The sequence below is a fragment of the Bacillus crepusculi genome, assembly GCF_014764715.1.
In the GTDB taxonomy this organism is placed as follows: Bacteria; Bacillota; Bacilli; order Bacillales; family Bacillaceae; genus Bacillus.
In genome coordinates, this window is record NZ_JACXXE010000001.1 from 1 (window position 1) to 230,686 (window position 230,686).

Here is a 230,686-nt window from a genome sequence, read left to right on the forward strand (position 1 = left end):
GACACGACTCCTTGGAGCGTGTCTTTTTTGTATCGAACAATCGTTTGAAAGCTTGTCCAAGATAACGCTCTCTTGTCCCGCACTCTCATTCCTCGACAAAAACAATAACAATCCACCAAAAGTTCTCTAGCATCCCCAACAAGAATTGACAGACTTCCATCTTATGACTGTTTTATACTGGTACAAACAAGTGCAAGTACTGCTTTTGATTCTTTGTTTCAGATGAAAGGAGCAGAAGGTGGTCATTTATTTAGATGTGATTTGGCTGTTAAACTTTTGTTTTGATCTATTGCTTCTCTTACTCACGGCATTTATTCTCAAACGTCAAGTAAAAAAAAGGCGATATATGTTAGGAGCACTCATTGGATCGAGCATTGTTCTCTTGCTCTTTACACCATTTGCAATGGTTGTGTCACACCCTTTAGGCAAACTGCTTTTTTCTGTCTTGATTGTGCTTGCCACCTTTGGGTTTCAAAGATTCCGTTCCTTTTTCCAACACCTGTTTGCGTTTTACTTTGTCACATTTTTGATGGGGGGAGGCATGATCGGGGTTCATTCGTTTTTGCAAACAAATACAGTCATTCAAGAGGGTCTGTTTATGTCACAAAATGATGGCTTTGGCGATCCCATTAGCTGGCTTTTCGTTTTAACTGGCTTTCCTGCTATTTGGCTGTTTTCAAAGAAAAGATTAGGAGAGGTTGGTGCAAAAAAAAGACAGCATGATGAACAAGTGCTTGTGGAGATACACATTCACGGGGAGACCATCCGCTTAAATGGCCTCGTTGATTCTGGGAACCAGCTTTATGACCCTATGACGAAAACACCTGTTATGATCGTCCAGGTCGATCAGTTAACGTCCATTATCGGAGAGCCATTTATAGAGCTCATGAAACAGTTTCACCCTGTTGAAGTGATGCAAAAGCTGGATGATCGGTTTCCGCTTCTTGATCGTTTAAGACTTGTTCCATATCGTGCGGTCGGTCATGATCATGGGTTTCTACTTTGCTTAAAACCAGATATGGTCGTCATTTATTCAAAAACGCATATGATCCAGCCAGCTAAGTGTTTTGTAGGCATGAGCCTGAGCGGTTTATCAGCAGATCAGGAATTTCAATCCATCATTCATCCGGAGATGTTAGACGGGAAAATCATACAAGGAGTGTCGTAGTTTTTTGGTCATGTCTTTTATCTTACGAGGTCAACTTGACATTTAGAAGGGAGAAGAAGATGAAAAAATTAAAATTTAAACTCACTTACTACTGGTATAAACTCCTCATGAAGCTAGGTCTAAAGAGTGATGAAATTTATTATATTGGTGGAAGTGAGGCGCTGCCTCCTCCTTTATCAAAGGATGAAGAACAGGAACTGCTTGTCAAATTACCAAAGGGTGATCAAACAGCAAGGGCCATCCTGATCGAAAGAAACTTGCGATTAGTGGTCTATATTGCAAGGAAATTTGAAAACACAGGCATTAATATCGAGGATTTAATTAGTATCGGAACCATTGGATTGATCAAGGCAGTCAATACATTTAATCCAGAAAAAAAGATCAAGCTTGCGACATATGCTTCGAGATGTATTGAAAATGAGATTTTGATGTATCTGCGCCGAAATAACAAAATCCGTTCAGAAGTATCGTTTGACGAGCCGCTCAACATTGATTGGGACGGAAATGAACTGCTTTTATCAGACGTACTTGGAACAGATGATGATATAATCACGCGTGATATTGAAGCAAATGTAGATAAAAAATTGCTGAAAAAAGCGCTTGAGCAATTAAATGATCGAGAAAAACAGATCATGGAACTTAGATTTGGCTTAGTCGGTGGAGAGGAAAAAACGCAGAAAGATGTCGCTGATATGCTTGGGATTTCCCAGTCATATATTTCAAGGCTGGAAAAAAGAATTATTAAACGATTACAAAAAGAATTTAACAAAATGGTCTAAAAAAATTTTTTGTAAGCTCTATCCCTACGCTGTCAAAGGAATCACCATTTTTTCACAGTTTTATCGTCATCGCTTGTGCATATTTTTCCATCCCAAGGAGATACTGAACTTTGTACAACAGCTCCTGTAGGGAGGGAAAAAAGTGTCCAGAAATAAAGTGGAAATCTGCGGAGTCGACACCTCCAAACTGCCTGTTCTGAAAAACGAAGAGATGAGAAAATTGTTCAGACAGCTGCAAGATGAGGGTGACGATACAGCAAGAGAAAAGCTAGTCAATGGCAATTTGCGGTTGGTTTTAAGTGTGATTCAGCGTTTTAACAACAGAGGCGAGTATGTGGATGATCTCTTCCAAGTAGGCTGTATCGGATTAATGAAATCAATTGATAATTTTGATTTAAGCCACAATGTCAGATTTTCAACTTATGCGGTCCCTATGATTATAGGGGAAATCCGTCGATACTTGCGTGATAACAACCCCATTCGGGTGTCTCGTTCACTAAGAGATATTGCCTACAAGGCACTTCAGGTTCGTGAGAGGCTGATTAGTGAGACAAGCAAGGAACCAACGGCAGAAGACATTGCCAAAGTGCTGGAAGTTCCTCATGAGGAAATTGTCTTTGCCCTAGATGCGATTCAAGATCCTGTTTCTTTATTTGAACCGATCTATAATGACGGAGGAGATCCGATTTATGTGATGGATCAAATTAGTGATGAACGGAACAAAGACACACAATGGGTGGAAGAATTGGCCTTAAAAGAGGGAATGCGCAGATTGAATGATCGAGAAAAAATGATTCTTCGCAAACGCTTCTTCCAAGGCAAAACGCAAATGGAAGTCGCTGAAGAAATCGGAATTTCTCAAGCACAAGTCTCAAGGCTTGAAAAAGCAGCCATCAAACAAATGAATAAGAACATTTTTTAAAGCCGCCGCTTGTTGGGCGGCTTTATTCATTCTTCTTAGAGAACACGCCTCTAGTATTGACTCAGGTATTCTTTTCATTTAATCTGTTTTTAACAAATGTTATTTCACATATCATTTGTTAGGGAACACATAAGCGGAAAGAAGGGTTATTATGACATTCCATGATGAAAGAAGGCTGCTCATTAAGGTTGCGCATATGTATTATGAAGAAGGCGCCACCCAATCCAAAATTGCAGAAGCTGTTGGGGTGAGCCGCTCGCTCATATCGAAGTATTTGGCAAAAGCACGTGAAGCAGGAATCGTGGAAATCATTATTCATGATGAAGTCAATCAACAATACGGGTCGTTAGAAAGAAAAATAGAGCGAAAATACGGGCTGCGAGAAGTTGTATGTGTTGAATCTCTCAGTCAAGAAACAACAAAAAGCCGAATCGGCGCTGCGGCTGCGAGCTTTTTATTAAAAGTCATGAAGGATGGACAAGTCATCGGCTTTTCCTCAGGGACAACCTTGCATGAAATGGCGAAAGCGCTTACGTCTGTTCAGCACTATCCATCTGTGACATTTGTTCCGCTTGTCGGAGGTGTGGGAAATGAAGATGTCGATATCCACGCCAACTACATTATTGCGAGATGTACAGAGGCACTCAAATCTAAATGTGAGTTTTTACATGTCCCTGTCATGCTTGATACGAAAGAAGCGAAGGAAGTGCTGATTAGACAGCCTTCGATCAAAAAAGTGATTGAACTCGGAGAATCATCAAATATTGCGGTCGTAGGGATTGGCGGGGTTCCGCAGCATTCAACGATGGTGAAATCTTATATGACAAGCGGCGAGGAGGATATCCTTCAAGCGAAGGATGTTGCAGGTGACATTTGCTATAACTTTATTGATCATAAAGGAGAAGTGTATCCTCATCCATGGAACGACCGGGTAATGGGCATAAGCCCGCAAAAGCTGAAAGAAATCCCTCTTGTCATTGGTGTCGCTGGAGGAGAAGAAAAGATTGAAGCAATCCGGGCGGCATTAGAAGGTGGATTAATTCATGTATTAATTACGGATGAACGAACAGGAGATGCCTTATTAAAGTAACTACCTAATATGATTAGGTAGTTTTTTTGAGTCTTTAGACTCAAAAAGATTGAAAATTTTATTGATTTTAGCTTGACACAAAGTTGACACATCATATAAACTAAGTTCATAACAAATGATAAATAAAATAACAAATGTTACAAGAAACAGATTTTTGTTAATTTTTATAACATTTGTTAAAAGTTTCAGATTATTTTTCTAGCAATCTATTGAGAAGCAAGAAAACCTGAAAGGATGATTTAGATGTCAATCTATCAACAGTTGTTAGCTCGAGAACGAAGTGGAGATCCGATCAAAGTTGGGATTATTGGAGCAGGCCAAATGGGCTTTGGACTCATTTCACAAATTTCTAAAATTCCAGGCATGATTGTAGCGGGTGTTTGTGATATTCACCTTAGTGCAGCAGAGAAGGCAGCGAATTTTTACAAGCAGCATGCGAAGCCTCATCAAATGGTTGTCACAAATGATTATAGAGAAGTGATTCAATCAGATTTCGTGGAAGTTGTGGTAGATGCAACAGGCGTTCCAGAGGTCGGAGCAAACATTTCTTTGGAAGCGCTTAATTCAAAAAAACATCTTGTCCTTCTAAATGTAGAAGTTGATATTACCATCGGTCTGGTGATGCATAAGTTATTCACAAACGCAGGACTTGTTTACTCTGGATCAGCTGGAGACGAACCTGCGGCGACGCTGGAATTATATGAATTTGCGAAAACAATGGGGCTAGAAGTGCTAGTTGCTGGAAAAGGTAAAAACAATCCATTTTTCCCAGAAGCAAATCCAGATACGTGTAAAGCAGAAGCAGATAGTAAACATATGAGTGCTCATATGCTGGCTGCGTTCCAGGATGGAACAAAAACAATGGCAGAAATGAACTTATTGAGTAATGCAACAGGGCTTTTGCCAGATAAAGTGGGCATGCACGGAGTGGAAGCGAATTTAGAGAATGTAGCAGATAAATTGAATCAAAAACAACAAGGTGGCGTGCTCGATAACTTTGGAGTCGTTGAATATGTAAATGGACTTGCACCAGGCGTATTTGTCATCGTCAAGAGTGAGCTAGAGCCAGTAGATGAAGAGCTTCGCTACTTAAAAGTTGGAAAAGGTCCACACTACACGCTTTATCGTCCTTTCCACTTAGCCAGTCTTGAAACACCAGTCACCATTGCAAAAGCAGTCTTACAGCATGATTCATCTATCCACCCAATTGGTGTACCAGTGTCAGAAACAGTAGCTGTTGCCAAGAGAGAGATTAAAGCAGGAGAAACACTTGACGGAATTGGTGGATACTCCGTAAGAGGTGTACTTGAAACGCATCAAGACATGAAAGCGAACGGTCACATTCCAATTGGCTTAATCAGCGGAAAAGTGGTAGCGAAAAAAGACATCAAATTAGGACAATTCCTGACGCATGATGATGTAGAACTTGATTCAAACACAACGGTTTGGAAGCTGCGTTCATTACAAGATCATCTATTTCAATCATAAGGACGTGAGGCTATGGAGAAATTAGCAATCGTACTTTGCATCATTCTCATTGTGCAGTATGGTTTATCCTTTATTCAAATCAAGTACTACCGCAAGAGCATGGACTCACTTATTGATGACTATAGAGGGAAACAGGGCTATCACTTGTTTTCAGGAATGGAGCGACGCAAAGTTGGTCCAGGGGCCATTGCGCTCATCATTGTCGATGAATCCTATATCATTCAAAAATGTCATGTGCTTGGCGGGGTTTCGATCTTATCTAAATTTAAGGAAGTTCCTTCATATGAAGGCAAGCATGTAGGTGCTGTGCTAGACGAGCACCACATGATGAAACAAACATTGAAAAAACGCAAAAAAGGACCAGCTGTCATGCAAGCACTCTCCATGGCAGCTGAACAGGCACTTGTCTCAATTTCGAAAAAAAATATAACAAATGTGAACTAAAGAAAGGGGAGATGAAACATGGAATGGATTCAATGGTTTGGGGAGCACTTTATCGGAATGTTTGAAGCCGGCGGAAAGCAATTCATGGGTCTTGTTACAGGTATCGTTCCAACGCTTGTTGTGTTACTTACTTTCACTTATGCTGTCATGAAGTTTATCGGAGAAGAGCGAGTGAATAGAGCGATCCAATTTGCAGCGAAATATACCATTTTGCGCTATACGTTAATGCCGATCTTATCCGTTCTTATTTTGACAAACCCAATGGCTTATACGTTTGGCCGCTTCTTACCTGAAAAACAAAAACCAGCATTCTATGATTCAGCTGTTTCATTTGTTCATCCGGTGACTTCACTGTTCCCATACGCCAACGCAGGAGAACTGTTTGTCTATTTAGGAATTGCGAACGGGATTAAAGAAGCTGGATATTCAATGTCAGAGCTTGCTGTTCGTTACTTCTTAGTCGGGATTGTCGTCATTTTACTTCGCGGAATCATTACTGAATGGATCACAAAATATTTAGCAGGAAAAATGAAAGCGAATTCACAATAGGGGAGGGTTAGACATGACAAACCACAAAGTATTTGTAGCAAAAGGTGCTGGCGGATGGGGAAAAGGTTTGGAGCTTGAACCGACCGGTAAAAGAAGAAAGGTTGTTTCCATAACAGGGGGAGGCATTCACCCCGTTGCACGTAAAATTGCAGAAATGACAGGGACAGAAGCATGTGATGGCTTTAAAAACTCCATACCAGAAGATGAAATGATGTGTGTTGTTATTGACTGCGGAGGAACCGCGCGAATCGGACTTTATCCAATGAAGCGCATTCCAACTGTAGACGTTTTGGCATCCTCTCCTTCTGGACCGCTTGCAAAACATATTACAGAGGATATCTTCGTATCAGGCGTAACAGAAAAAGATATTTCCTTTGCGGAAGCATCAGATGGTGAGGCGAAAGCGGAAGGTCAAGCAAATAGTGAATCGATCGATAAAGAGAATTTCAAAGAAACGTATTCAAAGCTAAAAGAAGAAAATATCGAGCGTCAGGAAAAAGGCAATTTCCTCATGAGATTCTCAAGAGGAATCGGGAAAGTAACCGGCACGTTCTACCAGGCTGGCCGTGATTCGGTTGATATGCTTTTGAAAAACATTATTCCATTCATGGCATTTGTCAGTATGCTAATTGGAATTATCAATTATACAAAAATTGGTGACCTGATTGCCCATTTTCTATCACCACTCGCAGGATCTCTATGGGGGCTCTTACTGCTCGTTGTGGTCTGTACACTGCCATTCTTATCGCCTGTCTTAGGACCTGGTGCAGTCATTGCGCAAGTCATCGGTGTTTTGATTGGTAGTCAAATTGCACTGGGTAACATTCCGCCTCAATTTGCACTTCCTGCACTATTTGCCATTAACGGTCAAGTAGGGTGTGACTTCATCCCAGTTGGGCTATCACTTGGTGAAGCGAAGCCGGAAACGGTACAATATGGGGTACCAGCTGTTTTGTATAGCCGTCTCATTACAGGGGTTCTATCTGTTGTGATCGCATACGTGGCCAGCTTCGGTATGTATTAAACGTATTAAAGGAGGAATCGAGATACATGGTCACACAATCTGTCGTAAAAGAAATCGGGATTTTAGTCCCGCAATTTAAAGAAGATAAGCTGATTGTTTTATTTGGACCCGCAGCGCCGCAGGAATTAAGAGATATGTCTGTCATTCACGAGTTCGAACATGTAGAAGAAGAGCCGCTGAAGCTGGGCGGAACCATTCAAGTGGGAGACCAAACGTACACCATCACTGCACTTGGCAACAAAGCAAATGACAACTTTAAAGAGCTCGGTCATATTTCGATCTACTTCCAAGAGCCGTTTGATGATGTATTACCAGGAGCTGTCTTTGCATCCCCGCACACGTTTCCTGATATAAAAGAAGGCGTACGAATTGAAATTTCGTAACGTGAAAGAAAAGCTGTTCCTAAATGGAGCGGCTTTTTTATGTGAGGTTTACCGAAAGGAGCATTTGCGATATGCTGTAAACATTCATTATTTGTATATTCAGAATTTTTACTCAGGGGGAAATGATGGTGTCACTTGAATTGAAGAATGTTTCATTAAAACGAAATGGGAAATGGCTGCTTCACTCTGTTGACTGGCAGGTGAACAAAGGGGAGCACTGGGTGCTTTACGGATTAAATGGTGCGGGGAAAACCGCTTTATTAAATATGCTCTGCTCATATTATTTTCCAACGTCAGGTGAGATGACGGTGCTAGGACATGTGTTTGGCAAGGAGGCTCTTGGTGAAAAGCTACGGAAGAAAATTGGTCTCATCTCGGCTGGACTTGAAAAAAAACTGCACAGAGAAGACAATGCATTTGAAATTGTTCTAAGCGGAGCATTTGCTTCTATCGGACTTTATGAAACACCGACAGATGAGATGAGAGAGAAGGCGATTGATCTGTTAAAAGCATTCGGATCATTTCAATATGCCAATCGTACATATGAAACGCTCTCACAAGGAGAGAAGCAGAAAGTACTGATCGCAAGGGCTTTAATGAATGATCCGAAGCTCTTGATTTTAGATGAACCTGTGACAGGTCTTGATTTTTTAGCAAGAGAACAAGTGCTTGAGACGATCTCACTCATTGCATCAAAGCCTGATGCGCCCACTTTGCTTTATACGACCCATCATGCAGAAGAGATTCTGCCAGTTTTTCAGCACACCCTATTATTAAAAGATGGGGCAGTATTTCATCAAGGAGAGACAAATCAGATGATGACAAGCGGCATGCTATCTTCATTCTTTGAATGTCCGGTTGATGTGATGTGGAGAAATGGCCGTCCGCATTTAAGTAAAGTGTAGATAAAAGAAACTATTGGTCTGCGTCCCTGCTTTTCCATCATACATATTATAGTAGAAAACGAAAGGCGGGGAAGGAAAGATGATCAGTATTTCTGAATTCCAAATCAAAGATGTCGTCGATGTGTCCAGCGGAAAAAAACTAGGCACCATTGGGGACATCGATATCAATGTCACGAGCGGTAAAATACAGGCGATTATCATTGGCGGCACAGGTAAAATGATGGGATTTTTCGGAAAAGAAGAGGAAATGATCGTGCCGTGGCGAAATATAGTAAAAATTGGCGAAGATGTGATCCTTGTCCGGTTGTCTTCTTAATTCGACTCACTCCTCATATAAATATCTCAATTTCCTTAAAATAAGCTCTCCATTCTCAGCAAACAATGTCTTTTTCGGGTAAAAAGATTACGTTTTCATATCAATTTGAAAAAAAACCTGTAGAAAGGGCACATTTGAGTGTAATATTTAATGAATCCCACTAACTGTCTATGCATGTCTTGTGGTAAAATAGGAGCGATATAAAGAGAGATGAATGAAAGGTGGGAGGCAGCTTTGACTTACAAATATGACCCCTTTCAGCAGGAATCACCTTATGCATTGACTATTCATGATTGGACGAACATGACATGTTCTGGTAAAGAGGTCTTGGCCGGGTTTACAACAAAAAATGGCGGCTTCAGTCTTTCTCCATATCAATCAATGAACACTGGACTCCATGTAGGAGATGATGCTTCTAGTGTCCAATTGAATCGTCAAGTTATAGCAGATGCTACTGCTGTGCCGCTCTCTAATTGGGTGTTTGCTGACCAAACACACGAGGACCGCATCATGAAAGTCACCAAGAAGCAAAGAGGAAGAGGAAGTCTTCATTATCATGAGGCACTGCCTGGAACAGATGGCTTATATACGTCTGAACCGAACATGATGCTCGCTCTTTGTTTCGCTGATTGTGTTCCGCTTTATTTTCTAGCTCCGCAACATGGACTCATTGGAACGGCTCATGCCGGCTGGAAAGGAACCGTCAAGCAAATTGGCGCAAAAATGGTGGATGTATGGGTTAGCCAAGAAGGTGCCGAGGCCAATCAAATACAAGTCATTATTGGACCATCTATTGGCAGCTGCTGCTACATAGTAGATGATGTTGTCATAGATCAAGTGAAACAGCTTCCTTTTTCAACAAAGGATGTGTATTCCGAGATTTCACAAGGACAATATAAAATTGATTTGAAAACATTAAACAAAAACGTATTGCTTCATGCAGGAATAAAAGAAGAAAACATACATGTCAGTTCGATGTGCACAAGCTGCAGCGATCAGCTTTTCTTCTCACACCGGCGTGATCAAGGGAAAACAGGACGTATGATGTCTTTTGTCGGGTTTAAGGAGGCATAAGTGCAATTGAATGTACGAGAGAATCTCAGACAAATAAATGAACAAATAAACGAAGCATGTAAAAGAGCAGGTAGACATCCAGCTGATGTATCAGTCGTCGCTGTGACAAAATATGTCTCGATTGAACGAGCACTAGAAGCCAAGGAAGCAGGGATTGTACACTTTGGTGAAAATCGTGACCAAGGGTTACTTGAAAAACAGGCGGCCATAACCGATGAAAACATTAGCTGGCACTTCATCGGCAGTTTACAGACGCGAAAAGTGAAATCTGTCATTCAGACAATCGACTATTTACATTCGCTTGACAGAATGTCCCTTGCGAATGAAATTGAAAAAAGAGCGGATCACACGGTTCGCTGTTTTGTACAGGTGAACACATCTCTTGAGGAGTCAAAACACGGCTTACAAAGCGAAGACGTGATTCCATTTGTGAAACAGCTGGCAGATTTCAAACACATTGAAGTGGCTGGGCTGATGACGATGGCTCCATTTACAGATGATCACACTGTGATTCGCAACTGTTTTAAAACATTAAAAAACCTTCAAGAAGAGGTAAAACTTCTTAACCAAGTAAATGCACCTTGTCAGCATTTATCGATGGGCATGTCAAATGATTTTGAAATCGCAATTGAAGAAGGTGCGACATTCGTTCGGATTGGCTCTTCACTTGTTGGAAATGAAACAGGAGGTGCGTGACATGAGCATAAAAAATAAGTTTAAAAGCTTCTTCACACTCGATGATGAAGAGTATGAGTACGAATATATTGATGAAGAAAGAGAACCAGTTCAAGAAGAAAAGGGAACGAAGGACAAAGCGGCATTTCAAGAGCGCCCGCAGACAGGAAAACAAAATGTTGTCAGCTTGCAAAGCGTGCAGAAATCCTCTAAAGTGGTGTTAAGTGAGCCGCGTGTTTATGCAGAGGCGCAAGAGATTGCAGACCATATTAAAAACAGACGTGCAGTCGTCGTGAATTTGCAGCGCATTCAGCACGACCAAGCAAAGCGAATCATCGACTTCTTAAGCGGAACGGTTTATGCAATCGGTGGAGACATTCAGCGTATTGGCTCGAATATATTCCTCTGCACTCCTGATAATGTAGATGTATCTGGCACAATATCAGAGCTTTTGACAGAGGAAGAACCTCAGAGGTGGTAAATCATAGTGATTCTATATTACATTTTTAAGCTTTTACAGACTGTATTAACGATTTACTCATTCGCGATTATTATTTACATCTTTATGTCATGGGTGCCTTCTGCGAGAGAAACAGCGATTGGCCGTTTTTTGACAAACATTTGCGAACCATATTTAGAACCATTTCGTAAAATGATTCCGCCAATTGGCATGATTGACATCTCGCCGATTGTGGCATTGCTTGTGATTCGTTTTGCATCATCGTATGGACTAACTGGTCTTTATAATATGATTGCAGGAATCATGTAAACAGGCTGCCGGGCTTGGCGCTGCCAGGCTCTTTTACATAAAAGGGGAACAAAATGAGCGATATTTATCAACATTTTAGAAAAGATGAACAGCCATTTGTCGACCAAGTGTTAGGCTGGAAAAAAATCGCACTCGACCAGTATCGAATGAAATTAACAGACTTTCTTGACCCGCGTGAGCAATTTATTACCGAGTCCGTCATCCAGCATTCTGATGAACTTGGGATGAAGCTTTTTGGCGGGTATGAGGGAGCAGAGCGCAAAAGAGCCCTGATCTATCCTGATTATTTAGAACCGTCTATTCAGGATGTTGAACTGTCTTATTTTCAGGTGAACTATGCGAAAAAGTTTATTTCCATTGAACACCCGAAGCTTCTTGGCTCACTGATTGGGACAGGCTTGAAGCGTCAAAAATTCGGAGATCTGTTATTTTCAGAGGAAGATGTGCAGTTTATTTGTACAAGTGATGTCGCCGATTTTGTGCGCGCGCAGCTGACACATGTCGGCAGAGCAGCCGTTTCATTAGAGGAGATCACACAGGCAGATATAAAGCCAGTCATTCGTAAGACGGACATCAAAGAAGATACCATTTCCTCTTTGCGGCTTGATGCTGTATGTGCTGCTGTTAGCCGTCAGTCTCGGCAAAAAGCACAGCTTTTAGTTAAAAATGGACTTGTCAAAGTAAACTGGAAAGTCATTGAAGATCCTTCCTTCACAATCGGAGAAGGCGATCAGCTCTCTGTGAGGGGATTTGGCCGCTTTAGCTTAAAAACGATTGATGGGAAGACGAAAAAAGATAAATTCAAAGTAACATTTGAGCTTCTGACATAACGAATTTGAATCTGGAGGTGGCAAGGTTGCCATTAACACCTAATGATATTCACAATAAAACGTTCACAAAAAGCTTTCGCGGCTATGATGAAGATGAAGTAAACGAGTTTTTAAGTCAAGTACGTAAAGACTACGAGATCGTGCTTCGTAAAAAGAACGAGCTTGAAGACAAAGTAAACGAGCTTGACGAAAGACTAGGTCACTTTGCGACAATTGAAGAGACATTAAACAAGTCGATTCTTGTGGCGCAGGAGGCAGCAGAAGACGTAAAGCGTCATTCTGATAAAGAAGCGAAATTGATTATTCGTGAAGCAGAGAAAAATGCAGACCGTATTATTAACGAGGCGCTATCAAAATCAAGAAAGATTGCGATGGAAATCGAAGAGCTGAAGAAACAGTCGAAGGTCTTTAGAACTCGTTTCCAAATGCTCATCGAAGCTCAGCTTGATCTTCTAAAAAATGACGATTGGGATCATTTACTGGAATATGAAGTGGACGCTGTCTTTGACGAAAAAGAATAAGCGCATCATCTTGACATGACGTGCACAAGTTGCATATAATACCATCATAAATTAACAAGAGATAAACGTTTGAAAGGGACACTCGCAGCTGTCAATTGCGTAATAAAGCGAATCAGGGATGGTGGAAGCCTGACATTACGAGACGCTGCCATGAGATCACCCCTTTAGTTCCTTTTCTGAAATGACCAGTAAGAAAAGGCGTCTGATCACGTTACGATTTTAGAGTGGATAAGCGGCTGTTTCATATCGCTTGTCTAAAAGGGTGGTACCGCGAGACAAGCCTTCTCGTCCCTTATGGGATGAGAGGGCTTTTTTTATTGTTTTTTAATCAGAATTTGCATGTGGAGGAATGGGTATGAACTACAAAGACACCTTATTAATGCCGAAAACAGAATTCCCGATGAGAGGGAACTTGCCGAACAAAGAGCCTGAAATCCAAGAGGAGTGGGCAGAAAAAGACATTTATCAAATGGTTTTAGAGCGGACAAAAGGACGCCCGACCTTTATTTTGCATGATGGACCTCCTTATGCGAATGGTGACATTCATATGGGGCACGCACTTAATAAAATTCTAAAAGATTTTATTGTCCGTTTTAAATCAATGAATGGGTACCATGCACCGTACGTACCGGGCTGGGATACACACGGCTTACCAATTGAAACAGCTCTTACGAAAAATAAAAAAGTCAAACGCAAAGAAATGTCTACAGCTGAATTCCGCAAACTATGCGAAGAGTATGCTTGGAAACAAATTGAAGGTCAGCGCAATCAGTTTAAACGTTTGGGCGTAAGAGCGGACTGGGACAATCCATATGTGACATTAAAGCCTGAATACGAAGCGCAGCAAATTCTTGTCTTTGGTGAAATGGCGAAAAGAGGCTACATCTACAAAGGACTGAAGCCGGTTAACTGGTCTCCTTCAAGTGAATCAGCCCTTGCTGAAGCTGAAATTGAATATAAAGACAAACGCTCACCGTCCATTTATGTATCATTTAAAGTGAAAGATGGCAAAGGCGTACTTGAAAACGGCGAACAATTCATCATCTGGACAACAACACCGTGGACACTTCCTGCAAACCTTGGCATTTGTGTTCATCCAAACCTAGAGTACAGTGTGCTTCAAGTGGGTGCTGACCGATATGTCATCGCATCTGAGCTCGTTGAACAAGTGGCAAAAACACTTGGCTTTGAAGAGTACGAAGTTGTGAAAACATTAAAAGGCAAAGAATTAGATAAGGTCGTTGCAGCGCATCCAATTTACGATAGAGATTCTCTTGTGATGCTTGGCGATCACGTCACAACAGATGCAGGAACAGGCTGTGTTCACACAGCGCCAGGTCACGGGGAAGATGACTTTATCGTGAGTATGAAATACGGTCTTGATGTGCTATGTCCAGTAGATGAAAAAGGTGTGATGACAGAAGAAGCACCTGGTTTTGAAGGATTATTCTACGAGGATGCCAATAAAGCCATTACAGAACAGCTTGAAGCAAAAGGCGCATTGAAAAAACTCGACTTTATCACGCACTCCTATCCGCATGACTGGAGAACGAAAAAGCCAACGATTTATCGTGCGACAGCTCAGTGGTTTGCATCGATTAAGGATTTCAGAGAAGCGCTATTAGATAATATTAAAGAAACGAAATGGGTTCCAGCATGGGGCGAAACACGCCTATTCAATATGGTGCGTGACAGAGGTGACTGGTGCATTTCAAGACAGCGTGTATGGGGCGTTCCAATTCCGGTCTTTTATGCGGAAAATGGTGAGCCGATCATCACGGATGAAACGATTCAGCACGTCTCTCAATTATTTAGAGAGCATGGCTCGAATATTTGGTTTGAAAAAGAAGCGAAAGAGCTATTGCCAGAAGGCTTTACACATCCAGGCAGCCCGAATGGCGAATTTACAAAAGAGCAGGATATCATGGATGTATGGTTTGATTCTGGTTCTTCTCACCAAGCGGTATTAGAAGAACGAGATGACCTTGTTCGTCCAGCAGACCTTTACCTTGAAGGTTCTGATCAATATCGCGGCTGGTTTAACTCATCTTTATCTACAGCAGTTGCTGTTACTGGAAAAGCGCCATATAAAGGTGTTCTCAGCCACGGCTTCACGCTTGATAAAGAAGGACGCAAGATGAGTAAATCATTAGGCAATACAATTGACCCAACAAAAGTAGCGAAGCAGCTTGGTGCGGAGATTCTTAGACTTTGGGTATCTTCTGTGAACTATCAAGCTGATCACCCAGTGTCTGATGATATTTTAAAGCAAGTAGCAGAAGTGTATCGTAAAATCCGTAATACCTTCCGTTTCCTGCATGGTAACTTGTTTGACTTTGATCCAGCAGTCAATGCAGTACCGGTAGAAGAACTTCGCGAAGTGGATCAATATATCTTGATCAAATTAAACAAATTAATTGATAAAGTGAAAAAAGCATATGATGATTACGAATTTGCGGTTGTGTATCATGCGATTCACAATTTCTGTACGATTGAGCTAAGCTCTTTCTATCTCGATTTTGCAAAAGATGTTGTGTACATTGAGCATGCAGACCATCCGGACCGCCGCAGCATGCAAACTGTTTTCTACGAAACATTAATGGCGTTAGTGAAGCTGACTGCACCAATTCTTCCGCATACAGCAGATGAACTATGGAGCCACTTAAGCTTTGTTGAAGAGCCAAGTGTTCAGTTAACAGATATGCCAGAAGGTGTGGCAGTTCCTCAAGCAGAAGCGACAGAAGCGAAGTTTGACCGCTTTATGGAAGTGCGTGACGATGTTCTTAAAGCACTAGAAATTGCACGTAATGAAAAAGTCATCGGACGTTCACTTGAAGCAAGTGTGACACTTTATGCGACAGATGAAGTGAAGGACCTTCTTGCATCCATTAAAGAAGATGTGAAGCAGCTCTTTATCATCTCTGAATTAACGGTAGAAGATAAGCAGAATGCAGATGCATCAGCGTCTGAATACACATCAGGATGTATTGTGGTTCAAAAAGCAGAAGGAGAACTGTGCGAACGTTCTCGTATTATTTCAAAAGATGTTGGTGCAAATCCGAAATACCCAACATTGTCGCTTAAAAATGCTGAAATCGTGGAGAAATATTACCAAAATTAACAGTGCGACATCACCAGATAGCGCTCCGCCATATGCGGGGCGTTTTCTATTGTGCGAAAATGACAGCGTTTAGAACGAAAGGAAAAATCTTATGGCTTTAAAGTGAGCAGGCGGGGCAACAATATGATTATCACGACAGGGCAGGAGTTGAAATAGCGACATGAATGGCGATCTAGAGACGATTTACATGGAACTCCTTCAAATGAAAGAAGAACTGCAATCTAAACTGTTTGAATATACATCATTTCGTTCACCAGATGAACATGTCACATTGAATGAGATCAAAACGACAACCCTTCTTTATCACATCAAAGAAGAGCTGCAAGATGTGTCGCTCGCTATTGCAAAAATTGAGCAAGGAACGTATGGCATCTGTGAGGCGACAGGCCTTGTGATGCCGCTTGAACAAATGAGTATTCTTCCTACAGCCCGCACGGCTGACGACTTTTTATATCATAAGCAATACGAGAAAAAAGCATTCACTCCTTATCCTCAAGATTCAAACGATTCTCATTTTGAAGCCTTCCACATGTAGGGAGGTTTTTGTCTGTCAACTAAAGTTTCTTTACTCCTACCTGTTTTCTTGATAAAATGCATAAAGATCAAAGTATGAAGATGGAGGAACGTGTGTGTTCTATTACATAATCGCATTCGTTATGATTTGTTTAGATCAATTAACAAAATGGCTCATTGTTAAAAATATGATGCTCGGAGATTCGATTCCAGTGATTGATGGATTCTTTTATATCACGTCTCACCGAAATTCAGGAGCTGCATGGGGGATTCTCCAAGGACAAATGTGGTTTTTCTATGTGATCACACTCGTTGTTATTGCGGGAATTGTGTATTACTTGCAAAAGCATGGAAAAAAGGACAAGCTGCTTGGAGTAGCGCTGGCCTTAATGCTTGGCGGAGCGATTGGAAACTTTATCGACCGCATTTTCCGTCAGGAAGTGGTTGATTTTGCTCATTTCGTATTTGGGGATTATCATTATCCAATTTTTAATATTGCAGATTCTTCTTTATGTGTAGGGGTTATTCTGCTCTTCATTCAAATGCTTTTAGATGGAAAGAAAAATAAGGAGTCAACTACATGAATCAAGTAAACATTGCCGTTACAGAAGAACAAACAGGTGAACGGCTTGATAAATTTTTAAGCACATCAGAACCAGAATGGTCAAGAACTCAAGTCCAGCAGTGGGTAAAGGATGGGCTCATCGTCGTAAATGAGAAACAAGTGAAAGCGAATTACAAAGTCCAAGCTGGAGACCAAATTAAAGTGGAGATTCCAGATCCAGAAGAACTAGATGTAGAAGCAGAACCAATGGATCTTGATATTTATTATGAGGATGGAGATGTGCTCGTGGTCAATAAACCACGAGGAATGGTCGTCCATCCAGCACCAGGTCATGTGTCAGGAACGCTTGTAAATGGACTGATGGCACATTGCAATGACTTATCAGGTATTAATGGTGTGATGAGACCTGGAATTGTCCACCGAATTGATAAAGATACGTCTGGACTGTTAATGGTCGCGAAAAACGATATGGCGCACGAATCACTCGTCAATCAGCTAGTGGCCAAGACCGTCACAAGAAAATATACTGCCGTTGTCCATGGCATTATTCAGCATGATACAGGCACAATTGATGCACCGATTGGCAGAGACAAAAAAGACCGCCAAAGCATGACGGTCACAAAAGAAAACGCAAAGCAGGCGGTCACTCATTTTGACGTGCTTGAACGCTTTCAGGACTTCACTGTTGTTGAATGCCGTCTTGAAACAGGAAGAACACATCAAATTCGTGTTCATATGAAATATATTGGCTATCCTCTTGCAGGAGACCCGAAATATGGCCCGAGAAAAACAGTCGATTTCAATGGACAGCTCCTGCATGCAGGTGTTTTAGGGTTTGATCATCCTAGAACAGGAGAATACATTGAGTTTACAGCACCAATTCCAGCTGATATGCAAGCTTTTATCGATTCATTAAGAAATAACGATTGACAGGCCGTTCTTTTTTTGAAATAATAAACAAAGAAATTGAGATTCTTTAAAACAGTCCAGAGAGGCTGAGAAGGATAACGGATCAATTTGTGCACGTGTATGCACAAATGAACGCCCCTCTCTGCCCTTTGCAGAAGGGGCTTTTTATTTGTCAAAAAGAGGTGTAGAAGATGGAACAAAAAGCAGTCATTCTTGATGAACAAGCGATCAGACGAGCGCTTACCCGAATTGCACATGAAATGATTGAGCGCAACAAAGGGATGAAGGATGTCATCCTTGCCGGGATCAAGACGAGAGGCATTCATCTTGCAAAGCGCCTTGCAGAGCGCATCGAGCAAATTGAAGGAAATCCAGTCACTGTGGGTGAACTTGATATTACGCTATACCGTGATGACCTCACAAAAAAGACAGCTAACCAAGACCCGCTTGTAAAGGGTGCAGACATTCCAGCTGACATTAATGATAAAACACTGATCGTTGTTGACGATGTCCTGTTTACCGGCAGAACCGTCAGAGCGGCTATGGATGCGCTTGTGGATGTAGGAAGACCATCTTCCATTCAGCTGGCTGTTCTAGTTGACCGGGGACACCGGGAGCTGCCGATTCGAGCGGATTATATCGGGAAAAACATCCCGACATCAAAAGCAGAAACAGTCATGGTTCAGCTCAATGAAGTCGACCAAAACGACCTTGTCGCTATATATGAAAAATAACCTTTTTAAATGCATTCCAGAGAGTTTGCAAAGAGGGCAATAACTGAAACACCGAGCACACGGCTAACGTGACGTGTACGGTTTTTCTAGGCCTCTTTGCGCATACTCGCAAAGAGGCTTTTTTAATGAAAAAGGACACATCTAGGAGGAAAATCATGAGTCAGCAAAAAGCCAATTTAGGCATTCGAGATATCCCAAAACCGTTCACATGGCTATCACTTAGCCTTCAGCATTTGTTTGCCATGTTTGGTGCGACCATTCTTGTACCAAAAATCATTGATATGAGTCCGGCCGTCGCGCTCATCTCAAGCGGTGTAGGAACCATTGTTTACTTAATCATCACAAGAGGACAAATTCCGGCGTATCTTGGATCGTCCTTTGCCTTTATCGCCCCCATACTGAATGTGAAAGCAACTGGCGGACCTGGAGCCGCAATGGTTGGTGCCTTTATGGCGGGTGTCGCTTATGCACTCATTGCGCTATTTATTAAATGGCTCGGCACAGGCTGGCTGATGAAGCTTCTGCCGCCGGTCGTCGTAGGACCCGTCATTATGGTTATCGGACTCGGACTCGCTGGTACAGCTGTTAACATGGCGATGTACGTGGATCCGAATGCAAAGGAGCTTGTCTACAGCCTTAAGCACTTAATGGTTGCAGGCTTCACGCTCGCTGTCACCATTATCAGTATGATCTTCCTAAGAGGATTTCTTAGCCTCATCCCAGTATTAATCGGTATTATCAGCGGCTATCTCTTTGCCCTTACACAAGGCATTGTGAACTTCCAGCCGGTCATTGATGCGAAATGGTTTGCCGCACCAGACTTCGTTGTCCCATTTGTCGACTACACACCTGTTGTGACTTTAAGCATTCTCACAGTGATGGTACCGGTTGCCTTTGTGACCATGTCTGAGCACATCGGCCACCAAGTAGTGTTAAGTAAGGTCGTAGGGCAAGATTTTATAAAAAAACCAGGTCTTCACCGCTCCATTTTAGGAGACAGTGCGGCGACCATCTTCGCTTCACTTATTGGCGGACCTCCAACTACGACTTACGGGGAGAATATTGGCGTACTTGCCATCACAAGAGTGTTCAGTATCTTCGTCATTGGCGGAGCAGCCGTGTTTGCGATCTGCTTCGGCTTTGTCGGGAAAATTTCAGCATTAATCAGTACAGTACCGTCCGCGGTCATGGGAGGCGTTTCGTTCCTGCTATTTGGGATCATTGCTTCAAGCGGTCTGAGAATCCTGATTGATCATAAAGTGAATTTTGAAGAAAAGCGTAATCTTATTATCGCATCTGTCATCCTAGTCATCGGAATTGGCGGTGCATTCATTGAAGTAAAACAAATCAACCTGACACTATCTGGAATGGCACTCGCTGCAATTACAGGCGTCCTTCTAAACCTGATCCTGCCGCATCAGAAAGAGGAAGATGACGAGTCAAATGAATCGAATACAGAAAACCTTTTAAAAGAAGTCCAGTGAGGCTGACAAGGGTTCTAAATGGAGCAGAAAGTGCGAAAGTGCGGCTGCTTCTTTTGGAGAACCCTAAGCTGCCGAGGCTTAGGGTTTTTTTGAACCTGAAAGTGATGAAAAACTAGAGGGGGAAGAAAAAATGAATGATCTATCGACAATGAGTAGCTTATCAAAGGAAGAGATTTTACAGCTGATTGAAGAAGCAATGGCTCTCAAAAAGGGGAAGCAGGAACATGGCTTAGCTGGAGAATTTGTAGCGAACCTTTTCTTTGAACCAAGTACAAGAACACGCTTTAGCTTCGAAGTAGCCGAAAAGAAACTTGGGATGAATGTCCTTAGCTTAGATGCGGCAAGCACCTCCGTTCAAAAGGGAGAAACACTTTACGATACGGTAAAAACGCTAGAATCTATCGGAGTGAAGGCATGTGTGATCCGGGACAGCACTGATGAATATTACAACGAGCTGATCGGAAAGGTTGGGATTCCCATCATCAATGCTGGAGATGGCTGCGGTCAGCACCCGACGCAATCACTTCTAGATTTGATGACCATCTTTGAAGAGTTTGGCGGATTTGAAGGCTTAACGATTTCGATTCATGGAGATATCAAACATAGCAGGGTGGCAAGGTCGAATGCTGAGGTCCTCTCAAGACTGGGAGCGACAGTCCTCTTTTCAGGACCAGCTTCCTTCCAGGATGAACAAAACTCTCACGGAACGTATGTTCAAGTAGATGAAGCCATCACACAATCAGATGTGGTGATGCTGCTTAGAATCCAGCATGAACGGCACGCTGAAAAGATGGGCAGTGAGGATTACTTATCGTCTTATGGATTAACAGTAGACCGGGCAAGCAAAATGAAAGAGCAAGCCATTATTATGCATCCAGCACCAGTGAACAGAGGTGTGGAAATAGATGATTCTTTAGTAGAATCCAAGCAGTCAAGGATTTTCAAGCAAATGGAAAATGGCGTGTATATCCGAATGGCTGTCTTAAAAAGAGCTTTTCAAAACAGCAGACTACATCAAAAAGGGAGAGATTCTGTCTATGTCATATCTCATTAAAAACGGTTTTATCTTAACAAGCACAGGGGAAAGAGAGCAGCAGGATATTAGGGTAGAAGGAAACGTGATTCAAGCGATCGGTCATCTAGAAAGAGAAGACGGAGAAGAGGTCATTGATGCAAAAGGACTATTTGTATCACCAGGCTTGATTGATCTGCATGTGCATTTAAGAGAGCCAGGCGGAGAGAAGAAGGAAACGATTGAAACAGGCTCTAAGGCAGCCGCAAGAGGCGGATATACGACGATTGCAGCTATGCCGAATACACGTCCAGTTCCAGATACAAAAGAGCAAATGGAATGGCTCATGAACCGAATCGAAGAGACCTCATCTGTGAGAGTACTTCCATACGCCTCCATCACGACTAGACAAATTGGGGAAGAGATGACGGACTTTGCAGCACTAAAAGAAGCAGGTGCCTTTGCTTTTACAGATGACGGTGTTGGTATCCAAACAGCAGGCATGATGTACGAAGCTATGAAAAAGGCAGCAAGTCTTGATCAAGCGATTGTAGCGCACTGTGAAGATAACTCGCTCATTTACGGAGGTTGCGTTCATGAAGGAGAATTTTCAAAAGCAAATGGGTTAAATGGAATACCGTCAATTTGTGAATCGGTGCATATTGCAAGAGATGTTCTTTTAGCAGAAGCAGCGAACTGTCATTATCATGTATGTCATATCAGTACGAAAGAATCTGTGCGAGTCGTTCGTGATGCCAAAAAAGCAGGCATTCGTGTGACGGCTGAGGTTTCGCCGCATCACCTGCTTTTATGTGATACGGACATCCCAGGTCTTGATACAAACTATAAAATGAACCCGCCCCTCAGAGGAAAAGAGGATCGCGAGGCACTAATCGAGGGACTTTTAGATGGAACGATTGATTTCATTGCAACAGACCATGCGCCGCATACAGAAGAAGAAAAGAACGAAACGATGCAGAGGGCACCTTTTGGGATTGTCGGACTTGAAACAGCGTTCCCGCTTCTGTACACACGTTTTGTGAAAACAGGGGAATGGACATTAAAAGAACTTGTTGATTATATGACCATCAAACCAGCAGAAGCCTTCTTTCTTCCATACGGAAAGCTGGAAGAAGGTCAAATCGCTGATATCACACTGATTGATTTAAACAAAGAAATGGCAATTGACAAAAAAAGCTTCTTATCTAAAGGGCAAAATACACCGTTTGACAAATTGACTGTATCAGGATGGCCGGTCATGACAATCGCATCTGGAAAGGTCGTTTATGAAGAGGGGAGACTAGTAAAATGAAGAGACGCTTAGTGCTAGAAAACGGAACAGTATTCGAAGGAACAGGCTTTGGCAGCTTAGAATCATCAGTCGGAGAGGTCGTCTTTAATACAGGGATGACGGGCTATCAAGAAATTTTGTCTGATCCATCATACTGCGGACAAATTGTCACACTTACTTACCCGCTTATCGGCAACTATGGCATCAACCGTGATGATTTTGAATCGATCACACCGTTTGTAAAAGGGCTCATTGTAAAAGAGCTTTGTGAGAAGCCCTCAAACTGGCGCTCTTCATACTCACTTGATGAGTATTTAAAAATGAAAAATATCCCGGGTCTTAGCGGAATTGATACACGAAAGCTGACAAGAATGATTCGGAGTGCAGGGACATTAAGAGGAGCATTTGCAGGACCGGATGAACAAGTGGAAGACGTTGTACGCCGCCTTCAAACCTTGCAGCTACCAACGGATCAAGTAAGCCAAGTATCTGTGAAAAATGCGTACCCAAGCCCAGGAAGAGGAAAAAGAATTGTGCTTGTCGATTTCGGCATGAAGCACGGCATTTTGCGCGAGCTCAATAAGCGGGACTGTGACGTCATTGTCGTGCCATACAATATCACGGCAGATGAAGTATTGCAGCTCAAGCCAGACGGCATCATGCTTTCAAACGGACCTGGAGACCCAGTCGATGTACCAGAAGCAGTTGAAATGATTCAGCAGCTGATTGGAAAGGTCCCACTCTTTGGTATCTGCCTAGGACATCAACTATTCGCTCTTGCGTGCGGCGCAAGTACAGAGAAAATGAAATTTGGTCATAGAGGATCTAATCACCCAGTAAAAGAACTAGCAACTGGCAAGGTGACTCTGACGTCTCAAAACCATGGCTACACGGTCAGTTCGATTAACGAAGACGTGCTCGAAGTCACACATATCGCGTTAAATGACAATACGATTGAAGGATTAAAACATAAAGAAGCACCGGCATTCACTGTCCAGTACCACCCTGAAGCATCACCGGGTCCAGAAGATGCGAACTACTTATTTGACGAGTTCATGGAAATGATTCATACGATTGAGAAAGAAGGGGAAGAAGTATGCCAAAACGTTTAGACATCAAAAAGATTTTAGTCATCGGATCAGGTCCAATCATCATCGGTCAGGCAGCGGAGTTTGACTATGCAGGCACACAGGCTTGCTTAGCACTAAAAGAAGAGGGCTATGAAGTTGTTCTTGTGAACTCCAACCCTGCGACAATCATGACAGATACAGAAATGGCCGATAAGGTATACATCGAACCACTGACACCGGAATTTTTAACACGAATCATTCGAAAGGAACGTCCTGATGCGATCCTGCCAACTCTTGGCGGACAAACTGGACTAAACCTTGCTGTTGAATTATCAGATCTTGGTGTACTGGCTGAATGCGGCGTTGAGGTGCTTGGAACGAAGCTCTCAGCTATTCAAAAAGCAGAGGATAGAGATTTATTCCGTAATCTGATGAATGAATTAAATGAGCCTGTACCAGAAAGTGAAATCATTCATAACCTTGAGGAAGCGATGGCGTTTACGAATCAAATCGGCTTCCCTGTCATTGTCAGACCAGCCTATACATTAGGTGGAACGGGCGGCGGAATTTGTACAAACGAGCAAGAACTGAAGGAAATCGTCGAAAACGGACTGAAGCTAAGCCCTGTCACACAATGCTTACTTGAAAAAAGTATTGCTGGCTTTAAAGAAATTGAATATGAAGTCATGCGTGATAGCGGTGATCATGCGATCGTTGTTTGTAACATGGAAAACTTTGACCCTGTCGGCATCCACACAGGCGACAGTATCGTTGTTGCGCCAAGCCAAACGTTAAGCGACCGTGAATATCAGCTACTTCGTAATGTGTCGCTGAAGCTCATCCGTGCACTTGGCATTGAAGGCGGCTGTAACGTGCAGCTGGCGCTTGATCCAGATAGCTTTCAATACTATATCATCGAAGTAAATCCGCGCGTGAGCCGTTCTTCTGCGCTTGCATCGAAAGCGACAGGCTACCCAATTGCCAAATTGGCAGCGAAAATTGCTGTCGGCTTAACGCTTGATGAAATGATGAACCCTGTCACAGGTAAAACATATGCAGCCTTCGAGCCAGCACTTGACTATATCGTTTCAAAAATCCCGCGCTGGCCGTTCGATAAATTTGAATCTGCCAACAGACGTCTTGGTACGCAAATGAAAGCAACTGGTGAAGTGATGGCGATCGGCCGTACATTAGAGGAGTCTCTTTTAAAGGCTGTACGTTCACTTGAAGCAGATGTGCACCACATTGAATTAAAAGATGAAGCAGACATCACAAACGAAGTGCTCGAAAAGCGGATTATCAAAGCGGGAGACGAACGATTATTTTATATCGCTGAGGCGCTTAGAAGAGGCTATACAGTCGAACAAATCCATGAATTTTCGAAAATTGATTATTTCTTCCTTCATAAGCTGGAAGGCATCATCGCCTTTGAAAAAACATTAAAAGAAAACAAAGGCAATGTAGACGTTCTAAAAGAAGCGAAAGAAAAAGGCTTCTCAGATATCTACATTAGCCGTGAGTGGGATATGAACGAAGCGGATGTCTATAAGCTAAGACAAGAAGTAGGCATCGTACCTGTCTACAAAATGGTGGATACATGTGCGGCAGAATTTGAATCAGAGACGCCATATTTCTACAGCACGTATGAAGATGAAAATGAATCAGAGCGAACTGACAAGAAAAGCGTCATCGTGTTAGGCTCAGGTCCAATCCGAATTGGACAAGGGGTTGAATTTGATTATGCGACCGTTCATTCTGTGTGGGCAATCAAACAAGCAGGCTATGAAGCGATCATTATTAACAACAACCCTGAAACGGTCTCAACTGACTTTAGTATTTCGGATAAGCTCTACTTTGAACCACTCACTGTCGAAGATGTGATGCATATCATCGACCTTGAACAGCCAGAAGGAGTCGTCGTTCAGTTCGGCGGACAAACGGCGATCAACTTAGCAGATGAATTATCAAATAGAGGGGTTAAGATTCTTGGAACTTCCCTTGAAGACCTAGACCGCGCAGAAAACCGAGACAAGTTTGAACAAACTTTAGAAGCACTCGGCGTGCCGCAGCCTAAAGGGAAAACAGCTACGTCTGTGCCTGAAGCTGTAGCGATTGCAAATCAGATTGGCTACCCAGTCCTTGTCCGTCCTTCCTATGTGCTAGGCGGCCGCGCGATGGAAATTGTTTATCAAGAAGCCGAGCTCCTTCACTACATGGAGAATGCGGTGAAAGTCAATCCGCAGCATCCAGTGTTAATTGACAAGTATTTGACAGGAAAAGAAATTGAAGTAGATGCCGTGTCTGACGGAGAAACGGTTGTCATCCCAGGGATTATGGAACATATTGAAAGAGCCGGGGTTCACTCTGGTGACTCCATTGCGGTCTATCCGCCGCAAACATTGTCTGAGGACATCAAAGCGAAAATTGCAGAATACACGATTAAGCTCGCAAAAGGCCTTAACATCATTGGACTTTTGAACATTCAATTTGTTCTCTCAAAAGGAGAAGTGTTTGTCCTTGAAGTGAATCCGCGTTCAAGCCGGACAGTTCCTTTCTTAAGTAAAATCACGGGCATTCCAATGGCAAACCTAGCGACAAAAGTCATTTTAGGTGACAAGCTCAAAAACTATGGCTACCAAGAAGGGCTTCATACGGAGCAAGAAGGCGTATATGTTAAAGTCCCAGTCTTCTCTTTTGCAAAACTAAGAAGAGTAGATATTACACTAGGGCCTGAAATGAAATCAACAGGTGAAGTCATGGGGAAAGATGTCACAATCGAAAAAGCCCTATATAAAGGATTAATTGCATCAGGCATTCAAATACCAAAAGACGGAACGGTTCTTCTGACAGTGGCTGATAAAGATAAAGAAGAAGGGCTTGAAATTGCAAAAAGATTCCATTCCATCGGCTATCATATTTTAGCAACAGAAGGAACGGCGAATTACTTAAAACAAGCCTCCATTCCATCAAGTGTAGTTGGCAAAATAGGAGAAGAAGGCAAAAACCTTCTCGATGTCATTCGAAACGGAGAAGCCCAATTTGTCATCAACACTCTGACAAAAGGAAAACAGCCGGCAAGAGACGGCTTTAGAATTAGACGTGAATCTGTTGAAAATGGAGTGGCTTGCTTAACGTCACTAGATACAGCAGAAGCCATTTTAAGAGTGCTGGAGAGCATGACATTTAGAGCGGATGAAATGCCAGAAGTGAAAACGAATGCTGAGGTGACAGTAACGATATGAAAAAAGCATACTTGACGGTCGTCTCAAACCGAGAGATCGCTGATCATATTTACGAAATGACATTAAAGGGTGATCTTGTTGAATCCTTTCAAACAGCTGGACAGTTTCTTCATATAAAGGTCAGTGAATCCATGACACCGCTGCTGAGAAGACCGATCAGTATTGCCAACATTCATGCCGAAAAGCAAGAAGCAACCATCATTTACCGCGCAGAGGGAGAGGGCACAAAGCTCCTTTCCCAAAAGCAGGCGGGAGAGTCAGTCGATGTGTTAGGACCGCTTGGGAATGGGTACGATCCTTCAGTCGTCCAGCCCGGGCAGACGGCATTACTAGTCGGTGGTGGAATTGGTGTACCGCCGCTATATGAATTGTCCAAGCGTTTAACGAAAAAAGGCGTCATCGTGAAGCATGTCCTCGGTTTCCAATCGAAAAAAGATGTATTTTACGAGGAGAAATTTCAAGCACTCGGCGAGACGTTTATCGCAACGGTTGATGGGACATATGGCTCGAAAGGTTTCGTGACAAATGTCATTGAAGAGAATGAGCTGGACTTTGATGTCTTGCTTTCCTGCGGACCGACACCTATGCTAAAAGCACTAAAAGACACGTATCCTGATAAGCCTGTCTACATTTCAATGGAGGAACGGATGGGCTGCGGAATCGGTGCATGCTTTGCTTGTGTCTGTCATACCGATCAGCACGAAAAACCGTACGTTAAAGTTTGTCTGGATGGACCTGTATTTAAAGCTGAGGAGGTGGCGCTATCATGTTAAACATCGAATTACCCGGCTTATCTTTAAAGAATCCAATCATCCCTGCATCAGGCTGTTTTGGATTCGGAAAAGAATTCGCTTCATTATATGACCTTTCCTTGCTGGGCGGCATCATGATTAAAGCCACAACCCTTGAACCGAGATTTGGCAACCCGACACCGAGGGTAGCTGAGACAGGAGCCGGTATGCTGAATGCGATTGGTCTCCAAAATCCAGGTCTAAAAGGCGTGCTTGAACATGAATTACCTTGGCTTGAGCAGTTCGATACCCCTATTATTGCCAATGTTGCTGGATCACAAATTGATGATTATGTTGAAGTGGCACAGCAAATTAGTCAAGCAAGCAATGTCCATGCTCTTGAACTGAATATATCGTGTCCGAATGTGAAAACAGGCGGAATTGCCTTTGGTACCGATCCAGAAATGGCGGCCACATTGACAAAAGCCGTCAAGGAAGTTTCCTCCGTTCCTGTTTATGTGAAGCTGTCACCTAATGTAGCCAATATCGTTGAGATTGCTAAAGCGATTGAATCGGCTGGAGCGGATGGACTCACCATGATCAATACCTTGATTGGGATGCGTTTAGATTTAAAAACAGGCAAACCCATTCTTGCCAATAAAACAGGCGGATTATCAGGTCCTGCTGTAAAACCTGTCGCTATCCGAATGGTGCATGAAGTCAGTCAGGCCGTTTCTATTCCGATTATTGGGATGGGCGGGGTGCAAAGTGCTGAAGATGTACTGGAATTTTTACTAGCTGGCGCAAGTGCGGTAGCTGTTGGAACAGCCAATTTTGTGAACCCATTTATTTGCCCAGAAATCATTGATGAACTGCCGAATGTGTTAGCGGCATATGGGTATTCATCTGTAGAGGAATGCATCGGAAGGAGCTGGAAACATGAAGCACTTGCCCATCATCGCGCTTGATTTTCCATCAGGACAGGAGGCGCACGCCTTTTTAGATCGTTTTGAAGGCACCCCATTATTCGTAAAGGTCGGTATGGAGCTGTTTTACCAAGAAGGTCCTGCCATCATTGACGCACTGAAAGAAAAAAATTGCCGTATTTTCCTTGATCTGAAGCTTCATGACATTCCAACAACCGTGCAAAAAGCAATGAACCGACTTGCGGCCCTTGGTGTTGATTTGGTGAACGTGCATGCAGCCGGCGGGAAAAGAATGATGCAGGCTGCCATAGAGGGGCTTGAAAGCGGAACGCCCGCCAGGCAAAGCCGTCCGGGCATTATTGCAGTGACCCAGCTGACAAGCACGTCAGAAGACATGATGAAAAAAGAATTACTAATTAACCGTCCATTGCAAGAGGCTGTGCTTCATTATGGACAATTGGCATATGAAAGTGGACTTGATGGTGTTGTGTGCTCTGTTCATGAATCAAAACAGCTTCATGAACAAATCTCACCTTCCTTTCTCACTGTCACACCAGGAATTCGCTTACCGAATGATCAAACGGATGACCAAAAGCGTGTGGCGACACCTGCCTTTGCAAAAGAGCAAGGTGTTTCACAGATTGTTGTGGGAAGATCCATCACAAAAGCCACAAACCCAGTGGAAGCTTATCAACAAATTTTGAAAGAGTGGGAGTGACTGCAGGATGAAAACGAAAATCGCTAAGCATTTATTACAAATCAAAGCTGTCTCTTTAAAACCAGACGAACCATTTACATGGGCGAGCGGCATCAAATCACCCATTTACTGTGACAATCGCCTCACCTTGTCTTACCCTGAGGTCAGAGGGGATATTGCGGAAGGTTTAAAAGCTTTGATTCTCACTCATTTTGAAGGAGCGGAAGTTGTCGCTGGTACTGCAACAGCTGGCATTCCTCATGCGGCATTAGCGGCAGACCGTTTGAACGTGCCGATGTGTTATGTGAGAAGTAAACCAAAAGCACACGGAAAAGGGAATCAAATTGAAGGGGCTGTATCGCCTGGCCAAAAGGTTGTCGTCGTAGAAGACCTTATTTCAACCGGGGGGAGCGTGCTTGAAGTGGTTGCTGCTCTTCAAGAAGCTGGCTGTGAGGTACTTGGCGTTGTGGCGATCTTCACATACGGCCTGCCAAAAGCAGCTGCTGCTTTTCAAGAGAAAAACATGCTATATGTCACCCTAACAGACTATGACACACTGACAGATGTGGCACTTGAGCTAAAAGCGATCGAGCCATCTGCTATGAATAAACTAAAACGCTGGAGACAAGACCCTTCCTCTGAATCTTGGATGGAAGAAACGGTCTAAAAAGCTGTGCCTACCCGCACAGCTTCCAGCGTGTAGATAAGCCTCGCATCGATGTCAGTCCTGCGCTCCTTCCTAGATTGCATAGGTTTTGATGTCACGCTGAAAAGAAGAAAAAGCGCTAAAATACACATCATTTTAGCTCTTTTTTATTTGGTTAAAAATAGTAAAATAGACTCAAATTTAAATAAAAACTAATCCTATCAATAAAGTCGGGTTGACTTTTGTTTGAATTGTGTTAATATTTAATACAAATTAAAACTCTTATCCAGAGAGGTGGAGGGACTGGCCCGATGAAACCCGGCAACCTGCGATTCGCAAGGTGCTACTTCCTGCAAAATGATTCTATTTTGAAAGATAAGGAAATCGTGAGCTTCCTCATCTTTCTTTCGGACTGAAAGAAAGTTTTTTTATTTTAACGGTGAGGAGGAAGAGGAGATGGAAGTGAAACAAAACCAGGATGAGGACTTAGTCAAACATATGCAAGAACTGATTGGGGATATGAAATTCGGTTCGATTACGTTGGTTGTTCAGGACGGTCAAGTGATTCAAGTAGAAAAAAATGAAAAAATTAGATTGAAGTAGTGCGGAGAGTAGCAAAATGAGCAGTACTCCGGAAGGGGAGAAACAATGTTAACTTACGAAAATTGGCAAGAGCCGTCCATTACATTTCAAGAGGACGATTTGTACAAAGGGGCCCTATCCGTGCTGAAATGGGCGTACGGTCATTATGGTGATCAGCTCGTGTATGCATGCAGTTTTGGCATTGAGGGCATTGTCCTGATTGATCTTATTGCGAAAGTAAAAAAAGATGCGAGAATTGTCTTTTTAGATACAGGTCTGCATTTTAAGGAAACGTACGATACAATTGATGCGGTAAAGGAAAGATACCCCGGTTTAGACATCGAACTAAAAACACCAGAACTGACAGTTGAGCAGCAAAACGAGCAGCATGGGGAGAAATTATGGGAAACAAATCCTCAAAGCTGCTGCCATATGCGCAAGGTCATTCCTTTGCAAGAGGCACTATCTGGCTATCCGGCATGGCTCTCTGGCTTAAGAAGGGAGCAGTCACCAAAGCGAGCTGGTACTAACTTTTTAAATAAGGATGAGAAATTCAAATCAGTGAAAGTATGTCCGCTCATTCACTGGACGTGGAAGGACATATGGAGATATGCATCTAGAGAGGATCTTACTTATAATCCGCTGCATGACCAGGGATACCCAAGTATCGGCTGTGCACCTTGTACACAGCCAGCATTTACTGCGGATGATTTGCGTTCTGGCAGATGGTCAGGTACAGCAAAGACAGAGTGCGGATTACATGAGTAAGGGAGCATAATGTATGGAAATCGCCGCAATTTTATTTAGTTTATTCTTTGCTTTAAACATAGGCGCAAGTGGAGCAGCCGCTTCGATGGGCATTGCGTATGGGTCAGGTGCAATTAAAAAACCCATCTATGCACTCAGCGTTTGTGCAGTTGGGATTTTAGCAGGTTCTGTAATTGGCGGTGGTGAGGTCGTCAAAACGATCAGCTCTGGTATTATGCCGGAATCTGTCATTACACTTGAAATCGTTTGTATCATCATTGGCTCTGCTGCATTATCACTCTTCATAGCGAATCTATTGGCCATCCCATTATCAACAAGTGAGGTCACAGTCGGGGCTGTGGTCGGTGTTGCGGTCGCATATAAGGTGTTATATGTGAAATCTATTTTAGTCATTGTGTCTTTTTGGATCATCATTCCACTTGTCGCCTTTGTTTTTACGTTCGCTGTAGTCAAAATCATCAGAATGTTCCCTAAACGCAGGCTATCTAAAAAAAGCACCGCAATTTTGTCAGTCTTGCTCATTATCAGCGGATTTCTAGAGGCGTTTTCAGCCGGTATGAACAATGTTGCCAATGCGGTTGGACCGCTTGTCGCCTCAGGCGTGTTGTCTGTTGGGCAAGGAACACTTTACGGCGGAATCTTCGTCGCACTTGGTGCCCTGTTGCTTGGTAGAAGAGTACTAGAAACAAACGGGAAGAAAATCACCCGATATCAAACAGGTGAAGGGATTCTGCTTTCGAGTACCGGCGCTGGACTTGTCATCGTCAGCTCTGTTTTTGGACTGCCAGTCCCGCTTACTCAAATCACATCCTCGTCCATTATCGGACTTGGGATGGCAAAGGGTGGACCCAACATTTTTCATAAACATATCGTGAAAAAAATGCTGAAGGTCTGGGTTGTATCACCCTTTTTATCACTCAGCCTATCGTATTTGCTGGTGAGCCTTTTCCTAAAAGAAGACTATTACTCTATCTTTATCATGATGAGTGTACTGCTTGCTTCACTTGGTGCGCTAAGTCTGATGAAGGCAGTCAAAAATGAAAGCAGCTCTATTCATGAGCAGGGCGGCGGGATTTAATGATAAATCCGACTATTAACATCTAATAAATATGAACATTGAGAGGAAGATGAACAAATGAGTTTAGCACCACATGGCGGGGTATTAATTAATCGAGTAAATGAAGAATATGATCTCAGCACGGCTGCGAAGGAAATTGAACTAGATGCGATCTCCTTTGCAGACCTTGAACTCATTGCAATTGGCGGGTATAGTCCAATTGAAGGCTTTTTAACAAAAACAGATTATGAAGCAGTTGTGAGCAGTATGCGACTAGCAAGTGGTGTCGTTTGGTCTCTTCCAATTACGCTGCCAGTCACAAAGGAAAAAGCAGCCGAGATCAATCAAGGGGATATCGTGCGTCTATCTTACAATGGAACAGTATACGGGATCATTGAAGTAGAGGATCAATACACACCAGATAAAGAAAAAGAAGCAGTGAATGTATATAAAACAGATGACCGCAATCATCCAGGCGTGAAAAAATTATTTGAACGCGGTGACACGTATATTGGTGGTAAAATTACATTGACGAAACGCAGCGAAAAACCATTCCCTCAATTTACGTATGAGCCAGAAGAAACAAGAAAACATTTCAAAGAAAACGGATGGAAAACAATTGTTGGTTTCCAAACGAGAAACCCCGTCCACCGTGCGCATGAATATATTCAAAAGACAGCACTAGAAACAGTCGACGGTTTATTTTTAAATCCACTCGTTGGGGAAACAAAATCTGATGATATCCCAGCAGATGTGAGAATGAAAAGCTATCAAGTATTACTGAACGGTTATTATCCAAAAGATCGCGTCTTTTTAGGTGTTTTTCCTGCTGCAATGCGTTATGCTGGACCAAAGGAAGCGATATTTCATGCGCTTGTTCGGAAAAATTATGGCTGTACACACTTTATTGTCGGAAGAGATCATGCAGGTGTGGGTGATTATTACGGCACATATGAGGCGCAGGAGCTATTTGATCAATTTACAAGTGAAGAAATTGGTATTACACCATTAAAATTTGAACACAGCTTCTACTGCAATACATGTGAAGCGATGGCAACCCCAAAAACATGTCCGCACGATAAAAGTGAGCATGTCATTCTTTCAGGTACAAAGGTTCGAACCATGCTGAGAAACGGTGAATTACCGCCAAGCACGTTCAGCCGCAAAGAAGTCATTGAAACATTAATCGAAGGATTAAAAACGACGGTATCTTAAAGGGAGGGTATGACATGAGCAACGAACATATCGTGTGGCATGATTCATCAATTACAAAAGAAGAATATCAACAGAAAAACAATCATAAAAGTGGCATTATCTGGCTCACAGGTCTTAGTGGGTCAGGTAAATCAACGATCGCAAATGCAGCGGCTAGAGAGCTGTTTGAACAAGGCTACCAAGTCACAGTCCTTGATGGCGATAACGTACGACATGGACTCAATAAAGATTTAGGGTTTTCAGATGACGATAGAAAAGAGAATATCCGGCGCATCGGAGAAGTGGCGAAATTATTTGTTGAGCAAGGGACCATTGTCATCACAGCTTTTATTTCTCCGTTTCAAGAAGACCGCCACATTGTCAGACAGTTAGTCGAAGACGGAGAATTTCACGAAGTGTTTGTGAAATGTGATCTGAACGTGTGTGAAGAACGTGATCCAAAGGGATTATATAAAAAAGCTAGAAACGGTGAAATTCCATTTTTCACTGGAATTGATTCGCCGTATGAAGAGCCAGCAGCGCCTGAGCTTGTATTAGATACAGGAGAATTGTCTCGCGAGGAGTCCAAACAGCGCCTCGTGGATTATGTAAAGGGAAAAGCGAAATAATCGGCTGATGGCAGGGGGAGAAAGCACGATGGGGAAAGTATACATTGTTGGTGCCGGGCCGGGAGATCCAGACTTAATTACATTGAAGGCTCATAAGGCAATACAGCAGGCAGATGTCATTTTATATGATCGTCTCGTCAATCAAGAGATTCTCGCCCACGCCAAACCGGAGGCGGAATTGATCTATTGCGGCAAACTGCCAAATCATCATACGATGAGACAGGAAGCCATCAATGAAGCGCTTGTGACTCATGCAAAAAAAGGGAACGTTGTCGTTCGTCTGAAAGGCGGCGATCCCTTTGTATTTGGCCGAGGCGGTGAAGAAATCGAATGCTTAGCTGAGCACGGGATTCCGTATGAGGTCGTCCCTGGGATTACCTCTGGTATCGCAGCGGCTGCTTATGCGGGCATTCCGGTAACGCACCGTGAATACAGCTCAAATGTCGCCTTTGTCACGGGACATTATCAAAAGGATGAACATTTTGAAGAAAAGTGGGAGGCACTGGCAACGGGAATTGATACCCTTGTGATATACATGGGTGTTAAAAACGTGGAAAGAGTGCAGCGGCTTCTTTTGAAAAATGGGCGCGACCCTGAAACGCCAGCTGCGTTTATTCACTGGGGAACCACGATGAGGCAAAAGACGACTTGCTGCACTGTGGCGACGCTGTCTGAAACAGTTGAAAAAGAAGGCATCGAGCATCCAAGTTTAATTGTTGTCGGAGATGTCGTTCATTTTCATCAAAAGCTGAGCTGGTTTGAACCCGCATTAATCGAGAAATAAAGAATGAAGGGGAAAAGACACGTACATACATCGTGTCTTTTCGTCTGATCAAAACAAGTGAGAGGGAGGAGCCGTATGAAACAAGCTGTACTTTATGTTGGTCATGGAAGCAGAGTGAAAGAAGCACAAGATAAAGCCATTTCTTTTATGAAAAGCTGTATGCCGTTAGTCGAAGCAGATATACAGGAAATTTGTTTTTTAGAGCTGACCGCTCCTTCTATAGAAGAAGGATTTGAGACTTGCGTGCAAAAAGGAGCAACACACATTGCGATCGTCCCGCTCCTCCTTTTAACTGCCATGCATGCCAAATCAGATATTCCAGATGAGATTGAGAAAGTACAAAAACGTTTCCCGCAAGTGAAGGTGACATATGGAAGACCAATAGGAGTGAATCAAGAAGTCACGAAAGCGGTTGTCGCAAGGATTGAAGAAGCGGGGTACGAGGGAGAGCGTGCAAGAATTCTCTTAATTGGCCGCGGAAGCTCTGATCCAGATGTAAAGCGAGATGTGTTTGGCATTGCAGAAGATGTCCGGCGCATACTGCCCCGTGCAGAAGTTCTCCCATGTTTTATTACAGCATGTGAACCCAATTATCGTGACGTCTTAGCTCAGTTAACAAAAGATGCCACTACGCCTGTCTATCTTGTGCCTTATCTTTTATTTACCGGCATTTTAATGAAAGAGATTGAAAGTGAAGCGGAGCAGGCGAGAGAGCGGCTTCAAGATGTCCGGGTATGCCGGTATATTGGCTTTCACCCTCATGTAAAAGCAGCTTATATTGAACGCGTGCAAGAAACCATTTTAAACAAAGAGGATGCGTTTCGTTTTCAAGGAGAAAGCCATGCTTCCAGTTCATCTTGATCTAACCAATAAACAAGTGCTTATCGCCGGCGGCGGAACGGTAGCGGCAAGAAGAGTGAGTGCACTATGCATGGAGCCTTGCCGTATAACCGTTGTGAGCCCAGATATTTGTGATGAAATGGCACGTCTCATTGATACATATGAGCTGAATTGGAAGGGAAAAAAGGTGGGCGCTGAGGATTTGGAGGATGCATTTCTCATTGTTGCTGCAACAAGTGACCCTTCTGTCAATGAATGGATTGCGCAAACAGCACTGCCTCATCAGCTTGTCAACTGTGTAAGCCAATCAGAGCTCGGCAATGTGATTGTGCCAAAGGTTGTCAAAGCAGGAAAAGTGACAATTTCAGTTTCTACGAGCGGGGCAAGCCCAGCAAGGACAAAACAGCTGGCTGCGGCCATCGAGGCCATGCTTGAAAAAGAAGATGTAGACGCGCTTGAAGCTCTCTATATAGAAAGAAAAAAACGGCAAAGAAAAGGCCGATAAAATCCTTATAGAGATTTTATCGGCTTGTTTTATTTTCTCAGCTTTAGGACAACATCTTCATCGGGTGTGACAAATAATGTTTGCTGCTGATCATACGTAACAAAGCCTGGCTTTGCTCCGTTTGGTTTTTTTACATGACGGATTTTCGTATAATCGACAGGCACGGAGCTAGATTCCTTTGCTTTAGAGAAGTAGGCAGCAATTTGAGCCGCTTCATGAAGCGTTTGTTCATCAGGTGTTTGATGACGGATGACGACATGTGATCCAGGAATATCCTTTGTGTGCAACCAAATGTCATCACGAGCAGCAGCCTTAGTGGTCAAATACTCATTTTGTTTGTTGTTTTTCCCGACTAAAATCGGAATGCCTTGAGACGATTCATACGTTTCAAGCTGGACGGCCGCCGGTTTTTTCTTTTTGGCGTGACGCTTTTGTTTGGCGCGTAAATATTTCCCTTCAACGAGCTCTTCTCTCATTTCCTCTAAATCTTTTGGAGACGCAGAGGATAGCTGCTGGATCAGCTCTTCAAAATAAACAATTTCTTCATGTGTCCGTTTGATTTGTTCATTTACAGCCTCTACGGCATTTTTGGCCTTTTGATATTTTGTAAAATATATCTGCGCATTTTCAGAAGGGGTTTTATTTGTTTTGAGCGGGATCGTGATCTCTCCGCCTTCTTCATCATAATAATTGATGACCGTCGCTTCTTTATCCCCTTTTTTGATGGCATATAAATTGGCTGTTAACAATTCACCATAGAGCTGGTATTTATGTGCATCCTGAGATTCTTCAAGGGTTCTTTTTAGTTTTTTCAGCTTGTTTTCATTTTTTTTCTTTTCATTCACGACAAACCGTTCTAGGTCAGCCGCCTGCTGTTTGACTCTGTCTCTTTCAGCTTTTCCAAAATAAAAGCGATCAAGCAACTGGCTGAGAGAACCAAACGTCTTCATTTCGCCATTTACATGCTGGAGTTCTAATAAATAAAAATACTCTTTGCCGTCTTTTCTTGTGAGCTGCGGGGTAAAGGAATGAGACCGAATGAGCTGGAACATGTCAATCAGTGTATGTGGAATCGTTTCCTGGTTGGCAAGACCGGCCCTGTGAACAGCTTCCTTGGCAAACAGCGGGGAAACCCCGGAAAATGTATCGACAATTTGATTTACGATTTTCCCTTCTTGAAAGCGTAAATGCTTTAAAATATCTTCCTTCGTCACATCAAAAGGATTCAATTTTTGCTGTGCAGGCGGCAGAAGATATTCATGACCAGGGAGCACCGTTCGGTAGCTGTTCACAGACGGAGAAAGGTGTTTCAGGCCATCGATGATCTGCTGCGTTCCATCTTCAACAAGAATCAAATTACTATGCCGTCCCATGATTTCGATATAAAGCTTCCGGGTCTGTTCATCACCAATTTCATTTCGGCTTCGCACATGAAGCACGATGACTCGGTCAAATCCAACCTGTTCAAAACGCTCAATAAACCCGCCCTCGAGGTGCTTTCTAAGGAGCATACAAAACATAGGGGGTTCGCTTGGATTGTCATAATGATGCTCAGTGAGCTGCACTCTCGCATAGCTCGGATGAGCCGATAAAAGAAGCTTATGATTTTTCCCGTTTGACCGGATATGAAAAATCAGTTCATGCTTATATGGCTGATGGATTTTTGAAATTCTCCCGCCAGTTAATGTCTCTTGTAATTCATTTGTCATACCGTATGTAAAAATGCCGTCAAATGACATGCTGGATACACCCTCTTCTTTCACACGAATCTACTGAAAGAACCTTACATTTTCTCGTTCTTTAGGCAGTCTTATTATTATAGCATGATTTAGGACGAGTCTGAATAAACTGGCTTATAGAACACTGCATATGAGAGAGAACAAAAGAGGAGTGGACGAGGTCAAATGAATTGGCATGAACTGAACCAAACCGATTTATTAAAAACAATGAATACATCGATAGGTGACGGACTGTCAGAGCAAGATGTACAAAAGCGGCTTGAAAAACACGGACCAAATGAATTGCAGGAAGGAAAAAAGGCGTCAGCTCTGATCATTTTTTTAGCGCAATTTAAAGACTTTATGGTGTTAATCTTGCTTGCAGCCACAATCATTTCTGCCTTTTTAGGTGAATATGTTGATGCAGTAGCGATTGTAGCGATTGTTCTGTTGAATGGTGTACTCGGCTTTTATCAAGAACGCCGGGCGGAAAAATCCCTTCAAGCGTTAAAGGAATTATCGACTCCGCATGTGTATGCAAGGAGAAACAATGAGTGGGTCAAGATTCCGTCTAAGCACCTCGTACCAGGGGATATTGTCAAGTTTTCAAGCGGAGACCGGATTGGGGCAGATATTAGATTACTAGAAACAAAGAGCTTAGAAATCGAGGAGTCCGCTCTCACTGGTGAGTCGATCCCAGCGGTCAAACACGCAAGTCCGCTTTCAAGCAACCATGTCTCGCTTGGAGATTTGACGAACATGGCTTTTATGGGGACGCTAGTCACGAGAGGAAGCGGCGTAGGTGTTGTCATTGGGACAGGAATGAATACAGCCATGGGGCAAATTGCTGGCATGCTGGATGCTGCAGGGAATATGGAAACACCGCTGCAAAGACGTCTTGAACAGCTCGGGAAAATCCTGATTGTTGCTGCTTTATTTTTAACCGTGCTTGTTGTTGTTCTTGGTGTGGTGCAAGGCCATGATTTGTATCATATGTTCCTAGCGGGTGTATCTCTTGCCGTTGCTGCCATTCCAGAAGGACTGCCGGCGATTGTCACCGTCGCACTTTCCTTAGGTGTGCAGCGGATGATCAAACAAAAATCGATTGTCAGAAAGCTCCCAGCGGTGGAAACACTCGGCTGCGCATCGATCATTTGCTCAGATAAAACAGGGACAATGACTCAAAATAAAATGACCGTGACACATATATGGGCAGAGGGCAAAACGTGGAATGTTTCGGGTACGGGCTATGAGCCATCTGGTGATTTCACCTTAAACGGAGAACTTGTTCATGTTGACAAGCACCCAAGCCTGCAAAAGGTATTACTATATGGGGCGCTTTGTAATACATCGACCATCGTTGAAAAAGATGGAGAGATGAGGCTTGATGGAGATCCAACAGAGGGCGCACTTCTCACCGCAGCGAGAAAAGCGGGTTTTACAGAGCAGTACATTGAAGCTGGGTTTCATGTCGTAGAGGAGTTTCCTTTTGACTCAGAAAGAAAGATGATGTCAGTCGTCGTCGAAACGAATCAAAAAGAGCGGTATGTGATTGCAAAGGGTGCGCCGGATGTCCTGATGAACCGTTCAAGTCATATGATGCACGGCGGACGCGCAGCCTTATTTTCAAAAGCCCATCGACAAGAAACAGAAGCTGCGATTCAAGGCTTAGCAAGACAAGCGCTAAGAACTATTGCGATTGCGTATAAAAAAGTCGGTTTGACAGAAAAAATCACATCTGTTCAGCAGGCAGAAACCGATCTAACATTTATCGGGTTAGAGGGGATGATCGATCCACCTCGTCCTGAAGTCATACGAGCGATTAAAGAGTGCCGGGATGCTGGCATTAAAACGGTGATGATTACAGGGGATCATGTGGAAACAGCCAAAGCGATCGCAAAAGACTTGAGCCTTTTACCGAAACAAGGAAAGGTGCTTGACGGTAAAGCGCTTGACCAGATGAGTGACAAAGAGCTTGAGCAAACGGCTGAAAATGTATACGTCTTTGCCCGGGTATCCCCGGAGCATAAGCTGAGAATTGTGAAGGCCTATCAAAAAAATGGCCATATTGTGGCGATGACAGGTGACGGGGTCAATGATGCGCCTGCGATTAAACAAGCAGATATCGGAATTTCCATGGGTATCACAGGAACAGACGTGGCCAAAGAAGCATCCTCCCTTATTTTACTTGATGACAACTTTGCGACCATAAAATCCGCCATTAAAGAAGGCCGGAATATTTACGAAAACATTCGCAAATTTGTCCGCTATTTACTTGCATCAAATGTGGGAGAAATTTTGGTCATGCTGTTTGCGATGCTCCTGGCCCTTCCGCTGCCTCTCGTTCCTATTCAAATCCTATGGGTAAACCTTGTGACAGATGGTCTCCCGGCTATGGCACTTGGTATGGATAAGCCAGAAGGCGATGTCATGAAGAGAAAGCCGCGGAACATGAAAGAGGGCATTTTTGCTAGAGGGCTTGGCTGGAAGGTCATATCAAGAGGGTTCCTCATCGGGCTTGCTACCCTATTAGCATTTATGTTTGTGTATCACCGCGATCCAAACAACTTGCAATATGCACAGACTGTCGCATTTAGCACGCTTGTTTTGGCGCAGCTCATCCATGTATTTGACTGCCGCAGTGAACGGTCAATCTTTGAACGTAATCCATTTGGTAATCTTTATTTGATCGGTGCGGTTTTGTCATCACTTTTACTGATGCTTGTGGTCATTTATTATCCGCCGCTTCAGCCGATTTTCAAAACGGTGGCAATTGCACCTATTGATTGGCTGCTGATCATCGGTATGTCCGCACTGCCAACTTTTTTACTGGCAGGATCACTTTTGACAAGAAAAAAATAATTGGTTATGGTATAATTTTGAGGTAATAGTGTCTGCTATTACCTTTTTCATTTTATTAATATGAAAGAATTGGGTGTTTTGACATGATACGCAGTATGACGGGATTCGGTCAAGCGAGTAAAACGGATGGAGAACTGACAGTGTCAGTCGAGCTAAAATCGGTCAATCACCGTTTTAAAGAGGTTCATGCCCGTTTGCCGAGGCCGCTTTTATATTTCGAAGATACATTAAAAAAAATCATTCTTCGTCATGTGCAGCGTGGTAGAATTGAGCTGTTTGTCACGATTGAAGGCGGTAAATTAGCAAGCCGGTCCTTGCAGATCGACTGGCCGCTGCTTGATGAATACATGAAAGCCGCAAAAGATCTCGAGGAACGCTATCACATTTCAGGCATTCAGCATGCACATGACTTACTTGGGCTGGAACATGCCGTTCAGGTAGAAGAGTCGGCCAGCCGAAATGAACAGCTAGAGCACCTGCTGATAGACACTTGTGAAGCTGCTGTCAAGGAGCTTTGCTTTATGAGAGAGCAAGAGGGGACATCACTTCAAAAAGACTGTGAGCTGAGGCTCTCTGAATTAGAGGCCTACACAGAAGAAATAAAGGTCTTTGCCCCAGAGGTTGTGAGTCAGTACAAAGAACGGTTGAATCAACGATTGCAAGAATGGATCGGAGAGGCGCTTGACGAAAGCAGACTGACAACAGAGGCTGCCATCTTTGCTGACCGCTGTGACATTACAGAAGAAATCACGAGATTAAAAAGTCATTTTCAGCAGTTTCAGCAAATCTTGACGCAAGGCGGCGCTGCTGGACGAAAACTTGACTTTCTAGTGCAGGAGCTCAACCGTGAAGTGAATACCATTGGATCAAAAGCAAACCATCACCATTTAACAAAGCTGGTGGTCGAAATGAAAAGTGCTATTGAAAAAATAAAAGAACAAGTGCAAAATATAGAATAGTCATTGTGTATGCTGTTTACAGTGCGTCTCTTTCGGCGAGACTAGAGACGTTTATATTACAGGGGGACGAAAGAAGATGACCATAAAGTTGATCAATATCGGATTTGGAAACATCATTTCAGCGAATCGGATGATTTCGATCGTCAGTCCGGAATCAGCACCGATTAAACGAATGATACAAGACGCAAGAGATCGAGGCATGCTCATAGATGCTACATACGGAAGAAGAACCCGTGCTGTTGTCATTATGGATAGTGACCATGTCATCTTATCTGCCGTTCAGCCTGAGACTGTCGCGCAAAGACTTTCTGTAAAAGAAGAAATCATAGATGAAGGGCAGGGGTAATACGCCATTATGAAAGAAAGAGGACTTTTAATCGTTCTCTCTGGACCTTCGGGAGTAGGAAAAGGAACGGTCAGACAAGCCATTTTCTCCCAGGGAGATACGAAATTTGAATACTCTATTTCTGTGACGACACGCAAACCGCGTGAAGGTGAAAGAAATGGTGTCGATTATTTCTTTAAAACCAGGGAAGAATTTGAACATATGATTGAAAACAAAAAGCTATTAGAATGGGCAGAATATGTCGGCAATTACTACGGCACACCTGTTGACTATGTAGAAAAGACGCTGAGCGAAGGAAAAGATGTTTTCCTTGAAATTGAAGTGCAGGGCGCACTTCAAGTAAGAGAAGCTTTTCCGGAAGGTCTTTTTATTTTCCTTGCACCGCCTAGTCTTTCAGAACTTCAAAACCGCATCATGACGCGCGGTACAGAATCTGAAGACCTCATTCGAAATCGAATGGCTGCTGCAAAAGAAGAGATTGAAATGATGGATGCATACGACTATGTCGTTGAAAACGATGATGTCGAGCTTGCTTGTGAAAGAATCAAAGCGATCGTCCTTGCAGAGCACCTGCGAAGAGACAGAGTCGCACCAAGATATAAAAAAATGCTGGGGGTAGAATAAACGATGTTAGATCCTTCAATTGACTCATTGATGAACAAACTTGATTCAAAATATACACTTGTGACAGTGTCTGCACGCCGTGCGCGTGAAATGCAGATCCATCAAGATCAACAGATCGAAAACACAAAGTCTTACAAATTTGTAGGAAAAGCACTTGAAGAAATCGACGCTGGTCTTTTGACATTTGAAAAAGAGGATCAAGAATAACACATCGCTTCTGCAATGCAGTGACGATACGTTCAAAAAAGTCAAAACTATGATTGGTTTTGACTTTTTTGAATTGTGGACGAATTTGTGAAAAAGGCCGTTAAGGGGGACAAACAAATGTTACAGTCAAAAAATATTTTGCTCGGCGTCAGCGGAGGAATCGCCGTATATAAAGCAGCTGCACTTACTAGTAAACTCGTACAGGCGGGCGCAAATGTAAGAGTGATTATGACGGAATCTGCCCGTGAGTTTGTGTCTCCGCTTACCTTCCAAGCCCTATCTCGACAAGAGGTGTATGTGGATACATTTAAAGAGAACAATCCAAGAGTCATTGCGCATATTGATGTAGCTGACTGGGCCGATCTCATTCTCGTAGCTCCTGCAACAGCACATACGATTGGTAAAATGGCCGCAGGACTTGCAGATGATATGCTCACAACCACCTTGCTTGCTTCAACAGCGCCTGTATGGATCGCACCGGCGATGAATGTGCATATGTATGATCACCCGGCTGTGAAGCGGAACATTCGCACGTTATATGAAGACGGATACCGGTTTATTGAGCCAAGTGAAGGTTATTTAGCTTGTGGCTATATTGGAAAAGGGCGTTTAGAGGAGCCTGAAAAAATTGTAGAACACATTCGTGCGTTTTTCGAGGAGCCAAAAAACTTACCCCTTTCAGGTAAAAAAGTCGTGGTGACAGCAGGACCTACACGAGAAGTGATTGATCCTGTTCGTTTCTTTACAAATCGTTCTACTGGGAAAATGGGCTATGCCATTGCAGAAGCTGCCCAGCAAATGGGGGCTGATGTGACGCTGATTTCTGGCCCGGTTTCTTTGACTGCGCCTGAATATGTAAACGTGGTGCACGTTGAATCGGCAGAGGACATGTACCAGGCTACATTAGATGTATACAGGGAAGCGGATCTTGTGATTAAATCGGCAGCTGTTGCCGATTATACGCCTGTCACGGCATATCCTCATAAAATGAAAAAGCAGGACGGCGCACTAGAGATTGAATTCACACGGACAAAAGACATTTTAAAAGAGCTGGGGAAAAGAAAAGAGCATCAAGTGCTGGTCGGTTTTGCAGCTGAAACGCAGGATGTAGAGTATTATGCGAAAAAGAAAATCGAATCCAAGCATTTAGATATGATTGTTGCCAACAATGTCACAAAAGAGGGTGCCGGCTTTGGAACAGACACAAATGTGGCAGCGATTATCAAAGCAGATGGAACAAAAAAAGAGCTGCCAATGATGAGCAAAAAAGACCTCGCTGTTGAAATCCTAAGGGAGGCAAAACAGCTGTTGCCAAAAGAGCGTGATCGAGCATGATTGCTGAAGTCATAGTGGACGTCACAACGAAAGCCATTGATCGGCCATTTGACTATCGTGTGCCAGATCGTTTCAAGGACCTCGTCAAAGCGGGCATGAGGGTCGTCGTCCCCTTTGGTCCGAGGAAGATTCAAGGGTTTGTGACAAGGGTCAAAGATGTAACAGACGTAAAGACAGGAAACATCAAGGACATTGTGGATTTATTTGATTTATCACCTGTTCTGACAGATGAGCTAATGGAGCTTTCCCACTGGCTGACGGAAAAAACATTGTCCTATCATATTACCGCTCTTCAATCCATGCTGCCTGCAGCCATGAAGGCAAAATATGAAAAAGAAATTCAGGTGTTATCAGACGAAGACCTTCCGCAGTCATTGAAAGAGCTTTTCGGTCAGCAAGAAAGCATACTTTACGCTGACATCCCGCCTGAACAACTAAAGCACATTCAAAAGCATGTCCAAAAAGGTCATCTAGAGGTGAGATATCATGTCTCTCAAAAATCTGGAAAGAAAAAGATGCGCACGCTCCATTTGGCTGCACCAAAAGAAAAACTCGAAGAAAAGCAGCAGCAGCTAAAGAAAAATGCGGTGAAACAAAAGGCACTACTCTCCTTTTTGCTTCAAGCAAGTGAGGCGACCTTTTTAGCGAAAGACTTACAGCAGCAAACAGGTGCTAGTTCTCAAACGCTTAAAGCCTTTATTCAAGAAGGGCTGTTAACTGAAAGCTATGAAGAGGTCTACCGGGATCCTTACCGCGACCGGGAGTTTACACCATCTGCTTCACTTGATCTCACGCCAGAACAAGCAGAGGCGGCCAAACCTATTCATCAAGCAGTGAGTGATGATCAGCACGAAACCTTTCTGCTGCACGGGGTGACTGGAAGCGGCAAAACCGAGATTTATTTGCAGACGATTGATCATGTCCTCCAAAAAGGAAAAGAAGCGATCGTCCTCGTTCCTGAAATCTCATTAACCCCTCAAATGGTTCAGCGGTTTAAAGAACGATTTGGCTCAAATGTGGCTGTTCTTCATAGCGGCTTATCGACAGGAGAAAAATATGATGAATGGCGGAAAATTCACCGCAAGGAAGTCAAGCTTGTCGTGGGCGCAAGATCTGCTGTTTTCGCTCCATTTGAAAATTTAGGCATGATTATCATAGATGAAGAGCACGAATCATCTTATAAACAAGAAGAAATGCCTCGATACCATGCTAAGGATGTCGCGATTGAACGAGCAATGCGGCACCAATGTCCAGTCGTATTAGGCAGTGCGACACCTTCGCTTGAGTCATATGCGCGTGCGAAAAAAGGTGTATATACATTGCTCACGCTAAAGCAGCGCGTGAACCAGCAGCAGTTGCCGCACGTCTCGCTAATTGATATGAGAGAAGAATTAAGGAATGGCAACCGGTCCATGTTCTCAGAAGAATTAATGCTCAGATTAAAAGAGGTGCTTGAAAGGAAAGAACAAGCTGTCTTATTTCTAAATAAAAGAGGCTATTCATCCTTTGTGATGTGCCGTGATTGCGGATATGTAGAGCAATGCCCTCATTGCGAAATTTCTCTCACCTATCATCGTTATCAAAAACGGCTGAAGTGTCACTATTGCGGTCATGAAGCTCCGGTTCCTGCCGAATGTCCAGAATGCCACAGCGAGCATATCCGTTATTTCGGTACAGGTACGCAGCGAGTAGAAGAAGAGCTCACAAAGGTATTACCTGAGGCGAGGGTCATCCGAATGGATGTAGATACAACCTCTCGAAAAGGTGCTCATGAAAAGCTTCTCACCTCATTTGGCAACAAAGAAGCGGACATTCTGCTCGGGACGCAGATGATTGCAAAAGGGTTAGACTTTCCGGATGTCACACTTGTCGGTGTACTAAGTGCAGATACATCTCTTCATATCCCTGATTTTCGTTCGAGTGAAAAAACATTTCAGCTTCTCACGCAAGTCAGCGGCCGGGCAGGACGCCATGAAAAAACAGGCTCTGTCATTATTCAATCATATACGCCCTCTCACTATAGTATTGAATTAACCAAGCAGCATGACTATGAAGCCTTTTACGAGCAGGAGATGCTGCATCGTCGTCAGCAATCCTATCCGCCGTTTTACTTCTTGGCTATGGTGACTGTGTCACATGAAGAAGTGACGAAGGCAGCGCATGTGGCTGATCAAATTGTCCAGTTTCTGAAAATGAACTGTGCACCGAATACACGAATTCTTGGTCCAGCTGCATCTCCGATTGCTAAGATCAAAGATAGATATCGATATCAATGCGTGATAAAATACAAAAGGGAAAATGAACTGGCAAGTTTACTACGGAAAATACAAGATCATTATCAAAAAGAAATCGAACAAAAACAGTTGATGATTTCAATAGATATGAATCCATATATGATGATGTAAAACGGAGGGCTTTAAGTGGCAATAAAACCAATAGTCATTCATCCAGCAGACGTGCTAGAACAAAAGACAGAGCCTGTCGATACGTTCGATAAAAAGCTCAAAAAACTGCTTGATGACATGTATGATACAATGCTTGAGCTAGACGGAGTCGGACTAGCAGCACCGCAAATCGGTATTTCAAAAAGAGTCGCCGTTGTAGATATAGGAGAAGAATCTGGCAGAATCAATTTAGTGAATCCCGAGGTTCTTGAAGTGAAAGGAAGCCAGACAGACGTTGAAGGCTGTCTGAGCTTTCCATCTTTATACGGCACTGTAGAAAGACCAAACTATGTGAAGGTGAAAGCCTTTGATAAGAAAGGCAAACCATTTACAATAGAAGCAGAAGGATTTTTAGCAAGAGCCTTACTGCACGAAATTGATCATTTAGACGGCATATTATTCACGTCGAAAATCATTCAAACCTATACAGAAAAAGAACTTGAGGAAATGGAAGGGTGAAGAAAATGGCACGTATTGTATTTATGGGAACCCCTGATTTCTCAGTACCTGTGCTGCAAACACTGATAACAGAAGGATACGAGGTCGTAGGGGTCGTCACGCAGCCAGATCGCCCGAAAGGCAGAAAACGAGTGCTCACGCCGCCTCCTGTGAAAGTGGAAGCCTTAAAGCATGGCATCCCTGTTCTACAGCCTGAAAAAGTGCGCCTTGATGAAGAGATCGATAAAGTGCTTGCATTAAAGCCGGATTTAATTGTAACAGCAGCATTTGGACAAATTTTACCAAAAAGGCTGCTGGATGAGCCTAAATTTGGCTGTATCAATGTGCATGCTTCGCTACTGCCAGAGCTAAGAGGCGGCGCGCCGATCCATTATGCGATCTTGCAAGGGAAAAAGAAAACAGGCGTGACCATCATGTACATGGTCGAAAGACTCGATGCAGGTGACATGATTAGTAAAGTTGAAGTAGAAATTGATGAATTAGACAACGTTGGAACCTTGCATGATAAATTAAGTATAGCAGGCGCTGCGTTGCTAAAAGATACTGTCCCGAATGTTCTGAGCGGGTCCATCTCTCCGATTCCGCAAAATGAAGAGGCGGCAACGTACGCACCTAATATTAAGCGGGAGCAAGAAAGAATAGACTGGACAAAAACCGGAGAAGAGCTTTACAACCAAGTTCGCGGCTTAAATCCATGGCCAGTTGCCTATACTGAATGGAACGGCGCTCATTTAAAAGTGTGGGAAGCGAAAAAAGTTCCGCTTCAAGCGAAAGAAGAACCTGGGAAAGTGATTGAGCTGCAAAAAGAAGGACCGGTCATTGGAACTGGGAATAAGCAAGCCCTTTTATTAACAAGTGTGCAGCCGGCTGGAAAGAAAAAAATGAGCGGCGAAGACTTCTTAAGAGGCGCAAATATCGAAATCGGACAGAAATTAGGGTTAATGAATGAAGAAAAGTAATGTGAGAGAAGTAGCGCTGGACGCTTTAATCAAACTTGAACAAAACCAAGCTTACAGTAATTTGCTGTTGCAGTCAGTCATGAAAGATAAAGATCTGGCAGATCAGGACAAACCACTGTTAACAGAGCTTGTGTATGGTACACTGCAAAATAAGCTGGCATTAGATTATATGCTGGCGCCTTTTGTGAAAAAACCGCAAAAGGTGGCTCCATGGGTTATGCAGCTTTTGCGGATGTCTCTTTACCAAATGGTCTACCTTGAAAAAATTCCAGATCGTGCAGCCATCCATGAAGCAGTCGAGCTAACGAAAAAGCGCGGTCATAAAGGCATTTCTTCACTTGTCAACGGTGTTCTTCGTTCAGTACAAAGAGAAGGCGTTCCTTCATTTGATGCCATTCAAGATCCGGTCAAGCGGCTCTCGATTGAGACAAGCCATCCATTATGGCTTGTGCAGCAATGGGTTCAGGCGTACGGCTTTGAAGCGGCTGAAAGCATGTGCCGCATTCATTTAGTACCGCCAAAGCAAACCCTTCGTGTCAATCGAATGAAAACCGATCGCATGACCTTACAGAAGGAACTGATGGATACAGGAATTGAAACAGAGCTCGGCGACTTATCTGAGGATGCACTGAAGCTCATGAAAGGGTCCATCGTATCGACTCCATCTTTTCAAGAAGGCTTTGTGACCATTCAAGATGAAAGCTCAATGCTTGTTGCAAGAGCACTAGACCCTCAGCCAGGGGAAACGGTGCTTGATGCCTGCGCAGCTCCTGGCGGCAAATCAACACATATCGCAGAGCGAATGAATGATGAAGGGAAAATTGTTTCGCTTGATTTACATGAACATAAAGTGAAACTCATCAAACAAGCAGCAAAGCGTCTGCACCTGACTCATATTGAGGCAAAAGCGCTTGATGCAAGGAAAGCAGCGGATGATTACAGCGAAGCTTCATTTGACCGTATTCTGATTGATGCGCCGTGTTCTGGCTTTGGTGTCATCAGACGAAAACCAGATATGAAATATACAAAGTCTCAAGAAGACTCAGCAAGGCTTGCTACTATTCAGCAGGCCATCCTAAATGAAACAGCCTCGCTTCTAAAGCCAGGCGGAACCCTTGTATATAGTACATGTACAATGGATCCAACAGAAAATCAACAAGTGATCCATGCGTTTTTACAAGAACACCAAGACTTCGAACCCGATCTATCTCTTAATGAACGGCTGCCTGAGCAGGTTGCTCCGTTTGTTCAAAACGGAAGTGTGCAAATTCTTCCTCATTATTTCGGAACAGATGGTTTCTTTATTTGCAGCATGAGAAAGAAGGGATAAAAAATGACAGAACAAAAAGTAAGAAAAGAACTGAAAACAGATATGCCGTCGATTTACTCATATGAGCTTGACGAAATGAAAGAATGGTTAAAAGAACAAGGTGAAAAGCCTTTCCGTGCAACCCAAATTTTTGAATGGCTTTATGAAAAACGTGTGACATCCTTTGACGAAATGTCTAACCTTTCAAAGGAACTAAGAGAAAAATTAAAGGATCAATTTGCGATCACCACCTTAAAAACAGTGATCAAACAAACATCTCAAGATGGAACGATCAAGTTTTTATTTGAATTACATGATGGTTATACAATTGAAACAGTGCTCATGCGTCACGAATACGGCAACTCTGTATGTGTTACCACGCAGGTCGGCTGTAGAATTGGCTGTACATTCTGTGCATCTACACTTGGCGGATTGAAAAGAAACCTTGAAGCGGGTGAAATCGTAGCCCAAGTATTGAAAGTGCAGCAGGCGCTTGATGAAACGGATGAGAGAGTCAGCTCTGTTGTCATCATGGGGATCGGTGAACCGTTTGACAACTTTGAAGAAATGCTTGCATTCCTAAAAATCATTAACCATGACAAGGGCTTAAATATTGGCGCACGTCATATTACGGTCTCAACAAGCGGAATCATTCCAAAGATTTATCAATTCGCTGATGAACAAATGCAAATTAACTTTGCCGTGTCCTTGCACGCACCGAACACAGAGATCAGAAGCCGCCTGATGCCGATCAATAAGGCGTATAAGCTGCCAAAACTAATGGAAGCCATTGAATACTACATTCAAAAAACAGGCAGACGTGTCAGCTTTGAATACGGCCTGTTTGGCGGAGTCAATGATCAAGTTCATCATGCGGAAGAGCTTGCAGAATTATTAAAAGGAATTAAATGCCACGTGAACCTGATTCCGGTGAACTATGTACCGGAGAGAGATTATGTGAGAACACCAAGAGAACAAATCTTCCTATTTGAAAAAACGCTGAAAGAAAAAGGCGTAAACGTGACGATTAGACGAGAGCAAGGCCATGACATTGATGCTGCTTGCGGTCAGCTAAGAGCGAAGGAGCGTCAGGAAGAGACGAGGTGACGAATGTTGATAAGGGCAGCCTTTCTTACCGATACAGGAAAAGTCCGTCAGCATAATGAAGATGATGCAGGTATTTTTGAAGCAAAAGAAGACACACTTCTAGCTGTTGTAGCAGATGGGATGGGAGGTCATCTTGCTGGTGATGTAGCCAGCAAGATGGCAGTCTCTTCTTTAAAAGAATACTGGGAAGCAGCATCTTCCATTCCAAATAAACCAGCCGATCAAGAAAACTGGTTAATCTCAAAAATTAGTGACATCAATGATCAAGTATATGAACATGCGAGAAACCATGAGGAGTGCCAAGGAATGGGAACGACCATTGTTTGTGCGCTCGTTCATTTGCAAACGGTCACAATTGCGCATATTGGAGACAGCCGCTGCTACTTATTAAGAGAAGGAGCACTGACCCAATTAACGGATGACCACTCGCTTGTCAATGAGCTTGTGAAAACAGGTGAGATTTCAAAAGCAGATGCAGAATATCATCCGAGAAAAAATGTGCTGACCAAAGCTTTAGGAACGGATAAACACGTTCAAATTGATGCACGAACTTTTGAAGTCGATCCAGGAGATCAAATTTTGCTTTGCTCAGACGGGTTATCGAATAAAATAGAAGAAGAGAATTTGATTCACATTTTATCGCAAACAACCGCACCAGATGAAAAAGTAACAGAGTTAATTCAAACAGCGAATGACAACGGCGGTGAAGATAACATTACAGCAGTACTGTTAGAAATCTCCTCCCAGCCAGAGGAGGGTGACAGCAAGTGTTGATCGGAAAACGGATCAGCGGCCGTTATCAGATTCTTCGCGTCATAGGCGGAGGCGGAATGGCAAACGTTTATTTGGCGGAGGATATGATTTTAGATCGCGAAGTAGCGATTAAAATTTTGCGGTTTGACTTTGCAAGCGATGATGATTTTATTAGACGGTTCCGGCGAGAAGCGCAATCAGCCGCAAGCTTAGATCATCCGAACATTGTCAGCATCTACGATGTAGGAGAAGAAGATGATATTTACTATATTGTCATGGAATATGTCGAGGGAATGACGCTGAAGGAATACATACACGCCAATGGCCCGCTTCATCCGAAAGAAGCCATTCGCATTATGGAGCAAGTCGTTTCGGCGATGGAAGAAGCCCATGCGAAACAGCTCGTCCACCGGGACATCAAGCCTCACAATATATTAATAGACAACATGGGCAATATCAAAGTCACTGATTTTGGGATTGCCATGGCGCTCAGTTCAGCGACCATTACCCATACAAATTCGGTCCTAGGCTCAGTACACTATTTGTCTCCAGAACAAGCACGCGGAGGTCTTGCAACGAAAAAGTCAGACATCTATTCACTTGGTATTGTCCTCTATGAACTCATCTCAGGACGCATGCCATTTGAAGGGGAATCAGCGGTTAGTGTCGCGCTGAAGCATTTGCAATCAGAACCGCCATCTGTGAGAAGATGGAATCCTTCTGTTCCACAAAGTGTGGAAAACATCATTTTAAAGGCGATGGCCAAAGATCCATTTTATCGATTTGAAGATGCATCTGAAATGCAAAAAGACTTAAAAACAGCTTTTGACCCTGCAAGGCTAAAAGAAAAACGCTTTGTCATCGAAGAAGATCATGAAGCAACGAAAGCGATCCCAATCATCCAAGATCATGAGGTCGATCAAGACAATGAAAAAACAGCTATACATCCTGCTCAAAAACCGAAGAAAAAAGAGAAACAAAAGCCGAAAAAGAAACGGAAAAAATGGCCTTGGGTTGTGGCAGCCATCTTATTTATTTTGACAGCCGCGACGATTTTAGCCATCACTGTGTTTCCGGGGCTACTCTTTCCAAAAGATGTTGAGGTCGCTGATGTATCAGGCATGACGGTTGAAAAAGCAGAAGACACCTTGAAGAAAGCTGGATTTACCGTCGCTTCTGAACCAATTGATATCGCTGATGAGAAAATTGAAAAAGGGCTTGTCGTCAAAACAGACCCAAAAATCGGTACAAAGGTAAAAGAAGGAACAGAGATTCAACTTTACGAAAGTACAGGCAAAGAAAAGACCGAATTACCTGATGTAACAGGCGAAAAGGTCGAGAAAGCAAAGGAATTATTAGAGAAAAAAGGGTTTAAACAGGTCGTCGTGGAGGAAGTAAATGATAATGACACCGAATCTGGGATTGTCATGGAACAGAACCCTTCAGCGAATACAGAGCTTGTGGCAGCAGATGAAGAAGTAACACTGACTGTCAGCATAGGCCCTGCTGATATTACATTACGGGATTTAACGACGTATAGTAAACAGGCAGCATCGAATTATTTAGAGGATAATGGATTAAAGCTCGATGAAAAAGAAGCGTATTCTGATGATGTGCCAAAAGGTGAGGTCATGAAGCAGGAACCAGGAGCTGGGACTGCTGTCAAACCAGGTGATACGGTTAAAATCACATTCTCTCTTGGACCGAAGGAAAAACCAGCCAAAACGGTCACAGAAAAGATTGCAATCCCATATGAACCAGAAACGGAAGGGCAAGAAATGAATGTCCAAATTTCCATTGATGATGCAGAACACAGCATTTCTGATTTATATGAAACCTTTAAAATCACTGCACCAACCGAACGAACCATTAAATTTAAGATAGAACCAGGTCAAAAAGGATATTATCAGGTGACGGTTGATGATAAAGTGGTGAGCTCTAAAACGATCGAATACCCTGATGATGAATAAAGGAGGGACTTTATGCCTGAGGGCAAAATTATTAAAGCATTAAGCGGATTCTATTATGTGCTGGATGAGTCTTTAGAAAGTGGAAAAGTGATTCAGTGCAGAGCGAGAGGCATTTTTCGGAAAAACAAAATCACACCTCTTGTTGGAGATTATGTCGTCTATCAAGCGGACAACGATAAAGAAGGCTACTTATTGGAAGTGAAAGAGCGGACAAACGAACTTGTTCGGCCGCCTATCAGTAACGTCGATCAAGCGGTGCTTGTGTTCTCGGCGACAGAGCCAACCTTTAGCACATCGCTTTTAGACAGATTTCTAGTGCTTGTTGAAGCCAATCATATTAAGCCGATTATCTGTATCACAAAAATGGACTTGCTGAAAACAGAGCAAGAGCACGAAGCCATTCAAGCATATGCAGAGGACTATCAGCGAATTGGATATGATGTTCATTTAACATCCACCATAGAGGGAGATGGAATTGAAAAGCTGACCCCTCACTTTCACAATAAAATGACTGTATTTGCAGGTCAGTCTGGTGTAGGTAAATCCTCCCTTTTAAATGCGATGAGCCCTGATCTGGGGCTGAAAACAGATGATATTTCATCCCATCTTGGAAGAGGAAAGCATACGACAAGACATGTGGAACTCATTCGTACAGCTGAAGGTCTCATTGCAGATACACCAGGCTTTAGCTCACTTGAATTTACCGGCATCGAAGCGGAGGATTTAGGTCTGTACTTTTTAGAAATCAGAGATCTGAGTGCAGATTGTAAGTTTAGAGGCTGCCTGCACGTGAAAGAGCCTGGCTGTGCGGTAAAAGATGCGGTAGAGCAGGAGCAAATCAGAGAGTACCGCTATCAGCATTATGTAGAGTTTTTAACTGAAATCAAAGACAGAAAGCCGAGGTACTAACTCATGGTTTATATTGCCCCTTCCATTTTATCGGCAGATTTTGCCAATTTGGAGAAAGATATCCGTGATGTGGAACAAGGCGGAGCGGATTACATTCATATCGATGTCATGGACGGCCACTTCGTCCCGAATATCACATTTGGACCGAATGTCGTCGAAGCGATTAGACCGCATACGCGTCTTCCGCTCGATGTTCACTTAATGATTGAACAGCCAGATCGGTATATCCCTGCATTCGCAAAAGCAGGCGCTGACATTATTTCTGTTCATGTGGAAGCATGTCCGCACTTGCACCGAACGATACAGCACATAAAAGAACAAGGTGTAAAAGCAGGAGTCGTCTTGAATCCGCACACACCTGTTTCTCAAATTGAGCATGTATTAGAGGATGTGGACCTTGTGTTATTTATGACGGTGAATCCTGGTTTTGGCGGACAGGCGTTTATTCCATCTGTCCTCACGAAGGTAAAAGAAGTGAAAGCACTTAGTGAACAAAAGGGCTTAACTGGCTTACTCATTGAAATAGACGGCGGTGTCAATGCAGAGACTGCAAAGAGCTGCAAGGAAGCAGGCGCTAATTTACTTGTAGCCGGCTCAGCCGTATACGGTCAAGACAACCGCGCAGCAGCCATTCAGGCAATTCGAGAAGCGTAAAAAAAGGAACCAAAGGCATTGTGATCTTTGGTTCTTTTTAAATGGAGAGGAGCGTATATCATGCACATACATATCGTCGCCGGCGGTCCTTATGAATACATTCCGCCCCTTAAACGTGAAGCATTTAAGGATGACATTCTCTGGGTTGGTGTAGACCGGGGAACCCTCTTCTTACTAGAGCACGGCATTGTCCCTGCTAAGGCATTTGGTGATTTTGATAGTGTGACAGAAGAAGAGCTTCGCCAGCTCAAAAGGGCATTGCCTGCCCTGAATGTATTTCAGGCAGAAAAAGACGAAACCGATTTAGAGCTCGCGCTTAACTGGGCCTTGCGTCAGCACCCAGCTCATATTCAAATATACGGCATAACAGGCGGAAGAGCCGATCATTTTCTAGGAAATATCCATCTCCTTTACAAAGGCATTCAGCACAAGCAGACCATCACACTTGTAGACAAACAAAATATTATTCAAATGTTTGCTCCTGGTACATACGAAATCAAACAAGACGTGGGCAAAAAATACGTGTCGTTTCTGCCCTTTGGGACACCGGTGGAAAAGCTGACATTAAAAGGTTTCAAATATCCACTGAAAAATTGTCATATTGCGCCTGGTTCCACACTATGTATTAGTAACGAACTCATCCACTCAAATGGTACTTTTTCTTTTCATGAAGGCATATTAATAATGGTAAGAAGCAAAGATTGACCAACCTATCAATGTGGATGGCTGATTAAGCTCAATTGTGCTGCAAGCGGTACTTTTAGGAGGGGGACAAAATGAAATTTTATACAATCAAACTGCCTAGATTTCTTGGGGGCATTGTCCGTGCGATGCTTGGTTCATTTAAGAAAGATTAATGAGTAATCTCCTTTATTTCCACATAAAAACGCCTGCTACAATTAACTGTAGCAGGCGTTTACTCTTGCTTATACACGCTCAACTTTACCAGATTTCAAAGCTCGAGCTGATACATATACTCTTTTAGGCTTACCGTCCACTAGAATACGAACTTTTTGAAGGTTCGCGCCCCATGTACGTTTTGTAGAGTTCATTGCGTGAGAACGGTTGTTCCCAGCCTTTGTTTTTCTGCCTGTAATAACGCATTTACGTGCCATTTGTTTCCCTCCTAACTGCGAAAACATCATATACGTTCTTAGAGATGCCTCAAGATACTTTAATAATTTACCACAGCTTCAAGGGGTTTGCAAGGATTGTTTGCTCCTCTTTCAAGAAAAATACCTTGACATCTTGATAAAAAATCAAGGCTATAGTATAAGTAGGATTGGGTCGGATTGAATGATTTCTTTTAAAAAGAAGGGTCTTATAGTAAAATAGTGATAACTCAGGGCAATTTCTCAAAAAGGGGGAACCAATGTGTCCATTGAACTTAGAACGAAATACGGACAAATTGATATATCAAATGAAGTCATTGCAATGGTGGCAGGAGGCGCTGCAATTGATTGCTATGGTATTGTTGGCATGGCGTCCAAAAATCAAATGAAGGACGGCTTGACGGATATTCTCCGCAAAGAGAACTTCAGCCGGGGTGTTCTTGTGCGTCAAAAAGAAGACAGCATTCATATTGATATGTACATCATCGTTAGCTACGGTACAAAAATATCAGAAGTCGCACATAATGTTCAAACGAAAGTCAAATATACGATTTCTCACACAATTGGACTTTCTGTTGACTCGGTCAACATCTATGTACAAGGAGTAAAAGTTACGAACCCGTAGTAAGGAGGAAATATATTGTCTATTAGAAATCTTGATGGCCGTTCATTTGCAAAAATGATTCTTGCAGGTGCTCACCATCTTTCTCAAAACGCACAAATTGTTGATGCGTTAAATGTTTTTCCAGTGCCAGACGGAGACACGGGGACAAATATGAATTTGTCGATGACTTCAGGGGCAAAAGCAGTTGAAGAAACAAATACCGATCACATTGGTAAGGTCGGGGTGGCTCTGTCAAAAGGACTATTGATGGGCGCAAGAGGAAACTCAGGCGTCATCCTGTCACAGCTTTTCAGAGGTTTCAGTAAAAATATAGAACAAAAAGCGTCGATTGATGCCAAAGAATTTGCCCTTGCCTTACAGGCAGGTGTTGATACAGCATATAAAGCCGTGATGAAACCGATTGAAGGGACCATCTTAACGGTTGCGAAGGATGCAGCAAAGAAAGCGGTTGCTGTTTCAGCGACAGAAGATCAAATTGACCGCGTGTTAGAATTAACGATTGAGGAGGCAAAAGCGTCGCTTGACCGAACGCCAGATCTGCTTCCTGTCTTAAAAGAAGTGGGCGTTGTCGATAGTGGAGGGAAAGGACTTCTTTACGTCTATGAAGGTTTCCTTGCTTCATTAAGAGGAGAAGAACTCCCTGCTAAAACGGCCTCTTTGCCAACGCTGAAAGAACTTGTAAGTGCAGAGCATCATAAAAGTGCACAAAGTCATATGAACACAGAAGATATCGAATTTGGCTACTGTACAGAATTTATGGTGAAATTTGAAGAAGACAAACAGTCCTTTGAAGAGAATGCATTCAGAGAAGATTTAAGCGAGTTCGGAGATTCACTTCTTGTCGTATCTGATGATACACTAGCGAAAGTTCATATTCATGCAGAGCAGCCAGGAGATGTCTTATCATATGCACAGCGCTACGGCAGCCTGATTAATATGAAGATTGAAAACATGAGAGAGCAGCATAGCTCAATTGTGAATGAAGAAAGAGATCACGCGCCTGCTGCACCAAAAGCACCTGCTGCTGAAAAACAGCGCTTCGGAGTCGTGAGCGTCGCAATGGGAGAAGGAATTGCTGACTTGTTTAAAAGTATCGGGGCTTCCGTCGTCATCGAAGGTGGACAGACGATGAATCCGAGCACAGAAGACATTGTCAAAGCAATTGAAAGCATACATGCCGAAACCGTCTTTATCTTACCTAATAATTCTAATATTGTCATGGCAGCTAAACAGGCGGCAACTGTCTCAAGTCGTGAGGTCGTTGTGATTCCAACAAAGACCGTACCTCAAGGAATGTCGGCACTTCTTTCTCTCAATGAAACAGCTTCAAATGAAGACAATGAAGCAGCGATGCTAGAAGCGATTGCTCATGTGAAAAGCGGCCAAATTACCTTTGCAGTGAGAGATACTCAAATTGATGGAATCGACATTGAGAAAGGCGATTATATGGGTCTATTCAACGGAAAAATCATCTTAACGGCGAAAAATCAATTAGATGCAGCCAAAGAGCTTCTGACCAATATGGTGACAGAAGATGATGAGATTGTCACGATCATTAAAGGAGAAGACGCATCATCCGATGAGATGGAAGCGTTAGAAGCCTTTATTGAAGAAACATTTGAAGAGGTAGAAGTTGAAGTCCACGATGGAAAACAGCCGCTATATTCATATATTTTGGCTGTTGAATAACGAAAGAAGGGCAAATTACGCCCTTCTTCTTCTTTTGCAATTTTTTACTAGGGACACATTGGAGAAATGAGTTGCGGGAAACGAATGAATCCATTAGTCTAAAGGAAGAAACAAACCAATACGTGAGTGGTTATGAGAGGGGAAGACCTATGAAATTTAGAAGTGTGTTTGATATTATTGGACCTGTCATGATTGGTCCATCAAGTTCGCACACAGCGGGTGCGGCTCGTATAGGAAGAGTGGCTCGCAGCTTATTCGGAAGAGAACCGAAACGAATTGTCGTTTCATTTTATGGTTCTTTTAAAGATACGTATAAAGGGCACGGTACAGATGTCGCCATTATCGGCGGTGTTCTTGACTTTGATACATTTGATGAACGAATCAAAACAGCGATTGATATTGCAAAAAGCAAGGGGATCGACATTGAATTTAAAGAAGAAGATGCAGTACCAGCGCATCCGAATACAGCAAAAGTAGAGATTTCAGATGCGAACGGAAGCCTCGAATTAATCGGCATTTCCATCGGCGGAGGTAAAATTGAAATCACAGAATTAAATGGCTTTGAGCTCAGACTTTCAGGGAATCATCCTGCCATTCTTGTGGTTCATAACGATCGCTATGGGACAATTGCGGCGGTTGCCAATGTGTTAGCGAAATTTGCCATCAATATTGGTCATATGGAAGTGGCGCGTAAAGAGGTTGGGCAAGAGGCACTGATGACGATTGAAGTGGATCAGAATATCGACCCAGCAGTTTTAGCAGAGCTTGAGACGCTACCAAACATTATTCAAGTTACACAAATTGCAGAGTAACAACAAGGAGGTTATGTATGATGTTTAAAAACGTCAAAGAACTCGTGCAGCTAACAGAAGAACGGAATACCTCCATTTCAGAAATTATGATTACTCAAGAAATGGAAGTGACAGGGAAGTCACGCGAAGACATTTTCTCGCAGATGTACCGCAACCTAGAAGTGATGGAACAGGCCGTTGAAAACGGACTGAAAGGTGTGAAATCATTATCTGGTTTAACAGGCGGAGATGCGGTGAAACTTCAAGCCTATATCGCATCAGGCAAAACGCTTTCTGGTCATACGATTTTAGATGCTGTCAGTAAGGCAGTTGCAACAAATGAAGTGAATGCCGCAATGGGAACCATCTGTGCAACGCCTACAGCAGGCTCAGCAGGTGTTGTACCTGGAACGTTATTTGCAGTAAAAGAAACATTACAGCCAACAAAGGAACAAATGGTCAGATTCCTGTTCACATCTGGCGCATTTGGTTTTGTTGTGGCCAATAATGCCAGTATCTCTGGTGCAGCAGGCGGATGTCAGGCAGAGGTAGGCTCTGCATCAGGCATGGCAGCGGCAGCCATTGTCGAAATGGCAGGCGGTTCGCCCCAGCAATCTGCTGAGGCGATGGCCATTACACTGAAAAATATGCTTGGACTTGTTTGCGATCCAGTAGCAGGACTTGTCGAGGTACCGTGCGTGAAACGAAACGCAATGGGTGCATCAAATGCAATGATCGCAGCCGATATGGCACTTGCCGGCATTACAAGCCGCATTCCGTGTGATGAAGTCATTGATGCCATGTATAAAATTGGTCAAACAATGCCAACAGCTCTTCGTGAGACTGCACAAGGCGGACTCGCTGCAACACCGACAGCAAGAGAGCTTGAAAAGAAGATTTTCGGAGGTGTGACCTCATCTCGTGATACAGAAACTGCAAGATAATGTCTCTGCCTTAAAGGGGATTGGAGAAGAAACAGAAAAAACATTAAATGAACTTGGCATCTACACAGTAGCCGATTTACTCGGCTACTTTCCTTATCGATATGATGACTATGAGCTTCGCAACTTAGAAGAAGTGAAGCATGACGAACGTATCACAGTAGAAGGCAAAGTGCACAGTGAGCCCGTTCTCACCTATTATGGAAAGAAACGAAGCAGGCTGACATTCAGGCTGCTTGTCGGGCGTTTTCTTATTACAGCGATTTGCTTCAATCGCCCATATTTAAAGCGAAGTCTTGTTTTAGGTGATACAGTATCCGTCACAGGAAAATGGGATAAAAACCGTCAATCTATGATGGTCCAGGAATTTAAAAAAGGGACACACGAGCAAGATGGCAGTATAGAACCCGTTTATTCGGTCAAAGAAAATGTAACGGTGAAGATGATGAGGCGCTTTGTGAAACAAGCCCTTTCACTTTATGTAGACAAAGCCGAAGACCCGCTACCAAAGCAGCTTGTCACTGCCTATAAGCTCATGCCTTATCAAGAAGCGCTAAAGACCATTCATCTCCCAGAAACAAGAGACTCGCTCAAACAAGCAAGACGCCGTTTTGTCTACGAGGAATTTCTCATCTTTCAGCTGAAGATGCAGGCGATTAGAAAGAAAGAGCGAGAAAAAACATCAGGTATCCAGCATCCTTTCTCAAAAGAGGCTGTCTTTGAGTTTGTTCACAGCCTGCCATTTCCGCTGACGAAGGCACAAGCAAGAGTACTTGATGAAATCATGTCCGATATGGCGTCCCCGTACCGGATGAACCGGCTGCTCCAAGGAGATGTGGGATCAGGGAAGACAGCCGTTGCAGCTATTGCGCTTTATGCCGCTCATTTATCCGGCTTTCAAGGTGCATTGATGGTCCCAACAGAGATTTTGGCAGAACAGCATGCAGATTCACTGCATCAGCTGTTTGAAAAATGGGGCCTGAATATCGCCCTTTTGACGAGCTCAGTGAAAGGGAAGCGCCGCAGAGAATTGCTGGAACGTTTAAAAGAGGGCGAGATTGATATATTAGTCGGCACGCATGCGCTCATTCAAGATGAAGTCGAATTTCAGCAGCTTGGCCTTGTCATCACAGATGAGCAGCACCGATTTGGCGTAGAGCAGCGGAAAAAGCTGAGAAGTAAAGGGCAGGACCCAGATGTCTTGTTTATGACCGCCACACCTATTCCGCGAACACTTGCGATCACTGTCTTTGGAGAAATGGACGTATCCGTCATTGATGAACTGCCAGCTGGCCGAAAGCAAATCGAAACGTATTGGGTCAAGCATGACATGCTTGAGAGGATTCTTGCTTTTGTGGATAAAGAGCTGAGAAAAGGCAGGCAAGCGTATATTATTTGTCCGCTCATTGAAGAATCAGACAAACTGGATGTTCAAAATGCGATTGATGTTCATAGCATGCTGACGGAGGCGTATCGCGGCAAGTGGTCGATTGGCTTAATGCACGGAAAACTTGCAAGTGATGAAAAAGATCAGGTGATGAGAGACTTTACAGCAAATGAAGTCCAGATTCTCGTTTCAACCACAGTTGTTGAAGTAGGAGTGAACGTACCGAATGCCACCATCATGGTCATTTATGATGCAGACCGCTTCGGGCTGTCTCAGCTTCATCAGCTAAGAGGGCGGGTCGGCCGCGGAGAGCATCAATCATTTTGTATTTTAATGGCAGATCCGAAATCAGAGACGGGTAAAGAGCGAATGCGGATTATGTCCGAAACGACAGATGGCTTTGAGCTGTCTGAAAAGGATTTAGAACTAAGAGGGCCTGGCGATTTCTTTGGCAGGAAACAAAGCGGGATGCCTGAATTTAAGGTGGCGGATATGGTCCATGACTATAGAGCACTCGAAACCGCAAGAAAAGATGCGGCAGACCTTGTGCAATCGGACGCCTTTTGGACTGATCCTGAATACAAAGAACTTCGGCAAACGCTTGTAGACAGCGGTGTGCTGGGCGGAGATAAATTAAGCTGATCGAGAGCTGGAGGAATTTTCTTGTCTTTTTGAAACAAGGATTGATTTATGATCTATGAGATTATATACTACTATTAGTACCTAGTCATAAATGTACGGATGGTGTCTGCATATGAAACTAAATAAAAAAGAACGTCAAAGACTTCTCCAGCAAACGATCAGCTCGACTCCGTTCATTACTGATGAAGAATTGGCAAGTAAATTCAGTGTAAGTATTCAAACGGTACGACTTGATCGTTTGGAGCTGTCAATCCCTGAATTACGCGAAAGAATTAAGCATGTGGCCGAAAAGACATTAGAGGATGAAGTGAAGTCACTTCCGCTGGATGAAGTGATTGGAGAAATGATTGATGTAGAGCTTGATGATCAAGCCATTTCCATTTTTGAAGTGAGAAAAGAGCATGTATTTAGCCGTAACCAAATTGCCAGGGGACATCATCTTTTCGCCCAGGCAAATTCGCTAGCAGTTGCCGTCATCGACGACGAACTGGCTTTGACAGCAAAGGCGAATATCAGGTTTACAAGGCAGGTCAAACAAGGCGAAAGAGTTGTTTCAAAAGCCAAAGTAGCCTCGCATGATAAAGAAAAAGGCAGAACTGTAGTTGAAGTAAACAGCTATGTGGGGGAGGAAGTTGTCTTTTCAGGCGACTTCGTCATGTATCGTTCAAAACAAAAGTAAAAGGTGGCACATAACATGAGAATTGCAGTCGATGCAATGGGGGGAGATCATGCCCCTAAAGCCATTATAGACGGTGTGCAAAAAAGCTTAGCAGCATTTTCAGATATCGAAATAACACTTGTCGGCGATGAAAGCAAAATCAAACCATACATAACAAATAACGAGCGCATCACGATTTTAGATGCAAAAGAAGTCATTGAACCGACAGATGAACCAGTGCGTGCAGTCAGACGTAAAAAGGATTCATCCATGGTGAAAATGGCGCAAGAAGTATCCGAAGGCCGAGCAGATGCCTGCATCTCAGCGGGGAATACAGGAGCCCTCATGACAGCAGGACTGTTCATCGTAGGTAGAATCGACGGTATTGACAGACCAGCACTTGCTCCAACTTTGCCAACACTGGATGGTAGCGGATTTTTATTACTAGACGTTGGTGCAAACGTTGATGCCAAGCCAGAACATCTTGTGCAATATGCCATGATGGGATCAATCTACGCAGAGCATGTTTTTCCAAAGAGCAATCCGCGCGTTGGACTGTTAAATGTAGGAACAGAAGATAAAAAAGGCAACGATTTAACGAAAAAAACCTTTGAATTATTAAAAGCATCAGACTTAAATTTTGTAGGAAATGTAGAGTCTCGTGATTTATTAGAGGGAGTTGCTGATGTCGTTGTCACAGATGGTTTTACAGGAAATATTGCACTTAAAACGATTGAAGGAACAGCCCTTTCCGTTTTTAAAATGCTGAAAGAAACATTAACATCCAGCTTTACAGCAAAAATTGCAGCCGGCATGATGAAGCCGAAATTGATGCAAATGAAATCTAAAATGGATTACTCCGAATATGGCGGTGCCGCTTTATTTGGTTTAAAGGCTCCTGTTATTAAAGCACACGGCTCCTCTGATGAAAATGCCATTTTCCACGCAATTCGTCAGGCGCGTGATATCGTTAAAAAAGACGTTTCAGCCATCATTCATCAAGAAGTTCAAAAAGAAAACACGAATGAGTCTTAATGGAGGTAGAGCAGCATGAGTAAAATTGCATTTTTATTCCCTGGCCAAGGCTCTCAAAAAATTGGCATGGGAAAAGATTTATTTGAGCAAGAAGCAGTATGTAAAGCGGTGTTTGAAGAAGCAGACGAGACCCTCGGTTTTAACTTATCCTCTATGATTTTTGAAGGGGATGCAGGAGAACTGACACTGACTTATAATGCGCAGCCAGCTCTTTTAACAACAAGTATCGCCATCTTAAAGAGATTTGAAGAAAGTGGAATCAAGGCAGATTATGCAGCAGGACACAGTCTTGGTGAATATACGGCCCTTGTTGCAGCAGGCGCTCTTTCGTTTAAAGACGCTGTATACGCCGTCAGAAAACGCGGCGAACTAATGAATGAAGCTGTTCCAGCAGGAGAAGGCGCTATGGCAGCGATTCTCGGCTTAGACCAAGCGGCGCTTGTAGAAGTGACAAAAGAAGTGACAGAAAGCGGTCATCTTGTCGAACTTGCTAACTTAAACTGCCCTGGACAAATCGTCATCTCTGGTACAGCAAAAGGTGTAGAGCTTGCATCAGAGAAAGCGAAAGAAAAAGGCGCAAAACGTGCAATTGCACTTGAAGTGAGCGGTCCTTTCCATTCAGCTTTAATGAAACCAGCAGCTGAAAAATTCACAGATGTTTTGTCAAAACTAGACATTGCGGATGCCAAAACACCTGTCATTTCAAATGTAACAGCAGATATCGTGACATCTCGTGATGAGATTGAGACAAAGCTCATTGAACAATTGTATTCTCCTGTTCGTTTTGAAGAAAGTGTGGAACGTCTCATTGATTTAGGTGTGACAACGTTTATTGAAATTGGTCCTGGTAAAGTGCTTTCAGGTCTTGTGAAAAAGGTCAATCGCCGCCTGACGACGATTTCCGTTTCAGATCAAGAAACCATTGAAGCAGCAATTCAAACATTGAAGGGGGATTCTTGATGCTTACAAATAAAACAGCCGTTGTAACAGGGGCATCACGCGGGATTGGCCGTTCGATCGCGATCGATTTAGCGAAGAATGGGGCAAATGTAGTCGTGAATTATTCAGGAAACGAAGCAAAAGCAAATGAAGTTGTAGATGAAATCAAAGCGCTTGGCCAGCAGGCCTTTGCTGTCAAAGCGGATGTTTCAAATGCGGAAGACGTACAAGCCTTAATGAAACAAGCCATTGATACATTTGGTTCAATCGACATTCTTGTGAATAACGCTGGGATTACAAAGGACAACCTGCTCATGAGAATGAAAGAAAATGAATGGGATGATGTCATTAACATAAACTTAAAAGGGGTCTTTAACTGTACAAAAGCCGTGACACGCCAAATGATGAAGCAGCGAAGCGGAAGAATCATCAACGTGGCATCAGTGGTTGGCGTATGCGGAAACCCTGGACAAGCGAACTACGTGGCAGCTAAAGCTGGCGTCATCGGCTTGACGAAAACAACAGCAAAAGAGCTGGCAAGCCGCCATATTACAGTCAATGCAGTAGCACCAGGCTTTATTTCTACCGATATGACGGACAAGCTTGATGACAATGTGCAGACAGAAATGCTAAAGCAAATCCCGCTTGCTCGCTTTGGTGCGCCTGAAGATATTAGCAACGTTGTGGTCTTTTTAGCTTCTGAAGGAGCAGGGTATATTACTGGCCAAACCATCCAAGTGGATGGCGGAATGGTCATGGCCTAAGAAATATCAAAATTTCGTTAGGTTTTCTCTAGTTTTTTAAAAACGAATCAACTATAATACTTTGAGGGGAGGTGAAAGGCAATGGCAGACGTATTAGAGCGTGTAACAAAAATTATTGTAGACCGCCTTGGCGTTGATGAGGCTGACGTGAAAATGGAAGCTTCATTTAAAGAAGATTTAGGCGCTGATTCCCTTGATGTAGTTGAGCTAGTTATGGAACTTGAAGATGAGTTCGATATGGAAATTTCTGACGAAGATGCTGAAAAAATTGCAACAGTCGGTGACGCTGTGAACTACATAAATAACCAGCAATAAGCGTAACAAAGTCCCGTCTATTTTCATGACGGGACTTTGAAAATTTATGTTAGTTTCAACACATTCAGCTGATCAATTGTCAGCCTTTTTCAGATGCAAAGGAGCAATGTTTCCTTGCATGTAGAAAGAGAGACTCCATATAATCAGTATCCTTAAAGGCGATTAAGCCTACCTGGAGGTTGCTATGCCAAAACACTATAAAGACAAACAGAAACAGAGCAAAAAACTAGAGCAATTTAGAGAATTCCAGCAGCGTATTTCAGTACAGTTTAAAAATGAAAAACTGCTATATCAAGCCTTTACACATTCCTCTTATGTGAATGAGCACCGGAAAAAACCTTACGAGGATAATGAAAGACTTGAATTTTTAGGAGATGCTGTCTTAGAATTGACCATCTCTCAATTCTTATTTGCGAAATATCCAGCCATGAGCGAGGGAGATTTAACAAAACTCAGAGCGGCGATCGTGTGTGAACCGTCACTTGTGTCACTGGCACATGAGCTGTCCTTTGGAGAACTCGTTCTTTTAGGAAAAGGCGAAGAAATGACTGGCGGCAGAAAGCGCCCTGCTCTTTTAGCAGATGTATTTGAGGCCTTTATCGGAGCGCTTTATTTAGATCAAGGACTTGAACCTGTTGAACGATTTTTAGAAGGATATGTGTATCCGAAAATTAACGACGGAGCTTTCTCACATGTCATGGATTTTAAAAGCCAGCTTCAAGAATTTGTTCAGCGTGATGGAAAAGGTGTGCTTGAATACCGAATTCTTCATGAAAAAGGGCCTGCACATAACCGGGAATTTGAAGCGAATGTATCACTTCGAGGAGAAGTGCTCGGGATTGGAAATGGCCGCAGTAAAAAAGAAGCAGAACAGCACGCTGCACAGGAAGCACTTGCTAAATTGCAGAAGCATCATATGAACCAATAAAATCCCCCTCGTCATTTCAGGGGGATTTCACTCTGTTTTCCATCATCTTTTTTCACTTCATATGGTAAGATGATAGTACTTTAAATACATAAGGAGGATCACTCTCATGTTCCTCAAACGTTTAGACGTGATAGGATTCAAATCTTTTGCGCAGCGAGTGACCGTGGACTTTGTCAAAGGGGTCACAGCTGTTGTTGGACCTAACGGAAGCGGCAAAAGTAATATTACCGATGCCATCCGCTGGGTACTTGGAGAACAATCAGCGAAAAGCCTCCGCGGAGGAAAAATGGAAGACATCATTTTTGCAGGAAGTGACTCAAGAAAAAGAGTCAACCTGGCAGAGGTGACTTTAACGTTAGATAACGAAGATCATTTTTTACCGATCGATTTTCACGAAGTCAGTGTGACAAGAAGGGTGTATCGTTCAGGAGAAAGTGAATTTCTCATAAACAATCAATCTGTTCGCTTAAAGGATATTATTGATCTCTTCATGGATTCAGGTCTTGGGAAGGAAGCTTTTTCGATCATCAGTCAAGGAAAGGTAGAGGAGATTCTATCAAGTAAGGCGGAAGAGAGAAGAAGTATTTTTGAAGAAGCGGCTGGTGTTTTGAAATATAAAACAAGAAAGAAAAAAGCCGAGAATAAACTGTTTGAAACGCAGGACAACTTAAACCGAGTAGAAGATATACTGCATGAACTAGAAGATCAAGTAGAACCATTAAGAATGCAAGCCTCCATTGCAAAGGACTATTTGCAAAAAAAAGAAGAGCTTGAAAATGTAGAAATCGCTCTAACCGTTCATGATATCGAAGCACTTCACGAAAAATGGACAACACTTGGTGAAGCTGTCGAGCGCTTCAAACAAGATGAAATGAAGCAGTCCACAGACATTCAAGCAAAAGAAGCCAAAATTGAAGAGTCGAGAGACCAAATTCAGGCACTGGACGAATCCATTCATGATCTGCAAGAAGTTCTTCTTTTCACAAGTGAGGAATTAGAAAAGCTTGAAGGAAAAAAAGAGGTTCTAAAAGAACGGAAAAAAAATGCGGCCGCCAACCAAGGGCAGCTAGAAGAAACCCTCGTTCGCTTAACTGAAAAGCAGGCGCTGTTAACCGAAAAGATTCAGCAGCAGAAAATCACGCGGGACAGCCTGCAAAAAGAAGTGCAGCAGCTAAAAGATCAAGTGAAAACAACGCAGCATGAGCTGTCCCTTCACAGTGAAGACGTAGAAGGACAAATTGAACAGCTAAAAAGCGATTATTTTGATCTGCTGAATGAACAGGCCTCCATCCGTAACGAACGAAAATTACTAGAAGAGCAGCAGCGCCAAGCGGCCATGCAGCTAGAACGTCTCACACAAAATAACCAGAAACATATCGAAGAACGTGTGTCTGTCAAAGAGCAAAAAACAGAAGCAGAGCAGCAGCTTGCAGAACTAGAAGAAGACATTTTGGCTCAGGTGAAACGCTTTAGAGAGGCGGAGCAAAAGCTTGAGCAAATGAAACGTCAATACGAAAAAAAAGAAACGGCTCTTTATCAAGCTTATCAATATGTTCAGCAAGCGAAATCAAAAAAAGAGATGCTTGAATCCATGCAGGAAGACTTCTCAGGCTTTTTTCAAGGAGTAAAAGAAGTCTTAAAAGCAAAGGACCGGTTAGGCGGTATTCACGGTGCCATTGCAGAGCTGATCCAAACCGATCAGCAGCATGAGACAGCGATTGAAATTGCGCTAGGCGCAGCAACGCAGCACGTGGTCACGGAAAATGAAGCAGCGGCAAGACAGGCTATCGGATACTTAAAGCAGCATTCCTTTGGACGTGCGACCTTCCTGCCAATGAACGTGATCAAAGAAAGAACCATTCAGTTCAGAGACGTTCAAACAGCTGAGCAGCATGCAGCATTTATCGGTGTAGCGAGTACCCTTGTTTCTTTTGACGAAAAGTACCAAAAGGTCATTCAGAACTTACTTGGAACCGTCCTGATTGTCAGAGACTTAAAAGGCGCCAATGAACTGGCGAAAATGCTCGGACATCGCTATCGCATCGTGACCCTTGATGGAGATGTGGTCAACCCAGGCGGTTCAATGACCGGGGGCGGCGTGAAGAAAAAGAACAGCTCCCTTCTTTCAAGGAATCGAGAGATCGACACATTGACGAAGCAGCTCGTTGAAATGGAAGAAAAAACAACGATTCTTGAAAAAGAAACAAAAGAAACGAAGCAATCGATAGCAGTAAGTGAAACCCAATTAAATGAGCTGCGTCAGCGGGGCGAGATGCTTCGAGAAAAGCAGCAAGAGCTCAAAGGGAAACTATACGAACTGCAAGTAGCAGAAAAAAATATTAATGCTCATCTAGAGATCTATGATCAAGAAAAGGAAGAATTGCAGCAGCGTTCTACCGAACTTGCGCGTAAGGACAAAGAGCAGGTCACCCTTGAAGCCTCTATAGGTGAGAAACTCACGTCTCTTGATGAAGAGATCAACACATTAACAAAACGGAAGCAGACCCAAAGCTCAACGAAAGAAACCATTTCTGCGGCATTAACAGAGCTGAAAATCTCGCTTGCCAAAAAAGAACAGTCCTTAGCGAATGAACAAGAGAAGCTTTCGATCTTGATGACTGAATTGGAAGAGGCGGAACAGACGCTGTTTGAAACAAAAGAAGATTTATCACTCTTAACAAGTGAAATGTCATCAAGCTCAAGCGGAGCAGAACAGCTGGAAGAAGCTGCAAAAGAGAAGCTTGAAAATAAAAACAAAACGACAGCTCTCATTTCAGAGCGCCGTAAACAGCGCCTGTCACTTTCTGAAGCACTAGAATTTGCTGAACGTGAACTCAAAGAGCAAAAACGTCTTTACAAACAGCTCACCACAAGCTTAAAAGATGAAGAGATCAAGCTTGGCCGCATGGAGGTTGAGCTCGATAATCTGATCGCCTATTTGAACGAAGAATATGCCCTTTCATTTGAAGGAGCAAAAGAAATGTACCAACTGACGTTAACGCCGGATGAAGCAAGAAAACGAGTGAAACTGATCAAACTAGCCATTGAGGAGCTTGGAACAGTGAACTTAGGCAGTATTGATGAATATGAACGCGTGAATGAACGTTATCTCTTCTTAACAGAACAGCGAAATGATCTGACAGAAGCGAAAAATACATTATTCCAAGTCATCGAGGAAATGGATCAAGAAATGACGAAGCGCTTTTCTGAGACATTCTCACAAATTCGCGGGCATTTTGAATCTGTTTTCCAAGCATTATTTGGCGGCGGTAGAGCAGATCTTAAGCTGACAGATCCAAATGATTTACTTAACTCAGGCGTTGATATTGTTGCGCAGCCGCCAGGCAAAAAACTGCAAAACTTAAGCCTGCTTTCAGGCGGAGAGAGAGCATTAACAGCGATCGCTTTACTATTCTCCATCTTAAAAGTCAGACCAGTTCCATTTTGCGTATTAGATGAAGTAGAAGCAGCGCTTGATGAGGCCAATGTGTTCCGTTTTGCGCAATATTTAAAGAAATACAGCCAAGAAACGCAGTTCATTGTCATTACGCACCGCAAGGGAACAATGGAAGAGGCAGATGTGCTGTACGGCGTCACCATGCAGGAGTCAGGCGTTTCCAAGCTTGTATCCGTCAAACTAGAAGAAACGAAAGAGCTTGTCCAGTAATTAAAGGAGGTCTATGAACCAATGAGCTTTTTTAAGAAATTAAAAGAAAAATTTACGCAGCAAACCGATTCAGTATCAGAAAAGTTTAAAGATGGACTTGAAAAAACGAGAAACTCCTTCCAAGGAAAAGTAAATGAATTGATTTCTCGCTATCGTAAGGTCGACGAAGACTTTTTTGAAGAACTAGAAGAAGTGCTAATCGGCGCTGATGTCGGTTTCACAACGGTGATGGAACTGATTGACGAGCTGAAAAAAGAAGTGAAATTAAGAAACATTCAAGATCCGAGTGAAGTGCAGGTGGTCATCTCTGAAAAGCTTGTTGACATCTACAATAGCGGAGAGGAACAAATCTCTGCGCTGAACATTGAAGACGGGCGCTTAAATATCATTTTATTTGTGGGCGTCAACGGTGTTGGGAAAACAACAACTATTGGGAAACTTGCACATAAGCTGAAAAATGAAGGGAAATCCGTCATATTAGCAGCAGGAGATACGTTCCGTGCCGGTGCCATTGAGCAGCTTGAAGTATGGGGAGAACGTTCAGGTGTCCCTGTCGTCAAACAGACGGCGGGCTCTGATCCAGCGGCGGTGATTTATGATGCCGTTCAGTCAGCAAAAGCGAAAAATGCGGATGTCCTTATTTGCGATACAGCAGGAAGACTTCAAAACAAAGTCAACTTGATGAAAGAGCTGGAGAAGGTTAAAAGAGTCATTGAGCGCGAGGTTCCAGATGCACCGCACGAAGTACTGCTCGCCCTTGATGCAACAACGGGTCAAAACGCCATGGCGCAAGCGAAGGAATTTTCTAAAGCGACAAATGTGACAGGGATCGCTTTAACAAAGCTGGACGGTACTGCAAAAGGCGGCATTGTGCTTGCGATTCGAAATGAGCTGAATATCCCCGTGAAGCTTGTCGGTTTAGGTGAAAAGGTAGACGATCTACAAGAATTCGATGCAGAATCATATGTGTACGGTTTATTTTCAGACGTGATAGATCAAGAAGACTAACAAAAATGCCGGCTAAGTTGCTGGCATTTTTGTTTATCCGCTGCTCATGAAGTGACAAGATAAAAACTTGACACACACGAGAGAACCGTGTAAACTTAGTTGATGTAAAGGGAATGAACTTAACAAAGGGGAGAGAGCCCATGACGCTTGAAAAAACAACGAGAATGAACTACTTGTTTGACTTCTATCAATCGTTGTTGACCGCAAAGCAAAAGAGCTACATGTCGCTTTACTACCTAGATGATTTTTCCCTCGGTGAAATTGCGGATGAATATGAAGTATCAAGACAGGCTGTTTATGATAATATTAAACGGACTGAAGCGATGCTTGAACAATATGAAGAAAAGCTGCTCTTGTTTAAGAAATTTAAAGAGCGTAAAGAACTTCTCAATAAAATGAGAGAGCTTGTAGCAGATTCCCCGCAAAAGGAAGAAGCAGAAGCTTTAATTGAATCGCTTGAGAAATTAGATTAGGAGGCGGCACAGTATGGCATTTGAAGGATTAGCCGACCGACTGCAGCAGACGATTTCAAAAATCCGCGGCAAAGGAAAAGTGTCAGAGCAAGATGTAAAAGAAATGATGCGTGAGGTACGCCTTGCCCTTCTTGAAGCTGACGTCAATTTTAAAGTAGTCAAAGACTTTGTGAAAAAAGTAAGCGAGCGGGCAGTTGGACAAGAGGTCATGAAAAGCCTTACCCCTGGACAACAGGTCATTAAAGTTGTAAAAGAAGAACTCACTGAATTAATGGGTGGGGAAGAGAGTAAAATCGCTGTGGCGAAAAAATCTCCGACAGTCATTATGATGGTCGGTCTTCAAGGGGCAGGTAAAACGACCACAACTGGTAAACTTGCCAATTTACTTCGCAAAAAACATAATCGCAAGCCGATGATGGTAGCTGCGGATATTTACAGACCGGCAGCGATCCAGCAGCTTCAAACACTTGGGAAACAGCTTGATATGCCAGTGTTTTCATTAGGCGATCAAGTAAGTCCTGTTGAAATTGCCAAACAGGCAATTGAAAAAGCGAAAGAAGAACACCACGATTATGTCATTTTAGATACAGCAGGGCGTCTTCATATCGATGAAGAATTGATGGATGAACTTCAAAAAGTAAAAGAAGTGGCAAATCCAGAAGAAATTTTCCTTGTTGTTGACTCTATGACAGGTCAAGATGCTGTCAATGTCGCAAAAAGCTTTAATGAACAGCTTGGCTTAACAGGTGTCGTTTTAACAAAACTAGACGGTGATACTCGAGGCGGAGCAGCACTTTCGATTCGTGCTGTCACAAATACGCCGATTAAATTCGCTGCACTAGGAGAAAAGCTTGATGCGATTGAACCATTCCACCCGGAGCGAATGGCATCAAGAATTCTTGGCATGGGAGATGTGCTTACACTCATTGAAAAAGCACAGGCAAACGTCGACCAAGATAAGGCGAAAGAGCTTGAACAAAAAATGCGGACAATGAGCTTCACGCTCGATGATTTCCTCGAGCAGCTTGGCCAAGTTCGTAATATGGGTCCACTTGATGAACTGATTCAAATGATGCCGGGAGCCGGTAAAATGAAAGGGCTCAAAAACGTCCAAGTAGACGAAAAGCAGCTCAATCACATCGAAGCGATTATTAAATCAATGACGACCGAGGAAAAAGAACAGCCAGAGGTCATCAATGCAAGCCGAAGAAAACGGATTGCAAAAGGAAGCGGAACATCTGTACAGGAAGTCAATCGCCTTTTAAAGCAATTTGACGAAATGAAAAAGATGATGAAGCAAATGACCAACATGTCCAAAGGAAAGAAAAAAGGCTTTAAATTACCATTTATGTAATTGGTTATACATGATAAAACCGTTGTTAAGAAAAAACACTTTACAAACCCTTTTATCATTGTTAATATACTATCTTGTTGAAATATTTTCGGAGGTGCTAGTAAAATGGCAGTAAAAATTCGTTTAAAACGTATGGGATCAAAAAGATCTCCTTTCTATCGTATTGTTGTAGCAGATTCTCGTTCACCACGTGACGGTCGTTTCATTGAAACAGTTGGAACTTACAACCCAGTGGTATCACCAGCAGAGGTGAAAATCAACGAAGAATTAGCGCTTAAATGGCTTCAAAATGGTGCGAAACCATCTGATACAGTTCGCAACCTTTTCTCAAGCCAAGGAATTCTTGAAAAATTTCATCATGCGAAAAACAGCAAATAATGAATGAGCTGTCCTTGGAAGAATTGATTGTGTCCATCGTCGAGCCACTTGTTGATTTCCCTGAAGATATTCACATATCTTCATTAGAAAAAGATGAGCAGGTGATTTACACACTGTCTGTCAATGCCGAAGATACCGGAAAAGTGATCGGAAAGCAGGGACGTACAGCAAAAGCGATACGAACAGTCATTTTTGCAGCAGGTGCAGAGTCTTCTAAGAAAGTTCAACTTGAGATTGCTGACTAAAAAGGGAGAGGGCTTAGAACCTCCCCTTTTTTTACACGTTTAAATCTATTTTTCGTTATACTGTAGAGGACAAATGCCTTCGGATAGGGGGACAAAAAGGAAGATGCAGATCATTCAACATGTCACCGTGATGCAAGTATTAACTGAAAGCAGTAAGGACAAACTGTTAACGACTTTTTTGGAGAAAAAAGAAAGACTAGAACGTGAATGCAATCAGCTATATTTTCAACTAAAGAAGCATGAAAAAGAACCACATCAGCAAGAAGCCATCCCTCAATTTCAAAAAGCCATTGATAAAAGGCAAGAGAAAATCAGACAAATTGATTTTCAAGTAGAGCAGTTACATATCTTGCCGCTTGGAAGTGAGATGAAAGAAACAGAAGTGGATGCACTGGTTGAAGTGAAAATAGGTGATAAATGGGATGACAAAATGCAAGATAATGTCATCGTCGTCAAAGACGGCACCATTGTGGAAATACGTCAGGGGTGATTGAGAACATGGAGCTAGATTGGTTGAATGTTGGAAAGATCGTTAATACACATGGAGTGCGCGGAGAAGTGCGCGTTGTGTCAAAGACGGATTTTCCAGAAGAGCGCTACAAAAAAGGAAGTGCCCTCTATATTTTTAAGCAAGGTCAAAAGGAGCCGCTGAAAGTCACTGTCGCATCACACCGGCAGCACAAACAATTTGATTTGCTCACATTTGAAGAAATAGGCTCTTTAAATGAAGCAGAGCCATTAAAAGAAGCCATCTTAAAAGTAGAAAAAGAACATCTCGTTTCATTAGATGAAGGAGAGTTTTATTTCCATCAAATCATTGGCTGTGAAGTGTACGATGAAGAGGACAAACTCATCGGCCAAATCAAAGAGATTTTAACGCCAGGGGCAAATGACGTCTGGGTCGTTGAAAGAAAAGGAAAAAAGGATGTCCTTATTCCTTATATTCCATCTGTCGTCAAAAAGATCGATATCTCATCCAAAACCGTACACATTGAAGTGATGGAAGGACTCATTGACGAATGAAAATTGATTTTTTAACGCTGTTTCCTGAAATGTTCGAAGGAGTGCTTCACTCATCGATTTTAAAAAAAGCACAGGAGAAAGAAGCTGTCTCATTCAATGTCGTCAATTTTAGAGAGTATTCGGATCATAAGCATAAAACAGTAGATGACTATCCATATGGCGGCGGTGCTGGTATGGTACTGAAAGCACAGCCTGTATTCGATGCAGTAGAAGATTTGACGAATAAAGCAAGCAAGAAGCCCCGAATCATTCTTGTCTGCCCTCAAGGGGAAAGATACACACAAAAGAAGGCAGAAGAGCTTGCAAAAGAAGAGCATCTTATGTTCATTTGCGGCCACTATGAAGGCTACGATGAGCGCATCAGGGAGCATCTTGTCACAGATGAAATCTCAATCGGAGATTTCGTTCTCACAGGCGGAGAGCTGCCGGCGATGATGATTGCAGACAGTGTGGTCAGGCTTTTGCCTCATGTGCTTGGAAAAGAAGCGTCTCACATCGAAGATTCATTTAGTACAGGTCTACTTGAGCATCCGCACTATACAAGACCAGCTGATTATAAAGGATTAAAAGTGCCGGATGTGCTCCTCTCTGGAAATCATGCCAAAATTGAAGAGTGGCGGCGTAAAGAATCCTTGAAGCGGACCTATACAAGACGGCCAGATTTGATCGATTCATGCAAAACGTTAACAGATGAAGAAAAAAGATGGCTTTGGCAGCTTCATAATGACTAGATTGTATTGCACACGTCATAGAGGTATGGTATGATACTACTTGTGACTTGGACGGCTTGCCGATTCAAGTTTGAAAACGATGTTCCGCTGCAATGAAGAAAGAGGACATGAGCATCTGTTGGAAGGAGTTGAAAACGATGCAACAATTGATTGAAGAAATCACAAAAGAACAATTACGCACTGATCTTCCTACGTTCCGTCCTGGTGACACTTTACGTGTACACGTTAAAGTTGTCGAGGGTACTCGTGAGCGTATCCAGATCTTTGAAGGTGTTGTAATTAAGCGTCGTGGTGGTGGAATCAGCGAAACTTTCACAGTTCGTAAGATTTCTTACGGTGTAGGCGTTGAGCGTACATTCCCTGTACACACACCAAAAATCGCTAAGATCGAAGTTGTACGTTACGGTAAGGTCCGTCGTGCGAAACTTTACTATCTACGTGAACTTCGCGGTAAAGCGGCTCGTATCAAAGAAATCAGACGATAATGATATCAAAGGAAAGAGCTTGTTACCTGTAACAGGCTCTTTTTTTGTACAATGTATAGAGACAACCGATAGAAGAAAGAAGGTGTACATATGACGATTCAATGGTTTCCAGGCCATATGGCAAAAGCAAGACGTGAAGTCACAGAAAAATTAAAGCTCATTGACATTGTCTTTGAATTAACGGATGCAAGAATCCCGATGTCTTCTAGAAACCCGATGATCGAAGAAATCCTTCAAAACAAACCGAAAATCATGCTCTTAAATAAAGCAGATAAAGCAGATCCTCGTATGACAAAGGAGTGGCAGGCGCATTTTGAAGAGCAAGGCGTTCGCTCACTTGCCATTAACTCTGTTGATGGACAAGGATTAAATCAGATCATCACAACTTCAAAAGAAATCTTAAAAGAAAAATTCGATCGCATGAAAGCAAAAGGTGTCAAGCCGCGTGCAATCCGGGCGCTCATTATCGGGATACCCAATGTCGGGAAATCGACCTTGATCAATCGTTTAGCAAAAAAGAACATCGCCAAAACAGGAGATCGCCCTGGTATTACCACCTCACAGCAATGGGTGAAGGTAGGAAAAGAACTTGAACTGCTCGATACCCCTGGAATCCTCTGGCCGAAATTTGAAGATGAACAAGTAGGACTCAGGCTAGCTGTGACTGGAGCGATCAAAGATTCTATCATCAACTTACAGGATGTTGCCGTGTATGCACTTCGTTTTCTAGAAGAGAACTACCCAGAGCGGTTAAAAAAACGCTATGACCTGGCGGAGATACCTGAAGATATGGCTGAGCTGTTTGATGCAATTGGCACAAAGCGTGGCTGTCTCATGAGCGGAGGATTCATTAATTACGACAAAACCACCGAAATCATTATTCGAGATATTCGAACTGAAAAATTTGGTCCCCTCACTTTTGAGAAGCCTGAAAGCTAAAAGACACGCAGCTCATGCGGGTCTTTATTTTTTGTGAAAAACTGCCGATATAAAGAAGGAGGCTGCGATACGATGTACACGGTGAAACAAATAAAAGAACTGATAGAAGAGCATTCGCACGATGAGCCATACATTCGTGAGCTTGTAAAAGATGATACAAGAAAAAGTGTCCAAAAGCTTATAGAAAAGTGGCATAAAGAGAGAGAAAAGCAGCAAGAACTCCGTGCAGCATGGAATCAAATGCTGCAATTTGAAAACAAAGCGAAAGCGCAAGGGTACACATGTATTGCAGGGATAGATGAAGCAGGCAGAGGCCCTCTCGCAGGCCCGGTTGTCGCGGCAGCTGTCATATTAAAAGAAGAAACAGTCCTGCTCGGTTTAAATGATTCAAAGCAACTATCTGAAAAGAAAAGATTAGCCTATTATGAATTGATTCAAGAGGAAGCACTTGATATCGGAATCGGCATTGTTGATGCGGCGATGATTGATAAAATCAATATTTATGAAGCATCAAGACTGGCGATGGTGAGAGCTGTTGAGCAGCTAACTCATACACCTGATTATCTACTCATAGATGCAATGACACTTCCGCTCCCTACTCACCAGGAGAATATCATCAAAGGAGATGCAAAAAGTGCATCCATCGCAGCGGGTGCATGTATCGCGAAAGTGACAAGGGATCAGATGATGGAGGAGTATGGGCGTCAATACCCTGAGTACCTGTTTGAAAAACATAAAGGGTACGGAACGAAAGAACATCTAGCTGCCATTCAAAAACATGGGGCCACCCCCATCCATCGATTATCGTTTGCACCAGTGAAATCCGTTATTTCATAAATTTTTGCCACAAGGAGGCTGCCTGTGATGACAAGAGTTGAAGATATACATACAGCACTGAATAGCCGGTTAAGTGCGGCAGAAACTGTTCCGTTAAGCACCGATGGAAAGGAAAATGTGCACCGGCTGATTCTCGGAAAAGTACTGAAGATGCTTGGAAATGATGCGGCACTTGTTCAAATAGGCACAACCAAAATAAAAGCGCAGCTAGCAGCTCAATTAAAAGCGGATGCATTTTATTGGTTCCAATTTGAACAAGAGGCTGGAGGCAGCCTCAATAAGCTGAGGCCCGTTCAGCAATTTGATCAAGATCCCAAGACGTTAAAGGATGCAGCAGCTAAATTATTAGAAGGTCTGTCACTTAAAAATGGGATTGAAAATATATTAACGGCTACAGCCTTTTTAAAAGAAAAACCGGTCATCAACGAAGCTGAGCTAAAAACGGCAGTGAAATGGATCGAACAGTTACAAGGAGCGGATGTCAAAAAAGGGCTGCAAGCGCTTCTGTTTGCTTTGAAGAAAGATTTACCGATCCAGCAAGGAGTTCTCCAATCGATCTTAGCCGTGAAATCACCCTCTGCTCTTCATCAGGATATAACAGCGCTGCTAGATCGATTAACGCAGCTGCCGAAGCACTCAGATGCGACACAGGCCCTTACACAAGCCATTCGGTCAGTCGTGGATGCTGAGACGACCGTCCACGCAGAAAAGCTCTTATCGGTGCTTCTAGCAGCGAAACAAGGCGAGGCGAAGCAGGGAGAGAGTAAGTCAGTGCCAACTCACCTCAATCCGTCTCAGCAAACAGAGAATAGCCAAGCCTCAATCGTTCAAGGGCGTCAGACAGCTTCAATCAATCAGCCTAACGCGCAGCTGATAAATCCAAAGCAGGTACAGATTCCGCTTCAGCAAATAGAGCGCATACTAACAAGCTTGACAAAGCAAGGTGCAGACGGGCAGCAAGAGCCCAACTTAAAACAGCTCACATCATTGCTGCAAGGGCTCCAGCAAGCAGGATCACAGCCTGACGCAAAGGCAACCGTGCTTCAAAAAGAATTTCCGTTCCTTTCAAAAACAGAAGCAAAAGCATTGGCTCAGGTCATTCAGCAGACTGAACCAACATTAAGCAATAAAACCGATGTGCTTGATTTACTCATGACGATGAAAAAGGCGATAGGTGTACGTGATGAAATCGGTATGCTGAAACTACTGGAAAAAGGAAGTCAGGATGTAAAAAGTCAGGAGCTTCATCAATTAAAGCTCGTCTTAAATGATGTGAGGCAGGCGGATTTACCGGAGCACGTTAAAAAAGAAGTGGATCAATTGTTTCATAGATTGAATGGACAGTTATTTGTCCAGCAGGAAAACCAAACCGTTAGTCAGATGATGGTCTCCTATCCTCTTTTTTCAAAACATAGTGTTCAAGATATAACGTTTATTTTAAAAGGCCATAAGAAAAAAGATGGTTCTATTGATGTTTCTCAGTGCCGCCTCATGTTTTACTTAAACATGGAAAATCTTGAAGAAACCTTGATAGATTGTACAATACAGCAAAAGGTCATGGCCATTACAGTTGAGACAGCCCATGAACTGCAAGGAACCATTAATCCGATGATTCCAGCTGTTCGAGAGAACTTAAATGCCTTAGGCTACAGTTTAACGGGTATTACAGCAAAGAAGAGGCAAGAGCAAATCGATCCGTCTCATTTTCTAGATGAACACTTTCATAAAATCAGCGAGAAAGGGCTGGACTTACGAGTATGAAGGATTCAAAACCGCTTAGAAGAGCGGTCGCTTTACATTACGATGAAGAAAAACAAAAGGCGCCAAAAGTCATCGCAACAGGAAGCGGCTATGTGGCAGATCATATTATTGAAGAAGCAAAGAAATCGGGAGTCCCGATCCAAGAAGACCCTAATTTAGTCGAACTCATGCGACACTTAACGCTTGATGAGGAAATACCTGAAGCGTTATACGATACTGTAGCAGAAATATTTTCGTTTATCTATAGGTTAGATCAAAAAATGAAAAAATAAGGTAAAATAAGTGATTTGGCTGAAAAATTTATATTTTTAATAAAATAAAAGTTTGAATGTTTAGAAGGATTTTACGATTTTACATAGAACCCTAGACATTCTCTTTTTTATTCTTTAAAATGAAAGCGCAGTCTATTTTATAATTTTTGTTTCTACATATGTTGGGAGGATGGGAAATGAATATCCATGAGTACCAAGGAAAAGAAATCCTAAGAAAATATGGGGTTTCAGTTCCAAATGGTAAAGTAGCATTTACACCTGATGAAGCAGTGAAAGCATCAGAAGAGCTAGGAAGCTCTGTCTATGTCGTAAAAGCACAGATTCATGCAGGCGGCCGTGGTAAAGCAGGTGGGGTAAAAATAGCAAAAACAAAAGATGAAGTGAAAGGGTTTGCAGAGGAATTGCTCGGCAAGACACTTGTCACCCATCAAACAGGGCCTGAGGGGCGCGAAATTAAACGCTTACTTATCGAAGAAGGCTGCGATATTCAAAAGGAGTACTATGTTGGACTTGTTTTGGACAGAGCGACATCAAGAATTGTATTGATGGCTTCTGAAGAAGGCGGTACTGAAATTGAAGAAGTAGCAGAAAAAACGCCGGAAAAAATCGTCAAAGTGGTCATCGACCCAGCGATTGGTCTTCAAGCCTATCAGGCGAGAGAAGTAGCGTTTAAAATTAATATTCCAACAAAATTAGTTGGCCAAGCTGTTAAGTTTATGACTAGCCTTTACAGCGCATTTATTGAAAAAGATTGTTCAATTGCTGAGATTAATCCACTTGTTGTAACAGGCGATGGAAAAGTCATGGCACTTGATGCAAAATTAAACTTTGATAGCAATGCCTTATATAGACAAAAAGATATATTAGAATACCGTGACCTTGATGAAGAAGATCCAAAGGAAATTGAAGCATCTAAATATGATCTCAGCTACATTTCCCTAGATGGAAATATTGGCTGTATGGTCAATGGAGCAGGTCTTGCGATGTCTACAATGGATATCATCAAGCATTACGGGGGGGACCCTGCAAACTTCCTTGATGTTGGCGGCGGTGCAACTGCTGAAAAAGTAACGGAAGCATTTAAAATCATCTTATCTGATCAAAATGTCAAGGGGATTTTCGTGAACATTTTTGGCGGCATCATGAAATGTGATGTCATCGCAGAAGGTGTTGTTGAAGCAACGAAACAAGTTGGCTTAACATTACCACTCGTTGTACGTCTTGAAGGAACAAACGTTGAATTAGGGAAGAAAATCCTGAGTGATTCAGGCTTAAATATCACTTCTGCTGAGTCTATGGCTGACGGGGCAGAAAAGATTGTATCTTTAGTCAAGTAGAGCAGAAAGGCAGGGAACCTAAATGAGTGTATTTATTAATAAAAATACGAGAGTAATTGTTCAGGGGATTACCGGTTCAACCGCATTGTTTCATACAAAACAAATGATTGAATACGGAACAAATATTGTTGGTGGTGTCACACCTGGAAAAGGTGGAACAGAAGTAGAAGGAGTTCCTGTATTTAATACTGTATCTGAAGCTGTCCAGACAACTGGAGCAAACGCTTCTGTGATCTATGTACCAGCACCATTTGCAGCAGATGCCATTTTAGAGGCAGTTGATGCAGAAGTGGATCTAGTCATTTGTATTACTGAACATATTCCAGTGCTTGATATGGTCAAAGTGAAACGGTATATGGAAGGGAAGAAGACAAGACTTGTTGGGCCAAACTGCCCTGGTGTGATTACACCTGAAGAATGCAAGATTGGCATCATGCCTGGCTACATTCATAAAAAAGGTCATGTTGGCGTTGTTTCTCGTTCTGGAACGCTTACATATGAAGCGGTACATCAGCTTTCAGAGGCTGGTGTTGGTCAATCGACAGCTGTAGGAATTGGCGGAGATCCTGTCAATGGAACGAACTTTATTGATGTATTAAAAGCCTTCAATGAAGACCCTGAAACGCATGCTGTCATAATGATCGGCGAAATCGGCGGTACGGCTGAAGAAGAAGCAGCTGAATGGGTAAAAGCAAATATGACCAAACCAGTTGTAGGGTTTATTGGCGGTAAAACAGCGCCTCCAGGAAAACGTATGGGACATGCCGGAGCCATTATTTCCGGTGGTAAAGGGACAGCTGATGAAAAAGTAAAAACAATGCGTGAATGTGGAATTGAAGTGGCAGAGACTCCATCTGTCATGGGAGAAACCTTGATTAAAGTATTAAAAGAGAAGAATCTCTTCGAAGCTTGTAAAACGCATTAATGACACAAGAAGACTTGTTCTTTGACAAGTCTTCTTCTTTCTATCTTAAACTGGAGGAATGGTATGTACAACGTGTCCGAAAGAATGATTTTTCACCGCTTAAAAGGCCTCATCTCACCCTCTTTGTTAACAAAATGGTGGAAAGTCGATCCTGAGTTATATATAAATGAAGAAACACATCATTTCAAACAGGATCGATCATTACAAACGATCGACTTTACCCGCTTAAAACAAGCTGAAAAAAGTGAGTTCCCCATTTTTCAACGCATCGTTCACGCCTATTTAAAGCAAAACATTCACATGATTCCCATCACATCACCCTTATATCCCAGCACACTAAAACAAATTTATGATCCTCCCCCTGTGTTATTCCTAAAAGGAAACGTATCATATTTAAATGAAGGAAAAAGTTTAGGTGTAGTAGGTACGCGTGTTCCGTCGTCATATGGAGAAGCATGCGTGAAAAAAATTGTGGGTGAACTTGTCAAGGAAGATTGGATGATTGTCAGTGGCTTAGCCAAAGGAATCGATGGACTTGCACACAAGGAGTGCATCAGAAGGAAAGGGAAAACCATTGGTGTTGTAGCAGGCGGTTTTCAGCATTTATATCCAAAGGAACATGTGCAAATGGCTCAATATATGGGAGAGCATCACTTGCTTTTATCAGAGCATCCGCCATATATCAAACCAGAAAAGTGGCATTTCCCAATGAGAAATCGTTTAATTAGTGCACTGACAAAAGGAACCATCGTGATCCAGTGTAAAGAAAAGAGCGGGTCGCTCATTACAGCCTACCAGGCACTTGAGCAAGGAAAAGAAGTGTTTGCTGTGGCAGGATCAATCTTTGATCCGAATTCCACAGGTCCAGCTAGACTCATTCAGCAGGGAGCAAAGCTTGTTCATTCAACAAAGGATATTTTAGAGGAATTCTCCTTCGGCAGCGTTCAATATACTGAACTCTCATAAAAATATCGTTTGACAAACGACACAGGAATATTTAATAATAGTGAGGATTTAAGTTTACACTTTGTTTTTCGTGTTTATAATGATGTTCATCATAAAGAATTTTTAACGATTGCCTGTTAGATAGGTGCAATTAACATAAATATGAATTGTGAAATGTATAAAGAGAGAACACCTCTTAAGGGGGATTTTGAGTATGGCTGATTATTTAGTCATCGTTGAGTCGCCAGCAAAGGCGAAAACGATTGAGCGTTATTTAGGAAAAAAGTATAAAGTAAAGGCTTCAATGGGGCATATAAGGGATTTACCGAAAAGTCAGCTCGGTGTGGATACCGAGCATGACTTCGAACCGAGGTATATTACGATTCGCGGAAAAGGTCCAGTTTTAAAGGAATTAAAAACAGCGGCGAAAAAAGCAAAAAAAGTCTATCTCGCAGCTGACCCCGATAGAGAGGGAGAAGCAATTGCTTGGCATTTAGCACATAGTCTTGACCTTGACCTCTCTTCAGATTGCCGCGTTGTCTTTAACGAGATTACAAAAGATGCAATTAAAGATTCCTTTAAGCATCCACGTATGATCAATATGGATTTGGTTGATGCGCAGCAGGCCAGACGGATTTTAGATCGTTTAGTTGGGTATAAAATCAGTCCGATTTTATGGAAGAAAGTCAAAAAAGGATTAAGTGCTGGGCGTGTTCAATCTGTCGCGCTCCGCCTGATCATTGACCGCGAGAATGAAATTAATGAATTCATACCAGAAGAATACTGGACAATTGATGGTACATTCCTAAAAGGAAAAGAAACCTTCGAAGCTAGTTTCTTTGGCGTGAGTGGCAAAAAGCACCCATTGAAAACAAAAGAGGATGTAAAAGAAATCCTTTCGAAACTTAAAGGGAGCAAATTCTCTGTAGAAAAAGTGACGAAAAAAGAGCGGAAACGCAATCCAGCTGTCCCGTTTACGACATCTACCCTACAACAGGAGGCTGCAAGAAAACTAAACTTCCGTGCGAAAAAGACGATGATGATTGCACAGCAATTATATGAAGGAATTGATCTTGGTAAAGAAGGTACAGTAGGACTCATTACATATATGAGAACGGACTCAACACGTATTTCCAATACGGCGATTGAAGAAGTATCTGCTTTTATTGATCAAACGTACGGCAAGAATTTCTTAAACACAACAAAACGAACCGCCAAAAAGAACGAAAATGCACAAGATGCTCACGAAGCCATCAGGCCGACTTCTACGCTAAGAAAACCGGCAGATGTCAAACACGTGCTAAGTAGAGACCAGCTTCGTCTTTATAAATTGATTTGGGAACGATTTGTGGCAAGCCAAATGGCGCCGGCTGTTCTTGATACAATGAGTGTGGATCTTGAAAATAACGGTCTTACTTTCCGTGCTAATGGAAGCAAGGTGAAATTCCCTGGATTTATGAAGGTATATGTGGAAGGGAAGGACGACCAGCTAGAAGAAAAGGACAAAATGCTTCCCGATCTAAAAGAGGGAGATACGGTTCTTTCAAAAGATATCGAACCAGAGCAGCACTTCACGCAGCCGCCTCCGCGCTACACAGAGGCAAGGCTTGTCAAAACGCTTGAAGAGCTTGGTATAGGAAGGCCATCCACGTATGCACCAACATTAGACACGATTCAAAAGCGCGGCTATGTCGCACTTGATAACAAACGGTTTATTCCAACAGAGCTTGGGGAAATTGTACTCAACTTAATTATTGAATTCTTCCCTGAAATCATCAACGTAGAATTCACGGCGAAAATGGAAAAAGAACTTGATAGCGTTGAAGAAGGTACGGTTGAATGGGTTCGCATTATTGACAGCTTCTATCAAGACTTTGCCAAACGGGTAGAAAAAGCAGAAGCAGAGATGCAAGAAGTGGAAATCGAGCCTGAATACGCCGGAGTTGATTGCGAAGAGTGTGGTCATCCGATGGTGTACAAAATGGGGAGATACGGTAAGTTCATGGCGTGCTCTAACTTTCCTGACTGCCGTAACACAAAACCAATTGTGAAAGATATCGGTGTCAAATGCCCGACTTGTCACGAAGGAAATATCGTTGAACGGAAATCTAAGAAACGCCGCATTTTTTATGGCTGTGATCGTTTTCCAGAGTGTGAATTCGTTTCTTGGGATAAACCAATTGAAAGAAAGTGTCCGAAATGCGACAATATGCTTGTAGAGAAAAAGCTGAAAAAAGGCGTTCAAGTTCAATGTGTGAACTGTGATTATAAAGAGGAACAGCAAAAATAGCGGTGAGCAGCCTTGTTCACCTGCTTTTTTATGTCATCAAATAGAACTTACGAAATAGGAGAGTTGTCCAATGAGTCAATTTGTAAATGTGATCGGAGCAGGTTTAGCAGGAAGTGAAGCGGCATGGCAAATTGCCAAACGCGGAATTAAAGTTAATTTGTATGAGATGAGACCTGTCAAACAAACGCCAGCTCACCACACAGATAAATTTGCGGAGCTCGTATGCAGCAACTCATTACGTGCGAATGCACTAACGAATGCGGTAGGTGTATTAAAGGAAGAAATGCGTCATTTAGATTCGGCGATTATCGCAGCAGCAGATGAAAGCTCAGTTCCTGCTGGCGGAGCGCTTGCAGTAGATCGACATGAATTTGCAGCAAACGTCACAGATCGTGTGAAGAATCATCCGAATGTCACTGTCTTTCAAGAAGAAGTACAAAGCATTCCAGAAGGTCCGACAATTATCGCGACTGGCCCGCTTACATCTGAAGCACTTTCAAAAGAATTAAAATCGCTAACAGGTGAAGAGTATCTATATTTCTACGATGCAGCAGCGCCTATTCTAGAGAAAGATAGCATCGATATGGATAAGGTGTACTTGAAATCACGCTATGATAAAGGAGAAGCCGCTTATTTAAACTGTCCAATGACAGAAGAGGAATTCGATCGTTTTTATGAGGCGTTAATTTCTGCTGAAACGGTGCCTTTAAAAGAATTTGAAAAAGAAATCTTCTTTGAAGGTTGCATGCCAATTGAAGTCATGGCGAAAAGAGGAAAGAAAACGATGCTGTTTGGTCCGATGAAACCAGTAGGACTGGAAGACCCAAAAACAGGAAAGAGACCTTACGCTGTTGTTCAATTAAGACAGGATGATGCAGCAGGTACTTTATATAACATCGTTGGTTTCCAAACCCATTTGAAGTGGGGCGATCAAAAGGAAGTATTTCGTTTGATTCCAGGTCTTGAAGAAGCAGAGATTGTTCGTTATGGCGTGATGCACCGTAATACATTTATAAACTCTCCAAGCCTTCTAAGACCGACTTATCAGTTTAAAAATAGAGATGATCTATTTTTTGCCGGACAAATGACAGGCGTTGAAGGCTATGTGGAGTCTGCGGCTTCGGGGCTAGTCGCTGGAATTAATGCAGCTCGTTTTGTCAAAGGAGAAGAGCTTGTCACACTACCTGAAGAAACGGCGATTGGCAGTATGGCTTACTATATTACATCGACAAACAAGAAAAGTTTCCAGCCGATGAATGCAAACTTTGGCTTGCTGAAAGATCTTGGCGTTCGGATTAAAAACAAACAAGAGCGGTATGCAGAGTACGCTAAGCGCGCAATCGAAACTATTCAAACTATTTCGAAATCTCTGTAGTAAAACATTGCACGGTAAGCAAGATATGTGATACCATTTAAAAGCCTTAAAGAGGTGAAAAAATGACGAATAAACAGCGTCTTGTCCACTTATTCATTGAATATTTGCAAATTGAAAAAAACTATTCAGCTTTAACGATCTCTGGATATTCAGAAGCCATTGAAGAGTTTGTCAGATTTATGAACATTCAAGGAATAGACGGTTTTGAAGAGGTATCCTATCAAGATACGAGAATTTATTTAACAGAAGCTTATGAAAAAGGCCTGACAAGAAGAACGATTAGTAAGAAAGTCTCTGCGCTTCGCAGCTTTTATAAATTTTTATTAAGAGAACAGCTTGTGAAAGAAAATCCTTTTTTACTCGTTAGCTTACCAAAGCAGGATAAGCGAATTCCTTCATTTTTGTATGAAGAGGAACTAAAAGAGCTGTTTACAGTGTCTGACGTAAGCACACCGCTTGGACAAAGAAATCAAGCCATTTTAGAGCTTCTTTATGCAACAGGTATGAGGGTCAGTGAGTTATGTTCATTAAAAGAATCTGATCTTGATTTATCGATGGATACAGTGCTTGTTCATGGGAAAGGCAGCAAACAGCGGTATGTTCCTTTCGGTTCGTACGCACATGAAGCGCTGGTCACTTATTTAGAGGATGGAAGGCAGAAGCTGACAGCTAAGGCGAAAGACCGTGCTGGTGCGCATGTGTTTTTGAATCAGCGCGGAGCCCCGCTTACAGATCGAGGCGTTCGATTCATTCTCACTGAATTAATGAAAAAGGTGTCAGGTACATTACATATCCATCCTCACATGTTAAGGCACACCTTTGCCACGCATCTCTTAAACGAGGGGGCGGATTTGAGAAGTGTTCAAGAACTTCTTGGTCATTCAAACTTATCATCAACACAGGTGTACACGCATGTATCAAAAGATTCTTTAAGAAAAACGTACATGTCTCATCACCCAAGGGCTTTTAAACGATCCTAAAAGGAGGTTTTTTCATGTCATCATTTCATGCAACAACCATCTTTGCCGTTCAACATAAAGGAAAAAGTGCGATGGCTGGAGACGGTCAAGTCACTTTCGGGCAGGCTGTCGTGATGAAACACACAGCAAAAAAAGTGCGCCGTCTTTTCGGAGGCAAGGTGCTCGCAGGCTTTGCAGGTTCAGTAGCAGATGCATTTACACTCTTTGAAAAGTTTGAAACGAAGCTTGAAGAATATGGTGGTAACTTAAAGCGAGCAGCTGTAGAACTTGCGAAAGAATGGCGAAGTGACAAGATGCTCAGGCAGCTAGAGGCAATGCTTATCGTCATGAACAAAGAAAGCATCCTGCTTGTATCCGGAACAGGAGAGGTCATCGAGCCAGATGATGGTATTTTGGCAATTGGCTCAGGTGGAAACTATGCGCTTAGCGCCGGGAGAGCACTCAAAATACATGCAGGTGATCATCTCTCAGCTAGAGAAATTGCCAAGGCTGCTCTTGAAACAGCAGGAGAAATCTGTGTTTACACGAACGACCAAATCACTTTAGAAGAGCTTGAATAGAAAGGACATGAGACGTATGGAGAAAAAGCCGTTTACCCCAAGAGAGATAGTTGAAAAGCTTGATCAGTACATCATTGGTCAGCTTGATGCGAAGAAAGCAGTGGCGGTGGCTTTAAGAAACCGTTACAGAAGAAGTCTTTTACATGATAAGCTAAAGGATGAAGTCGTTCCTAAAAACATTTTAATGATTGGCCCAACAGGTGTAGGGAAAACAGAGATAGCCCGCAGAATTGCCCGAATTTCTGGTGCGCCCTTTATTAAAGTGGAAGCGACGAAGTTTACTGAAGTTGGATATGTCGGCCGTGACGTAGAGTCGATGGTCAGAGATTTAGTTGAGACAGCGATTAGACTTGTCAAAGAAGAAAAGATGAAAGATGTTCAAGAAGAAGCGGAAAAACAGGCGAACAAACGTCTTGTCCATTTGCTTGTTCCTGGCAAGAAAAAAAGTCAGTCTGTGAAAAACCCTTTTGAGATGCTGTTTGGCGGATCTGATGCAGACGACCGTGATCGAGATGATTCAAATGAAGAAGTAGAGCTTGAAACGACAAGAAAACGTATTGCACACCAGCTGGCGATGGGTGAACTTGAAGATCATTATGTCACGATCGAAGTGGATGAGCAGCAGCCTTCCATGTTTGATCTGCTTCAAGGCTCCGGTATGGAGCAAATGGGCATGAACATGCAGGATGCCCTTAGCAACCTCATGCCTAAAAAGAAAAAACGCAAAAAGCTGACCGTCAGAGAAGCTCGAAAAGCGTTAACTGCGGAGGAAGCTTCAAAACTAATTGATATGGATGAAGTCAGTCAGGAAGCCGTCCAAAAAGCAGAGCAGCAAGGGATTATTTTTATCGATGAAATCGATAAAATTGCCAAAAGCGGCGGTACATCCTCTGCAGATGTTTCTCGTGAAGGGGTTCAACGTGATATTTTACCGATTGTAGAAGGTTCCACTGTGATGACGAAATATGGGGCAGTGAAAACGGATCATGTGCTTTTTGTAGCAGCAGGTGCTTTTCATATGGCGAAACCCTCAGATTTGATTCCAGAGCTTCAGGGGCGCTTCCCAATCCGTGTAGAATTAGATAAATTAAGTATAGAAGACTTTGTGAAAATCTTAACGGAACCAGATAACGCATTATTAAAGCAATATAAAGCTTTACTTGAAACAGAAGGTATATCTCTTGAATTTTCTGACGATGCTATTCATAAGATTGCCGAAGTGGCTTATCACGTCAATCAGGAGACGGATAACATCGGTGCAAGAAGGCTTCACACCATACTTGAAAAGCTGCTTGAAGAGCTTTCATTTGAGGCGCCTGATATTACACTGGAAACAGTGACCATTACCCCTCAGTATGTAGAAGAGAAGCTAGGAAAGATTGCAAATAACAAAGACTTAAGTCAATTTATACTTTAACAAATGAATAAAGTAATCTAGGAGGATCATTATTATGGCGTTACTACAAAAAACAAGGATTATTAACTCAATGCTGCAAGATTCAGCTGGGAAACCAGTTAATTTTAAAGAAATGGCGGAAACACTGAGAGATGTCATTGATTCAAACATTTTTGTGTTGAGTAGAAGAGGTAAACTTCTTGGTTACTCCATCAATCAACAGATTGAAAATACACGCATGAAAAAAATGCTTGAAGATCGTCAGTTCCCAGAAGAATATACGAAGAGTCTATTCAATGTCCCTGAAACTTCTTCAAACCTTGATATTAACAGCGAATATACAGCTTTCCCAGTTGAGAACCGTGATTTATTCCAATCAGGTTTGACAACCATTGTTCCGATTATCGGCGGGGGGGATCGTTTAGGAACGTTAATCCTATCTCGCTTGCAAGATAGATTCACTGATGATGATTTAATACTTGCTGAGTACGGAGCAACAGTTGTTGGAATGGAGATCCTTCGTGAAAAAGGAGAAGAGATCGAAGAAGAAGCAAGAAGTAAAGCAGTTGTTCAAATGGCGATTAGTTCTCTTTCGTATAGTGAGCTTGAAGCGATTGAACATATCTTTGAAGAACTTGATGGAAACGAAGGTCTGCTTGTTGCGAGTAAAATTGCTGACCGTGTAGGGATTACTCGTTCAGTCATCGTAAACGCATTACGCAAACTTGAAAGTGCTGGTGTCATCGAATCACGTTCTCTTGGAATGAAGGGAACTTACATCAAAGTGTTAAATAATAAATTTTTAATTGAACTTGAAAATTTAAAATCCCATTAAACAAAAAACCCTTTTTGGCTCGAAATGTACGCTAAAAAGGGTTTTTTTGTATGGAAAAAGAGTATTTGTCCGAAAAATGACACTCTTTTTTCCAAGAAACCCCTTACAATTCTGTAGTGCTTTGAATCTAGGCCTTTGTACCTACTCGTAAAATAGATATATATTACGAGTTTTTTTTACATATACATCATAGACTTTAATCCTATTATTTCTTACAATGAACATATGGTTTTACAAATCTCGACATGAAGAAATGGAATGAAATACATATGATTGGAGGTATATGGTTTTGGATATATTTTCTGGAACGATAAGCAACCTTGAGAATGCCTTAGGCAGAGCGAATGTTAAGCAAAAAGTCATAAGCAATAATATCGCGAATATAGACACACCGAACTATAAGTCGAAAAACGTCGCATTCCATGATATGCTAAATGATGCGAAGAACAAATTGGATGCTAAAAAAACATACCAAGGTCACATTGATTTTTCTAAAACAGGGTCTAATTATTCAGTTGTTTCGAGTAACCGTACTTCTTATCAAGAAAACGGAAATAATGTCGATATTGATCAAGAGATGAGTGAACTTGCTAAAAACCAAATTCAGTATAATGCGTTGGTTGAAAGAATGAGTGGAAAGTTCAATTCTCTTAAAACAGTTTTGACAGGAGGTAAGTGATGTCGATTTTTTCAGGTGTTAACGCATCGGCCTCAGCATTAACAGCACAGAGGCTCAGAATGGACGTTGTATCCTCGAACCTTGCCAATATGGATACAACTAGAGCTAAACAGGTTGATGGCAACTGGGAGCCTTATAGACGTAAACTCGTCACATTACAGCCGTCAGGTGAATCATTTTCATCTATATTGAACTCAAGCATGAATTCGAGCGGCAAATTAGGAAACGGCGTCAAAGTAACGAAGATTACAGAAGACGAAACTCCATTCAACCTTCAATATGACCCTACAAATCCCGATGCCAATGAAAATGGATATGTTCAAACACCAAATGTTGATCCATTAAAGGAAATGGTTGACCTCATCAGCAGCTCAAGGTCATATGAAGCAAACGTGACTGCATTAAATGCAAATAAAAGCATGCTGATGAAAGCTTTAGAAATAGGAAAGTAAGGTGAAAAGAATTGGTTAATGCAATATCTCCTTTCCAGCTTCAAACTGCTCAGCAAGCAAGTGAATTGACGAATGCATCGTCACTGCAAGCGGCTGCACCTAAAAGCCAAACGAATTTCTCTGATGTGCTGAAGAATTCTATTGAGGCATTAAATCAATCACAGCTGAAATCAGACCAGTATACAAATGCTCTTGCACAAGGTAAAGATGTCAATCTCGATGAAGTTATGATTGCTTCACAAAAAGCGAGTGTGACACTCACAGCTGCGACAGAATTTCGAAATAAAGCAGTCGAAGCGTACCAAGAGATTATGAGAATGCAGATGTAGGAGGTGCTGACGGACAAAAAAAGACTGAATGGAATGACCGGGGGTTAAGATGAATCGTACTTTAATGCAATTAAGAACAAAAACAGTTGAGTTTTGGCGAAATCGATCAAAATTACAAAAAATTCTCATGATTGGCGGCGTTGCTGCCCTAGCAATCATTATCACGGTTGTTAGCATCTTTGCTTCTTCTGAAAAAATGGTTCCACTATTTAGAGATTTGTCTGAGGCTGAAGCAGGGCAAATCAAACAGGAACTGGATGGCAAAAACGTCAAATCGGAACTCGCAAATAATGGAACGACGATTTTAGTTCCAGAAAAGCAAGCAGATTCTTTAAAAGTAACTCTCGCATCAGAAGGGCTTCCTAAGACAGGAAACATTGATTATTCCTTCTTTGCGAACAACTCCGGCTTCGGTTTAACAGATAATGAATTTGATGTTCTGAAAGTAGATGCAACTCAGACAGAACTGTCCAATCTGATCAACACGATTGATGGGATTAAAGATTCAAAAGTTATGATTAACCTGCCAAAAGATTCCGTTTTTGTTGGAGAAGAGCAAAGTAATGCATCAGCATCCATTGTGTTGCAAGTTGAGCGTGGCTACACGCTTACTCAGCAGCAAGTAAAAGGCCTTTATCATCTTATTTCAAAAAGTGTACCGAATTTAAAAACGGAAAACATTGTCATTATGGACCAAGATTCCAACTACTACGACTTAAACAGCAGCTCCGATTCCTATGCAAGTGGAATGGATGCACAGCAGCAGAAAAAAGAAGAAATTGAAAAGAACCTTCAAAGAAAAATTCAACAGCTGCTCGGAACGATGATGGGTCAAGAGAAAGTTGCCGTATCAGTCACAACAGACATTGATTTCACTGAAGAAAAAAGAAAAGAAGACATAGTAGAACCAGTTGATAAAGAAAACATGCAAGGCATCGCTGTCAGCGCTGAAAAGATTGCTGAAACCTATTCAGGTAATGGCGCAGCTGCTGGAGGCACCGCTGGAACAGGTGACGATGATGTCACAAATTATCAAGGTGCTGATGGAGCGAATGGAAGCGGAGATTACGAAAAGAGCGAAGATCGTATTAATTATGAGGTAAACCGCATTCATAAAGATATCAAAGAAAGTCCTTATAAAATCAGAGACGTTGGTATTCAAGCGCTGGTAGAACCACCAACGGCTAACGATGCGAACTCTTTAACTGCTGAAAGACAAGATGATATCAAAAAGATTCTTTCAACAATCATTAGCACATCAATTGATAAAGAATATACAAATGGTCAAGCGCTCACTCAAGCTGACTTAGATAACAAAATCGTTTTATCTGTATCAAAATTAGACGGTAAACAGCAAACTGCAGCAGAAAACCCTTCAAACAATATTCCGATCTGGGTTTATATTGTAGGCGGTGTGCTACTACTTGCCATTATCGCTCTCATTATTCTTCTTGTGCGTAAGCGCAGAAAAGAAGAGGAAGAAGAGTTTGAGTTTGATGAACGGACACCAATCCATGTTCCGGATATCGATACTGAACCAGAAACAGAAGAAATGGTGAGAAAAAATCAGCTTGAAAAAATGGCAAAAGAAAAACCAGAAGACTTTGCTAAATTGCTACGCAGCTGGCTGTCCGAGGATTAGGAGGAATACACATGTCGAGAAAAGATCCAAATCGACTAACAGGCAGACAAAAAGCAGCAATCCTAATGATTTCCTTAGGGCTAGACGTGTCAGCATCTGTATACAAACATCTGTCTGAAGACGAAATAGAAAAATTAACATTAGAAATTTCCAATGTACGAAGTGTAGACACTGCTAAAAAAGATGAAATCATCGAAGAGTTTCACAGCATTGCCATCGCGCAGGACTACATATCACAGGGCGGTCTTATGTATGCAAGACAAGTGCTTGAAAAAGCGCTTGGTGAGGACAAAGCGGATAGCATCTTAAACCGATTGACATCCTCTCTTCAAGTGAAACCATTTGATTTTGCTAGAAAGGCTGACCCAGAGCAAATTTTAAACTTTATCCAACACGAGCATCCACAAACCATTGCACTTATACTTTCCTACTTAGATCCAGTACAGGCTGGGCAAATTTTATCTGAGTTAGGCGAGGAAGTACAAACAGAGGTTGCGAGACGAATTGCCTTAATGGACCGCACATCTCCAGAGATCATCAATGAAGTGGAACGTATTCTTGAACAAAAGCTTTCTTCAACCTTTACGCAAGACTATACCCAAACGGGCGGTGTCGAAGCGGTTGTGGAAGTGTTAAATGGTGTAGACCGTGCAACGGAGAAGACCATTTTAGACACACTTGAAATTCAAGATCCTGAGCTTGCTGATGAAATTAAGAAACGTATGTTTGTCTTCGAAGATATTGTCACTCTTGATAGCAGAGCCATTCAGCGCGTCATTAGAGACGTTGAAAATGATGACTTATTGCTCGCCCTCAAAGTGGCAAGCGAAGAGGTCAAAGAAATTGTCTTCCGCAACATGTCCCAGCGGATGGTCGAAACGTTCAAAGAGGAAATGGAGTTTATGGGACCTGTCCGGCTTAGAGATGTCGAGGAAGCACAAACCCGTATTGTCAGCATCGTAAGACGACTCGAGGAAGCTGGAGAAATCGTCATAGCTCGAGGCGGAGGAGACGATATCATTGTCTAGGATTATCAAACAAGAAACATCTGTTATTCCTGAGCAGGGCCGTCAAACGATTCCTTTGCAACAAGTGGAGTTCAAAAGAGAACATCGCGAAGAAGAGTTTGTCAATGAAACGGAGGCATCACAGCTTGTCCTAAGTGATGCAGAAGATCAAGCAAGCCGTATTCTAGATCAAGCAAACAGTGAGCTGGAAAAAACAATGGCTGAAATCAATCAGCGCCGAGCTGATTTTGAAACAGAAAAAATGCAGCTCATTGAAGAAGCGAAACAAATAGGTTATCAAGAAGGCTTCCAAAAGGGCGAGGCAGATGCGAACATGCAGTACCAATCTATTCTTGATCAAGCAAATGAGATTGTCCGTCTTGCGAAAGAGGACTATGAAGAAAAAATTGAAAGCTCTGCTGAAGAAATTGTGGAACTGGCTTTCGAACTCGCCAAACGAGTGTGGTATGCAGCTGAGGACACGAAAGATCAATTTTTAATTCTTGTGAAGCAGGTCATCTCAGAAGTGAAAGAATATGACGATATTTCCATCTATGTTGACCCTGAACATTATGAGCATGTCATGGAATATAAAGAAGAATTGATTAGAATCCTTCAAAAGGATACACATCTTGCTATCTACTCGGATGAAAAAGCCTCAAAAGGCACTTGTTACGTAGAAACAAGCTTTGGAAAAGTGGAAGCGAGTGTGGATACACAAATGAATCAGTTAAAAGAAAAACTATTAGAAGTCATTGATTCAGGTGATCACAAATGAACATCGATGTGTTAAAAGAAACGATTGAAACCGCCGATCCTTATAAACGATTTGGTAAAGTCAATCGAGTTGTTGGACTGATGATCGAGTCCAAGGGGCCAGAGAGCTCTATCGGAGATGTGTGTCTCATTCATAAAAAAGGGAGCAAACGCCATCCGATAAAAGCAGAGGTCGTTGGTTTTAGGGATGAAAACATTCTGCTTATGCCTTATGTTGAAGCATCCAATATCTCACCAGGAAGTCTTGTTGAAGCGACAGGTGAGTCGCTGAAGGTCAAAGTAGGCACTGGATTGATTGGGGAAGTCGTTGACGCCTTCGGTGCTCCGCTAGACGGCAGTATGCTTCCAAAGGGACTTGCACCTGTTTCGACAGAACAGTCTCCTCCAAACCCAATGGACAGGCCGCCGATTCGAGAAAAGATGGGCGTTGGTGTCAGAGTGATTGATAGTCTGCTCACAGTAGGCACTGGTCAAAGGATTGGGATTTTTGCTGGAAGTGGTGTGGGGAAAAGCACCTTAATGGGAATGATTGCAAAGCAGACAGAAGCGGATCTAAATGTCATTGCCCTTGTTGGAGAGCGTGGCCGTGAAGTTCGTGAGTTTATCGAAAAGGATTTAGGTGCTGAAGGACTGAAGCGTTCGATTGTTGTCGTTGCTACTTCTGACCAGCCCGCGCTGACGAGAATGAAAGCAGCCTATACAGCGACAGCCATTGCAGAATATTTCAGAGACAGAGGCAAAAATGTCATGTTTATGATGGATTCTGTCACGAGGGTCGCCATGGCACAAAGGGAAATAGGTCTTGCAACAGGCGAACCACCAACGACAAAAGGATATACGCCTTCAGTGTTCGCTATACTGCCAAAATTGCTTGAACGAACTGGAACGAATCAGCTAGGTTCCATCACAGCGTTTTACACAGTGCTTGTTGATGGTGACGACATGAATGAGCCGATCGCTGATACAGTGAGAGGGATTTTAGATGGCCACATTGTACTTGATCGTGCTTTAGCAAACAAAGGACAATTTCCCGCTGTCAATATTCTAAAAAGTATCAGCCGTGTCATGAGCAATATAGCAAGTCATGATCACAAGGAAGCGGCCAATCGTTTCCGTCAGCTTTTATCCACTTATCAAAACGCTGAAGACCTCATTAATATTGGAGCATATAAAAAAGGCTCCTCTAAGGATATTGATGAGGCCATGCAGGCTTATCCTCATCTCATTTCATTTTTGAAGCAGGATGTAGAAGAGGCTGTATCTATTGAAGACAGTGTGAATTTATTGCTCAGTTTGATGAATAGAGAGGATTGACAAAAACAGTGAGATATCAATACAAATTTCAAAAGCTCTTGGAACTGAAAGAAAGTGAAAAAGACAAATCACTCGCAGCGTATCAACAATCCGTTTCGGCATTTGAGCAAGTCGCTGAAAAACTCTATGAAAATATGAGTAAAAAAGAGCTAATGGAAAAAAGCAAAGAAGAAAAGCTGAGAAGTGGAATGAGTGTCCAAGAAATGCGTCACTATCAGCAATTTGTGACGAACCTAGATAACACCATCCAGCATTATCAGCAGCTTGTGATCATGAAACGGCATCAAATGAATGAAAAACAATCTGATTTAACAGAAAAAAACATTGAGTTTAAAAAGTTTGAAAAAATGAAAGAAAAGCAATTTGAAAAGTTTTCCCTTGAACATAAGGCAATCGAAATGAAAGAAATGGATGATATCTCTATCAGCCAATTCATGTTTCAAGGACATTAGGAGTCGAGATGAATGCCTAAGAAGGAAAAAGAGAAGGAATCAAGCGGCGGAAAATTTCAATGGATCTTGTTTATTGTCATCATCCCATTAATTGTGCTTGTGATTGTGGCTGGCACAATCCTTTCTATTGCGGGTTTTGATCTAAAGAAACCGCTACAAAACATCCCAGTGATCAGCAATTTGGTTGGTTCAGATGACAGCTCAAAAACGTCATCTTCAAATAATGATCAACATGATGCAGAGTTGAAAGAGCTGAAAAAGACGATTAAAGAACAAGAGAATGAACTCGAAATTGCACAAAAAGACTTGAAAACTAGTGATGAAGAGATTAAACGATTGAATCAAAAAATCAATTCACTTGAAAAAACATCTGATAAAGAGAATACATCAGCAAATGACAGTTCATCAAACAGTACGTCAAGTAATAACTCAGCAGGAACGTCCTCTGATACGGCGACATCCTCTAATCAACAATCAAAAGGGAAGGTTGCCAGCATTTATGAAAGCATGGATGCAGGGAAATCCGCCAAAATTTTATCAGAATTAAGTGATAAAGAGGCTTTGAAGATTCTTGAGGAGCTGAGTAAAAATAAGCTGACGGACATATTAGCAAAACTGACACCTCAGAAGGCAGCAACGTTTACGAAGGAGCTTGCCAAAAAAGAAGAAAGTGAAAACGGGGGTGGACAATAAGTGAAGCTATTGGATATTGGAGCATTGCAGCAATCCTCTCAAGGCCTCTCGGGGCTAAAGGGAAGCGGCGTATCATCTGCACGCGGTTTATTTAAACAACTGCTTAGTGGTGCTGGCGTTCAAAGTGGGCCCGTCAATTCTGAACCAGCGGGAGCCTCTCTTTCCATCAATGATGCAATGCAAATCATTGAAAAATGGATGCAATCGCCTGAAGATGGGATCGATGGAGATCTTCTTGAGGCGCTTCAAACGCTTCAAGGTCATAAGCTAGACCAAACGGATGTAAAGTCACTTGAAGAGTTATTTCAAAAAATGGAAGCATCCATTTATGGTGATCAAGCTGATAAGCCAGCTACTGAACATAGTGAACAGCTCATCCAAGTCCACTTTTTCTTATATCAATTGCTAAATGAGCAACCGATCAGCTTTGATGCAAAACTTGTACAGGATATTGAGGGAAAAGGCCAAGACTTCATCCATTTTCTTTCGAAAAATGGTGCCGATGAGAAGCTCATTCAGCAAGTAAAAGAGCAGTTCTTCTCGCAGGGATCAGCACCAAAGCTGAACTCTATGTCTCAAAGTGAGCTGAAACACTTTAATCAGTTAATCGACCATATGATGGCGAATGCGAAAGGGTCAGATAAAGAGTGGAAAATTTCTCTAGGGGAGTTAAAAGAATTGGTCTCTCCAAAACAAGAATCTTCCCTCGGATCTCCAGCAAAAGGCGCGGCATCACTTGAATGGCTCATCAAAAAGGAAGTCATCAAGGGACAAAGCGCCGCCACGCCTGCTTCTGAAAAAACGATGACCCATACGCTTTTGTCAGGTCATAAACAGTTCTTTCAACTGCAATCAGCGGCTCCTGTGCAGCAGACACAAACATCTGATGAAAAGCCAGGAACAGTTGATCAGCAAATTTTAAATACGTGGAAGCAAATGAAATTTACGCCATTTGGCAACTCAAGTGGGCGCTTTACCGTTCGGTTAAATCCAGAAAATCTTGGGTTTATCACCATTCAACTAACGAAACAAAACGGTGTGTATGCGAGTAAAATTACAGCATCGACGCAAGCGGCAAAAGAGCTGTTAGAGCAACATCTGCCGCAGCTCAAACAGGCACTTCCGAATATGTCGGTTCAAGTGGACCGTTTCCATATACCGCTTCAATCAAATGAACAGCCGTTATTTGGACAGTTTAGTGAAGAAAACAAGCAGCACCAGTCAAAAGGGCAAAATTCTCAGCAGTCTGATGAACAGGAAGCAGAATTCCAAGATGTACTGGACGCTCTCGTTGGCTCAGATGAAGAAGAGGAGGAGATCTAATGGCAACCGTTGATTCTACTAATAGAACAACTGCAACAACAGACACTTCTTCAAGCGCAGCAAAAAAAACAGACACGCTTGGGCGAGATCAGTTCTTAAAAATATTGCTTACGCAGCTTCAAAACCAAGATCCGACAAACCCAATTGATGACCGTGAGTTTGTCACGCAGCTTGCAACATTTTCTTCTTTAGAACAGCAAATGAATATGAACGAATCAATCACCCAAATGAATCAGGTCATGTCTACATTTGTTGCACACCAAGATCCATTTACGACATATGTAGGCTGGATTGGTAAAGAAGTATCGGGCAAACAAGATGACAAAGACATATCAGGCACTGTGAAGTCTGTTAAAAACATAAATAACGAGTACTTCCTATATCTAGAGGATGGAACGAAAATCAGCCCTTGGGACGTTACAACAGTTGGAGAAAAATCGTAAGCAAATCGAGGAGGAAAACAAATGTTACGCTCACTTTACTCAGGAATTAGCGGAATGAAAAACTTCCAAACAAAATTAGATGTTGTAGCCAATAACGTGGCCAACGTCAATACACACGGATACAAAAAAAGCCGAATCACTTTTAAAGATATGGTCAGCCAAACAATTTCAAGCTCTGGTGGACCGACGAACAACTCTGGTTCGATCAACTCAAAACAAGTTGGTTTAGGATCTTCTTTATCATCTATTGACAAGGTGATGTCAGCGGGTGCTTCTCAAAATACAGATAGAAATTATGACTTCTATATCAATGGTGATGGCTTCTTCCGTATCCAAAGTCAAGGAGAAATTCTTTATACAAGAAATGGGAATTTTGATAAAGATTCAGAGGGTAATTTAGTCAATTCTGATGGAAATTATCTGCTTGGAATGGATGGACAAAAAATAACAATTCCTGATGGCGTTTCAAGTGTGAACGTTGGTCCGGATGGAACAATCTCAGTTGTTGAAAACAACGTATCTAGAACTGTTGGACAGGTATCAGTCGTATCTTTCAGTAACGCAGGAGGATTAGACAAAGCTGGTGACAACCTTTACCGCCAGACGTTAAGCTCAGGTGCACCAAGTAACCCTATCGTTCCTGGTGAACAAGGAACGGGCGTCATCCAAACAGGTAGACTTGAAATGTCAAACGTTGATTTAACAGACGAGTTTACAGAAATGATCATCGCGCAGCGCGGATTCCAATCGAATGCAAAGACGATCACAACATCAGATGAAATTCTGCAAGAGCTTGTGAATCTGAAACGATAGGAGGTAGGGGGAGCGGTTTATCGCTTCTCTGCTTAATATGATTGAAGTGACGAGATTAAATGGCAAAGGATTTATGATTAATGCTCTCCATATCGAGCAAATCGAAAGCTTTCCAGACACGACCATTACACTCGCCAATGGAAAGAAATTCGTTGTGAAAGAAGATGAAAAGCAGCTCCAGGAGAAAATCATTTCTTTCTACAGAAAAATCCAAGTCATTTCATTGAATCAAGGAATAGAGGAGTTTGAATGAAGAAGAAATTAGTCGTAGTAATGCTAATCATGATTATTGCCATCGTCGGAATTGGAGCAGGTATCTTTTTTCTGCTGAATGGATCAGACGAAGCAAAAGCAGAAAAAGAGCCAACAGCAGATGAAGTCGTCAAAGCTTCTGTTGAAATTCCTGAGATTGTAACCAATTTAAAATCTGAAGGAAATGCAGTCAAACTTGTGCTGAATATTGAAACAGATTCTGAAAAAGCCAAAGAAGAGCTTGAAAAAAGAAGTTTTCAAGCAAAGGATGCCGTCATCGACATTTTATCAGAAACAAATGCAGATGAACTTGATGGCAAAAAAGGCAGAGAACATTTTAAAACACTAGTCAAAAACAAAGTGAATAACTATTTGCAAGATGGCAAGGTGAAAGAAGTTTATATAACCTCCTTTAATCTGCAATAGAGGCGATTAATTGACACGATGGAGGTGAAGAAATGTCAGGAGAAGTGCTTTCCCAGAATGAGATCGACGCATTATTATCCGCCATATCTACAGGCGAAATGGATGCAGAAGAGCTGAAAAAAGAAGAAACGACGAAAAAAGTGAAGGTGTATGACTTTAAACGTGCACTTCGCTTTTCAAAAGACCAGATTCGAAGTTTAACAAGGATTCACGATAACTTCGCTAGACTGCTCACCACACACTTTTCAGCGCAGCTCAGATCATATATTCAAATTTCTGTCAGCTCGGTTGACCAAGTACCATACGAAGAATTTATTCGTTCGATTCCTAATATGACCTTATTAAACTTATTTTATGTCAGTCCACTTGAAGGAAGAATTATGCTTGAAGTGAACCCAACAATCGGCTATGCCATGATGGACAGGCTGATGGGCGGGATTGGCATTAGTCATAATAAGACGGAATCACTTACAGAAATCGAAACAAAGATTATCTCAAACATGTTTGAGGGAGCTTTGGAAAATTACAGAGAAGCGTGGCAGTCCATAACCGACATCGAGCCAGAAATGGCAGATTTCGAGGTAAATCCCCAGTTTGTTCAAATGGTGTCACCAAACGAAACAGTTGTCGTCATTTCTCTTAATACACAAGTTGGTGAGGTGAGCGGGGTTATTAACCTATGTATTCCTCACGTTGTATTAGAGCCTATTATTCCGAAGCTGTCTGTTCACTACTGGATGCAGTCTGAACGAAATGAACCGAAACAAGAAGAAACAAAGGCCATTGAAAAACGGATTATGACGGCAAAAATACCGGTAGTCGCAGAACTTGGACAATCGGAAATGACGGTGGAAGAGTTTTTGAATTTGGAAATTGGTGATTGTATTGCCTTGGACAAACCAGTAAATGCGCCTCTTACTGTTATGGTCGGAAATAAACCGAAATTCTTGGGACAGGCCGGCCGCGTGAATCGGAAACAGGCGATTCAAATTCTAGATCACGACATAAGAGGTGAAGAAGATGGAGAATAACGGAAGTAAATTATCACAAGATGAAATCGATGCGCTCCTTAAAGGAGGCAGCAATGACGATATAGAGCCTGATACAGTCCTTTCTGCAATGGAACAAGACGCCATTGGAGAAATTGGAAATATTTCATTTGGTAGCTCTGCAACAGCACTTTCAACCCTATTAAATCAAAAAGTGGAGATTACAACTCCAACTGTTACAGTGATTCAAAAAAGCAAGCTGAACGAGGAGTTTCCTCATCCATACGTTGCGATTGAAGTGAATTATACAGAAGGCTTTAGTGCAAGTAACCTGCTTGTCATCCAGCAAACAGATGCGGCAGTCATTGCAGACTTAATGATGGGCGGAGATGGAACAAATGCTGACCCGTCTCTAAGTGAAATTCACCTAAGTGCAGTGCAAGAAGCAATGAACCAAATGATGGGTTCTGCAGCGACATCTATGTCGACAGTCTTTAATAAAAAGATTGATATTTCTCCGCCGCGCGTTGAGTTGCTCGATGTGAAAGAGGGAGAAGGCACAGACCGCATTCCAGCAGAAGAAATGCTTGTCAAAGTATCCTTTAGATTAACGATAGGTGAACTCATAGATTCAAATATTATGCAGCTTTACCCAATTACATTTGCGAAGGATTTAATCGCAGAATTAACAGACCCAGCTCAAGAAGAGGAGCCTGTTCAAGAAACACCCGTGAGCGCACCTGAACCTCAGCAGGCAGCTGAGCAAGCACAGTCTGCTCCTCAGCAGCAAACGGCACCGCCGAAAAGACAGGCGAAACCAAAGCCAGCCGAACCTGTAAATGTGGCGCCAGTTGAATTTGCTGCATTCAGTGAGCCTCAGCATACAACGAACCAGCTAGGAAACCTCGATATGCTGATGGATATTCCGCTTTCTATTACAGTGGAGCTTGGCAGAACGCAGCGCAGTGTGAAAGAAGTACTTGAGCTTTCAGCTGGAAGTGTCATTGAACTGGACAAACTTGCGGGTGAGCCAGTAGACATTTTGGTCAACAAACGAATCGTCGCCAAAGGGGAAGTCGTTGTCATCGATGAGAACTTTGGTGTTCGTGTGACTGATATATTAAGTCAGTCAGAAAGACTTTCTAATTTAAAATAAACAAACATATAGGGAGAGAATAAGTACATGGCTACTAAGGTATTAATCGTAGATGATGCAGCATTCATGAGAATGATGATTAAGGATATTCTTGTAAAAAACGGATTTGATGTAGTAGGAGAAGCAGAAAACGGCGCACAAGCTGTTGAAAAATATAAAGAAACATCTCCTGACCTTGTGACAATGGATATCACAATGCCAGAAATGGATGGGATCACTGCGTTAAAAGAAATTAAACAAATCGATGCTTCAGCAAAAATCATTATGTGTTCTGCTATGGGACAGCAATCAATGGTTATTGACGCCATTCAAGCAGGTGCAAAAGACTTTATCGTGAAGCCATTCCAGGCAGACCGTGTACTTGAAGCAATTAATAAAACGTTAGGCTAAAAAAGGGTGTAAGACTTGTTGAAAAAACGTTTGATATGTATAGCAATGATCAGTTTTATGCTTTTCTTGACGGTGCAGCCTGCCTCGCTGTTCGCTGAAACGAAAGATTCAGAAAACGGCACAGTGAATGACTGGCTCAAAGATGAGAAAGAAAGCAAAAAGGATACAGAAAAGAAAACCACTGACAATCAAACGAATCCGGCAGAAGAAGTTCCCTCTTCTTCTGTCTCCATTATGGATTTTGTCAAAATGATTGGTGCCTTACTTTTTGTCATCCTGCTCATTTATGGATTGGTGAGATTTGTTGGTAAGCAAAACCGCTTACTTAAACCCTTTCGCTATGTTGAAAATATTGGCGGAACGACGGTTGGCCAAAATCGTTCGGTCCAGCTTATCAAAGTGGGCAAGCGAGTACTAGTTGTCGGCGTCGCAGACTCAATCCAGCTGCTAAAAGAAATTGATGATGAACAAGAATGTGAAGCGATTGTGAAACAATATGAAGAAGCGATGGAAAGCAAGACAGATATACCAAAAATCGTTCAAAAATTCACGTCGCAAGTAAAGAAACACGACCAGACAACCACTTCTTCTTTTTCAGCCAATTTAAAGGCGCAGCTAGCCGAATTGAAAAAGACCCAATCAGAAGTCAGAAAGAAAGGCCCGAAACAAAATGAATGAGTTTATCGATTTATTTAATTCCAGCGGTGCAGGGAATATCAGTACGTCTGTCCGTCTTCTTTTACTTTTGACCGTATTTTCGGTTGCACCAGGCATTCTTATTTTAATGACGTGTTTTACACGAATTGTGATTGTCCTTTCATTCGTCAGAACATCACTTGCAACCAACTCAATGCCGCCAAACCAAGTGCTTGTTGGACTTGCTTTGTTTCTCACATTTTTTATTATGGCACCCACGTTCTCAGAGATAAATAAAGAGGCACTCACGCCGCTTTTAAATGATGACATTACGTTAAACCAGGCATATGAAAAAGCCGAAGTGCCAATCAAAGAGTTTATGAGTAAACATACGAGACAGAAAGATTTGGCTTTATTTCTTAGTTACGCAAAAATGGATACACCTGAATCGATTAAAGATATTCCATTAACGGCGATGGTACCAGCTTTTGCAATTTCAGAATTAAAGACGGCATTTCAAATTGGTTTCATGATCTTTATTCCATTTTTAATTATTGACATGGTGGTCGCAAGTGTCCTGATGTCAATGGGGATGATGATGCTTCCGCCGGTTATGATATCGCTCCCTTTCAAAATATTGTTATTTGTTTTAGTCGATGGATGGTATTTGATTGTAAAATCCTTGCTGCAAAGCTTTTAGAGTAGGTGCTTAAAACATGAGTTCAGAATTTGTCATTACGATGGCTGAAAGATCAGTGTATGTTGTATTGCTTGTCAGCGGGCCGCTTTTAGCGCTCGCACTTATTGTGGGGCTAATTGTCAGTGTGTTTCAGGCGACAACCCAAATTCAAGAACAGACGCTTGCGTTCATTCCTAAGATTGTTGCAGTGCTCATTGGACTTGTTGTGTTTGGTCCGTGGATGCTTTCCACAATTGTGTCCTTTACGACAGAGCTGTTCTCGAATTTAGATCGATTTGCAGGTTAAATCGCGATGTCCATTATAGAATTATTCCCTGCTTTTCTTTTAGTTTTTATTCGGATCACCGCTTTTTTTGTGACAGTACCGCTTTTAGCGCATAGAACGATACCAGCTGTACACAGAGTTGGATTCTCGCTGTTTTTAGCCGTTATTAGCTTCAGCACGATTAAAGAACCGCCAGCGCTCGACATAGACGGTCTTTATATGATGCTTGCGGTGAAAGAAGCAATGGTCGGACTTCTTCTTGGGCTGATTGCCTATATCATGGTGTCTGCTGTTCAAATTGCCGGCTCGTTCATTGATTTTCAAATGGGCTTTGCGATCGCCAATATTATTGATCCGCAAACAGGGGCGCAAACACCGCTGATGGGGCAGTTCTTTTATACGGTTACACTACTATTGATGCTAGCAACGAATGCACACCACCTGCTGCTTGATGGGATTTATTACAGCTTTCAATATATTGCAGTTGATCAGTACGCGCTGAATTTCGGCAGTGAATCCTTTGCTTACTTTATCGCAAAGAGTTTCAACCAAATGTTCATCATTGCCTTTCAAATCTCGGCACCTGTTGTGGCAAGTTTGTTTTTAGTCGATTTGGCATTAGGGATTGTAGCACGTACAGTTCCGCAAATGAACGTATTTGTTGTTGGACTTCCTATTAAAATGGGTGTGAGTTTTATTATGATCATCATCTGTATGGGCGTGATCTTCGGAGTTGTCCAAAATACATTTGAAACGATTGTGCTCACCATGAGGAATTTCTTAGCATTGGTCGGTGGTTCGTCATGATGACAAGGCTTAGACTAGACTTGCAGTTTTTCGCAGGTGAAAAAACAGAAAAAGCAACGCCGAAAAAAAGGCGGGATTCGCGTAAAAAAGGACAGGTTGCGAAAAGTACCGACGTCAATACAGCCATCTCATTTCTATTAATCTTTTTATCATTCTTTTTTATTGGGCCTTTTATGAAAGAGCGTATTATTGCGCTCATTGAACGTTTTTATTCAACAACCATGCTAATGAAGGTTAGCACATCTAACATTCATCAATTATTCTTGGAATTGCTTCAAGAAACAGGACTCCTCCTCATGCCGATTCTTGGTGTTGGTATGCTGGCGGGTATCCTCAGTAACTATTTACAAGTCGGGTTTCTCTTTTCTGCAGAAGTGATCAAACCGAAATTAGAAAAGCTTGATCCAATCAAAGGGTTTAAACGAATATACAGTATTCGAGCCCTCGTAGAGCTATTAAAATCCATTTTGAAAATTGGTTTTGTTGGTTTTGCGACATTTATAGCACTCTGGATGCACTTTGATGAAATCCTGAGGCTCCCTCTACTAACAGCGGAGGAAACCCTGCATTTCGTCGCAAAGATGACCTTGATTATGGGTTTATATGCAGCAGGTGCTCTTCTGATCTTAGCAGGGCTTGATTATATGTATCAGAAATTTGATTATGAAAAAAACTTACGGATGTCCAAACAAGACATCAAAGATGAGTATAAAAAATCAGAGGGTGACCCTCTCATAAAATCAAAGATTAAACAGCGCCAGCGGGAAATGGCGATGAGACGGATGATGCAGGAAGTCCCAAAAGCGGACGTCATCATTACAAACCCAACCCACTACGCAATTGCCTTGAAATATGACGAAGAAAAGATGGATGCGCCCTTTGTTGTGGCAAAGGGAACAGATATTTTGGCTTTGAAAATTAGAACGATTGCGAAAGAGCACGATATCATGACCGTAGAAAACCGGCCGCTCGCGCGTGCACTATATGATCAGGTCGATATCAATCAAGCGGTGCCAGAAGAATACTTTAAGGCCATCGCAGAAATTTTAGCTTACGTATATAAAACGAAACAAAAGATTTTATGAATTTTTGGTTTTAAAAGGAGAGAACAGGCATGGCAGCAAGAGATTTATCTGTTTTATTCAGTGTTATTTTAATTGTGGCGATGCTGGTCATACCGTTTCCGCCGATGCTATTAAGTATTTTAATCATTATTAATATTTCTCTTGCGCTTATCGTGCTTCTCACCACAATGAACATGCAAGAACCACTGCAATTTTCCATTTTTCCATCATTGCTTTTGCTCTTAACGCTGTTTCGTTTAGGGCTTAACATCTCTACAACACGTTCTATTTTATCAACTGGAGATGCTGGTAAGGTTGTAGAAACGTTTGGATCATTTGTTGTTGGGGGCAATATACTCGTTGGTCTGGTTGTCTTCCTTATTCTGATCATCATTCAGTTTGTTGTCATCACCAAAGGGGCTGAGCGTGTATCTGAGGTTGCGGCAAGGTTTACACTCGACGCGATGCCAGGTAAACAAATGAGTATTGACGCAGATTTGAATGCAGGAATGCTGACAGAAAGTGAAGCTAGAAACCGCCGTGAAAAAGTAGCAAGAGAAGCAGACTTTTATGGTGCAATGGATGGCGCAAGTAAGTTCGTTAAAGGGGATGCCATCGCAGGTATTATCATCGTTATTATCAATATTATTTTTGGAATCATTATTGGGATGCTTCAGCAAGGAATGTCGATTCAAGAATCAGCCTCCCACTTTACGCTATTAACGGTAGGAGACGGGATTGTTTCACAAATTCCTGCACTCCTCATTTCAACAGCGACAGGGATTGTCGTCACAAGGGCTGCCTCTACTGGGAACCTTGGTTCAGATATCACAGAGCAGCTGTTTGCATTCCCGGCAATGCTTTACGTCACAGCAGGCACGATCTTCCTACTTGGATTGTTTACGCCGATTGGCATACTTTTGACAGGGCCGATCGCAGGTTTACTTGCACTCGGTGCATACTTGATGTCGAAAAACAAACAGGATCAAGAAGAGATCGAAGAAGTACTGGAAGAGCAAGCAGAGGTAGAAGAGATGAAAAGTCCAGAAAGTGTCATTCATCTCCTGCAAATGGATGCCATTGAATTTGAATTTGGCTACGGGTTGATCCCGCTTGCAGATGCCAATCAAGGCGGAGACCTGTTAGACCGAATTGTGATGATCCGAAGGCAGCTTGCCCTCGAACTGGGCCTTGTCATTCCAGTTGTCCGGATCAGGGACAACATTGCCCTTAACCCAAATGAATACCGTTTGAAAATTAAAGGGAATGAAGTAGCAAAAGGTGAGCTACTGCTTGATCACTACTTAGCGATGTCCCCAACGCCTGATGATGATCCGATTGAAGGAATTGAAACGATCGAGCCATCCTTTGGCTTGCCGGCTAAATGGATATCAGAAGCAGAAAAAGATCAGGCTGAAATGCTTGGTTATACGGTGGTGGATCCGGCATCTGTTGTGTCTACTCACATCACAGAGAAGATTAGACAAAACACTCACGAACTGCTCGGACGCCAAGAAACGAAGCAATTAATCGATCATCTAAAAGAAAGTTATCCTGTCTTAGTGGATGAGGTCACACCAAATCCGCTAGCAGTCGGTGATATCCAAAAGGTACTGGCAAAGCTGCTGAAAGAAAAGGTCTCTATTCGAAACCTTGTCACCATTTTTGAGACGCTTGCAGACTATGGGAAATTAACGACTGATACCGATTTGTTAACGGAGTATGTCAGACAGGCGCTGGCAAGACAGATTACCGCACAGTATGCAAGAGAGAATGAATCACTAAAAGTGGTGACATGCTCAGGCCGAGTTGAAAAGGTGATTGCTGACAGCGTACAACAGACAGAGCATGGTAACTACTTATCGTTAGATCCAGAGTCCTCTGAAAGTGTGATTCAATCGGTAGCAAGAGAAATTGAACAGCTTTCGCTTCGTCAGGAAACGCCGGTTCTATTATGCTCACCTCCTATAAGAATGTACGTCAAGCAGCTGTTAGAAAGATATTTTCCAGAATTACCGGTACTATCATATAACGAACTAGAAGCAAATGTGGAAGTACAAAGCATCGGAGTGGTGGATATCTAATGAAAATGAAAAAAATCACAGCGAATTCTATGCAGGAGGCAACGATTCAAATTAGGCAGCAGCTTGGGAAAGATGCCGTCATTTTAAATTCGAAAACCGTTGTCAAACGAAAGCTGTTTGGTTTAAAAAAGCAGCAAATGGTCGAAGTGATTGCGGTGCTGGATCAAGATTTTGAAGAAAGAGCTGGTAAAGGCTTAAACCAAGCACCGTCTCTTCCGGTATTACCGAAAAAGGAGCCGGTTCTAAAGCAACCAATAGAGCCATCCTTTGCTCCTGAGGCAGTCAAAGCAGCGCCTCCTCATTCTAAGCCTTTAGAATATGCAAGGAACGAGCGGCATGCTGGGATTTTGCCTGATTCTCTTATGGAGGTCGATCGAAAGCTAAAGGATCAAGGTCTTGATGATGCGATACGAGATGAGTGCTTAAAGGACCTTTTAACAAAGGGTGCTGTCAAGGAAGATCAGATTAAAAAAGAACTTGAAAACCTACTCACAGAGATGCTGCCAGCTCACACCTCTGATGAGCCGATGATTCGTGCAAAATATATTGTGCTGTTTGGTTCAACGGGCGCTGGTAAAACGACAACGATTGCGAAGCTGGCTGCCAAAACGGCGATTCAGCAGAAAAAGAAAATCGCTTTTATTACCACGGATACATACCGAATTGCGGCGATCGAACAACTGAAAACGTATGCTGAACTGCTGAATGCGCCGCTTGAGGTTTGTTATTCAAGAGAAGATTTTGTGAAAGCGCAGCAGACCTTGAAAGATTATGATCATATTTTCATAGACACAGCAGGCCGTAACTTTAAAGAAGAAGCATATATGAAAGAGCTGACAGACATTATTCCATTTGATGAAAGCATTCAAAGTTTCCTTGTCATGAGCGCGACGTCGAAGTATCAGGACATGAAAGCCATGGTCAAACGTTTTGAACAAGTTCCAATCCATCAATTCATTTTTACAAAAGTAGATGAAACAGACACGATGGGCACGATCTTTCAAATCATTGCAGAATCTCAAATTGGGCTCGGCTTTTTAACAAATGGCCAAAATGTACCTGAGGATATTCTTGAGGGCTCTCCTCTTGAATTAACAAGGATGGTATTACAATGATGAAGCCTGACCAAGCGGAAGGTCTAAGGAAACTTGTTCAGCAGAGTCAAACGGTAATGCCAGCCTCTCTTAGCGGAAGCGGACAGGCAAAAACGATTGCCGTCATGAGCGGTAAAGGCGGAGTAGGTAAATCGAATTTGACGCTGAACATGGCACTGTCTATCGCTAGTGCAGGCAAGCGAGTGTTAGTCATCGACCTTGATTTTGGCATGGGGAATATTGATATTTTATTAGGTAAAACATCGACTAGCTCAATATTAGATGTTCTCGTCAGGAAGAAATCCTTCCAAGCGGCTATGACAAAAGGAACAGACCATCTTTATTACATTTCTGGCGGGAGCGGACTTGAACAGCTGTTTTCTTTAGACAAAGATCAATGGTCATTCTTTCTGGAGGAGATGGAGAGAATGATGCATGACTTTGATTGTATATTTTTTGATATGGGTGCAGGTTTGTCAAAAGATCAACTGCCTTTTGTCTTATCAGCAGGGGAAGTGGTGGTCGTGACAACGCCGGAACCAACATCCATCATGGATGCCTACAGCGCGATTAAACACTTAGCTATTCATCAATTTGAGCAGTCAGTGCAAATCATTGTGAACCGGTGTAAAACCCCGTCAGAGGGCTCTGAAACCTACCGGAAATTAGCAGGAGTGGTCACATCATTTCTACACAGAAAGCTTGTGTTTGCTGGGGCTGTACCTGATGATCCTGCGGTTCCTAAAGCAGTGGCGGAACAAATTCCATTTTATATCAAGCAGCCTCATTCAAGGTTAAGTAAAACCATTAAAATGCTGGCAGAAACACTTTATCATCAGCAGATAAGAGGGGCACGGAGAGAGCAGCATACGTTTATAGATAAGTTGTCCTCTTTTTTTAAAAGGAGGAAGATGGACTCATGATTAGAGTGCTTGTAGTAGATGACTCGGCTTTTATGCGAAAGCTCATTAGTGATTTCCTAAGTGCCGAGCAAGAAATTGAAGTCGTGGGAACGGCGCGAAATGGAGAAGATGCCTTAAAACGGATCAAGGAATTGAATCCAGATGTTGTCACACTAGATGTGGAAATGCCTGTTTTAAATGGAACAGAAGCATTAAAACAAATTCTGGCTGAACACGACCTTGCCGTGATTATGGTGTCAAGCCAGACAAAGCAAGGGAAGGATTTAACCATCCATTGCTTAGAACTCGGTGCTTTTGACTTTGTGACGAAGCCTTCAGGAAGTATTTCGCTCGATTTACACAAAGTAAGAGGTCAAATTGTAGAGCGGGTACTTGCGGCAGGTCTCTCTAGAAAACGCACTGAGAAACAAGTTTCTCCTAAGCCAGTCATGAAGCCGCCAAGTCCAGTGGCTGTTCCCCGTCTGCAAGAAGTAAAAAGCGGCTCACTCCGTAAAATTATTTCAATTGGAACATCTACGGGAGGGCCAAGGGCGCTTCAACGAGTCGTCACGAAGCTCCCAAAGGACATAGAGGCACCGATTTTAATTGTGCAGCATATGCCGGCAGGATTTACGGCATCACTTGCTACGAGGTTAGACCATTTATCACAAATTACGATTAAAGAAGCACAAGATGGAGACATCGCAAAAAATGGAGTGGCTTACATAGCTCCTGGTGGAATGAATATGTCACTTCATGAACAAGGGGCGTCTTTAGTGATCAGGCTGTCCCCAGAAGACACTGAAAGCCGGCACAAACCTTCTGTTAACTATTTATTTGAATCTATTAGCAACATCAAAGGTTACGAGAAAATTGCTGTCATTATGACAGGAATGGGGAGTGACGGCACAGAAGGGGTCAAAAAAATGGTCGCAGGCGGTCATACAAAAGTGATTGCAGAAAAAGAAGAATCATGTGTTGTTTTCGGGATGCCTAAATCAGTTATTAAAGCAGGCCTTGCACATGAAACAAGGCATGTGGATGACATCGCACATGCAATTATAAGCTCCATGAAAAAAGAGAGGGCGTGAACACGTTGGATGTAAACCAATACTTAGATATCTTTTTAGATGAAAGCAGAGAACACTTACAAACTTGTAATGAAAAACTTCTCGAATTAGAAAAGAACCCAACCGACTTGCAGCTAGTGAATGATATTTTCAGAGCGGCTCATACGTTGAAAGGGATGAGTGCAACGATGGGCTATGCTGATATGGCACAGCTGACGCACCACCTAGAAAACATGTTTGATGCCATTCGGAATGAACAAATGATTGTCACTCCTGAGTCTATGGACACGATGTTTGAAGCACTTGACCACCTTGAAGCAATGGTTCAATCGATTGCAGAAGGCGGGGACGGGAAACGTGATGTCACAGAGATTAGTAAAAAGCTAGACGTGACAGGAAGCCATGCGGAGGCAGCACCAGCCGTTGAAGAAGCGGATGCATCAGCACCAGCTGCTAACGACTTAAACTATAATGAATTTGAACGAACAGTTCTTGATGAAGCGAGAGAACAAGGCTTTAAATGCTATGAGCTGAACGTGACATTAAGCGACGCATGCTTATTAAAAGCAGTTCGAGTCTATATGATTTTTGAAAGACTCAATGAAGCCGGCGAGGTCGTCAAAACGGTTCCGAACGCAGAACTGTTAGAATCAGAAGATTTCGAATCTGAATTCAGTATTTCTTATTTATCTAAACAGCCGATGGACGAAGTGAAGAAAATCGTGACGGCGATCTCAGAGGTTGAACATGTAGAGATTTCTGAAGTCTCCACATTTGAAGAAACGGCCTCGACTGAAAAACGAGAAGCGAAACCTGAACAAAATAAAGAAGAGGTATCCATTCCTGCTACTAAAGCGCCAGCAAGCGATGCGCCAAAAGCAAATGGCAATAACGGTGCAGCTGCCGGCGGCACGAAAACGATTCGTGTCAACATTGATCGTCTAGATTCTCTTATGAATCTATTTGAAGAACTTGTGATTGATAGAGGACGTTTAGAGCAGATTGCAAAAGAGCTTGAAAATAACGAACTCACCGATACAGTCGAAAGAATGACACGGATTTCAGGCGACCTGCAATCGATTATCCTGAACATGAGAATGGTACCTGTAGAAACTGTGTTTAACAGGTTCCCGCGTATGATTCGCCAGTTGACGAAAGAGCTCAATAAGAAAATTGAACTCATCATTGAAGGCGCTGATACTGAGCTTGATCGAACAGTGATCGACGAGATTGGAGACCCGCTCTTACATTTACTCAGAAACAGTCTAGATCATGGGATTGAATCGCCAGAAGAACGTGTGAAAAAAGGCAAGCCAGAAAAAGGAACCGTTCTATTAAAGGCATATCATAGTGGAAATCACGTCTTCATTGAAGTAGAAGATGATGGCGGCGGAATTAACCGTAAAAAGGTGCTTGAAAAAGCACTAGAGCGCGGGGTTATCACAGAAAGAGAAGCGGAAAGCCTTGAAGATCATCAAATTGATTCATTGATCTTTGCAGCAGGATTCTCTACAGCTGATACGATTTCTGACATCTCAGGCCGCGGTGTAGGTCTTGACGTTGTGAAAAACAAGCTGGAATCATTAGGCGGTTCTGTGAGCATCAACTCAACAGAAGGACAAGGCTCACTGTTCTCTATCCAGCTCCCACTTACATTGTCGATTATTTCTGTCCTTCTTGTGAAACTAGAAGAGGAAACATTTGCGATTCCGATTTCTTCTATTATTGAAACGGCTGTCATTAAGAAAAGTGACATTCTTCAAACGCATGATCGTGAAGTCATTGATTTCCGCGGATTTATCGTACCGGTCGTGTACCTGAAGAAACAATTCCACGTACCAAATGCGAATGAGCTAGAGGAAGAACTGCATATCATCGTTGTTCGTAAAGGGGACAAGCTGACAGCATTTGTGGTCGATTCATTTATTGGTCAACAAGAGGTTGTATTAAAATCACTAGGAGATTATCTGCCAAACGTATTTGCGATATCAGGCGCTACAATCCTAGGTGACGGTCAGGTTGCACTCATCGTTGACTGTAATGCACTGATCAAGTAAAAAACAATAGAGGAGCGGTCTGAAATGAGTACAGATATCAAAACTGGCGAAAAGATGATTGTGTTTATCGTAAACAAAAAAGAATACGCCATTTCAGTATCAGAAGTAAAGTCCATTGAAAAATGGCAGCAGCCGACAAGAATTCCTGGCGTTGCCCCTTATATATGCGGTGTCATTAACCTGCGCGGTGTGGTGACTCCTGTCATCGACCTTAGAGTGAGACTTGGATCAACTGACAATGAGATTACAGATGAAACAAGAATGATTATTGTACAAGTTGGTGACATTGAAGTCGGTTGGGTTGTTGATGAAGCAAACGATGTCATTACAGTCCATCAGGAAGAAGTGGAGTCTTCACCTGATTCAGCTGAAAAAGAAGGACAATCTTGGGTCACAGGCATCATTAAGCATGATCAGCGTCTATTTAATATCATTCATGCTGGTGCTGTCCTCGACAAGAGCGTTCAAGATGCACCTGTTCATTAAGGGGGATGTGAAATGAACATTTTCAGTGAAATAAAAGATGAACAGCTGGATGTATTAAGAGAAGTTGGGAATATTGGAGCAGGCCACGCAGCGTCTGCTCTTGCCAACCTATTAGATCGTAAAATAGATATGGCTGTTCCTTTTGTCAAGGTTCTCTCGTTTGAAGATTTAATGGATTTCTTTGGCGGTGCAGATCTTCCAGTTGCAAGCATTTTCCTTCGAATGGAAGGAGATTTATCAGGCTCCATCTTTTTCATTATGCCGTTTGAGCAAGCAGAGCAATTTGTAAGAGAGCTTGTACAGGACCCGGCGTTTGATATTGATACCATTCATGAACACGTATTAGGGACATCAGCACTGCATGAGCTAGGAAATATTTTAGCAGGCTCTTATTTATCAGCCCTTGCCGATCTAACAAAATTAAAGCTTTACCCAAGTGTTCCAGATGTCACGCTCGATATGTTCGGTGCTGTCATTAGTGAAGGGTTAATGCAGTTCAGTCCTCTCGGCGATCAGGCAATTGTGATTGATACATCTATTTTTGATGATCAAAATAAGCAAGAGCTGAAAGGAAATATGTTTCTATTACCAGACTTTGAATCGTTTGACAAACTGTTCAAAGCATTAGGTAACCTATAATGAACGTGCAAATTCCGGCAGTTGTAAAGGTTGGTATAGCGGATGTTCAGCTTGTGAAAACACCGGACCGTATTCGGACATCCGGTCTTGGTTCTTGTGTAGGGCTTGTTCTGTTTGATCAAGAGAAAAAGCTGGCAGGTCTTGTCCATGTCATGCTTCCAGACTCATCCCTTGCAAAAGGGGCGGTGGAGAACTTGGCCAAATATGCAGATACAGGTGTCAAGCATACAATTGATTTGCTCCTAAAAGAAGGAGCGCGCAAACATGCGCTTAAGGCGAAGCTTGCTGGCGGGGCGGAAATGTTTAAGTTTAAGTCAACCAATGATCTGATGAGAATTGGACCTAGAAACGTATCAGCTGTGAAAGAACATCTGTCTCTTCATCATATCCCGATCATTAGTGAGGATACGGGCGGAAGCAATGGACGCACGATTGAATTCGATCCGCTAACGACAGAGCTTGAGATCCGCACTGTGAAGCAAGGCATTATGAAGATATAACTAAGGAAGTATAGGGGGAGAAAGATGCAATCCTTAAATTACGAAGATCAGGCGCTATGGGCTAGATGGAAAGAGTGGAAGGACCCAGCTGCTGGAGATGCTCTTATGCGCCGCTATATGCCGCTCGTCACATATCATGTTGGAAGAATTTCCATCGGTCTCCCGAAGTCAGTGCATAAAGAAGACTTGATCAGTCTAGGGATGCTCGGTTTATATGATGCCCTTGAAAAATTTGACCCTGGAAGAGATCTGAAGTTTGATACATATGCATCCTTCAGAATCCGCGGGGCCATCATCGACGGTCTTCGTAAAGAGGACTGGCTGCCTCGTACATCAAGAGAAAAAACAAAAAAAGTAGAAGCTGCTATTGAAAAACTTGAACAGCGTTATTTGCGGAATGTGACACCAACAGAGGTGGCTGAGGAACTCGGCATGAGTGAACAGGATGTTGTCACAACGATGAATGAAGGTTTCTTTGCGAATTTGCTTTCAATCGACGAGAAGCTGCATGATCAAGAGGACGGAGAAAACGTCCAAGTCATGATTCGCGACGAGAAGTCTGTGACACCTGAGGAGAAAATGCTGAAAGATGAATTAATTGAACAGCTTGCTGAAAAGATTACAGAGCTTTCAGAAAAAGAAAAGCTTGTGATCAGTCTTTTCTATAAAGAAGAACTGACTTTAACGGAAATCGGTCAAGTGCTCAATTTATCCACCTCGCGCATTTCACAAATTCATTCGAAGGCTTTATTCAAGCTTAAGCATCTGCTTGATAAAGCCATTCAATCTTAAAGAGTTAGTGAGTGAAAAAATATGTTATGGCTGATTAGCTTCATGCTTCATGCTGCACTTATTTATTTTGTGATTATTTTATACACGAGAATGAATTCGCTGAAGGCAACTGAACAAAAGCAGCGAGAACTTTTAGAAGAAACGGAAAATACCCTGGCTGCATTTTTGATGGAAGTCAAAGAAGAGAATGACAAACTATCGAAAGTGGCAGCCGCTTCCCCTGATTTTTCTGCTGAAGAGCTGAAATCGGATCTTCAGACACCAAAGCAGCCACAACCACCAACTGAATCCCAGCAATCGGTAGAAAGTGAAGATCCAGTACCAGAGCACCTGTCGGCTCTCCTTAGCGAGGTTGAGGTGCAGGAAGAGAAGGTAAACGAACCCGTTCCACATCTTGAAACAGAAGCTCCTGAGCCTTCTGAAAATGAAATAGAAGAAACATTCCAAGATCAAGTGAAGGCCTTATATGATCAAGGGCGGTCACTAGAAGAAATAGCGAAGGAATTGAAAACTGGCAAGACAGAAATCGAGCTTTTATTAAAATTTAACGGAAAGCTGTAAAGGATTCTTGATTGTCAGTCCATCATGTGTTATATTATTTCTTGGTGTTAAATACACACGCTTAATGATTCATATGAAGGTGCTGCCGTGGCGCAGTTTTATGTGAACATGACTTAAGCGGAGGGAAAAAAACCATTATACTAGGAGGCAACAAAATGTCAGTTATTTCTATGAAGCAATTGCTAGAAGCTGGTGTTCACTTCGGTCACCAAACTCGCCGTTGGAACCCAAAAATGAAGCGTTACATCTTTACAGAGCGTAACGGTATCTACATCATCGATCTTCAAAAAACGGTGAAAAAAGTAGAGGAAGCTTACAACTTTACAAAAAACCTTGCTGCTGACGGAGGAAAAATCCTTTTCGTTGGTACGAAAAAGCAAGCACAAGATTCAGTGAAAGAAGAAGCAATCCGTTCTGGTATGTTCTATGTAAACCAACGCTGGCTTGGTGGAACTTTAACAAACTTTGAAACAATCCAAAAACGTATCAAACGTTTGAAAGATATTGAAAAAATGCAAGAAAACGGTACTTTCGAAGTTCTTCCTAAGAAAGAAGTCGTTCAATTGAAAAAAGAATTAGAGCGTCTTGAAAAATTCTTAGGCGGAATCAAAGACATGAAGGGTCTTCCGGATGCACTTTTCATTATCGATCCTCGTAAAGAGCGTATTGCAGTTGCAGAAGCTCGCAAACTGAATATCCCAATCATCGGTATCGTTGACACAAACTGTGATCCAGACGAAATTGATGTTGTGATCCCTGCAAACGATGATGCAATCCGTGCTGTAAAACTTCTAACTGCTAAAATGGCAGATGCGATTCTTGAGTCTAAACAAGGCGAAGAAGAAGCTGTTGTAGAAGAAACGACAGAATCTGAAACAACAACTGCGTAACCTATTCAAAAGGTGATAAGAGGGAAATGCCTTTTATCACCTTTTTTTCACCTAGTAATCCGTGTTTTAACATAGAAGGAGGAAATGTAAAATGGCAATTACTGCTCAATTAGTAAAAGAACTGCGTCAAAAAACTGGTGCAGGTATGATGGACTGTAAAAAAGCGTTAACAGAAACTGATGGTGACATCGACAAAGCAATCGATCTTCTAAGAGAAAAAGGAATCGCAAAGGCTGCGAAAAAAGCAGACCGTATTGCGGCAGAAGGTTTAACTCTTATCAAAACTGATGGCAACACAGGCGTGATCCTTGAAGTGAACTCAGAGACTGATTTCGTTGCGAAAAACGAAGGATTCCAAACACTTCTTAACGAACTTGCTGATCATTTACTTGCTGCTAAACCTGCAACAATTGAAGAAGCTCATGCTTCTAAAATGGAAAACGGTTCAACAGTTGAAGAGCATATCACATCTGCAATTGCGAAAATTGGAGAGAAAATCACTCTACGTCGTTTCTCTGTCATCACGAAAGAAGATAACGCAGCATTCGGTTCTTACTTGCACATGGGCGGACGCATCGGTGTATTAGCAGTTCTTAACGGAACAACTGATGAAGAGCTTGCAAGAGACATCGCAATGCACGTTGCTGCTGTAAACCCTAAATACATTTCTCGTGACCAAGTGTCAGAAGAAGAAGCAAACCGTGAGCGTGAAGTATTAACGCAACAAGCGCTTCAAGAAGGAAAGCCTGAAAACATCGTAGCTAAAATGGTAGAAGGCCGTCTAAACAAATTCTTCGAAGAAATTTGCTTACTTGACCAAGCGTTCGTTAAAAACCCAGATGAAAAAGTGAAACAAGTTGTAGGAGCGAAAAACGCAACTGTTCAAACTTATGTTCGCTATGAAGTGGGAGAAGGTATCGAAAAGCGTCAAGACAACTTTGCTGAAGAAGTAATGAGCCAAGTGAAAAAATAATGTTTGAAAAGCTCTCTGGGGCTTTTTTAGGGAGCACAAGCACTGTGTTCCCTATTTTTTAGAGGATATTGATTTACAAAAGGCAGTTTCTTACGCATAATAAGAGACGGTATAGTTTACACTTGGAGGTTATCATGAGCAAACCGAAATATAATCGCATTGTACTGAAGCTAAGTGGCGAAGCACTAGCAGGTGATGCTGGAAATGGAATTAACCCAACTGTCATTCATTCAATTGCAAAGCAAGTAAAAGAAATTGCAGAACTTGATGTGGAAGTTGCAGTCGTTGTAGGCGGAGGAAACCTTTGGCGCGGTAAGACAGGCAGTGACTTAGGAATGGACCGGGCAACAGCAGATTACATGGGCATGCTTGCAACAGTGATGAACTCGCTGGCATTACAGGACAGCCTAGAAACGCTTGGCATTCAGTCTAGAGTACAAACCTCTATCGAAATGAGACAGGTTGCAGAGCCATACATAAGAAGAAAAGCGATCCGTCATCTTGAGAAGAAACGTGTCGTGATTTTTGCTGCAGGTACTGGTAACCCTTACTTCTCTACAGATACAACTGCAGCACTTCGTGCAGCTGAAATTGAAGCAGATGTCATTTTAATGGCGAAAAATAATGTAGATGGTGTCTACAGTGCTGATCCTCGTACAGATGCGGATGCAGTAAAATATGATAAGCTTTCATATCTTGATGTACTAAAAGAAGGGCTTGCTGTAATGGATTCTACTGCGTCCTCATTATGTATGGACAATGACATTCCATTAATCGTATTCTCCATTATGGAAGAAGGAAATATTAAACGTGCCGTAAATGGCGAATCAATCGGAACGATCGTGAGGGGGAAATAACGTGTCAAAAGAAGTGTTGAACCAAACAAAAGAAAAAATGGAAAAAGCCGTTCAAGCATATGGACGTGAACTAGCAACAGTTCGCGCTGGCCGTGCAAATGCTTCACTGCTTGATAAAGTGACAGTTGATTATTACGGTGCACAAACACCACTCAACCAAATTGCGTCAATTACAGTGCCAGAAGCACGTATGCTGATTATCACACCTTACGATAAAACAGCAATCGGTGATATCGAAAAAGCGATCCAAAAGTCTGATCTTGGCATCACGCCAACAAGTGACGGAAATGTGATCCGCATTGCGATCCCTGCGCTAACAGAAGAAAGACGTAAAGAGCTTGTGAAAGTTGTGAAAAAGTACTCAGAAGAAGCAAAAGTAGCTGTTCGTAACGTTCGTCGTGATGCAAACGATGATTTGAAAAAGCTTGAGAAAAATGGGGAGATCACTGAAGATGAATTAAGATCATCTACAGAGGATGTTCAAAAATTGACAGATGAATATGTCGCTAAAATTGATGACGTGACGAAAGATAAAGAAAAAGAAATCATGGAAGTTTAAGAAAAAACTATGTACAATAGATAATAGTGAAAAGACCCTCTTCATGTTTACAGGGGGTTTTTTTGTTAATACTGTTGATGACTATATTATTAGCGGGAACGCAACCTTTTTGGGTGATGGAGGAATCTCATGCTCAATATACTCAAAAATTGGAAGAATCAGCAAACAGCAGCTTCCAACTTAGAAAGTCTGACAAAAGAAGACATATTAAATGGAGAAATTCCTGAACATATCGCCATTATCATGGATGGGAACGGAAGATGGGCAAAAAAACGCGCTCTTCCACGGGTAGCAGGACATCATGAAGGAATGAAAGTCGTCAAGCGAATGACAAAGCTTGCAAATGAGCTGAATGTCAAAGTGTTGACCTTGTATGCTTTCTCTACGGAAAATTGGAAACGTCCAAAACTAGAAGTAGACTTTTTAATGAAGCTTCCTGAAGAATTTTTAAACATCTACCTGCCCGAACTCGTCGAGGAAAATGTCCGTGTGCGCTTAACAGGTGATCCAGACGGCCTCCCGCAGCATACAAAAAGAGCGGTAGAGAACGCAGTGAAGAGTACGGCGAATAACGACGGACTCGTTTTAAACTTTGCGCTCAATTATGGAGGACGAACAGAAATCGTCGCAGCGTGCAGACAAATTTCTGAAAAAGTCAAAGAAGGTAAGCTTCAAGCAGAAGACATCACAGAAGAGATGTTTTCAGCTTATTTAATGACAGAATCTCTTCAAGATCCGGATTTGCTTATTCGCACGAGTGGGGAAATTAGATTAAGCAACTTTATGCTTTGGCAAATTGCGTACAGCGAGTTTGTCTTTACGGATGTGCTTTGGCCTGACTTTTCTGATGAGCATCTTATAGGCGCTATCGGAGAATACCAGCGCCGCGGCCGGAGGTTCGGTGGAATTTAGAGGGTGGTGCAGATGAAACAAAGAATTTTGACGGGTGTTTTGGCAGCTGCAGTGTTTTTACTTGCTGTTATTTATGGACAGATGCCATTTACCCTGCTGATTTATTTAATGGGAAGTGTCGCTCTCTTTGAGCTTCTGAGAATGAAAAAGATTTCGATCTTTAGCTTTCCTGGTATTATCAGCTTAATATTACTTTGGCTTTTAATGGGCGGAGAGAATAGCTTCTTCCCAAACGTAGACGCATCCAAAATGCAGATTGCTTTATTTGCAATCTTAATTCTTTTAACTTATACCGTTTTGAGCAAAAACTCCTTCACATTCGATGAGGTTGCTTTTGTTGTATTAGCCACATTATATATTGGCGTCAGTTTCTATTATTTTATCCAAATTAGAGGCTTATATGGCATGAGTGCGATCTTCTTCGCAGCGGTGATTATTTGGTCCACTGACTCAGGTGCCTATTTTATTGGAAAATCTATGGGGAAACGAAAGCTTTGGCCGGAGATCAGTCCAAACAAAACAGTAGAAGGATTTATCGGCGGAATTGTCACAGCGGTCGTGTTGTCACTTGTCTTTCAGGCGGTTACAGGATTTTTGCCATCATATCTGCTTGTTATGTTTATTACCCTTTTGCTCAGTATTTTTGGACAGCTTGGCGACCTTGTGGAATCTGCTTTAAAGCGTCATTATCACGTGAAGGATTCAGGGACAATACTTCCGGGTCATGGCGGGATTTTGGACAGGTTTGACAGCTTTTTATTCGTTCTGCCGTTTTTATATTTATTGCTGGCCACGTTTGCTAGCTAACCTCATAGAAACTTATTGAACGAGAGAAGGAGTGGCAATTTGAAATATATTTCGCTATTAGGCGCAACAGGATCAATTGGAGAACAAACATTAGATGTGATCAGGCAGCACCCGGACAAATTTAAGCTGAAAGCCATGACGTTTGGCAGAAATGTAGACAAGGCCATTCCCATCATTGAGCGTTTTCAGCCTGAATTCGTCGGATGTTTGGATGAAGAGACCTATCGCACGCTAAAAAGTCATTCATTTGAATACGATGTCAAGATGGCCGCAGGTGATGAAGCCAACATCGAGGCAGCGACCTATGATGCAGTGGATGTTGTGGTCAATGCACTTGTAGGAAGTGTTGGGCTTGTTCCAACTTTAAAGGCCATTGAACAAAAAAAGACGATTGCACTTGCAAATAAGGAAACACTTGTGACAGCTGGTCATATAGTAAAAGAGTACGCGAAATCATATGATGTACCTTTACTTCCTGTCGATAGTGAGCACTCCGCTATTTTCCAATGCCTGCAAGGTGAACAAGCTAAAAACATTGAACGCTTAATCGTCACAGCTTCAGGTGGTAGTTTCCGAGATAAAAAACGAACGGAGCTAGAAGGTGTGACGGTTGAAGAAGCGCTGAATCATCCGAACTGGTCAATGGGAGCAAAAATCACCATTGATTCAGCGACCATGATGAATAAAGGGCTTGAGGTGATCGAGGCGCATTGGCTCTTTGATATCCCGTATGACCAAATTGATGTGCTGTTACATAAGGAGAGCATTATCCATTCGATGGTGGAATTTCACGACAAAAGCGTCATGGCTCAGTTAGGGACTCCCGACATGAGAGTGCCCATTCAATATGCACTCACCTACCCTGATAGGGCGCCATTAAAAGAAGCGAAATCATTGAACCTTTGGGAGATTGGACAATTGAATTTCCAAAAAGCGGATTTTGACAGGTATCGCTGCTTACATTTTGCTTACGAATCAGGTAAAATAGGAGGAACAATGCCTGCTGTGCTCAATGCAGCAAATGAAATGGCAGTCGATGCATTTCTAAAAGGCAAAGTGTCGTTCCTGCAAATTGAAGAATTGATTGAAAAGGCACTAATGAGACATCATGTGATTTCAACGCCTAGTTTGCAAGATATCCATGAAGTGGACAAAGATACACGAGACTTTGTTCAATCAATCCTCACATAAGGTGGTATGTTCGTGAATACAGTGATTGCGTTTATTATTATTTTTGGAACGCTCGTTTTTTTCCACGAGCTCGGCCATTTAATTATGGCGCAGCGCGCGGGTATATTATGCCGCGAGTTCGCAATTGGTTTTGGGCCAAAGATTTTCTCCTTTAAACGAAAAGAAACCGTTTATACCATTAGACTTCTCCCTATCGGCGGATTTGTTAAAATGGCAGGGGAGGACCCTGAAGTCATTGAAATCAAACCAGGTCATACAGTGGGTCTCTTATTCAATGAGCAAAATGAAGTAGAAAAAATCATTTTAAATGATAAAGAGAAATATCCTGATGCACTGGTCATCGAGGTCGAGCAGATTGATTTAGATCATGCCATGAGAATCTCAGGATATGAATCTGGAAATGAAGATATTTTGACTGGCTACAATGTGAGTCAAACAAGCTTCTATATTGCAGATGGTGAAGAAATTCAAATCGCACCATACAGTCGTCAATTTGGTTCAAAAACTGTTTGGCAGCGTATTAAAGCGATCGCAGCTGGACCGATTATGAACTTTATTCTGGCATATGTGATTTTAGTCGCTTTAGGCTTTATTCAAGGTGTAACCGTAGATGATCCTGTGCTTGGTAAGCTGACGAAAGATGGCCGAGCGGCGCAAGCTGGACTCATGCAGGGTGATCACATCGTTTCGATTAACGGGGATAAAATGAATTCTTGGACAGATGTGGTTCAAACGGTTCAAAAAAACCCTGAGAAAAAAATGAATGTTGTCATTGACCGAGACGGCAAAGAAAGCACCGTGCAGGTTGTACCAGAAGCTGTGAAAGCAGATGGGAAAAACATTGGCCGTTTTGGATCATACCCGCCAACGGAAAATGGATTTCTAAAAGTCATTTCATCTTCAGGAACGACGGTAATATCAACGGCAGGTCTGATCTTAACGAACTTGCAAAAAATTGTCACAGGGCAATTTTCATTAGATATGCTGGCAGGTCCTGTCGGGATCTATGACATGACAGGAGAAGTAGCCAAACAAGGTGTGTTAACATTAATGCAGTTTGCGGCGTTCCTCAGCATTAACTTAGGCATCGTGAATTTATTACCGATTCCTGCATTAGATGGAGGACGTTTACTTTTCTTATTTGTTGAAGCCATTCGCGGTAAACCCATTAATCGTGAGAAAGAAGCACTTGTTGTTTTCATTGGTGTTGCTTTCCTCATGCTGCTCATGCTAGTGGTTACGTGGAATGACATCCAGCGATTATTTTTATAAAAACCAATGTCTCTTGTTTCTCATTTCGGGAAACAAGAGTTTTTGTGAGAAGTCCTATTTCATAAATGAGGTGTAACGACATGAGACAATCCTTGACTTTCATTCCAACTCTTCGAGAGGTGCCAGCAGATGCAGAGGCAAAAAGTCATCAGCTATTAGTAAGAGCTGGATTCATTAGACAAAATACAAGTGGAATCTATCACTACCTGCCGCTGGCTCATAAAGTCATCCAGCATATTCAATCTATTGTTCGTAAGGAAATGGAAAAGGCAGGAGCAGCTGAGCTGTTAATGCCAGTGCTGCAGCAGGCAGAAATGTGGCAAGAGTCAGGAAGATGGTATACATACGGTCCAGAACTCATGCGTATGAAGGATCGTCATGGCCGCGAGTTTGCGCTTGGCCCAACGCACGAAGAAGTGATCACATCACTCGTACGCAGCGAAGTGAAATCGTATAAGAAGCTTCCTTTGACACTTTATCAAATTCAATCAAAATTCCGCGATGAACAAAGACCTCGTTTTGGACTGCTACGCGGACGTGAATTTATTATGAAGGATGCGTATTCGTTCCATTCTTCACCAGAAAGCCTTGATGAGACATACAACAAAATGTTTACAGCATACTCTAACGTGTTCTCAAAAGTGGGTCTTAACTTTAGACCAGTCATTGCAGATTCTGGTGCAATGGGAGGCAAAGACACGCATGAGTTTATGGCGCTGTCAGAGGTAGGGGAGGATACCATCGCTTACTCTGATACTTCTTCCTATGCAGCGAACATTGAAATGGCTGAGGCTGTGTATGACGGAGAAGAAGCAAATCCTGCGGACTTTAAAGAACTTGAAAAAGTCCACACACCACAAGTGAAAACGATTCAGGATGTTGCTGCATTTTTAGAGGTCGCTCCTTCTGCATGTATCAAGTCTGTTTTGTTCAAAGCAGATGATGCGTATGTCCTTGTCCTTACTAGAGGTGATCATGAAGTAAATGATGTGAAAGTAAAGAACTTAGTAGGAGCACAGCTTGTAGAGCTCGCTTCACGCGAAGAAGTACTAGAAATCATTGGAACAGAGCCTGGATTTGTTGGACCTGTGAACCTAGAGGCAGAAGTCGATATTTATGCAGACCTTGCTGTCAAAGGAATGACAAATGCAGTTGCAGGTGCAAACGAAGCGGATCATCACTATGTCAATGTCAACCCAGCACGTGATGTGTCAGTGAAGGAATTTACAGATCTTCGCTTGATTCAAGAAGGCGACGTCTCACCAGATGGAGAAGGCACAATCCAGTTTGCAAAAGGAATTGAAGTTGGACAAGTCTTTAAACTCGGCACTCGTTATTCTGAGGCAATGGACGTAACGTACCTCGATGAAAATGGACGCGCGCAGCCAATGATCATGGGCTGCTATGGCATCGGTATCTCTAGAACTCTTTCAGCTATTGTCGAACAGCATCACGATGATAAAGGCATTATCTGGCCAGAAACAGTTGCGCCATATGACCTTCATCTCCTTGCATTAAATATGAAAAACGATGCACAAAAGGAACTCGCTGAAACATTATACGAGCGCTTAGAAGATGAGGGCTTTGATGTCCTTTTCGATGACCGTCAGGAGCGTGCAGGAGTGAAGTTTGCAGACAGTGATTTAATTGGACTGCCAATTCGTATTAGCTGCGGAAAACGTTCAGAAGAAGGCATTGTTGAAGTGAAGTTTAGAAAATCAGGTGAATCACACGAAGTATCTGTAGATGAACTGATTTCATTTATACGCCGAGCATAAAACGAACAAATAAATGAAGGTACCTCCTGTAGAAAAGAGGTACCTTTCTGATTTACAAAAGGAGGGTCCTGTCTTGGATGAACAATTACCGATTACCCGGCGGCAATTTCATATTTTACTCAATCAGATTCAAATGACAGATGATGACCTCAGTCGTTACTTTGAAGAAGGTGAAATCGTCAAATTGACGGTGCATAAGGCGACGAAAACGTGGCATTTCCTTTTTAAATTCAAGGCACTTCTGCCTTACAAGGTATATGCAATGTTTCTGAGCAGGCTGACAAATGCATTTTCTCACATTGCACAAGTCACTTGTACGATTGAAGTCAATGATCCGCACATATCCGAGGAGCTCGTTCAGTCGTATTGGTCACATTGTGTGGAAGAGCTACAAGGAATTTCTCCCCCAATCATCAGCTTGCTTCAGCAGCAAAAACCGGCGCTGTCTGGGCATAAAATCATCATCAAAACGAAAAGCGAAACAGAGGCTTTAGCCATCAAGAAGAAGTACAGCCCAATGCTACAGGCTGCATTTAAACAAGTTGGTTTTCCAGAGCTGCAATTTGATACAGAAATTTTTGTATCAGATCAAGAGATTCAGAAGTTCAGAGAACAAAAGCTTGCTGAAGACCAAGAAAGAGCGATGCAAGCCCTCACTGAGATGGAGAAGAAAGAAAGTGAGGATCAGGAGGAAGCGCCATCTGGCCCTCTCATGATCGGGTATCAAATCAAAGACAATGAAGAAATTCGTACGCTTGATAGTATTATGGACGAGGAAAGAAGAATTACTGTCCAAGGCTACGTATTCGATGCAGAAACGCGTGAATTAAAAAGCGGCAGAACGCTTTGTATCTTTAAGATCACAGATTATACAAACAGTATTTTGATCAAAATGTTTGCGAGAGAAAAAGAAGATGCCCAGCTGATGAAATCGTTGAAAAAAGGCATGTGGGTCAAAGCGAGAGGCAGCATTCAAAATGATACGTTCGTCAGAGATCTTGTCATGATCGCCAATGACGTCAATGAAATGAAACCTCAGCTGAAAGAAGATACAGCACCAGAGGGTGAAAAGCGTGTCGAGCTTCATTTGCATTCTCCAATGAGTCAAATGGATGCTGTCACCGGCATCGGCAAGCTTGTTGAACAAGCAAAAAAATGGGGACATGAAGCGATTGCCCTGACAGATCATGCTGTTGTGCAATCCTTTCCAGATGCGTATGCGGCAAGTAAAAAGCATGGCATCAAAATGATGTACGGTGTGGAAATCAATTTAGTCGATGATGGGGTGCCGATTGCATATAACCCTGAGCACCGCTTGTTAGAGGATGCGACGTTTGTCGTATTTGACGTAGAGACAACCGGGCTTTCTGCTGTTTATGATACGATCATTGAACTTGCAGCAGTGAAAATAAAAGGCGGGGAAATTATTGACCGCTTTGAGGCATTTGCAAATCCTCACCACCCGTTATCAGCGACGACCATTGAGTTAACCGGTATTACCGATGATATGGTCAGAGATGCACCAGATGTCGTTGATGTTGTTCGAGATTTTAAAGAGTGGATTGGTCAAGATATCCTTGTTGCGCACAATGCGAGCTTTGATATGGGCTTTTTAAATGCAGCGTATAAACGTCTGTTAAAAACAGATAAAGCATCAAATCCTGTCATTGATACACTTGAACTTGGCCGATTCCTTTATCCAGAATTTAAAAATCACCGGCTCAATACACTTTGTAAAAAGTTTGATATTGAACTCACGCAGCATCACCGCGCCATTTATGATGCAGAAGCGACGGGCTATCTCATGCTGAAAATGCTAAAAGATGCGGCTGAAAAAGAGATTGCCTACCATGATCAACTGAATGAAAACATGGGTCAGTCTAATGCTTACCAGCGTTCACGTCCTTACCATGCGACCGTGATTGCACAAAATGAGACGGGACTTAAGAATTTATTCAAGCTTGTTTCACTCTCTCATATTCATTATTTCTACCGCGTGCCGCGTATTCCGCGCTCACAGCTTGAGAAATATCGAGAAGGTTTGATAATTGGGTCTGCTTGTGATAAGGGTGAGGTTTTTGAAGGAATGATGCAAAAGTCACCTGATGAGGTGGAAGACATTGCAGCCTTTTATGACTATTTAGAGGTTCATCCACCAGAAGTGTATCAGCACCTGCTACAGCTAGAGCTTGTTCGAGATGAACGTGCATTAAAAGAAATTATCACAAACATTGTGAAGCTTGGTGAAAAGCTGAATAAACCGGTTGTGGCGACTGGGAACGTGCACTACCTGCATCCAGAAGACAAAATTTATCGTAAAATCTTAATTTCATCACAGGGTGGTGCCAATCCACTTAACCGTCATGAACTGCCAAAGGTTCATTTTAGAACGACAGATGAAATGCTTGAAGCGTTCTCCTTCTTAGGTGACGAGAAAGCAAAAGAGATCGTCGTGACGAATACGAAAAAGGTATCTGAGATGGTCGAAAGCATTAAACCAATCAAGGATGATCTGTATACACCAAAAATTGAAGGTGCAGATGAAGAAATACGGGAAATGAGCTATCAAATGGCACGCAGCATCTACGGTGATGAACTGCCGAAAATCGTAGAAGACCGTATTGAGAAGGAACTAAAGAGTATTATTGGTCATGGCTTCGCCGTCATTTATTTAATCTCTCATAAGCTCGTAAAAAAATCACTAGACGATGGATATCTTGTTGGTTCAAGGGGATCTGTCGGATCATCCCTTGTGGCGACTTTAACAGAGATTACCGAAGTGAATCCACTTGCACCGCATTATGTATGCCCAAGCTGTAAGCACTCTGAGTTTTTTAATGACGGATCTGTTGGTTCAGGCTTTGACCTTCCTGATAAAGACTGTCCAGAATGTGGTGCGCCGTATAAAAAAGACGGACATGATATTCCGTTTGAAACGTTCTTAGGTTTTAAAGGAGATAAAGTGCCTGATATCGACTTGAACTTCTCAGGAGAATATCAGCCGCTCGCACATAACTATACAAAAGAGCTGTTCGGTGAAGAGTATGTATACCGCGCAGGGACAATCGGTACCGTTGCAGAAAAAACGGCATATGGGTACGTGAAAGGCTATGCAGGAGATCATAATCTTCATATGAGAGGCGCAGAAATCGACCGGCTCGTGCAAGGGTGCACAGGAGTAAAACGGACAACGGGTCAGCATCCAGGTGGTATTATCGTTGTGCCAGATTATATGGACATCTACGATTTTTCACCCATTCAATATCCAGCTGATGCGACAGGAGCCGATTGGAAAACAACGCATTTTGATTTCCATTCGATCCATGATAATTTGCTGAAGCTAGATATACTTGGACACGATGATCCAACGGTCATTCGGATGCTTCAGGACTTAAGCGGAATCGATCCAAAAACCATTCCAACAGATGACCCTGAAGTCATGAAAATCTTCCAAGGGACAGAGCCTCTTGGTGTCACAGAAGAGCAAATTGGCTGTAAAACAGGAACACTTGGCATCCCAGAGTTTGGGACAAGATTTGTTCGGCAAATGCTTGAGGATACAAAGCCAACTACCTTCTCAGAGCTCGTTCAGATCTCGGGTTTATCACACGGTACAGATGTATGGCTCGGGAACGCACAAGAGCTCATACACAATAAAACGTGTGAACTAAGCGAAGTGATTGGCTGTCGTGACGATATTATGGTCTATCTCATCTATCAAGGACTAGAACCGTCACTGGCCTTTAAAATCATGGAATCAGTTCGTAAAGGGAAGGGACTTCCTCCTGAATGGGAAGAAGAAATGAAGAATCATAACGTACCAAACTGGTATATTGATTCTTGTAAAAAGATCAAATACATGTTCCCTAAGGCCCACGCGGCTGCTTATGTATTAATGGCTGTTCGGATTGCTTATTTCAAGGTGCATCATGCACTTTTGTACTACGCAGCTTATTTTACCGTTCGTGCGGATGACTTTGATATCGAAACGATGACAAAAGGATCGAATGCGATTCGAGCTGTCATGGACGATATTAACTCAAAAGGTCTCGATGCATCACCGAAAGAAAAGAACCTATTAACTGTACTAGAGCTTGCACTTGAAATGTGCGAAAGAGGCTATCATTTCAAAAAAGTCGACCTCTACCGCTCAAGTGCAACGGAGTTTATCATTGATGGAGACGGATTAATTCCGCCATTCAACTCGATCCCTGGACTCGGAACAAACGTTGCGCTGAATATTGTACGCGCACGTCAAGATGGTGAATTCCTTTCAAAAGAAGATCTACAAAAACGCGGGAAAGTCTCTAAGACCATTCTTGAGTATTTGGACCGTCAAGGCTGCTTAGAAGCACTGCCTGATCAAAACCAGCTTTCTTTGTTTTAATGTGATCAAAAAAGAACGTCCTCAAAAGGGCGTTCTTTTTTATGTATACAATAATATTATTATGTTAACTAATAAACATTTTTCAGCAATTGGAATTATTTTCTTAATGATTCATATATCTTGATTTAACGTGATGTTTTAAGAGAAGAGATTGTATGTCATTCTTTCTACCCAAATAGAGCAAAAAAGAGAATTTCGCCGTCTGAAATGTTCTCATCCGACATATGATCATTCTGGGTACAGTCAAAAGGAGAATCAAGAGAAAACCTTCGATGAGTGTAAAGCTGATTGCTGTTTACTATGCTTATTTTTGAAACATGTTTGATTCCTTTCCAAACTGTACAGATCACGCACCAAATAAAAAGGAGGGGGTTCGTCTATTTTGATCAATGAGTTACGTTTCACTAAGAAGAAGGGGTGAGCAGTAGGGAAATGTCATCTTATAACTATGTAGAGGTTCTTCAAAAATCAATTTTGTTCTACGAAGCGCAGAGGTCTGGCAGGCTTCCTAGCAGCAACCGTCTCAACTGGCGGGGGGATTCTGAACTAGAGGACGGAAAGGACGTTGGCCATGACTTAACAGGCGGCTGGTATGACGCAGGTGATCATGTGAAATTTGGACTTCCAATGGCTTACTCTGCAGCCGTTCTTGCTTGGACAGTCTATGAATACCGAGAAGCTTATGAAGAGGCAGACTTGCTCGATGATATATTAGATCAAATCAAATGGGCCACTGATTATTTTTTGAAAGCACATACAGGTCCGAACGAATTTTGGGCGCAAGTAGGTGATGGAAACGCTGATCATGGCTGGTGGGGTCCAGCAGAAGTGATGCCAATGAGCCGGCCAGCTTTTAAAATTGATGAACAGTGTCCAGGAACAGAAGTAGCCGCACAAACTGCGGCAGCTCTAGCAGCAAGCTCTATCATTTTTAAAGAGACAGATGCGGCATATGCAGCAAAGCTTCTCACACATGCCAAACAGCTTTATGCATTTGCTGACAGGTATCGCAGCGAGTATACAGATTGTGTCACCAATGCTCAGCCGTTTTACAACTCATGGAGCGGCTATATTGATGAACTCATTTGGGGAGGAATATGGCTGCATTTGGCGACAAAGGAAGAAGCCTATTTAAATCAGGCCCTAAAAGCAGTAGAGGAATGGCCGAAGGATTGGGATTATACGTTTACCATGTCTTGGGACAATACTTTTTTTGCTTCACAAATCCTACTCGCAAGAATCACGAAGGAGAAAAGATTTATAGAATCGACAGAGCGTAATCTTGATTACTGGACCACAGGTTTTGTTCAAAATGGAAAAGTAGAAAGAATCACTTATACGCCTGGCGGTTTGGCATGGCTAGATCAATGGGGATCTCTTCGGTATACAGCCAATGCAGCATTTTTAGCCTTTGTCTACGCTGATTGGGTTTCAGATGAAGAAAAAAAGAATCGATACCAATCATTTGCGATCAAGCAAACGCACTATATGTTAGGTGATAATCCGCTAAATAGAAGTTATGTCGTTGGGTTTGGCCAGAACCCGCCGAAGCATCCACATCACCGAACTGCACATGGCTCATGGTCAAACCAGCTGACAAACCCTCCATATCATCGGCACACTCTTTATGGAGCGCTTGTTGGGGGACCTAATGCACAGGATCAATATGTCGATGACATCTCTGATTATGTATCAAACGAGGTGGCGACTGACTATAATGCCGCCTTTACTGGAAATATAGCCAAAATGGTGCAGCTATTTGGTAAGGGGCAATCAAAGCTACCGAATTTTCCGCCTAAAGAAAAGGTGGAGGAAGAGTTTTTTGTAGAGGCAGCTGTGATGAATAACGATGCAACATCAACTCAGGTAAAAGCGATTTTATACAATCGGTCAGGCTGGCCGGCAAGAAGCAGCCAAACACTTTCTTTTAGATATTACGTCAATCTTAGTGAGGTTTTTGCAAAGGGATTCACTGAAAAAGATATTCAAGTGACATCAGCTTATAATGAAGGCGCTTTCTTATCTCCACTAACGGCATATGACGCATCATCCTATATATATTTTACAGAAATCGATTTTACGGGCGTAGCTATTTTTCCAGGAGGTGAGTCTCAGCATAAGAAGGAAATACAGTTTCGATTATCCGCGCCGAATCAAGCGAATATATGGGATGCCTCAAATGATTATTCCTTTCAAGGGCTAACATCCAATATGCAAAAAACAGCGAGGATTCCTGTTTTTGATAATGGTGCTTTAGTATTTGGCACACTTCCAGACAAATAAAAAATCAACAATCAAAGGGTGAAGGACATGACAAACAAAGAACGTTTTTTAACACTTTATCATCAAATTAAAAGCGATGCGAATGGATATTTTTCACCAGAAGGTATTCCGTATCATTCAATCGAGACGCTCATTTGCGAGGCACCTGATTACGGGCATATGACGACTTCTGAAGCTTATAGCTATTGGCTGTGGCTTGAGGTTTTGTACGGACATTACACAGGGGATTGGAGCAAATTAGAAGCAGCTTGGGACAATATGGAGAAGTATATCATCCCAGTAAATGAAGATGGGCATGATGAACAGCCTCATATGAACGCTTACAATCCTTCTAGTCCAGCCACATACGCTTCAGAAAAACCATATCCAGATCAATATCCGAGCCAGCTAAGCGGTGCTCGTCCTGCTGGGCAAGATCCAATTGATGGGGAATTGAAGTCAACCTATGGAACGAATGAAACGTATTTAATGCACTGGCTCCTTGATGTAGATAACTGGTATGAGTATGGGAACTTGCTCAATTCATCACATACAGCCGCATATGTAAACACATTTCAGCGTGGCCCGCAGGAATCAGTATGGGAGGCGATCCCTCATCCATCACAAGATGATAAAACAACGGGTAAGCCGAACGAAGGTTTTATGAGCTTGTTCACAAAAGAAAATCAAGCGCCAGCCGCCCAGTGGCGCTACACAAATGCGACGGACGCTGATGCGCGTGCGATACAGGCAATGTATTGGGCAAAGGAACTTGGCTATAATCGGTCAACCTACCTAAATAAAGCGAAAAAAATGGGTGATTTCCTCCGCTACGGCATGTACGATAAATATTTTCAAACGATTGGGAGTGGAAAGCAGGGCAATCCGTCTCCTGGGAATGGGAAGAGTGCCTGTCATCACTTAATGGCATGGTATACCTCTTGGGGCGGAGGACTTGGAGAGTATGCAAACTGGTCATGGCGTATTGGAGCAAGCCATTGTCACCAGGGGTATCAAAACCCTGTCGCTGCTTATGCTTTATCCTCAGATAAAGGAGGCTTAAAGCCATCATCAGCTACAGGAGCAAGTGATTGGGAGAAAACATTAAAGAGACAGCTTGAGTTTTATGTATGGCTTCAATCGAAAGAGGGGGCGATTGCAGGAGGCGCCACCAATAGCTGGAATGGAGATTATAGTGCTTATCCAGCAGGAAGAAGCACATTTTACGAAATGGCATATGAAGAAGCACCTGTTTACCATGATCCCCCGTCTAATAACTGGTTTGGGATGCAGGCATGGCCGATGGAGCGCGTAGCAGAGCTTTATTACATTTTTGCGAAAGATGGAGATAAAACTTCTGAAAACTTTCAAATGGCCAAATCTGTCATGACAAAATGGGTCAATTATGCATTAGATTACATTTTTATTGGCAGGCGTCCAGTGTCGGATCAAGAGGGCTATTTTTTAGATAGTCAGAGGCAGCGGATTTTAGGAGGGACGAATGTTTCTGTTGCGACAACGAATGCGCCAGGAGAGTTTTGGCTTCCAGGAAATATCGCATGGAGCGGCCAGCCTGACACTTGGAGCGGTTTCCAATCTGCAACAGGCAATCCAAACTTAACGGCTGTCACGAAAGATCCAACTCAAGATACGGGCGTACTAGGCAGTCTGATCAAAGCTTTAACATTCTTTGCTGCTGCGACAAAGGAAGAGACAGGAAACTATACAGCTCTTGGCATAAGAGCAAAAGAGGCAGCTGCACAGCTTCTTGAGGTTGCGTGGAATTACAATGATGGCGTAGGGATTGTCACAGAGGAAGAAAGAGAAGACTACTACCGCTTCTTTAAAAAAGAAGTGTATTTCCCAAATGGCTGGAACGGAACATTTGGTCAAGGGAATCAGATCCCAGGGACCAGCACCATTCCTTCCGATCCACAGCGAGGAGGTAACGGAGTTTATACGAGTTTTGCAGATCTTCGTCCGAAAATCAAACAAGATCCGGCATGGTCTGCACTTGAGAGTAAGTATCAAGCATCATTTAATGAATCAACAGGCAAGTGGGAGAATGGAGCGCCGGTTTTCACCTACCATCGCTTCTGGTCACAAGTTGATATGGCGACTGCCTATGCTGAATATCATCGTCTCATCAACTAGCAGGTCAACATCAAGCTGTCGGCTTTTTTAAGCCGGCAGTCTGAATAAGAAATATAAATCCAGTGAAGATAAGGGTGTTTTTACATGGTCAAAGAAAGAAGCTTTATTCATCATTCATTAAACAAAGGCGAAGATGGGCAGAAAAATCTGTTGTGGAAAAAAGAGGCGAATGATCGAATTTCAGAGCATAGACAAAGAGATCTTGTGATCAACGTTACAAATGGCGAAAAAAAGCCAGTAGCAGGTATAGAGGTTGAAATAAAGCAAATCAGACATGAATTTGCATTTGGTTCAGCGATGAATGACCAAGTGTTATTTAATCAACAATATGCTGATTTTTTCGTGAAATATTTTAATTGGGCTGTTTTTGAAAATGAGGCAAAATGGTATGCGAATGAGCCGGAAAGAGGGAAAATCACCTACGAAAAAGCAGATGCGATGCTGAACTTTGCAGATAGACATCAACTTCCAGTGAGGGGTCACGCTTTATTTTGGGAGGTAGAGGATGCGAATCCAAGCTGGCTGAGGTCACTGCCGAATCATGAAGTGTATGAAGCCATGAAAAGGCGGCTTGAGCATGCGGGCAATCATTTTAAGGGAAGATTCCGTCATTGGGATGTAAACAATGAAATGATGCATGGTTCATTTTTTAAAGACCGCTTTGGGAAAAATATTTGGAAGTGGATGTATGAAGAAACGAAAAAAATTGACCCTCAAGCATTATTGTTTGTGAATGATTATAATGTGATCTCATATGGTGAGCACCATGCTTATAAAGCGCATATCAATGAACTTCGTCAGTTAGGCGCACCTGTTGAGGCAATTGGTGTTCAAGGACATTTTGGAGAACGGGTCGATCCAGTCATTGTAAAAGAGAGGCTCGATGTGCTTGCTGAGCTTGGTCTCCCTATTTGGGTCACAGAGTACGACTCTGTTCAGCCAGACGCTAATAGAAGAGCGGATAACCTAGAGGCTTTATATCGCGTTGCATTTAGTCATCCTGTCGTAAAAGGAGTGCTAATGTGGGGATTTTGGGCAGGTGCCCATTGGAGAGGGGAGCATGCGGCCATCGTTAATTATGATTGGTCTTTAAATGAAGCAGGCAGGCGTTATGAAAAGCTTCTAAATGAGTGGACGACACAAAAAGTTGAAAAAACAGATGCTAATGGCAATGTGACATGTCCAGCATTTCACGGCACATATGAAATTCGAATCGGTAAAGAAAGTAAAGTGTTAAAACAGCAGACAATTGAACTTGATTCAAATGAACAAACACCGCTTCAACTAGATGTGATCGTACCTGTAGAAGGATAGATTGTGAGGAGAGTTTAAATGAAGAAATGGACTCAAAGGGTGTCTTGTTTTATCCTGCTGATCGCTGTATGGGCAGGCTGGCTTTCTCTTACCGTAAAAGCCGCCTCCTATGTACAAACATCTGGTACCCATTTTTTGTTGAACAATCACCCATTTTACTTCGCTGGCACAAATAATTACTATTTCCATTACAAATCAAAAAAGATGGTAGATGCTGTGTTCGATGATATGAAGGCAATGAATTTAAAGGTCATACGTATTTGGGGATTTCACGACGGGGTCCCTCAAGAAAACTCAGTCTTACAATCTAGTCCTGGGGTTTATGAAGAATCAGGTTTTCAAAAACTAGATTATGCGATTTATAAAGCGGGGCAGGAAGGGATAAAGCTTGTCATTCCACTAGTGAACAACTGGGATGATTTTGGCGGGATGAATCAATACGTGAAGTGGTTCCAGGCAGGATCACATGATGCCTTTTATACAGATCCTCGTATTAAAAATGCTTACAAAAATTATGTGCGCTATGTTTTAGAGAGAACCAATACGTACACAGGTGTTCAATATAAAGATGACCCTGCTATTATGACATGGGAGCTTGCCAATGAGCCGCGTGTGCAGTCTGATCCTACAGGAAATCTATTAGTAAACTGGGCAAATGAAATGAGTACATGGATCAAATCGATTGATCGGCACCATCTTGTCGCAGTAGGAGATGAAGGATTCTTTCGTATTGAAGGTCATGAAGATTGGCTGTACAGGGGCGGAGAAGGTGTTGATTGGGATCGTTTGACGGCTCTTCCGAACATCGATTATGGAACCTATCATTTATACCCGGATCATTGGAACAAATCAGCTCTCTGGGGAGTGAAATGGATTGAAGACCATATCGCCCGCGGAAAGGCGCTAGGAAAGCCTGTTGTGCTAGAAGAGTTTGGCTATCAAAATCAATCAGCTCGTCTGGATATATACAGAAGCTGGCTCACGACCGTTGAACGACTTGGAGGGGCAGGCAGTCAATTTTGGATTTTGACGAGTATTCAAGACGATGATACACTCTATCCTGATTATGACGGTTTCCGCATCATAAAGGGGAGCAGTGAGGCAGCTCTCATCAGTGAACATGCCAAAAGAATGAATGAAAAAAACTGATCCCTAGTGCCCGTATATAAGGAACTTCATTTGCATAAAAAAAATGGATATGGTATAGTTTTTATGGAAATGCTAACGATTACCGAGACAAGAGTGGGGAAACCCGCTCTTTTGTATTGAACAGGCAATTTTTGTCTCGACATTATTCATCCGTTTTCTGCTCCCCCTGCTCACATAAAGCAGGGTTTTTATGCAGAATGATTGATAAGAGCGTTTATCGAAAGCACAAGGAGGAAGAGAATGAGCAAAAAAGTAGTGGATGTCGTAAGCGAAATGGTACAGCCAATTTTAGATGGCTTACAGCTTGAACTCGTTGATGTTGAATTTGTCAAAGAGGGTCAAAACTGGTTCCTTCGCGTGTTTATTGACTCTGATAAAGGCGTCGATATCGAAGAGTGTGCCAAAGTGAGCGAAGCCTTGAGCGAAAAGCTTGATGAGGCAGATCCGATTAGCCAAAACTACTTTCTTGAAGTGTCCTCTCCTGGAGCGGAGCGCCCATTAAAGAAAAAAGCTGATTTTGAAAAAGCACTTGGAAAAAATGTTTTCATGAAAACATATGAACCAATTGATGGTGAAAAAGCGTTTGAAGGTGAGCTTACAAGCTTTGATGGTGAGATTGCAACAGTGACAGTGAAGATCAAGACAAGAAAGAAAGAGATCAATATTCCATATGAAAAAATAGCGAACGCAAGATTAGCAGTTTCGTTCAATTAACCTTTCCATTGATATAAGGGGGAACCATAAAAATGAGTAGTGAGTTGTTAGATGCCCTGACTGTTCTTGAGAAAGAGAAGGGTATTAGTAAAGAAATTATTATTGAAGCGATAGAAGCTGCACTCATTTCTGCATATAAGCGTAATTTTAATCAAGCGCAAAATGTTCGTGTTGATTTAAACCGTGAAACGGGAACGATTCGTGTATTTGCAAGAAAAGATGTTGTAGATGAAGTGTATGATTCTCGCCTTGAAATCTCTATAGATGATGCAGTCAGCATCAACCCGAATTACGTCGTAGGTGACGTCGTGGAGATTGAAGTCACACCAAAAGATTTCGGACGCATTGCAGCTCAGACAGCAAAACAAGTTGTCACGCAGCGAGTGAGAGAAGCAGAGCGAGGAGTAATCTACACTGAGTTTATCGATCGCGAAGAAGACATTATGACGGGAATCGTTCAGCGAATTGACAGTAAATTCATTTACGTGTCACTTGGCAAAATCGAAGCCCTTCTTCCGGTCAATGAACAAATGCCTAATGAAGACTACAAACCACATGACCGTATTAAAGTATTCATTACAAAAGTAGAAAAAACAACGAAAGGACCACAAATTTATGTGTCAAGAACACATCCAGGTCTTTTAAAGCGTTTATTTGAAATTGAAGTGCCAGAAATTTATGATGGTACTGTAGAGCTTAAATCGGTTGCTAGAGAAGCTGGGGACCGTTCTAAAATATCTGTTCGCACAGATGATCCTGATGTTGATCCAGTTGGTTCTTGTGTTGGGCCAAAAGGTCAGCGTGTACAAGCAATTGTCAATGAACTAAAAGGCGAAAAAATTGACATTGTCCACTGGTCTAATGATCCAGTTGAATTTGTTGCCAATGCGTTGAGCCCATCAAAAGTGCTTGATGTGATTGTGAATGAAGAAGATAAGGCGACAACAGTCATTGTCCCTGATTATCAGCTATCATTAGCCATTGGGAAAAGAGGTCAAAATGCGCGCCTTGCAGCGAAGCTGACTAGCTGGAAGATTGACATTAAAAGCGAAACAGATGCAAGGGAGCTCGGTATTTTCCCAAGAACTGAAGACTCTGAATCTCTTTTCTTAGAGGCTGAACCAGTAGCTGAGGAATCTGACGAATAAGAGGTGATATAAAAGGTGAAAAGCCGAAAAAAAATCCCGCTTAGAAAATGCGTCGTGACGGGAGAAATGAAGCCAAAGAAAGAGCTAATTCGTGTTGTTCGTTCTAAAGAAGGTGAAGTGTCTGTTGACGCAACCGGAAAGATGAACGGGCGCGGAGCTTACCTTTCTCTCGATAAAGAAACCATTCTTGCGGCAAAGAACAAACGCAGTTTACAGCAGCAGTTTCAGACACAGATTGACGAACACATATTTGAAGAATTACTAGAACTAGCTGAAAAGGTGAAAAAACCAAATGACTGAATCTAAGTGGTATCCTTTGCTTGGTCTAGCAAATCGAGCTCGTAAAGTCGTGTCAGGAGAAGATCTAGTGATCAAAGAAGTTAGACATGCGCGTGCTAAACTGGTTCTTCTTGCAGCAGATGCCTCGCCGAACACAGAAAAAAAGGTATCTGACAAATGCAAATTTTATAATGTTCCGGTTAGAAAAATTGAAGACCGTTCCGTTCTCGGACGTTCTATTGGGAAAGAAGCTCGCGTAGTTGTCGCTGTCACTGACCAAGGCTTCGCTAAGAAGCTTATAAGCTTGCTCGATTAATTTATTTGGGGGTGAACGAATGGCTAAAGTGAGAGTATATGAATACGCAAAAGCCATAGATGTTTCAAGTAAAGATATTATAGCAGCGCTTAAGGATATGAACGTTGAAGTGAACAACCACATGGCGACGCTTGAAGACGACACTGTGAAAAAGCTAGACGCTATCTACAAAAAAGCCAAAGCAAAAGAGACAGCTAACGAGAAACCCACAGAACAAAAAAAACAATCATCTAACAAAATCAATGATAGAAAGAAGAATGACGTGCAGAATAATCAATTTAATAAAAACAAAAAAAACAACAACCAAAATAAAAACAAAAACAAACGTGGCGGCAACAAACAGCAGCATCAGCAAGCTAGACCTGTGAAGCCTAAAAAAGAGCTTCCTGAAAAAATTGAATTTACAAATTCAATGACAGTTGGTCAGCTTGCCGAAGAGCTTGGAAAAGAATCCGCTGAAATCATCAAGAAGCTGATGATGCTTGGTGTGATGGCAACTATTAACCAAGAGCTTGATAAAGATACAGTTGAATTAATCGCTTCTGAATATGGTGTTCCAGTAGAGGAAGTCATCATTTTAGAAGAAACTGAACTTGAAAAGTATGAAGTTGAAGATAAAGAAGAAGATATGCAAGTACGCCCTCCAGTTGTGACGATCATGGGACACGTTGACCACGGGAAAACAACCCTTCTTGACAGCATTCGTAAAACGAAAGTCGTTGAAGGCGAAGCTGGTGGAATCACGCAGCATATCGGTGCATACCAAATTGAAGAAAACGGCAAGAAAATCACGTTCCTTGATACACCTGGACACGCAGCATTCACAACGATGCGTGCACGTGGTGCCGAGGTTACTGATACAACAATTCTCGTCGTTGCAGCAGATGATGGTGTGATGCCGCAAACGATTGAAGCCATTAACCATGCGAAAGCAGCAGAGGTGCCAATCATTGTCGCTGTCAATAAAATTGACAAACCAACAGCGAACCCTGACCGTGTGATGCAAGAATTAACGGAGCATGGTCTAGTACCAGAAGCTTGGGGCGGCGAAACGATCTTCGTTCCACTATCTGCAAAAACAGGTGAAGGCATCGATGAACTGATCGAAATGATTCTTCTTGTCAGCGAAGTTGGAGAACTGAAAGCCAACCCAAATCGTGCGGCAAAAGGGACTGTCATCGAAGCTGAGCTTGATAAAGGAAGAGGATCTGTTGCAACCCTTCTTGTTCAAACTGGTACACTTCATGTAGGTGACCCAATCGTTGTCGGAAATACATTTGGCCGTGTACGTGCAATGGTCAATGACGTCGGACGCCGCGTGAAAACAGCAGGACCATCTACACCTGTTGAAATCACTGGCTTAAATGATGTACCAAATGCGGGCGATCAGTTCCTCGTATTCAAAGACGAAAAAACAGCTCGTCAAGTGGGTGAGGCGCGTGCTTCAAAACAGCTTGATGAACAGCGTTCAGACAAAGCAAAATTATCTCTAGATGACCTATTTGAGCAAATCAAACAAGGCGAAGTGAAAGATATCAACCTGATCGTGAAAGCAGACGTACAAGGCTCTGCTGAAGCACTGACGGCAGCTCTTCAAAAAATTGAAGTAGAAGGCGTAAAAGTGAAAATCATCCATACGGGTGTTGGAGCGATTACAGAATCTGATATCATTTTAGCAAGTGCTTCTAATGCGATCGTGATCGGATTTAACGTACGTCCTGATGGAAATGCGAAGAGCACAGCTGAAACGGAGAACGTAGATATCCGCTTACACCGCATTATTTATAAAGTCATCGATGAAATTGAAGCTGCGATGAAAGGGATGCTTGACCCTGAATATGAAGAAAAAGTCATTGGTCAAGTTGAAGTTCGTCAAACGTTCAAAGTATCTAAAATCGGTACAATTGCTGGTGGCTATGTTACTGAAGGAACGATTACAAGAGATAGTGGTATCCGATTAATTCGTGATGGTGTCGTCATTTTCGAAGGTGAAGTCGACGTATTAAAACGATTCAAAGATGACGTGAAAGAAGTTTCACAAGGCTATGAATGTGGTATTACCATTAAGAAATACAATGATATCCGTGAAGGTGATGTTCTAGAATCCTTCGTTATGCAAGAAATCGAAAGAAAATGATCGGTTATACCGAATGTGAGTGCATCATTTATGATGCATCCTCACTGAAGGAAAAACGTGCGGTTCTTCAGCGAATATTGACAAGAACGCGCCATAAATTCAATGTGACCATTGCTGAAATGGATTATCAGGATACATGGCAGCGTACATCAATTGGAATCGCCGTGATTTCCTCATCTCGGGTTCAAGTGGAAAAGGAACTTCAGCGTATATTAAGCTTTATTGATTCTTTTCCTGAAATTGAACGAACGATCACGAAAACTGAGTGGTTTTAATTAGAGGTGATAAGATCATGAGTATGAGAGCAACCCGTGTGGGTGAGCAAATGAAAAAAGAATTGGGCGACATCCTTGGCAGAAAGCTGAAAGATCCAAGAATCGGCTTTTTGACTGTAACCGATGTCGAAGTGTCCGGTGATTTGCAAATTGCCAAAGTCTACATTTCTGTTCTTGGCGACGAGAAGAAAAGAGAGGAAACTTTAAAAGGCCTAGCAAAGGCTAAAGGGTATATCCGCTCTGAAATTGGCAATCGAATCAGACTTCGCAAAACACCAGAACTACACTTTGAATTCGATGAATCCGTTGATTACGGTAACCGAATTGAAAGCCTGATTGCTGAACTAAACACAAAAGATCACGAATAAGACGTTGAAATAAGGATAGGCGATGATCGTCTGTCCTTTTTCATCGTTTATGAAAGGAGAGAACGCAGATGATACATGGTGTTCTTTTATTACATAAAGAAAGAGGAATGACCTCTCACGACTGTGTGTTCAAAGTAAGAAAGATACTGCACACAAAAAAAGTCGGACATACAGGAACCCTCGATCCAGAGGTATCAGGTGTTTTGCCCATTTGTATTGGACGAGCGACAAAAATTGTGGAGTACTTAACAGATAAATCGAAAACGTATGATGCAGAAATCACGATTGGCTTTTCTACGACGACAGAAGACCAAACAGGTGAAGTAGTAGAAGAAAAAAAGGTACAAAAACCGATGTCAGAAGAAGAAATTGATGCTGCGCTGAAACAGTTTGAAGGAACCATTGAACAAATTCCTCCCATGTTTTCTGCTGTGAAAATTGGCGGGAAAAAGCTCTATGAATACGCGAGAGAAGGAATTGAAATTGAGCGGCCAAGCCGTGAGATTACGATTCACCGCATCGAGCGGACGACACCAGTCACATTTGAAGATGGCCATGTGTCATTCAGATTCACCGTTCTGTGCTCAAAAGGAACGTATGTCAGAACCTTAGCGGTGGATATCGGGAAAAAATTAGGGTTCCCGGCTCATATGTCACACCTCATTCGCACAGGGTCAGGTGACTTTACACTAGATGAATGTATCACCCTTGATGAGCTTCGTGATATGAGCGAGGAAGGAATGATAGATGAGCACCTTGTGCCGATCGAGCGTGCGCTCAATCATTTGCCGAAATGGGAGATAAATGATACATTAGCAAGTAAAGTGGAAAACGGTGCAGTCCTGCCAATGCCTGATGAATTTGCTCATTTTGCAGAGGAGGATCGTGTCGCTGTCTTTGCTCCTTCTGGCCGTTGTATGGCAATTTATATGAAGCATCCAACCAAGCAGAATCTGATGAAGCCGGCGAAGATCTTATCTCAGGACAAGCAATCTTAAAGAAAAGGTGACCATCTCGTGAAGACTATACATATTTCACACCCACATACATTGAATCAAAAGGAACAACCCCCGTCTGTGATGGCTTTAGGGTATTTTGACGGTGTTCACCTCGGACATCAGAAGGTGATTGACGAAGCAAAAAGGATTGCGGAAAAAGAAGGATTGGCCTTAGCTGTCATGACCTTTCATCCGCATCCATCACATGTGCTACAAAAAGCACGTGAACCAAAAGACTTAATTACCCCGCTTGAGGATAAAATTGATTTTATTGAAAAGCTCGGCGCTGATTATTTATACATTGTGCAATTCAGCGAAAGCTTTGCAGCGCTATCCCCTCAGGAGTTTGTGGATCAATATTTGGACGAACTGAATGTGAAGCATGCAGTAGCCGGTTTTGATTTTACGTTTGGCCGGTTTGGTGCAGGCACAATGGAAACGTTCGATGAATACGGGAAAGGGCGTATCGCGGCAACCATCGTGTCTAAGCTGTCTAATCAAGACCGGAAAGTCAGCTCTACCCTCATACGCTCCGCATTAAAAAATGGGGACGTTGAATATGTGAGTGAGCTTTTAGGAAAACCTTATCAGCTGCGCGGCATTGTCATCCATGGAGACAAACGCGGACGGACGATCGGCTTTCCGACAGCCAATGTCGGTTTATCTGCTGAATACATTATTCCTCCAACCGGTGTATATGCAGTGAGAGCAGAAGTGAAGGGCAAAGTGTATGACGGCGTTTGTAATGTTGGCTATAAACCAACATTCTATGAAAAGCGTCCTGATCAGCCCGCCATTGAAGTGAATCTCTTTGATTTTAACGATGAAATTTATGGTGAACCGATTAAATTACAATGGTACAAGCGTATTCGCAGTGAACAAAAATTTAACGGAATCCAGGAATTAACGGCTCAAATTAGTCTAGATAAAGAAGAAGCGATTCAGTTTTTTCGAGATCAGCTCAATCAAACAAAAAAATCATAGAAAAATGGCTCTACCATTTGCAAATTCAGCATATTTTTAGTATGATAATTCCTGTAGCTTTAAAACCACTTACTTGGCAGGCCGACTTCACCGACGGTTGCGAGGAAGATGGGGCTAACATGATTTGGAGGTGAAACAGGATGGCAATTACTCAAGAGCGTAAAACTCAACTTATTAATGAGTTCAAAACACACGAATCTGATACTGGATCTCCAGAAGTTCAGATCGCTGTCCTAACAGAATCAATTAACAACTTGAACGAGCATTTACGTACTCATAAGAAAGATCACCACTCACGTCGCGGTCTTTTGAAAATGGTCGGTAGACGTCGTAATCTTCTTACGTATCTACGTAATAAAGACGTAACTCGTTACCGTGAGTTAATTAACAAACTAGGCTTACGTCGATAATCGTAAAAAGCGGGAGGATTCCCGCTTTTTTATCGTATAATCACTAATATTTTATGGTTAAAATGTTGAAAGAATGGCAAAACCCTTCTACATACAGCTTTCACATTGATATGTGAAAATCATTTTGTTCATAATAAGAAATAACCTAAAATTTTACGACAAGAGAGGAGTTTTTCTCAGAATGGGACAAGAGAAACATGTCTTCACCATAGACTGGGCTGGACGTCAACTGACAGTTGAAACTGGCCAGCTTGCAAAGCAAGCAAACGGAGCGGTCCTCGTACGCTACGGAGATACGGCTGTGCTTAGCTCAGCAACAGCTTCTAAGGAACCTAAACCACTTGATTTTTTCCCGCTTACTGTGAACTACGAAGAAAGATTATATGCAGTAGGTAAAATTCCTGGTGGCTTCATTAAAAGAGAAGGGCGCCCAAGTGAAAAAGCAATCCTTGCGAGCCGCTTAATTGACAGACCAATTCGTCCACTATTTGCAGATGGATTTAGAAACGAAGTACAGGTCATTAGTATTGTCATGAGTGTGGATCAAGATTGTTCATCTGAAATGGCTGCAATGTTTGGCTCATCGTTAGCATTATGCGTGTCTGACATTCCATTTGAGGGACCAATCGCTGGCGTTACAGTAGGGCGAGTTGATGGAAAGCTGATCATCAACCCAAATGTTGAACAGCTTGAACAAAGCGACATCAACCTTGTTGTGGCTGGAACAAAGGATGCGATCAACATGGTAGAGGCTGGTGCAGATGAAGTACCAGAAGAAACGATGCTTGAAGCGATCATGTATGGCCACCAAGAGATCAAACGCTTAATTGAATTCCAAGAGGAAATTGTCAAGGCAGTCGGTAAAGAAAAAATCGATATTCCTTTATATGAAGTGGATCAAACGTTAGCAGACGAAGTAAAAGCACTTGCTGAAGCTGATCTGCTAAAGGCGATTCAAGTACATGAGAAGCATGCGCGTGAAAATGCGATTAGTGCTGTGAAAAAAGCTGTCGTTGAGAAATTTGAAGAAGAAGAGCGTGACGAAGCGACGATCAAACAAGCGAAGGATGTACTCAATAAGCTTGTCAAAAACGAAGTTCGCCGCCTCATCACTGAAGAGAAAGTACGTCCAGATGGACGCGGAGTAGATCAAATCCGGCCACTTTCTTCAGAAGTAGGACTTCTGCCAAGAACACACGGTTCAGGATTATTTACAAGAGGACAAACACAGGCGCTAAGCATTTGTACATTAGGTGCACTTGGCGATGTACAGATTCTTGATGGTCTAGGTGTTGAAGAATCTAAACGATTCATGCACCATTACAACTTCCCGCAATTCAGTGTCGGTGAGACAGGCCCAATGCGTGGCCCAGGCCGCCGTGAAATCGGACATGGTGCACTAGGAGAACGTGCATTAGAGCCAGTGATCCCATCAGAAAAAGATTTCCCTTATACGGTTCGCCTTGTTTCAGAGGTATTAGAATCGAATGGATCTACATCACAAGCAAGTATTTGCGCAAGCACACTTGCCATGATGGATGCAGGTGTTCCAATTAAAGCACCAGTTGCAGGGATTGCAATGGGACTTGTGAAATCTGGTGATTACTACACAGTGCTGACAGACATTCAAGGAATGGAAGATGCACTTGGAGATATGGACTTTAAAGTAGCAGGTACATCAAAAGGTGTCACAGCGCTTCAAATGGACATTAAAATCGACGGTCTATCAAAAGACATCTTAGAAGAAGCTCTTCAACAAGCGAAAAAAGGAAGAATGGAAATCTTAGAGAGCATGCTGTCAACGATTCCAGCTTCTAGAGGAGAATTGTCACGTTATGCACCAAAAATCCTAACGATGAACATCAATCCTGATAAAATTCGCGATGTCATTGGACCGAGCGGTAAACAAATCAATAAAATCATTGAAGATACCGGTGTGAAAATTGATATCGAACAAGACGGTACAATCTTTATTTCTTCTACAGAAGAAGACATGAACCAAAAAGCGAAGAAAATCATTGAAGATCTTGTCAGAGAAGTTGAAGTAGGTCAGCTTTACTTAGGTAAAGTAAAACGCATTGAAAAATTCGGTGCTTTCCTTGAAATCTTCAGTGGAAAAGATGGACTTGTTCATATTTCTGAGCTTGCGCTTGAGCGTGTTGGCAAAGTAGAAGATGTCGTGAAGATTGGCGACGAATTACTCGTCAAAGTCACTGAAATCGATAAACAAGGCCGAGTGAATCTTTCTCGCAAAGCTGTTTTACGTGAAGAAAAGGAAAAAGAAGAAGAGCAGTCTTAAGTGAGAACAAATAAAATGCGTTAGAAGCCAGGTATTCGTGCCAGGCTTCTTTCTTTTCTTACGGGTAACAATAGTTCTAGCTTGTTTCTCCCCATCATAATTTGTGATAAAGGGGAGGGACAACCATTGAAAAAAACAGTACCAATCATTGTGTTTGTATTTTTACTGCTCGCGTCATATCAAACGATGAAGCAGCCGGCTGCTGTCACATATATTGAATCAATGAAAGAGCATGCTGAGGTTGCATCTGTGTCAAAAGATATTTTGTATCAAGAGATTGAATCGAAGTCTTCTGACTATGAAGTGAAGGCGCAAAATGCTAAGATTGATAAAGTGTGGAAAAAGATGCCTGGCTTAAATGGACAGACTGTCGATATCGATGCTTCTTATGAAAAAATGAAGAAACTTGGGACATTCGATGAAAAGCTGCTTGTTTTCAATGAAACAAAACCATCTATTCATTTACATGAACTTGGTGCTGAGCCCATATATAAAGGGCATCCAGACAAAAAAATGAATGCATTCCTCATCAATGTGGCTTGGGGTGACGAGCATTTAACAAAGATGTTGAATACGCTAGAAAAGCATCAAGTGAAGGCGACCTTTTTCTTAGAAGGTAAATGGGTGAAAAAGAGCACAGACCTTGCAAAAAAAATCGTGGCAGATGGTCATGAAATTGGAAATCATTCATACAATCACCCGGATATGCGCACACTGACAAGAGAACGAGCATTAGAGCAGATTACCAAAACAAATCGTCAAATTGAAGAATCCCTTGGAAAAAAACCGAAATGGTTTGCCCCTCCAAGCGGCAGCTTTAAAGAAGAAACAGTGAAGCTTGCCGCGGAAGAAGGAATGGAAACCATTATGTGGACGGTAGACACCATTGACTGGCAAAAACCATCACCAGACACTTTACAAAAACGGGTACTTGGGAAAATTCACAATGGGGCGATGATATTAATGCATCCAACAGATGCAACGGCTAAAAGTCTTGACGCACTTATCACTCAAATTAAGGAAAGAGGATATGAATTAGGAACGGTTTCTGACCTCCTAAGTGAAAAAAGACATCCGTGATGCGATCTGTTTGTTGAATAGGAGGAGCAAAACTTGGTCAAAACGTATACATGCCAAAATGGAGTAAGAATTGTACTTGAAAACAATCCCACAGTAAGATCTGTCGCAATTGGCGTCTGGATTGGAACAGGTTCTAGACATGAGACAGCAGAGATGAATGGCATCTCACACTTTTTAGAGCATATGTTCTTTAAAGGAACCAAAACGAGATCTGCACGTGATATCGCAGAATCCTTTGACCGCATTGGTGGTCAAGTAAATGCCTTTACGTCAAAAGAATACACTTGCTACTATGCAAAGGTGCTTGATTCTCATGCTGGTTACGCCCTCGATGTATTAAGTGACATGTTCTTTCACTCCGCTTTTGATGAAGATGAGCTGAAAAAAGAAAAAAATGTAGTGTATGAAGAAATTAAAATGTATGAGGATACACCTGATGACATCGTTCATGATCTGTTAAGCAAAGCCATATACGGTGATCATTCATTAGGGTACCCTATTTTAGGAACGGAAGAAACACTCTCCACCTTTAATGGCGACTCGCTTAGAGCCTATATGGATGAATTCTATACGCCGGATCGCGTTGTCATCTCAGTTGCAGGAAACGTAAATGATACCTTCATTCACGAGGTTGAAAAATTGTTCGGCTCTTATGAAGGAAAAGGGAAAAAGCAGCCTGTAGAAGCTCCGCAATTTCATTATGAAAAGCTCACGCGCAAAAAGGAAACTGAACAGGCGCATCTATGCATGGGCTTTAATGGTCTTCCTGCTGGAGATAAAGACATCTATGACTTAATCGTCTTAAATAATGTTCTTGGCGGAAGCATGAGCAGCCGTTTGTTCCAAGATGTAAGAGAAGACAAAGGACTTGCTTATTCCGTCTTTAGCTATCACAGTTCATTTGCAGATAATGGTATGCTGACGATCTATGGCGGGACTGGAGCGAAGCAGTTAAACCTGCTCTCTGAAACCATCTTACAAACATTAGACGTCTTAAAACGTGATGGAATCACGCAGAAAGAGCTTGAAAACTCTAAAGAGCAAATGAAAGGGAACCTCATGCTTAGTCTTGAAAGCACAAACAGCAAGATGAGCCGAAATGGTAAAAATGAATTGCTCCTTGGAAAACATCGTACGCTCGATGAAATTATTGATGAAATTAACAACGTCACATTAGATGGCGTGAATAACTTATCTAAACGACTCTTTACAGAAGATTATGCGCTCTCGCTTATTAGTCCGACGGGTGATGTTCCTTCTGTATAAGCGAAAAACGGCATGTCTTTTTAAGAGATGCCGTTTTTTTTATGTCCAAAATCATAAAGGTTAATCAGCTAATTTGATTTGTAGCTGCTGGACAATTTTAGTGATTGTCGAAAAATTTTCTGTCAATAATTCTTCATCTGCAAATTGAATATCAAAAACCTCTTCTAGTTCCAAAATGAGAGAAACTGCTTTGATCGAATCGAGACCGTGATTTGTTAACTCTTCGTCTGCACCAATAGAAATCTTGCTTTCATCGCCCAAAGAACGCAGGACCAAATCTTTTACTTGACTTGATAGTGAAAGGGCATCCGTCGTTTCATTCATCTGCAACGCTCCTTTTTACAAATTTTCTACCATTTACATAAATTAACTATATTAGAACGAAAAAACATTGTAAAGCAGTTTCTACACAAATAGGAATTGTTGATCATTCTCTTCAAATGAAATATTTGGTAGAGTGAGAAGAAAAGAGACTGGGAAGGATTGATCAATAGATGAATAAAACAGACCTTGCGCAGCACATTCCCTTATTAAACGAAGCGGTCTCAATAGACCAGATTGATAAAGGATATTCTCGAGATCAAAAATGGATTGTGACCCTGTCATCAGGTGAAAAATATGTCCTTCGATTCACAGAGCATGGCCAATATGAAAAAATAAAGACTCAGTTTGAGTTGCTTTCTCAATTAAGACATCTCGGGGTTCAGTGTGCTGCCCCGATCAATATGGGTTACTTAGAAGAAAAACAGTTAGTTTACTATATTTTATCGTTTGTAGAAGGTCAGGAAGCAAAAGAAATCATCACTCAATTCACAGAGGAAGAGCAGTATACTATTGGAGTAAGTGCTGGAAAGGATTTAAGAAACATGCATAAATATCCAGCGCCATCGTCCATCGAACCTTGGGAAGATCGTGTGATCAAAAAGCATCATCGGTATTTAGATGCTTATCGAGCAAGTGGTATTTCCTTAGAAGGGGATGAAGAAATTGCTCAATTTATTGCCAAGCATATAGATGTTGTAAAAGGCAGACCTAATCAATTTCAGCATGATGATTTTCATTTAGGGAATATTATCATAAAGAAAAATCAATATGCAGGTGTCATTGATTTTAACAATTTTGATTGGGGAGATCCCGTACACGATTTTTATAAAGTCGCCCTTTTCAGTAGAGAAACAAGTCATGCCTTTTCGGCTGGTCAAATAAATGGTTATTTTGATGAGAAAGTGCCAGATGATTTTTGGCTTCGTTATTCTGTTTATGTCGCAATGAGCATCTTTTCGTCGATTATGTGGGTCATTAAATTCGATCCAGGTCAAATGGATGAGATGATTGAAAGACTAGAAAATGTGTTAAAAGATCATGAATATTTTCATCAAATTGAACCGTATTGGTATACACAGTATCGCTAGTCAAGACTGAAATATAGGACAATTAGGCAGTGATGGAAGTCACTGCCATTTTTATTATAATGATCCAAATTACACATTGTCATGACTAAAAACATTTTATATAATCCAAACAAGGATCGAAAAACTTGTAAAAAAATTCCGTTTTTTGTTGAAAAAGAGCAAAAGGCTGGTGATGGATTGAAACAAAACGATAAGGATTCAAAACAGTTATGGCGTGTTTATTTATGGACACTTTCATTCTTAAAACCTTATACAGGTAAAGTCATTCTAGTCATTATGAGCGGTTTCGTTATTACGTTGAGCGAACTCATTATACCTAAATTTATTCAATATTTTATTGAGACCATTTTGCCAGCGAAAGACTTTTCAAAAATGAATGGATTATTGCTAGGGCTAACAGGCCTAATTGCAATTGGTATTATACTGACTGCCGCACGTAATTTATGGCAAAGAAAATTAATTGAACAAGCCTCAAGAGATTCACAATTTGCTGCCTTCCAGCAAATCCGTCAACTCGGTTTCTCATACTACGAACAACATTCTGTTAGTGAAACACTCTCCTTTGTTAACACACAAACACGAGCTGTACAAGAAATTTACAGACGATACTTCCCACAATTTATCAACCAGACATTATTTATCACCATCTCACTTTACTTTATGATACAAATTTCTATCTTACTCACACTGATCATCATTCCCAGTTTTATTCTCTACTATATCTTTGGCCCATGGCTTGAAAAAAAGGCAACCGTCTATGGTAGACAAAGTGCTGAAGGCTTTCGCACGCTACAAACAAAATTATACGAAAGTCTTGCTTCGATGGAAGAGCTTAGAATATTAGGGTATATGAAATGGGATGTGGAGCGGATTCAAAAACTTCATGAAAAGGTACACCATGATCATGAAAAAAATGTTTTTTTCGCTTATTTACGAGGAAGCAACCGCCGTCTCACATATTATATTGGCGCTCTTGTTACTTTTGCTGTCGGTATCTATCTTGTGAAAAATGGCCAGCTGACAACAGGCGGTTTTGTGGCATATATACTGTATTATTTTTCTGCGATGCATATGCTCACTTCCATTGTCACGCTTTTAACAGAACAACGAATCTTAACCTTTCAAATTGAACCATTATATCATTTTATGAAAAAAACACCCGATATTAAAGAACCTGAGCAGCCAATCCTGCTTGATCATGTAAAAGGCGATATCGTGTTTCATGAAGTCCATTTTCACTATCCAAACCATCCCCCTTTATTAAAAGGGATGAATCTACAGATTCGGCGTGGCGAAAAAGTAGCGCTCGTCGGTACGAGCGGGGGAGGGAAAACCTCACTTCTTAAACTCATTGGCCGCTTTTATGACCCTGCATCTGGGGTCATTACAATTGATGGAATGGATTTGCACCGCTTACCAACTAGTCAAATAAGAGGGGCCATGGGGTTTGTCTTTCAAGAAACATTTTTATTCAATATGAGTGTAAAGGACAATATTCGCTTTGGAGATACAAGTCTTTCAGATCAACAACTCATTGATGCCGCAAAAAAAGCTGATTGCGATTCGTTTATACGAGAACTAGAGCATGGGTATGACACCATACTTGGTGAAAGGGGATTAAAGCTTTCTGGTGGTCAAAAGCAAAAGATAGCCATTGCTAGACTATTTGCTAAGAATCCAAGCATTGTCTTGCTCGACGAAGCAACAGCATCTCTTGACAGTGTCAGTGAGCAAAAAGTCCAGCAAGCATTGCATCAAACTTTCAAAGATTCCACTGTCATTGCAATCGCTCATCGGCTATCAACAGTGAAACATTTTGACAGAATTATTTTAATAGAAGATGGATGCATTTTAGAGACTGGGCATTTTAACGAATTGATGAGGAAAAAGGGTCATTTTTATCAATTAGCGTCTGACCGATCAGAAAAGGAGGCAGGTGTAAAATGAAAAAAAACTGGCTGTTTCTTTTGATCGCAAGACAAAAATGGCTGCTCTTCCTCGCTCTTTTATTTGTTTTGATAGAGGCTACAGCGAATTTAGCAATGATCGGGCTGCAAAAGTGGCTGATTGACGATGTTCTTCTGAGTAATGGCGGTGAACAATTTAACTATATTCTCATGTTGTTTGCCATTGTCTTCTTCGTATATGTTGTGATGTTTGTCGTTAGCCCATATGTGATGCATAAAAACTATCTTTCTATCCACCATTCATTACAGAAAAAGATGATGGATCAGCTCCAGCAAGTATCGATGAGAACCTATAAAAAACATCCTGTTAGTTTTTATTTACACAAGCTCAATCAAGATGTAAAGACAGTCGCTGTCACTGCTGCTTTACATATACCGAAAATTGTCCAAACAATTTTCATGGCTGTTGTTTTATCCGTCATATTACTATCTGTGAGTCCTATTTTATTTTTCCTGCTTCTTTTTGCAAGCACTTGTTATTTCATTGTTGGTAAAACAATGGCGAAAAAGGCAACCCTCATAGCAAAAGATGTGCAGGAGAGAAAATCAGATTTATTTGTGCACGTTGAAGAAGGTATTTCTTCTACAAGAGAGATTGTGGCATTTGACAGGCGCAAATGGGAGATCCATTTGTATGAAAAGCTATTCAACAAAATGATGGATAGCGTAATCAAAGAAGGGAAGTTTCAAAATAAGCTTCTTTTTTTGACAGAGCCACTAAAATGGGTAGGCATATTGTCTGTGCTTTTGTTTGGGACTCATCAAGTAGCAGCGGGGAAAATGTCAATTGGTTTATTTGTCGTCATTTATCAATATGCATCTCAACTAATGAAAAGTTATCAGGAATTATTTCAGTATGTATTTGAATTTTTCCACCAGCGTGCATCGATTCATCGAATCTCAGAAGTATTGCATGTGGAAAGGGAGGAAAAAGGAACAAAACGTATAGATGATGTGGAAGATATGCTGTTTGAAGAGGTTTGTTTCTCTTATGAACAGACAGCAAAGGGAGCTTTAGACAGGCTGAATCTCCATATTCCAAAGGGAAAGAAAGTCGCCATTGTTGGTGCGAGCGGCAGCGGGAAATCGACCATTTCAAAGTTGGCAGTAGGACTCTATAGATCTGATAGTGGGAGGGTGCTAGTAAATGGAGTTGATCTAAAAGACATCGAGGCATCTCATTTTTTAAAACGAGTAGCAGTTGTGCCCCAAGAGCCCTATTTTTTCCCGGACTCTATACGAATGAACTTAATCATGGGATTAACAGATATTACAGATGAACAGCTTGAACAAGTTTGTGAGATCGCGCAAATTCTTTCCTTCATAAAAGGGCTTGAAAAAGGATTTGATACCGTGATTGGAGAGAGAGGAATTTCCCTATCAGGCGGACAAAGACAGCGTTTAGCAATCGCCAGAGCTCTTCTAAAACAAGCTGATTTACTTATATTAGATGAAGCGACATCCGCACTTGATCGGCAGACAGAAAGGAAGGTGCAAAAAGGAATCGACGATGCCAAAGGGGGAAACACCATGCTGGTCATTGCGCACAGGTTATCGACCATACAAAATGCAGATATGATTTATGTACTGGAGGACGGTGGAGTTCAAAGCTGCGGCACCCACGAGGAGCTGATGGAAGCCTCCTCGCATTACCGCTCTTTATTTATGGCACAAGTCATTACAGCGTCTTAGTTAGTTTGTTTTTAACCAAAGTAAAGAGTCGATCTAAGGTGCGGAAGTGGTCCGGGTGTAATTCTTCGTCTTCAAACGAAACATGAAAGGTATCCTCAAGTGCAATAACAAATGAGACGATTTGTACAGAATTTAACCCTAAAGCTTTTAAACTATCATCCCGACCTGGCTGCTCAGTGAGTGACAACTTATTCATCACTAGTTCGACAATCTGTTCTTCAACTTCTGTTAATGTCAGTTCATTCATGTCGTGGCTCCTTTCTAAGAGATCGATACACTTTACATTTTGGTTGATTCAGGAAAAAAATGCAATTGTTTTTACAAATCTATCATAAGGGGTTGCATTCATTGTCATATGTAAGCTATCAGAAAGAAGATGCTCGCGTAGTATTAGGTGCAGATGAATCCATACAGAATCTAGTTATGAGTAAAGTCCATCCCTATATTGATTGGAACAAAACAGCAGGGACACATGAAGAAGTTTGGACGATTTTAACAGGTGAATACGCACAAAAAATTCAAAAGGAAATGACACTTGAAGAAGTATTTTACGAAACCAAGCTGGAGCCACGTTGCCGCTACCTTTATCATGGAGAGAAAAAAGTGATCGTCATTGACGAGCCAAAGGATGTGCGGTGGGTGGCGCAACACGCATTACGGCTAATAAGAGTTCTGCTTCGTCTTATGTGTTATCAAAAGGGACTCATCTACTTGCACGGCGGCATAATGGAGATGAATCATAAAGGTGTTGCATTGATAGGAGGGTCTAGAGCGGGGAAAACATCCACAATTTTATCCATGTTAGCCTTAACCGATGCCCGTTATATAACAAATGATGACATAGGTATTGAATACAAGGACAATCAGTACACAGGCACTGGATGGCCGAGATCAATGAGCATCCGTAAAGATTCATTTGAAGCAATCGAAGCGCTCGGTACTCAATACAGGCTCCAAACATCGAGTCATCCATTTAATGAAGATGATAAGAACTATCATTTTGTATATCCAGAGGAATTAGAAAAATGGTTTTCGCGGGCAGTTAAAACAAAGGGGAAAATCGATGTGATCGTGTTTCCTGAATTTTTACCTCACGGACAAACCGGTGCAGAGCTTTCTAAAATCACTCCACAAGAGGCAGCGGAGCGCCTGAAGCAGCATGCGGTGATCAATCCCGGAAGACATAATGAGTTCTTACTACCTTATTTCACATTGCCGACACCTCAAGAGTTAGAACCATTTCTTGATACACTTGCGAAAAAGATCCCTTGTTATTCATTAAAGCAGGCATTTACTTCTTTAGAAAAAGGAACGGCTTTACTTCAAGAGCTACTTGAACAATCCGACATTGTGGTTTGAGTTTTTTTTGGAGGTGAATCATGGTTGAGCAAGAGTATAAATATTTGCTGTCACAGACAGATTTTCAGCACATACACGATACGTTAAGTCGAAGTCATCAACCTACTCATATACTTAACTTCAATTACTACTACGACACCCCTGATTTTTTATTTAAGCGATTTGGCTATACGATACGTATCCGACAAATCGGCGATAAACTAACACTTGAGATAAAAAGTCCCAGTCAAACCTCTGGATATAAAAGAATAAGAGAAGAAACTTCATTTCCTATTGATGATTTACCGCAAAAGTTAGATTTAAAGAACATAATAACGTCTCTGCCTTTTACATTCACTCAACATCCAGAATTATTAGGTTTATTAGTAACTGAACGCACAACCTTTTACATGGAGACAGGCGTAAAAGTGGACTTAGATCAAAGCAGCTATCTTGGGATGACAGATTATGAATTAGAAATTGAATATGACAGTGAAAAGGCGTATGAGGCAGATAAATGGTTTGATACATTAACTGGTGATTTGGACATGCCAGCCAATCGAAAAGGGAAACGTTCTCGATTTATCACAAGATTTAAATCGTTATATGGGAAGGGGTAGTCAAGCATGCGGGCTGTTTTGGATCAATCCACTCTCTCAAATGAGCAGAGGCTATTATTACTTGGCTCACGTATTCAATTAGATGAACAAGAAGAAGAGTCCATTAGAGACTTATTAAATGATGGTATAGATATGCCGAAGTTTATCGGACTTGCATCTAGACATAAGGTGCTTCAGCTTGTTACACCCCATTTGATTCGCCTTGATGTCGAAAAAGACATAACGACAACGTACAAATTTTTGCTTCACTATCACTATATAGGCAATCGTCAAAAAAACATGGTGAGATTTCAAGAATTCAAGCGTCTTTTACAAACATTTCGAGAGGCAAAGCTGAAAGCGGTCCCTCTTAAAGGAGCCATATTAACACCGCTTGTATACAAAGATTATGGACTGCGAATGATGTCAGACCTTGACTTCCTGATTCACCCAGATGATCGAAAGAGTGCATCTTTATTGCTCAAGAATGAAGGTTTTATCATTGGGAAATATGACTGGGCAACCGATCAAGAAATTCCGATTTCTCGAGAAGAAGAAATGATGTGGAGAATCAATGCGGGGAATCTCTATTCTCATATTAAACGGAGTGGAGAAGACTTTTTGAAGGTACACCGCGTCGATTTTTCTTATGATGTTGAGCTGAAGAAAAACTATCAGGCAACAAGTGCTTTGCTGGATGCTTCTGAAGAAAAGTCATTTTTTCAAACGGACACCTATTTGCTTCAACCTTTAGATTTTCTCATCCATCTTGCCTTCCATTTATACAAGGAGGCAACAAATGTACAGTATGTCTACTTACATGCAGATCTTAATTTGATCAAGTTTTGTGATGTAAGGGAATATGTCATGTACGCTGAAAAGCAACACCAACTCGATTGGCATGCCTTACAAGAAAGAGCGAAGGAACTAGGAGCTGAAAAAGCACTTTTTTACACGTTTACTTTTTTAGACTTATTATATCAAACGAACTATATCGACCACTTGCAGAAGCTAGACATGAGTGATCAATCTTTCTTAGAAACGTATGGTGAAAATGATTTCGGCTCTTTGAAACTTTGGAAAAAATCCTTTGTCGATCGTTTTTTTAGTCTGGATAATCGCGATGAGCTTGAAGAGGAACCGGCCATACAGCTATTTCCTGAAAGGCAATAGCAAATGAAAAAGGAGGAATCTAAATGGATATAAAGGCACTCTTTGAAAAGTCTGAGGAAGCGTTTCCATATAAGAAATCATTTGTGTTTGCAGGGATTCATTTTAAAATTTTATCAACAGAATCGCTTGCTATTGAAGATATTGAACATTATATACCGAAAGAGCCAGTCAGCCATATCGGCGATATCCCTTCACAGATTGACATACGTTTTATCATTGATCCGGTGCTCGAACAATCCATTCGCAGCGATTGCTTCAAAAAAGGTGAAACGATTACAGCAAAAAGAAAGTTTACTTACAAACGATTCAAGTCAGACGATCAAATTTTCTTTGCATCACATGAAGGTGACGAGCCGCACAGTGTGGCGGTTGTTAAAGGACGTTATGCTGTGATCGGAAAAAATAAAAATGAGTCTGCGATACGCTGTCCACTGCGAATCGTTCGAGAAATCGCGCTTAGAACGTTAGAAAATCAGGGGGGATGCTTTACGCATGCAGCAGCTGTCTCTTTTGAAGAAGGTAAAAAAGGCGCATTAATTATAGGAGATAAAGGTGCAGGGAAGTCTACCACTATGTGGCAGTTTTTGCATAATGGAGGAGCTGACTTTATCACAAATGATCGGTCCATTTCGATGCTTGAAGATCAGGAACTTACTGTATATGGGTGGCCGATGTGCTTAGCGCTTGGAGTAGGAACTGTCCAAGCAACAACAAATATACAGGAATTAAAAAATAGAACATTTAGCAGGTCTCAGGATGAAAGAATATGGGATGAAACCATTTCAACAGAAGAAGAAGCGAAAGAAAAATGGGCGAGCGGCTGTAAGTTTGAAATTACGCCAAAGGAAGCTGCTGAAATGACTGGAACAACCATTCGAAGCTCAACCAAGGTAGATATGGTGATTTTTCCCTCACTCAAAATAGGTTCAGGTGAAATTAGGCTGGTGCCAGTAAAAAAAGATGATCAAAAAGCGAAAGACATTATGGTAGCAAATATAAGAGAGCCAGAAGATCCTGATTATTTAAAAGGCTGGCTCGGGCTTCGAAGTGTTTCAGATACCTTTCTTGAACAAAAGGCATCTGAGCTCATCCATCACTTGTTTCACATGCCATGTTTTTATTTAGAGGGCGATCCGCGAAAGCTGCAGAAAGCGATTCCAGATTTATTAAACAAAAAAGCAAGTTCAATTTAAATAGACGATTGTCTAAACATTCGTTTGAGCCGGTCTTCACGCTTTTTCATCTTTTCATTATCTGCTGGAAGCATGAGTTGAAAGAGCATATCAGCGATTGGTCTTGCGATCCGTTCGTCAGAGTTTAATAGAATGCAAATGCCTAATTTTTGTTTTGGGATGAATCCGATATAGGAGGTGAATCCTTTAATTTCTCCGCTATGTTCAGCTAGGGTGTATCCGTTGAAAGGTCTTAAGAACCATGAAAGGCCAACGCCTCTGCTGAAATCTTCTTCAACCATAACGGGGCTTTGCATTTCCTTTAACGAATGCTGATGAAGCAGGCGGCTTCCGTCATATTGAGCTTGGATGAGCTGAATCAAATCATCTGCGGTAGAGAAGAGTCCACTTGAACCGTCTTCCCAAGATGGTGTTTCAGCACTTGGATAGGATATATCAGATAAGCCAGATGAAGAAATTGTATACCCTTTTGCTGTGGATGGTGTTTCAATAAACCCAGTTTGCTTCAAATGGAGCGGATCTAGAATCTGGGATTGCATTAACTCTCTAAATGGTTGGCCACTTACTTTCTCTAGTACTTTACTTAAAATAGAATAGCCAAGGCTAGAATAATTGATGATAGACCAAGGTGGTGTGAATATGGTGAGCATGTCAATACACTCAGCTAATGTTATATCTCTTATCTGGCTCGCTTTATCTAGTGTTTTGGGCAGGCCCGATATATGAGAGGCAATCATACGGAAAGTGAGAGGAACTGGTTCAGATACATGACTTTTTAATAAAGATAGTAAAGGTTCGTAAGTCTGAATGGGCTTATCGAGTTGAATCAACCCCTCATCTCGCAGTTTCATCATGACCATTGCAGTAAAAGGTTTAGTCACAGAGCCAATTCGAAAGGTTGTGTCTTTTGTGACTGGAGTGCCACTTTCCAGATCAGCTAGTCCCTCATGCCATGACCAAATTTGCTCAGCTTCATGGGAAATGCACACGGAGCAGCCAGGGATTTGATGTTGTTTCAGTAACTTTTTAATATCAGTGGTTTTTTCTTGTAATCGCTGTATGATCAATTCATTGATCAAAATAGACACCTCTTTCATACAGAATATATATATATTACCAAATGTTTCATGCGGAATTAAGGTGATCTATCAATATTTTTTATATTTTAAAAGAGAGCGGGCGATAGATAATGAAAACAATTCAAAAAACAATTCTTGATATTTTAAAAGGCGATGGCCAAGATATTGAACAAATTCCATATGAGCTTGTAGAACGCAAAGGCGTAGGGCATCCAGATACAATGTGTGATGCCATAGCAGAAAGAGCTTCTCAATACTACTCTCAATATTGCATGGAGCATTTCGGAAGAGTGGCACATCACTGGTTTGACAAAGTCATGCTTCTTGGCGGAGATGCAGATGTACAGTATGGGAAAGGAACGATGGTCAAGCCTTATCAAGTTGTATTTGCTGGAAAAGGGGCGTATGCATACGGCGAGGAGCCGATTCCTCTTAAGAAAATCCTTTTTGATGCAGCTAAGGATGTGCTATCAGAAGTGACAACAGGATTCGATCCTGACGAGCATCTCGTCATTGATTGCCGAATAGTAGATCATCAAGGGGCTGGTCGTAAAGACTCGAGATATCGTCCGATGGTCGAAACAGACATGATTGAGATCGGTGATCCAAAGCTTGTTTCAAATGACTGTAACTTATTACATGCTCATGCACCATTAAGCCGTCTTGAAAAGTTGGTTCTTTATACAGAGCGTTATGTAAATGGACCAGATTTTAAAAGGGTAAACCCAGATACTGGCTGGGACGTGAAAATATTTGGAAGCAGGCGGCATGAAGAATTCAAACTCATTGTGAATATGCCTTTCTTAGCAAAAGATATTCATAGCATAGATGAGTATTTTGCTCGTAAAAAAGAATGCCAGGATCAAATCGCGCAGTATATTGATGAAACGTTAGGACTTAAACCGGATCTCATGCTAAACGCAACCGATCGCAACGGTCGTCCATATTTAACAGCACTTGGATCTGTGGCGGATACTGGGGATGTGGGAGTAGTTGGCAGGGGGAATAGATTAAATGGACTTATCACGCCAATGCGATCAATGAGTATTGAAGCTCCAGCTGGAAAAAACCCACTTGATCACACAGGGAAATTGTACGGAGTGCTGGCTCAAAGGTTGGCAGATCAAATTTTTGAAACCATTCAAAAGCCAACAGAAGTGCATATCTTTACTTCAAAAGAGGCACCTCTCCATAACCCTGATGAAATTGCGGTTCGTATTCAACAATGGGATGGAGATGAGGAAGAAAGAAGGCGAATTGAAGATCTTGTCATGAAAGCTGTACATTCAATGGGCGATGTCACAAAAGATTTAATTTTTAAAGGCATTACAATGTGGTAAAAAAGATGAAAAAAAAAGTCATTGATGCAGTCCATGCATGTGTGAATACAGAAGAGCCTTTGACAGTGACAATTCAACCATACGAAGTCAAAAAACATCAGGATATGAATCAGCATCATGTTCTCATCATGCTCAAGCCTGAATTAACCAACATCCATCAGGGGGTTCAGCTGGATCGAATACTAGATGAATTACTGAACCGTTTAGCTGATGATGATGTAGAAATAGGGGCCGTCCGCGTTTTATCATCCTTATATTTGAAAGAAGAGAAAATATTAGAAAATCAATATGGGATGCTCAATCGAATTTCTAGAAACGGTCTGAGTGAATTGTCAGAAGCAGCAAAAAAGGTGCTGTCAACAAAATACCCGGAGTATAGAACGAAGGAACATTTGATTTATGGAGGACATCAATTTTTACAAAAGTATCAAGAGCTCACGCCATATGGTTTAGAGCTTTTAACAAGAAATGTCAAGGTGGATAAGTTAGGTGCAGGGACATATGCAATTGAGGTAGAGGTGGACGGAGAAAAGATGCTCCTGCTCAATTCATTCCATCCTTGTCAAATTGATTGGTTCACTACCCCTAGGCGGTCTGTTATTGTCATTGAATGTTTTACTCAAAAGCCAATGAGGGTGATGAGAGAACACTTTATTGGTGCAACTGATCCTCACGAAGCGAGAGAAGGATCCTTTAAACACATGCTGCTCACAGAGCAAAAAAGGTTCGGCTTAACAAACGTTTGTACACGGTTTAACGGCATACATCTTTCACCAGGTCCTATAGAGGCAATGGCCGGAATGATTCGTTATTTTAGTACATCTGGAAAAAGGTTGTCACCCTCGCATACACTTTTTGGCCAGCTGTTAAGGGAAAAAGGCTTTTCGGCGGAGGAATTAGATTTATTATGTGAAGATGTGTCCATCAGTTCAAGTGGTACAAGAGAAACACCTGTATTTGAATTAACTGAAAACCTAAACTGGGATGAAGCGCTTGCTTTACTATTAAAAGTGAAAAACGACATCCAAAAGCATGAACGTGTTCTGTAACGGAGGGAACAACTTGAGTAAAGAAGGAGTTAGCCAGCGCATTTGGATTGTTGGTCCACCTGGATCAGGGAAAACGACACTCGCAAACCGATTGAAACAGGACTTATCCTTACCTCACTATGAGCTCGATGCCCTTTTCTGGCAAGCAGACTGGAACAAGACAGATAAAAAGCTGTTTATTGAAAACGTTCATGAAATTGTCAAACAAAGGAAATGGGTTGTCGATGGACAATATTCATCTGTTCATCACATATTGGCTGAATATGCTGATACGATCATTTGGCTCGATGTGAAGAGAAGACAGACGTTTCCTAGTCTCATCAAAAGGACGTTTAAACGTCTAATCACAAAAGAGAAGCTTTGGAATGGAAATAGGGAGAGGATTGGCAATGCGCTGCAATTTTTCTCATATGCCTTTCATGTGTATCCAGAGGTCCTCCATCATAACGAAAAGCTTTTTCATCAATTAAAGGAAGCATCACATGTGACATGTCTACGAGTAAACAAGCGAGAAGAGGTAGAACAGGTGATAAAGAAAATCAATCATCTTAAAGAAAAGGGGTGAGGCCATGACGAATTTACATGTTGCTTACAATGTCCTGAAATGCTGGTTCTCGGAACAGCCTCACCGTGTAACACCTTTAAATGGAAGAAGCCCTAATGCCGGATGGCTAGTAGAATACACGAAACAACGATTTGTATTAAAAAAATGTGTTAGGAATCATGATGCTGAATGGCTTCGTTATTTAGAAGATTTAACAGATGCACTGCTTGACCATGATTATCCGATTCAACCTATGATTGAGGCCAAGAACCAGCATAAAACCATTTTATACAAAGAGAGCTTCTGGCAGCTGCGACCATTTTTTGAAGGAAGACCATATGAAATGGGAAATCGTTCAGATGAACAAGAAGCCATTCTGGTATTAAAAAAGCTTCATTCATTGAAGAATTTGCCGAAAGGTCCTGTGAATCCAAATTGTGAACTGAAAAACTGGTTGACTTATCCTGACGATACGTTGAACCAGACAGCTTGTGTACTAAAAAAAATTGTTTCTTCTAAAAAGGCTGCTGCTTTACTCAAAGTGTATGAACAGGAGCTTATGAATGTCCTTACATTGTTAAATCCAAGTATTTATGAGGCACTGCCTCATGCTGTCACACATGGTGACTTTCATGCTGGCAACCTCCTTATGCGTAACAAGAAGCTGGCCATGGTACTTGATTTTGATACAGCAAGTTATAGACCGCGAATATATGATGCCGCCATCTCTGCTTTTTTGTTAACGAGAATCAAGCGCGGGACGTTTCAACTAGATATGGTAAAAACGATTCAATTTTTAAAGGCCTATGACGAAAATTTATCGAAAAACGAATGGCGCTCTATCTCTGCTTTTATCAGACTATTATATATTCCAACAGGTCGATATTTAATGCTCCTGCATCAGCATACGCCCCACTTCCTTAACTGGTATATTGATTGGTCTTTTGAAGCACTAGAATCTGCATCGCACCAGCTGAAGGAAGATTGGTATCTCCAAAAGGAGATGAGGATATGAAAGTTGCGGTTGTCACAGGTGGAAATAGGGGCATAGGGAAAGAAGTTTGCAGACAGCTTGCTCAAGATGGAATGCTCGTGATTTTGACAGCTCGGCAGCTTGAAAGCGCCCAATTAGCGGCTTCTGAAATGAATGAGCAGGTTATTCCGTTTCAACTGGATGTCACAAATATAGAAACGATTGAACGATTGTCGGCATTTATTAAGGATTCGTACGGAAGAGTAGACGTGTTGATTAATAATGCTGGAATTTTTCATGACAATATGAGGAATGAAAGATTTCCATCTTTTCTAGACCTTTCTGTATCGACACTCCAAGAAACGATGGATGTCAATCTATATGGTGCAGTCAGAATGACGAAGGCCGTTTTTCCTTACATGAAAGAGGCTAGGTATGGACGGATCGTCAATGTATCTAGCGGTATGGGAAGGCTCTCAGCCATCTGCCCATCAGACGATGTCAGGCGTGACGGTAAAAGCGGGCCATATTATCGGATGTCAAAAGCTGCTTTGCATGTTCTGACAAAAGTCACAGCATTAGAGGGAGCCCCTTATTCAATCCTTGCCAATGCTGTGTGCCCAGGCTGGGTGCAAACTGACATGGGAACATCAGAAGCTATTAAAACCGTGCAGGAAGGTGCATCAGGGATTGTCTGGGCAGCGAAGCTACCTCGAGATGGACCAACAGGAGAATTATGGAGAGATGGGAATAGACTTCAGTGGTAGAGGAGGCAGCTACATGCGAGGTATGAAAGAAAAGACGGTCATTGTCACAGGTGGAGCACAAGGAATTGGCTATGCGGTCGCAGAACGTGCGGCACAAGAAGGCGCACAAGTCGTCATAGCTGATCACCATGTAGAATACGGGAAAGAAGCAGAAAGCCTGCTCAAAGCAAAAGGGTATGATGTGTTGTTTATCGAGGCTGATATTGCAGATGAAGAGGCAATCGTTTCAATGGTAGAAAAAACAGTCAATCATTTTAATCAAATTGACATGCTCGTTAATTGTGCAGCGGTTTTTATTATGCGAGGTCTTGAAGCAACTGTTGAAGAATGGCGGCGTATCATGGATTTGAATATTATGGGACAAGCTCTTTGCGTCAAACACACTGCACCCTACATGGAGAAAATAGGGAAAGGGTCCATTGTCAATATAGCATCAATTTCAGGTCACATTGCCCAGCCGAAATATTTAACATATAACGCAACGAAAGCAGCCGTTGCGAATATGACTCGATGTATGGCAATGGATTTGGCTGATGTAGGGATTCGTGTAAATGCAGTGAATCCAGGTACAGTATGGAATAAAAATAACGAACGGTTTCATTTAGAAGAACTTGGTCTGACAAGAGAACAAGCGAATCAGCACCCTGATATTGGAGGAATGCACATGTTGAAACGAACTGCTGATCCAGAGGAGATCGCATCGGCTGTCATTTTCCTTCTTTCAGATGAAGCGAGCTTTATTACAGGAGAAAATTTAATGGTTGACGGGGGCTATACAGCCATGTAGAGGAGCAAAAATCTCATGAAATTTGATCTGCACACACACCATCATCGCTGCGGTCATGCGGAAGGTCATATAAGAGAATATATAGATGAGGCGGTCAAATTAGGTCTAGAGTTTATTGGAATATCGGATCATTCACCATTTTTTGGTGAAGAGGTCGATCACTTTAAACCATGGGTGGCGATGGCTAAAAGTGAATTTCATTCATATGTAGAGGAAGTCCTCCACTTGAAAAGAGAATATCAAGGGAAAATTCACGTGCTATTAGGTGTTGAATCTGACTATTTTCCTGAGCACGAGACCCTCTATCGAGACGTGTATCGACATTATCCATTTGATTATATCATCGGTTCTGTCCATGTCAGTAATGGATATGACCTATTTAACCGAAAGCGATGGGAACGTATGACAGAGCAACAAGCCATCATTGAAAAAGAAGTGTATTACCAGCTGATTCAAATGTCCGCAAAGAGTCGTATGTTTGATATTTTAGGTCATATTGACGCCTTAAAAGGATGTTATCCAGAGATTGCTCATATCAAAACAGAAGCTGTCGATGATGCGTTTAAAGTGATGGCGGAGAGTGGCTCTGTCATTGAAGTGAATACCTCTGGTAAAACAAAAGACTGCGGAGGGTGGTATCCATCAATTGATCTATTAGAACGTGCCAGGTTTTATGGTGTTGATGTCACATTTGGCTCTGATGCACATGAGCCAGCTCGCGTGGCAGATGATTGGCAAGAAGTGAAAAATACGTTGAAGACATTGGGTTATCAAGAATGGTGCATTTTTCAATCTCGTCAAAAGCGCAAATTGGCTCTATAAATTTTAAAAAAAGGGGTTATGAAAATGACAAAAGTTCGTGTAGCAATTGCAGGAGTGGGTTCATGTGCTTCAAGTATCGTTCAATTTGTTGAAATGGCAAAGGGGGAAATGGATACGCTCTCTGGTGTCATGCATGAAGTCATTGGAGGATATCAGTTATCTGACGTGGAATTTATTGCAGCTTTTGAAGTGGATCAAAATAAAGTAGGAAAGGATCTATCAGAGGCGATCTTTACTAAACCAACGGCTGCGGTCAAACATATAGATGTTCCTTTTCTTCAAGTGCCGGTTGAAGCAGGTCCTTTATGTGATGGGCTTGAAGGAGATTTGTCCAACTGTATTAAGCCGCATGAAGATTCACTGAAAATGAGCACAAATGACGTGGTGCAAAGACTGAAGGACGTTCAGGCAGATGTGCTTGTCTGCTTCTTACCGACCGGTTCATTTGAAGCTGTTCGTGTGTATGCAGAGGCGTGTGCACATTCACATACTGCCTTTATTAATGCGACACCAGAACCAGTGGCAAATGATCCTGAATTTGTCAAAATGTTTGAAGACTCAGGTACCCCGCTCCTTGGAGACGACTTAAGAAGTCATCTAGGTGCAACGACATTGCATACCGCGTTAATTGAGCTATTGAAATCCCGCGGGATTGATATCACCAATACGTACCAATTGAATGTCGGAGGCAACACAGACTTTTTAAACCTTGCCAATCCAATGAGATCAACGAGTAAACAAAAATCGAAGCGAAAAGCATTGTTCGCCTCTGGTATTGATGCCAGTGAAGTCGCAGCAGGTCCAAATGGATATGTTAGCTATCTAGGAGATCATAAAGTCTGCTTTCTTCGATTAGAGGGAAATTCAGTTTTAGATTCTGAGATTTCACTTGAAATCCGCTTGCAAGTAGAAGATAGTCCGAATTCAGCTGGAGTAATTGCGAATGCGATGCGTGTAGCAAAAGCAGCTAAAGACGTAAATCATAGTGGTGTCATTCATGACGTATGCCCATTCTTATTTAAAAGCCCTCCAATTGGACAAGTAGATTCAGAATCATTGCGTCTGTTCAATGATTATGTAGCAAATGCTGAGCTGAAAAAGGTGTAATAAGTGGAAGCGGGACGAAACCTTCGTGAGATAAAATTTGCCGCTTTTGATTTGGATGGAACATTAATTGACGATCGAGGTCAACTCATTGGTGATGTCCATGGCGCAGTGAACATGCTGCGCCAAAGAGGCATTATTCCAATAATTGTGACAGGTAGAACCTATGATTCTTTCTTTTCTCTGAACTTAGATCCATCGCTACTTGCTTTATTTCATCCTCATGTTTTGCTGAATGATGGAAATGTCGTTTGCCATCATCAACAGAAAACGTTTGACGTCAAACAATATTTAGATTCGGCTTTATGCAAACAAATCTTCTCATTACTTGATGGAAAAGCTGAATTTGTCATGGAATCAAATGGGAAACACGTGGCATCAAGTAAAAGCGCTAAGTTGAAATACTGCATGCTTTACACATTTCCGCGAGAAAAGATAGAAGTTGGTCATAAGAAAGAATTCAGCTTTGACCGTGTGACAAAATTATTTATTTTACCAAAAGAAAAAATAGAGATCGCCCATAAATTAAGAGATTGTCTTTGTGATGTAGCAGATGCCCAGTTTTTAAATGCTCAAGTGATTTCTCCGAAAGGAATTTGTAAGGCAGATATGCTAGAGCGCCATTTATTAGATTATTTTGGGGAAAGTGATTTAAGTCGTGTGATTGCGTTTGGAAATGGTCATAATGACAGGCTGCTGTTGAAGAAGTCGAAGTGGGGCATAGCCGTTCAAGATAGTCACCCCTCAGCGATTGAGCTATGTGATGTTCATTTAAAAGAGCCTATTGATGACTATCTTCACAAAGCTTTACAAACGTTCGAATCACCACACGTAATCAATGAAAAGGGGGGTATTTAGTTGAGGAACCTTCAACTGCCTTTACCAGACACACTAGAAGATACAATGATTCCGGATTTTATGGAAAGGGTGTCATTTCTCTCTGCCCACATTCTGCACGTTGCCCTTCGCGAAGAGGAGTCTGTCATTGAAGTCACAGTCGATCAAAAGGGGGATATGGATGCAATATCAACTGCGTTTTTTGAGTTATCGTCGAACGTGGCTCAATTACGGAGGTTTCGTGAAAAAGAAATGAAATCAAATATTCATTTAACCAGTGGGCCTGTTCATTCGAAACTAAGTGGGGATGACCAAAAGAGAACCTTCTATGATGAAATTGAAATGGAACTCTCACACTACTTTGACCAATTGTTTTTAAACATAGGGGCTTCACTAGGAGCGAAACAAAGACGATATCCTTCTACGATCAGTAAAGAGTTAATGGAGAAATGTAAATATCATACGAATTTTCCGCAAAATATTTATTCGGTTTTTGAAATTCCTCATGATTATCAAATCATTGATGATATTCGAGAGAAACATCAAGGCTTTCTTCCAGAACACTTTCAGCAGGCAGGCCGCTTTTTACAGCCGTGTATTTGTTATCACTGTTACGAAGAATGGGAAGGAAAAACGTATTCAGAAAATCAAATCATGACGGCTTCGGGTCAATGCTTTAGACATGAAATTTCTTGGAAAGTTGATCCACTAAGGAAGCTAGAGTTTAGTATGCGTGAAATTGTGTTTATTGGTGATAACGAATATATCAATGAAACAAGAAAAGCACTTCTTGAAAACACATGGCAATGCTTTCATCAACTTGGCCTTAGTGGAAAGGTGACGACAGCAAATGATCCCTTTTTCTTTTATGATGATATGGATAAAGCAAATTATCAATTAATGGCTAATAGCAAATATGAATTAGTGGCGGTCACAGAAAAGAAAGATGTATCGATCGCTTCTTTTAATGACTGTGGAGAGATGCTTTGTGACAGGTTCCAGATCAAAGGAGAAGATGGTATGCCCCTTTATTCTGGCTGTGCCGCATTTGGTATCGATCGATGGGTTCAAGTATTTTTACAAACGTACGGTCGAAATCGAAACAATTGGCCTGAAGACATGCTTCGTATAAAGGAGGGGACCTATGTTGCAAAGTAATCTCACTCAAGAAGAACACACAGCCCTGATCTTATCCACCCCTTTTTTAAAAGATCATCAGATTCAAGAGATGCAGGAGCTTCTCTATAAGCAACAAGACTGGAATGTTATTCTCGGAATGTTACATGTTCACCGGACAGCAGGTATTGCATGGAAAAATATTAAACGATATGCCATTCATTTAAGAAAAGATTTTAAAGCGACTTATTTTTTAAAGTCTTTAGAGATTATGTACAAGGGTCAGTTGGAAACAGCACGAGACAATATCTCGTTAAACGATCAGTTATTCCAAGCGCTTGATCAAAAAGGAATTGAGTATGCCATTGTAAAAGGAAGTGTGATTGGCGAGTGGGCGTATGGCGATGTAGGGCTTCGCTTATTTGGAGATAACGATCTCTTTATCTCGCAGGATCAACTGCAGGAAACGGGACATGTGTTAAAAGAACTAGGGTATATTCAAGGTTCTTGGGACTATGAAAACGAGACAGTCACACCTGCGAAACGAAAAGACATTCTTTACCTCATCATGAACTCACATCAAACCTACACCTATATGAAACCTACACCAGAATGCCGCTTTATTGATTGTCATAAAATAGATGTTCAATTTTCAGTTGACCTCATGACAGGAAACCGGACGGATTCAATTGTCCAAGAAATGCTGTCTAGACGAATTCAAACATCCGTTGATCAACACCTTGTATGGTCATTAAAAGAAGAAGATATGCTGCTTTTCTTATGTATTCATTTTTACAAAGAGGCCATTTATTTAAATGAAGTCGAAGCAATGAAAGACTTACTTCTTTATAAACTGCTTGATATATATGGAATGTTTATGAGGGAAGACCTTGTTGATGTAGATCTATTTGTCAATCGAACGAAAACATATGGATTTGAAAAGATGGTCTATTTCGCTTTGCATTATGTAAATGAAGTCTTTCCACATACCATTTCAGATCTTGTCATGGATGCACTTCAACCAGAATCGCTTACGTATTTATCCGAAGTGTTAGATGCAAATGATGTCGTTCATACTTGGGATCAGCCGATTCGCAAACGATTCTTTCATATAAACCGGTCATTAGATATTAAAAAGCATTCTGTTCATAAGGAGTAATGTGATGAAAGATCCGGCAGCGCTATTTGATTTTATGGGAAGAAGCGACGTTATATGGTTTGGGAATATGAATCAAGAACAAAGCTGGGACCAAACAAAAGCTTTACCTGTGATGACAGACCATGTACAAAATGAACTGGTCCTTCAGCAAGAACAACAGCTGCTTTTGATTGCATCTAAGGATCATCATGTCATTTTTCACCATCAGCCTGACGCGGCTTTTTTAAGCTATTTGAAAAAACGAGGTATCCAGCTGCCACATATGGTTCAAAAAGAGGAGGCTTTCAACCAAAAGGGCTTCATTGTACCTTATCTTTTTGATGAATCACTTGAACAAGAAGCATTTATTGAAAATAGAAGGATATATGGATCAGATCCAAAACTTGTTAAGCGGTTAAATCATAAAATTTTCACTAGAAGATGGGCAGAAAAACATCAATTTAAAGTCACTTGCGGTGCTATCTGTCATCATGCGGATGAGTTAAAACGGACGTATGAAGAATTAAAGGCGAAGAACTTCTCGAAAATGGTACTTAAAATACCTTATGGATCATCTGGGAAGGGGCTTCGTATTTTAAAAAACGAACGAGAATTCATGCAGCTTCTCACCTTTATCGAAAGAAGAAAGATCCAAACAGACCTGCTATTAGAGGGGTGGCATCCGATTAAACGATCATTAAATGCCCAGTTGCTTATTCAGGATAAAGAGTCACATTTACTGTCAATTACAGAGCAGAAAATCAATGAAGACGGCATTTATTTAGGGACCGATTTTGTTCCTGTTTATGAAATGGACAAAAAACGTGAATACGAAGAAAGTATGCATCGCGTCATAGAGCTTCTTTATGAAGAAGGATATAGAGGTGTGGTTGGAGTCGATTCAATTATTGATGAAAATGAACAGCTCATACCGATTATTGAAATAAATGCTCGGTTCACGCAGGTTACGTATTTACTCTCAATCATTTGCCGTTTTTTTTCAGCGAATGAATATATCGAGAGCCGCTTTAAAAAATTCTCAAGCAGCGCTGACCTGCCATTTGAAGAGGTTTTAACAGAGATCACGAAAGCACTCAACCCAGGAGAAGATGGTGGCTTTTTTATTTATACATTTGGTAAGACGAGAGCTGACGATATGTGGCACTATCGATTATTTATCTTGTTTTACCATATGAAGAAGGACAAGCAGGACCATATGATGGCCATTTTTGATGATATGGAATTTTCTTGAGAAAGGAGGAGAGAATTTGCCTAAAAATGACATGACGCTCGTAGAGAAAGCGAATCGTTATGGGACGCCGATGTATGTGTACGATGGGGATGAATTAAAAGATCATTATGATCGCATTATGTCATGGCTCCATCAATCAGCAGAGGTGTTCTTTTCATTTAAAGCTAATGGTAATCTTTCGATTGCTTCATTGTTACGGTCTTTTGGGGCAGGGATAGAAGTTGCTTCTGTAGGCGAGCTTTTAATGGCTGTAAAAGCCGGATATTCTCCGCAACACATCATTTTTTCTGGACCTGGTAAACGAAAAGAAGAAATAGATACAGCCATTCAGCATCAAATATACTGCATTATCGCAGAATCAAAGGAAGAACTAACCTATATCGCGGAGTCTGCAAAACAGCAAGGAAAGCAAGTATCAGTAGGAATTCGTATCAATCCTGAATCAATTGAGTCAAGGGCAAAAATAAAAATGGGCGGTGTTCCAAGTCCATTTGGGATAGATGAATCGAAACTTGGAGAAGTATTTGATCTTTTTCAGGCGTATGAAGACACGCTGTTGTTTAAAGGCATTCATATGTATTTGGGAACTCAAGTTCTTGATGAAACGTCGCTATTATCATCGTTTGAATATACGCTCAACACAGCTGTTCGAATCAAGAATGAATACGGGTTAACATGCCAGATGGTTGATTTAGGCGGAGGATTTGGGATTCCATATTTTCAGCATGAGACACCCCTCCATGCTGAAAGGCTATTTCAAGATGTAGCTGAAATGATTCAGGCGTATGAATCTGAGCTAGATTTCCCAAGGTTTATTATCGAAATGGGACGTTTCCTTTTAGCGGAATGTGGTGTTTACTTAACAGCCATTCAATATGTGAAAAATTCAAAAGGGGAACCATTCTTAATTGCAGATGGTGGAATGCATCATCATCAAGCGATGACATTTAGAGGCAGGCTGCTGCGCAATAATTATCCAATGCGGCTCATCAAGCATTCCAATCAACCTGTGGACGTAGTGAAACAAACGATTGTAGGTCCACTTTGCACCCCGGAAGACTTAATTGGTAGGCAGGTAGAACTCCCTCAAGGTGAACCAGGTGATCTACTTTGTATAGAGAAATCAGGCGCATATGGACTTTGTTACAGTCCTACCTTATTTTTAGGCCATTCTTCTCCGCTAGAGCTGCTTTTATTTGAAGGAGACGATTATATTATTCGAGATAGAGGTCACCCAGAAGATCTCTTATTAAAACAGAACATGCCGTTTTTTAAACAAAGGAGGGTTGAATGTGAAACTGACTGAGCTTCGTCAAGAAACGATCGATCATCTCGTTCTCCATTTCTCTGAAAGAGCCAGGCAGCATGATACTGAATTTCAATTCCCACATCAAAACCTTGACGAACTTATTGCATGTGGTTTACATGTCGCCAATATGCCGAAACAAGATGGGGGTCTTGGGTATGGTTTTGAAGAAACTGTGACCCTCTTGTCACAAATAGCGAAAGGCTGTGCATCGACAGGGTTAATTATGGCGATGCATTACTATTCACTTGGCGCCTTTTCTGAAGTGCTGTCAAGTGAGCAACAGTCCTCCGTTTTTAATGATATCCGCCGTTCAGGAGAGTTAATTGCATCTGTTAGCGACCCGAATGTGATTTTTATTTATCAACGAAAGCAAATGGAAGGAATCCCAACCATTACAGCAGAAAAAACATCTGGCGGATATATAGTGAGTGGAACAAAATTTACTGTAACCGGTGCACCGCGCATTAAGTATTTGCCCATTTATTGTCAATATGCACCTTCATCGTGCACTTCTCAATACGGAATGACCGCACTTTTAATGACGTTACCGAGTGAGGGGGCCGAAATTGAGGAGTCATGGAATTATTCTGGAATGAGAGCATCCATGAGTCATCACATTCATTTTGATCAAGTCTTTATACCCGATGATCATCTCATCGGGCGAGAAGGGTACGCAATAGAAGATACTGAAAATTTGATCTATTGGTTTCGTTTAGCTGTTACAGCCGTTTATTACGGCATTGCAAAAGCAGCATATGAACATGCCCTCGGTATGGCTTATCAAAAAAAAGACCGAATTTCCAAAAAGAAGACAGCTTTTTTACCGGGTCAACAATTTCGTATCGCGGATATGAAAATCAAGTTAGATGTTGCACACTCTCAGCTCATGTCCTGTGCTCAGCAAGCAGATAAAGAAAAAGCACAAAATCATTACACAAGTGAGTTGTATACAAAGACGCTTATTACAAAACATTTCGTCGCGCAGGCTGCAGAAGAAATTGTGCAGCTGGCCTCTCAGGTAGAGGGTTTTGCTTCATTACAGCAAGGGTCTTTTTTGGAACGTCTTAGCCGAGATGTCAAAGCAGCTAAATTCCATCCGCCGTCTGAAGATGTATTAAAAGAAGTGATCGCAAAAAAAGAGCTTGGCATTATCCCATTAAAAAACCGCTGGGTATGATGGCAAGAAAAAAGGGAGGAGATACATTTGACTATTGTAACGCCTATCTTTCGGAACAATTATTTGAACTGCTCTCAATTAACGATTGCTGCCATGCTTCTTAGAAAAGGGATTGAAATCGACAGGATTTGGAGGCAAGCTGGCATTGTGTATAGATCACAAGACCAAGGATTTGTTCTTATGGGTTCCTTTAAGCATTTCCGTGAGGATATTTTTCACCATAATGGCATCCATTTAGAAGAAATTTTTTATCCTGAAGAGGAAGTAGATCTGTATATCAACAGGGTGTTCAAACAGCATCCGAGCAACGGGACTGTGTCTGTTTCACTGGATATTTTTGAATTGCCATACTGCCCATTTTATGAAAGGGAGCATGGGTATCACACATTAGAGGTACTTGAGGTAAAGGGTGATGATGTGGTGGTCAGTGATCACGCATATTCATATCATGGCACCTTAAGTAAAGACCATTTGATGAAAGCTGCCCGCTCTATATATGATCATACGCCTCGAACTGAAAATCGATATAAATGGATTAAACATGTGGATCACCAGCAAGAACCAGATGTGCTGACGATTTTAAAAGAGCATACTGCCATTTTAGAAGGAGCACCTCCCCATTTTGAATTGCCTGGCGCCATCACAGGCTTAAAAGCTATTTCAATCATTGAAAGAGATTATATTGATAGTATAAAAGACAACGAAAATGGAAACCTATTAGATAATGTCTATTTTGAAGGGTTAAAGGATGTAGCCAACTCGAGAAAACATATGGTGACCTTCTTATCCTCTTATGAAAATGAACATTTACAGCCTCTAATACAAGCCTTTGAAGATGCATATCAAAGCTGGACAGTGCTCGCCAATTTCACGGCTAGAGTAGGTCTCAGCAAGAACCCCCGCAGCATGATTGAACGGACGTCAAACCGGTTTCAGAAAACATTAGAAATTGAAACAAGCCTGCTCTCACAACTAAAAGAGGTGATTCAAAATGAAGACCTATCAAACCATCTCTCTTGATGATTATGTGAATAATAGAGGCATCACGTATCAAAATGAATATGACAAAGGCCAATTAACTATTGGCGGAGCCTCTTTACCGGCTGAGTTAGTCATGAACCTGCAGCATCCTCTTGTCGAAGGTATCCCTTTTCAATTCATTTATAAAGATCAAGGTGACAATATTGAATTAGAGGGTCAATCTATTCACCTTCCGCTCTTGGAAGCAGAAGCACTTCATGTCATTGGCTGTTCTTCCAATGGCAATTTATACGAAAATATTTCATTTTTACGAGAGGGGAAAGTTGTGTATGAAACTCGGCTTTCCTTAACCGATGTCATTGAACATGAACCTGCATTTAATGATCGAACTGCATATGCATTTGATTATATTCATACGGTAGCGGGTATCAATCGTCATTTAACATCAAGGCTATGGCTGGATTCTCTTTTGTTATCACATACAGTAGTTTTTGATGAAATCCGCTTTCAAGATAATCCTTTTATGCATATTTTCGCAATGACAATTCAGCAGTCAGACAATTGATGGAAGGGAGACATGTCTATGTGCGGCATTGCAGGTTATTGTCATTTTAACCAAGCGCCACTTGACCCTCACATCTTACTGAATATGAAAAACGCGCTTGCTGTGCGTGGACCTGATGATAGTGGTGTGTATCAAGATGAATCAGTTGGTTTGGTTCATACGCGGCTTTCAATTATTGATATTCATTCTGGCCCGCAGCCAATAACGAATGAAGACGATTCTATTTTTGTGATTTTAAATGGAGAGATTTATAATTTTCAAGAATTGAGACAAGACTTATGGAATAAAGGTCATACGTTTCGTACGCAGACAGATACAGAAGTACTTGTTCATGGCTATGAAGAATACGGAATTTCATTTATTGAGCAATTAAATGGAATGTTTTCTGCTGCTATATGGGATCAAAAGAAGCAAGTGTTTTATTTATTTAGAGATCGGTCTGGGATTAAGCCGCTTTATTTTTCTGAATGCCGGGGTGGGCTGGTTTTTGGATCAGAAATGAAGTCACTTCTTCAGCATCCTGATATAAAAACTGCCGTTCAGCCTGAGGCTGTCATTAGTTATTTATCATTCCGTTATTCGATCGGTGAACAAACCTTCTTTCAAGGAATTCAAAAATTACCTCCAGGTGTCTGCTTGAAAATGGATGAAACAGGAATAACAAAAGAGGCCTACTGGGTATATCCTCTCCCGTCGGATAGGATCGATCGAGGGGAACGTTATTATCAAAAAGTCTTATTTGAATTACTTCAAGATTCTGTACAAAAACAGATGATGTCAGATGTGCCAGTTGGTGCTTTTTTGAGCGGAGGGGTGGATTCGACTTCTATTGTTGCTTTCATGTCCAAATATGCGAACGAGAATATTCATTGTTTTTCGACCAGTTTTGAAGAAGAAGGCTTTTCTGAAGAAAGCTATGCGAAGTTAGCAGCAGACCAATACAACGTTAAGCTCCACTCCCATCGAATGAGTGAAGAAGAGTACTTTCGCTTATTGCCTGAAGTTGTGAAGCGTAGAGATCACCCCCTTTCCATTCCTCATGAAGTCGCTTTTTACCGTATGTCACAGGAAGCAAAAAAGCATGTGACGGTTGTTTTATGTGGCGAGGGAGCAGATGAATTGTTTGCAGGGTATGGGCGCGTATTTAGAAGTCCCGCAGATTGGCGGAAAATCCTGTTGCTTCAAAAAAGCCGAAAGTTGTCACCAATGCTTTCAAGATTATTATTTGATTCATCCTTTCAGCAGCAATTGCATCAATATATTCACCTTGAAGATGAAATGGATCATTACAAAAGAAGGTATGCGTGGTTTACTGAAGGAGAAAAAGAGCAGCTTTTAGGTCATCACGCTGCCTCATTCGATTCTTCCAATTCGCACATGGATCAATTTATCGCGCAGTGCTTTGAAAAAATGGAGGGAGAGTCGTACGAAAACAAACTGCTTTATTTATTTCAGCAGATCCATTTACCGAATCTGCTAGATCGGCTTGATATCATGTCAATGTCACATGGGCTTGAAGCGCGTGTTCCGTTTCTTGATCATCGAATCATCCAATTTGTCAATGACATGCCTTTTCAATATAAACTTCCTTACAAGGGATTCGCTAGCAGGCTGCAAGCATTTTTTCAATCGAGTCTCAAAACGAGCGAGGTCCAAGATATTCCGAAATATATGTTAAAAAAGACAATGGAGCAAACGGTAGATAAGCGTATATTATATAGAAGGAAAATGGGCTTTCCAGTTCCTGTGTATCATTGGATGAGCAAAAGGATGGGAGAAGTTGAAGAGAAGCTTCTTGATCAACAAAGCTTTGCAACTGAATTGTTTCAAAGAAAGCCGCTTGAACAATTCTTAAGAAATGACCCGAATCAGAAAAATAAAAATGGAGCAGACCAAAAAGTTTGGATGCTCTACAATTTGGAATTATGGCATGATCACTATATCAAGTCTGCACGTCTTCCTCTGCCATCTGTTCATTAAATGCATCCGGTCTATTCCCTTGTCCTCCTGCATATATATTATGGAAGGGAAGTGATGCGGTTTTGAGGCTAAGTGAGCTGTCAGGAAAAGAGATTGTCGATATCAAAAGAGCGGAGCGGCTTGGCGTGCTGGGACAAACCGACCTTGAAATAAATGAACAGGACGGTCAGATTACAGCACTCATCATACCTTCCGTCAAGTGGTTTGGCTTGCGAAAACAAGGAAATGACATCCGCGTTCCGTGGAATCACATTCAAAAAATAGGATCAGATATGATCATTCTCGATGTGCCTGAAGAACTTCAGCCACACCGGGAAAAAGAGCACCCATCATAAAAGGGGTGCTCTTTTTCTTTTCTCTTCCCGATTTGTTCACAGGCTGAATCCTCCCCTCATATGCTGAAAGGGAGATTCAGAAAATATTACAGACTTTTTTAAATAAAGAAGGTGAACGGTCAGTATGTTGAGCGGTTTAACGGTTGCGGTGATCGGGGGAGATGCAAGGCAGCTTGAAATCATTCGCAAGCTGTCACAGCAGCATGCCAAAGTATTTTTGGTCGGATTTGATCAGCTGGATCATGGGTTTATCGGTGCTGAAAAACTAAAAATGTCAGAACTTCCTTTTGAACAGGTAGACAGCATGATTCTGCCGGTATCAGGTGCAACAGATGAAGGCGTCGTCGCCACGGTGTTCTCAAATGAGCAGGTCGTGCTGGAAGCAGAATATTTAGAAAGAACCCCTGCACATTGTACCTTGTACTCAGGTATTTCTAATACGTACTTAGACAATCTGGCAAAGCAGGTGAACCGGAAGCTTGTGAAGCTGTTTGAGCGCGATGATATTGCCATATATAACTCTATTCCAACAGTTGAAGGGATTATCATGATGGCCATTCAGCAAACGGATTATACGATTCATGGATCACATGTGGCCGTCCTGGGGCTTGGAAGAACAGGGCTCACCATTGCCCGCACATTCCGGGCACTAGGTGCGGACGTGAAAGTAGGTGCTGCAGATACAGCTCATTTAGCGCGAGCCTTTGAAATGGGACTCGATCCATTTTCAATGGACCAGTTAAAAGAAGAAGTCGCAGGCGTTGATATTATCATCAATACCATTCCAAGCCTTGTATTAGATTCATCGGTTATTGTCAGCATGACACCAAAGACACTGATTTTAGATATCGCCTCCCGCCCAGGCGGAACAGACTTTGACTTTGCGCAAAAGCACGGAGTAAAGGCGCTTCTTGCACCAGGTCTCCCAGGGATTGTGGCACCAAAAACAGCAGGGCAGATCATCGCAAAAGTGCTTTCCGGGCTTTTATGTGAACTTGCGGAGGAAAAAAGGGGGATGAAATCATGACAACATTAAAAGGAAAAAGAATCGGCTTTGGATTAACAGGTTCCCACTGCACGTATGAGGCCGTTTTTCCGCAAATCGAAGCACTTGTGAAAGAAGGGGCAGAGGTGCGTCCTGTGGTGTCGTACACGGTGCAAAGCACGAATACGAGATTCGGAGAAGGAGCCGACTGGATTGAGCGGATCGAGAAGCTGACGGGATTTCAAGCAATTGACTCAATCGTCAAAGCAGAGCCGCTCGGACCTAAGCTTCCACTTGATTGTATGGTCATTGCGCCTTTAACAGGAAACTCGATGGCGAAATTTGCAAATGCGATGACAGACAGTCCTGTTTTAATGGCTGCCAAAGCAACCATTCGAAATCATCGTCCTGTCGTGTTAGGTATCTCGACAAACGATGCTTTAGGCTTAAATGGTACAAATCTCATGAGGCTGATGTCGACAAAGAACATTTTCTTTATTCCATTTGGTCAAGATGATCCATTCAAAAAACCGACATCCATGGTAGCGAATATGGACCTTCTTTCTCAAACAGTGGAAGAGGCGCTCCAGCATAGACAAATTCAGCCGATTTTAATTGGATCAAATGTATAATAGATTCACTAGAAAATCATGAAAGATTCAAAAAAGATGCTTCAAGCCTTGCTTTTCTATGGTAAAATAAAATGTAAAAAGTCATAGGATGGCCATCCGAAAGTAAAGAATGATGGATGGGTCGGAAGGAGTTTTACTGATGGGAAGAGGATTGCATGTAGCTGTAGTTGGAGCGACTGGAGCTGTTGGTCAACAAATGTTAAAAACACTGGCTGACAGAGATTTTGAAATGGATACACTCACTCTACTATCCTCAAAACGTTCTGCTGGAACAAAAGTGACATTCAGAGGTCAAGAGTATACTGTTCAAGAAGCAACACCTGAAAGCTTTGAAGGGGTAAGCATTGCATTATTCAGTGCTGGAGGAAATGTTTCCAAGGCGCTAGCTCCTGAAGCAGTCAAACGAGGTGCGATTGTTGTAGACAACACAAGCGCTTTTCGTATGGACGAAAATACCCCTCTTGTCGTACCAGAGGTAAACGAAAAAGATTTACATGACCATCAAGGGATCATTGCAAACCCTAACTGTTCAACGATTCAAATGGTGGCGGCATTAGAACCGCTTCGTCAGGCGTATGGAATGAAAAAAGTCATCGTGTCCACTTACCAGGCAGTATCAGGTGCAGGACATGAAGCCATTGACGAGCTATACAGCCAGACGCAGGCCATTTTAAATAAAGAAGATGTAACACCAGAAGTCATGCCTTATCAAATTGCATTTAATGCGATTCCGCAAATTGATAAATTCCAAGACAATGGCTATACCTTCGAAGAAATGAAAATGATCAACGAAACGAAAAAAATCATGCATTTGCCAGAGCTAGAAGTAGCGGCAACATGTGTGAGACTTCCAATTGAAACAGGTCATTCAGAATCTGTTTACGTTGAACTAAAATCAAATGACGCAACGGTTGATGACATCAAATCAATCTTAAAAGATGCACCAGGTATTACGCTGCAAGATGATCCGTCTCAGCAAATTTATCCAATGCCTGCAGATGCTGTTGGAAAAAATGACGTATTTGTCGGCCGCATTCGGAAAGATTTGGACCGTCCAAATGGGTTCCATTTGTGGATTGTATCTGATAATCTGCTGAAAGGCGCTGCATGGAACTCAATTCAAATTGCAGAAAGCTTAAAAGCATTAAAATTAGTTTAACATTCAATGGATGATGAGGACGAACAGAAGAGAGTTAGGCATCTTTCGCCTGCTCTCTTCTGTTACGTCAGAATGAACTTGGAGTGAAAACAGTGAAAATAATTGTCCAAAAATTTGGCGGTACATCTGTCAAAGATGATCAAGGTAGAAAAAGGGCACTTGCACATATCTTATCTGCAAAAGAGAAAGGCTATAAATCGGTTGTCGTCGTTTCTGCAATGGGACGAAAGGGCGATCCTTATGCGACAGATACGTTGCTTAGTCTGCTTTACGGCAGCGCGCAGCACATGACAAACCGCGAAAAAGACTTACTTGTTTCTTGCGGAGAAAATATTTCAGCTGTTGTGTTTTCAAGTATGCTGAATGAAAACGGGCTAAAGGCTGTAGCGATGACAGGGGCTCAGGCAGGCTTTGTGACAGATCAAGAGCATACGAATGCAAAAATTATTGACATGAAGTGTGAACGTCTTGAAGCAGCCCTTTCTGAGCATGATGTTGTCGTTGTTGCAGGGTTTCAAGGAGCCGCGAAAAATGGAGACGTGACCACAATCGGACGAGGTGGCAGTGATACATCAGCAGCTGCTTTAGGCGCTGCCCTTCAGGCAGACTTTATCGATATTTTTACAGATGTAGAAGGGGTTATGACAGCAGATCCCCGCATTGTAAAAAATGCAAAGCCACTAAGAGTTGTGACGTATACAGAAATTTGCAACCTCGCATATCAAGGGGCGAAAGTCATTCACCCGCGGGCTGTTGAAATTGCGATGCAAGCAAAAGTACCAATGAGGGTCCGTTCAACATACTCTGATGATGAGGGTACTCTTGTGACATCACATTACTCAGATAAAATGAGTCATGATGTGTATGACCGCCTGATTACGGGTATTGCACATGTTAATGATGTAACGCAAATCAAAGTCCCGGCAAAAGAAGGGCAGTACAGCGTCCAAACAGAAGTCTTCAAAGCAATGGCAAACGCACAAATCAGTGTTGACTTCTTCAACATTACACCGAGTGAAATTGTGTATACAGTGACAGGTGCAATGACTGAAAAGGCAACGTCGATCCTAAAAGACCTCGGCTATATACCGTCTGTGACAACAAATTGCGCAAAGGTATCAGCTGTTGGAGCAGGCATCATGGGTGTGCCGGGTGTCACATCTAAAATTGTATCGGCTTTATCAGAGCAAAACATTCCGATTTTACAATCAGCTGACAGTCATACGACCATTTGGGTGTTAGTGCACGAAGAAAACATGAGAGCGGCTGTCAATGCCCTGCATGAAGTGTTTGAACTTTCAAGATAAATGTGATTGAATCATGATGAGGTGAAAAAAATGAATTTCGGAAATATCGCAACAGCTATGATTACACCTTTTGATAAAAAGGGCAACATTGATTTCCAAAAACTATCAATTCTCATTGATTACTTGTTAAAAAACGGCAGTGACTCTTTAGTCGTTGCAGGGACAACAGGCGAATCGCCAACTTTATCGAATGAAGAAAAGGTCGCTCTTTTTCAGCAATCGGTGAAATTAGCAAATGGTCGTTGTAAAATCATTGCAGGAACAGGCAGTAATAACACAAATGCGTCTATCAAACTAACGAAAAAAGCAGAAGAAGCGGGCGTTGATGCAGTGATGCTTGTCGTACCTTACTACAACAAGCCATCACAGGAAGGCATGTATGCACACTTTAAAGCAATTGCCGAGTCTACATCTCTTCCTGTCATGCTTTACAATGTACCAGGAAGAACAGCTGCTTCATTAGCACCAGAAACAACGATTAAACTTGCGCAAATACCAAACATTGTCGCGATCAAAGAAGCAAGCGGCGACTTAGATGCGATGACAAAAATCATTGCTGAGACGCCAGAAGATTTCGATGTATATTCAGGTGACGACAGCTTAACACTTCCTGCTGTAGCTGTTGGTGCAAAAGGAGTCGTTTCTGTGGCATCTCATATCGTAGGACTTGATATGCAGCAAATGCTGAAAAGCTATGCGTCCGGTCAAACAGCCAATGCAGCATTGATTCATCAACAGCTGCTTCCAATCATGAAACAGCTTTTCTCAGCGCCAAATCCAACGCCTGTCAAAACAGCTCTTCAGCTGAAAGGACTAGATGTCGGATCTGTTCGTCTCCCGCTTTTGCCTTTGTCAGAAGAAGAGAGACTTGATTTAAGCGGCGTATTAAATAGCTGATCAAAACAAAAATATTCGTAAGCGGTCATTCTCAGATGCCCCTGAGTGTGACCGTTTTTTATACATAAACACTTTCTTAAAATGTGACTTCATCTTGTTTTCTAAAATTAGATTCAGTTATAATAGCATTAAGCGATGATGGACGGGCTTGAGACTAGGAGGATAAGAATTTTGAAAAAGAAAAATACAGAGAACGTAAGAATTATTGCACTGGGAGGCGTTGGAGAAATCGGGAAAAACTTATATGTCATTGAAATTGATTCAGACATATATGTTGTAGATGCAGGTTTAATGCATCCAGAAAACGAAATGCTAGGCATTGACGTGGTCATTCCTGATATCTCTTATTTAACTGAACGAGCTGATCGGGTGAAAGCAATTTTTCTTACCCACGGACATGATGAAGCAATCGGAGGCGTATTCCATGCCTTGAGTAAATTGTCTGTACCAGTCTACGGGACGAAGCTGACCCTTGCGTTACTTCGAGAAAAATTAAAGCAATATGGCTTCAATCAAAAAGCTGATTTGCGTGAGGTACATGCGAAATCGGTGATTACATTTGAAACAACAAAGGTATCATTCTTTAGAACGAATCATAGTATTCCTGATTCAGTCGGGATCAGCTTCAAAACCTCTCTTGGTTCCATCGTGTGCACAGGTGATTTTAAATTTGATCAAACCCCAGCGCTTAATCAAGCCTGTGACATCGGAGAGATTGCGAAAATCGGAAACAATGGCGTTTTAGCACTTCTTTCAGATAGTGTGAATGCTGAAAAACCAGGCTATACACCGTCTGAGGCGATCGTGCAAGACGAAATCTCAAATGCGATGTACAATGCTGAGAATCGTGTGATAGTTGCTGTATCTTCATCGAATATTAACCGCGTGCAGCAGATCATTAATGCAACCATTCAAAATGACCGTAAGCTTGCCGTAGCAGGAAAGAACATGATGACAACTCTTCAGCTGGCCATCAAGCTCGGTTATGTCACAGCAGACGAAGAATTATTTGTGCCAGTTCAAGAAGTCAAGAAAATGGCGAAAAATGATGTGGTCATCCTGACGGCGGGAAGCCATGGTGAGCCCCTTGCGGCTTTAACAAAAATGGCCAAACAAAATCACAAACAGCTTCATATTGAAAAAGGTGATACCGTTGTGATTGCATCTACACCTCTTCCAGGACAAGAACTCACGTATTCAAAAACAGTTGACTTCCTCACAAGAAGCGGAGCACAGGTGATTTTTGCTCAAAAACGCGTACATGTATCTGGACATGGCTGTCAAGAAGAGTTAAAGCTGATGCTGAACTTACTAAAGCCGAAGTATTTAATTCCGGTGAATGGCGAATATCGTATGCAAAAAGCACATTCTCGTATTGCTGAAGAAGTGGGAATGAAACGCAGTGACATTTTCTTGATTGATAAAGGAGATGTGGTTGAATTCAGAGGACAGAACGTAAAGATCGGTGAAAAAGTTCACCAAGGTAACATTTTGATTGATGGTCTTGGCGTTGGTGATATCGGTAACATTGTGCTACGCGATAGACGCCTATTGTCTCAAGATGGAATCTTAATTGTGGTCATTACGCTTGATAAACAAAAGAAACAATTAATTTCTGGACCTGAAATCATCACAAGAGGATTTGTGTACGTAAGAGAATCCGAAGAACTGATTGTGAAAGCAACAGAGATGGTAAAAGGAGTTGTCAAAGAGCAAACGGAAAACTCTATCGTTGAATGGTCAACTCTGAAACAATCCATGCGTGATGTATTAAATCAATTCCTATATGAAAAAACAAAACGTAAGCCGATGATCATTCCAATTATTATGGAAGTGTGATGAGATAGCCCAAGGAGCACAAGCTCTTTGGGCTTTTTTGATGTGGCGTGAGCAATGCGGATGGAATAAGTCCTTCTTGTTCATAATAGGAGGAGAGTTTTTAGGAAAGGATGGAGACAAATGGACGAAAAGAATGAACAGCAGCCTGAGCGTAAGCCAGAAGAAAAAGATAGCATCATGAGCAAAATACAGCAGCTTGGTGAAACAGCAGTGCCACAGCTGCCGCAAGATACGAATATACATTGTCTGACGATTATTGGACAAATTGAAGGACACATGCAGCTTCCGCCACAAAATAAAACAACTAAATACGAACACGTCATTCCGCAAATCGTAGCAGTTGAACAAAACCCAAAAATCGAAGGACTTTTAATTATCTTAAACACAGTGGGCGGCGATGTAGAAGCGGGTCTAGCCATTGCGGAAATGCTAGCGTCACTATCGAAGCCGACTGTATCGATTGTGCTCGGCGGCGGACACTCAATCGGTGTTCCAATCGCTGTATCATGTGACTATTCATATATTGCAGAAACAGCCACGATGACTATTCACCCCGTGCGTTTAACCGGTCTTGTCATTGGTGTACCGCAAACCTTTGAATACTTAGATAAAATGCAGGAAAGAGTCATTAACTTTGTCACAAGCCATTCAGACATTACAGAAGAAAAGTTTAAAGAATTGATGTTCTCAAAAGGCAATTTGACAAGAGACATTGGAACAAATGTCATTGGTCATGAGGCAGCGGAATACGGACTTATGAATGAAGTAGGCGGCGTAGGACAAGCGATTAAAAAGCTGAACGAACTCATTGGAGACAAGGCATCTCAAAATAAGGGGCTGGTCCAATGATTTTATATACCCCTATGCCCTATGAAGCCATTTATGCCGAGGACCAAGGAGACCGTAAACTGCAGCAGGTGAACATTCAAGGCGTACCAGTGATGGTTGAAATGAAAGAAGATGAAGCTGAAATTGTTCAAGTGATGAGCACCAACCCAATGGATTTTTTAAATGAAGAGCTTGCACCAGGCAAGCGATTGAAGTTACATTTAGGCACCAATCAAACCGACTCATAAGAATGATTCTATGCTATAATAAAGGGAAAACTTACAACAAGATGCAGCCGAAACCAGGCTGCTTTCTTTCTGATCTTTCAGTAGGTTATATTTTCTTTCGTAGTAAGGTGATGAGTATGGCTAAAAAGAGAAAACGTAAAACGAGAAAAAAACAAAATAAACAGCTAAAACTGAAATATGAATTAAATGGGTTAGTCTGTATTGCCATAGCGATCATTGCCATTTTACAGCTAGGTGTTGTTGGACAAACCTTTGTACATCTATTCCGATTCTTTGCAGGTGAATGGTTTATTCTCTGCCTTATCGGATTATTTCTTTTTGGTGTGACAATCTTTTGGAAAAAACAAATCCCAGATATGCTAACAAGAAGAAAAGCAGGTCTATACTGCATGATTGCGAGCATCTTGCTTTTGTCACATGTGAAGCTTTTTCAGCACCTGTCATCTGCAGGAGTCATAGGCTCTCAAAGTGTGATCAGAAATACGTTTGAGCTTTTCTTAATGGACATGAAAGGTGAGACTGGAACGCCTGATTTAGGGGGCGGTATGATCGGTGCCATATTATTTGCAGCCTCGTATTTCTTATTTGCACAAGCAGGCTCTCAAATCATGGCGATTGTTCTCATGCTGATTGGAATTGTTCTGATCACAAATCGATCACTGCAAGAAATGGTCAAAAAAGTGACACTCCCTGTATCACAATTTATGGTAAAGCAGTGGAAGGCGTTTGTTCAAGATATGAAAGGGATCAGGCAGGCGAAAAAGAGTGCATCCTCTCAGAAAACAGGTGAAAAGAAAAAACGTTCACGCATTCAAAAAGATGACGAAGAAGATGATATGTTGATCGAGGAGGAAACACTCTCTCCTGACAACAGTCAGCCCATTATTTCAAGCTTTGCAGACCGGGATGACATCCTCACCCCGCCGGTTCAAAAAGAGCGGGGAATAAAAGAGTCAGAACCGCTTCAAGAGACCATGCAAAATGCACCATCTGAAGATATGGCTGTTGAAGCAAAGGAAGCTCCGCCGATGACGTTTACTGAACTTGAAAACAAAGATTACGAATTGCCGTCTCTTGATATTTTGGCAGAGCCGCAGCATTCAGGTCAGCAAACAGATAAGAAAAATATATATGAAAATGCAAGGAAGCTAGAAAAAACATTTCAAAGCTTTGGTGTAAAGGCGAAGGTCACTCAGGTTCATTTAGGGCCGGCTGTGACCAAATATGAAGTCTACCCAGATGTCGGCGTCAAGGTAAGTAAGATTGTGAATTTAAGTGATGATTTAGCCCTTGCTCTAGCAGCAAAAGACATTCGGATTGAAGCGCCGATTCCTGGGAAATCAGCCATCGGAATTGAAGTTCCGAATGCAGAAATTGCCATGGTTTCTTTAAAAGAAGTCTTAGAATCGAAGCAAAATGACCGTCCAAATGCAAAGCTCCTCATTGGACTTGGCCGAAATATTTCCGGTGAAGCCGTTCTCGCTGAAATGAACAAAATGCCGCATTTACTTGTAGCAGGATCAACCGGAAGTGGAAAAAGTGTCTGTATCAATGGCATTATCACAAGTATTCTCATGAGAGCGAAACCTCATGAAGTGAAAATGATGATGATTGACCCGAAAATGGTGGAGCTAAATGTCTATAATGGCATCCCGCATCTTTTAGCTCCAGTTGTCACGGATCCAAAGAAAGCCTCTCAGGCACTCAAAAAAGTTGTCAGTGAGATGGAGCGCCGGTATGAATTGTTTTCTCATACTGGGACAAGGAATATTGAAGGATACAATGATTACATTAAACGAATGAATCAATCAGAGGAGGCAAAGCAGCCAGAACTTCCTTATATCGTCGTCATTGTAGACGAGCTTGCCGATTTAATGATGGTCGCTTCCTCTGATGTGGAAGATTCCATTACAAGACTTTCCCAAATGGCACGTGCTGCAGGTATTCACTTAATTATTGCGACACAAAGACCTTCTGTCGATGTCATTACAGGGGTCATTAAAGCCAACATCCCATCCCGTATCGCCTTTAGTGTGTCCTCACAAACAGATTCAAGAACGATCCTTGATATGGGAGGAGCAGAGAAACTGCTCGGTAGAGGGGATATGCTGTTTTTACCTGTCGGAGCAAACAAGCCGGTCCGTGTGCAAGGTGCCTTTTTATCAGATGAAGAAGTGGAACATGTTGTGGATCATGTCATCACGCAGCAAAAAGCGCAATATCAAGAAGAAATGATACCAACTGAAGAAACGCAGGATCAGCTTACGGCTGTGGATGACGATTTATATGATGAAGCGGTTGAACTAATTATTGGCATGCAGACGGCTTCTGTCTCTATGCTTCAAAGAAGATTCCGCATCGGTTATACACGAGCGGCACGCCTGATTGACGCAATGGAAGAGCGCGGGGTTGTAGGTCCATATGAAGGAAGTAAACCGAGAGAAGTTCTGCTTTCCAAAGAACAATATGACGAGCTCTCTTCATAAATCGAAGAGAGCTTTCCTAAAATAAAGTCAACGATAGTATGATGATGTTGACTCGATGTCAGACTATTTATTTATTTACAAAAACATGATATAGTTATGTTCATCTTATCTCGGAATAGAGATTTCTCATCTTATCATTTGCATTGATTAGACGGAGGGAAAACATGTCGACCAAAACAGACAATCGCCATTTATATTTGAAAGTGATTGACCGTATTAAAGAAGATATTCAAACAGGCGTATATGCCGAAAAAGAAAAGCTGCCTTCAGAGTTTGAGCTCTCAAAACTTTTAGGCGTGAGCAGAGCGACACTGCGTGAAGCCCTTCGTATATTAGAAGAAGAGAAGTATTTAATTAGAAGGCACGGTGTGGGAACGTTCGTCAACTCAAGACCTCTCTTTTCTACAGGTATTGAGCAGCTGACAAGTGTCACGAAAATGATAGAGCAGGTCAATATGACGCCAGGCACCATCTTTTTATCCTCACAAGAAGGGGAGCCAACAGAGAATGATGTCATTCGCTTTCAGTGTGATGAATCTGATGAGATTTTTTCAATGGAACGAGTTCGAACAGCAGATGGACAGCCAGTTGTTTATTGTTTAGATAAAATTCCGGTCAAACATCTTCCTGCTTCTTTTACCCATGAAGAAGAATCGCTTTTTGAGCTGTTTGGAAGAGAACCACACAGCGGGATTAAATATGCAGTTGCTGACATTGAACCGATTGGCTATCACGATCAAGCCTCACCGATACTTGAATGTGATCCTGAAACGGCGTTACTTTTACTGAAACAAATGCACTATGATCAGGATGATCAGCCGGTCTTATACTCACTCAATTACTTTCGAGCGGATAAATTCAGCTTTCATGTCATACGTAAACGATTTTAACAAAGCAGTCGCTATCATAGGCGGTTGCTTTTAGTTTGTCCATACATAAAACCCGTAAAACTTGCCACACTAATACGTAACAGTATATAGAATTGGGTGAATGATGTTGGGCGAGAAAACCGTCAGTAAAAAGAATATTATTGCATTATCATCAGTGCCTCTAATCATGACACTTGGGAACTCGATGTTAATACCAGTATTGCCTGAGATAGAAAAGAAACTTTCCATCACTTCCTTTCAAGTCTCACTCATTATTACGGTTTACTCCGTTGTGGCGATCTTATGTATTCCAATTGCCGGCTATTTATCTGACCGGATTGGGCGGAAAAAGGTCCTGCTACCGTGCCTCTTAATTGCAGGACTTGGAGGAGCTGTGGCAGCTGTTGCCTCAACCATTATGAAAGAACCCTACATGTGGATTCTGTTTGGCAGGGTCCTTCAAGGTGTGGGCTCAGCCGGAGCGGCACCTGTTGTCATGCCGTTTATAGGAGATTTGTTTCATGATGATGAAGAGGTGAGTGCGGGACTTGGCGCCATTGAAACCTCTAATACAGCTGGAAAGGTGCTAAGCCCTATTATAGGGGCACTTCTTGCTTCATGGTTTTGGTTTGTGCCGTTTTGGTTCATTCCGTTCTTTTCGATCATCAGCTTTCTCATGGTACTCTTTATGGTGGAGTCTGCGAAGAAAGAGGAGGAGCCGCCTACATTTAAAGAATTTTTAAAATCAACTAAGACCATTTTTAAGCATGAGGGACGCTGGCTTTATGCCATTTTTGCTATTGGCGGTTTTATTATGTTTCTTCTTTTTGGTGTGCTCTTTTACTTATCCGATAACCTAGAGGCAGCGTATCAAATAAAGGGTGTCAAAAAAGGGCTGCTGCTTAGTATCCCGCTTCTTTTTTTATCAATCAGCTCCTTCATTGCTGGGAAAACGATCGGAAAAGAAAAGGGGAAAATGAGAATCTTTTTAATTGCTGGCATGGCTCTTTTATCAATTTCCTATCTTTTTTTATGGTGGAATCACAGTTTTTACGTCTTGTTTATCTGTTTAAGCATTGGGGGAGTGGGGATCGGTATTGTTCTTCCTGCACTTGATGCGTTGATTACAGAAGGAATTGAAAAAGAGCAGTGCGGAACCATTACGTCATTTTATAGCAGTATGCGGTTTATCGGAGTCGCTTTAGGGCCTCCAATTTACGCCTTTCTCATGGATAAAGGAGACTCCATCGTTTTTATTCTCTCGACCATATGCAGTCTCATTTCATTATTTTTGGTCCTCTTTTTCATCCAGCCAGATGAAAAGGATGAAAGTGAACAATTGAAAACGGTTTAAACTTAGAAAAAAGACGGTATTTTGCCATCTTTTTTCTTTTTTATAAATTGACATGTAAAATTTTGATAGTTAAACTAATGTATAGTAATATCTTTTAAAATATCCCAAATAGGAGGTGTTCAAAAACATTCATTTTCTGTCTTACTTAAGGCAGAAATTGAGATCGTGGCTGATGATGGATATGTGTTTCTTCAACACGAAAGGACAATTGAATAGGTCATCCTGCCATTAGCAAGTTGAAGGAGAAGCAGTCAGCACTTCAGACACGCTCAACGACAGCAAAATGATTGATGAACTAGAAGGAGCTTGAAGCAGCTATGTTGCAAATTATTAAAGCAAGATGGATTGTATTAGTGGTGTGGATGATAACAGCTGTTATTCTGTTTATTACTGCGCCCGATTTAGAGGAATTAACAAGAGAAAAAGGGCAATTAAAGGTTCCGGAGGGGACACCAACAGCTGAGGCACTTCACTTATTGGATAAGCTATCAGATCATAATGGGAAAAAAGATACTGGTGTGATTGTTTTCTCCGAACAACATCTGTTCCCTGCGAAAGAGCAGGAATTAAAAAAGGCTTTAGCTGCACTTAATACACATGCCCCAGAACTCCACATTGACGGAATTACTTCGTATTTTCATGTAGATCCGGACATTCAAAAACAACTTTTATCAAAGGATAAAAGTACACTTCTTGTTCCATTCAAATTCGATCACTACGAAACAAAAGCTGTGAAGATTAAAGAACAAATTGAGGAAGTTTTAAAGCCCTACAACGTCTCATATGAAATGACGGGTCAAAAATTTGTGGATTCAGATGTCATTAAAAGCTCTCAAGAAGGTCTGAAGAAAACTGAACTTATTACAATGATTTTTATTTTCTTTATTTTAATAATTGTATTCAGATCGATATTGGCACCTGTTGTTCCGCTCATTACGATTGGCATTTCTTACGCTGTCAGTCGGTGTATTGTGGCTTTTCTTGTAGAATATACACAATTTCCTCTATCTAATTTTACTCAGATTTTTATGGTAGCCATTATGTTCGGGATAGGAACGGATTATTGTATATTGCTTTTAAGCCGTTTTAAAGAGGAGATTGGCCAGGGACGTGATGTCAAAGAAGCAATAATCATCACGTATCAATGTGCTGGGAAAACGGTGTTTTTCAGCGGCTTAGCCGTGTTAGTCGGCTTCTCAAGTATTGGTTTTGCTAAATTCCAATTGTATCAATCAGCCGTCAGTGTTGCCGTAGGGGTTGGCATATTGCTCATTGCCCTTGTCACCATTGTTCCCTTTTTTATGACCGTCTTTGGAAAATCCCTTTTCTGGCCATCTAAAAGAGAAAACATTAAGCATCCGCAAAGCAAGATATGGGAATGGGCTGGCCGTTTTTCCTTCAAAAGGCCGCTGATTAGCTTAGGTTTAGTCGCACTTATCACTGTACCTCCTATCCTGATGTATGACGGCACCCTTTCTTATAACAGTTTAAATGAGATTGGGGCAAAGTATGAGTCAGTGTCTGCATTTAATACGATCTCAGAGCAATTCGGCTTTGGTGAAGCCCTGCCGCTGAATGTACTTGTGGAAAGTGACAAAGAGCTAGATAATCAAGAAAAGATTGTCATGATTGAAAAACTGACCCGTAAATTAAATGACATTGAGGAAGTAAAAGCAGTTCGCAGTGTCACACGTCCTGTTGGAGCCGGGTTAAGCCAGCTTTACGTCACTTCACAAGCGAAAGAGCTTGGAGGAGAGCTTGGAAAAGGTCAAGAGGGAATTGGGAAAATTTCTGATGGCTTGACCGAAACAAACCTAGCGCTTCTCAAACAAAAACCAAAAATTGAAGAATCTGCTAAAGGTATTGACCAGCTGATTGATGGGACAAAAGCCATCAAAAGTGGCATCGGAGAAGTAAGGAAATCTCTGATTTCTTTGGAGGATGGGGTCAGGCGCAGTAAAGATGGAGTAGGTACCATTCGAAAGAAAATCAAAGAAGCAAAAAAAGAATTAGAGCAAGAATATCGCAGCAGTGAAGCCAACATTGAAGAGCTTAAGCGAGTGGTGAATACGCTGGAACGTCATGCGAAATCCAATCAGCAGCTGATGACAACCATTAAGAAAGTACAGCAATCCTATGACAATCTATCATTTGAGGCACTTGAACATCGGCTTCCAGAAGTAAAGGATATGGATGAATATAAGGAAATCAAAAAGGTATTCAAAGACACAAAAGGAATGCTTGATCAAGCTGGAGATCAAATGAGTGTGTATGAAGAGGAAGCATCTGCGTTTAAACAAAAGATCAAAAAAGCAGATCAAGTGATTCAAACATTATCAAGCAAGCAAAAGCAAGTACAACGTCAAGTACAGGCTCTAATGACAGGGCTGGATGAAATTTATGATGGTCTTGATCGAACAAATGAAGGGCAAAAACAATTGATTAAAGAAATGCCTAAAATCGAAGATGGCGCAGATCAGCTAACAGATGGTCAAAAAGCCATCAAAAAAGGATTTAACCAGCTATCATCAAAACTAACATTATTAACAGATGGTTTAGATGAAAGTATTTCAGGGCTTGAGCAAGTCAAAAGCGGCTTCACCGAGGCTGACAGCTACTTAAAACAGCTTCAGCAAGCGCCAGATGAAGAGGTAACAGGCTGGTTTATCCCGGAAGAAGTATTAAAACGCCATGAATTTAAGCAAATATTTAATACGTATATGTCTCCAGATCGTAAATTAACGACCTTTGAAGTCATTTTAAACGTGAATCCATACAGCAATGAAGCGATGAAAGGTGTAGCGAAAATCGAGGACACCCTTGATCGATATTTACCTGTAAGTGGACTCGGACATGCCAATTATGGTGTATCCGGTATATCAAGCTTAAATGTAGACTTAAAAGAAACGTCTGACGGTGACTTTATTAGAACGGTCATTTTCATGTTAATTGGTATCTTCTTTATTTTAATTTTATTATTACGGTCAATCGTCATGCCGATATACTTAACACTTTCACTTATTTTAACGTATTTTACATCCATCGGATTAACAGAGTGGATCTTTAAAACATTTTTTGGCTACGACGGTGTTAGCTGGGCTGTCCCATTTTTCAGCTTTGTCATTCTTGTTACACTCGGCATTGATTATTCGATCTTCCTCATGGATCGTTTTAATGAATGGAAGGGAGAGCATGTTCAAGCATCCATGATATCAGCGATGAGAAATATGGGCTCAGTCATTATTTCAGCAGTTGCCATTTTAGCGGGAACCTTTGCCGCCATGCTGCCATCGGGTGTGTTATCACTTGTTGAAATTGCCACGGTCGTCCTCATTGGACTATTATTATATGCTTTTGTTGTTCTACCGCTCTTTATCCCGGTCATGGTTCGCATTTTTGGTAAATGGAATTGGTGGCCTTTTAGAATGAAATAACGAATTGCGTCTCTGCTCATAGCAGAGGCGTTTTTATTTCCTATCCTTTCCTCTGATTGATATAATGACTATTAAATGGCTGTTTCACGTATATATCAGCTATGTTCTAATACATAATAAATAGGATGAACAAAGGAGGTTTCTCATGACGTACTTACAAGAGAAGACATTTCGTACACCTGGTCTTCATACTCATATTGTCAAAACAGAAAAATTTAAAACCGTGACGATCCTTTTTAAAATGCTTGCGCCTCTATCAAAAGATGACGTCACCATGCGTTCTCTTTTTCCGCATGTGCTGTTAAGAGGAACAGAAAAAATGCCGAAAACAGGAGAATTGCGTGCTTATTTTGATGAGCTCTATGGTGCAACTGTTTCGGCTGACATGGCGAAAAAAGGAGAAAATCACATCATTACATTCCGCCTCGAAATGGCGAATGAAAAATATTTAAAGGATCAAACACCCTTACTAGAAAAAGGAATTGCTTTGCTATCTGATCTATTATTTCATCCACACGTTGAAGATGGTGTGTTTAGTGATTTATATGTAGAGCAAGAGAAACGCACGTTAAAACAGCGAATTCAAGCAGTGTATGATGACAAAATGCGTTATTCAAACTTAAGGCTTGTGCAGGAAATGTGTAAAGGTGAACCATATGCGCTGCACGTCAATGGTGAAATGGAAGATATTGAGGCAATCACTGCAAGCACGCTCTTTGAAGCTTATGAGCATGCGCTTCAAACAAACCAGCTTGACCTCTATGTTGTGGGAGATGTTGACGAACAAGACATCAATCGAATGGTCTCTCAATACTTCAAAACAAATGAAAGAGAGCCAGTGACACAAAATGCCGAATCATCAAGATCACAAAAAGAACCAAAAGAGGTCATTGATGAAGAAGACGTAAAACAAGGAAAGCTGAATATTGGTTTTCGCACGCATACGACGATTGCAGATGAAGATTATCCTGCGTTGCATTTGTTTAATGGCATATTCGGCGGATTTTCGCATTCCAAGCTATTTATTAATGTTCGGGAAAAAGCAAGTCTTGCGTACTACGCTGTGTCTAGACTTGAGAGCTTTAAAGGCTTGATGATGGTCATGTCAGGCATTGAAGTCGGAAACTACCAGCAGGCAGTAGACATCATTAAAGAACAATTTGAAGCGATGCAAAAAGGTGATTTTTCAGATGAAGCGATTGATCAAACAAAGGCTGTCGTCAAAAATCAGCTGCTAGAAACGATTGATACGTCTTATGGGACTGCCGAATATTTGTATCAGCATGCCGTTGTGCCGACAGGGGAAACCCTTGATTCCTTTTTAGAAGCATTAGACCGAGTGACAAAAGAGGATATCATCAAAGTGGGTCAGAAAATCGAATGGGATACGACCTATTTTCTTAAAGGAACGGAGGGTGCTTCATGACAGTGAAAACAATTCAATTCGATCAGCTGCAGGAAACGGTCTATCACGAAAAAATGGACAGCGGACTTGATGTCTATGTCCTGCCAAAGCAAGGGTTTAACAAAACCTATGCGACCTTCACAACAAAATATGGCTCTGTCGATAACGAATTTGTCCCGCTCGGCAAAGAAAACATGATCCGAGTGCCTGACGGAATTGCTCATTTCTTAGAGCATAAGCTGTTTGAAAAAGAAGATGGCGATGTGTTCCATACATTTAGTAAACAAGGAGCATCCGCAAACGCTTTTACAACGTTTACGAGAACGGCTTACTTATTCTCAAGCACTTCAAATGTTGAACAAAACCTTGAGACACTTATTGATTTCGTTCAAGAGCCTTATTTTACCGAAAAAACGGTTGAAAAAGAAAAAGGCATCATCGGTCAAGAAATCAATATGTATGATGACAATCCGGATTGGCGTTTATTCTTTGGTCTGATTGAAAATCTTTATCAAGAGCATCCAGTGAGAATTGACATTGCTGGAACAGTCGAAAGTATTGCTCCAATTACAAAGGACCATTTGTATGAATGCTATGAAACGTTCTATCACCCAAGCAATATGCTTCTATTCGTCGTCGGTCCTGTTGACCCGAAGCAAATATTAAATCAAGTCAGAGCGAATCAGGCGAAAAAGCCGTTTACAGACCAGCCTGAGATCAAACGAAAAGACATCAATGAGCCCGAAGGTGTGTACCGGAAAGAATACGAACTTCCAATGAACGTACAAGGCTCTAAATGTATGTTCGGTTTGAAAACAAAGAACCCTCATAAAAAAGGAAATCAGCTGCTAAAGCATGAGCTTGGGATGAATCTCATTTTAGAGACGCTGTTTGGCAAAAGCTCCTTACAGTATGAACAGATGTATGAAAAAGGCTTAATTGATGAAACGTTCAGCTACGATTATACGGAAGAAGGCGGCTTTGGCTTCACTTCAGTTGGCGGAGATACAAATGATCCTGATCAGCTGGCAAAAGAATTAAAAGAAACCCTTCTTCAAGCCAAAAGCCTGATCACAGAAGAAAAAATTGAGCTTGCACGCAAGAAGAAAATCGGCAGCTTTTTAAAAGCCATGAACTCTCCAGAATACATTGCGAACCAATTCACTCGATATGCATTCTTGGACATGAGCTTATTTGATGTCGTGACTGTGCTTGAACAAATCCAATTATCCGATATTCAACAAATATTAGACGAAGAAATTGACGAAGAACGGATGTCCGTTTTCAAAGTCGTCCCAAAAACAAAATAAATAAAAAAAGACAAACTCAGGTCAAAAGAGTTTGTCTTTTTTATGTCCAATTAAAAAATACATGTTCTTTATGAGGATATGGATTGACAATTGTTTTGGCTATTAGTTAAACTCTTTAATAGTTAAACACTTAAACTAAAAAGGAGTAGCGTATGGAACAAAATAAAATTGCACAGCTCATTCAGAGATATGCAGACGTCTATCTCATGATGGAGAAAAAAGTATCGAGTATGATCACTGAAAAGCTTGATAAAGAGCTGACGCTTGATCAGTATTACTCGCTTCGATACATCAATTTACATCCAGGGTGTACATCAACGGACCTTGCTTATGTATGTAATGTGAATAAAAGTGCTGTCACATCCATGACAAATCGTCTATTTACGAAAAACTATATTGTCCGTGAGCACGATCAAGCCGATCGAAGAAATGTTCACCTGTACGTCACCCCTGAGGGGAAAGATGTGGTCAACCGAATGGAAAAACAGCTTCAGGATCTTGTTCGATCCTATTTTGAAAAGCTAGAAGAAAAGGAAATGGAATCATTTATTCAAACATATGAAAAGATTTATCAAGTGATCATCGAAGAGGAGGCACAAAGTAATAATGAGAGCAATCATAAAGGGTAGATGGCTGATTACGATCCTTTGGGTCGTCTTAGCGGCAGTGTTACTCATCACCGCTCCTAATATGGCGCAACTAACAAAAGAAAAAGGGCAAATTTCTGTACCAGATGGTTATCCGTCCTCATATGCCAATCAGTTATTAAAGAAAATGTCTGAAAACGGTGATACAGAAAAATCAATCGTCATCGTCTTTCAAGAAAAAAACATTGTCAAAGAAAGAGAAACATCATTAAAAAAGGCAATGGAAATTTTAGAAAAGGATAAAGATCTCCACATAGAAGACATCACTTCTTATTTTGAAGCGAACAAAGATATCAAAAAACAAATGCTCTCTAAAGATCAAACGACACTGCTTGTTCCAGTTACATACGACTCGAACAAAATCAAAGCATCCGATTTCAAAGAAAAAGTCAATGAAAAGCTGAAGAGCTTGAACCTGACATTTGAAATGACAGGACAGCCGCTAATTGATGATGATGTCATCACAAGCTCCCAAGAAGGTCTGAAGAAAACAGAGTTCATTACGATTGGATTTATTCTAATCGTCCTAGTGCTTGTCTTTAGATCAGCGGTGGCGCCTTTCGTTCCTTTAGTCGCAGTAGCACTGTCTTACTTGGTCAGTCAATCCATCGTGGCTTATTTAGTCAAATATCTAGACTTTCCGCTCTCGACCTTTACCCAGATCTTTATGGTCGCGATCATGTTTGGAATTGGAACAGACTACTGCATACTGCTTCTCAGCCGTTTTAAAGAAGAGATTTCGCACGGAAAAGACAAAATTGAAGCGATTCTGATTACGTATAAAACAGCAGGAAAGACCGTCTTTTTCAGCGGAATTGCTGTCCTGATCGGTTTTATATGTATTGGCTTTGCGCAATTCCAGCTTTATAAATCAGCGGTTGCAGTAGCAGTTGGGGTTGCTGTGCTCATTGTGGCCCTTCTCACGATTGTCCCGTTCTTTATGGCGGTTTTAGGAAAAGTGTTATTTTGGCCGATTAAAGGTGATATTGCCCACCCGCAGTCAAAAATGTGGGAAACAGCGGGCCGTTTCTCTTTTAAGAAACCACTTTTCAGTTTATTAATCGTAGCGATTATTACACTCCCGTCTATTTTTATGTATAAAGGAACCCTTTCTTATAACAGCTTAGATGAGATCGGTAATAAATATGAGTCCGTCAATGCGTTCAATACGATTTCTGACAAATTTGGACCAGGTGAAGCACTCCCAGCAACAGTTGTGGTGAAATCATCTGACCTTCTAGACAATAACAAAGGGCTGATTGCCGTCGAAAAGCTCAGCCGCGCGATTGAGCAAACAGATGGCGTAAGTAAAGTCAGAAGTGCAACGCGTCCTGTTGGTAAAGGGCTGAGTGATCTGTACGTAAAGTCACAAGCCAAAGAGCTGAATACCGGACTTGATAAAAGTAACGAAGGCTTGAAAAAAATCCAAGATGCACTGACGACAATGAGTAAATCCATTGAGGATCAAACGCCACAAATCAAATCATCTGGAAAAGGCATTAACAAACTGATTTCTGGTACCGAATCTGTGCAAACAGGCATTCAAAACGTCGAGAAATCATTAAGAGAACTGCAAGACGGAATTGATCAAAACAAAAAAGGTGTAGCAAAGATTAAAGAGGAAATAAAGGGTGCGAAAAAGGAATTGACGGCTCAAGTCGCCCAAGTGAATCAGCAAGTTGCGCTATATAAAAGCATTTCCAAAGAATTAAAGGCAGCCTTAGCGCAAGTCGATACATCATCCTCTGCTGCAGCGGATGTCAAAGCGTTGATCACACAAACGAATAAACAATTCAGTACACTCGAAAAGCAAATTCCACAAGTAAAAGAAAACCAATCGTATCAAGCCATCAAAGCTTCATACAATGAACTAGCTACTACTTTGCAAGAAGCATCCAAACAAGCAGACAGCTATGCAAAACAAGCAAAAGAAGCAAAAAAACAGCTTGAAGCAGCTGATGCCTTTATCGCAAAAGCTTCAGAGCAGCAAAAGATTTTTACAAATAAGATTGATCAGCTCATTGCTGGCTTAGACGCAGTTGAAACTGGCCTCGATCAAACGTCTAAAGGTCAGGGACAGTTAGCGGATAATATGCCAAAGCTTGCAAATGGAGCTGGCGATATCATTAACGGTCAAAAGCAGATGAAAGAAAAGATTGGCGGCTTTGGTAATGACCTGACCAAGCTGACAGATGGACTGAACAAAAGTGTAGATGGACTAAAGAAAATTTCAAGTGGTTTAATGGGTGCAGGTGATTATTTAGACGAACTGAAAAATGCACCAGATCAAGACATGGCCGGCTGGTTTATTCCAAAAGATGTCCTAAAAAATAAAGCATTCAAGCAAGTATTTGATTCCTACATGTCGGATGATCGCAAGATGACAAAGATTGATGTCATTTTAGAAAAAAATCCATATGGCAATGAAGCCTTGTCGACGATTAAGCAGGTAGAAGCTTCTGTCGAGCGGGCACTTCCTGAAACAAATCTAAAAGATGTGTCATTTGGCGTTTCTGGCGTATCAAGTATGAATGCTGATTTAAAGCAGCTGTCAGACCAAGATTTCAATAAGACGGTTCTTTACATGATGATCGGTATTTTCCTCATATTGGTGATTTTGTTCCGGTCACTTGTCATGCCGCTGTACTTGGTTGGTTCACTCATTTTGACTTACTTTACAGCAATCGGTGTAACAGAATTTATTTTCACCCATTTCTTTGGGTACCCGGGCATTAACTGGGCTGTTCCATTCTTCGGCTTTGTCATATTAATGGCGCTCGGAGTAGATTATTCGATTTTCTTAATGGAGCGGTTCAATGAATACAAAACAAAAGACATTCAGTTTGCCATGACTGAATCAATGAAGAATATGGGATCTGTCATCATGTCTGCTGCGGTCATTTTGGCAGGAACATTTGCAGCGATGCTGCCTTCAGGTGTGCTGTCTCTCTTACAGATTGCAACACTTGTCCTGACAGGACTTTTACTGTATGCACTCGTTGTGCTACCATTATTCGTACCTGTTATGGTCAAATTGTTCGGATCAGCAAACTGGTTCCCATTTAAACGAAAAGAATAGGTATTTCAAAAAGAAAGAAGGAATCATGTATGAGTCGTTGGGCGCTTATTACTGGTGCCAGTGGCGGGATTGGGCAGGCGGCAGCCAAAAAGCTTGCCCAAGAAGGCTGCCACCTGATACTCCATTATCATCAAAATGAACAGGCAGCCATGCGTCTCTCCGCTCATCTGGAAGAGACATATGAAAGAAAGACATCCGTTGTTCAAGCTGATTTAGCGAAAACGGGCGGAGCAGAGGAGCTTGTCAGTCGTCTGCCGCTTGATCCAGATATTCTTGTTTTAAATAGCGGGATTAGCCATGTCGGTTTAGTGACAGATACTAAAAAAGAAGTTTTAGCCAGTATGGTGCAGCTTCATGTCACAAGTCCATATGAGCTCACCCAATCCCTTTTGCCTGCCATGATTCAAAAAAAAGCAGGCCATATCATTGCAGTTACTTCCATATGGGGAGAAACGGGCGCTTCGTGTGAAGTGCTGTACAGCATGGTGAAGGGAGCGCAAAATGCGTTTATTAAAGGACTTGCAAAAGAGCTTGCACCAAGCGGAATTAGAGTTAATGCTGTTTCGCCAGGTGCTGTTCAAACGAACATGATGCAAAGCTTCACGCAAGAAGATATTTCGATGCTTGAAGATGAGATTCCGCTCGGCCGCCTTGCAGCACCCGAGGAGATTGCAGATGTCATTTGGTTTCTCGCCTCAAAACAGTCTAGTTATATCACGGGGCAAATTTTATCCGTAAATGGCGGCTGGTACTGTTAAAAAACGTGTATAATTACTCACTCCATGACAAAAGCTATGGCTGTAATTCATCTTTTCGAATGGAGGAATCGACATGTCTGTACTTGAGAGCTGGGACCATTGGAAAAACTTTTTAGGTGACCGTTTAAATCACGCGCAGGATAAAGGTTTATCAGATGATACAATCAACAACCTTGCGTATGAAATTGGCGGATATCTAGCGAACGAAGTGGATGCAAAGAACGAGCAGGAAAGAGTGCTTGCTGACCTTTGGAGCGTTGCATCAGAAGATGAGCAGCGTGCCATTGCAAATATGATGGTCAAGCTTGTTGAAAATAATAGCTCGCACTAAACAAAAAGAGGGGTCGTTTGTGCCTCTCTTTTTATTTTAACCGTTTAGCAACATTGTGCTTTCTAAAAATGTGAAAATGCTTTATGATAAAGGAAGGTAAAAATTTGCCACAATGAAGGGGGTAATATCATTTGGCAAAGCTCGAATGGTATTTTGAATATGAGATACAGGTAAACCGTCCCGGACTTTTAGGAGACATTTCTTCTCTAATGGGGATGCTTTCAATTAATATTGTGACAATTAATGGTGTTGATGTATCAAGACGCGGAATGCTGTTGCGCTGTGACCACACAGAACAAATTAAGCGCCTTGAATCAATTTTAAATACAATGGAAACGATAAAAGTAACAAAATTAAGACAGCCAAAACTTCGCGACCGCTTAGCCGTTCGTCATGGACGATACATCCAGCGGGATGCTGATGACAAAAAGACGTTCCGTTTTGAAAGGGACGAGCTTGGTCTTCTTGTTGATTTTATGGCTGAACTATTTAAAAAAGAAGGACATAAATTGATTGGGATTCGCGGAATGCCGCGTGTTGGAAAAACCGAATCAATTGTTGCTTCAAGTGTTTGTGCAAGCAAGAGGTGGCTGTTTGTATCATCTACTCTTTTGAAACAAACGATTCGCAGTCAGCTGATTGCTGATGAATATAGCCCAGATAACGTCTTTATCATTGATGGGATTGTGTCGACAAGAAGAGGCTCTGAGAAGCACTTACAGCTTTTAAGAGAAATTATGAGACTACCTGCAACAAAAGTGGTGGAGCATCCTGATATCTTTATTCAAAATTCAGAATATACAATGGATGATTTCGACTATATCATTGAGCTGCGCAATAGTGCAGATGAAGAAATTACATATGAGCACGCTGAAGAACCACAAGTGTTTGATCATTCTGGTTTTTCCGGCTTCGATTTTTAATATGGTAATGGTAGGTGTTTGTTTTGACTGAATTGGGAAAACGGCTCGTTGAGGCCAGGGAGGAAAAAGGGATGTCGCTGGAGGATCTTCAGACGGCTACCAAAATCCAAAAGCGCTATTTGCTAGCAATCGAACAAGGGAACTATGATATTATTCCAGGTAAATTTTACGTCAGAGCGTTTATTAAACAATATGCCGAAGCCGTTGGACTAAATCCTGAGCAACTGTTCGAAGAATTTCGTAAAGATATACCAAGCACGTATAACGATGAAGTGTCTGATAAATTATCCAATATTAAACCGCAAAGAGAGCTGCCAAAGCCTGCCTCAAAATTACTTGAGCTATTGCCAACGATTTTAATCATTGGAGGCATACTTGTGGTGATCGCCATTATTTATGTGATCGTTCAAGCGGTCAATCAGGATAGTGGACAGAAGGATAATCAGACGGCTCCTCAGAAAACAGAATCAAAATACGAAGTGTCTGAGGATTCATCCCTTGCAAAGGATCAAAAGAAAAAAGAAAAAGCCGCCTCATCAGATGATAAAGAAAAATCATCTAAAAAAGACGATTCATCAAAAGACGATGAAACTGTATCTTTGAAGGCGACAAATACAGAAGGCTCGACGACAACGTATGAAGTGTCAGGTGCAGATGAGATGAAGTTAACCATTTCTGCCACACAAGCTTCATGGCTGCGCGTGAGAGACGAATCTGGAAAAGTGCTGAAGATGGGTGAACTGAAAGATGGCGAATCATTTAAAACAGACCTATCAGAGCTTTCGCAGGTTGATATCCGTCTAGGGAATGCGACTGGCATTGACATCAAGGTCAATGACGAGACGCTTAAGTACGAATTAGACCCTAAAAGCACCATGACACAAAACATTGTGATTGTGAATAAAGGAAAGGAAAAGTCATCTTAAGCAAGTAGATGACTTTTCTTTTGTTCCTACTATTATATATACATAAAAAATTGCTTTATTGGAGGATTGGATTTCATGTTTAACTTACCGAATAAAATAACTCTTTCTAGGATCGCTTTGATCCCTGTTTTTATGATCATTATGCTTGCACCTTTTGACTGGGGTGTTGCACGCTTTGGGGATGTCAGCATTGAAGTGACTCATCTTGTCGGAGCGATCTTGTTTATTGTGGCTTCGACAACTGACTGGATTGATGGTTACTACGCACGCAAACTCAATTTGGTGACGAATTTTGGTAAATTTTTAGATCCGCTTGCAGATAAATTGCTTGTTTCAGCTGCTTTAATTATACTTGTTCAATACAACCTCACACCGGCATGGATGGCAATTGTGATCATTAGCCGTGAATTTGCTGTAACAGGTCTAAGGCTCGTATTAGCCGGAGGCGGTGAAGTGGTAGCGGCCAATATGCTTGGAAAAGTGAAAACATGGGCGCAAATCATTGCGATTTCAGCCCTTCTATTGCATAACCTGCCGTTTGAGCTTGTATCATTCCCGTTTGGTGACCTTGCGATGTGGGTAGCCGTGTTCTTCACTGTTGTCTCAGGCTGGGATTACTTTGCGAAAAACTGGGAAGCATTAAAGAATTCTAACTAAAAGGACGTGTACGCTTTGAAGTCAGAGAGAAAAGCAGAAATTATTGCAGTCGGTTCCGAACTTTTGCTAGGGCAAATTACGAATACGAATGCACAATTCATCAGCAAACAGCTAGCTGAAATTGGTGTGAATGTGTACTACCACACAGCAGTTGGTGACAATCCAGAGCGTTTAAAAAGGGCCATTCAAGTGGCGCAGGAAAGATCGAATTTGATTATCTTCTCAGGCGGTCTTGGACCAACAAAAGATGATTTAACAAAAGAAACCATTGCAAATACGCTCGGAAAAGAGCTTGTGCTAAATGAAGAAGCGTTTGAATCAATTCAAGATTACTTTCGAAAGACCGGACGTGACATGTCACCGAACAATCGTAAGCAGGCGCTCGTTCTAGAAGGCTCTGATGTGCTAGTAAACCGGTTTGGGATGGCACCAGGTATGTTTATTCAAGAAAAAGATACGTTTTATATTTTACTTCCTGGGCCGCCAAGTGAACTGCACCCGATGTTCGAAAACGAGGCGAAGCCGCTGCTTTCTGAGAAACTTGGCTTAAAGGAAAAAATCGTGTCTGTTGTGCTACGTTTCTTCGGAATCGGTGAATCACAGCTTGAAACAGACCTTGAAGATTTAATCGATGCTCAGACCAATCCGACAATTGCACCGCTTGCAGCTGACGGTGAAGTGACACTAAGGCTCACAGCTAAGCATGAGAATGAAAAAGAGACGGAGCGTCTGTTAAAAGAAACTGAAGCGCAAATTCTAGAGCGGGTTGGTGATTACTTCTACGGATATGGAGAGACCTCTCTTGTCCGCGAAGCTTCCAAGGCCTTGCACGAACACGGGAAAACCGTAGCAGCAGCTGAAAGCTTCACTGGCGGAATGTTCTCCGAATGGCTGACAGATCTCGAAGGGGCATCATCGATTTTGAACGGTAGTGTGGTTTGTTATACCAATCAAATGAAGCAAGAGGTGCTTGGCTGCCGGGAGGAAACATTGTCTTCTCATGGTGCTGTCAGCAAACAGTGCGCGATAGAGCTTGCTGAGGGCGTTAGAAAGCTGACAGGAAGCGATATTGGCATTAGCTTTACTGGTGTGGCAGGACCTTCCAGCCAGGAGGGACAGCCGGTCGGAAAAGTATTCATTGGGCTGTCGACTAAAGATCAGACAGATGTGTTTGAATGGATGTTTACAGGCAGCCGGTCGGGCATTCGAAAACGCGCTGTGAAATATGGCCTGCATCATTTGCTCAACTTATTAAAAGAGAGTTAATTTTCTTTTTTGTTAGGTTTACTCCTTTATAAAAGAGTGTTTTTTCTAATAGAAACGGCTCTTTTCTTAAAAGATCTGCCAAGAAAAAATCGAATATGTGTTCGATTTTTTCTTGGCAAATGACGTAAAACAAGGTATAGTATAGATAGTGGAATTGATAAAGGAGGAAACAATAGAATGAGTGATCGTCAAGCAGCCTTAGATATGGCTCTTAAACAAATAGAAAAACAGTTTGGTAAAGGCTCTATTATGAAACTAGGAGAGCAAACAGATACACGTATTTCAACAGTACCTAGTGGTTCGTTAGCACTTGATACTGCGCTTGGAATAGGTGGATATCCTCGTGGTCGTATTATTGAAGTATATGGTCCAGAGAGTTCTGGTAAAACAACAGTGGCACTTCATGCAATTGCTGAGGTTCAGCAGCAGGGAGGACAAGCAGCATTCATTGATGCAGAGCATGCACTAGATCCAGTTTATGCTCAAAAACTAGGTGTCAATATTGATGAGCTGTTACTTTCTCAGCCGGATACAGGAGAACAAGCACTTGAAATTGCAGAGGCACTTGTCCGCAGTGGTGCAGTTGATATTGTGGTTATCGACTCAGTAGCTGCCCTTGTACCAAAAGCAGAGATTGAAGGAGACATGGGTGATTCACACGTTGGCCTTCAAGCACGTTTAATGTCTCAAGCACTTCGTAAGCTATCAGGTGCTATCAACAAATCGAAAACCATTGCGATCTTTATTAACCAAATTCGTGAAAAAGTAGGGGTCATGTTCGGTAACCCTGAAACAACGCCTGGTGGACGTGCACTGAAGTTCTATTCGTCTGTTCGTTTAGAAGTGCGCCGTGCTGAACAGCTGAAACAAGGCAATGACATTATGGGGAATAAAACGAGAATTAAAGTGGTGAAAAACAAAGTTGCACCGCCATTCCGTATTGCAGAAGTAGACATCATGTACGGTGAAGGGATCTCGAAAGAGGGAGAAATCATCGACCTTGGAAGTGAACTCGATATCGTACAAAAGAGCGGCGCTTGGTATTCTTACCAGGAGGAGCGTCTTGGGCAAGGCCGCGAAAATGCGAAACAGTTCCTTAAAGAAAACAAAGATATCCTTCTCATGATTCAAGAACAAATCAGAGAACACTACGGTTTGGATACAAACGGAGTAAAAGCACCCGAAGAAGAAGAAGGACAAGAAGAATTGGAATTTAAAGACTAAAAAAGGCGCTGAAAAGCGTCTTTTTTTTACAATTACATAACAGATAGCGGGTCAAAAGTTCTGTCTTCGCTTGAAATAACGACTTACGCCTCAGTCTGACTAGCTTGACAAGTATTTCCGACACAATTACAATGGAAATGTATCACTTGTTTTTCTTAACATGATTGATAACTAATTTAAACTTGACAAGGGCAGTGAGGATCTCATTCCCTGTGAAGGCCCTGTATGTTGAGACACAAAACAATGTACATGCCGACACTTTATTTGTAAAACCAAGTTCATAGCAAGAGGAGGTGAAAATATGTCGCCTACGATGTTTACGATCATCTCCATTTTGCTGAGCCTAATCTGTTTAGTTGTTGGCTACTTTGTTCGTAAAACCATTGCAGAAGCAAAAATATCCGGCGCAAGAAACATGGCCGAACAAATTGTTGAGGATGCAAAGCGTGATGCGGAAGCATTGAAGAAAGAAGCGCTCTTGGAAGCGAAAGATGAAATTCATTCGTTTCGTGTAGAGGCGGAGCAAGAAGTTCGTGAAAGACGTAATGAGCTTCAAAGACAAGAAAACCGTTTACTTCAAAAAGAGGAAAATCTTGATCGCAAAGACGAATCTTTAGATAAACGGGAGTCCCTGTTGGAGAAGAGAGATCATTCTCTGAATGAACGACAACAACATATTGAAGAGATGGAAAGCAAAGTGGATGATATGATTCGTTTGCAGAAAGCCGAGTTGGAACGCATTTCTAGTTTAACTCGAGATGAAGCGAAACAAATCATTCTGGATCAAGTTGAAAATGAGCTTTCCCACGACATTGCAGTCATGACGAAAGAATCTGAAAACCGGGCGAAAGAAGAGGCTGATAAAAAGGCGAAAAACATTCTTTCACTTGCGTTACAGCGCTGTGCAGCTGATCATGTAGCTGAAACAACGGTATCTGTAGTCAATCTTCCAAATGATGAAATGAAAGGTCGTATTATCGGACGTGAAGGACGAAATATCCGTACGTTAGAAACGCTAACAGGTATTGACCTGATCATAGATGATACACCTGAAGCTGTCATATTATCGGGCTTTGATCCGATTAGACGTGAAACAGCGAGGATAGCTCTGGACAAGTTAGTCCAGGATGGCCGCATTCATCCTGCACGAATTGAAGAAATGGTGGAAAAATCACGCCGTGAAGTCGATGATTATATCCGCGAGATGGGTGAGCAAACGACATTTGAAGTCGGTGTTCACGGTCTGCATCCGGATCTCATCAAAATTCTCGGTCGCTTAAAATTCCGTACAAGTTATGGACAAAATGTCCTGAAGCATTCAATTGAGGTTGCACATCTTGCAGGTCTCATGGCTTCAGAGCTTGGAGAAGATGCAAAGCTTGCAAAACGAGCAGGTCTTCTGCATGACATAGGAAAAGCCATTGATCATGAAGTAGAAGGAAGCCACGTAGAAATTGGCGTTGAGCTTGCGACGAAATATAAAGAGCATCCTGTTGTCATCAACAGTATTGCCTCTCACCACGGTGACCAAGAACCGACATCTATTATCGCTGTTCTTGTTGCAGCAGCTGATGCATTATCTGCAGCACGCCCTGGTGCAAGAAGTGAGACGCTTGAAAATTACATTCGGAGACTTGAGAAATTAGAAGATATCTCTGAATCTTATGAAGGTGTTGAAAAATCGTTTGCGATACAGGCTGGACGTGAAGTACGTATTATGGTGAAGCCAGATTCAATTAATGATCTTGAAGCTCACCGTCTAGCAAGGGATATTCGTAAGCGAATTGAGGACGAGCTCGATTACCCTGGTCACATTAAAGTGACGGTCATTCGAGAAACTCGCGCAGTAGAGTATGCAAAATAGAGCGGTGCGCTTAGCGCCGCTTTATTTTTTTGTGTAAATATGCAACACTGATAGGAAGATCAATTTATAAGAGAAAGGGTTCAAAACGCATGAAAATATTATTTGTTGGAGATATCGTCGGTTCACCTGGCAGAGATACACTGAAAGAATACTTGCCAAAGCTGAAGAAAAAATATCAGCCGCACTTTACCATTGTCAACGGAGAAAATGCAGCTCACGGGAAAGGCCTTACTGAGAAAATCTATCATGAGCTGCTGCAAACAGGGGCTGACGTGCTCACGATGGGGAACCATACATGGGATAAAAGAGACATTTTCGATTTTATCGATGATGCACCGAACATTGTTCGTCCAGCCAACTTCCCGCAAGGTACGCCTGGAAAAGGGCTCACCTTCATTAAAAAGCAAGGAAAAGAATTAGCTGTCATCAACTTACAAGGACGTACTTTTTTACCTCCAATTGACTGCCCGTTTCAAAAAGTAGATGAATTAATTGCAGAAGCTTCCAAACGCACACCATTTATCTTTATTGATTTTCATGGTGAAGCCACAAGTGAAAAGCTAGCCATGGGCTGGTATACAGATGGTCGTGCATCATGTGTTGTTGGAACGCATACACACGTTCAAACAGCAGATAACCGCGTATTGCCAAAAGGAACTGCGTATATTTCAGATGTTGGAATGACAGGTCCTTATGATGGCATTTTAGGTGTTGACCGGGAAACGATCATTAAACGATTCAAAACGAGCCTTCCTGTCCGCTTTGACATTGCAGAAGGACGCACGACATTAAGTGCAGTCATCGTAGAAATTGACGAACAGTCGAAAAAAGCTGTCAAAATTGATCGAATTTTGATAAATGATGACCATATTTTCTTTGAATAAATGTTCACATATTTATTTCAGAAAAATATTAATCAGAAAGAAGGAATATGCGCCCTCTATCGTGAATATAGTAAAAATGGTAGGTAGCCTGCTATTTTTGAAAAACATTTTGGGGATGGATTTTCAAAAAAATAGCATCATCTAACAAAGATTGTTCTAATGAACACTCACTTATCCATTGTAAATTTAAGGGGGAGCAAAAATGGAAATTTTAAAAGTTTCAGCAAAGTCAAATCCGAATTCGGTAGCAGGAGCATTAGCCGGCGTTTTGCGTGAACGCGGTACAGCAGAAATACAAGCAATCGGCGCTGGAGCACTGAATCAGGCGGTCAAGGCTGTCGCCATTGCAAGGGGATTTGTTGCGCCTAGCGGAGTAGATTTGATATGCATTCCAGCCTTTACTGACATTCTTATCGATGGAGAAGAAAGAACAGCAATCAAACTGATTGTTGAGCCACGATAATTCTAATTTTATTATTTTCAACCTGCTTACATCATGTAAGCAGGTTGTTTTTGTTTACCGCTATACATTTCTTATATAACATATTCAGTTCATGAAATAGAAAAAAACTACATATTAGAGCTTGCATTTTTTCACCATGATGATAAATTAAGATTAAGTTGAAAATACTTCATCAAAAATAAATATTTAAGTAGGTGAAATAATGATCGAAGCTTTTTTGAAAAGAGGAAAGCTTGTTTTTATTTTGTTTTTTATCGTTCTCATTGCTGGAGGTTATCTATTTACACAGCTACCTAAGCGAGAACTGCCAGAATTCCAGGCGAATATCGTCACGATTTCCACTGTTTTTCCTGGTGCTGATGCAAAACAGGTGGAAAGTGATGTAACCAATAAGCTGGAATCAGCCATATCTGATATTAATGGTGTAGAGAAAACGAGCTCTGTTTCTGCCGTTGGTTTTTCAAATATTGTGCTTGAAATTGATGATCAAGCCGATTTTATAAAGGTGGCAAGTCAAATTAAAAATGAAACCACGAATGCAGCATCTTCCTTTCCTGAAGGTGTGATGGAACCAGATGTAAAGGATGAGTTTGGCAATGTGCCGGTTGGTTCTTACATGATTGTGTCGAGTCAAGCATCTGAGTTAGCAAAAAGTCAGGAATCGCTCACTGCATTGAAAGAAAAAGTAGAGGACATCAAAGGTGTTGATAGCGTCGTCATCAAAGGCTTCAATGACAAACAAGCGATATTAAACTTAGATTCAAGTAAGCTTGAGGATGAGGGATTGAATGTGACCGATGTCACAAATGCCATCACTCAGGAATTCGGCACTTATCCACTAGGTGAGATTCAGGCAGACGGAGAGAAGGTCAAGCTGTCCATTGATGCCTATGACCGCTTAGATCAAATTAAAAAGATTGAGCTTTTCTCAAAAACAAATCGAGAGCCAGTCACCATTAGCCAGCTTGGCCGCTTAAAAGAAGTAGAAAAAGAGAAAAAGGATATGGTGTCGTATAACGGAAAGCCCGCCTATTCGTTTACAGTCAATATAAAACCAGGGCTTGATATCCCTAAAATGTATGACAAAGTCAGTGCTGTCATTGAAAAAGAGAAGCAACTACCAAATGGTGTAGAGTGGGTAGACTACTATTCACAAAAAAGTGAAGTAGATGCTATTTTTAATGATTTAATTAAAGAAGCCATCGTGGCAGTGATTGCTGTCATTATCGTCACAACACTTGGTCTTACCATTGGTGGTGCCTTTATCGTTTCACTAGCGATCCCATTATCGATCACGATTGGAACCATTCCGCTGCCATTTTTACAAGTGGACCTTAATCAAATTTCAATCATCGGCTTTATCATTGCCTTAGGAATACTTGTGGATGATGCCATTGTCGTCAACGATAATATTTTAAGGCAGATGAAAAAATACGAAAGCCCGCTTAAAGGAACGATTGCAGGGGTAAAAGAGGTCGCAGGGTCCATTTTGACATCAACACTTGCAGTTGTGTTTGCCTTCTTACCACTTGTTTTCCTATCTGGTGCGAATGGTTCATTTATTCGCGCATTACCGTCTGTTCTAGTGACAACTGTGCTTGCGTCTATGGTGATTTCTCTGACACTTGTGCCAGTCTATCAATATACTGTGAACCGGAAAGGAAAGAACAAAAAAATTCAAAAAGAGCCGGGATTCCTGGGAAAACCATTAAAAAGACTGGCCGATTTTTATGCAGACCGCGTGCTGACAAAAATCGTGAGACGTCCACTTCTCATAGGACTAGCTGGTATGCTCGTTGCAACACTTGCCTTTTTACTCATTTTCGTCACACCATTTGAATTTTTCCCTGCGGCGAATAAGAAAGAGGTTGTTGTCACTGTCACACTTCCAAGTGAAACGACATTAAACAAAACAAATGAAACTTTAGAGAAAATAGAACAAGAGATCAAACAGGAAAAAGGCATTGAAGAGACGGCCATTTTTGCAGGTGGCGGTGTGCCGAACTTATTTAACGAAAGCATCTCAAATGCAAGTGATCATACGGGTCAGGTTGTCGTGAGAGTAGACAATGATCAGATGACAAGTAAACAATTGATAGATCGTATGACAGAGCCTTTACGAGAGAAATTTAAAAATGCTGAAATCTTTATGAAAACCATTGTCCAAGGACCGCCAACCGGAGCGCCTGTGACAGTCACCATTGCGGGAGACTCTTTTTCAAAGCTTATTGATGTCAAAGAAACGCTGACAAATGAAATGAAAGAAAAAGGGGCCCGCTTGATTACAGACGATGTCAATCAGCCGGTGAAAACCATCTCCTTTGAATTAAACCGAGAACGAATGGCAGAGGATGGGCTCAGCGCTCAATTTATCAGCAGACAGCTTGGCCTTGTGACAGAAGGAATTCCATTAGGTACCTTTAAACAAGGAACAAAAGACATGGATCTCGTGGTCAAACAGGATTTGGGAGCACATCAAAACGGACTGAAGCTAAAGGAAATCAAAGTGCCCGTGAATACAAATGAGGGGGGAATGCCTCTATTAGAGCCACTTAGCCGATATGTGAATGAAAAAGAAACAAAGCAGTACGAGAGCATTCCGCATGAAAATGGAATGCCGACTATCACGTTAAAGGCATATCCTGGAACGTCTGATACATTTATAGACGATATGAAAGAGGTCGTCAATCAAGTTGGAAAAAGTGATGCAGCGAAAGACTTGACCATCTCTCAAGGTGGAGAAAATGAAGACCAAACCCAATTCTTTATTGAAATTAGTCTCTTATTTGGGGTTGTATTGCTGCTGATTTATGTGACGATTGCTTTCCAGTTCAATTCATTGATGCTTCCGCTTTTAGTACTAGGAACCGTTTACTTAGCGATATCAGGAGCCATTATTGGACTGTTTGTCACACAAACACCGTTCAGCTTTATGGCAACAATGGGGATTGTCTCATTAGCTGGCATCGTGGTCCGAAATGCAGTCGTCTTGTTCGAATTTATTGAACAGCGTCGCAAGCTAGGACTTGATCAACAAGCAGCCGTGATTGAAGCGGGGAGAGCAAGGATTAGACCCATCTTATTAACGGCATTTACAGCGCTAGTTGCGCTTATGCCTGTTGCATTGAGTAATGATCCACTCTTTAAGCCGCTTGCGATCTGCATTGTATCAGGTGTCTTTTTCTCAACGATTCTGACACTATTCATTGTACCAGCCCTATATGTTGCAGTTTCAAAAAAACGCTGACAGCTAAAGCAAGTCTCCTTCTATTCGGAGATTTGCTTTTTTTTTAGAAAAATACCATAAAAAATACGTGGAGTGTTCATTTGTCTCTCTTGAGTAGACAGTGGTATTTACGACTAAAATGAGACGTGTTAAACTCTGATTGGGAGAAGTTTTTTAACAAAGGGGTTGTACGTCATGTGTGGAACGATGAAAGCAATTGTTAAAAAAGAAAGCGCTTACGGAGCGGTGTTGGTAGATATGCCGATGCCAGAAATCAATGATCATGAGGTATTGATCCAGGTGAAAGCCACATCGATATGCGGAACAGACGTGCATATTTATAATTGGGATGATTGGGCAAAGGGAAGAGTCAAAGCGCCCTACATTTTCGGACATGAATTTACAGGGGAAGTTGTCAAAGTGGGGAAGCAAGTCTCACGAGCAAAAGCAGGGGATTTTGTATCGGCTGAGACGCATATTGTATGTAATCAGTGCTATATGTGTTTAACAGGGCAGCAGCATTTGTGCAGTGCAACGAAAATTTTAGGGGTAGACATTGATGGCTGCTTTGCTGAATATGTCAAAGTGCCTGAACAAAATGTGTGGCACAATCCAGCTCAAATGCCAGTAGAGCTTGCAACCATTCAGGAGCCGCTTGGAAATGCAGTTCATACGGTTTTACACACACCCGTTTCAGGTAAGTCAGTGGCGATTTTTGGCTGCGGCCCCATCGGTTTAATGGCCATCGCCGTCGCGAAAGCTTCCGGTGCTGTTCAAGTATTTGCCGTTGATAAAAACGAATACAGGCTGGATCTTGCTCGAAAAATGGGGGCAGACCATATCGTGGATATTGGAAAAAGTCATCCTGTTGCGATCATTCAGCAGCTCACGCATATGGAAGGGGCAGACGTAATATGCGAGATGTCAGGTCATCCAGTTGCGATTCATCAAGCGCTCGAAGCTTGTGCGAATGGAGGGAAAGTCAATATACTAAGCTTGCCAGAGCGGCCTGTGACCATTGACATTACGAATCAAATTGTTTTTAGGGGATTAACCGTGCAAGGGATCACGGGGAGAAAAATGTTTGAGACGTGGCGTCAAGTATCTGAGCTATTAAGAACGAATACCATCGATGTACAGCCAGTTGTCACCCATACGTTGCCATTTGAAGAGTTCGAAAAGGGATTTGAACTCATGAGAAATGGTACGTGCGGAAAGGTCGTACTGACGATGCCATCATATCAAAGGGGGAAGAAATGATGAAAGAATTCACGTATTTACAAGATGAACTAGACACAATGAAGCAGCAAGGCACTCACCAAACTTTGAAAGAGATCGACTCAAAGCAATCATCCACGGTCACATTAAATGACCAACCCGCCATACAACTCTCCTCAAATAACTACTTAGGTCTCACCTCGCACCCAAGGCTCTTGAAAGCAGCAAAAGAGGCGATTGATGAATTTGGTGCTGGGACAGGATCTGTACGAACCATTGCCGGCACAATGACGATGCATGAACGTCTTGAAAAAAAGCTTGCAGCATTTAAGAAAACAGAGGCAGCCCTTGTGTTCCAATCAGGCTTTACGACCAACCAAGGGGTTTTATCAAGTATTTTAACAAAAGATGATATTGTGATTTCAGATGAGCTCAATCATGCCTCGATCATCGATGGCATTCGATTAACAAAAGCAGATAAAAAGGTCTACGGTCATTCTAATATGGAGGAGCTTGAGAAAATTTTAAAAAAGTCTATGAATTACCGCGCCCGGCTTATCGTAACAGATGGTGTGTTCTCAATGGATGGAGATATTGCACCTCTTCCTGAGATTGTGAGGCTCGCAGAGGCATATGATGCGTTTGTAATGGTTGACGATGCACATGCCTCTGGCGTGCTTGGCGAAAATGGACGCGGGACAGTCAATCATTTTAAACTCGACGGCAGAGTGCACATTCAGGTTGGGACACTTAGTAAGGCTGTCGGTGTGCTTGGCGGCTATGTGGCGGGTTCAGCGGTTTTAATCGACTACTTAAAGCATAAAGCAAGACCGTTTTTATTTAGCACCTCTCACCCGCCGGCTGTGACTAGGGCGTGTGAAGAAGCGATTGAAGTGCTGCTAGACGAACCAGAACGAATCGATACGCTATGGGAGAACGCTGCCTATTTTAAAGAAAAGGTCATCAGTCTTGGATTTCAGGTTGCCCCAACAGAGACACCGATTATTCCGATGATGATTGGAGACGAGGCACTTACTTTCCGTTTCTCAAAGGAATTAATAGAGCGGGGCGTGTTTGCTCAAGGCATCGCCTTCCCAACTGTTGCAAAAGGAAAAGCGAGAATTAGAGCCATCATCACAGCAGAGCACACTAAAGAAGAACTAGACCGTGCACTAACGATCATTGAAGAAGAAGCGAAAAAACTGAGCATACTTGATTGAGAGAGCGCGGGCTCTCTTTTTTTGGTGATATTCTTTCCATTTTTCATCAAATCTACCGTTTGTTATGTATAATGTATGTAAAAAGATCTATTGAGGTAAGTGATGAGACAAATGTTATTTAATAAAGAAGATTTTTATAAGCAATTTATAGATTATAAGAACAATGAAAGAACAGATAAGAATCACCCTTTTCACAAAATGTTTATTAAAGAAATACCAAACAAAATTCAATATGAATTAGAAAAACGTCAGATGAGAAATTTGGATAGAATTGATATTAAAGCATCTACAGGAAATGGGAAAGTTGCAGAGTGCTTTTGGATTGCGCTTTTAGATAAACGATTGACCACGAATTTTAATTCTAAAAAAACCACTACACAAAAGGGGATATATATTGTTATTTTATTTGCTGAGAACGGTGAAGATTTTTATTTAACAATTGAGACTGGAACTGAAAATTTACCTTTATCTGAAATTAAGGCAGAGACAGACTTTTGGAGAAAGCGGTTAAAGCCAGAATTGAAAGATCATAAAAGATTAGAGGGATTTTATATAGGTGATTTTTATCTAGGCAAGTCAGCAAGACCTAGAAAATATGTAGCAAGTTCATTAGTCTATAAAAAGTATAATATTTTTAATTTTGACCATCACCGTTTTATAAAGGATATCAATTCTTTAAATGATTTTTTTTATGATTTTATTTATGAAGTGTATTTGAATCAGGAAATAACTCCAAAAGTGGAACATCAGAACAAATTTAAAAGAAAAAGAATCATTCATCGAGACGTGTATAAACAATTAAGAGAGGAAAGATCAAAGCAAAATGAAGAGACAGGCAGGATAGCAGAGAAATATGTGTATGACATGGAAGTAGAGCAATTATTAGCAGTGGGTCAGGAACAATTAGCTGAAGCTGTCAATTGGGTGGCTGAAACGGAAGATGGTCATGGATTTGATATCAAATCTTATTACCCTGATGGAAAAGAGAAATTAATTGAGGTGAAAGGATCTAAACTTACTCATCAAGACTTTCCATTCTTCTTGTCTGAACAAGAAAGAATGGTAGCAGAAGAGGAAAAAGAAGCGTATGTGATTACTTTAGTTGAGAATGTTGGTACACAGCATATGAAGATTGTCAAAGAAATACAAAATCCTTTAGGCAAAGACGATCTACATCTGAAACCTACTCAATATTCGTGCAGAATCCGGGTGGATTGAAAAGTGATAACACATATGAATTTATTTTCAATTCATCACAAAATAGTCTATACTGTAGGGTGGAGCTTGGTTTGAAAGGAGTACAAATTCATGAATGAAAAGCAGAGAAAAGCGAGCGGACAAGTAAGTTCATCGGACAAAAAATCCGAGAAGGACTACAGCCAATATTTTGAAGCTGTTTACATTCCGCCTTCCTTAAAAGATGCAAAAAAACGGGGTAAAGAAGAAGTCGAATACAATCAATTTCAAATTGACGAGCGGTTTCAAGGGTTAGGGAACGGCCGCAAGTTTTATATTCGCACATATGGTTGTCAAATGAATGAGCATGACACAGAAGTGATGGCTGGTATTTTTATGGCGCTTGGCTATGAACCAACAAATTCTACTGAAGATGCAAATGTCATCCTATTAAACACTTGCGCCATTCGTGAGAATGCTGAAAATAAAGTGTTTGGAGAGCTTGGTCATTTAAAAGCTTTAAAACGCGAAAAGCCAGATTTGATCTTAGGTGTCTGCGGATGTATGTCACAAGAAGAATCTGTCGTCAACCGCATTTTGAAAAAACATCCATTTGTTGACTTGATTTTCGGAACGCACAACATTCACCGCCTTCCGGAGCTTTTATCTGAATGCTACCTTTCTAAAGAAATGGTCATTGAGGTTTGGTCGAAGGAAGGGGATGTCATTGAAAACCTTCCAAGAGCCCGCCAAGGTAAAATCAAAGGCTGGGTGAATATTATGTACGGCTGTGATAAATTCTGTACATATTGTATCGTGCCTTACACACGCGGTAAGGAAAGAAGCCGCCGGCCAGATGAAATTATTCAAGAGGTCAGACGTTTAGCAGCAGAAGGGTATAAGGAAATTACCCTTCTTGGTCAAAATGTGAATGCGTATGGAAAAGATTTTGAAGACATGGAATATGGTCTTGGTCATCTGATGGATGAGCTGCGTAAAATCGATATTCCGCGGATTCGTTTTACAACAAGTCACCCGCGTGATTTTGATGACCATTTAATTGAGGTCCTTGCCAAGGGCGGCAACCTGCTTGATCATATTCATTTGCCAGTTCAATCCGGAAGTTCTTCTGTGCTGAAACTCATGGCAAGAAAATATGACCGTGAGCGCTACCTTGATCTTGTGCGCAAAATCAAAGAAGCGATGCCAAACGCTTCCCTCACAACGGACATTATTGTTGGGTTCCCCAATGAGACAGATGAGCAGTTTGAAGAAACCCTTTCTCTCTATCGCGAGGTTGAATTTGATGCGGCTTATACGTTCATCTACTCTCCAAGAGAAGGAACACCAGCAGCGAAAATGAAAGACAACGTACCAATGCACGTAAAAAAAGAACGCCTTCAGCGCCTGAATGCACTCGTGAATGAAATTTCCGCGAAAAAAATGAAGGAATACGAAGGGCAGACTGTCGAAGTATTAGTAGAGGGTGAAAGTAAAAACAACCCTGAAATCCTAGCCGGATATACAAGTAAAAGCAAGCTTGTGAATTTTAAAGCACCAAAAGAAGCGATTGGCAACATCGTCAAAGTGAAAATCACACAAGCGAAAACTTGGTCTCTTGACGGAGAAATGGTTGGAGAAGCTATCGAGGTGAATTAAAATGACGCTTTATTCAAAGAAAGAAATTGTCGAGCGTGCAAGAGAGCTCGCTAAAATGATTTCTGAAACAGAAGAAGTAGATTTCTTCAAAAAAGCAGAAGCGCAAATCAATGAAAATACAAAGATTGCGACGATTATTAATCAAATTAAGGCGCTTCAAAAACAAGCTGTGAATTTAAAGCATTATGGCAAACATGAAGCCTTAAAGCAAGTCGAAGAAAAAATCGATGCCCTGCAAGAAGAACTGGATGAAATCCCAGTAATTCAAGAATTCAAAGAATCACAAATGGAGGTTAATTCCCTGCTTCAGCTTGTCGCGCACACGATTTCTAATCAAGTAACAGATGAAATCATTCTTTCAACCGGCGGTGACCTTTTATTAGGAGAAACCGGTTCAAAAGTGAAAAACTCATCCCCCAGTTGCTCCATTAAATGAGAAATCCCCGCAGATGCGGGGTTTTTTTGTATCTGCTGATATTTAATTTTGAAACAATGAAAGAATCGAATTCTCCGCTCTAATTGGAGGCTTCATCCCCCCATTCTCGTACTCTCCAACTTTTCCAATTTTCAAGGCAAGTTTATGGGCGACCATGCATACACTGAAACAGAAATGAATTTAATTGAAACATGAAGCTTAAAATCGTGACACACTAGACGAATGCCCAGCATAAGATAAAACGATCAAGTACAAGGAGGCATGCCGGAATGTCTGAATACAGAGAGATTATTACAAAAGCGGTGGTTGCAAAAGGGAGGAAATTCACCCAAAGCACACACACCATTTCTCCATCGCAAAAACCAACCAGCATCCTAGGTGGTTGGATCATTAATCATAAGTATGATGCAGAAAAGGTCGGTAAAACTGTTGAGATTGAAGGAACATTTGATATTAACGTGTGGTATTCTTACGCTGACAACACGAAGACAGAAGTCGTCACAGAACGTGTGAAATATGTAGACATCATCAAACTGAGATATAAAGATAAAAATTTCCTTGATGATGAACATGAAGTGATTGCGAAAGTGCTGCAGCAGCCTAACTGTTTAGAAGTGACCATTTCTCCTAATGGCAATAAAATTGTCGTTCAGGCAGAGCGGGAGTTCATTGCAGAAGTGGTAGGAGAAACAAAAATTGTCGTAGAGGTCAATTCAAGCTGGAAGGAAAAAGATGATCACGAGTGGGAAGAGGAAGTGGATGAGGAGCTAGAGGATATTCATCCGGAATTTCTAGCGGGTGATCCAGAAGAGTAATGAATGACTAGGGCGCATATCTCCCTAGTTTTTTTGCGCCCATGATCTAGGAGAAAAAAGGTGCTTTTTTATGCTATAATATAAGATGGTATGAATTCGAAAGTGATATAGTGAGGGATTAGAAATATGGCAAGTTATACGCCCATGATACAGCAATATTTAAAGATCAAGGCAGATTATCAAGATGCCTTTTTATTTTTTCGCTTAGGCGATTTTTATGAGATGTTTTTTGATGACGCAAAAGAAGCGGCACAGGAACTAGAAATTACGTTAACAAGCAGAGATGGCGGGACGATTCCAATGTGCGGTGTTCCTTATCATTCTGCTTCTACATACATAGAACAGTTGATTACAAAGGGCTACAAAGTCGCGATTTGTGAGCAGGTGGAAGATCCTAAAACGGCAAAAGGTGTGGTCAAAAGAGAAGTAGTTCAACTGATTACACCAGGTACGGTCATGGATGGCAAAGGGCTGAGTGAAAACGAGAACAACTTTATTGCGTCTGTTACACGCTTTGAAAATGGGTATGGTCTTGCGCTTTCCGATTTATCCACAGGGGAAAACATGGCTGCTTTCATCGATCGATTAGATGAGGTTGTATCAGAAATTTATTCTGTCGGTGCAAAGGAAATTGTGGTGTCAAAGCAGCTCGATGAGGACACAGTGAAGACACTGAAAGAGCGCTGTCATGCAACGATTTCATACGAAGATAGCGGCGAACGAATGGACGAAGCTGAACCACTCGTCTCCCATTTGGATGAAAAACTGAGATCAGCATTTTTAACACTATATGCCTACTTAAGAAGAACGCAAAAAAGAAGTCTTGATCACCTTCAGGAAGTTCAAGTGTTTGAGCTTGAACAAACAATGAAAATTGATCTTTACTCAAAACGAAATCTTGAATTAACAGAAACGATCCGTTCAAAAAGCAAAAAAGGCTCTTTATTATGGCTGCTAGATGAAACAAAAACAGCGATGGGCGGCAGATTGCTCAAGCAATGGATCGACCGGCCGCTCATTCGACTTTCACAAATCAAAGAGCGTCAGGAAATGGTGCAAATTCTCATGGATCATTTCTTTGAACGTGAAGATCTGCGTGAACGATTAAAGCAAGTATATGATCTTGAGCGTCTAGCGGGCCGTGTGGCATTTGGAAATGTGAATGCCCGTGATCTCATTCAACTGAAAGAATCCTTAAAGCAAGTCCCGGCTATTAAAGAGCTTGTCCTTTCTCTCCCAGAGGAAATGGCGAAATCAAGAGCGAATAATATTGATCCTTGTGGTGACTTGCTTGATTTATTAGAAGAGGCTCTTTATGAGAATCCGCCGATGACATTAAAAGAAGGCAACTTAATTAAAGATGGCTACAATGCAAAATTAGATGAATATCGTGATGCCAGTCGAAACGGAAAGGACTGGATTGCACGGCTTGAACAGCAGGAAAGAGAATATACAGGTATTCGCTCCTTAAAAGTCGGTTTTAATAAAGTCTTTGGTTATTATATCGAAGTGACCCGGGCGAACACGCATTTGCTGGAAGAAGGTCGTTATGAAAGAAAGCAAACCCTTGCCAATGCAGAGCGGTATATTACGCCTGAATTGAAAGAAAAAGAAGCCCTGATCCTTGAGGCAGAATCAAATATTAGCGAATTGGAATATGAACTATTTACAGCTCTTAGGGAACAAGTAAAAACATATATTCCTAGACTACAGCTGCTCGGAAAACAAATGAGTGAGCTGGATGCGCTGCAATGCTTTGCCACTGTGAGCGAAAAACGCCGCTATGTCCGTCCGGAATTCTCAGAGGATGAGGTGGATGTCGTGGATGGTCGTCACCCTGTCGTTGAAAAAGTGATGGATCATCAGGAGTATGTGCCAAATGACTGTCTTATGGGGAAAGGCAGACAAACCTTGCTCATTACTGGGCCGAATATGTCGGGAAAAAGCACGTATATGAGACAAATGGCGCTCATCTCGATTCTTGCGCAAATTGGCTGTTTTGTACCGGCATCAAAGGCGACTCTTCCGATTTTCGATCAAATTTTTACACGTATTGGTGCGGCAGATGATTTGATTTCTGGTCAAAGTACTTTTATGGTAGAGATGCTCGAAGCAAAAAATGCGATGGTGCATGCAACGAAAAACAGCTTGATTTTATTTGATGAAATTGGACGCGGGACAAGCACCTATGATGGAATGGCTCTTGCACAGGCGATCATTGAATTTGTTCATGATCATATTGGTGCTAAAACCCTCTTCTCTACACATTACCATGAGCTCACAGTCCTTGAGTCTCAATTAAGTGAGCTGAAGAATGTCCATGTACGAGCTGAAGAGCATGAAGGAACGGTCGTTTTCTTACATCAAATCAAAGAAGGGGCAGCTGATAAAAGCTATGGTATCCATGTAGCGCAGCTTGCTGAATTACCTGATGCTATCATTGACAGAGCACAGACCATCTTAACGGAGCTTGAGAGCGGATCACAGGAAATGATTCCACGCGTGGCTCCAGCTCCAAAACCAGAAAGCCTTGAGGAGAAGCAGCAGCTTTCTTTCTTTGAAGTGGAAGAAAAACCGAAAACAAAAGCCGTCCTCAAAAACAAAGATCAAGCGGTGATCGAAGAATTAAAGTCATTTAACTTAATGGACATGACACCGCTGGAAGCCATGACAAAGCTATATGAATTGCAAAAGAAATTATAATGTAAGGTGAGGTGAGCAGAAATGGCAAAAATTATTCAGTTATCTGATGACCTATCAAATAAAATTGCTGCTGGTGAAGTGGTCGAGCGTCCGGCTTCTGTTGTAAAGGAGCTTGTGGAAAATGCAATCGATGCTGGCAGTACAGTGATTGAAATCGATGTAGAAGAAGCAGGTCTTTCTTCTATTAGAATTATTGATAATGGTGTTGGAATTGATGCTGAAGATTGTAAGCTTGCCTTCCAGCGCCATGCAACGAGTAAAATCAAAGATGAAAATGATTTGTTCCGCGTCAGAACTTTAGGTTTCAGGGGAGAGGCACTGCCAAGTATTGCGTCTGTCTCTCACCTAGAAATGAAGACAAGTACCGGAGAAGGTGCTGGAACGCACTTAGCTCTCCAAGGCGGGAAGATCATTTCAGAGAAAAAAACCTCTGGCCGGCGCGGCACCGAAATTGTGGTCACCAACTTATTTTATAATACGCCAGCCCGCTTAAAATATATGAAAACCGTTCATACGGAGCTTGGCAATATATCGGATGTCGTCAACCGAATTGCACTTGCTCATCCAGAAGTATCGATTCGCTTGCGTCATCAAGAAAAAGTCTTACTTCAAACGAATGGAAACGGAGATGTGCGGCATGTGCTTGCAGCCATTTATGGAACGGCTGTGGCAAAAAAAATGCTGCCACTTCATGTACAATCACTTGATTTTGAAGTGAAGGGGTATATTTCCTTACCAGAAGTGACGAGGGCATCGAGGAATTATATGTCTTCTGTTGTAAACGGCAGATATGTGAAGCATTTCCCGCTCGTGAAAGCCATCCATGAAGGGTATCACACGCTGCTTCCGATTGGCCGTCATCCGATTACATTTATTGAGATGAAGATGGACCCGATTTTAGTAGATGTGAATGTTCATCCGTCAAAGCTTGAAGTGAGACTAAGTAAAGAGCAGGAACTTCATGAGTTGATCAAACAAGGAATTAAGGAAGTGTTTCAAAAGCAGCAGCTCATTCCAAGTGCTTCTGTGCCTAAAAAAGCACCAATGCCAGCTAAAAAAAATGAGCAGCAATCCTTAACCTTTGATTCAAAACAAGCCAATACAGATCGAACGGAAACACCTTTATCCTATCAGCCGGAGCCGCTCACATCGGTCGTATACGAGACAAGTCAAACCGAATCATACGAGATGTCTGAGCAGGAGAATACGGGAACGTCATCACCAGTATTTTATGAAGAAGCCTCGCATTTAGAGGAATCAGCAGCTTCACTTGAATATGATGAGACGGTACTGAAAGACGATGTGACAGAAACCATTCCAGAAAACGAACGCGTTCCTGTCATGTATCCAATCGGTCAAATGCATGGCACATATATTTTGGCTCAAAATGAACGAGGACTTTATATTATCGATCAGCATGCAGCTCAAGAGAGAATCAAGTATGAGTATTACCGTGAGAAGGTGGGAGAGATCGAACAGGAAGTGCAAGAAATGCTCGTTCCATTAACATTTCACTACTCTAAAAACGACATACTGATTATTGAAGAGCATAAAGATATTTTAGCAAAAGTAGGCGTCTTTTTAGAACCCTTCGGATCAGGAAGTTACATCGTTCGGTCGCACCCGCAGTGGTTTCCAAAAGGGGAAGAAGCGGAACTAATCGAAGAGATCATTCAACAAGTGCTTGATGAGAAGCGTGTGGATATAAAAAAACTAAGAGAAGAAGCAGCCATCATGATGAGCTGCAAAGGCTCTATTAAAGCAAATCGCCATTTGCGTCATGATGAAATCAAAGCATTATTAGATGAACTCCGGCAAACGAAGGACCCATTCACATGTCCACATGGCCGGCCGATCATCATTCATCACTCGACATATGAAATGGAGAAGATGTTTAAACGAGTGATGTGACCAATGAGAAAAAGTGCTAAAACGATCTTGATTTTAGCACTTTTTCTTCTTTTTTCAGCGTGAATGAAAACCTTTTCAGCCCTAGGAAGAGCGAGCACCGGTGCACTAACCTGACACTGAATGCGAGGGTTTATCTACACGCTTGAGCGCTCTTAGAGCGCTTTTTTATTTAGCATCCACAAGGATTAGGTGGTGTCACTACAACTGGTCGTTTGTTAATATCAATCGTATCCTCTGCATAAAATGTGGAACCAATGCTGAGCGCACGATTTTCTGCGCGGAACGTATATGTACCTGCCGCAGGAAGGACTTTATGTGAAAGCTGTAATGTATATTGTGAACTTCCGAATAAATCCATTCTAGCCGGGATGCGGACAGTTTTTCCGCTGTTCAAAATGTAGCTGTCTTTTAATGCTTTTCCGTTGAAGATGTCTTTTGTTGTCGCTTGAAAGCCTGCAGGTAATGTGAACTCAATGGCGCCAATACTTAGGACAGAATTTGGACGGTACGTCAGCTCAATGTCAGAAAAAGACCATTCCTGCTTACTTGCTCCTGTAATTTTCGCATAAAGGGCAGCTGGTCTTGCATTTGTTGATGCTGTGCCTTCCTCCGTTTTGGCTCCTTCTGCGGATGCGGCAAGCGGTACCGATAGTGTCATAACCAGTGTAAGCATCCCCAGCATTAAGATTGTCCATGTTTTTTTCATTTTTCCTTCCCCCTTGGTTGATTATAGGTAAATAATAGACGATATCATCCATTATTTACCTATAAGATTACCATATTCCCATATGTCATTAAATGGGATATTATACCCTTATTTTGTCTTTTTGTTTAGTAATAGCGGGGGAGGAATGCATTAGGTTGATTCATTCCATAGGCGTGGCCTGTCATATATTGGTTTGGCATCATCATATTCATATCATGATACCCGTATGGCTGTTGATATGGAGGTATTCCATATCCACCATAGTGGCCTAGGTGATGGTGATCCTTCATTGGAACATGGGAAAATGAACCATGCTGATTCGTATACGGGGAATATGGTGAATGGTGGTGCGGGAAGTGTCCGCTATAAGCATCTTTTTTACCAGTATGATAATGGTTAGGCACATTCAGATGCTCATTCATGTTTGGTGCGATCACATGTTCATGATTGGCTGTATACACATTTTCAAACGTGTGATAAGGGTTTCCTTGCTGATAATGATTGGTCGGGTTATTCATATTGTTCATTTTGCATCTCATCCTTTTTGTCAGGTTGCCATATTCTATGAGGATCATCCGATTCATGAGCCTATCCATATGAAAGAAAAAATAAAGTAGACAAGAAAAAAAACCGGCTTTTCAGCCGGGAAAACAAAAGCAGGTGAAACGTCAAACACTAAAATGAGATGCTGTGTTTTCTTTTGCGACGCTTCTTACATCTGCTGCAGACACTTTTAGGATAATAATAGGGATCGTAGCTTCTAGAAGTATCCCAAAAATCGCTCTCAAACCAATCATCTTTTTTATGATAATACTTCTTCTTTTTACATGTATCCTTATGGCAATGATCGTCATGCTTTTTATAACAGTTTGAGTGGGAATGTTTGCACTTGCACTTGCATTTGCATTTGTACATTGTCATCCCTCCTAAATGTGACTCAATGCTAGTATATGCACGGAAGATGCACGAGGACTGGATGGTGGTGCTTCTTTTATAAAAAAGGCTTTTTCTATAAAAACTCAATTAAAAAGAATTGACTAGTGCTAAAATAACATGATAAAATATAAATTTTTATCTTCTGATGAAATGTGTTATAATCAAATGGTGAATACTTTCGGAGGTGGCGGATTTGTTTCAAATAGGTGATAAAATTGTTTATCCAATGCATGGAGCCGGTGTGATTGAAGGAATGGAAGAAAAAGAAATTTTAGGTAAGACAGAGGAATATTTTCTGATTCAAATGCCGAATATGCAGATGATGATCCCAAGAGGCAGAATCAATCAACTAGGTATACGTCCGGTCGCTGATCAAGCAACGCTGAAAGTTGTGATGAACAATTTTGCAGAAGAAACAAACGACGAAACGCTTACTTGGAAGCAAAGATATGATGAAAATATGAAAAAGCTAAAAACAGGTGAGATCAAAGATGGTGCAGATGTTGTGAAGGATCTGATGAGACGAAATCAGAAAAAAGCATTAAATTCAAGTGAAAAGAAGATGCTTGAAGATGCACGAGGTATGTTAGTGAGTGAAATTTCCCTTGCACAAGGGTTATCGCAAGATGAAGTGCTTACAGTCTTAGAGAATGAACTAAGAGTTTAATGATGGATATACAGTAACAGGCTGTAAACAGAAGGGGATACACCTTCTGTTTACAGCTTTTTTGTTTGAAAAAAGTGCAATATTTCCATTTTTGCAGGATGTTTTGACTAAAAATGAAATGAGGTCATAAGATTTAGTTTTCCCTTGAAAAAGGGGCGAGTGAAAGAAGTCTGAAATACCTAGACAACATAAAAAAACAGGTAAGTTCTCCTGATCCGTTCAAATGAGCCGGACATTCTTTGAATTCTCTTCACCATTGATAGTAAAATAAAGCGATAAGATGGCACCTAAGAGAATGAAAAGGAGCGGTGAAATGAAAAGGCTACTGATATGTGGATTCATCTTTCTGATCCTGTGTGCTCTTTTAATGGTGAAATGCAGCCATTCTGTTCAAGAAAAAAAAGAGCAAAAACAACATCATGAAGAAGTAGAAAAGTATAAGAAAGAGCGAAAAAAAGGGGATCAATATGAAAGTTTTAAACAGCTGATACGGCATGAAAAAGACGGCTATGAGATAGAATTTCACGAAAAGGGTGGTAGTGATTTACTCGTATTTTCTCCTCATGGAGGTGAAATCGAACCAGGAACAAGTGAAATTGTAGAAGCATTTCAAGAGAGATACTCTACGTATTTGTTTGAAGGTACGAAACAAGACAATAATCGGGACTTGCATATTACGAGTACAAAGTTTGATGAACCCATTTTGGTTCAAATGATTAAAACATATCCTTTTTCTATTTCCATCCACGGCTATAAAAGTGATAAAAGACATACGCTAGTTGGCGGGACGAATCAAGACATGCAAAAAGCTGTTGTACGAGCATTAAAAGATCGCGGCTTTTCCGCAGAAATGGTGCAAGAAGGGGAACGGCTTTCTGGTACAGATCCCAAAAACATTAATAATCAAAATGCGAGTGGTGAAAGTGTTCAGCTAGAAATTAGTACAGCGCAGAGAGAAGCTTTTTTTGACAATTTTGATACGAGAAAAGGAAAGAAGAAAGCATTTAGACGCTATATCAGCGCCTTAAAAGAAGTGATAAGAGAATTTGATCCAGCTTCGTAGAAAAAGGTTTTGATGGGAAAAAGTGCTCTAATTCAACTTGGTAAAAAAGATATAAATGCGCAAAATAAAGATAAAATATGTAATAAATGACAGTTTGCCTTAAAAACATAAATTATGTAAAATAATAGTTATCAGTTTGATATGATAGAATGGGGCTGAAGTGGATGGCACACAAAATACCATCTTCCGAAGTAGGTGTAAAGATCAATAAGTGGTACACGCATATTTGCAAATTTGAAGTCGAACAGGCAAACGACATGAAGCGGCTTGTTGAAGAAGACATTCATGAGATGGAAGAGGATCAAGATTTATTACTTTATTATTCTCTAATGGATTTTCGCCATCAAATGATGCTTCAGCACTTAACGCCAGTTCATGCAGGCAGTGAAGCGCTTCAAGCGGTGTCCTTTCCTAAAGAAATTGAAGATGCAGAAGATGAGATGACGGGCTTACTAGGCTATTATTTTCATTTTTTCCATGGGATGTATGCATTTATCCAGCGCCGATATATCGAGGCCATTTCATATTACAAGCATGCGGAACATCAGCTGATCTTAGTGACAGATGAGATCGAAAAAGCGGAATTTTATTATAAAATCGCTGAAGTATACTATCATATGAAACAAACCTATTTCTCTATGCACTATGCCAAAAAAGCGAGAGACATCTATAAAAAACATCAGCTATATGGAAAAAGAAGCATTCAATGTGATTTTGTGATGGCAGGTAATTGGATAGATGTGAGTCAGCATCAAAAAGCGCTTCCTTATTTAGAAAAAGCGTTAAAGGTCTGTGAAGCGATGGAAAGACAAGAATGCACGTCATATTTTAAAGCGATGGCTCTAAATAACCTAGGAACTTGTCATTATAGTATGGGCACGTACCATACAGCGACTGTCTTTTTTGAACAAGCCATTTCACTTTATCAAAAAGATCAGGCAGCGACGATGATCAAATCCTTGTTTTCACTTGCTCTTACATATTTCAAACTTGGAGATATGGAGCGAGCGAGTGAGGCCATAACCAAAGGAATGAATCAGGCTTGTTTATTGGAAGATGAGATTTATCAGTTGAAATTCCAATTTTTACAGGCGCTCTATATAGAGAAAGACAGCTGTGATCAATTGAAATCGACACTTTTTGGTCTAAGAAGCAAAAAAATGTTTGCTGATTTAGAGGAATTAGCACTTGATGCGGCTAATTATTATAAGGAACGCGACATGTACAAGGAATCTTCCACTTTTTTTGAAATTGTGATCGAAGCGCGTACGCACATTCAAAAAGGAGATGAGATGTATGAGAACGAAGCATAACATGTCAGCTGCTCAAGTAGATGAAAGACTTCACACATAAAACAGACAAACAAACACCCTTTACGAATAAACGTAAAGGGCTTTTTTTATTTATTCTTTGATAGCTTTTTCTGCGTCAATTGCACCTGCACCGTAAATTACCGGGTCATCTCCAGCCCACTTGCTTGTATTTTCTATTAACAGGGTTTTGACATCATCAGGCGTTAAATCTGGTGAATGCTCTAAAAGAAGAGCGCAAATACCAGCACAAATCGGTGTTGCCATAGATGTACCAGATAACGTCGTATAATCATCATCGACTCTGCTTGATTTATCGAGTTTATCCAAAAAGGATCTTGGTGATCTGAGGGAGACGATGTTTACTCCTGGTGCGAGGATATCAGGCTTTGCTTCACCATAAACAGTTGGACCTCTGCTTGAAAATGGTGCCACGACATCGTCACTTGATTCTGGTGTATTCCGGTCATCGTAGGCTCCGACTGTAATGACTTTTTGACTGACGGCCGGGCTCGCGATCGTTTGACTGTTAGGTCCAGAGTTTCCAGCAGCGACGCAGACAACAATGCCTTGATCCCAAGCAGCATTGACAGCACGCACCATCGGATCATCTTGTTCATCATCATAACGCTGAGCATCTCCGCCTAGTGACATACTCATGATACGAATCGGATCATCTGGATGGTCTTCGTTGAACTGTATACACCACTCGACACCTTCTATAATAGTAGAAAGTGATCCAGCACCTTGTTTATTTAACACTTTCACCCCAATGAGATTTGCTTTTGGAGCAGGTCCCTTGTATAAGCCGTCTGAGGCGGCTCCGTCTCCAGCCACATCTCCAGCGCAGTGAGTACCGTGCCCATTATCATCATAAGGTTTCGTTTTTTGTTTGACTAAATCCACAAAATCACGAATCCGTCCTTTTAAATCTTCATGCGGATAAATCCCCGTGTCAATGACGGCCACCGTAATACCTTCCCCGGTTAATGTTTTGCCATTCCGGATGACTTCATCAGCATGACTTGCTTGTGTTGCCACATCCAGTAGCGCATGAACTTGTCGGTCTAAATAAATCTTGCGAATGTGCTCACCATTTGCAAACAGTTCCTCTAATGCAGCAGGTGTCAGATCAGCTGCGCAGCAATCGATATGTGAAAAATGGCGTTTTATCTTTGTTTTTCTACTTTTTTTCATTAGCTGCTTTGTGCTTTGAATACCTGCTTCTACTGCATCCTCCTTAAATTCTATGATCACACGAAGCTTCTT

General features: G+C 41.7%; 220 protein-coding genes, 1 riboswitch and 1 other annotated feature (1 of these 222 cut by a window edge). Of the genes, 212 read left to right on the top strand and 8 right to left on the bottom strand.

What is annotated here, in order from left to right:
- Positions 1-238: 238 nt before the first annotated feature.
- The 39 genes from spoIIGA (at position 239) to IEE86_RS00195 (ending at position 36,237) form a co-directional block, all read left to right on the top strand.
- Positions 239-1,168 carry a sigma-E processing peptidase SpoIIGA gene (spoIIGA, locus tag IEE86_RS00005; protein ID WP_191095378.1) on the top strand — a complete coding sequence of 310 codons (930 nt, stop codon included), beginning with the start codon at positions 239-241 and terminating at the stop codon, positions 1,166-1,168.
- A gap of 59 nt (positions 1,169-1,227) precedes the next feature.
- Positions 1,228-1,947, top strand: coding sequence for an RNA polymerase sporulation sigma factor SigE (gene sigE, locus IEE86_RS00010; RefSeq protein WP_007499746.1), 720 nt, complete (start codon positions 1,228-1,230; stop codon positions 1,945-1,947).
- Positions 1,948-2,089: 142 nt separating this feature from the next.
- Complete coding sequence (gene sigG / locus IEE86_RS00015) at positions 2,090-2,869, top strand: RNA polymerase sporulation sigma factor SigG (RefSeq protein ID WP_034317964.1); 780 nt, start codon at positions 2,090-2,092, stop codon at positions 2,867-2,869.
- 151 nt (positions 2,870-3,020) lie between these two features.
- Positions 3,021-3,959, top strand: a complete 939-nt coding sequence (locus tag IEE86_RS00020; RefSeq protein ID WP_191095379.1) for a sugar-binding transcriptional regulator — start codon at positions 3,021-3,023, stop codon at positions 3,957-3,959.
- 243 nt (positions 3,960-4,202) lie between these two features.
- Positions 4,203-5,447 carry an NAD(P)H-dependent oxidoreductase gene (locus IEE86_RS00025; RefSeq protein ID WP_191095380.1) on the top strand — a complete coding sequence of 415 codons (1,245 nt, stop codon included), beginning with the start codon at positions 4,203-4,205 and terminating at the stop codon, positions 5,445-5,447.
- Positions 5,448-5,459: 12 nt separating this feature from the next.
- Positions 5,460-5,891 carry a transcriptional regulator GutM gene (locus IEE86_RS00030; RefSeq protein WP_144483721.1) on the top strand — a complete coding sequence of 144 codons (432 nt, stop codon included), beginning with the start codon at positions 5,460-5,462 and terminating at the stop codon, positions 5,889-5,891.
- 18 nt (positions 5,892-5,909) lie between these two features.
- On the top strand, positions 5,910-6,440 hold the full coding sequence (srlA, locus tag IEE86_RS00035) for a PTS glucitol/sorbitol transporter subunit IIC (protein ID WP_003210918.1): 531 nt from the start codon (positions 5,910-5,912) through the stop codon (positions 6,438-6,440).
- Between the two features lie 13 nt (positions 6,441-6,453).
- Positions 6,454-7,464, top strand: a complete 1,011-nt coding sequence (srlE, locus tag IEE86_RS00040) for a PTS glucitol/sorbitol transporter subunit IIB (protein ID WP_191095381.1) — start codon at positions 6,454-6,456, stop codon at positions 7,462-7,464.
- Positions 7,465-7,490: 26 nt separating this feature from the next.
- Positions 7,491-7,847, top strand: coding sequence for a PTS glucitol/sorbitol transporter subunit IIA (locus IEE86_RS00045; protein WP_191095382.1), 357 nt, complete (start codon positions 7,491-7,493; stop codon positions 7,845-7,847).
- Between the two features lie 125 nt (positions 7,848-7,972).
- The gene (locus IEE86_RS00050) at positions 7,973-8,752 is read left to right on the top strand and encodes an ABC transporter ATP-binding protein (RefSeq protein ID WP_224740720.1); all 780 of its coding nucleotides are present in this window, start codon (positions 7,973-7,975) and stop codon (positions 8,750-8,752) included.
- A 79-nt stretch (positions 8,753-8,831) separates the two neighbouring features.
- Complete coding sequence (locus IEE86_RS00055; protein WP_008344958.1) at positions 8,832-9,068, top strand: YlmC/YmxH family sporulation protein; 237 nt, start codon at positions 8,832-8,834, stop codon at positions 9,066-9,068.
- A gap of 210 nt (positions 9,069-9,278) precedes the next feature.
- A complete protein-coding gene (gene pgeF, locus IEE86_RS00060) occupies positions 9,279-10,142 on the top strand; it encodes a peptidoglycan editing factor PgeF (protein ID WP_191095384.1) in 864 nt (287 codons plus the stop codon).
- 6 nt (positions 10,143-10,148) lie between these two features.
- The gene (locus IEE86_RS00065) at positions 10,149-10,838 is read left to right on the top strand and encodes a YggS family pyridoxal phosphate-dependent enzyme (RefSeq protein WP_224740758.1); all 690 of its coding nucleotides are present in this window, start codon (positions 10,149-10,151) and stop codon (positions 10,836-10,838) included.
- Between the two features lies 1 nt (position 10,839).
- Positions 10,840-11,298, top strand: coding sequence for a cell division protein SepF (gene sepF / locus IEE86_RS00070; RefSeq protein ID WP_003212271.1), 459 nt, complete (start codon positions 10,840-10,842; stop codon positions 11,296-11,298).
- 6 nt (positions 11,299-11,304) lie between these two features.
- Entirely contained in the window at positions 11,305-11,586 is a 282-nt protein-coding gene (locus IEE86_RS00075; RefSeq protein ID WP_191095386.1) for a YggT family protein, read from the top strand.
- Positions 11,587-11,639: 53 nt separating this feature from the next.
- Entirely contained in the window at positions 11,640-12,416 is a 777-nt protein-coding gene (locus tag IEE86_RS00080) for a YlmH family RNA-binding protein (RefSeq protein ID WP_191095387.1), read from the top strand.
- A 26-nt stretch (positions 12,417-12,442) separates the two neighbouring features.
- Positions 12,443-12,937 (top strand): DivIVA domain-containing protein, encoded by a 495-nt coding sequence (locus tag IEE86_RS00085; RefSeq protein WP_008344947.1) that lies wholly within the window; start codon positions 12,443-12,445, stop codon positions 12,935-12,937.
- A gap of 59 nt (positions 12,938-12,996) precedes the next feature.
- Positions 12,997-13,233 (top strand) — a binding site (T-box leader).
- A gap of 59 nt (positions 13,234-13,292) precedes the next feature.
- A complete protein-coding gene (gene ileS / locus IEE86_RS00090; RefSeq protein WP_191095388.1) occupies positions 13,293-16,058 on the top strand; it encodes an isoleucine--tRNA ligase in 2,766 nt (921 codons plus the stop codon).
- A 160-nt stretch (positions 16,059-16,218) separates the two neighbouring features.
- Positions 16,219-16,593 carry a TraR/DksA C4-type zinc finger protein gene (locus IEE86_RS00095; RefSeq protein WP_191095389.1) on the top strand — a complete coding sequence of 125 codons (375 nt, stop codon included), beginning with the start codon at positions 16,219-16,221 and terminating at the stop codon, positions 16,591-16,593.
- Between the two features lie 94 nt (positions 16,594-16,687).
- The gene (gene lspA / locus IEE86_RS00100; protein WP_191095390.1) at positions 16,688-17,155 is read left to right on the top strand and encodes a signal peptidase II; all 468 of its coding nucleotides are present in this window, start codon (positions 16,688-16,690) and stop codon (positions 17,153-17,155) included.
- The gene (locus IEE86_RS00105) at positions 17,152-18,066 is read left to right on the top strand and encodes an RluA family pseudouridine synthase (RefSeq protein WP_191095391.1); all 915 of its coding nucleotides are present in this window, start codon (positions 17,152-17,154) and stop codon (positions 18,064-18,066) included. The genes lspA and IEE86_RS00105 overlap by 4 nt, the downstream gene beginning before the upstream one ends.
- A 170-nt stretch (positions 18,067-18,236) precedes the next feature.
- Positions 18,237-18,779: a bifunctional pyr operon transcriptional regulator/uracil phosphoribosyltransferase PyrR gene (gene pyrR, locus IEE86_RS00110; protein ID WP_191095392.1), complete on the top strand. Its 543-nt coding sequence runs from the start codon at positions 18,237-18,239 to the stop codon at positions 18,777-18,779.
- Between the two features lie 155 nt (positions 18,780-18,934).
- Positions 18,935-20,263 carry a uracil-xanthine permease family protein gene (locus IEE86_RS00115; RefSeq protein ID WP_191095393.1) on the top strand — a complete coding sequence of 443 codons (1,329 nt, stop codon included), beginning with the start codon at positions 18,935-18,937 and terminating at the stop codon, positions 20,261-20,263.
- Positions 20,264-20,393: 130 nt separating this feature from the next.
- Entirely contained in the window at positions 20,394-21,317 is a 924-nt protein-coding gene (locus IEE86_RS00120) for an aspartate carbamoyltransferase catalytic subunit (protein WP_191095394.1), read from the top strand.
- Complete coding sequence (locus IEE86_RS00125) at positions 21,301-22,587, top strand: dihydroorotase (RefSeq protein WP_191095395.1); 1,287 nt, start codon at positions 21,301-21,303, stop codon at positions 22,585-22,587. The genes IEE86_RS00120 and IEE86_RS00125 overlap by 17 nt, the downstream gene beginning before the upstream one ends.
- Positions 22,584-23,678: a carbamoyl phosphate synthase small subunit gene (locus IEE86_RS00130; protein ID WP_191095396.1), complete on the top strand. Its 1,095-nt coding sequence runs from the start codon at positions 22,584-22,586 to the stop codon at positions 23,676-23,678. Before IEE86_RS00125 ends, IEE86_RS00130 begins: the two co-directional genes overlap by 4 nt.
- Positions 23,663-26,878, top strand: a complete 3,216-nt coding sequence (carB, locus tag IEE86_RS00135; RefSeq protein WP_191095397.1) for a carbamoyl-phosphate synthase (glutamine-hydrolyzing) large subunit — start codon at positions 23,663-23,665, stop codon at positions 26,876-26,878. The genes IEE86_RS00130 and carB overlap by 16 nt, the downstream gene beginning before the upstream one ends.
- The gene (locus IEE86_RS00140; protein ID WP_191095398.1) at positions 26,875-27,651 is read left to right on the top strand and encodes a dihydroorotate dehydrogenase electron transfer subunit; all 777 of its coding nucleotides are present in this window, start codon (positions 26,875-26,877) and stop codon (positions 27,649-27,651) included. The genes carB and IEE86_RS00140 overlap by 4 nt, the downstream gene beginning before the upstream one ends.
- A complete protein-coding gene (locus IEE86_RS00145) occupies positions 27,645-28,577 on the top strand; it encodes a dihydroorotate dehydrogenase (RefSeq protein WP_191095399.1) in 933 nt (310 codons plus the stop codon). Before IEE86_RS00140 ends, IEE86_RS00145 begins: the two co-directional genes overlap by 7 nt.
- Positions 28,549-29,253, top strand: coding sequence for an orotidine-5'-phosphate decarboxylase (pyrF, locus tag IEE86_RS00150; RefSeq protein WP_191095400.1), 705 nt, complete (start codon positions 28,549-28,551; stop codon positions 29,251-29,253). The genes IEE86_RS00145 and pyrF overlap by 29 nt, the downstream gene beginning before the upstream one ends.
- A gap of 7 nt (positions 29,254-29,260) precedes the next feature.
- Positions 29,261-29,899 (top strand): orotate phosphoribosyltransferase, encoded by a 639-nt coding sequence (gene pyrE / locus IEE86_RS00155; protein WP_191095401.1) that lies wholly within the window; start codon positions 29,261-29,263, stop codon positions 29,897-29,899.
- A 258-nt stretch (positions 29,900-30,157) separates the two neighbouring features.
- Positions 30,158-30,260: riboswitch (SAM riboswitch) on the top strand.
- Between the two features lie 116 nt (positions 30,261-30,376).
- Positions 30,377-30,481 carry a DUF2292 domain-containing protein gene (locus tag IEE86_RS00160; protein WP_373367998.1) on the top strand — a complete coding sequence of 35 codons (105 nt, stop codon included), beginning with the start codon at positions 30,377-30,379 and terminating at the stop codon, positions 30,479-30,481.
- Positions 30,482-30,526: 45 nt separating this feature from the next.
- The gene (locus IEE86_RS00165) at positions 30,527-31,228 is read left to right on the top strand and encodes a phosphoadenylyl-sulfate reductase (RefSeq protein WP_191095403.1); all 702 of its coding nucleotides are present in this window, start codon (positions 30,527-30,529) and stop codon (positions 31,226-31,228) included.
- 13 nt (positions 31,229-31,241) lie between these two features.
- Entirely contained in the window at positions 31,242-32,306 is a 1,065-nt protein-coding gene (locus tag IEE86_RS00170; protein WP_191095404.1) for an inorganic phosphate transporter, read from the top strand.
- Positions 32,307-32,363: 57 nt separating this feature from the next.
- Positions 32,364-33,500 carry a sulfate adenylyltransferase gene (gene sat, locus IEE86_RS00175; protein WP_191095405.1) on the top strand — a complete coding sequence of 379 codons (1,137 nt, stop codon included), beginning with the start codon at positions 32,364-32,366 and terminating at the stop codon, positions 33,498-33,500.
- A 14-nt stretch (positions 33,501-33,514) separates the two neighbouring features.
- Positions 33,515-34,108 (top strand): adenylyl-sulfate kinase, encoded by a 594-nt coding sequence (cysC, locus tag IEE86_RS00180; RefSeq protein ID WP_191095406.1) that lies wholly within the window; start codon positions 33,515-33,517, stop codon positions 34,106-34,108.
- Between the two features lie 28 nt (positions 34,109-34,136).
- Positions 34,137-34,892, top strand: coding sequence for a uroporphyrinogen-III C-methyltransferase (gene cobA, locus IEE86_RS00185; RefSeq protein ID WP_191095407.1), 756 nt, complete (start codon positions 34,137-34,139; stop codon positions 34,890-34,892).
- Positions 34,893-34,967: 75 nt separating this feature from the next.
- The gene (locus IEE86_RS00190; protein ID WP_191095408.1) at positions 34,968-35,753 is read left to right on the top strand and encodes a sirohydrochlorin chelatase; all 786 of its coding nucleotides are present in this window, start codon (positions 34,968-34,970) and stop codon (positions 35,751-35,753) included.
- Positions 35,734-36,237: a precorrin-2 dehydrogenase/sirohydrochlorin ferrochelatase family protein gene (locus tag IEE86_RS00195; RefSeq protein WP_191095409.1), complete on the top strand. Its 504-nt coding sequence runs from the start codon at positions 35,734-35,736 to the stop codon at positions 36,235-36,237. The genes IEE86_RS00190 and IEE86_RS00195 overlap by 20 nt, the downstream gene beginning before the upstream one ends.
- Before the next feature lie 29 nt (positions 36,238-36,266).
- On the opposite strand, the gene IEE86_RS00200 is transcribed toward IEE86_RS00195, so the two are convergent.
- Positions 36,267-37,976: an Rqc2 family fibronectin-binding protein gene (locus IEE86_RS00200; RefSeq protein ID WP_191095410.1), complete on the bottom strand. Its 1,710-nt coding sequence runs from the start codon at positions 37,974-37,976 to the stop codon at positions 36,267-36,269.
- A 165-nt stretch (positions 37,977-38,141) separates the two neighbouring features.
- Here IEE86_RS00200 and IEE86_RS00205 point away from each other — a divergent pair, with 165 nt between their 5' ends.
- The 17 genes from IEE86_RS00205 (at position 38,142) to spoVM (ending at position 55,709) form a co-directional block, all read left to right on the top strand.
- Entirely contained in the window at positions 38,142-40,817 is a 2,676-nt protein-coding gene (locus tag IEE86_RS00205) for a calcium-translocating P-type ATPase, SERCA-type (protein ID WP_191095411.1), read from the top strand.
- An 83-nt stretch (positions 40,818-40,900) separates the two neighbouring features.
- Positions 40,901-41,776 carry a YicC/YloC family endoribonuclease gene (locus IEE86_RS00210; protein WP_191095412.1) on the top strand — a complete coding sequence of 292 codons (876 nt, stop codon included), beginning with the start codon at positions 40,901-40,903 and terminating at the stop codon, positions 41,774-41,776.
- A 76-nt stretch (positions 41,777-41,852) separates the two neighbouring features.
- Complete coding sequence (gene remA, locus IEE86_RS00215) at positions 41,853-42,122, top strand: extracellular matrix/biofilm regulator RemA (protein ID WP_008344898.1); 270 nt, start codon at positions 41,853-41,855, stop codon at positions 42,120-42,122.
- Between the two features lie 9 nt (positions 42,123-42,131).
- On the top strand, positions 42,132-42,746 hold the full coding sequence (gene gmk, locus IEE86_RS00220; RefSeq protein WP_191095413.1) for a guanylate kinase: 615 nt from the start codon (positions 42,132-42,134) through the stop codon (positions 42,744-42,746).
- A 3-nt stretch (positions 42,747-42,749) separates the two neighbouring features.
- On the top strand, positions 42,750-42,953 hold the full coding sequence (gene rpoZ / locus IEE86_RS00225; RefSeq protein ID WP_003211647.1) for a DNA-directed RNA polymerase subunit omega: 204 nt from the start codon (positions 42,750-42,752) through the stop codon (positions 42,951-42,953).
- A 117-nt stretch (positions 42,954-43,070) separates the two neighbouring features.
- Positions 43,071-44,288, top strand: coding sequence for a bifunctional phosphopantothenoylcysteine decarboxylase/phosphopantothenate--cysteine ligase CoaBC (gene coaBC, locus IEE86_RS00230; protein ID WP_191095414.1), 1,218 nt, complete (start codon positions 43,071-43,073; stop codon positions 44,286-44,288).
- Complete coding sequence (gene priA / locus IEE86_RS00235) at positions 44,285-46,693, top strand: primosomal protein N' (protein ID WP_191095415.1); 2,409 nt, start codon at positions 44,285-44,287, stop codon at positions 46,691-46,693. Before coaBC ends, priA begins: the two co-directional genes overlap by 4 nt.
- Before the next feature lie 15 nt (positions 46,694-46,708).
- On the top strand, positions 46,709-47,191 hold the full coding sequence (gene def, locus IEE86_RS00240) for a peptide deformylase (protein ID WP_191095416.1): 483 nt from the start codon (positions 46,709-46,711) through the stop codon (positions 47,189-47,191).
- Positions 47,192-47,196: 5 nt separating this feature from the next.
- Positions 47,197-48,150, top strand: a complete 954-nt coding sequence (fmt, locus tag IEE86_RS00245; protein WP_191095417.1) for a methionyl-tRNA formyltransferase — start codon at positions 47,197-47,199, stop codon at positions 48,148-48,150.
- A complete protein-coding gene (gene rsmB, locus IEE86_RS00250; protein WP_191095418.1) occupies positions 48,137-49,480 on the top strand; it encodes a 16S rRNA (cytosine(967)-C(5))-methyltransferase RsmB in 1,344 nt (447 codons plus the stop codon). Before fmt ends, rsmB begins: the two co-directional genes overlap by 14 nt.
- 3 nt (positions 49,481-49,483) lie before the next feature.
- Positions 49,484-50,566: a dual-specificity RNA methyltransferase RlmN gene (rlmN, locus tag IEE86_RS00255; protein ID WP_191095419.1), complete on the top strand. Its 1,083-nt coding sequence runs from the start codon at positions 49,484-49,486 to the stop codon at positions 50,564-50,566.
- A gap of 3 nt (positions 50,567-50,569) precedes the next feature.
- Complete coding sequence (locus IEE86_RS00260; RefSeq protein WP_191095420.1) at positions 50,570-51,340, top strand: Stp1/IreP family PP2C-type Ser/Thr phosphatase; 771 nt, start codon at positions 50,570-50,572, stop codon at positions 51,338-51,340.
- Positions 51,334-53,289, top strand: coding sequence for a Stk1 family PASTA domain-containing Ser/Thr kinase (pknB, locus tag IEE86_RS00265; RefSeq protein WP_191095421.1), 1,956 nt, complete (start codon positions 51,334-51,336; stop codon positions 53,287-53,289). The genes IEE86_RS00260 and pknB overlap by 7 nt, the downstream gene beginning before the upstream one ends.
- 12 nt (positions 53,290-53,301) lie before the next feature.
- Positions 53,302-54,198 (top strand): ribosome small subunit-dependent GTPase A, encoded by an 897-nt coding sequence (rsgA, locus tag IEE86_RS00270; protein WP_191095422.1) that lies wholly within the window; start codon positions 53,302-53,304, stop codon positions 54,196-54,198.
- 3 nt (positions 54,199-54,201) lie between these two features.
- Positions 54,202-54,852, top strand: a complete 651-nt coding sequence (gene rpe, locus IEE86_RS00275; RefSeq protein ID WP_191095423.1) for a ribulose-phosphate 3-epimerase — start codon at positions 54,202-54,204, stop codon at positions 54,850-54,852.
- Between the two features lie 60 nt (positions 54,853-54,912).
- Entirely contained in the window at positions 54,913-55,557 is a 645-nt protein-coding gene (locus IEE86_RS00280; RefSeq protein WP_191095424.1) for a thiamine diphosphokinase, read from the top strand.
- Between the two features lie 71 nt (positions 55,558-55,628).
- Positions 55,629-55,709, top strand: coding sequence for a stage V sporulation protein SpoVM (gene spoVM / locus IEE86_RS00285; protein ID WP_008354550.1), 81 nt, complete (start codon positions 55,629-55,631; stop codon positions 55,707-55,709).
- A 69-nt stretch (positions 55,710-55,778) separates the two neighbouring features.
- On the opposite strand, the gene rpmB is transcribed toward spoVM, so the two are convergent.
- Entirely contained in the window at positions 55,779-55,967 is a 189-nt protein-coding gene (gene rpmB, locus IEE86_RS00290) for a 50S ribosomal protein L28 (RefSeq protein WP_003212514.1), read from the bottom strand.
- A gap of 259 nt (positions 55,968-56,226) precedes the next feature.
- Here rpmB and IEE86_RS00295 point away from each other — a divergent pair, with 259 nt between their 5' ends.
- From IEE86_RS00295 to IEE86_RS00755, 93 genes are all read left to right on the top strand, one after another.
- On the top strand, positions 56,227-56,589 hold the full coding sequence (locus IEE86_RS00295; RefSeq protein WP_099725893.1) for an Asp23/Gls24 family envelope stress response protein: 363 nt from the start codon (positions 56,227-56,229) through the stop codon (positions 56,587-56,589).
- A 15-nt stretch (positions 56,590-56,604) separates the two neighbouring features.
- Positions 56,605-58,278 carry a DAK2 domain-containing protein gene (locus IEE86_RS00300; protein WP_191095425.1) on the top strand — a complete coding sequence of 558 codons (1,674 nt, stop codon included), beginning with the start codon at positions 56,605-56,607 and terminating at the stop codon, positions 58,276-58,278.
- 149 nt (positions 58,279-58,427) lie between these two features.
- Positions 58,428-59,090, top strand: a complete 663-nt coding sequence (gene sdaAB / locus IEE86_RS00305; RefSeq protein WP_191095426.1) for an L-serine ammonia-lyase, iron-sulfur-dependent subunit beta — start codon at positions 58,428-58,430, stop codon at positions 59,088-59,090.
- Positions 59,091-59,110: 20 nt separating this feature from the next.
- The gene (sdaAA, locus tag IEE86_RS00310) at positions 59,111-60,013 is read left to right on the top strand and encodes an L-serine ammonia-lyase, iron-sulfur-dependent, subunit alpha (protein WP_191096025.1); all 903 of its coding nucleotides are present in this window, start codon (positions 59,111-59,113) and stop codon (positions 60,011-60,013) included.
- Positions 59,991-62,039, top strand: a complete 2,049-nt coding sequence (gene recG, locus IEE86_RS00315; RefSeq protein ID WP_191095427.1) for an ATP-dependent DNA helicase RecG — start codon at positions 59,991-59,993, stop codon at positions 62,037-62,039. Before sdaAA ends, recG begins: the two co-directional genes overlap by 23 nt.
- A 112-nt stretch (positions 62,040-62,151) precedes the next feature.
- On the top strand, positions 62,152-62,718 hold the full coding sequence (gene fapR, locus IEE86_RS00320) for a transcription factor FapR (RefSeq protein WP_191095428.1): 567 nt from the start codon (positions 62,152-62,154) through the stop codon (positions 62,716-62,718).
- A gap of 15 nt (positions 62,719-62,733) precedes the next feature.
- Positions 62,734-63,732 carry a phosphate acyltransferase PlsX gene (gene plsX, locus IEE86_RS00325; RefSeq protein WP_191095429.1) on the top strand — a complete coding sequence of 333 codons (999 nt, stop codon included), beginning with the start codon at positions 62,734-62,736 and terminating at the stop codon, positions 63,730-63,732.
- A gap of 15 nt (positions 63,733-63,747) precedes the next feature.
- Positions 63,748-64,692, top strand: a complete 945-nt coding sequence (gene fabD / locus IEE86_RS00330) for an ACP S-malonyltransferase (RefSeq protein ID WP_191095430.1) — start codon at positions 63,748-63,750, stop codon at positions 64,690-64,692.
- Entirely contained in the window at positions 64,692-65,435 is a 744-nt protein-coding gene (fabG, locus tag IEE86_RS00335) for a 3-oxoacyl-[acyl-carrier-protein] reductase (protein WP_191095431.1), read from the top strand. Before fabD ends, fabG begins: the two co-directional genes overlap by 1 nt.
- A gap of 81 nt (positions 65,436-65,516) precedes the next feature.
- Entirely contained in the window at positions 65,517-65,750 is a 234-nt protein-coding gene (gene acpP / locus IEE86_RS00340; RefSeq protein WP_034317822.1) for an acyl carrier protein, read from the top strand.
- A gap of 184 nt (positions 65,751-65,934) precedes the next feature.
- Complete coding sequence (rnc, locus tag IEE86_RS00345) at positions 65,935-66,678, top strand: ribonuclease III (RefSeq protein WP_191095432.1); 744 nt, start codon at positions 65,935-65,937, stop codon at positions 66,676-66,678.
- Between the two features lie 106 nt (positions 66,679-66,784).
- Complete coding sequence (gene smc / locus IEE86_RS00350; protein WP_191095433.1) at positions 66,785-70,345, top strand: chromosome segregation protein SMC; 3,561 nt, start codon at positions 66,785-66,787, stop codon at positions 70,343-70,345.
- Between the two features lie 21 nt (positions 70,346-70,366).
- Positions 70,367-71,353, top strand: coding sequence for a signal recognition particle-docking protein FtsY (gene ftsY / locus IEE86_RS00355; RefSeq protein ID WP_191095434.1), 987 nt, complete (start codon positions 70,367-70,369; stop codon positions 71,351-71,353).
- A 140-nt stretch (positions 71,354-71,493) separates the two neighbouring features.
- Positions 71,494-71,826, top strand: a complete 333-nt coding sequence (locus tag IEE86_RS00360) for a putative DNA-binding protein (protein ID WP_191095435.1) — start codon at positions 71,494-71,496, stop codon at positions 71,824-71,826.
- A gap of 13 nt (positions 71,827-71,839) precedes the next feature.
- Positions 71,840-73,180, top strand: a complete 1,341-nt coding sequence (gene ffh / locus IEE86_RS00365) for a signal recognition particle protein (protein WP_041117374.1) — start codon at positions 71,840-71,842, stop codon at positions 73,178-73,180.
- A gap of 105 nt (positions 73,181-73,285) precedes the next feature.
- A complete protein-coding gene (gene rpsP, locus IEE86_RS00370; RefSeq protein WP_191095436.1) occupies positions 73,286-73,558 on the top strand; it encodes a 30S ribosomal protein S16 in 273 nt (90 codons plus the stop codon).
- Positions 73,558-73,803 carry a KH domain-containing protein gene (locus tag IEE86_RS00375; RefSeq protein WP_191095437.1) on the top strand — a complete coding sequence of 82 codons (246 nt, stop codon included), beginning with the start codon at positions 73,558-73,560 and terminating at the stop codon, positions 73,801-73,803. The genes rpsP and IEE86_RS00375 overlap by 1 nt, the downstream gene beginning before the upstream one ends.
- Positions 73,804-73,906: 103 nt before the next feature.
- Positions 73,907-74,293 (top strand): YlqD family protein, encoded by a 387-nt coding sequence (locus IEE86_RS00380; protein ID WP_024424191.1) that lies wholly within the window; start codon positions 73,907-73,909, stop codon positions 74,291-74,293.
- An 8-nt stretch (positions 74,294-74,301) separates the two neighbouring features.
- Complete coding sequence (gene rimM / locus IEE86_RS00385) at positions 74,302-74,826, top strand: ribosome maturation factor RimM (RefSeq protein ID WP_191095438.1); 525 nt, start codon at positions 74,302-74,304, stop codon at positions 74,824-74,826.
- Entirely contained in the window at positions 74,823-75,557 is a 735-nt protein-coding gene (gene trmD, locus IEE86_RS00390; RefSeq protein WP_191095439.1) for a tRNA (guanosine(37)-N1)-methyltransferase TrmD, read from the top strand. The genes rimM and trmD overlap by 4 nt, the downstream gene beginning before the upstream one ends.
- A gap of 137 nt (positions 75,558-75,694) precedes the next feature.
- Positions 75,695-76,042: a 50S ribosomal protein L19 gene (rplS, locus tag IEE86_RS00395; protein ID WP_191095440.1), complete on the top strand. Its 348-nt coding sequence runs from the start codon at positions 75,695-75,697 to the stop codon at positions 76,040-76,042.
- 90 nt (positions 76,043-76,132) lie between these two features.
- Entirely contained in the window at positions 76,133-76,981 is an 849-nt protein-coding gene (gene ylqF / locus IEE86_RS00400) for a ribosome biogenesis GTPase YlqF (protein ID WP_191095441.1), read from the top strand.
- A gap of 72 nt (positions 76,982-77,053) precedes the next feature.
- On the top strand, positions 77,054-77,818 hold the full coding sequence (locus IEE86_RS00405; protein WP_191095442.1) for a ribonuclease HII: 765 nt from the start codon (positions 77,054-77,056) through the stop codon (positions 77,816-77,818).
- Between the two features lie 27 nt (positions 77,819-77,845).
- On the top strand, positions 77,846-79,579 hold the full coding sequence (locus IEE86_RS00410) for a glycosyltransferase (RefSeq protein ID WP_191095443.1): 1,734 nt from the start codon (positions 77,846-77,848) through the stop codon (positions 79,577-79,579).
- On the top strand, positions 79,576-79,851 hold the full coding sequence (locus tag IEE86_RS00415) for a FlhB-like flagellar biosynthesis protein (protein WP_099725876.1): 276 nt from the start codon (positions 79,576-79,578) through the stop codon (positions 79,849-79,851). The genes IEE86_RS00410 and IEE86_RS00415 overlap by 4 nt, the downstream gene beginning before the upstream one ends.
- Positions 79,852-80,027: 176 nt before the next feature.
- Entirely contained in the window at positions 80,028-81,188 is a 1,161-nt protein-coding gene (gene sucC / locus IEE86_RS00420) for an ADP-forming succinate--CoA ligase subunit beta (RefSeq protein WP_191095444.1), read from the top strand.
- 22 nt (positions 81,189-81,210) lie between these two features.
- A complete protein-coding gene (sucD, locus tag IEE86_RS00425) occupies positions 81,211-82,113 on the top strand; it encodes a succinate--CoA ligase subunit alpha (protein ID WP_007499624.1) in 903 nt (300 codons plus the stop codon).
- Positions 82,114-82,176: 63 nt separating this feature from the next.
- A complete protein-coding gene (gene dprA / locus IEE86_RS00430; protein WP_191095445.1) occupies positions 82,177-83,079 on the top strand; it encodes a DNA-processing protein DprA in 903 nt (300 codons plus the stop codon).
- Between the two features lie 193 nt (positions 83,080-83,272).
- On the top strand, positions 83,273-85,348 hold the full coding sequence (gene topA / locus IEE86_RS00435; protein WP_191095446.1) for a type I DNA topoisomerase: 2,076 nt from the start codon (positions 83,273-83,275) through the stop codon (positions 85,346-85,348).
- A gap of 70 nt (positions 85,349-85,418) precedes the next feature.
- A complete protein-coding gene (trmFO, locus tag IEE86_RS00440) occupies positions 85,419-86,723 on the top strand; it encodes an FADH(2)-oxidizing methylenetetrahydrofolate--tRNA-(uracil(54)-C(5))-methyltransferase TrmFO (protein ID WP_034317774.1) in 1,305 nt (434 codons plus the stop codon).
- 62 nt (positions 86,724-86,785) lie between these two features.
- Positions 86,786-87,703, top strand: a complete 918-nt coding sequence (xerC, locus tag IEE86_RS00445; RefSeq protein WP_191095447.1) for a tyrosine recombinase XerC — start codon at positions 86,786-86,788, stop codon at positions 87,701-87,703.
- 14 nt (positions 87,704-87,717) lie between these two features.
- Positions 87,718-88,263 (top strand): ATP-dependent protease subunit HslV, encoded by a 546-nt coding sequence (hslV, locus tag IEE86_RS00450; RefSeq protein WP_191095448.1) that lies wholly within the window; start codon positions 87,718-87,720, stop codon positions 88,261-88,263.
- Between the two features lie 16 nt (positions 88,264-88,279).
- Positions 88,280-89,680 (top strand): HslU--HslV peptidase ATPase subunit, encoded by a 1,401-nt coding sequence (hslU, locus tag IEE86_RS00455; RefSeq protein ID WP_191095449.1) that lies wholly within the window; start codon positions 88,280-88,282, stop codon positions 89,678-89,680.
- A 34-nt stretch (positions 89,681-89,714) separates the two neighbouring features.
- The gene (gene codY, locus IEE86_RS00460; RefSeq protein WP_099725869.1) at positions 89,715-90,494 is read left to right on the top strand and encodes a GTP-sensing pleiotropic transcriptional regulator CodY; all 780 of its coding nucleotides are present in this window, start codon (positions 89,715-89,717) and stop codon (positions 90,492-90,494) included.
- Between the two features lie 289 nt (positions 90,495-90,783).
- Positions 90,784-91,173 (top strand): flagellar basal body rod protein FlgB, encoded by a 390-nt coding sequence (gene flgB / locus IEE86_RS00465; RefSeq protein ID WP_191095450.1) that lies wholly within the window; start codon positions 90,784-90,786, stop codon positions 91,171-91,173.
- On the top strand, positions 91,173-91,625 hold the full coding sequence (gene flgC / locus IEE86_RS00470; RefSeq protein WP_024424179.1) for a flagellar basal body rod protein FlgC: 453 nt from the start codon (positions 91,173-91,175) through the stop codon (positions 91,623-91,625). Before flgB ends, flgC begins: the two co-directional genes overlap by 1 nt.
- Before the next feature lie 11 nt (positions 91,626-91,636).
- Complete coding sequence (fliE, locus tag IEE86_RS00475) at positions 91,637-91,954, top strand: flagellar hook-basal body complex protein FliE (protein ID WP_039178515.1); 318 nt, start codon at positions 91,637-91,639, stop codon at positions 91,952-91,954.
- Positions 91,955-92,003: 49 nt separating this feature from the next.
- Positions 92,004-93,596, top strand: coding sequence for a flagellar basal-body MS-ring/collar protein FliF (gene fliF, locus IEE86_RS00480; RefSeq protein WP_191095451.1), 1,593 nt, complete (start codon positions 92,004-92,006; stop codon positions 93,594-93,596).
- An 11-nt stretch (positions 93,597-93,607) separates the two neighbouring features.
- Entirely contained in the window at positions 93,608-94,624 is a 1,017-nt protein-coding gene (gene fliG, locus IEE86_RS00485) for a flagellar motor switch protein FliG (protein WP_008344808.1), read from the top strand.
- On the top strand, positions 94,617-95,381 hold the full coding sequence (gene fliH / locus IEE86_RS00490) for a flagellar assembly protein FliH (protein WP_191095452.1): 765 nt from the start codon (positions 94,617-94,619) through the stop codon (positions 95,379-95,381). The genes fliG and fliH overlap by 8 nt, the downstream gene beginning before the upstream one ends.
- Positions 95,378-96,694 (top strand): flagellar protein export ATPase FliI, encoded by a 1,317-nt coding sequence (gene fliI / locus IEE86_RS00495; RefSeq protein WP_191095453.1) that lies wholly within the window; start codon positions 95,378-95,380, stop codon positions 96,692-96,694. Before fliH ends, fliI begins: the two co-directional genes overlap by 4 nt.
- 8 nt (positions 96,695-96,702) lie before the next feature.
- Positions 96,703-97,146 (top strand): flagellar export protein FliJ, encoded by a 444-nt coding sequence (gene fliJ, locus IEE86_RS00500; RefSeq protein ID WP_024424173.1) that lies wholly within the window; start codon positions 96,703-96,705, stop codon positions 97,144-97,146.
- A gap of 12 nt (positions 97,147-97,158) precedes the next feature.
- Entirely contained in the window at positions 97,159-97,839 is a 681-nt protein-coding gene (locus tag IEE86_RS00505; protein ID WP_191095454.1) for a MotE family protein, read from the top strand.
- Positions 97,840-99,162: a flagellar hook-length control protein FliK gene (locus IEE86_RS00510; RefSeq protein WP_191095455.1), complete on the top strand. Its 1,323-nt coding sequence runs from the start codon at positions 97,840-97,842 to the stop codon at positions 99,160-99,162.
- Positions 99,162-99,605 carry a flagellar hook assembly protein FlgD gene (flgD, locus tag IEE86_RS00515; RefSeq protein WP_191095456.1) on the top strand — a complete coding sequence of 148 codons (444 nt, stop codon included), beginning with the start codon at positions 99,162-99,164 and terminating at the stop codon, positions 99,603-99,605. The genes IEE86_RS00510 and flgD overlap by 1 nt, the downstream gene beginning before the upstream one ends.
- A gap of 21 nt (positions 99,606-99,626) precedes the next feature.
- Entirely contained in the window at positions 99,627-100,418 is a 792-nt protein-coding gene (gene flgG, locus IEE86_RS00520) for a flagellar basal body rod protein FlgG (protein ID WP_191095457.1), read from the top strand.
- Between the two features lie 37 nt (positions 100,419-100,455).
- Positions 100,456-100,671: a swarming motility protein SwrD gene (swrD, locus tag IEE86_RS00525; RefSeq protein ID WP_099680558.1), complete on the top strand. Its 216-nt coding sequence runs from the start codon at positions 100,456-100,458 to the stop codon at positions 100,669-100,671.
- Positions 100,668-101,096, top strand: a complete 429-nt coding sequence (gene fliL, locus IEE86_RS00530) for a flagellar basal body-associated protein FliL (protein WP_191095458.1) — start codon at positions 100,668-100,670, stop codon at positions 101,094-101,096. The genes swrD and fliL overlap by 4 nt, the downstream gene beginning before the upstream one ends.
- A gap of 32 nt (positions 101,097-101,128) precedes the next feature.
- On the top strand, positions 101,129-102,127 hold the full coding sequence (gene fliM / locus IEE86_RS00535) for a flagellar motor switch protein FliM (protein ID WP_034317724.1): 999 nt from the start codon (positions 101,129-101,131) through the stop codon (positions 102,125-102,127).
- A complete protein-coding gene (gene fliY, locus IEE86_RS00540; RefSeq protein ID WP_191095459.1) occupies positions 102,117-103,241 on the top strand; it encodes a flagellar motor switch phosphatase FliY in 1,125 nt (374 codons plus the stop codon). Before fliM ends, fliY begins: the two co-directional genes overlap by 11 nt.
- Positions 103,242-103,268: 27 nt before the next feature.
- A complete protein-coding gene (locus IEE86_RS00545) occupies positions 103,269-103,631 on the top strand; it encodes a response regulator (protein WP_007499584.1) in 363 nt (120 codons plus the stop codon).
- An 18-nt stretch (positions 103,632-103,649) separates the two neighbouring features.
- Positions 103,650-104,309: a flagella biosynthesis regulatory protein FliZ gene (fliZ, locus tag IEE86_RS00550; RefSeq protein WP_191095460.1), complete on the top strand. Its 660-nt coding sequence runs from the start codon at positions 103,650-103,652 to the stop codon at positions 104,307-104,309.
- Entirely contained in the window at positions 104,302-104,967 is a 666-nt protein-coding gene (fliP, locus tag IEE86_RS00555; protein ID WP_007499580.1) for a flagellar type III secretion system pore protein FliP, read from the top strand. Before fliZ ends, fliP begins: the two co-directional genes overlap by 8 nt.
- A 16-nt stretch (positions 104,968-104,983) precedes the next feature.
- Positions 104,984-105,253 (top strand): flagellar biosynthesis protein FliQ, encoded by a 270-nt coding sequence (gene fliQ / locus IEE86_RS00560; protein ID WP_003211206.1) that lies wholly within the window; start codon positions 104,984-104,986, stop codon positions 105,251-105,253.
- A gap of 6 nt (positions 105,254-105,259) precedes the next feature.
- Positions 105,260-106,039, top strand: coding sequence for a flagellar biosynthetic protein FliR (gene fliR, locus IEE86_RS00565; protein ID WP_024426982.1), 780 nt, complete (start codon positions 105,260-105,262; stop codon positions 106,037-106,039).
- Positions 106,036-107,124 (top strand): flagellar biosynthesis protein FlhB, encoded by a 1,089-nt coding sequence (gene flhB / locus IEE86_RS00570; protein ID WP_191095461.1) that lies wholly within the window; start codon positions 106,036-106,038, stop codon positions 107,122-107,124. Before fliR ends, flhB begins: the two co-directional genes overlap by 4 nt.
- Before the next feature lie 29 nt (positions 107,125-107,153).
- The gene (gene flhA, locus IEE86_RS00575) at positions 107,154-109,187 is read left to right on the top strand and encodes a flagellar biosynthesis protein FlhA (RefSeq protein WP_191095462.1); all 2,034 of its coding nucleotides are present in this window, start codon (positions 107,154-107,156) and stop codon (positions 109,185-109,187) included.
- Positions 109,187-110,302, top strand: a complete 1,116-nt coding sequence (flhF, locus tag IEE86_RS00580; RefSeq protein WP_191095463.1) for a flagellar biosynthesis GTPase FlhF — start codon at positions 109,187-109,189, stop codon at positions 110,300-110,302. Before flhA ends, flhF begins: the two co-directional genes overlap by 1 nt.
- A complete protein-coding gene (locus tag IEE86_RS00585; RefSeq protein ID WP_191095464.1) occupies positions 110,299-111,204 on the top strand; it encodes a MinD/ParA family protein in 906 nt (301 codons plus the stop codon). Before flhF ends, IEE86_RS00585 begins: the two co-directional genes overlap by 4 nt.
- Positions 111,201-112,274 (top strand): protein-glutamate methylesterase/protein-glutamine glutaminase, encoded by a 1,074-nt coding sequence (locus IEE86_RS00590; protein ID WP_191095465.1) that lies wholly within the window; start codon positions 111,201-111,203, stop codon positions 112,272-112,274. Before IEE86_RS00585 ends, IEE86_RS00590 begins: the two co-directional genes overlap by 4 nt.
- A gap of 5 nt (positions 112,275-112,279) precedes the next feature.
- Positions 112,280-114,310, top strand: a complete 2,031-nt coding sequence (locus tag IEE86_RS00595) for a chemotaxis protein CheA (protein WP_191095466.1) — start codon at positions 112,280-112,282, stop codon at positions 114,308-114,310.
- 24 nt (positions 114,311-114,334) lie between these two features.
- Positions 114,335-114,796 carry a chemotaxis protein CheW gene (locus tag IEE86_RS00600; protein ID WP_191095467.1) on the top strand — a complete coding sequence of 154 codons (462 nt, stop codon included), beginning with the start codon at positions 114,335-114,337 and terminating at the stop codon, positions 114,794-114,796.
- A gap of 12 nt (positions 114,797-114,808) precedes the next feature.
- Positions 114,809-115,435, top strand: a complete 627-nt coding sequence (locus IEE86_RS00605) for a chemotaxis protein CheC (RefSeq protein WP_099725847.1) — start codon at positions 114,809-114,811, stop codon at positions 115,433-115,435.
- Entirely contained in the window at positions 115,435-115,935 is a 501-nt protein-coding gene (locus tag IEE86_RS00610; RefSeq protein ID WP_191095468.1) for a chemotaxis protein CheD, read from the top strand. Before IEE86_RS00605 ends, IEE86_RS00610 begins: the two co-directional genes overlap by 1 nt.
- Positions 115,936-115,959: 24 nt before the next feature.
- Complete coding sequence (locus tag IEE86_RS00615) at positions 115,960-116,727, top strand: FliA/WhiG family RNA polymerase sigma factor (protein ID WP_191095469.1); 768 nt, start codon at positions 115,960-115,962, stop codon at positions 116,725-116,727.
- Between the two features lie 21 nt (positions 116,728-116,748).
- Positions 116,749-117,288, top strand: coding sequence for a Swarming motility protein SwrB (locus IEE86_RS00620; protein ID WP_191095470.1), 540 nt, complete (start codon positions 116,749-116,751; stop codon positions 117,286-117,288).
- Between the two features lie 155 nt (positions 117,289-117,443).
- A complete protein-coding gene (gene rpsB, locus IEE86_RS00625; RefSeq protein WP_034317684.1) occupies positions 117,444-118,178 on the top strand; it encodes a 30S ribosomal protein S2 in 735 nt (244 codons plus the stop codon).
- A gap of 91 nt (positions 118,179-118,269) precedes the next feature.
- Positions 118,270-119,151 carry a translation elongation factor Ts gene (tsf, locus tag IEE86_RS00630; protein ID WP_008354465.1) on the top strand — a complete coding sequence of 294 codons (882 nt, stop codon included), beginning with the start codon at positions 118,270-118,272 and terminating at the stop codon, positions 119,149-119,151.
- 134 nt (positions 119,152-119,285) lie between these two features.
- On the top strand, positions 119,286-120,008 hold the full coding sequence (gene pyrH, locus IEE86_RS00635; RefSeq protein ID WP_003210919.1) for a UMP kinase: 723 nt from the start codon (positions 119,286-119,288) through the stop codon (positions 120,006-120,008).
- 1 nt (position 120,009) lies between these two features.
- Positions 120,010-120,567, top strand: a complete 558-nt coding sequence (gene frr, locus IEE86_RS00640) for a ribosome recycling factor (RefSeq protein ID WP_024424150.1) — start codon at positions 120,010-120,012, stop codon at positions 120,565-120,567.
- A gap of 129 nt (positions 120,568-120,696) precedes the next feature.
- Positions 120,697-121,479 carry an isoprenyl transferase gene (locus tag IEE86_RS00645; protein WP_191095471.1) on the top strand — a complete coding sequence of 261 codons (783 nt, stop codon included), beginning with the start codon at positions 120,697-120,699 and terminating at the stop codon, positions 121,477-121,479.
- 12 nt (positions 121,480-121,491) lie between these two features.
- Positions 121,492-122,286 carry a phosphatidate cytidylyltransferase gene (locus tag IEE86_RS00650; RefSeq protein WP_191095472.1) on the top strand — a complete coding sequence of 265 codons (795 nt, stop codon included), beginning with the start codon at positions 121,492-121,494 and terminating at the stop codon, positions 122,284-122,286.
- Between the two features lie 39 nt (positions 122,287-122,325).
- A complete protein-coding gene (dxr, locus tag IEE86_RS00655; RefSeq protein ID WP_191095473.1) occupies positions 122,326-123,477 on the top strand; it encodes a 1-deoxy-D-xylulose-5-phosphate reductoisomerase in 1,152 nt (383 codons plus the stop codon).
- Positions 123,478-123,483: 6 nt separating this feature from the next.
- Positions 123,484-124,749, top strand: a complete 1,266-nt coding sequence (rseP, locus tag IEE86_RS00660) for an RIP metalloprotease RseP (protein WP_191095474.1) — start codon at positions 123,484-123,486, stop codon at positions 124,747-124,749.
- Between the two features lie 80 nt (positions 124,750-124,829).
- Positions 124,830-126,527 (top strand): proline--tRNA ligase, encoded by a 1,698-nt coding sequence (locus IEE86_RS00665; RefSeq protein WP_191095475.1) that lies wholly within the window; start codon positions 124,830-124,832, stop codon positions 126,525-126,527.
- 73 nt (positions 126,528-126,600) lie between these two features.
- Positions 126,601-130,914: a PolC-type DNA polymerase III gene (locus IEE86_RS00670; protein ID WP_191095476.1), complete on the top strand. Its 4,314-nt coding sequence runs from the start codon at positions 126,601-126,603 to the stop codon at positions 130,912-130,914.
- Positions 130,915-131,346: 432 nt separating this feature from the next.
- The gene (locus IEE86_RS00675) at positions 131,347-133,197 is read left to right on the top strand and encodes a glycoside hydrolase family 9 protein (protein WP_191095477.1); all 1,851 of its coding nucleotides are present in this window, start codon (positions 131,347-131,349) and stop codon (positions 133,195-133,197) included.
- Positions 133,198-133,224: 27 nt separating this feature from the next.
- Positions 133,225-135,330: a glycoside hydrolase family 48 protein gene (locus IEE86_RS00680; RefSeq protein WP_191095478.1), complete on the top strand. Its 2,106-nt coding sequence runs from the start codon at positions 133,225-133,227 to the stop codon at positions 135,328-135,330.
- An 84-nt stretch (positions 135,331-135,414) separates the two neighbouring features.
- Entirely contained in the window at positions 135,415-136,644 is a 1,230-nt protein-coding gene (locus tag IEE86_RS00685; protein ID WP_191095479.1) for an endo-1,4-beta-xylanase, read from the top strand.
- 18 nt (positions 136,645-136,662) lie between these two features.
- A complete protein-coding gene (locus IEE86_RS00690) occupies positions 136,663-137,793 on the top strand; it encodes a glycoside hydrolase 5 family protein (protein WP_191095480.1) in 1,131 nt (376 codons plus the stop codon).
- A 240-nt stretch (positions 137,794-138,033) separates the two neighbouring features.
- Positions 138,034-138,507 (top strand): ribosome maturation factor RimP, encoded by a 474-nt coding sequence (gene rimP / locus IEE86_RS00695; RefSeq protein ID WP_003211398.1) that lies wholly within the window; start codon positions 138,034-138,036, stop codon positions 138,505-138,507.
- Between the two features lie 32 nt (positions 138,508-138,539).
- The gene (nusA, locus tag IEE86_RS00700; protein WP_191095481.1) at positions 138,540-139,655 is read left to right on the top strand and encodes a transcription termination factor NusA; all 1,116 of its coding nucleotides are present in this window, start codon (positions 138,540-138,542) and stop codon (positions 139,653-139,655) included.
- A 15-nt stretch (positions 139,656-139,670) separates the two neighbouring features.
- Entirely contained in the window at positions 139,671-139,955 is a 285-nt protein-coding gene (rnpM, locus tag IEE86_RS00705) for an RNase P modulator RnpM (RefSeq protein ID WP_008344742.1), read from the top strand.
- A complete protein-coding gene (locus IEE86_RS00710; RefSeq protein ID WP_034317646.1) occupies positions 139,948-140,250 on the top strand; it encodes a YlxQ family RNA-binding protein in 303 nt (100 codons plus the stop codon). The genes rnpM and IEE86_RS00710 overlap by 8 nt, the downstream gene beginning before the upstream one ends.
- A gap of 19 nt (positions 140,251-140,269) precedes the next feature.
- Positions 140,270-142,387: a translation initiation factor IF-2 gene (infB, locus tag IEE86_RS00715; RefSeq protein WP_191095482.1), complete on the top strand. Its 2,118-nt coding sequence runs from the start codon at positions 140,270-140,272 to the stop codon at positions 142,385-142,387.
- On the top strand, positions 142,384-142,662 hold the full coding sequence (locus IEE86_RS00720) for a DUF503 domain-containing protein (RefSeq protein WP_191095483.1): 279 nt from the start codon (positions 142,384-142,386) through the stop codon (positions 142,660-142,662). Before infB ends, IEE86_RS00720 begins: the two co-directional genes overlap by 4 nt.
- A gap of 17 nt (positions 142,663-142,679) precedes the next feature.
- Positions 142,680-143,030, top strand: coding sequence for a 30S ribosome-binding factor RbfA (rbfA, locus tag IEE86_RS00725; RefSeq protein WP_007499525.1), 351 nt, complete (start codon positions 142,680-142,682; stop codon positions 143,028-143,030).
- Positions 143,031-143,098: 68 nt separating this feature from the next.
- Positions 143,099-144,028 (top strand): tRNA pseudouridine(55) synthase TruB, encoded by a 930-nt coding sequence (truB, locus tag IEE86_RS00730; protein WP_191095484.1) that lies wholly within the window; start codon positions 143,099-143,101, stop codon positions 144,026-144,028.
- Between the two features lie 18 nt (positions 144,029-144,046).
- Positions 144,047-145,012 carry a bifunctional riboflavin kinase/FAD synthetase gene (gene ribF / locus IEE86_RS00735; RefSeq protein ID WP_191095485.1) on the top strand — a complete coding sequence of 322 codons (966 nt, stop codon included), beginning with the start codon at positions 144,047-144,049 and terminating at the stop codon, positions 145,010-145,012.
- A 140-nt stretch (positions 145,013-145,152) separates the two neighbouring features.
- The gene (gene rpsO / locus IEE86_RS00740) at positions 145,153-145,422 is read left to right on the top strand and encodes a 30S ribosomal protein S15 (RefSeq protein ID WP_008354438.1); all 270 of its coding nucleotides are present in this window, start codon (positions 145,153-145,155) and stop codon (positions 145,420-145,422) included.
- Positions 145,423-145,603: 181 nt separating this feature from the next.
- Positions 145,604-147,721, top strand: coding sequence for a polyribonucleotide nucleotidyltransferase (pnp, locus tag IEE86_RS00745; RefSeq protein ID WP_191095486.1), 2,118 nt, complete (start codon positions 145,604-145,606; stop codon positions 147,719-147,721).
- A 126-nt stretch (positions 147,722-147,847) separates the two neighbouring features.
- On the top strand, positions 147,848-148,801 hold the full coding sequence (locus IEE86_RS00750) for a polysaccharide deacetylase family protein (RefSeq protein WP_191095487.1): 954 nt from the start codon (positions 147,848-147,850) through the stop codon (positions 148,799-148,801).
- A 33-nt stretch (positions 148,802-148,834) separates the two neighbouring features.
- Positions 148,835-150,067, top strand: coding sequence for a M16 family metallopeptidase (locus IEE86_RS00755; protein WP_191095488.1), 1,233 nt, complete (start codon positions 148,835-148,837; stop codon positions 150,065-150,067).
- Positions 150,068-150,127: 60 nt separating this feature from the next.
- Here IEE86_RS00755 and IEE86_RS00760 read toward each other — a convergent pair whose 3' ends face one another.
- A complete protein-coding gene (locus IEE86_RS00760) occupies positions 150,128-150,391 on the bottom strand; it encodes an acyl carrier protein (RefSeq protein WP_191095489.1) in 264 nt (87 codons plus the stop codon).
- A gap of 170 nt (positions 150,392-150,561) precedes the next feature.
- Between IEE86_RS00760 and IEE86_RS00765 the strand changes: the two genes are divergently transcribed.
- The 3 genes from IEE86_RS00765 (at position 150,562) to IEE86_RS00775 (ending at position 155,138) form a co-directional block, all read left to right on the top strand.
- On the top strand, positions 150,562-151,479 hold the full coding sequence (locus IEE86_RS00765) for an aminoglycoside phosphotransferase family protein (protein WP_191095490.1): 918 nt from the start codon (positions 150,562-150,564) through the stop codon (positions 151,477-151,479).
- 177 nt (positions 151,480-151,656) lie between these two features.
- Positions 151,657-153,426, top strand: coding sequence for an ABC transporter ATP-binding protein (locus IEE86_RS00770; protein WP_191095491.1), 1,770 nt, complete (start codon positions 151,657-151,659; stop codon positions 153,424-153,426).
- Entirely contained in the window at positions 153,423-155,138 is a 1,716-nt protein-coding gene (locus IEE86_RS00775) for an ABC transporter ATP-binding protein (RefSeq protein WP_191095492.1), read from the top strand. The genes IEE86_RS00770 and IEE86_RS00775 overlap by 4 nt, the downstream gene beginning before the upstream one ends.
- Here the strand turns inward: IEE86_RS00775 and IEE86_RS00780 are convergent.
- Entirely contained in the window at positions 155,125-155,385 is a 261-nt protein-coding gene (locus tag IEE86_RS00780) for an acyl carrier protein (protein WP_191095493.1), read from the bottom strand. The two genes, IEE86_RS00775 and IEE86_RS00780, sit on opposite strands and share 14 nt — an antisense overlap.
- Before the next feature lie 101 nt (positions 155,386-155,486).
- On the opposite strand from IEE86_RS00780, the gene IEE86_RS00785 reads away from it, so the two are divergent.
- The 4 genes from IEE86_RS00785 to IEE86_RS00800 are packed head-to-tail and all read left to right on the top strand — an operon-like array spanning position 155,487 to position 159,441.
- Entirely contained in the window at positions 155,487-156,497 is a 1,011-nt protein-coding gene (locus IEE86_RS00785; RefSeq protein ID WP_191095494.1) for a hypothetical protein, read from the top strand.
- Between the two features lie 20 nt (positions 156,498-156,517).
- Positions 156,518-157,096 carry a CYTH domain-containing protein gene (locus IEE86_RS00790; RefSeq protein WP_191095495.1) on the top strand — a complete coding sequence of 193 codons (579 nt, stop codon included), beginning with the start codon at positions 156,518-156,520 and terminating at the stop codon, positions 157,094-157,096.
- Between the two features lie 6 nt (positions 157,097-157,102).
- Positions 157,103-158,248: a nucleotidyltransferase domain-containing protein gene (locus IEE86_RS00795; protein ID WP_191095496.1), complete on the top strand. Its 1,146-nt coding sequence runs from the start codon at positions 157,103-157,105 to the stop codon at positions 158,246-158,248.
- A 23-nt stretch (positions 158,249-158,271) separates the two neighbouring features.
- On the top strand, positions 158,272-159,441 hold the full coding sequence (locus tag IEE86_RS00800; RefSeq protein ID WP_191095497.1) for a phosphoenolpyruvate carboxykinase (ATP): 1,170 nt from the start codon (positions 158,272-158,274) through the stop codon (positions 159,439-159,441).
- On the opposite strand, the gene IEE86_RS00805 is transcribed toward IEE86_RS00800, so the two are convergent.
- Positions 159,438-160,520 carry a serine hydrolase domain-containing protein gene (locus IEE86_RS00805; RefSeq protein WP_191095498.1) on the bottom strand — a complete coding sequence of 361 codons (1,083 nt, stop codon included), beginning with the start codon at positions 160,518-160,520 and terminating at the stop codon, positions 159,438-159,440. The genes IEE86_RS00800 and IEE86_RS00805 overlap by 4 nt on opposite strands.
- 110 nt (positions 160,521-160,630) lie before the next feature.
- Here IEE86_RS00805 and IEE86_RS00810 point away from each other — a divergent pair, with 110 nt between their 5' ends.
- The 53 genes from IEE86_RS00810 to mutL all read left to right on the top strand — a co-directional run bounded on the left by IEE86_RS00810 (position 160,631) and on the right by mutL (position 224,735).
- Positions 160,631-161,860 carry a methionine adenosyltransferase gene (locus IEE86_RS00810; RefSeq protein WP_191095499.1) on the top strand — a complete coding sequence of 410 codons (1,230 nt, stop codon included), beginning with the start codon at positions 160,631-160,633 and terminating at the stop codon, positions 161,858-161,860.
- A gap of 5 nt (positions 161,861-161,865) precedes the next feature.
- Entirely contained in the window at positions 161,866-162,909 is a 1,044-nt protein-coding gene (locus IEE86_RS00815; RefSeq protein ID WP_191095500.1) for a hypothetical protein, read from the top strand.
- Between the two features lie 13 nt (positions 162,910-162,922).
- Positions 162,923-163,474: an AAA family ATPase gene (locus tag IEE86_RS00820; RefSeq protein ID WP_191095501.1), complete on the top strand. Its 552-nt coding sequence runs from the start codon at positions 162,923-162,925 to the stop codon at positions 163,472-163,474.
- 4 nt (positions 163,475-163,478) lie between these two features.
- Positions 163,479-164,468, top strand: a complete 990-nt coding sequence (locus IEE86_RS00825; protein WP_191095502.1) for a phosphotransferase enzyme family protein — start codon at positions 163,479-163,481, stop codon at positions 164,466-164,468.
- A complete protein-coding gene (locus IEE86_RS00830) occupies positions 164,465-165,193 on the top strand; it encodes an SDR family NAD(P)-dependent oxidoreductase (protein WP_191095503.1) in 729 nt (242 codons plus the stop codon). The genes IEE86_RS00825 and IEE86_RS00830 overlap by 4 nt, the downstream gene beginning before the upstream one ends.
- Positions 165,194-165,206: 13 nt before the next feature.
- Complete coding sequence (locus tag IEE86_RS00835) at positions 165,207-165,980, top strand: SDR family NAD(P)-dependent oxidoreductase (protein ID WP_191095504.1); 774 nt, start codon at positions 165,207-165,209, stop codon at positions 165,978-165,980.
- A gap of 15 nt (positions 165,981-165,995) precedes the next feature.
- Positions 165,996-166,802, top strand: a complete 807-nt coding sequence (locus IEE86_RS00840) for a histidinol-phosphatase (protein WP_191095505.1) — start codon at positions 165,996-165,998, stop codon at positions 166,800-166,802.
- A 24-nt stretch (positions 166,803-166,826) separates the two neighbouring features.
- Positions 166,827-167,909: an inositol-3-phosphate synthase gene (locus tag IEE86_RS00845; protein ID WP_224740722.1), complete on the top strand. Its 1,083-nt coding sequence runs from the start codon at positions 166,827-166,829 to the stop codon at positions 167,907-167,909.
- 3 nt (positions 167,910-167,912) lie between these two features.
- A complete protein-coding gene (locus tag IEE86_RS00850) occupies positions 167,913-168,764 on the top strand; it encodes an HAD hydrolase family protein (RefSeq protein WP_191095507.1) in 852 nt (283 codons plus the stop codon).
- Positions 168,765-169,901, top strand: a complete 1,137-nt coding sequence (locus IEE86_RS00855; RefSeq protein ID WP_191095508.1) for an aminoacyl--tRNA ligase-related protein — start codon at positions 168,765-168,767, stop codon at positions 169,899-169,901.
- Entirely contained in the window at positions 169,888-171,018 is a 1,131-nt protein-coding gene (locus tag IEE86_RS00860) for a nucleotidyltransferase family protein (RefSeq protein WP_191095509.1), read from the top strand. The genes IEE86_RS00855 and IEE86_RS00860 overlap by 14 nt, the downstream gene beginning before the upstream one ends.
- A gap of 4 nt (positions 171,019-171,022) precedes the next feature.
- Positions 171,023-172,249 (top strand): ATP-grasp domain-containing protein, encoded by a 1,227-nt coding sequence (locus IEE86_RS00865; protein ID WP_191095510.1) that lies wholly within the window; start codon positions 171,023-171,025, stop codon positions 172,247-172,249.
- A gap of 16 nt (positions 172,250-172,265) precedes the next feature.
- Complete coding sequence (locus IEE86_RS00870; protein ID WP_191095511.1) at positions 172,266-173,555, top strand: type III PLP-dependent enzyme; 1,290 nt, start codon at positions 172,266-172,268, stop codon at positions 173,553-173,555.
- Positions 173,542-174,735 carry an acyl-CoA dehydrogenase family protein gene (locus IEE86_RS00875; RefSeq protein ID WP_191095512.1) on the top strand — a complete coding sequence of 398 codons (1,194 nt, stop codon included), beginning with the start codon at positions 173,542-173,544 and terminating at the stop codon, positions 174,733-174,735. Before IEE86_RS00870 ends, IEE86_RS00875 begins: the two co-directional genes overlap by 14 nt.
- A gap of 27 nt (positions 174,736-174,762) precedes the next feature.
- Complete coding sequence (locus IEE86_RS00880) at positions 174,763-175,755, top strand: hypothetical protein (protein WP_191095513.1); 993 nt, start codon at positions 174,763-174,765, stop codon at positions 175,753-175,755.
- Positions 175,727-176,281 carry a hypothetical protein gene (locus tag IEE86_RS00885; RefSeq protein WP_191095514.1) on the top strand — a complete coding sequence of 185 codons (555 nt, stop codon included), beginning with the start codon at positions 175,727-175,729 and terminating at the stop codon, positions 176,279-176,281. Before IEE86_RS00880 ends, IEE86_RS00885 begins: the two co-directional genes overlap by 29 nt.
- A gap of 12 nt (positions 176,282-176,293) precedes the next feature.
- The gene (gene asnB / locus IEE86_RS00890) at positions 176,294-178,261 is read left to right on the top strand and encodes an asparagine synthase (glutamine-hydrolyzing) (protein ID WP_191095515.1); all 1,968 of its coding nucleotides are present in this window, start codon (positions 176,294-176,296) and stop codon (positions 178,259-178,261) included.
- Positions 178,262-178,323: 62 nt separating this feature from the next.
- Complete coding sequence (locus IEE86_RS00895; protein WP_191095516.1) at positions 178,324-178,596, top strand: YlmC/YmxH family sporulation protein; 273 nt, start codon at positions 178,324-178,326, stop codon at positions 178,594-178,596.
- A 124-nt stretch (positions 178,597-178,720) separates the two neighbouring features.
- Positions 178,721-179,623, top strand: coding sequence for a dipicolinic acid synthetase subunit A (gene dpaA, locus IEE86_RS00900; RefSeq protein ID WP_191095517.1), 903 nt, complete (start codon positions 178,721-178,723; stop codon positions 179,621-179,623).
- Entirely contained in the window at positions 179,620-180,213 is a 594-nt protein-coding gene (dpaB, locus tag IEE86_RS00905) for a dipicolinate synthase subunit B (RefSeq protein ID WP_191095518.1), read from the top strand. The genes dpaA and dpaB overlap by 4 nt, the downstream gene beginning before the upstream one ends.
- 139 nt (positions 180,214-180,352) lie before the next feature.
- Positions 180,353-181,372 carry an aspartate-semialdehyde dehydrogenase gene (gene asd, locus IEE86_RS00910; protein ID WP_191095519.1) on the top strand — a complete coding sequence of 340 codons (1,020 nt, stop codon included), beginning with the start codon at positions 180,353-180,355 and terminating at the stop codon, positions 181,370-181,372.
- A 92-nt stretch (positions 181,373-181,464) separates the two neighbouring features.
- Complete coding sequence (dapG, locus tag IEE86_RS00915; RefSeq protein ID WP_191095520.1) at positions 181,465-182,679, top strand: aspartate kinase; 1,215 nt, start codon at positions 181,465-181,467, stop codon at positions 182,677-182,679.
- Positions 182,680-182,709: 30 nt separating this feature from the next.
- Entirely contained in the window at positions 182,710-183,576 is an 867-nt protein-coding gene (gene dapA / locus IEE86_RS00920) for a 4-hydroxy-tetrahydrodipicolinate synthase (protein ID WP_191095521.1), read from the top strand.
- A 171-nt stretch (positions 183,577-183,747) separates the two neighbouring features.
- Positions 183,748-185,415: a ribonuclease J2 gene (gene rnjB, locus IEE86_RS00925; protein ID WP_191095522.1), complete on the top strand. Its 1,668-nt coding sequence runs from the start codon at positions 183,748-183,750 to the stop codon at positions 185,413-185,415.
- Between the two features lie 120 nt (positions 185,416-185,535).
- Complete coding sequence (locus IEE86_RS00930; protein ID WP_191095523.1) at positions 185,536-186,264, top strand: ClpP family protease; 729 nt, start codon at positions 185,536-185,538, stop codon at positions 186,262-186,264.
- Positions 186,261-186,491: a YlzJ-like family protein gene (locus tag IEE86_RS00935; RefSeq protein ID WP_191095524.1), complete on the top strand. Its 231-nt coding sequence runs from the start codon at positions 186,261-186,263 to the stop codon at positions 186,489-186,491. Before IEE86_RS00930 ends, IEE86_RS00935 begins: the two co-directional genes overlap by 4 nt.
- A 116-nt stretch (positions 186,492-186,607) precedes the next feature.
- Positions 186,608-188,977 (top strand): FtsK/SpoIIIE family DNA translocase, encoded by a 2,370-nt coding sequence (locus IEE86_RS00940; protein ID WP_191095525.1) that lies wholly within the window; start codon positions 186,608-186,610, stop codon positions 188,975-188,977.
- Between the two features lie 164 nt (positions 188,978-189,141).
- Positions 189,142-189,867, top strand: coding sequence for a GntR family transcriptional regulator (locus tag IEE86_RS00945; RefSeq protein ID WP_191095526.1), 726 nt, complete (start codon positions 189,142-189,144; stop codon positions 189,865-189,867).
- Between the two features lie 103 nt (positions 189,868-189,970).
- Entirely contained in the window at positions 189,971-191,200 is a 1,230-nt protein-coding gene (locus tag IEE86_RS00950) for a bacillibactin exporter BcbE (RefSeq protein ID WP_224740769.1), read from the top strand.
- Between the two features lie 317 nt (positions 191,201-191,517).
- A complete protein-coding gene (locus IEE86_RS00955; protein ID WP_191095528.1) occupies positions 191,518-194,634 on the top strand; it encodes an MMPL family transporter in 3,117 nt (1,038 codons plus the stop codon).
- Between the two features lie 145 nt (positions 194,635-194,779).
- On the top strand, positions 194,780-196,060 hold the full coding sequence (gene yfmF / locus IEE86_RS00960) for an EF-P 5-aminopentanol modification-associated protein YfmF (RefSeq protein WP_191095529.1): 1,281 nt from the start codon (positions 194,780-194,782) through the stop codon (positions 196,058-196,060).
- Complete coding sequence (yfmH, locus tag IEE86_RS00965; protein WP_191095530.1) at positions 196,057-197,349, top strand: EF-P 5-aminopentanol modification-associated protein YfmH; 1,293 nt, start codon at positions 196,057-196,059, stop codon at positions 197,347-197,349. Before yfmF ends, yfmH begins: the two co-directional genes overlap by 4 nt.
- 152 nt (positions 197,350-197,501) lie before the next feature.
- Positions 197,502-197,978, top strand: a complete 477-nt coding sequence (locus tag IEE86_RS00970; RefSeq protein ID WP_191095531.1) for a MarR family winged helix-turn-helix transcriptional regulator — start codon at positions 197,502-197,504, stop codon at positions 197,976-197,978.
- Positions 197,956-201,075 (top strand): MMPL family transporter, encoded by a 3,120-nt coding sequence (locus IEE86_RS00975; RefSeq protein ID WP_191095532.1) that lies wholly within the window; start codon positions 197,956-197,958, stop codon positions 201,073-201,075. The genes IEE86_RS00970 and IEE86_RS00975 overlap by 23 nt, the downstream gene beginning before the upstream one ends.
- A gap of 29 nt (positions 201,076-201,104) precedes the next feature.
- Positions 201,105-201,833, top strand: a complete 729-nt coding sequence (ymfI, locus tag IEE86_RS00980; protein ID WP_191095533.1) for an elongation factor P 5-aminopentanone reductase — start codon at positions 201,105-201,107, stop codon at positions 201,831-201,833.
- Positions 201,834-201,906: 73 nt separating this feature from the next.
- Positions 201,907-202,164, top strand: a complete 258-nt coding sequence (locus IEE86_RS00985) for a DUF3243 domain-containing protein (RefSeq protein ID WP_034317570.1) — start codon at positions 201,907-201,909, stop codon at positions 202,162-202,164.
- Positions 202,165-202,295: 131 nt separating this feature from the next.
- Positions 202,296-203,087 carry a DUF3388 domain-containing protein gene (locus tag IEE86_RS00990; protein ID WP_039166619.1) on the top strand — a complete coding sequence of 264 codons (792 nt, stop codon included), beginning with the start codon at positions 202,296-202,298 and terminating at the stop codon, positions 203,085-203,087.
- A 23-nt stretch (positions 203,088-203,110) separates the two neighbouring features.
- Positions 203,111-204,013 carry a helix-turn-helix domain-containing protein gene (locus IEE86_RS00995; RefSeq protein ID WP_191095534.1) on the top strand — a complete coding sequence of 301 codons (903 nt, stop codon included), beginning with the start codon at positions 203,111-203,113 and terminating at the stop codon, positions 204,011-204,013.
- A 75-nt stretch (positions 204,014-204,088) separates the two neighbouring features.
- A complete protein-coding gene (pgsA, locus tag IEE86_RS01000) occupies positions 204,089-204,670 on the top strand; it encodes a CDP-diacylglycerol--glycerol-3-phosphate 3-phosphatidyltransferase (RefSeq protein ID WP_047202208.1) in 582 nt (193 codons plus the stop codon).
- Between the two features lie 15 nt (positions 204,671-204,685).
- The gene (locus IEE86_RS01005; RefSeq protein WP_191095535.1) at positions 204,686-205,936 is read left to right on the top strand and encodes a competence/damage-inducible protein A; all 1,251 of its coding nucleotides are present in this window, start codon (positions 204,686-204,688) and stop codon (positions 205,934-205,936) included.
- 177 nt (positions 205,937-206,113) lie between these two features.
- Positions 206,114-207,160 (top strand): recombinase RecA, encoded by a 1,047-nt coding sequence (gene recA / locus IEE86_RS01010; RefSeq protein WP_191095536.1) that lies wholly within the window; start codon positions 206,114-206,116, stop codon positions 207,158-207,160.
- A 301-nt stretch (positions 207,161-207,461) separates the two neighbouring features.
- On the top strand, positions 207,462-209,024 hold the full coding sequence (gene rny, locus IEE86_RS01015) for a ribonuclease Y (protein WP_003211958.1): 1,563 nt from the start codon (positions 207,462-207,464) through the stop codon (positions 209,022-209,024).
- A gap of 89 nt (positions 209,025-209,113) precedes the next feature.
- Complete coding sequence (locus tag IEE86_RS01020) at positions 209,114-209,908, top strand: TIGR00282 family metallophosphoesterase (protein ID WP_191095537.1); 795 nt, start codon at positions 209,114-209,116, stop codon at positions 209,906-209,908.
- A gap of 202 nt (positions 209,909-210,110) precedes the next feature.
- Positions 210,111-210,371: a stage V sporulation protein SpoVS gene (spoVS, locus tag IEE86_RS01025; RefSeq protein WP_191095538.1), complete on the top strand. Its 261-nt coding sequence runs from the start codon at positions 210,111-210,113 to the stop codon at positions 210,369-210,371.
- Between the two features lie 202 nt (positions 210,372-210,573).
- On the top strand, positions 210,574-213,618 hold the full coding sequence (locus IEE86_RS01030; RefSeq protein ID WP_191095539.1) for an efflux RND transporter permease subunit: 3,045 nt from the start codon (positions 210,574-210,576) through the stop codon (positions 213,616-213,618).
- Positions 213,619-213,792: 174 nt separating this feature from the next.
- The gene (gene tdh, locus IEE86_RS01035; RefSeq protein WP_191095540.1) at positions 213,793-214,857 is read left to right on the top strand and encodes an L-threonine 3-dehydrogenase; all 1,065 of its coding nucleotides are present in this window, start codon (positions 213,793-213,795) and stop codon (positions 214,855-214,857) included.
- Entirely contained in the window at positions 214,857-216,035 is a 1,179-nt protein-coding gene (locus IEE86_RS01040) for a glycine C-acetyltransferase (protein WP_191095541.1), read from the top strand. The genes tdh and IEE86_RS01040 overlap by 1 nt, the downstream gene beginning before the upstream one ends.
- Positions 216,036-216,137: 102 nt before the next feature.
- Positions 216,138-217,253, top strand: coding sequence for an MrcB family domain-containing protein (locus IEE86_RS01045; RefSeq protein WP_191095542.1), 1,116 nt, complete (start codon positions 216,138-216,140; stop codon positions 217,251-217,253).
- Positions 217,254-217,343: 90 nt separating this feature from the next.
- The gene (miaB, locus tag IEE86_RS01050) at positions 217,344-218,870 is read left to right on the top strand and encodes a tRNA (N6-isopentenyl adenosine(37)-C2)-methylthiotransferase MiaB (protein ID WP_191095543.1); all 1,527 of its coding nucleotides are present in this window, start codon (positions 217,344-217,346) and stop codon (positions 218,868-218,870) included.
- 1 nt (position 218,871) lies between these two features.
- Positions 218,872-219,306, top strand: a complete 435-nt coding sequence (gene ricA, locus IEE86_RS01055; RefSeq protein ID WP_191095544.1) for a regulatory iron-sulfur-containing complex subunit RicA — start codon at positions 218,872-218,874, stop codon at positions 219,304-219,306.
- Between the two features lie 269 nt (positions 219,307-219,575).
- Positions 219,576-220,121 (top strand): outer spore coat protein CotE, encoded by a 546-nt coding sequence (gene cotE / locus IEE86_RS01060; RefSeq protein WP_007499466.1) that lies wholly within the window; start codon positions 219,576-219,578, stop codon positions 220,119-220,121.
- A gap of 126 nt (positions 220,122-220,247) precedes the next feature.
- Positions 220,248-222,824: a DNA mismatch repair protein MutS gene (gene mutS, locus IEE86_RS01065; RefSeq protein ID WP_191095545.1), complete on the top strand. Its 2,577-nt coding sequence runs from the start codon at positions 220,248-220,250 to the stop codon at positions 222,822-222,824.
- A 21-nt stretch (positions 222,825-222,845) separates the two neighbouring features.
- Positions 222,846-224,735 (top strand): DNA mismatch repair endonuclease MutL, encoded by a 1,890-nt coding sequence (mutL, locus tag IEE86_RS01070; protein WP_191095546.1) that lies wholly within the window; start codon positions 222,846-222,848, stop codon positions 224,733-224,735.
- 169 nt (positions 224,736-224,904) lie between these two features.
- On the opposite strand, the gene bslA is transcribed toward mutL, so the two are convergent.
- Together bslA and IEE86_RS01080 are read right to left on the bottom strand one after the other, a co-directional pair.
- Positions 224,905-225,441: a biofilm surface layer hydrophobin BslA gene (gene bslA / locus IEE86_RS01075; RefSeq protein WP_191095547.1), complete on the bottom strand. Its 537-nt coding sequence runs from the start codon at positions 225,439-225,441 to the stop codon at positions 224,905-224,907.
- Between the two features lie 125 nt (positions 225,442-225,566).
- Positions 225,567-225,968 carry a hypothetical protein gene (locus tag IEE86_RS01080; protein WP_191095548.1) on the bottom strand — a complete coding sequence of 134 codons (402 nt, stop codon included), beginning with the start codon at positions 225,966-225,968 and terminating at the stop codon, positions 225,567-225,569.
- A 602-nt stretch (positions 225,969-226,570) separates the two neighbouring features.
- On the opposite strand from IEE86_RS01080, the gene IEE86_RS01085 reads away from it, so the two are divergent.
- The 3 genes from IEE86_RS01085 (at position 226,571) to IEE86_RS01095 (ending at position 229,420) form a co-directional block, all read left to right on the top strand.
- Positions 226,571-227,044, top strand: coding sequence for a CarD family transcriptional regulator (locus IEE86_RS01085; RefSeq protein WP_191095549.1), 474 nt, complete (start codon positions 226,571-226,573; stop codon positions 227,042-227,044).
- 313 nt (positions 227,045-227,357) lie between these two features.
- On the top strand, positions 227,358-228,107 hold the full coding sequence (locus tag IEE86_RS01090) for a poly-gamma-glutamate hydrolase family protein (RefSeq protein WP_191095550.1): 750 nt from the start codon (positions 227,358-227,360) through the stop codon (positions 228,105-228,107).
- Between the two features lie 164 nt (positions 228,108-228,271).
- A complete protein-coding gene (locus IEE86_RS01095) occupies positions 228,272-229,420 on the top strand; it encodes a response regulator aspartate phosphatase (protein ID WP_191095551.1) in 1,149 nt (382 codons plus the stop codon).
- Between the two features lie 90 nt (positions 229,421-229,510).
- On the opposite strand, the gene IEE86_RS01100 is transcribed toward IEE86_RS01095, so the two are convergent.
- A protein-coding gene (locus IEE86_RS01100) for a S8 family peptidase (RefSeq protein WP_191095552.1) crosses the window boundary here: on the bottom strand, positions 229,511-230,686 show its 3' portion. 150 nt of this gene lie beyond the right edge of the window; the window shows 1,176 of its 1,326 coding nt (coding positions 151-1,326); the start codon falls outside the window, past its right edge — the gene reads right to left on this strand; it ends in the stop codon at positions 229,511-229,513.

What these genes read in the sequence shown, in the direction of transcription:
- sigE (WP_007499746.1), top strand. Translation starts at nt 1,228, where the DNA reads ATGAAAAAATTAAAATTTAAACTCACTTACTACTGGTATAAACTCCTC.
- IEE86_RS00020 (WP_191095379.1), top strand. Translation starts at nt 3,021, where the DNA reads ATGACATTCCATGATGAAAGAAGGCTGCTCATTAAGGTTGCGCATATG.
- IEE86_RS00025 (WP_191095380.1), top strand. Translation starts at nt 4,203, where the DNA reads ATGTCAATCTATCAACAGTTGTTAGCTCGAGAACGAAGTGGAGATCCG.
- IEE86_RS00030 (WP_144483721.1), top strand. Translation starts at nt 5,460, where the DNA reads ATGGAGAAATTAGCAATCGTACTTTGCATCATTCTCATTGTGCAGTAT.
- srlA (WP_003210918.1), top strand. Translation starts at nt 5,910, where the DNA reads ATGGAATGGATTCAATGGTTTGGGGAGCACTTTATCGGAATGTTTGAA.
- srlE (WP_191095381.1), top strand. Translation starts at nt 6,454, where the DNA reads ATGACAAACCACAAAGTATTTGTAGCAAAAGGTGCTGGCGGATGGGGA.
- IEE86_RS00045 (WP_191095382.1), top strand. Translation starts at nt 7,491, where the DNA reads ATGGTCACACAATCTGTCGTAAAAGAAATCGGGATTTTAGTCCCGCAA.
- IEE86_RS00050 (WP_224740720.1), top strand. Translation starts at nt 7,973, where the DNA reads ATGGTGTCACTTGAATTGAAGAATGTTTCATTAAAACGAAATGGGAAA.
- IEE86_RS00055 (WP_008344958.1), top strand. Translation starts at nt 8,832, where the DNA reads ATGATCAGTATTTCTGAATTCCAAATCAAAGATGTCGTCGATGTGTCC.
- pgeF (WP_191095384.1), top strand. Translation starts at nt 9,279, where the DNA reads ATGAATGAAAGGTGGGAGGCAGCTTTGACTTACAAATATGACCCCTTT.
- sepF (WP_003212271.1), top strand. Translation starts at nt 10,840, where the DNA reads ATGAGCATAAAAAATAAGTTTAAAAGCTTCTTCACACTCGATGATGAA.
- IEE86_RS00080 (WP_191095387.1), top strand. Translation starts at nt 11,640, where the DNA reads ATGAGCGATATTTATCAACATTTTAGAAAAGATGAACAGCCATTTGTC.
- ileS (WP_191095388.1), top strand. Translation starts at nt 13,293, where the DNA reads ATGAACTACAAAGACACCTTATTAATGCCGAAAACAGAATTCCCGATG.
- IEE86_RS00095 (WP_191095389.1), top strand. Translation starts at nt 16,219, where the DNA reads ATGAATGGCGATCTAGAGACGATTTACATGGAACTCCTTCAAATGAAA.
- IEE86_RS00105 (WP_191095391.1), top strand. Translation starts at nt 17,152, where the DNA reads ATGAATCAAGTAAACATTGCCGTTACAGAAGAACAAACAGGTGAACGG.
- pyrR (WP_191095392.1), top strand. Translation starts at nt 18,237, where the DNA reads ATGGAACAAAAAGCAGTCATTCTTGATGAACAAGCGATCAGACGAGCG.
- IEE86_RS00115 (WP_191095393.1), top strand. Translation starts at nt 18,935, where the DNA reads ATGAGTCAGCAAAAAGCCAATTTAGGCATTCGAGATATCCCAAAACCG.
- IEE86_RS00120 (WP_191095394.1), top strand. Translation starts at nt 20,394, where the DNA reads ATGAATGATCTATCGACAATGAGTAGCTTATCAAAGGAAGAGATTTTA.
- IEE86_RS00125 (WP_191095395.1), top strand. Translation starts at nt 21,301, where the DNA reads ATGTCATATCTCATTAAAAACGGTTTTATCTTAACAAGCACAGGGGAA.
- IEE86_RS00130 (WP_191095396.1), top strand. Translation starts at nt 22,584, where the DNA reads ATGAAGAGACGCTTAGTGCTAGAAAACGGAACAGTATTCGAAGGAACA.
- carB (WP_191095397.1), top strand. Translation starts at nt 23,663, where the DNA reads ATGCCAAAACGTTTAGACATCAAAAAGATTTTAGTCATCGGATCAGGT.
- IEE86_RS00140 (WP_191095398.1), top strand. Translation starts at nt 26,875, where the DNA reads ATGAAAAAAGCATACTTGACGGTCGTCTCAAACCGAGAGATCGCTGAT.
- IEE86_RS00145 (WP_191095399.1), top strand. Translation starts at nt 27,645, where the DNA reads ATGTTAAACATCGAATTACCCGGCTTATCTTTAAAGAATCCAATCATC.
- pyrF (WP_191095400.1), top strand. Translation starts at nt 28,549, where the DNA reads ATGAAGCACTTGCCCATCATCGCGCTTGATTTTCCATCAGGACAGGAG.
- pyrE (WP_191095401.1), top strand. Translation starts at nt 29,261, where the DNA reads ATGAAAACGAAAATCGCTAAGCATTTATTACAAATCAAAGCTGTCTCT.
- IEE86_RS00160 (WP_373367998.1), top strand. Translation starts at nt 30,377, where the DNA reads ATGCAAGAACTGATTGGGGATATGAAATTCGGTTCGATTACGTTGGTT.
- IEE86_RS00165 (WP_191095403.1), top strand. Translation starts at nt 30,527, where the DNA reads ATGTTAACTTACGAAAATTGGCAAGAGCCGTCCATTACATTTCAAGAG.
- IEE86_RS00170 (WP_191095404.1), top strand. Translation starts at nt 31,242, where the DNA reads ATGGAAATCGCCGCAATTTTATTTAGTTTATTCTTTGCTTTAAACATA.
- sat (WP_191095405.1), top strand. Translation starts at nt 32,364, where the DNA reads ATGAGTTTAGCACCACATGGCGGGGTATTAATTAATCGAGTAAATGAA.
- cysC (WP_191095406.1), top strand. Translation starts at nt 33,515, where the DNA reads ATGAGCAACGAACATATCGTGTGGCATGATTCATCAATTACAAAAGAA.
- cobA (WP_191095407.1), top strand. Translation starts at nt 34,137, where the DNA reads ATGGGGAAAGTATACATTGTTGGTGCCGGGCCGGGAGATCCAGACTTA.
- IEE86_RS00190 (WP_191095408.1), top strand. Translation starts at nt 34,968, where the DNA reads ATGAAACAAGCTGTACTTTATGTTGGTCATGGAAGCAGAGTGAAAGAA.
- IEE86_RS00195 (WP_191095409.1), top strand. Translation starts at nt 35,734, where the DNA reads ATGCTTCCAGTTCATCTTGATCTAACCAATAAACAAGTGCTTATCGCC.
- IEE86_RS00200 (WP_191095410.1), bottom strand. Translation starts at nt 37,976, where the DNA reads ATGTCATTTGACGGCATTTTTACATACGGTATGACAAATGAATTACAA.
- IEE86_RS00205 (WP_191095411.1), top strand. Translation starts at nt 38,142, where the DNA reads ATGAATTGGCATGAACTGAACCAAACCGATTTATTAAAAACAATGAAT.
- IEE86_RS00210 (WP_191095412.1), top strand. Translation starts at nt 40,901, where the DNA reads ATGATACGCAGTATGACGGGATTCGGTCAAGCGAGTAAAACGGATGGA.
- remA (WP_008344898.1), top strand. Translation starts at nt 41,853, where the DNA reads ATGACCATAAAGTTGATCAATATCGGATTTGGAAACATCATTTCAGCG.
- gmk (WP_191095413.1), top strand. Translation starts at nt 42,132, where the DNA reads ATGAAAGAAAGAGGACTTTTAATCGTTCTCTCTGGACCTTCGGGAGTA.
- rpoZ (WP_003211647.1), top strand. Translation starts at nt 42,750, where the DNA reads ATGTTAGATCCTTCAATTGACTCATTGATGAACAAACTTGATTCAAAA.
- coaBC (WP_191095414.1), top strand. Translation starts at nt 43,071, where the DNA reads ATGTTACAGTCAAAAAATATTTTGCTCGGCGTCAGCGGAGGAATCGCC.
- priA (WP_191095415.1), top strand. Translation starts at nt 44,285, where the DNA reads ATGATTGCTGAAGTCATAGTGGACGTCACAACGAAAGCCATTGATCGG.
- fmt (WP_191095417.1), top strand. Translation starts at nt 47,197, where the DNA reads ATGGCACGTATTGTATTTATGGGAACCCCTGATTTCTCAGTACCTGTG.
- rsmB (WP_191095418.1), top strand. Translation starts at nt 48,137, where the DNA reads ATGAAGAAAAGTAATGTGAGAGAAGTAGCGCTGGACGCTTTAATCAAA.
- rlmN (WP_191095419.1), top strand. Translation starts at nt 49,484, where the DNA reads ATGACAGAACAAAAAGTAAGAAAAGAACTGAAAACAGATATGCCGTCG.
- IEE86_RS00260 (WP_191095420.1), top strand. Translation starts at nt 50,570, where the DNA reads ATGTTGATAAGGGCAGCCTTTCTTACCGATACAGGAAAAGTCCGTCAG.
- rsgA (WP_191095422.1), top strand. Translation starts at nt 53,302, where the DNA reads ATGCCTGAGGGCAAAATTATTAAAGCATTAAGCGGATTCTATTATGTG.
- rpe (WP_191095423.1), top strand. Translation starts at nt 54,202, where the DNA reads ATGGTTTATATTGCCCCTTCCATTTTATCGGCAGATTTTGCCAATTTG.
- IEE86_RS00280 (WP_191095424.1), top strand. Translation starts at nt 54,913, where the DNA reads ATGCACATACATATCGTCGCCGGCGGTCCTTATGAATACATTCCGCCC.
- spoVM (WP_008354550.1), top strand. Translation starts at nt 55,629, where the DNA reads ATGAAATTTTATACAATCAAACTGCCTAGATTTCTTGGGGGCATTGTC.
- rpmB (WP_003212514.1), bottom strand. Translation starts at nt 55,967, where the DNA reads ATGGCACGTAAATGCGTTATTACAGGCAGAAAAACAAAGGCTGGGAAC.
- sdaAB (WP_191095426.1), top strand. Translation starts at nt 58,428, where the DNA reads ATGAAATTTAGAAGTGTGTTTGATATTATTGGACCTGTCATGATTGGT.
- sdaAA (WP_191096025.1), top strand. Translation starts at nt 59,111, where the DNA reads ATGTTTAAAAACGTCAAAGAACTCGTGCAGCTAACAGAAGAACGGAAT.
- fapR (WP_191095428.1), top strand. Translation starts at nt 62,152, where the DNA reads ATGAAACTAAATAAAAAAGAACGTCAAAGACTTCTCCAGCAAACGATC.
- plsX (WP_191095429.1), top strand. Translation starts at nt 62,734, where the DNA reads ATGAGAATTGCAGTCGATGCAATGGGGGGAGATCATGCCCCTAAAGCC.
- fabD (WP_191095430.1), top strand. Translation starts at nt 63,748, where the DNA reads ATGAGTAAAATTGCATTTTTATTCCCTGGCCAAGGCTCTCAAAAAATT.
- fabG (WP_191095431.1), top strand. Translation starts at nt 64,692, where the DNA reads ATGCTTACAAATAAAACAGCCGTTGTAACAGGGGCATCACGCGGGATT.
- acpP (WP_034317822.1), top strand. Translation starts at nt 65,517, where the DNA reads ATGGCAGACGTATTAGAGCGTGTAACAAAAATTATTGTAGACCGCCTT.
- rnc (WP_191095432.1), top strand. Translation starts at nt 65,935, where the DNA reads ATGCCAAAACACTATAAAGACAAACAGAAACAGAGCAAAAAACTAGAG.
- smc (WP_191095433.1), top strand. Translation starts at nt 66,785, where the DNA reads ATGTTCCTCAAACGTTTAGACGTGATAGGATTCAAATCTTTTGCGCAG.
- ftsY (WP_191095434.1), top strand. Translation starts at nt 70,367, where the DNA reads ATGAGCTTTTTTAAGAAATTAAAAGAAAAATTTACGCAGCAAACCGAT.
- IEE86_RS00360 (WP_191095435.1), top strand. Translation starts at nt 71,494, where the DNA reads ATGACGCTTGAAAAAACAACGAGAATGAACTACTTGTTTGACTTCTAT.
- ffh (WP_041117374.1), top strand. Translation starts at nt 71,840, where the DNA reads ATGGCATTTGAAGGATTAGCCGACCGACTGCAGCAGACGATTTCAAAA.
- rpsP (WP_191095436.1), top strand. Translation starts at nt 73,286, where the DNA reads ATGGCAGTAAAAATTCGTTTAAAACGTATGGGATCAAAAAGATCTCCT.
- IEE86_RS00375 (WP_191095437.1), top strand. Translation starts at nt 73,558, where the DNA reads ATGAATGAGCTGTCCTTGGAAGAATTGATTGTGTCCATCGTCGAGCCA.
- IEE86_RS00380 (WP_024424191.1), top strand. Translation starts at nt 73,907, where the DNA reads ATGCAGATCATTCAACATGTCACCGTGATGCAAGTATTAACTGAAAGC.
- rimM (WP_191095438.1), top strand. Translation starts at nt 74,302, where the DNA reads ATGGAGCTAGATTGGTTGAATGTTGGAAAGATCGTTAATACACATGGA.
- trmD (WP_191095439.1), top strand. Translation starts at nt 74,823, where the DNA reads ATGAAAATTGATTTTTTAACGCTGTTTCCTGAAATGTTCGAAGGAGTG.
- rplS (WP_191095440.1), top strand. Translation starts at nt 75,695, where the DNA reads ATGCAACAATTGATTGAAGAAATCACAAAAGAACAATTACGCACTGAT.
- ylqF (WP_191095441.1), top strand. Translation starts at nt 76,133, where the DNA reads ATGACGATTCAATGGTTTCCAGGCCATATGGCAAAAGCAAGACGTGAA.
- IEE86_RS00405 (WP_191095442.1), top strand. Translation starts at nt 77,054, where the DNA reads ATGTACACGGTGAAACAAATAAAAGAACTGATAGAAGAGCATTCGCAC.
- IEE86_RS00410 (WP_191095443.1), top strand. Translation starts at nt 77,846, where the DNA reads ATGACAAGAGTTGAAGATATACATACAGCACTGAATAGCCGGTTAAGT.
- IEE86_RS00415 (WP_099725876.1), top strand. Translation starts at nt 79,576, where the DNA reads ATGAAGGATTCAAAACCGCTTAGAAGAGCGGTCGCTTTACATTACGAT.
- sucC (WP_191095444.1), top strand. Translation starts at nt 80,028, where the DNA reads ATGAATATCCATGAGTACCAAGGAAAAGAAATCCTAAGAAAATATGGG.
- sucD (WP_007499624.1), top strand. Translation starts at nt 81,211, where the DNA reads ATGAGTGTATTTATTAATAAAAATACGAGAGTAATTGTTCAGGGGATT.
- dprA (WP_191095445.1), top strand. Translation starts at nt 82,177, where the DNA reads ATGTACAACGTGTCCGAAAGAATGATTTTTCACCGCTTAAAAGGCCTC.
- topA (WP_191095446.1), top strand. Translation starts at nt 83,273, where the DNA reads ATGGCTGATTATTTAGTCATCGTTGAGTCGCCAGCAAAGGCGAAAACG.
- trmFO (WP_034317774.1), top strand. Translation starts at nt 85,419, where the DNA reads ATGAGTCAATTTGTAAATGTGATCGGAGCAGGTTTAGCAGGAAGTGAA.
- xerC (WP_191095447.1), top strand. Translation starts at nt 86,786, where the DNA reads ATGACGAATAAACAGCGTCTTGTCCACTTATTCATTGAATATTTGCAA.
- hslV (WP_191095448.1), top strand. Translation starts at nt 87,718, where the DNA reads ATGTCATCATTTCATGCAACAACCATCTTTGCCGTTCAACATAAAGGA.
- hslU (WP_191095449.1), top strand. Translation starts at nt 88,280, where the DNA reads ATGGAGAAAAAGCCGTTTACCCCAAGAGAGATAGTTGAAAAGCTTGAT.
- codY (WP_099725869.1), top strand. Translation starts at nt 89,715, where the DNA reads ATGGCGTTACTACAAAAAACAAGGATTATTAACTCAATGCTGCAAGAT.
- flgC (WP_024424179.1), top strand. Translation starts at nt 91,173, where the DNA reads ATGTCGATTTTTTCAGGTGTTAACGCATCGGCCTCAGCATTAACAGCA.
- fliF (WP_191095451.1), top strand. Translation starts at nt 92,004, where the DNA reads ATGAATCGTACTTTAATGCAATTAAGAACAAAAACAGTTGAGTTTTGG.
- fliG (WP_008344808.1), top strand. Translation starts at nt 93,608, where the DNA reads ATGTCGAGAAAAGATCCAAATCGACTAACAGGCAGACAAAAAGCAGCA.
- fliI (WP_191095453.1), top strand. Translation starts at nt 95,378, where the DNA reads ATGAACATCGATGTGTTAAAAGAAACGATTGAAACCGCCGATCCTTAT.
- IEE86_RS00505 (WP_191095454.1), top strand. Translation starts at nt 97,159, where the DNA reads ATGCCTAAGAAGGAAAAAGAGAAGGAATCAAGCGGCGGAAAATTTCAA.
- flgD (WP_191095456.1), top strand. Translation starts at nt 99,162, where the DNA reads ATGGCAACCGTTGATTCTACTAATAGAACAACTGCAACAACAGACACT.
- flgG (WP_191095457.1), top strand. Translation starts at nt 99,627, where the DNA reads ATGTTACGCTCACTTTACTCAGGAATTAGCGGAATGAAAAACTTCCAA.
- swrD (WP_099680558.1), top strand. Translation starts at nt 100,456, where the DNA reads ATGATTGAAGTGACGAGATTAAATGGCAAAGGATTTATGATTAATGCT.
- fliL (WP_191095458.1), top strand. Translation starts at nt 100,668, where the DNA reads ATGAAGAAGAAATTAGTCGTAGTAATGCTAATCATGATTATTGCCATC.
- fliM (WP_034317724.1), top strand. Translation starts at nt 101,129, where the DNA reads ATGTCAGGAGAAGTGCTTTCCCAGAATGAGATCGACGCATTATTATCC.
- fliY (WP_191095459.1), top strand. Translation starts at nt 102,117, where the DNA reads ATGGAGAATAACGGAAGTAAATTATCACAAGATGAAATCGATGCGCTC.
- IEE86_RS00545 (WP_007499584.1), top strand. Translation starts at nt 103,269, where the DNA reads ATGGCTACTAAGGTATTAATCGTAGATGATGCAGCATTCATGAGAATG.
- fliP (WP_007499580.1), top strand. Translation starts at nt 104,302, where the DNA reads ATGAATGAGTTTATCGATTTATTTAATTCCAGCGGTGCAGGGAATATC.
- fliQ (WP_003211206.1), top strand. Translation starts at nt 104,984, where the DNA reads ATGAGTTCAGAATTTGTCATTACGATGGCTGAAAGATCAGTGTATGTT.
- fliR (WP_024426982.1), top strand. Translation starts at nt 105,260, where the DNA reads ATGTCCATTATAGAATTATTCCCTGCTTTTCTTTTAGTTTTTATTCGG.
- flhB (WP_191095461.1), top strand. Translation starts at nt 106,036, where the DNA reads ATGATGACAAGGCTTAGACTAGACTTGCAGTTTTTCGCAGGTGAAAAA.
- flhA (WP_191095462.1), top strand. Translation starts at nt 107,154, where the DNA reads ATGGCAGCAAGAGATTTATCTGTTTTATTCAGTGTTATTTTAATTGTG.
- flhF (WP_191095463.1), top strand. Translation starts at nt 109,187, where the DNA reads ATGAAAATGAAAAAAATCACAGCGAATTCTATGCAGGAGGCAACGATT.
- IEE86_RS00585 (WP_191095464.1), top strand. Translation starts at nt 110,299, where the DNA reads ATGATGAAGCCTGACCAAGCGGAAGGTCTAAGGAAACTTGTTCAGCAG.
- IEE86_RS00590 (WP_191095465.1), top strand. Translation starts at nt 111,201, where the DNA reads ATGATTAGAGTGCTTGTAGTAGATGACTCGGCTTTTATGCGAAAGCTC.
- IEE86_RS00600 (WP_191095467.1), top strand. Translation starts at nt 114,335, where the DNA reads ATGAGTACAGATATCAAAACTGGCGAAAAGATGATTGTGTTTATCGTA.
- IEE86_RS00605 (WP_099725847.1), top strand. Translation starts at nt 114,809, where the DNA reads ATGAACATTTTCAGTGAAATAAAAGATGAACAGCTGGATGTATTAAGA.
- IEE86_RS00610 (WP_191095468.1), top strand. Translation starts at nt 115,435, where the DNA reads ATGAACGTGCAAATTCCGGCAGTTGTAAAGGTTGGTATAGCGGATGTT.
- IEE86_RS00615 (WP_191095469.1), top strand. Translation starts at nt 115,960, where the DNA reads ATGCAATCCTTAAATTACGAAGATCAGGCGCTATGGGCTAGATGGAAA.
- IEE86_RS00620 (WP_191095470.1), top strand. Translation starts at nt 116,749, where the DNA reads ATGTTATGGCTGATTAGCTTCATGCTTCATGCTGCACTTATTTATTTT.
- rpsB (WP_034317684.1), top strand. Translation starts at nt 117,444, where the DNA reads ATGTCAGTTATTTCTATGAAGCAATTGCTAGAAGCTGGTGTTCACTTC.
- tsf (WP_008354465.1), top strand. Translation starts at nt 118,270, where the DNA reads ATGGCAATTACTGCTCAATTAGTAAAAGAACTGCGTCAAAAAACTGGT.
- pyrH (WP_003210919.1), top strand. Translation starts at nt 119,286, where the DNA reads ATGAGCAAACCGAAATATAATCGCATTGTACTGAAGCTAAGTGGCGAA.
- IEE86_RS00645 (WP_191095471.1), top strand. Translation starts at nt 120,697, where the DNA reads ATGCTCAATATACTCAAAAATTGGAAGAATCAGCAAACAGCAGCTTCC.
- IEE86_RS00650 (WP_191095472.1), top strand. Translation starts at nt 121,492, where the DNA reads ATGAAACAAAGAATTTTGACGGGTGTTTTGGCAGCTGCAGTGTTTTTA.
- rseP (WP_191095474.1), top strand. Translation starts at nt 123,484, where the DNA reads ATGTTCGTGAATACAGTGATTGCGTTTATTATTATTTTTGGAACGCTC.
- IEE86_RS00665 (WP_191095475.1), top strand. Translation starts at nt 124,830, where the DNA reads ATGAGACAATCCTTGACTTTCATTCCAACTCTTCGAGAGGTGCCAGCA.
- IEE86_RS00675 (WP_191095477.1), top strand. Translation starts at nt 131,347, where the DNA reads ATGTCATCTTATAACTATGTAGAGGTTCTTCAAAAATCAATTTTGTTC.
- IEE86_RS00680 (WP_191095478.1), top strand. Translation starts at nt 133,225, where the DNA reads ATGACAAACAAAGAACGTTTTTTAACACTTTATCATCAAATTAAAAGC.
- IEE86_RS00685 (WP_191095479.1), top strand. Translation starts at nt 135,415, where the DNA reads ATGGTCAAAGAAAGAAGCTTTATTCATCATTCATTAAACAAAGGCGAA.
- IEE86_RS00690 (WP_191095480.1), top strand. Translation starts at nt 136,663, where the DNA reads ATGAAGAAATGGACTCAAAGGGTGTCTTGTTTTATCCTGCTGATCGCT.
- rimP (WP_003211398.1), top strand. Translation starts at nt 138,034, where the DNA reads ATGAGCAAAAAAGTAGTGGATGTCGTAAGCGAAATGGTACAGCCAATT.
- nusA (WP_191095481.1), top strand. Translation starts at nt 138,540, where the DNA reads ATGAGTAGTGAGTTGTTAGATGCCCTGACTGTTCTTGAGAAAGAGAAG.
- IEE86_RS00710 (WP_034317646.1), top strand. Translation starts at nt 139,948, where the DNA reads ATGACTGAATCTAAGTGGTATCCTTTGCTTGGTCTAGCAAATCGAGCT.
- infB (WP_191095482.1), top strand. Translation starts at nt 140,270, where the DNA reads ATGGCTAAAGTGAGAGTATATGAATACGCAAAAGCCATAGATGTTTCA.
- IEE86_RS00720 (WP_191095483.1), top strand. Translation starts at nt 142,384, where the DNA reads ATGATCGGTTATACCGAATGTGAGTGCATCATTTATGATGCATCCTCA.
- rbfA (WP_007499525.1), top strand. Translation starts at nt 142,680, where the DNA reads ATGAGTATGAGAGCAACCCGTGTGGGTGAGCAAATGAAAAAAGAATTG.
- truB (WP_191095484.1), top strand. Translation starts at nt 143,099, where the DNA reads ATGATACATGGTGTTCTTTTATTACATAAAGAAAGAGGAATGACCTCT.
- rpsO (WP_008354438.1), top strand. Translation starts at nt 145,153, where the DNA reads ATGGCAATTACTCAAGAGCGTAAAACTCAACTTATTAATGAGTTCAAA.
- pnp (WP_191095486.1), top strand. Translation starts at nt 145,604, where the DNA reads ATGGGACAAGAGAAACATGTCTTCACCATAGACTGGGCTGGACGTCAA.
- IEE86_RS00760 (WP_191095489.1), bottom strand. Translation starts at nt 150,391, where the DNA reads ATGAATGAAACGACGGATGCCCTTTCACTATCAAGTCAAGTAAAAGAT.
- IEE86_RS00765 (WP_191095490.1), top strand. Translation starts at nt 150,562, where the DNA reads ATGAATAAAACAGACCTTGCGCAGCACATTCCCTTATTAAACGAAGCG.
- IEE86_RS00775 (WP_191095492.1), top strand. Translation starts at nt 153,423, where the DNA reads ATGAAAAAAAACTGGCTGTTTCTTTTGATCGCAAGACAAAAATGGCTG.
- IEE86_RS00780 (WP_191095493.1), bottom strand. Translation starts at nt 155,385, where the DNA reads ATGAATGAACTGACATTAACAGAAGTTGAAGAACAGATTGTCGAACTA.
- IEE86_RS00790 (WP_191095495.1), top strand. Translation starts at nt 156,518, where the DNA reads ATGGTTGAGCAAGAGTATAAATATTTGCTGTCACAGACAGATTTTCAG.
- IEE86_RS00795 (WP_191095496.1), top strand. Translation starts at nt 157,103, where the DNA reads ATGCGGGCTGTTTTGGATCAATCCACTCTCTCAAATGAGCAGAGGCTA.
- IEE86_RS00800 (WP_191095497.1), top strand. Translation starts at nt 158,272, where the DNA reads ATGGATATAAAGGCACTCTTTGAAAAGTCTGAGGAAGCGTTTCCATAT.
- IEE86_RS00810 (WP_191095499.1), top strand. Translation starts at nt 160,631, where the DNA reads ATGAAAACAATTCAAAAAACAATTCTTGATATTTTAAAAGGCGATGGC.
- IEE86_RS00815 (WP_191095500.1), top strand. Translation starts at nt 161,866, where the DNA reads ATGAAAAAAAAAGTCATTGATGCAGTCCATGCATGTGTGAATACAGAA.
- IEE86_RS00825 (WP_191095502.1), top strand. Translation starts at nt 163,479, where the DNA reads ATGACGAATTTACATGTTGCTTACAATGTCCTGAAATGCTGGTTCTCG.
- IEE86_RS00830 (WP_191095503.1), top strand. Translation starts at nt 164,465, where the DNA reads ATGAAAGTTGCGGTTGTCACAGGTGGAAATAGGGGCATAGGGAAAGAA.
- IEE86_RS00835 (WP_191095504.1), top strand. Translation starts at nt 165,207, where the DNA reads ATGCGAGGTATGAAAGAAAAGACGGTCATTGTCACAGGTGGAGCACAA.
- IEE86_RS00840 (WP_191095505.1), top strand. Translation starts at nt 165,996, where the DNA reads ATGAAATTTGATCTGCACACACACCATCATCGCTGCGGTCATGCGGAA.
- IEE86_RS00845 (WP_224740722.1), top strand. Translation starts at nt 166,827, where the DNA reads ATGACAAAAGTTCGTGTAGCAATTGCAGGAGTGGGTTCATGTGCTTCA.
- IEE86_RS00860 (WP_191095509.1), top strand. Translation starts at nt 169,888, where the DNA reads ATGTTGCAAAGTAATCTCACTCAAGAAGAACACACAGCCCTGATCTTA.
- IEE86_RS00865 (WP_191095510.1), top strand. Translation starts at nt 171,023, where the DNA reads ATGAAAGATCCGGCAGCGCTATTTGATTTTATGGGAAGAAGCGACGTT.
- IEE86_RS00885 (WP_191095514.1), top strand. Translation starts at nt 175,727, where the DNA reads ATGAAGACCTATCAAACCATCTCTCTTGATGATTATGTGAATAATAGA.
- asnB (WP_191095515.1), top strand. Translation starts at nt 176,294, where the DNA reads ATGTCTATGTGCGGCATTGCAGGTTATTGTCATTTTAACCAAGCGCCA.
- dpaA (WP_191095517.1), top strand. Translation starts at nt 178,721, where the DNA reads ATGTTGAGCGGTTTAACGGTTGCGGTGATCGGGGGAGATGCAAGGCAG.
- dpaB (WP_191095518.1), top strand. Translation starts at nt 179,620, where the DNA reads ATGACAACATTAAAAGGAAAAAGAATCGGCTTTGGATTAACAGGTTCC.
- asd (WP_191095519.1), top strand. Translation starts at nt 180,353, where the DNA reads ATGGGAAGAGGATTGCATGTAGCTGTAGTTGGAGCGACTGGAGCTGTT.
- dapA (WP_191095521.1), top strand. Translation starts at nt 182,710, where the DNA reads ATGAATTTCGGAAATATCGCAACAGCTATGATTACACCTTTTGATAAA.
- IEE86_RS00930 (WP_191095523.1), top strand. Translation starts at nt 185,536, where the DNA reads ATGGACGAAAAGAATGAACAGCAGCCTGAGCGTAAGCCAGAAGAAAAA.
- IEE86_RS00935 (WP_191095524.1), top strand. Translation starts at nt 186,261, where the DNA reads ATGATTTTATATACCCCTATGCCCTATGAAGCCATTTATGCCGAGGAC.
- IEE86_RS00940 (WP_191095525.1), top strand. Translation starts at nt 186,608, where the DNA reads ATGGCTAAAAAGAGAAAACGTAAAACGAGAAAAAAACAAAATAAACAG.
- IEE86_RS00945 (WP_191095526.1), top strand. Translation starts at nt 189,142, where the DNA reads ATGTCGACCAAAACAGACAATCGCCATTTATATTTGAAAGTGATTGAC.
- IEE86_RS00950 (WP_224740769.1), top strand. Translation starts at nt 189,971, where the DNA reads ATGTTGGGCGAGAAAACCGTCAGTAAAAAGAATATTATTGCATTATCA.
- IEE86_RS00955 (WP_191095528.1), top strand. Translation starts at nt 191,518, where the DNA reads ATGTTGCAAATTATTAAAGCAAGATGGATTGTATTAGTGGTGTGGATG.
- yfmF (WP_191095529.1), top strand. Translation starts at nt 194,780, where the DNA reads ATGACGTACTTACAAGAGAAGACATTTCGTACACCTGGTCTTCATACT.
- yfmH (WP_191095530.1), top strand. Translation starts at nt 196,057, where the DNA reads ATGACAGTGAAAACAATTCAATTCGATCAGCTGCAGGAAACGGTCTAT.
- IEE86_RS00970 (WP_191095531.1), top strand. Translation starts at nt 197,502, where the DNA reads ATGGAACAAAATAAAATTGCACAGCTCATTCAGAGATATGCAGACGTC.
- IEE86_RS00975 (WP_191095532.1), top strand. Translation starts at nt 197,956, where the DNA reads ATGAGAGCAATCATAAAGGGTAGATGGCTGATTACGATCCTTTGGGTC.
- ymfI (WP_191095533.1), top strand. Translation starts at nt 201,105, where the DNA reads ATGAGTCGTTGGGCGCTTATTACTGGTGCCAGTGGCGGGATTGGGCAG.
- IEE86_RS00985 (WP_034317570.1), top strand. Translation starts at nt 201,907, where the DNA reads ATGTCTGTACTTGAGAGCTGGGACCATTGGAAAAACTTTTTAGGTGAC.
- pgsA (WP_047202208.1), top strand. Translation starts at nt 204,089, where the DNA reads ATGTTTAACTTACCGAATAAAATAACTCTTTCTAGGATCGCTTTGATC.
- recA (WP_191095536.1), top strand. Translation starts at nt 206,114, where the DNA reads ATGAGTGATCGTCAAGCAGCCTTAGATATGGCTCTTAAACAAATAGAA.
- rny (WP_003211958.1), top strand. Translation starts at nt 207,462, where the DNA reads ATGTCGCCTACGATGTTTACGATCATCTCCATTTTGCTGAGCCTAATC.
- IEE86_RS01020 (WP_191095537.1), top strand. Translation starts at nt 209,114, where the DNA reads ATGAAAATATTATTTGTTGGAGATATCGTCGGTTCACCTGGCAGAGAT.
- spoVS (WP_191095538.1), top strand. Translation starts at nt 210,111, where the DNA reads ATGGAAATTTTAAAAGTTTCAGCAAAGTCAAATCCGAATTCGGTAGCA.
- IEE86_RS01030 (WP_191095539.1), top strand. Translation starts at nt 210,574, where the DNA reads ATGATCGAAGCTTTTTTGAAAAGAGGAAAGCTTGTTTTTATTTTGTTT.
- tdh (WP_191095540.1), top strand. Translation starts at nt 213,793, where the DNA reads ATGTGTGGAACGATGAAAGCAATTGTTAAAAAAGAAAGCGCTTACGGA.
- IEE86_RS01040 (WP_191095541.1), top strand. Translation starts at nt 214,857, where the DNA reads ATGAAAGAATTCACGTATTTACAAGATGAACTAGACACAATGAAGCAG.
- IEE86_RS01045 (WP_191095542.1), top strand. Translation starts at nt 216,138, where the DNA reads ATGAGACAAATGTTATTTAATAAAGAAGATTTTTATAAGCAATTTATA.
- miaB (WP_191095543.1), top strand. Translation starts at nt 217,344, where the DNA reads ATGAATGAAAAGCAGAGAAAAGCGAGCGGACAAGTAAGTTCATCGGAC.
- ricA (WP_191095544.1), top strand. Translation starts at nt 218,872, where the DNA reads ATGACGCTTTATTCAAAGAAAGAAATTGTCGAGCGTGCAAGAGAGCTC.
- cotE (WP_007499466.1), top strand. Translation starts at nt 219,576, where the DNA reads ATGTCTGAATACAGAGAGATTATTACAAAAGCGGTGGTTGCAAAAGGG.
- mutS (WP_191095545.1), top strand. Translation starts at nt 220,248, where the DNA reads ATGGCAAGTTATACGCCCATGATACAGCAATATTTAAAGATCAAGGCA.
- mutL (WP_191095546.1), top strand. Translation starts at nt 222,846, where the DNA reads ATGGCAAAAATTATTCAGTTATCTGATGACCTATCAAATAAAATTGCT.
- bslA (WP_191095547.1), bottom strand. Translation starts at nt 225,441, where the DNA reads ATGAAAAAAACATGGACAATCTTAATGCTGGGGATGCTTACACTGGTT.
- IEE86_RS01080 (WP_191095548.1), bottom strand. Translation starts at nt 225,968, where the DNA reads ATGAACAATATGAATAACCCGACCAATCATTATCAGCAAGGAAACCCT.
- IEE86_RS01090 (WP_191095550.1), top strand. Translation starts at nt 227,358, where the DNA reads ATGAAAAGGCTACTGATATGTGGATTCATCTTTCTGATCCTGTGTGCT.
- IEE86_RS01095 (WP_191095551.1), top strand. Translation starts at nt 228,272, where the DNA reads ATGGCACACAAAATACCATCTTCCGAAGTAGGTGTAAAGATCAATAAG.